Source organism: Mesorhizobium sp. M0960, assembly GCF_040319055.1.
Classification (GTDB): domain Bacteria; phylum Pseudomonadota; class Alphaproteobacteria; order Rhizobiales; family Rhizobiaceae; genus Mesorhizobium.
Map to the genome: position 1 here is coordinate 164058 of NZ_JAMYNN010000002.1, position 223656 is coordinate 387713.

The 223656-nt window shown below is 62.2% G+C and carries 219 protein-coding genes, 2 tRNA genes, 4 pseudogenes and 1 riboswitch (2 of these 226 running past the window's edge); of the genes and pseudogenes, 98 read left to right on the plus strand and 127 right to left on the minus strand.

What is annotated here, in order from left to right; all coding sequences use genetic code 11:
* The 5 genes and pseudogenes from NKH63_RS05815 to NKH63_RS05835 all read left to right on the plus strand — a co-directional run.
* A protein-coding gene (locus NKH63_RS05815) for a GYD domain-containing protein (RefSeq protein ID WP_065012366.1) crosses the window boundary here: on the plus strand, positions 1-142 show its 3' end. Its footprint begins 152 nt before the window's first position; only the last 142 of its 294 coding nucleotides appear in the window; the start codon falls outside the window, past its left edge; the stop codon is at positions 140-142.
* Between the two features lie 13 nt (positions 143-155).
* Positions 156-353 carry a hypothetical protein gene (locus NKH63_RS05820; RefSeq protein WP_352494223.1) on the plus strand — a complete coding sequence of 66 codons (198 nt, stop codon included), beginning with the start codon at positions 156-158 and terminating at the stop codon, positions 351-353.
* 1204 nt (positions 354-1557) lie between these two features.
* Positions 1558-1668 (plus strand): annotated as a pseudogene (locus NKH63_RS05825) (pyocin activator PrtN family protein); the annotation flags it as partial.
* Between the two features lie 280 nt (positions 1669-1948).
* Positions 1949-2914 carry a Vgb family protein gene (locus tag NKH63_RS05830; RefSeq protein ID WP_352494222.1) on the plus strand — a complete coding sequence of 322 codons (966 nt, stop codon included), beginning with the start codon at positions 1949-1951 and terminating at the stop codon, positions 2912-2914.
* A gap of 232 nt (positions 2915-3146) precedes the next feature.
* Complete coding sequence (locus tag NKH63_RS05835; RefSeq protein ID WP_352494221.1) at positions 3147-3353, plus strand: hypothetical protein; 207 nt, start codon at positions 3147-3149, stop codon at positions 3351-3353.
* 64 nt (positions 3354-3417) lie between these two features.
* Here NKH63_RS05835 and NKH63_RS05840 read toward each other — a convergent pair whose 3' ends face one another.
* The 3 genes from NKH63_RS05840 to NKH63_RS05850 all read right to left on the minus strand — a co-directional run bounded on the left by NKH63_RS05840 (position 3418) and on the right by NKH63_RS05850 (position 7675).
* Positions 3418-3672, minus strand: a complete 255-nt coding sequence (locus NKH63_RS05840) for a hypothetical protein (RefSeq protein ID WP_352917698.1) — start codon at positions 3670-3672, stop codon at positions 3418-3420.
* 987 nt (positions 3673-4659) lie between these two features.
* On the minus strand, positions 4660-5376 hold the full coding sequence (locus tag NKH63_RS05845) for a pentapeptide repeat-containing protein (RefSeq protein WP_352682262.1): 717 nt from the start codon (positions 5374-5376) through the stop codon (positions 4660-4662).
* Positions 5377-6358: 982 nt separating this feature from the next.
* On the minus strand, positions 6359-7675 hold the full coding sequence (locus NKH63_RS05850; protein ID WP_352788884.1) for a tyrosine-type recombinase/integrase: 1317 nt from the start codon (positions 7673-7675) through the stop codon (positions 6359-6361).
* 158 nt (positions 7676-7833) lie between these two features.
* On the opposite strand from NKH63_RS05850, the gene NKH63_RS05855 reads away from it, so the two are divergent.
* Positions 7834-7898, plus strand: a tRNA-Arg gene (locus NKH63_RS05855).
* A 493-nt stretch (positions 7899-8391) separates the two neighbouring features.
* Here the strand turns inward: NKH63_RS05855 and lpxD are convergent.
* The 10 genes from lpxD to NKH63_RS05905 form a co-directional block, all read right to left on the minus strand.
* On the minus strand, positions 8392-9471 hold the full coding sequence (lpxD, locus tag NKH63_RS05860) for a UDP-3-O-(3-hydroxymyristoyl)glucosamine N-acyltransferase (RefSeq protein WP_352855493.1): 1080 nt from the start codon (positions 9469-9471) through the stop codon (positions 8392-8394).
* A 134-nt stretch (positions 9472-9605) separates the two neighbouring features.
* A complete protein-coding gene (locus NKH63_RS05865; RefSeq protein WP_352494218.1) occupies positions 9606-11702 on the minus strand; it encodes a DUF3313 family protein in 2097 nt (698 codons plus the stop codon).
* Positions 11703-12160: 458 nt separating this feature from the next.
* The gene (locus NKH63_RS05870) at positions 12161-13579 is read right to left on the minus strand and encodes a GMC family oxidoreductase (RefSeq protein WP_352917811.1); all 1419 of its coding nucleotides are present in this window, start codon (positions 13577-13579) and stop codon (positions 12161-12163) included.
* A gap of 383 nt (positions 13580-13962) precedes the next feature.
* Positions 13963-14454: a class I SAM-dependent methyltransferase gene (locus tag NKH63_RS05875; protein WP_352788875.1), complete on the minus strand. Its 492-nt coding sequence runs from the start codon at positions 14452-14454 to the stop codon at positions 13963-13965.
* 231 nt (positions 14455-14685) lie between these two features.
* Positions 14686-15552 carry a MipA/OmpV family protein gene (locus tag NKH63_RS05880; RefSeq protein ID WP_352788873.1) on the minus strand — a complete coding sequence of 289 codons (867 nt, stop codon included), beginning with the start codon at positions 15550-15552 and terminating at the stop codon, positions 14686-14688.
* Between the two features lie 225 nt (positions 15553-15777).
* On the minus strand, positions 15778-16737 hold the full coding sequence (locus NKH63_RS05885; RefSeq protein ID WP_352847271.1) for an aspartyl/asparaginyl beta-hydroxylase domain-containing protein: 960 nt from the start codon (positions 16735-16737) through the stop codon (positions 15778-15780).
* Positions 16738-17103: 366 nt separating this feature from the next.
* Positions 17104-17895, minus strand: coding sequence for an antitoxin Xre/MbcA/ParS-like domain-containing protein (locus NKH63_RS05890; RefSeq protein WP_352515605.1), 792 nt, complete (start codon positions 17893-17895; stop codon positions 17104-17106).
* A 354-nt stretch (positions 17896-18249) separates the two neighbouring features.
* The gene (locus NKH63_RS05895; RefSeq protein WP_352788865.1) at positions 18250-19365 is read right to left on the minus strand and encodes a porin; all 1116 of its coding nucleotides are present in this window, start codon (positions 19363-19365) and stop codon (positions 18250-18252) included.
* Between the two features lie 884 nt (positions 19366-20249).
* Complete coding sequence (locus tag NKH63_RS05900; RefSeq protein WP_352917699.1) at positions 20250-21665, minus strand: sensor histidine kinase; 1416 nt, start codon at positions 21663-21665, stop codon at positions 20250-20252.
* Positions 21662-22417 (minus strand): response regulator, encoded by a 756-nt coding sequence (locus tag NKH63_RS05905; protein ID WP_352494212.1) that lies wholly within the window; start codon positions 22415-22417, stop codon positions 21662-21664. Before NKH63_RS05905 ends, NKH63_RS05900 begins: the two co-directional genes overlap by 4 nt.
* Before the next feature lie 344 nt (positions 22418-22761).
* Between NKH63_RS05905 and NKH63_RS05910 the strand changes: the two genes are divergently transcribed.
* The 4 genes from NKH63_RS05910 (at position 22762) to NKH63_RS05925 (ending at position 29781) form a co-directional block, all read left to right on the plus strand.
* On the plus strand, positions 22762-24282 hold the full coding sequence (locus NKH63_RS05910; RefSeq protein ID WP_352855488.1) for an efflux transporter outer membrane subunit: 1521 nt from the start codon (positions 22762-22764) through the stop codon (positions 24280-24282).
* A complete protein-coding gene (locus tag NKH63_RS05915) occupies positions 24282-25355 on the plus strand; it encodes an efflux RND transporter periplasmic adaptor subunit (protein WP_352917700.1) in 1074 nt (357 codons plus the stop codon). The genes NKH63_RS05910 and NKH63_RS05915 overlap by 1 nt, the downstream gene beginning before the upstream one ends.
* Positions 25352-28594 (plus strand): efflux RND transporter permease subunit, encoded by a 3243-nt coding sequence (locus NKH63_RS05920; RefSeq protein WP_352917701.1) that lies wholly within the window; start codon positions 25352-25354, stop codon positions 28592-28594. Before NKH63_RS05915 ends, NKH63_RS05920 begins: the two co-directional genes overlap by 4 nt.
* A 212-nt stretch (positions 28595-28806) precedes the next feature.
* Positions 28807-29781: a glycosyltransferase family 9 protein gene (locus tag NKH63_RS05925; RefSeq protein ID WP_352917812.1), complete on the plus strand. Its 975-nt coding sequence runs from the start codon at positions 28807-28809 to the stop codon at positions 29779-29781.
* A gap of 650 nt (positions 29782-30431) precedes the next feature.
* Here NKH63_RS05925 and NKH63_RS05930 read toward each other — a convergent pair.
* Complete coding sequence (locus NKH63_RS05930; RefSeq protein WP_352917702.1) at positions 30432-31295, minus strand: alpha/beta fold hydrolase; 864 nt, start codon at positions 31293-31295, stop codon at positions 30432-30434.
* A gap of 362 nt (positions 31296-31657) precedes the next feature.
* Between NKH63_RS05930 and NKH63_RS05935 the strand changes: the two genes are divergently transcribed.
* The gene (locus NKH63_RS05935) at positions 31658-32707 is read left to right on the plus strand and encodes a hypothetical protein (protein ID WP_352860055.1); all 1050 of its coding nucleotides are present in this window, start codon (positions 31658-31660) and stop codon (positions 32705-32707) included.
* 1 nt (position 32708) lies between these two features.
* Complete coding sequence (locus NKH63_RS05940) at positions 32709-34184, plus strand: FAD-dependent oxidoreductase (RefSeq protein WP_352494207.1); 1476 nt, start codon at positions 32709-32711, stop codon at positions 34182-34184.
* A 37-nt stretch (positions 34185-34221) separates the two neighbouring features.
* Here the strand turns inward: NKH63_RS05940 and NKH63_RS05945 are convergent, their stop codons facing one another.
* Entirely contained in the window at positions 34222-34692 is a 471-nt protein-coding gene (locus tag NKH63_RS05945) for a YbhB/YbcL family Raf kinase inhibitor-like protein (protein WP_352471470.1), read from the minus strand.
* A 49-nt stretch (positions 34693-34741) separates the two neighbouring features.
* A complete protein-coding gene (locus NKH63_RS05950; RefSeq protein ID WP_352917703.1) occupies positions 34742-35179 on the minus strand; it encodes a DUF2267 domain-containing protein in 438 nt (145 codons plus the stop codon).
* 266 nt (positions 35180-35445) lie between these two features.
* Here NKH63_RS05950 and NKH63_RS05955 point away from each other — a divergent pair, with 266 nt between their 5' ends.
* Positions 35446-35925 carry an Hsp20/alpha crystallin family protein gene (locus NKH63_RS05955; protein WP_352917704.1) on the plus strand — a complete coding sequence of 160 codons (480 nt, stop codon included), beginning with the start codon at positions 35446-35448 and terminating at the stop codon, positions 35923-35925.
* 90 nt (positions 35926-36015) lie between these two features.
* On the opposite strand, the gene NKH63_RS05960 is transcribed toward NKH63_RS05955, so the two are convergent.
* Positions 36016-36444, minus strand: coding sequence for a CBS domain-containing protein (locus tag NKH63_RS05960; RefSeq protein WP_023677862.1), 429 nt, complete (start codon positions 36442-36444; stop codon positions 36016-36018).
* Between the two features lie 284 nt (positions 36445-36728).
* Between NKH63_RS05960 and NKH63_RS05965 the strand changes: the two genes are divergently transcribed.
* The 4 genes and pseudogenes from NKH63_RS05965 (at position 36729) to NKH63_RS05980 (ending at position 42256) form a co-directional block, all read left to right on the plus strand.
* A complete protein-coding gene (locus tag NKH63_RS05965; RefSeq protein ID WP_352480831.1) occupies positions 36729-37463 on the plus strand; it encodes a phosphoribosyltransferase in 735 nt (244 codons plus the stop codon).
* A 324-nt stretch (positions 37464-37787) separates the two neighbouring features.
* The gene (locus NKH63_RS05970; protein ID WP_023678569.1) at positions 37788-38288 is read left to right on the plus strand and encodes a DUF6496 domain-containing protein; all 501 of its coding nucleotides are present in this window, start codon (positions 37788-37790) and stop codon (positions 38286-38288) included.
* Positions 38289-38643: 355 nt separating this feature from the next.
* Positions 38644-39531, plus strand: coding sequence for an arginase family protein (locus NKH63_RS05975; protein WP_352855472.1), 888 nt, complete (start codon positions 38644-38646; stop codon positions 39529-39531).
* 194 nt (positions 39532-39725) lie between these two features.
* Positions 39726-42256: pseudogene (locus tag NKH63_RS05980) on the plus strand (NAD-dependent epimerase/dehydratase family protein).
* Positions 42257-42364: 108 nt separating this feature from the next.
* Here the strand turns inward: NKH63_RS05980 and NKH63_RS05985 are convergent.
* Positions 42365-43138 (minus strand): glucose 1-dehydrogenase, encoded by a 774-nt coding sequence (locus NKH63_RS05985; protein ID WP_352494204.1) that lies wholly within the window; start codon positions 43136-43138, stop codon positions 42365-42367.
* Positions 43139-43246: 108 nt separating this feature from the next.
* On the minus strand, positions 43247-44665 hold the full coding sequence (locus NKH63_RS05990; RefSeq protein WP_352480837.1) for an aminotransferase: 1419 nt from the start codon (positions 44663-44665) through the stop codon (positions 43247-43249).
* 297 nt (positions 44666-44962) lie between these two features.
* On the opposite strand from NKH63_RS05990, the gene NKH63_RS05995 reads away from it, so the two are divergent.
* Genes NKH63_RS05995 through NKH63_RS06005 form a run of 3 tightly spaced genes read left to right on the plus strand, consistent with a single transcriptional unit; the run spans position 44963 to position 47825 of the window.
* Positions 44963-45880: an ABC transporter permease gene (locus tag NKH63_RS05995; RefSeq protein ID WP_352480838.1), complete on the plus strand. Its 918-nt coding sequence runs from the start codon at positions 44963-44965 to the stop codon at positions 45878-45880.
* 24 nt (positions 45881-45904) lie between these two features.
* Positions 45905-46729, plus strand: coding sequence for an ABC transporter permease (locus NKH63_RS06000; protein WP_023720898.1), 825 nt, complete (start codon positions 45905-45907; stop codon positions 46727-46729).
* Positions 46730-46751: 22 nt separating this feature from the next.
* Positions 46752-47825, plus strand: a complete 1074-nt coding sequence (locus tag NKH63_RS06005; RefSeq protein WP_352481109.1) for an ABC transporter ATP-binding protein — start codon at positions 46752-46754, stop codon at positions 47823-47825.
* Between the two features lie 2 nt (positions 47826-47827).
* On the opposite strand, the gene NKH63_RS06010 is transcribed toward NKH63_RS06005, so the two are convergent.
* From NKH63_RS06010 to NKH63_RS06035, 6 genes are all read right to left on the minus strand, one after another.
* On the minus strand, positions 47828-48229 hold the full coding sequence (locus NKH63_RS06010; protein WP_352480839.1) for a hypothetical protein: 402 nt from the start codon (positions 48227-48229) through the stop codon (positions 47828-47830).
* Between the two features lie 5 nt (positions 48230-48234).
* Positions 48235-49512, minus strand: a complete 1278-nt coding sequence (locus NKH63_RS06015; RefSeq protein ID WP_352480840.1) for a flavin monoamine oxidase family protein — start codon at positions 49510-49512, stop codon at positions 48235-48237.
* On the minus strand, positions 49509-50585 hold the full coding sequence (locus NKH63_RS06020) for an extracellular solute-binding protein (protein WP_352480841.1): 1077 nt from the start codon (positions 50583-50585) through the stop codon (positions 49509-49511). The genes NKH63_RS06015 and NKH63_RS06020 overlap by 4 nt, the downstream gene beginning before the upstream one ends.
* Before the next feature lie 114 nt (positions 50586-50699).
* Positions 50700-51788, minus strand: coding sequence for an ABC transporter substrate-binding protein (locus tag NKH63_RS06025; protein WP_352480842.1), 1089 nt, complete (start codon positions 51786-51788; stop codon positions 50700-50702).
* A gap of 26 nt (positions 51789-51814) precedes the next feature.
* Positions 51815-52531 carry a transcriptional regulator BetI gene (gene betI, locus NKH63_RS06030; protein WP_502896303.1) on the minus strand — a complete coding sequence of 239 codons (717 nt, stop codon included), beginning with the start codon at positions 52529-52531 and terminating at the stop codon, positions 51815-51817.
* A 6-nt stretch (positions 52532-52537) separates the two neighbouring features.
* Complete coding sequence (locus NKH63_RS06035) at positions 52538-53332, minus strand: methyltransferase domain-containing protein (protein WP_352917705.1); 795 nt, start codon at positions 53330-53332, stop codon at positions 52538-52540.
* A gap of 186 nt (positions 53333-53518) precedes the next feature.
* On the opposite strand from NKH63_RS06035, the gene NKH63_RS06040 reads away from it, so the two are divergent.
* Genes NKH63_RS06040 through NKH63_RS06055 form a run of 4 tightly spaced genes read left to right on the plus strand, consistent with a single transcriptional unit; the run spans position 53519 to position 58247 of the window.
* On the plus strand, positions 53519-55138 hold the full coding sequence (locus NKH63_RS06040) for a phytoene desaturase family protein (protein ID WP_352494202.1): 1620 nt from the start codon (positions 53519-53521) through the stop codon (positions 55136-55138).
* Positions 55125-56699: a phytoene desaturase family protein gene (locus NKH63_RS06045; protein ID WP_352480845.1), complete on the plus strand. Its 1575-nt coding sequence runs from the start codon at positions 55125-55127 to the stop codon at positions 56697-56699. The genes NKH63_RS06040 and NKH63_RS06045 overlap by 14 nt, the downstream gene beginning before the upstream one ends.
* A gap of 52 nt (positions 56700-56751) precedes the next feature.
* Positions 56752-57984: an aminomethyl transferase family protein gene (locus NKH63_RS06050; RefSeq protein ID WP_352917706.1), complete on the plus strand. Its 1233-nt coding sequence runs from the start codon at positions 56752-56754 to the stop codon at positions 57982-57984.
* A gap of 2 nt (positions 57985-57986) precedes the next feature.
* Positions 57987-58247 (plus strand): hypothetical protein, encoded by a 261-nt coding sequence (locus tag NKH63_RS06055; protein WP_023720906.1) that lies wholly within the window; start codon positions 57987-57989, stop codon positions 58245-58247.
* A gap of 88 nt (positions 58248-58335) precedes the next feature.
* On the opposite strand, the gene NKH63_RS06060 is transcribed toward NKH63_RS06055, so the two are convergent.
* The 4 genes from NKH63_RS06060 to NKH63_RS06075 all read right to left on the minus strand — a co-directional run bounded on the left by NKH63_RS06060 (position 58336) and on the right by NKH63_RS06075 (position 61451).
* Positions 58336-59394: a dipeptidase gene (locus tag NKH63_RS06060; protein ID WP_352917707.1), complete on the minus strand. Its 1059-nt coding sequence runs from the start codon at positions 59392-59394 to the stop codon at positions 58336-58338.
* Between the two features lie 186 nt (positions 59395-59580).
* Positions 59581-59880, minus strand: a complete 300-nt coding sequence (locus tag NKH63_RS06065) for a GNAT family N-acetyltransferase (RefSeq protein WP_352476216.1) — start codon at positions 59878-59880, stop codon at positions 59581-59583.
* Entirely contained in the window at positions 59873-60508 is a 636-nt protein-coding gene (locus NKH63_RS06070; RefSeq protein WP_352480848.1) for an alpha/beta hydrolase, read from the minus strand. Before NKH63_RS06070 ends, NKH63_RS06065 begins: the two co-directional genes overlap by 8 nt.
* Before the next feature lie 10 nt (positions 60509-60518).
* Positions 60519-61451 carry a VOC family protein gene (locus NKH63_RS06075; RefSeq protein WP_023720910.1) on the minus strand — a complete coding sequence of 311 codons (933 nt, stop codon included), beginning with the start codon at positions 61449-61451 and terminating at the stop codon, positions 60519-60521.
* Positions 61452-61670: 219 nt separating this feature from the next.
* On the opposite strand from NKH63_RS06075, the pseudogene NKH63_RS06080 reads away from it, so the two are divergent.
* A pseudogene (locus NKH63_RS06080) lies at positions 61671-63238 on the plus strand (alkaline phosphatase family protein).
* A 51-nt stretch (positions 63239-63289) separates the two neighbouring features.
* Here the strand turns inward: NKH63_RS06080 and NKH63_RS06085 are convergent.
* Entirely contained in the window at positions 63290-64636 is a 1347-nt protein-coding gene (locus NKH63_RS06085; protein WP_352480849.1) for a PRC-barrel domain-containing protein, read from the minus strand.
* 252 nt (positions 64637-64888) lie between these two features.
* Here NKH63_RS06085 and NKH63_RS06090 point away from each other — a divergent pair, with 252 nt between their 5' ends.
* Complete coding sequence (locus NKH63_RS06090) at positions 64889-65809, plus strand: diacylglycerol/lipid kinase family protein (protein ID WP_352480850.1); 921 nt, start codon at positions 64889-64891, stop codon at positions 65807-65809.
* 59 nt (positions 65810-65868) lie between these two features.
* On the opposite strand, the gene NKH63_RS06095 is transcribed toward NKH63_RS06090, so the two are convergent.
* Positions 65869-66042 carry a hypothetical protein gene (locus NKH63_RS06095; RefSeq protein ID WP_023720914.1) on the minus strand — a complete coding sequence of 58 codons (174 nt, stop codon included), beginning with the start codon at positions 66040-66042 and terminating at the stop codon, positions 65869-65871.
* Between the two features lie 146 nt (positions 66043-66188).
* Here NKH63_RS06095 and NKH63_RS06100 point away from each other — a divergent pair, with 146 nt between their 5' ends.
* Positions 66189-67715, plus strand: coding sequence for a sensor histidine kinase (locus tag NKH63_RS06100; RefSeq protein WP_352855464.1), 1527 nt, complete (start codon positions 66189-66191; stop codon positions 67713-67715).
* Positions 67716-67773: 58 nt separating this feature from the next.
* Here NKH63_RS06100 and NKH63_RS06105 read toward each other — a convergent pair whose 3' ends face one another.
* Together NKH63_RS06105 and NKH63_RS06110 are read right to left on the minus strand one after the other, a co-directional pair.
* Positions 67774-68253: a hypothetical protein gene (locus tag NKH63_RS06105; protein WP_023720916.1), complete on the minus strand. Its 480-nt coding sequence runs from the start codon at positions 68251-68253 to the stop codon at positions 67774-67776.
* A gap of 10 nt (positions 68254-68263) precedes the next feature.
* Positions 68264-68590: an ElaB/YgaM/YqjD family protein gene (locus NKH63_RS06110; protein ID WP_023720917.1), complete on the minus strand. Its 327-nt coding sequence runs from the start codon at positions 68588-68590 to the stop codon at positions 68264-68266.
* Between the two features lie 226 nt (positions 68591-68816).
* Between NKH63_RS06110 and NKH63_RS06115 the strand changes: the two genes are divergently transcribed.
* Positions 68817-69185 (plus strand): response regulator, encoded by a 369-nt coding sequence (locus NKH63_RS06115; protein ID WP_352480853.1) that lies wholly within the window; start codon positions 68817-68819, stop codon positions 69183-69185.
* Between the two features lie 31 nt (positions 69186-69216).
* On the opposite strand, the gene NKH63_RS06120 is transcribed toward NKH63_RS06115, so the two are convergent.
* Both NKH63_RS06120 and NKH63_RS06125 read right to left on the minus strand, forming a co-directional pair.
* Entirely contained in the window at positions 69217-69768 is a 552-nt protein-coding gene (locus NKH63_RS06120; RefSeq protein WP_023678544.1) for a sigma-70 family RNA polymerase sigma factor, read from the minus strand.
* 3 nt (positions 69769-69771) lie between these two features.
* Positions 69772-69975 carry a NepR family anti-sigma factor gene (locus NKH63_RS06125; protein ID WP_502896304.1) on the minus strand — a complete coding sequence of 68 codons (204 nt, stop codon included), beginning with the start codon at positions 69973-69975 and terminating at the stop codon, positions 69772-69774.
* A 215-nt stretch (positions 69976-70190) separates the two neighbouring features.
* Between NKH63_RS06125 and NKH63_RS06130 the strand changes: the two genes are divergently transcribed.
* The 5 genes from NKH63_RS06130 (at position 70191) to NKH63_RS06150 (ending at position 73514) form a co-directional block, all read left to right on the plus strand.
* Positions 70191-70985: a response regulator gene (locus NKH63_RS06130; RefSeq protein WP_023678542.1), complete on the plus strand. Its 795-nt coding sequence runs from the start codon at positions 70191-70193 to the stop codon at positions 70983-70985.
* 241 nt (positions 70986-71226) lie between these two features.
* The gene (locus tag NKH63_RS06135) at positions 71227-71391 is read left to right on the plus strand and encodes a DUF1328 domain-containing protein (protein WP_023678541.1); all 165 of its coding nucleotides are present in this window, start codon (positions 71227-71229) and stop codon (positions 71389-71391) included.
* A gap of 190 nt (positions 71392-71581) precedes the next feature.
* A complete protein-coding gene (locus tag NKH63_RS06140; RefSeq protein ID WP_352515608.1) occupies positions 71582-72616 on the plus strand; it encodes a sensor histidine kinase in 1035 nt (344 codons plus the stop codon).
* A gap of 138 nt (positions 72617-72754) precedes the next feature.
* Positions 72755-72925, plus strand: a complete 171-nt coding sequence (locus NKH63_RS06145; RefSeq protein ID WP_352494195.1) for a hypothetical protein — start codon at positions 72755-72757, stop codon at positions 72923-72925.
* Positions 72926-73268: 343 nt separating this feature from the next.
* A complete protein-coding gene (locus NKH63_RS06150; protein WP_352917708.1) occupies positions 73269-73514 on the plus strand; it encodes a YMGG-like glycine zipper-containing protein in 246 nt (81 codons plus the stop codon).
* Between the two features lie 99 nt (positions 73515-73613).
* On the opposite strand, the gene NKH63_RS06155 is transcribed toward NKH63_RS06150, so the two are convergent.
* The 4 genes from NKH63_RS06155 to xylF all read right to left on the minus strand — a co-directional run bounded on the left by NKH63_RS06155 (position 73614) and on the right by xylF (position 78695).
* Positions 73614-75236: a CHASE domain-containing protein gene (locus NKH63_RS06155; RefSeq protein WP_352547163.1), complete on the minus strand. Its 1623-nt coding sequence runs from the start codon at positions 75234-75236 to the stop codon at positions 73614-73616.
* A 129-nt stretch (positions 75237-75365) separates the two neighbouring features.
* Positions 75366-76166 carry an ATP-binding cassette domain-containing protein gene (locus tag NKH63_RS06160; RefSeq protein ID WP_023720922.1) on the minus strand — a complete coding sequence of 267 codons (801 nt, stop codon included), beginning with the start codon at positions 76164-76166 and terminating at the stop codon, positions 75366-75368.
* 14 nt (positions 76167-76180) lie between these two features.
* Positions 76181-77512, minus strand: a complete 1332-nt coding sequence (locus NKH63_RS06165; protein ID WP_352494194.1) for a sugar ABC transporter permease — start codon at positions 77510-77512, stop codon at positions 76181-76183.
* Positions 77513-77654: 142 nt separating this feature from the next.
* On the minus strand, positions 77655-78695 hold the full coding sequence (xylF, locus tag NKH63_RS06170) for a D-xylose ABC transporter substrate-binding protein (RefSeq protein ID WP_352494193.1): 1041 nt from the start codon (positions 78693-78695) through the stop codon (positions 77655-77657).
* A 286-nt stretch (positions 78696-78981) separates the two neighbouring features.
* Here xylF and NKH63_RS06175 point away from each other — a divergent pair, with 286 nt between their 5' ends.
* Entirely contained in the window at positions 78982-80226 is a 1245-nt protein-coding gene (locus NKH63_RS06175; RefSeq protein WP_352917709.1) for an ROK family protein, read from the plus strand.
* 9 nt (positions 80227-80235) lie between these two features.
* On the opposite strand, the gene phoB is transcribed toward NKH63_RS06175, so the two are convergent.
* Genes phoB through pstS form a run of 6 tightly spaced genes read right to left on the minus strand, consistent with a single transcriptional unit; the run spans position 80236 to position 85444 of the window.
* Positions 80236-80925, minus strand: a complete 690-nt coding sequence (gene phoB, locus NKH63_RS06180; protein ID WP_031194536.1) for a phosphate regulon transcriptional regulator PhoB — start codon at positions 80923-80925, stop codon at positions 80236-80238.
* Positions 80926-80941: 16 nt separating this feature from the next.
* Positions 80942-81649, minus strand: coding sequence for a phosphate signaling complex protein PhoU (gene phoU / locus NKH63_RS06185; protein ID WP_023720927.1), 708 nt, complete (start codon positions 81647-81649; stop codon positions 80942-80944).
* A 32-nt stretch (positions 81650-81681) separates the two neighbouring features.
* Positions 81682-82485, minus strand: a complete 804-nt coding sequence (gene pstB, locus NKH63_RS06190; RefSeq protein WP_352494192.1) for a phosphate ABC transporter ATP-binding protein PstB — start codon at positions 82483-82485, stop codon at positions 81682-81684.
* The gene (gene pstA, locus NKH63_RS06195) at positions 82482-83333 is read right to left on the minus strand and encodes a phosphate ABC transporter permease PstA (protein ID WP_023720929.1); all 852 of its coding nucleotides are present in this window, start codon (positions 83331-83333) and stop codon (positions 82482-82484) included. The genes pstB and pstA overlap by 4 nt, the downstream gene beginning before the upstream one ends.
* 3 nt (positions 83334-83336) lie before the next feature.
* Entirely contained in the window at positions 83337-84323 is a 987-nt protein-coding gene (gene pstC / locus NKH63_RS06200) for a phosphate ABC transporter permease subunit PstC (RefSeq protein ID WP_502896305.1), read from the minus strand.
* A gap of 59 nt (positions 84324-84382) precedes the next feature.
* Complete coding sequence (pstS, locus tag NKH63_RS06205; protein WP_031194537.1) at positions 84383-85444, minus strand: phosphate ABC transporter substrate-binding protein PstS; 1062 nt, start codon at positions 85442-85444, stop codon at positions 84383-84385.
* Positions 85445-86105: 661 nt separating this feature from the next.
* Between pstS and NKH63_RS06210 the strand changes: the two genes are divergently transcribed.
* Positions 86106-86456: a hypothetical protein gene (locus NKH63_RS06210; protein ID WP_023720932.1), complete on the plus strand. Its 351-nt coding sequence runs from the start codon at positions 86106-86108 to the stop codon at positions 86454-86456.
* 91 nt (positions 86457-86547) lie between these two features.
* Here NKH63_RS06210 and NKH63_RS06215 read toward each other — a convergent pair whose 3' ends face one another.
* Entirely contained in the window at positions 86548-87540 is a 993-nt protein-coding gene (locus tag NKH63_RS06215; RefSeq protein ID WP_352917710.1) for a DUF2865 domain-containing protein, read from the minus strand.
* Between the two features lie 332 nt (positions 87541-87872).
* On the opposite strand from NKH63_RS06215, the gene NKH63_RS06220 reads away from it, so the two are divergent.
* On the plus strand, positions 87873-88088 hold the full coding sequence (locus tag NKH63_RS06220) for a hypothetical protein (RefSeq protein ID WP_023720934.1): 216 nt from the start codon (positions 87873-87875) through the stop codon (positions 88086-88088).
* A 137-nt stretch (positions 88089-88225) separates the two neighbouring features.
* Here the strand turns inward: NKH63_RS06220 and tolA (NKH63_RS06225) are convergent, their stop codons facing one another.
* The 4 genes from tolA (NKH63_RS06225) to NKH63_RS06240 all read right to left on the minus strand — a co-directional run bounded on the left by tolA (NKH63_RS06225) (position 88226) and on the right by NKH63_RS06240 (position 91352).
* A complete protein-coding gene (gene tolA / locus NKH63_RS06225; RefSeq protein WP_352480865.1) occupies positions 88226-88612 on the minus strand; it encodes a cell envelope integrity protein TolA in 387 nt (128 codons plus the stop codon).
* 381 nt (positions 88613-88993) lie between these two features.
* On the minus strand, positions 88994-89884 hold the full coding sequence (locus NKH63_RS06230; protein ID WP_352588332.1) for a glutathione S-transferase family protein: 891 nt from the start codon (positions 89882-89884) through the stop codon (positions 88994-88996).
* 27 nt (positions 89885-89911) lie between these two features.
* Complete coding sequence (locus tag NKH63_RS06235; RefSeq protein ID WP_023720938.1) at positions 89912-90493, minus strand: VOC family protein; 582 nt, start codon at positions 90491-90493, stop codon at positions 89912-89914.
* 418 nt (positions 90494-90911) lie between these two features.
* On the minus strand, positions 90912-91352 hold the full coding sequence (locus tag NKH63_RS06240) for an SRPBCC family protein (protein ID WP_023678521.1): 441 nt from the start codon (positions 91350-91352) through the stop codon (positions 90912-90914).
* A 116-nt stretch (positions 91353-91468) separates the two neighbouring features.
* Here NKH63_RS06240 and NKH63_RS06245 point away from each other — a divergent pair, with 116 nt between their 5' ends.
* Positions 91469-92536, plus strand: a complete 1068-nt coding sequence (locus NKH63_RS06245; protein ID WP_352917711.1) for an adenylate/guanylate cyclase domain-containing protein — start codon at positions 91469-91471, stop codon at positions 92534-92536.
* A gap of 694 nt (positions 92537-93230) precedes the next feature.
* Here NKH63_RS06245 and NKH63_RS06250 read toward each other — a convergent pair.
* The 6 genes from NKH63_RS06250 to NKH63_RS06275 form a co-directional block, all read right to left on the minus strand.
* Entirely contained in the window at positions 93231-93869 is a 639-nt protein-coding gene (locus NKH63_RS06250) for a glutathione S-transferase family protein (protein WP_352588326.1), read from the minus strand.
* A 244-nt stretch (positions 93870-94113) separates the two neighbouring features.
* On the minus strand, positions 94114-94347 hold the full coding sequence (locus NKH63_RS06255; RefSeq protein ID WP_352494188.1) for a hypothetical protein: 234 nt from the start codon (positions 94345-94347) through the stop codon (positions 94114-94116).
* A 97-nt stretch (positions 94348-94444) separates the two neighbouring features.
* Positions 94445-95290, minus strand: coding sequence for a DUF4238 domain-containing protein (locus NKH63_RS06260; RefSeq protein ID WP_352588427.1), 846 nt, complete (start codon positions 95288-95290; stop codon positions 94445-94447).
* 161 nt (positions 95291-95451) lie between these two features.
* Positions 95452-95526, minus strand: a tRNA-Glu gene (locus NKH63_RS06265).
* A gap of 90 nt (positions 95527-95616) precedes the next feature.
* Positions 95617-96024, minus strand: coding sequence for a VOC family protein (locus tag NKH63_RS06270; RefSeq protein WP_352917712.1), 408 nt, complete (start codon positions 96022-96024; stop codon positions 95617-95619).
* A complete protein-coding gene (locus NKH63_RS06275) occupies positions 96021-96404 on the minus strand; it encodes a fimbrial protein (RefSeq protein WP_352494185.1) in 384 nt (127 codons plus the stop codon). The genes NKH63_RS06270 and NKH63_RS06275 overlap by 4 nt, the downstream gene beginning before the upstream one ends.
* A 26-nt stretch (positions 96405-96430) precedes the next feature.
* Between NKH63_RS06275 and NKH63_RS06280 the strand changes: the two genes are divergently transcribed.
* From NKH63_RS06280 to NKH63_RS06290, 3 genes are all read left to right on the plus strand, one after another.
* Positions 96431-97471, plus strand: a complete 1041-nt coding sequence (locus NKH63_RS06280) for an RluA family pseudouridine synthase (RefSeq protein WP_352917713.1) — start codon at positions 96431-96433, stop codon at positions 97469-97471.
* Between the two features lie 187 nt (positions 97472-97658).
* Positions 97659-98570: an RNA polymerase sigma factor RpoH gene (rpoH, locus tag NKH63_RS06285; RefSeq protein WP_023720954.1), complete on the plus strand. Its 912-nt coding sequence runs from the start codon at positions 97659-97661 to the stop codon at positions 98568-98570.
* A 347-nt stretch (positions 98571-98917) separates the two neighbouring features.
* Positions 98918-99433 (plus strand): hypothetical protein, encoded by a 516-nt coding sequence (locus NKH63_RS06290; protein ID WP_036245367.1) that lies wholly within the window; start codon positions 98918-98920, stop codon positions 99431-99433.
* Positions 99434-99604: 171 nt separating this feature from the next.
* Here NKH63_RS06290 and NKH63_RS06295 read toward each other — a convergent pair whose 3' ends face one another.
* From NKH63_RS06295 to NKH63_RS06310, 4 genes are all read right to left on the minus strand, one after another.
* A complete protein-coding gene (locus NKH63_RS06295) occupies positions 99605-100477 on the minus strand; it encodes an MBL fold metallo-hydrolase (protein WP_352917714.1) in 873 nt (290 codons plus the stop codon).
* A gap of 152 nt (positions 100478-100629) precedes the next feature.
* Positions 100630-101289 carry a peroxiredoxin gene (locus tag NKH63_RS06300; protein ID WP_023720958.1) on the minus strand — a complete coding sequence of 220 codons (660 nt, stop codon included), beginning with the start codon at positions 101287-101289 and terminating at the stop codon, positions 100630-100632.
* A gap of 174 nt (positions 101290-101463) precedes the next feature.
* Positions 101464-101829 (minus strand): cell division protein ZapA, encoded by a 366-nt coding sequence (locus tag NKH63_RS06305; protein ID WP_023720959.1) that lies wholly within the window; start codon positions 101827-101829, stop codon positions 101464-101466.
* 4 nt (positions 101830-101833) lie between these two features.
* A complete protein-coding gene (locus NKH63_RS06310; protein WP_006200774.1) occupies positions 101834-102106 on the minus strand; it encodes a DUF4164 domain-containing protein in 273 nt (90 codons plus the stop codon).
* A gap of 260 nt (positions 102107-102366) precedes the next feature.
* On the opposite strand from NKH63_RS06310, the gene tkt reads away from it, so the two are divergent.
* The 3 genes from tkt (at position 102367) to NKH63_RS06325 (ending at position 107635) form a co-directional block, all read left to right on the plus strand.
* The gene (gene tkt / locus NKH63_RS06315) at positions 102367-104358 is read left to right on the plus strand and encodes a transketolase (protein ID WP_352917715.1); all 1992 of its coding nucleotides are present in this window, start codon (positions 102367-102369) and stop codon (positions 104356-104358) included.
* A gap of 158 nt (positions 104359-104516) precedes the next feature.
* Complete coding sequence (gene gap, locus NKH63_RS06320; RefSeq protein WP_023720961.1) at positions 104517-105527, plus strand: type I glyceraldehyde-3-phosphate dehydrogenase; 1011 nt, start codon at positions 104517-104519, stop codon at positions 105525-105527.
* A gap of 218 nt (positions 105528-105745) precedes the next feature.
* Positions 105746-107635 (plus strand): potassium/proton antiporter, encoded by a 1890-nt coding sequence (locus NKH63_RS06325; RefSeq protein WP_352917716.1) that lies wholly within the window; start codon positions 105746-105748, stop codon positions 107633-107635.
* A 179-nt stretch (positions 107636-107814) separates the two neighbouring features.
* On the opposite strand, the gene NKH63_RS06330 is transcribed toward NKH63_RS06325, so the two are convergent.
* The gene (locus NKH63_RS06330) at positions 107815-108732 is read right to left on the minus strand and encodes a polyprenyl synthetase family protein (RefSeq protein WP_352917717.1); all 918 of its coding nucleotides are present in this window, start codon (positions 108730-108732) and stop codon (positions 107815-107817) included.
* Between the two features lie 79 nt (positions 108733-108811).
* On the opposite strand from NKH63_RS06330, the gene NKH63_RS06335 reads away from it, so the two are divergent.
* From NKH63_RS06335 to NKH63_RS06345, 3 genes are all read left to right on the plus strand, one after another.
* Positions 108812-109570 carry a transglycosylase domain-containing protein gene (locus NKH63_RS06335; RefSeq protein ID WP_031194544.1) on the plus strand — a complete coding sequence of 253 codons (759 nt, stop codon included), beginning with the start codon at positions 108812-108814 and terminating at the stop codon, positions 109568-109570.
* A 138-nt stretch (positions 109571-109708) separates the two neighbouring features.
* Positions 109709-109891 (plus strand): 50S ribosomal protein L32, encoded by a 183-nt coding sequence (gene rpmF / locus NKH63_RS06340; protein ID WP_006203806.1) that lies wholly within the window; start codon positions 109709-109711, stop codon positions 109889-109891.
* A 198-nt stretch (positions 109892-110089) separates the two neighbouring features.
* Positions 110090-110491 carry a hypothetical protein gene (locus NKH63_RS06345; protein WP_023720966.1) on the plus strand — a complete coding sequence of 134 codons (402 nt, stop codon included), beginning with the start codon at positions 110090-110092 and terminating at the stop codon, positions 110489-110491.
* A 10-nt stretch (positions 110492-110501) separates the two neighbouring features.
* Here the strand turns inward: NKH63_RS06345 and NKH63_RS06350 are convergent, their stop codons facing one another.
* The 3 genes from NKH63_RS06350 to NKH63_RS06360 all read right to left on the minus strand — a co-directional run bounded on the left by NKH63_RS06350 (position 110502) and on the right by NKH63_RS06360 (position 111865).
* Positions 110502-110933: a GlcG/HbpS family heme-binding protein gene (locus NKH63_RS06350; protein ID WP_023720967.1), complete on the minus strand. Its 432-nt coding sequence runs from the start codon at positions 110931-110933 to the stop codon at positions 110502-110504.
* 100 nt (positions 110934-111033) lie between these two features.
* Complete coding sequence (locus NKH63_RS06355) at positions 111034-111264, minus strand: hypothetical protein (protein ID WP_023720968.1); 231 nt, start codon at positions 111262-111264, stop codon at positions 111034-111036.
* A 76-nt stretch (positions 111265-111340) separates the two neighbouring features.
* Positions 111341-111865 (minus strand): winged helix-turn-helix transcriptional regulator, encoded by a 525-nt coding sequence (locus NKH63_RS06360; protein WP_023720969.1) that lies wholly within the window; start codon positions 111863-111865, stop codon positions 111341-111343.
* Positions 111866-111962: 97 nt separating this feature from the next.
* Here NKH63_RS06360 and NKH63_RS06365 point away from each other — a divergent pair, with 97 nt between their 5' ends.
* Together NKH63_RS06365 and NKH63_RS06370 are read left to right on the plus strand one after the other, a co-directional pair.
* A complete protein-coding gene (locus NKH63_RS06365) occupies positions 111963-112829 on the plus strand; it encodes an alpha/beta fold hydrolase (RefSeq protein ID WP_352588320.1) in 867 nt (288 codons plus the stop codon).
* 61 nt (positions 112830-112890) lie between these two features.
* On the plus strand, positions 112891-113547 hold the full coding sequence (locus NKH63_RS06370) for a glutathione S-transferase family protein (protein WP_023720971.1): 657 nt from the start codon (positions 112891-112893) through the stop codon (positions 113545-113547).
* A 147-nt stretch (positions 113548-113694) separates the two neighbouring features.
* Here the strand turns inward: NKH63_RS06370 and NKH63_RS06375 are convergent, their stop codons facing one another.
* The 3 genes from NKH63_RS06375 to NKH63_RS06385 form a co-directional block, all read right to left on the minus strand.
* Positions 113695-113982: an ArsR/SmtB family transcription factor gene (locus tag NKH63_RS06375; RefSeq protein ID WP_023720972.1), complete on the minus strand. Its 288-nt coding sequence runs from the start codon at positions 113980-113982 to the stop codon at positions 113695-113697.
* Between the two features lie 31 nt (positions 113983-114013).
* Positions 114014-115261 (minus strand): MFS transporter, encoded by a 1248-nt coding sequence (locus NKH63_RS06380; protein WP_352480880.1) that lies wholly within the window; start codon positions 115259-115261, stop codon positions 114014-114016.
* A gap of 95 nt (positions 115262-115356) precedes the next feature.
* A complete protein-coding gene (locus NKH63_RS06385) occupies positions 115357-115551 on the minus strand; it encodes a DUF1192 domain-containing protein (RefSeq protein WP_023720974.1) in 195 nt (64 codons plus the stop codon).
* A gap of 124 nt (positions 115552-115675) precedes the next feature.
* On the opposite strand from NKH63_RS06385, the gene NKH63_RS06390 reads away from it, so the two are divergent.
* The 3 genes from NKH63_RS06390 (at position 115676) to NKH63_RS06400 (ending at position 118008) form a co-directional block, all read left to right on the plus strand.
* Entirely contained in the window at positions 115676-116686 is a 1011-nt protein-coding gene (locus tag NKH63_RS06390) for an NAD(P)H-quinone oxidoreductase (protein WP_352917718.1), read from the plus strand.
* 132 nt (positions 116687-116818) lie between these two features.
* Complete coding sequence (locus NKH63_RS06395; RefSeq protein ID WP_023720976.1) at positions 116819-116959, plus strand: DUF1127 domain-containing protein; 141 nt, start codon at positions 116819-116821, stop codon at positions 116957-116959.
* Positions 116960-117312: 353 nt separating this feature from the next.
* Positions 117313-118008 carry a DUF1013 domain-containing protein gene (locus NKH63_RS06400; protein ID WP_023720977.1) on the plus strand — a complete coding sequence of 232 codons (696 nt, stop codon included), beginning with the start codon at positions 117313-117315 and terminating at the stop codon, positions 118006-118008.
* A gap of 60 nt (positions 118009-118068) precedes the next feature.
* On the opposite strand, the gene NKH63_RS06405 is transcribed toward NKH63_RS06400, so the two are convergent.
* The 3 genes from NKH63_RS06405 to NKH63_RS06415 form a co-directional block, all read right to left on the minus strand.
* Positions 118069-118788: a helix-turn-helix transcriptional regulator gene (locus tag NKH63_RS06405; RefSeq protein WP_023678491.1), complete on the minus strand. Its 720-nt coding sequence runs from the start codon at positions 118786-118788 to the stop codon at positions 118069-118071.
* An 18-nt stretch (positions 118789-118806) separates the two neighbouring features.
* Positions 118807-119214, minus strand: a complete 408-nt coding sequence (locus NKH63_RS06410; protein WP_352917719.1) for a hypothetical protein — start codon at positions 119212-119214, stop codon at positions 118807-118809.
* A gap of 141 nt (positions 119215-119355) precedes the next feature.
* Positions 119356-119523 (minus strand): hypothetical protein, encoded by a 168-nt coding sequence (locus NKH63_RS06415; protein WP_023720979.1) that lies wholly within the window; start codon positions 119521-119523, stop codon positions 119356-119358.
* A gap of 203 nt (positions 119524-119726) precedes the next feature.
* On the opposite strand from NKH63_RS06415, the gene NKH63_RS06420 reads away from it, so the two are divergent.
* The gene (locus NKH63_RS06420) at positions 119727-119888 is read left to right on the plus strand and encodes a hypothetical protein (RefSeq protein ID WP_008873884.1); all 162 of its coding nucleotides are present in this window, start codon (positions 119727-119729) and stop codon (positions 119886-119888) included.
* Positions 119889-120004: 116 nt separating this feature from the next.
* Here NKH63_RS06420 and NKH63_RS06425 read toward each other — a convergent pair whose 3' ends face one another.
* From NKH63_RS06425 to NKH63_RS06455, 7 genes are all read right to left on the minus strand, one after another.
* The gene (locus NKH63_RS06425; RefSeq protein ID WP_023720980.1) at positions 120005-120736 is read right to left on the minus strand and encodes an SGNH/GDSL hydrolase family protein; all 732 of its coding nucleotides are present in this window, start codon (positions 120734-120736) and stop codon (positions 120005-120007) included.
* An 85-nt stretch (positions 120737-120821) separates the two neighbouring features.
* A complete protein-coding gene (locus NKH63_RS06430) occupies positions 120822-121559 on the minus strand; it encodes a DUF899 domain-containing protein (protein ID WP_023720981.1) in 738 nt (245 codons plus the stop codon).
* Positions 121560-121710: 151 nt separating this feature from the next.
* Positions 121711-122736, minus strand: a complete 1026-nt coding sequence (locus NKH63_RS06435; RefSeq protein WP_023720982.1) for a class I fructose-bisphosphate aldolase — start codon at positions 122734-122736, stop codon at positions 121711-121713.
* A 140-nt stretch (positions 122737-122876) separates the two neighbouring features.
* A complete protein-coding gene (locus tag NKH63_RS06440) occupies positions 122877-124073 on the minus strand; it encodes a phosphoglycerate kinase (protein WP_023720983.1) in 1197 nt (398 codons plus the stop codon).
* A 174-nt stretch (positions 124074-124247) separates the two neighbouring features.
* Positions 124248-125102, minus strand: a complete 855-nt coding sequence (locus tag NKH63_RS06445) for a lytic transglycosylase domain-containing protein (protein ID WP_023720984.1) — start codon at positions 125100-125102, stop codon at positions 124248-124250.
* Between the two features lie 4 nt (positions 125103-125106).
* On the minus strand, positions 125107-126360 hold the full coding sequence (gene ispG, locus NKH63_RS06450) for a flavodoxin-dependent (E)-4-hydroxy-3-methylbut-2-enyl-diphosphate synthase (protein WP_352480886.1): 1254 nt from the start codon (positions 126358-126360) through the stop codon (positions 125107-125109).
* A gap of 204 nt (positions 126361-126564) precedes the next feature.
* The gene (locus NKH63_RS06455) at positions 126565-126744 is read right to left on the minus strand and encodes a YdcH family protein (RefSeq protein WP_023678481.1); all 180 of its coding nucleotides are present in this window, start codon (positions 126742-126744) and stop codon (positions 126565-126567) included.
* Between the two features lie 241 nt (positions 126745-126985).
* On the opposite strand from NKH63_RS06455, the gene NKH63_RS06460 reads away from it, so the two are divergent.
* On the plus strand, positions 126986-127189 hold the full coding sequence (locus NKH63_RS06460; RefSeq protein ID WP_023678480.1) for a YdcH family protein: 204 nt from the start codon (positions 126986-126988) through the stop codon (positions 127187-127189).
* A gap of 34 nt (positions 127190-127223) precedes the next feature.
* Here the strand turns inward: NKH63_RS06460 and NKH63_RS06465 are convergent, their stop codons facing one another.
* Positions 127224-128027: an IclR family transcriptional regulator gene (locus NKH63_RS06465; protein ID WP_023720986.1), complete on the minus strand. Its 804-nt coding sequence runs from the start codon at positions 128025-128027 to the stop codon at positions 127224-127226.
* Between the two features lie 127 nt (positions 128028-128154).
* Here NKH63_RS06465 and NKH63_RS06470 point away from each other — a divergent pair, with 127 nt between their 5' ends.
* The 8 genes from NKH63_RS06470 to NKH63_RS06505 all read left to right on the plus strand — a co-directional run bounded on the left by NKH63_RS06470 (position 128155) and on the right by NKH63_RS06505 (position 134613).
* Positions 128155-129036, plus strand: coding sequence for a transporter substrate-binding protein (locus NKH63_RS06470; protein ID WP_352917720.1), 882 nt, complete (start codon positions 128155-128157; stop codon positions 129034-129036).
* 71 nt (positions 129037-129107) lie between these two features.
* Positions 129108-129773, plus strand: a complete 666-nt coding sequence (locus tag NKH63_RS06475) for an amino acid ABC transporter permease (RefSeq protein WP_352917721.1) — start codon at positions 129108-129110, stop codon at positions 129771-129773.
* Position 129774: 1 nt separating this feature from the next.
* The gene (locus tag NKH63_RS06480; RefSeq protein WP_352640167.1) at positions 129775-130425 is read left to right on the plus strand and encodes an amino acid ABC transporter permease; all 651 of its coding nucleotides are present in this window, start codon (positions 129775-129777) and stop codon (positions 130423-130425) included.
* Between the two features lie 4 nt (positions 130426-130429).
* On the plus strand, positions 130430-131224 hold the full coding sequence (locus NKH63_RS06485; RefSeq protein WP_352855444.1) for an amino acid ABC transporter ATP-binding protein: 795 nt from the start codon (positions 130430-130432) through the stop codon (positions 131222-131224).
* 34 nt (positions 131225-131258) lie between these two features.
* A complete protein-coding gene (locus tag NKH63_RS06490) occupies positions 131259-131720 on the plus strand; it encodes a RidA family protein (protein ID WP_023678474.1) in 462 nt (153 codons plus the stop codon).
* A gap of 17 nt (positions 131721-131737) precedes the next feature.
* Positions 131738-132943, plus strand: coding sequence for an aminotransferase class V-fold PLP-dependent enzyme (locus tag NKH63_RS06495; RefSeq protein ID WP_031194547.1), 1206 nt, complete (start codon positions 131738-131740; stop codon positions 132941-132943).
* A 99-nt stretch (positions 132944-133042) separates the two neighbouring features.
* Positions 133043-133540, plus strand: a complete 498-nt coding sequence (gene purE / locus NKH63_RS06500; protein WP_023720992.1) for a 5-(carboxyamino)imidazole ribonucleotide mutase — start codon at positions 133043-133045, stop codon at positions 133538-133540.
* On the plus strand, positions 133537-134613 hold the full coding sequence (locus NKH63_RS06505) for a 5-(carboxyamino)imidazole ribonucleotide synthase (RefSeq protein WP_352917722.1): 1077 nt from the start codon (positions 133537-133539) through the stop codon (positions 134611-134613). The genes purE and NKH63_RS06505 overlap by 4 nt, the downstream gene beginning before the upstream one ends.
* A 70-nt stretch (positions 134614-134683) precedes the next feature.
* Here NKH63_RS06505 and NKH63_RS06510 read toward each other — a convergent pair whose 3' ends face one another.
* The gene (locus NKH63_RS06510; RefSeq protein ID WP_023720994.1) at positions 134684-135106 is read right to left on the minus strand and encodes a lysozyme inhibitor LprI family protein; all 423 of its coding nucleotides are present in this window, start codon (positions 135104-135106) and stop codon (positions 134684-134686) included.
* Between the two features lie 236 nt (positions 135107-135342).
* Between NKH63_RS06510 and ykgO the strand changes: the two genes are divergently transcribed.
* Together ykgO and NKH63_RS06520 are read left to right on the plus strand one after the other, a co-directional pair.
* A complete protein-coding gene (gene ykgO / locus NKH63_RS06515; RefSeq protein WP_006327841.1) occupies positions 135343-135468 on the plus strand; it encodes a type B 50S ribosomal protein L36 in 126 nt (41 codons plus the stop codon).
* Between the two features lie 95 nt (positions 135469-135563).
* Complete coding sequence (locus NKH63_RS06520) at positions 135564-136163, plus strand: tetratricopeptide repeat protein (protein WP_023720995.1); 600 nt, start codon at positions 135564-135566, stop codon at positions 136161-136163.
* A 67-nt stretch (positions 136164-136230) separates the two neighbouring features.
* Here NKH63_RS06520 and NKH63_RS06525 read toward each other — a convergent pair whose 3' ends face one another.
* The 3 genes from NKH63_RS06525 to NKH63_RS06535 all read right to left on the minus strand — a co-directional run bounded on the left by NKH63_RS06525 (position 136231) and on the right by NKH63_RS06535 (position 139402).
* A complete protein-coding gene (locus NKH63_RS06525) occupies positions 136231-137313 on the minus strand; it encodes an NAD(P)H-dependent flavin oxidoreductase (protein WP_352917723.1) in 1083 nt (360 codons plus the stop codon).
* A 215-nt stretch (positions 137314-137528) separates the two neighbouring features.
* Complete coding sequence (gene pyk, locus NKH63_RS06530; protein ID WP_352494178.1) at positions 137529-138959, minus strand: pyruvate kinase; 1431 nt, start codon at positions 138957-138959, stop codon at positions 137529-137531.
* On the minus strand, positions 138956-139402 hold the full coding sequence (locus NKH63_RS06535) for a DUF1036 domain-containing protein (RefSeq protein ID WP_245278666.1): 447 nt from the start codon (positions 139400-139402) through the stop codon (positions 138956-138958). The genes pyk and NKH63_RS06535 overlap by 4 nt, the downstream gene beginning before the upstream one ends.
* A gap of 286 nt (positions 139403-139688) precedes the next feature.
* Here NKH63_RS06535 and NKH63_RS06540 point away from each other — a divergent pair, with 286 nt between their 5' ends.
* The 4 genes from NKH63_RS06540 to NKH63_RS06555 all read left to right on the plus strand — a co-directional run bounded on the left by NKH63_RS06540 (position 139689) and on the right by NKH63_RS06555 (position 142798).
* Positions 139689-140486, plus strand: a complete 798-nt coding sequence (locus NKH63_RS06540; RefSeq protein ID WP_352917724.1) for an N-formylglutamate amidohydrolase — start codon at positions 139689-139691, stop codon at positions 140484-140486.
* Between the two features lie 25 nt (positions 140487-140511).
* A complete protein-coding gene (locus NKH63_RS06545; RefSeq protein WP_352917725.1) occupies positions 140512-140820 on the plus strand; it encodes a DUF1244 domain-containing protein in 309 nt (102 codons plus the stop codon).
* A gap of 165 nt (positions 140821-140985) precedes the next feature.
* Complete coding sequence (locus NKH63_RS06550; RefSeq protein WP_352480892.1) at positions 140986-141447, plus strand: cupin domain-containing protein; 462 nt, start codon at positions 140986-140988, stop codon at positions 141445-141447.
* A 169-nt stretch (positions 141448-141616) separates the two neighbouring features.
* Positions 141617-142798 carry an MFS transporter gene (locus NKH63_RS06555; protein WP_352917726.1) on the plus strand — a complete coding sequence of 394 codons (1182 nt, stop codon included), beginning with the start codon at positions 141617-141619 and terminating at the stop codon, positions 142796-142798.
* On the opposite strand, the gene NKH63_RS06560 is transcribed toward NKH63_RS06555, so the two are convergent.
* Positions 142756-143667, minus strand: a complete 912-nt coding sequence (locus tag NKH63_RS06560; protein WP_352861286.1) for a LysR family transcriptional regulator — start codon at positions 143665-143667, stop codon at positions 142756-142758. The genes NKH63_RS06555 and NKH63_RS06560 overlap by 43 nt on opposite strands.
* 94 nt (positions 143668-143761) lie before the next feature.
* Here NKH63_RS06560 and NKH63_RS06565 point away from each other — a divergent pair, with 94 nt between their 5' ends.
* Positions 143762-144739: an SDR family oxidoreductase gene (locus NKH63_RS06565; RefSeq protein WP_352917727.1), complete on the plus strand. Its 978-nt coding sequence runs from the start codon at positions 143762-143764 to the stop codon at positions 144737-144739.
* Between the two features lie 37 nt (positions 144740-144776).
* Here the strand turns inward: NKH63_RS06565 and NKH63_RS06570 are convergent, their stop codons facing one another.
* From NKH63_RS06570 to NKH63_RS06595, 6 genes are all read right to left on the minus strand, one after another.
* On the minus strand, positions 144777-144935 hold the full coding sequence (locus NKH63_RS06570) for a DUF3309 family protein (RefSeq protein WP_023678456.1): 159 nt from the start codon (positions 144933-144935) through the stop codon (positions 144777-144779).
* A 99-nt stretch (positions 144936-145034) separates the two neighbouring features.
* Positions 145035-148211 (minus strand): efflux RND transporter permease subunit, encoded by a 3177-nt coding sequence (locus NKH63_RS06575; RefSeq protein ID WP_352917728.1) that lies wholly within the window; start codon positions 148209-148211, stop codon positions 145035-145037.
* A 2-nt stretch (positions 148212-148213) separates the two neighbouring features.
* Entirely contained in the window at positions 148214-149425 is a 1212-nt protein-coding gene (locus NKH63_RS06580; protein WP_352917729.1) for an efflux RND transporter periplasmic adaptor subunit, read from the minus strand.
* 379 nt (positions 149426-149804) lie between these two features.
* Positions 149805-150935: a patatin-like phospholipase family protein gene (locus NKH63_RS06585; protein WP_023721007.1), complete on the minus strand. Its 1131-nt coding sequence runs from the start codon at positions 150933-150935 to the stop codon at positions 149805-149807.
* 26 nt (positions 150936-150961) lie between these two features.
* Positions 150962-151744 (minus strand): 3-hydroxybutyrate dehydrogenase, encoded by a 783-nt coding sequence (locus NKH63_RS06590; protein ID WP_023721008.1) that lies wholly within the window; start codon positions 151742-151744, stop codon positions 150962-150964.
* 202 nt (positions 151745-151946) lie between these two features.
* Entirely contained in the window at positions 151947-153035 is a 1089-nt protein-coding gene (locus NKH63_RS06595; RefSeq protein ID WP_352480894.1) for a citrate synthase/methylcitrate synthase, read from the minus strand.
* A 91-nt stretch (positions 153036-153126) separates the two neighbouring features.
* On the opposite strand from NKH63_RS06595, the gene NKH63_RS06600 reads away from it, so the two are divergent.
* Entirely contained in the window at positions 153127-154275 is a 1149-nt protein-coding gene (locus NKH63_RS06600; protein WP_023721010.1) for a citrate synthase, read from the plus strand.
* Between the two features lie 41 nt (positions 154276-154316).
* Here the strand turns inward: NKH63_RS06600 and NKH63_RS06605 are convergent, their stop codons facing one another.
* Positions 154317-154970: a TetR/AcrR family transcriptional regulator gene (locus NKH63_RS06605; protein WP_352494173.1), complete on the minus strand. Its 654-nt coding sequence runs from the start codon at positions 154968-154970 to the stop codon at positions 154317-154319.
* A 101-nt stretch (positions 154971-155071) separates the two neighbouring features.
* Between NKH63_RS06605 and NKH63_RS06610 the strand changes: the two genes are divergently transcribed.
* Complete coding sequence (locus tag NKH63_RS06610) at positions 155072-155518, plus strand: hypothetical protein (protein ID WP_352917730.1); 447 nt, start codon at positions 155072-155074, stop codon at positions 155516-155518.
* Positions 155519-155645: 127 nt separating this feature from the next.
* Here NKH63_RS06610 and phaR read toward each other — a convergent pair whose 3' ends face one another.
* Positions 155646-156254 carry a polyhydroxyalkanoate synthesis repressor PhaR gene (gene phaR / locus NKH63_RS06615; RefSeq protein WP_023721013.1) on the minus strand — a complete coding sequence of 203 codons (609 nt, stop codon included), beginning with the start codon at positions 156252-156254 and terminating at the stop codon, positions 155646-155648.
* A gap of 278 nt (positions 156255-156532) precedes the next feature.
* On the opposite strand from phaR, the gene NKH63_RS06620 reads away from it, so the two are divergent.
* The 6 genes from NKH63_RS06620 (at position 156533) to NKH63_RS06645 (ending at position 164516) form a co-directional block, all read left to right on the plus strand.
* On the plus strand, positions 156533-157717 hold the full coding sequence (locus NKH63_RS06620; RefSeq protein WP_352480897.1) for an acetyl-CoA C-acetyltransferase: 1185 nt from the start codon (positions 156533-156535) through the stop codon (positions 157715-157717).
* Between the two features lie 104 nt (positions 157718-157821).
* Entirely contained in the window at positions 157822-158547 is a 726-nt protein-coding gene (phbB, locus tag NKH63_RS06625; RefSeq protein ID WP_023721015.1) for an acetoacetyl-CoA reductase, read from the plus strand.
* Positions 158548-159264: 717 nt separating this feature from the next.
* Entirely contained in the window at positions 159265-162681 is a 3417-nt protein-coding gene (locus NKH63_RS06630) for a helicase-related protein (RefSeq protein ID WP_352917731.1), read from the plus strand.
* A gap of 12 nt (positions 162682-162693) precedes the next feature.
* Positions 162694-163080, plus strand: a complete 387-nt coding sequence (locus NKH63_RS06635) for an RNA-binding S4 domain-containing protein (protein WP_023721017.1) — start codon at positions 162694-162696, stop codon at positions 163078-163080.
* Positions 163081-163228: 148 nt separating this feature from the next.
* The gene (fdxA, locus tag NKH63_RS06640) at positions 163229-163567 is read left to right on the plus strand and encodes a ferredoxin FdxA (RefSeq protein WP_023721018.1); all 339 of its coding nucleotides are present in this window, start codon (positions 163229-163231) and stop codon (positions 163565-163567) included.
* Positions 163568-163934: 367 nt separating this feature from the next.
* Positions 163935-164516 carry a CarD family transcriptional regulator gene (locus NKH63_RS06645; RefSeq protein ID WP_006327799.1) on the plus strand — a complete coding sequence of 194 codons (582 nt, stop codon included), beginning with the start codon at positions 163935-163937 and terminating at the stop codon, positions 164514-164516.
* 75 nt (positions 164517-164591) lie between these two features.
* On the opposite strand, the gene NKH63_RS06650 is transcribed toward NKH63_RS06645, so the two are convergent.
* The 3 genes from NKH63_RS06650 to NKH63_RS06660 form a co-directional block, all read right to left on the minus strand.
* Positions 164592-165365 carry an amino acid ABC transporter ATP-binding protein gene (locus tag NKH63_RS06650; protein WP_023721019.1) on the minus strand — a complete coding sequence of 258 codons (774 nt, stop codon included), beginning with the start codon at positions 165363-165365 and terminating at the stop codon, positions 164592-164594.
* The gene (locus NKH63_RS06655; RefSeq protein WP_023721020.1) at positions 165362-166042 is read right to left on the minus strand and encodes an ABC transporter permease subunit; all 681 of its coding nucleotides are present in this window, start codon (positions 166040-166042) and stop codon (positions 165362-165364) included. Before NKH63_RS06655 ends, NKH63_RS06650 begins: the two co-directional genes overlap by 4 nt.
* Positions 166043-166163: 121 nt before the next feature.
* The gene (locus NKH63_RS06660) at positions 166164-166937 is read right to left on the minus strand and encodes an amino acid ABC transporter substrate-binding protein (protein ID WP_023721021.1); all 774 of its coding nucleotides are present in this window, start codon (positions 166935-166937) and stop codon (positions 166164-166166) included.
* Between the two features lie 328 nt (positions 166938-167265).
* On the opposite strand from NKH63_RS06660, the gene NKH63_RS06665 reads away from it, so the two are divergent.
* Positions 167266-168123: an RNA polymerase factor sigma-32 gene (locus tag NKH63_RS06665; RefSeq protein ID WP_031194549.1), complete on the plus strand. Its 858-nt coding sequence runs from the start codon at positions 167266-167268 to the stop codon at positions 168121-168123.
* A 13-nt stretch (positions 168124-168136) separates the two neighbouring features.
* Here the strand turns inward: NKH63_RS06665 and NKH63_RS06670 are convergent, their stop codons facing one another.
* The 4 genes from NKH63_RS06670 to thiB all read right to left on the minus strand — a co-directional run bounded on the left by NKH63_RS06670 (position 168137) and on the right by thiB (position 173515).
* Positions 168137-169606 (minus strand): M48 family metalloprotease, encoded by a 1470-nt coding sequence (locus NKH63_RS06670; RefSeq protein WP_023721023.1) that lies wholly within the window; start codon positions 169604-169606, stop codon positions 168137-168139.
* Positions 169607-169860: 254 nt separating this feature from the next.
* Positions 169861-170652 carry a thiamine ABC transporter ATP-binding protein gene (gene thiQ / locus NKH63_RS06675; protein ID WP_023721024.1) on the minus strand — a complete coding sequence of 264 codons (792 nt, stop codon included), beginning with the start codon at positions 170650-170652 and terminating at the stop codon, positions 169861-169863.
* Positions 170649-172268 carry a thiamine/thiamine pyrophosphate ABC transporter permease gene (thiP, locus tag NKH63_RS06680; RefSeq protein WP_352480902.1) on the minus strand — a complete coding sequence of 540 codons (1620 nt, stop codon included), beginning with the start codon at positions 172266-172268 and terminating at the stop codon, positions 170649-170651. The genes thiQ and thiP overlap by 4 nt, the downstream gene beginning before the upstream one ends.
* A 233-nt stretch (positions 172269-172501) precedes the next feature.
* Entirely contained in the window at positions 172502-173515 is a 1014-nt protein-coding gene (gene thiB, locus NKH63_RS06685) for a thiamine ABC transporter substrate binding subunit (RefSeq protein WP_352640151.1), read from the minus strand.
* A 43-nt stretch (positions 173516-173558) separates the two neighbouring features.
* A riboswitch (TPP riboswitch) is annotated at positions 173559-173673 on the minus strand.
* A gap of 127 nt (positions 173674-173800) precedes the next feature.
* Between thiB and NKH63_RS06690 the strand changes: the two genes are divergently transcribed.
* Genes NKH63_RS06690 through NKH63_RS06705 form a run of 4 tightly spaced genes read left to right on the plus strand, consistent with a single transcriptional unit; the run spans position 173801 to position 176866 of the window.
* Positions 173801-174445, plus strand: a complete 645-nt coding sequence (locus NKH63_RS06690) for a thiamine diphosphokinase (protein WP_023721026.1) — start codon at positions 173801-173803, stop codon at positions 174443-174445.
* 1 nt (position 174446) lies between these two features.
* Positions 174447-176267, plus strand: coding sequence for an ABC-F family ATP-binding cassette domain-containing protein (locus tag NKH63_RS06695; protein ID WP_352640150.1), 1821 nt, complete (start codon positions 174447-174449; stop codon positions 176265-176267).
* A gap of 33 nt (positions 176268-176300) precedes the next feature.
* Positions 176301-176567, plus strand: coding sequence for a type II toxin-antitoxin system CcdA family antitoxin (locus NKH63_RS06700; protein WP_352850089.1), 267 nt, complete (start codon positions 176301-176303; stop codon positions 176565-176567).
* Positions 176567-176866: a CcdB family protein gene (locus tag NKH63_RS06705; RefSeq protein WP_352480906.1), complete on the plus strand. Its 300-nt coding sequence runs from the start codon at positions 176567-176569 to the stop codon at positions 176864-176866. Before NKH63_RS06700 ends, NKH63_RS06705 begins: the two co-directional genes overlap by 1 nt.
* A gap of 31 nt (positions 176867-176897) precedes the next feature.
* Here NKH63_RS06705 and NKH63_RS06710 read toward each other — a convergent pair whose 3' ends face one another.
* Together NKH63_RS06710 and NKH63_RS06715 are read right to left on the minus strand one after the other, a co-directional pair.
* Positions 176898-178604, minus strand: coding sequence for a hypothetical protein (locus tag NKH63_RS06710; protein ID WP_352494167.1), 1707 nt, complete (start codon positions 178602-178604; stop codon positions 176898-176900).
* 74 nt (positions 178605-178678) lie between these two features.
* Positions 178679-179977: an adenylosuccinate synthase gene (locus NKH63_RS06715; RefSeq protein ID WP_023680654.1), complete on the minus strand. Its 1299-nt coding sequence runs from the start codon at positions 179975-179977 to the stop codon at positions 178679-178681.
* Positions 179978-180193: 216 nt separating this feature from the next.
* Between NKH63_RS06715 and NKH63_RS06720 the strand changes: the two genes are divergently transcribed.
* On the plus strand, positions 180194-181096 hold the full coding sequence (locus tag NKH63_RS06720; protein WP_352480908.1) for a DMT family transporter: 903 nt from the start codon (positions 180194-180196) through the stop codon (positions 181094-181096).
* A gap of 84 nt (positions 181097-181180) precedes the next feature.
* Here the strand turns inward: NKH63_RS06720 and serA are convergent, their stop codons facing one another.
* The 5 genes from serA to glmM all read right to left on the minus strand — a co-directional run bounded on the left by serA (position 181181) and on the right by glmM (position 187735).
* Complete coding sequence (serA, locus tag NKH63_RS06725) at positions 181181-182779, minus strand: phosphoglycerate dehydrogenase (RefSeq protein ID WP_352480909.1); 1599 nt, start codon at positions 182777-182779, stop codon at positions 181181-181183.
* A 187-nt stretch (positions 182780-182966) separates the two neighbouring features.
* The gene (locus NKH63_RS06730; RefSeq protein WP_352480910.1) at positions 182967-184142 is read right to left on the minus strand and encodes a phosphoserine transaminase; all 1176 of its coding nucleotides are present in this window, start codon (positions 184140-184142) and stop codon (positions 182967-182969) included.
* Positions 184143-184331: 189 nt separating this feature from the next.
* Positions 184332-185081: an outer membrane beta-barrel protein gene (locus NKH63_RS06735; protein ID WP_352494165.1), complete on the minus strand. Its 750-nt coding sequence runs from the start codon at positions 185079-185081 to the stop codon at positions 184332-184334.
* Between the two features lie 232 nt (positions 185082-185313).
* On the minus strand, positions 185314-186156 hold the full coding sequence (locus tag NKH63_RS06740; RefSeq protein WP_352640148.1) for an outer membrane protein: 843 nt from the start codon (positions 186154-186156) through the stop codon (positions 185314-185316).
* A gap of 226 nt (positions 186157-186382) precedes the next feature.
* Positions 186383-187735 (minus strand): phosphoglucosamine mutase, encoded by a 1353-nt coding sequence (gene glmM / locus NKH63_RS06745; RefSeq protein WP_352494163.1) that lies wholly within the window; start codon positions 187733-187735, stop codon positions 186383-186385.
* 874 nt (positions 187736-188609) lie between these two features.
* On the opposite strand from glmM, the gene NKH63_RS06750 reads away from it, so the two are divergent.
* Positions 188610-189275 carry a hypothetical protein gene (locus tag NKH63_RS06750; protein ID WP_502896311.1) on the plus strand — a complete coding sequence of 222 codons (666 nt, stop codon included), beginning with the start codon at positions 188610-188612 and terminating at the stop codon, positions 189273-189275.
* Positions 189276-189871: 596 nt separating this feature from the next.
* On the opposite strand, the gene ftsH is transcribed toward NKH63_RS06750, so the two are convergent.
* The 11 genes from ftsH to ruvB all read right to left on the minus strand — a co-directional run bounded on the left by ftsH (position 189872) and on the right by ruvB (position 201464).
* A complete protein-coding gene (gene ftsH / locus NKH63_RS06755; RefSeq protein WP_023677989.1) occupies positions 189872-191797 on the minus strand; it encodes an ATP-dependent zinc metalloprotease FtsH in 1926 nt (641 codons plus the stop codon).
* Positions 191798-191903: 106 nt separating this feature from the next.
* Positions 191904-193325 (minus strand): tRNA lysidine(34) synthetase TilS, encoded by a 1422-nt coding sequence (gene tilS, locus NKH63_RS06760; RefSeq protein WP_352494162.1) that lies wholly within the window; start codon positions 193323-193325, stop codon positions 191904-191906.
* A gap of 54 nt (positions 193326-193379) precedes the next feature.
* Entirely contained in the window at positions 193380-194489 is a 1110-nt protein-coding gene (gene ybgF / locus NKH63_RS06765) for a tol-pal system protein YbgF (RefSeq protein ID WP_023719604.1), read from the minus strand.
* A 187-nt stretch (positions 194490-194676) separates the two neighbouring features.
* A complete protein-coding gene (gene pal, locus NKH63_RS06770) occupies positions 194677-195183 on the minus strand; it encodes a peptidoglycan-associated lipoprotein Pal (RefSeq protein WP_023677992.1) in 507 nt (168 codons plus the stop codon).
* 231 nt (positions 195184-195414) lie between these two features.
* Positions 195415-195792 (minus strand): four helix bundle protein, encoded by a 378-nt coding sequence (locus NKH63_RS06775; RefSeq protein ID WP_352480916.1) that lies wholly within the window; start codon positions 195790-195792, stop codon positions 195415-195417.
* A 44-nt stretch (positions 195793-195836) separates the two neighbouring features.
* The gene (gene tolB, locus NKH63_RS06780; RefSeq protein ID WP_502895839.1) at positions 195837-197120 is read right to left on the minus strand and encodes a Tol-Pal system beta propeller repeat protein TolB; all 1284 of its coding nucleotides are present in this window, start codon (positions 197118-197120) and stop codon (positions 195837-195839) included.
* Between the two features lie 67 nt (positions 197121-197187).
* Complete coding sequence (gene tolA, locus NKH63_RS06785) at positions 197188-198345, minus strand: cell envelope integrity protein TolA (protein WP_023719607.1); 1158 nt, start codon at positions 198343-198345, stop codon at positions 197188-197190.
* A 7-nt stretch (positions 198346-198352) separates the two neighbouring features.
* A complete protein-coding gene (tolR, locus tag NKH63_RS06790) occupies positions 198353-198811 on the minus strand; it encodes a protein TolR (protein WP_023719608.1) in 459 nt (152 codons plus the stop codon).
* 9 nt (positions 198812-198820) lie between these two features.
* On the minus strand, positions 198821-199531 hold the full coding sequence (tolQ, locus tag NKH63_RS06795) for a protein TolQ (protein WP_023719609.1): 711 nt from the start codon (positions 199529-199531) through the stop codon (positions 198821-198823).
* A 296-nt stretch (positions 199532-199827) separates the two neighbouring features.
* The gene (gene ybgC / locus NKH63_RS06800; RefSeq protein ID WP_023719610.1) at positions 199828-200298 is read right to left on the minus strand and encodes a tol-pal system-associated acyl-CoA thioesterase; all 471 of its coding nucleotides are present in this window, start codon (positions 200296-200298) and stop codon (positions 199828-199830) included.
* A 125-nt stretch (positions 200299-200423) separates the two neighbouring features.
* The gene (ruvB, locus tag NKH63_RS06805; RefSeq protein ID WP_023719611.1) at positions 200424-201464 is read right to left on the minus strand and encodes a Holliday junction branch migration DNA helicase RuvB; all 1041 of its coding nucleotides are present in this window, start codon (positions 201462-201464) and stop codon (positions 200424-200426) included.
* Here ruvB and NKH63_RS31320 point away from each other — a divergent pair.
* The gene (locus NKH63_RS31320) at positions 201463-201717 is read left to right on the plus strand and encodes a hypothetical protein (RefSeq protein ID WP_348633225.1); all 255 of its coding nucleotides are present in this window, start codon (positions 201463-201465) and stop codon (positions 201715-201717) included. The genes ruvB and NKH63_RS31320 overlap by 2 nt on opposite strands.
* A gap of 3 nt (positions 201718-201720) precedes the next feature.
* Here the strand turns inward: NKH63_RS31320 and NKH63_RS31325 are convergent.
* From NKH63_RS31325 to rcdA, 6 genes and pseudogenes are all read right to left on the minus strand, one after another.
* Positions 201721-201795: pseudogene (locus NKH63_RS31325) on the minus strand (AbrB/MazE/SpoVT family DNA-binding domain-containing protein); the annotation flags it as partial.
* 40 nt (positions 201796-201835) lie between these two features.
* Positions 201836-202456, minus strand: a complete 621-nt coding sequence (gene ruvA, locus NKH63_RS06815; protein ID WP_023719613.1) for a Holliday junction branch migration protein RuvA — start codon at positions 202454-202456, stop codon at positions 201836-201838.
* A 13-nt stretch (positions 202457-202469) separates the two neighbouring features.
* Entirely contained in the window at positions 202470-202892 is a 423-nt protein-coding gene (locus NKH63_RS06820) for a type II toxin-antitoxin system VapC family toxin (protein ID WP_023719614.1), read from the minus strand.
* Positions 202870-203139, minus strand: coding sequence for an AbrB/MazE/SpoVT family DNA-binding domain-containing protein (locus NKH63_RS06825; protein WP_023719615.1), 270 nt, complete (start codon positions 203137-203139; stop codon positions 202870-202872). The genes NKH63_RS06820 and NKH63_RS06825 overlap by 23 nt, the downstream gene beginning before the upstream one ends.
* Positions 203140-203195: 56 nt before the next feature.
* On the minus strand, positions 203196-203708 hold the full coding sequence (gene ruvC / locus NKH63_RS06830) for a crossover junction endodeoxyribonuclease RuvC (RefSeq protein WP_023719616.1): 513 nt from the start codon (positions 203706-203708) through the stop codon (positions 203196-203198).
* Between the two features lie 307 nt (positions 203709-204015).
* The gene (rcdA, locus tag NKH63_RS06835) at positions 204016-204543 is read right to left on the minus strand and encodes a protease adaptor protein RcdA (RefSeq protein WP_023719617.1); all 528 of its coding nucleotides are present in this window, start codon (positions 204541-204543) and stop codon (positions 204016-204018) included.
* Positions 204544-205121: 578 nt separating this feature from the next.
* On the opposite strand from rcdA, the gene NKH63_RS06840 reads away from it, so the two are divergent.
* Positions 205122-205673, plus strand: a complete 552-nt coding sequence (locus NKH63_RS06840; protein WP_023719618.1) for a DUF2269 family protein — start codon at positions 205122-205124, stop codon at positions 205671-205673.
* Positions 205674-205713: 40 nt separating this feature from the next.
* Here the strand turns inward: NKH63_RS06840 and NKH63_RS06845 are convergent, their stop codons facing one another.
* Positions 205714-206484, minus strand: a complete 771-nt coding sequence (locus NKH63_RS06845; RefSeq protein ID WP_023719619.1) for a sulfite exporter TauE/SafE family protein — start codon at positions 206482-206484, stop codon at positions 205714-205716.
* Positions 206485-206579: 95 nt separating this feature from the next.
* A complete protein-coding gene (locus NKH63_RS06850; RefSeq protein ID WP_023719620.1) occupies positions 206580-207029 on the minus strand; it encodes an Lrp/AsnC family transcriptional regulator in 450 nt (149 codons plus the stop codon).
* A gap of 133 nt (positions 207030-207162) precedes the next feature.
* On the opposite strand from NKH63_RS06850, the gene NKH63_RS06855 reads away from it, so the two are divergent.
* The 3 genes from NKH63_RS06855 (at position 207163) to NKH63_RS06865 (ending at position 209904) form a co-directional block, all read left to right on the plus strand.
* Positions 207163-208047 carry a DMT family transporter gene (locus tag NKH63_RS06855; RefSeq protein WP_023719621.1) on the plus strand — a complete coding sequence of 295 codons (885 nt, stop codon included), beginning with the start codon at positions 207163-207165 and terminating at the stop codon, positions 208045-208047.
* A 176-nt stretch (positions 208048-208223) separates the two neighbouring features.
* A complete protein-coding gene (locus tag NKH63_RS06860) occupies positions 208224-208871 on the plus strand; it encodes a thiamine phosphate synthase (RefSeq protein ID WP_023719622.1) in 648 nt (215 codons plus the stop codon).
* A gap of 1 nt (position 208872) precedes the next feature.
* On the plus strand, positions 208873-209904 hold the full coding sequence (locus NKH63_RS06865; protein WP_023719623.1) for a tetratricopeptide repeat protein: 1032 nt from the start codon (positions 208873-208875) through the stop codon (positions 209902-209904).
* Between the two features lie 45 nt (positions 209905-209949).
* On the opposite strand, the gene NKH63_RS06870 is transcribed toward NKH63_RS06865, so the two are convergent.
* Complete coding sequence (locus NKH63_RS06870; protein ID WP_023719624.1) at positions 209950-210966, minus strand: zinc-dependent alcohol dehydrogenase family protein; 1017 nt, start codon at positions 210964-210966, stop codon at positions 209950-209952.
* 95 nt (positions 210967-211061) lie between these two features.
* On the opposite strand from NKH63_RS06870, the gene NKH63_RS06875 reads away from it, so the two are divergent.
* The 7 genes from NKH63_RS06875 to NKH63_RS06905 all read left to right on the plus strand — a co-directional run bounded on the left by NKH63_RS06875 (position 211062) and on the right by NKH63_RS06905 (position 217163).
* Positions 211062-211934, plus strand: a complete 873-nt coding sequence (locus NKH63_RS06875; protein ID WP_023719625.1) for a LysR family transcriptional regulator — start codon at positions 211062-211064, stop codon at positions 211932-211934.
* Positions 211935-212072: 138 nt separating this feature from the next.
* Positions 212073-212639, plus strand: coding sequence for an elongation factor P (efp, locus tag NKH63_RS06880; RefSeq protein WP_023678016.1), 567 nt, complete (start codon positions 212073-212075; stop codon positions 212637-212639).
* A gap of 81 nt (positions 212640-212720) precedes the next feature.
* Entirely contained in the window at positions 212721-213521 is an 801-nt protein-coding gene (locus tag NKH63_RS06885; RefSeq protein WP_023719626.1) for an inositol monophosphatase family protein, read from the plus strand.
* Positions 213522-213620: 99 nt separating this feature from the next.
* Positions 213621-214328, plus strand: coding sequence for a PAQR family membrane homeostasis protein TrhA (gene trhA / locus NKH63_RS06890; protein ID WP_352917732.1), 708 nt, complete (start codon positions 213621-213623; stop codon positions 214326-214328).
* A gap of 115 nt (positions 214329-214443) precedes the next feature.
* Positions 214444-215469 (plus strand): MotA/TolQ/ExbB proton channel family protein, encoded by a 1026-nt coding sequence (locus NKH63_RS06895; RefSeq protein ID WP_023719628.1) that lies wholly within the window; start codon positions 214444-214446, stop codon positions 215467-215469.
* Position 215470: 1 nt separating this feature from the next.
* Complete coding sequence (locus NKH63_RS06900; protein WP_352480924.1) at positions 215471-216502, plus strand: peptidoglycan -binding protein; 1032 nt, start codon at positions 215471-215473, stop codon at positions 216500-216502.
* Between the two features lie 262 nt (positions 216503-216764).
* On the plus strand, positions 216765-217163 hold the full coding sequence (locus NKH63_RS06905) for a hypothetical protein (protein WP_023719630.1): 399 nt from the start codon (positions 216765-216767) through the stop codon (positions 217161-217163).
* 79 nt (positions 217164-217242) lie between these two features.
* Here the strand turns inward: NKH63_RS06905 and NKH63_RS06910 are convergent, their stop codons facing one another.
* Positions 217243-217593 carry a DUF1304 domain-containing protein gene (locus NKH63_RS06910; RefSeq protein ID WP_352917733.1) on the minus strand — a complete coding sequence of 117 codons (351 nt, stop codon included), beginning with the start codon at positions 217591-217593 and terminating at the stop codon, positions 217243-217245.
* Between the two features lie 184 nt (positions 217594-217777).
* On the opposite strand from NKH63_RS06910, the gene NKH63_RS06915 reads away from it, so the two are divergent.
* Complete coding sequence (locus NKH63_RS06915) at positions 217778-219262, plus strand: carboxypeptidase M32 (protein WP_352917734.1); 1485 nt, start codon at positions 217778-217780, stop codon at positions 219260-219262.
* 206 nt (positions 219263-219468) lie between these two features.
* Complete coding sequence (locus NKH63_RS06920; RefSeq protein ID WP_352861123.1) at positions 219469-221496, plus strand: DUF3857 domain-containing protein; 2028 nt, start codon at positions 219469-219471, stop codon at positions 221494-221496.
* 25 nt (positions 221497-221521) lie between these two features.
* On the opposite strand, the gene NKH63_RS06925 is transcribed toward NKH63_RS06920, so the two are convergent.
* Complete coding sequence (locus NKH63_RS06925) at positions 221522-223324, minus strand: ABC transporter transmembrane domain-containing protein (RefSeq protein WP_352917735.1); 1803 nt, start codon at positions 223322-223324, stop codon at positions 221522-221524.
* Between the two features lie 204 nt (positions 223325-223528).
* On the opposite strand from NKH63_RS06925, the gene rpmE reads away from it, so the two are divergent.
* Positions 223529-223656, plus strand: partial view of a 50S ribosomal protein L31 gene (rpmE, locus tag NKH63_RS06930; protein WP_006327661.1) — the 5' portion only. The gene runs 94 nt beyond the window's last position; only the first 128 of its 222 coding nucleotides appear in the window; its start codon is at positions 223529-223531; its stop codon lies beyond the right edge, outside the window.

Genomic DNA, 223656 nt, shown 5'->3' on the forward strand with positions numbered 1-223656 from the left:
GGTCGCGATTGCCGAAGCCGACGATGATATTGCCGCGACCGCGCTCAGCTTATCGATAGCTTCGCTCGGCAACGTCCGAACGCAGACCCTAAGAGCGTTCGACGCCAACGATATGGCAAAGGTCATTGCCAAGATGGGCTGAAAAAGAAGCGGCAATGAAGATCGCGGCCGACTGTTGGCGCAGGCAAATGGCCGACGCGATCGCGATCGCGATCGCGATCAAAACGTGGATTGATGGGACATGCGGCCGGCATCAAGTATATCGGCGGCTGCTGGTGCGCTTTGCTGCTCGAAAGCATACTGAAGCCAGGCTTGGACGCGGGTTAGTCATGAGCTCGCGCATACCCACGTAGGTAGACTATCGGCTTGCTTAAGGAGCGATCTGATATGTCTAAGGATAACGGTAGCTATACAAGTGCCGGTGCTAACTTTTATGGTCCGCAGTACGCGCGCATCGACGGCGAACTCGCTGCTGATGCCTCTCGATTCACGGCTGTAGTGAGCCCCCGCCTGGGGACAGAGTCAATTCGTGCGCGTGGCGCCGGCTTCCGTCTGGCGTTATGGACGCTGGCGGGGTGGCAAAGCGTGATATCGAGGCAAGCAGCATCGTCGCGCCGATCGTCAGCCGAACTGTCAGCGCCGGTCCCTCGTCTTGGGCGGTTGTTCCGAAAAGGGTCACAAGCGCTGGTAGCGAGGAAGGTCCGGTTTGGAGAGGAAAATCGGCGCCGGAAAGGCGGGCATTGGGTCACAACTTCTTGACCGGCGACCGTCGGCGAAGGTCCGAGAAAGATGGAAGACTGTCCTTTGAGTTGAAGCATCGAGAGGCTTAGGGCTCCGCCCTCGGCGCGCTTCGGAGCGTTTCCGCCCAACTTCGGTCGCTTTGCTCCCTGCAGCCGGTTCCCCGCGAAGGCGCCCACTCCGGTTGCACACCCGCTGCTCGCCGCGAGGCAGGGCTGCAGCGCAGTGCTGCGCCGCACCCCGACCTCAAGACCGGCATGGACGAGAGTGGTGGCTGGGTGAAAATCAGCCTTGCAAAAAGGTGGGGAGTCCTCCGCCAGCCCGTTCTTGTCCTCTGCTATCTTGGTCTCGGCGATGGCCAGAAGATCATTGCTCAGCTGCGATTTGTGCGGCAATCGGCGGTCTATAGAGGGCCGGGAGGGTTTCGAATTCCGCGTTAGGAAGAGCGTCCTTCTCGTCTTCACCGTGCAGGCTGGTTACTCTGGGCGGCAGAGTGCCCTTCCGCGCTTCGCAAACCTGCCGTGGGAAAAGCCTTGCCGTTTTTTCCGGCGGGGCTTTGATCAGATCGCGACTATTAGTGATTTATGCTGGAACTGGTTGCGGAGGTTGGAGTCGGACCAATTTGCACCGATTAAGAAGCCCCGTCAGCAAACGAACTCGGTCACAGCACTGTATTGGCGGTATCCCTCTACTGACTCGAGCGCGACCGCTTCTTAGGTCGCGCCTACCGTTTTGCACGCCCTCCCCTGCCCGGCCGTGACGGAAGGTTGAACCCGTCGGGCGGCTTGCTAGGGTTCCAGACTTAGGTGGTAACCCGGCATGAACACGGCACTGCTTTTGATGGCTCAGTATGGTGGTAAGGCCATCATCCCGATCGATGACGTCTGCCGAGACTATTTCTCCCACCTGACGCCGCCGAAATTGATTCAGCATTGGCATCCTCGGCTATGGCCGTATCGGCAAGATGCTTGCCCTTCGCGCCAAAGCTTTTGGCGCATTGCGCCTGTTGAATACGCATCCTTGTCAAGCCGGGTTGGGTTCCATAAGCGCGTCAGTCGAACCCCAAAAGTGCCCCAACAGCAGGGCTGGATTGGTCGATCCGCGGGGCGGTGAAACGCAGTGCAGGGCGCCGTGATTTTCCCGATCCGTCATTGCCGCGACGAACTTTGCGCCTAGAGTAGTGGCACATGCCGCAGCATGGAGAGTTCTCATGCGCCGCCTCTTCCGCTTTATCGCACTCGCCGCCAGCCTTGCCGCCTTCCCGGCCGGCGCGCAGGAACGTCAGGTCTACAGTCTCCCGCAGGGCGCGCATCCCCATGACGTCGCGCCCGCGCCCGACGGAGACATCTGGTACACGGCCCAGCAACAGGGGGCACTGGGTATTCTCGATCCCGAGACCGGCAAGGTTCGCCAAGTACCGCTCGGCGAAGGATCCAGCCCTCACGGTGTCATCCAGGGTCCGGACGGTGACGCGTGGATAACCGATGGCGGGCTCAACGCGATCGTGCGCTTCGACTCGACAACCGAGGAAATCAAGGTGTGGGCGCTTCCGCAGGACGTCGGCTACGCCAATCTCAATACTGCCGCCTTCGACGGCGACGGCCTCCTCTGGTTCACCGGGCAGAGCGGAATCTACGGAAGGCTCGACCCTGCGACGGGCGACATGAAAATTTTCCACGCTCCAGAGGGCCGCGGCCCCTACGGGATTACTGCGACCCCCAACGGAGACGTCTACTTCGTGTCGCTCGCCGGCAGCTATCTGGCAAGCATCGACCGCAAGAGCGGTGAAGCTCGAGTGATCGAGCCTCCGACCCCGGACCAGGGGGCGCGCCGCGTGTGGTCGGACAGCCGGGGACGGCTTTGGATTTCGGAATGGAACGCGGGACAGGTATCGGTCTACGACCCCCATGACGGCGGCTGGAACGCTTGGCGTTTGCCCGGCGACCTTCCTCGCACCTATGCGGTCTATGTGGACGAGCGCGACATTGTCTGGCTCTCCGATTTCGGAGGGAATGCCGTGCACGCGTTCGATCCGCAGACAGACAAGTTTACGACGTACCCCAAGTCCACGGAAAACGCTGATGTCCGTCAGATCAATGGACGCCGCGGAGAGGTTTGGCTGCCAGAATCCGGGGCCGACCGGCTGGTCGTGATCCGCACCGTCTCCGCCAAGTGAGGCGCCGGTCCCAGTCGCGGCTTCATTAGCGCCAGCAAGGCGAAGTTCGGTCTCCCGTTCTTCCTCCGCGCTGCTAGCGCCGCGCTCCGTGCAGGATCGACGCGGATCCGCATCGCGGATCGGCGCCGCCCCTTTTGCGGCGGCTCATTCCGTCAACGCTGTGCGGAAGCTTCATTGCTATGACCGGAAAGGCGCTTTCGAGCACGCAGACCGGCTTGGATAGGCTCTTGCGGTGAACATGGCGAAATGGTTCGAGCCGACCGGCGACAGCTATTTCTCGCATATCAACCGCCAGAGCATCGAGGCCGTCATTCGGGAGGCGAAGGGTGATCAGGCCGCGCTTGCCGTCAAGGCGGCGGGCAAGAAGTTCAACGATCATTTGCATCGAGTTGTGGCTCACATCTGGGGATCACGACCTGCACGGCCCCCACTCCGGTAACAACAGGCTGCAAAATTGGAACAGTCGTTTGGCCCTCTCCATAGCCCTTCAGATGCGTCTTTGATCATTGCCTGAGGTACGCGCCCGTGTAGGTCTGGCCAGCAAGCCTAACGGTTCCGGCGAGGGCTCCGTCGGACAGCATAACAAAACTGACGTCCGCGCCATTCGGTAGGCGCTCAAGCTTCAACGTAGTCCCCACAATTCTTCCAGCGCCGGCGGCCTCTCCCGGATAGTTGTCGCCCAGATTTTCCCACGCATAGGTGACCGTCACCTTCCCATCGGAAGAAATCGTCTGAACAGCAAGTTTGGCGTCATACATCCCATCCAATCGTCCGGCCCATAGACCCGAAAAAGCAGCGTACTTTGTTGGAACGCCCTTGCCAGGGAGAGTGACCGCCACGGATTGATGCATGATTGCTGAGCCGGAAGGAACCAAGGCAGGTTGGGGAGGAATGGCACCAGGTTCTAACGCAGGTTCGAGAGTGGCGGGTTGCGGCGTTTCAGGAGCCGATTGGCACGCGGCTAGGGCAAGTGCCGCGAAGCCAAGCATTGCGTTGCACATTCGGTGTGCCATCTTCTGGTGCGCCGGCCATCTTTGAATCTAGCGCAGGCCGACCTTATCGCGCGTTTTCACAAGCTGTGTCTACGCAGGGCATGTCATACGACAGCGGGTCGTCGAAGAACCCGCAGCGGTCGTGAGTGAATGCCTCCATTCGTCGCCCAAGTAGCGGCCTGGAGCGCCATTCGCCCCGCAACCGCTGGTTCATTAGGAGTTGAGCGGGAGGATCAGCAGTTGACCTTCCAGATCACATAGTGAGCCCGTTGCGACTGTATTCCTGAACCTTCGACAAACGAGTACACGTCGGTCGAACGGACTCACCAAGCTGCTGAATGAACCGCTTGTCTTATGACTTTCCGTCGTTTCGAGGCCAAAGTGGGTTGCCGCCAGGGGGGCGTAACCCCCCCCACGCGGCGGGGGGGGGGGGGTAGATGGACCGTCGGTCGTGATGGACCGAGCTAGAGTATGATCGACGCGTTGGTGCCAGGCTTCTGAATGATAATCACGACGATGGTAGTCATTCTCGACGATACAAGAGTTGCTGCCACTTATTCGGACAGGAGCTACCGGTTCGATTGAACCGGTAGCGGTGAACGGAAGGGCACAAACACCCTTCGGCCGCGATTTCGCCAATAGCAATACCGCAGAAACGTGCCACTTTGGCGGACGATCTGCGCCCTCCGAAGGCAGAAGTTACAGGTTCGAATCCTGTCGGGTGCAGCATTGCCGCAGTTCGCTTGCCGACAACTATTCCTGCTGGAATTGACAGGGCCAATCTTCAGGCCTCGTCAAGCCAGAAGGCAACTCGGTCCGGGCGTCTCCGCAAGCCATGTTGAGCTGCCACTGGGACAGACCCGCCGAATTGGAAAGATCGACACCCTCGATACGGGTCAGAAAGAAAAAGGCGCGGTCAAAGTCTATCGGCGCGGTGAACGTCGCTCCTCGGAAGTCCGCCCGTGCGAGATTGGCAAACGAGAAGCGGCTGCCGCTGATATCGGCGTCATGGAACTGCGCACGCCCCAATTCTGCCTTTGTGAAATCAACATTGGTCAGATTGGCGCCCTGGAAATTCGAGCGCTGCATTTCCGCGCTCGCAAACACAGCGCCCTGCGCGTCCATACGGCTGAAGTCGGTCCTGTAGGCCTCGATTCTGTCGAACCGGGCGCCTTTGGCGGTCGAGTCGGCCAGGGAAGCACGCACAAGCGTTGCCTTCTCAAGATTTGCCGCAAGGAGATTGCTGTTCCTGAGGTCGGTCGAAGTGAAATCAACACCGAACAGGTTCGCCCCGCTCAGGTCCTGTCCTTCTAGGATGAGAAGCTTCTTGTCACACTCGTGCCAATTAACGCCAGGCGTCGCGGCTGCGTGGCAATTGTGAGCAGCAGTGGCGTTCTGCCAAGCAAACACAGTGCAAACCGCTAGAGCCAAGCCGGATGCGCCGTAAGCTCTGGTTCGCCTCAAAGTCATTGTTGCTGGACCTCTGCTACTCGCCGACACTCAACCTTACCACATCTGCTGACACTCGAGCCACGGTGACCACCGCCGTCACAGTTAGCGCATTTCTCATATTCAAGCTTTGATGTTGTTCAACCGATCAACCCGCGCGTAGGGCGCGATTTGCGAGCGCCTCCCCATATCATCGGCGGTCCAGCAGAGATTCATTTGTCACCGGCCAGGCGCATCATTCCGTAGGTATGCTTGACTAAGCCGAGGAGAGCGGTCGTTCAGGCTGGCGAAGTCGCGTGCCAAGATTGGCCTCCGCTCTGGACGCTTGTCTCGCTAATTGGGAGCCTGCTCGAGTGCAGACCGCCAACCGCCGGCGTCCGCTGCCGACAAGCGTGAATCCGCTTGGTTCCGCACCGGTCGGTACTTCCCGACGGCGAGGTTGACCCGGCACGGGGTGCTAGTCGCGTATCCTGATTCCGCTGTCGCATGAATCCCACGACTTCGCTTAGCGAGGCCGAAGTTGATCTCTGCCATCTACTAGGTTGAAGCATCAACCCGCATATTTGTGTCGTAAGCTGACGTGCCGCGAATACGCCGTTTTCGGTAGGCGGGCTTTATGGCGGGCGCGCAACCTATTCTTGTATTTTTATCAATGTAAAACAATGTCTTATGGCGGAGAGGGAGGATTCGAACTCCGCGCTTGGAAGAGCGTCCTTCTCGTCTTCACCGTGCAGGCCGGTTACTCTGGGCGGCAGAGTGCCCTTCCGCGCTTCGCCAAACCTGCCGTGGAAAAGGCCTTGCCGTTTTTTCCGGCGGGGCTTTGATCAGATCGCGACTATTAGTGATTTATGCTGGAACTGGTTGCGGAGGTCGGAGTCGGACTTATTTGCGCTGATTAAGAAGCCCCGTCAGCAAACGAATTCGGTGGCCGCACTGTATTGACGGTATCCCTCTCCCGACTCGAACCCCCGAACTCGTTTGCGAATTATTGGCAGCAAGCCGCCTAACCCTTCCCGCTCATCAGTTCAGAAAGCAGGCGCCTGCTTGGAAGTGCGGGCCACGCGAATCTACGGCGCTTCGTTTCTTTCTGTCGCGATTGCCCCGCTTCGAGCATCCGACGTGAGATGACCTCCTGCTGCTGGCGCAGGTGGTCGCTCAGCAGTTTGTTGCGCGTGATGTAACCTGCATTAACACCCGGGATCGAGTGGTTCATCAGAAGGTGGACGTCCAGCTCCGCAACGCCCGCGGCCTGGGCGATGGTGCGGAACGTCTGCCGCAGGTCATTCCCCCATTTCGACAGATCGCTGCGTTTTTCCTTATGCTCGATAATGTGACCGCTTTTGCTCTCGGCTGGGAACAGCCATTCACGCGATTGTTCGCCATAGAGAGCCCGGCCAATGCGCATCACTCGAACCAGGCAGCGGATCATGGCTCGCGAAAGCGGTATGTCGAATGCCTTGACCTCGCCGCCCTTCGGCCTGGGTATGTGCAGGACACGTGCGCGAAAATCGACATGCTCGACCCTCGCCTTCCTGATCGCCTCAGGGCGATGGCCTGAGAGCAACATGAACAGATGCAACTCCCGCCGAATTGGGTTCTTCAATGCCGTGAGTTGGGTGAACCAGTCCTCGAGGTCCGAAAGCCCCAGCGCGGTATTGCGCCGATGTTCGGCATTCCAATCTATGGCTGAGACCGGATTGTCCGCTGGCAGCGTGCGGGCGGCCCTGCGAGCATGATTGTAGACGGCGCGCAGCGTTCGCATGCACCCGTTGGCGATATAGGCGCCGTTCTCCTTGGTGAGTTTCTCATGCCGCACGGTCACGATGGAAGGATCGTTGCCGAGCTTGGAAAGCGGCTCGTCAAGCCAATCAGCCAACAGCCGCTCGACGTGATCACGATAGTTGTTGATCGTCCCACCGCTTCGGCCTTTGTTCTTCATATGCCCGTCGCGATAGCGTTCCCAGGCAATGCGCAGCGTGGGGTTCGCAATCGATGGCAAATCAACCGCTGCAACATTGCCGTCCGGCTTGCGTGTCGACGCGCGAGGGTCAACGCCGTTGGCGATCTTGCCAAGAATATCCTTCGCCTTCTTCCGCGCCGCGCGCGTCGTGAGTTCACCAACCTCAGCAACCTTCATTCGGACGGAAAGCCGCTTGCCCGCCTTCCTTCGCTCACCCTGGACAACGAATGTCTTTTGCCGTTTGCCCACAAGCACCATGAAGCCCGGCAGATCGGTGTCACGAGCAAAATATTGGCCCGAAGACGCCGGCTGGAGACGTTCGATGGCGCGGTCGGTGAGGGAGAGGCGAAGGTCTGTCATGAAATTAGTACGGGATTAGTACGGCAATTGCGTCGTGTTCGATCTGGCTCGATCTGTTGGTTTGTCTACCCCATGATAGCCGCTCAGTACGAAAACAGCAACAACTTTAACATCTTAGAACCAGCGCAATCGTACAACGAGCGGCATTGGGAAACACCAGGAAAGGCGATCTGACAAATTCCTAATCTGTAGGTCACAGGTTCGATTCCTGTCGGGATCACCACTCAGTCACAACAAATACGGCTCGCACCGGGTGGCTCGAAATTCGCTCGACGTATCCGTAGGCTAGGCTGGGCGGTCTCTGAACAGTCGGGCTTGGTCGCCGAGCCGGTCTCTGTTTCTACAGCCTTTTCACGACCTGTCTCTGCAGGTGGTTTCCGTCGTGTTTCAGGAAAGGCCAGGAATTCGCTCAGAGTTCAAGCTAGCCGCCAACGAATTTCTGGCCGGTTGGCCCGAAAGCTGACCTGTTGAAGGTCTGCTTCGGGTTCAAAAAGCTGCCAGTGCCGCCCTTGCGCATTAGAGAACATGAACACCATAGCCGAATCGCGACCGGGAGGATCCGCATTTGGCGCGAAGCCGACCGTCAAGGGTCGCAGAGCATCATTTATGGAACCGTACATCGAATCGCGCGCCCGGCCAGCACCGCCCGGAACACTGGGTTCTATCTGAGCTCAAACAGCCTTGAACAGTCGGGTGAGAATGGGACAGCTACAGAGTCAAGCACCAGTGCGATACTTCGCTAGTTTCCTAAGGGTCGCCTGCTCGCGGAACCATTCTCGCAGAGGTCTGGCGGGCATTCCGCCCCAGCGTTCGCCTGCCGGTACGTCTCTCATGAACCGCGAAGCCGCCGCAAGTTGAGCGCCCTGACCGATGCGCAGATGGCCAGCGATCGCACTATGGCCACCCACCGCAACGTAATCCTCCAGCACGGTCGAGCCCGCGATCCCGACCTGGGCAGTGATGACGCAATGACGCCCGATCCGTACGTTGTGCGCAATCTGGACGAGATTATCGATCTTTGTCCCGTCTCCAATGACAGTATTGCCCGAGCTACCGCGATCGACCGTGCTGTTGGCTCCGATCTCGACGTCGTTTCCGATCGTGACTCGACCGAGTTGCGGGACTTTTACATGTCCTGAGCCGCTCATCGCAAAGCCGAAACCATCCTGGCCTATACGCGCGCCCGCATACACGATCGACCGATCACCTAAGCTGCAATGGGCTATTGAGACGCTAGGGCCGATAGAGCAGTCCCAGCCGATTACCACGTCCGGACCCAGCACCACATGGGCGCCTATTGTGGTGCCGGCTCCGATGAACACCCGATCTCCGATGACAACACCAGGATCGAGCACGACGCCGGCGCCGATCTGCGCCAATGGATGCACAAAACATCCCTCGGTGACATCAGGGCTGCCCAAAAGCGGCGCGGCTCGCAATGCCTCGGGGTGTAGCCGGGCAAGCACCTTGGCATAAACAAGGCGGGGATCCCGGACGGTGATGGGAACCGTGCCAGGCGGCACCAGATGGGCGAAGCGCTCCGTGACAAAGCAAGCGCCGGCCTTGGTGGTGCGCAAGGCGTTCGTGTAGCGTGCATGATCAATGTACGCGATATGCCACGACCGTGCCGTCTCAAGGCTCGCCCCGCTCTGCAGAAGCATGTCTGGATTGGCAGCTGCGGGCAGCAGCACTCCCGCCTCTTTGGCGAGTTCGGCTAAAGCTAATCCGCTCGGCTGAAAGATCGGCGGCACGGTCAGGCTCGGTTCATGGCAGGACTGGTTTGGTTTGATTTGCATTCATCAAAGTGTCGGTCGGCCTGTCGGGGGGCAGGGGAGTGCAGGCCGACCGACTTACCGCGGGTCCGCATGCGGACGACGCAGTCCATAAATCCGGATGCCCGGCGATGGAGTTGGTCGATACAAATTCTACTCTAGCTCTGCGGGCGAGCTGGCTTGTCCGTCCAGGACGGCGGCAAACCGAGTTGCCCGCCTGCGAAATCCTTCAGGCCGGGCGACCGACCGAACCTTTCGCAAGCCTGATATTTGGGTTTGCCGCCGAGCCCGGATTTCAGCTTCTGATAAGACGGAAGCTTCGGGAAGCCAAACTTGAATGGTGTTTTGCCCGTGACAAGCATCTTGGAAAAGTCGCTTCCGAAACTCTCCGCCAGAGAGTAGGCGTCGCCAATCTGTGACATCCGCGCGCCTGTTGTCACGAAATTCGCGCCCTTCGACCACACCATCGCAGCCGCCTGTTTTCCATCCTTCGTGGTCGCCTCGGCCTCGACGGCAAGCCCGCCCAGTCCCAGCGGAATCCTCGGGATAGGGACGGAGGAGGACGCGAACGAAGCGCCAATCGACGCCGCGGTCGACAGGCCGGCGACTGTGGCGTTCGTTGGCACAATGCGGGTGACCGTCGCGTGGACGACCAGATCGGCATTTTCTCTGTCGTCCGTGACCACGAAACGATCGCTGACGCCAACGCAAAGCGCGCGGCTGACTACGGCTGCCACCAAGGCCTGATCGGCGGGCTTTATGGAGGATTGCGCTGCGGTTGGCGAAACCAGCGTAGGCTCAATGTACACTGTTTTGCTTACGTTGAGATCCTCGGGGACAGCCTTGTACTCTGCCTTTCTTATTCGCCCGTCGACCTTGGTGAGACCGTCATAGGAGGCCAGCGAGTTGTCCGGCTGGAGTGGCACCGAGGTGCAGCCGGCAACTGCCGATACAAGCAGCGACGGCAGAAGCGCGGCGCCGATCGATCTATGCTGCAGCCGACCGGCAGCCTGGTTTGTATGGAAATTTGGCACTTCGTTCTCCTGTTGGGGCTTGGGGAATGGAGGGAGGCAGGCGGGTGGCTGCTGCATCTGTTTCGCTGGCTGATCGGCAGCAACCTTGTCGGTGAACACGGGCCTGTCTTGCCACAGGCTGCCACGAGCCATTTTTGTGTATCCCAGGTTGTAGACGGCGCGCATGTAGTCCGTGTTGAACGGATCGGTCATGCTGTAGGGGAGCTGCTTGTCGATCGAAGCCACGCGAAATCGAATGCCGTTCTTTTGGGCGTAGACGTAAGTGGCCAGCAGCGCACTGCGGGTCTGTGACTTGACAAGGGTGGAATTCGCCCTGGCCATGACAGAAAACGTATTGTTCGTTGTCGTGGTAAATTCTGGCATGAGCGCATTGTTGATGATGATGTACATGTTGAACTTGAGGTTCTTAGGCAGGACGCTTTTGTCCGAATTGGCTATCCACCCCTCCGGGATCGTCAGGATCTGGGTCGCCGAACCGCCGTCGGAGTGCATTTCTTCAAACGCCTCCCCTCCAGCTTCGGCGCGGATGAGCACGGCCGGATAAATGCCGGGGATACTTGCCGAGGCGATGAGTATGTCCTGGAAGAGTTTCAGCGAACCGGGCCGCCCGCTGCTGGCGATGGCGCCCATGTTCCAGATCACCGCTCTTTGGGAATCGAGGTTGGAGGTCAAAACAAGCAGTCGTCGCCCCTTGCGGTGCTCAGCCGCGATTTTTTTCAGTATGTCTCGCGTCAAATAGCGCTCGACCATTTTGCGAAGCGGCTCCTGTTTCAGGAGACTTGCTCCGAAGAGGCCTTTCGGGAGGAAATCCGCATCGACCAACTCCTTGGCGACACCGCTTGTATAGAGATCCACGAGGGGCTGGTCGTAGGCCGAGCCTAGGAAGGCGTAGGGCGCAATTAGCGCGCCCGTGCTGACACCGCTGACCATCTCGAATTCCGGCCGCTGTCCATTGTCCGACCAAGCCTTGAGCGCGCCGACGCTGAATGCGCCTGCGCCACCGCCGCTCGACAGGACGAGGTAGTTGATTTCCTTGTGTCTCGGGATGGGCAACCAGGTTTGCGCGTCGCGCAGTTTCCGGGCCGAATCTGCATAAATACGAATGTCGCTGAACCCTTGGATGCTGGCTACCGTCGCAGCCTTTGGCCCGTAAACAATGCGGTCCGGCGCCAAACAGCCCGCAAGGAAGGCCAGCAGGACGATGGCCACCAGTCGATGCATGTCTACCGCCTTGTCCCGGGCCATCGCCGGAAGGAACCATCAAGGTCTCCACCGGCGGTCGGCATACCCGCGACCGCTGTTCGCAATCGCGTCTGGCGGCATTAATCCCGATTTGTCGTTGCCGTGGGTTTTGTATTGTTAAGAGTTGTTTCGCCCTGCAATCCTCGCCGGCAAACGCTCTGCGCTTAAGAAGCCGCGCCGCCGAGTCGAAGGCCGCGGCCGTCAATGGTTTGACTTTTGAAGGAACGGGCTCGGCGAAGATCGTCGCACAATGTGCCAATGCCGGGCTGGTACCGCATCTTGCGGTCGGCGGAAGCTATGCGGATGCTTTCCCGGCCGACCTTAGCACCGACTGAACTGGTGCTGATGGCGGACGTTTCGGCGCTGCCGGTTTGGCTCTTGTTCGTTTGGTTGACTGGAAAGCGCGCCCTTTCCCCACAGGCCGTTCCCGACGACGCTTACGCCAACACCCGGATCAGATCGGCAGAGATCTTCTCCGCCAACATGATCGTGGGCGCGTTAAGATTCGCCGTAGGGATCGTGGGGAAGATCGATGCGTCCACCACCCTCAGATTGTCGAACCCGTGCACTTTTCCGGACGAGTCCACAACACTCCCCTCTCCCCTCCCCATACGCAATGTGCAGGAAGGATGATAGCTGGATTTCGCGACCCGTTTTGCCCAGGACAGCAACGTCTTATCGGTGCGACAGGCGACCTGTTCCCCGACCTCGCCCTTGAGCTTGGTCACCATGCTGGGCTGGTTCATCAAGTCGCGCAGCTGCCTGAGCGCGACAACCGCCAGCTTCCTGTCATGCTCTGTTCGTAGGTAGTTGAACCGAAAGGCCGGGGGAGCAAAAGGATCGGCGCTACTCAGCCAAACAAGACCCGTGCTTGTAGGCCGCTGAAGGCTGACAAAGCACTGAAACCCTGGGGCAATGCTGATTTCGCCGGCGCCGAAGCTCGATCGCGCCGCAAGACATTCTATCTGCACATCGGGCCGGCTCACCGTCTGGTCGGACGATAGCACGGCTCCTACCTCGAAAAGACCTGAGGTCCCCGGGCCGCGCCGGGATAGTAGCCATTCCAGACCCGGCGTAAGTCCTCCACCAAAGGGCAGGGTTTGAGCGGCCGACTCGCGGGAATCCTTGACTTCATATTCAACACAGAAACAGATGTGATCGCTTAATCCCTGACCAACTGCCGGCAAGTGAGAGACGACCGGTATGTCTAGCTGTCGCAAATGGTCCGCATGTCCGACACCCGACAGCATGAGCAATTGCGGCGAGACTAATGCTCCTGCGCAGCAAATGGCCTCCTGATGGACCGGGATCGTGATGCGGGTGCGGTTTTTAACTACCTCGACCGCAACACAACGATGGCCCTGGAAAATGACGCGAACTACGCGCGCGTTGAGCAAGACATCCAGATTTGGCCGGACCGGCCGATTGTGGAGATAGGCGAAGGACGCACTCATTCGGCGCCCGTTGCCGATGTTGTGTTGGATGCGATGGACGCCGCTTAGATAAGCCGCGTTGTGGTCGTGATTCACGCCGTGACCTGCCTCCACGCCCGCGGCAAGAAAGGCCTGGAACAGAGGATTGTCGGCTTTGGAACGCTCAACCTGAATCGGGCCCTGGCCTCCCCTGAACCGGTTGTCGCCACCCTCGAAAGTCTCAGACATTTTGAAGAACGGCAGAACCTCATCGTAACTCCAACCCTGAACGCCATAGCTTGCCCAACTGTCGTAGTCTTTCCTGTTGCCGCGCGTCCAGTTCATGCGACCGATAGACGAAGAGCCTCCAACACCTTGCCGCAGGGTTGATAGACGCCGACGTCCTGGCCCCTCCTCATCTCGGGCATACCGAAATATTTCCAGTTATACCGATCGCTTATCAACGGAAGACCTATGGCCGCAGGCATGCTTCCATCGGTCGACTGGTCGGACCCGCCCGCCTCAATGAGTAGGACCGTTCGGGCAGAATCCTCTGCCAACCGGCTGGCCACCACACTACCGGCCGAACCAGAGCCGATGACCACGTAGTCGTATCCTCCTTTCCTGGGGGACCGCACGACTTGGATCATCTGGGTTCCCTCGATCCATGGTTAAACGGCCTGGCAACCCTGCCCAACGGGGAAGGCCACCATCGCGTCGACGGTGCGCCTGAGCTGCTGCAGGATCAGGTTGTCTTCAGAGCGGCCAGCCGCTGACGTCCGCAGTTTGATGTGGGCTGGGTCGGCGGTGGATGGCTGACGACAAGCTCATCGTTCACTCCCGATCGCGTCCGATCTTCTGGCGATCCGGTAAACCTGCGCAGGCGGCGCGTTTGCGAAGACCCATTCCATAAACGTCGCCTCAAGCCCGATCCGGTCGAGAACGGTGTCAGGTACTGGGCACCGCCAGCCGTAAGTGAACTGATAGACGGCTCCTCCCGGCCGAAGAATGTGAAAAGCGCCGTACAGAATGGCGAACACACGCCAAGCCGGCATAGTAGAAAGCGGGAGGCTGCTGATCACCGTGCCTATTTTTTCCCCGTCAAAGGGATTGCATCGCCGCAACTCCGTTGCGTCGATATCCAGCAACGCGGCAGCGGGGAACTGCCGACGTAGCACGCGGGCAAGGGACGCAGCGTTTTCGACGAGCGCAATGCGCTGCTGAGGCACGCCGCGTATGATAAGCTGTCGGGTGAAGACACCGGTTCCGGGCCTAAGCTCAACCACCGGAGACTGCGCAGAACCTATTTCGCGAGTCATTGCCACTGCCAGAGCTCTCCCGGAAGGCACGAGCCAGGCCGTCCGGAAGGTATCCGACATCCAGGTTCGAAATAGAGTAGTAGGATCCAACATTGCGGAGCTCCGCATACCGACTGGCAGTATTTGTTATCCGTAAGCCTAAGGCGGAAAACGCCGATCAGGCAGCAGAGTTAAGGGCTGGTGCTGGCCGGAAAGTGTCGAAGGGGTAGCGCGGGAGTTAGTACGGAAGTCCTAGAACCTATAGCCCGCCATGAGCATCCCTGAAGGCTGCACTGTTTTCCGAACAATCGGACTGTCCTTCGCGTCGCCCGTGAGGAAGCCAACCCCTGCCTGCCCGCGCACAAACCAGTTTTGCGATGCCATGTACGTTACCGAAGCTTCGATATCGAAGCGCTTAAGCCCTGCACCTGCATCGTACTGCCGCAACCCCGATCTTGCCGACTGCAGAGCAGTCACCCCAAAGTAGCTTTGCATGTGATTTTTGTCTGCGAAGGTCGCCGACGCGCCCGCAGAGAGAATAAATGCGTTGTAGTGATGGGAAACGTTTGCGCCGATTTGACCAATCAGACCGTCACTGCCCCCGAACGTCCTGTCGACAGATGTATAAATTTCCATCGGCCCCATTTCGTATGAGATCTGCGCTCCGACGACGCCGCCGCCGTCAATGTCACCGAGGCCTTTCAGGTGCTTGGAGTCCTTTTCCTTTCGCCCTCCGCCTATGTCATAGCCGCCCTTCACCGAGACCTTGAAACCGTTGGATTCTAGCACATCGATGCTCAGGCCGCCCGGATCAATGGTAAGACGACCAATGGTTGCGGAGATCATCGGTAGCGGGACGAGTTCGAACTCATCGGATCCTTCGTATTTTGGCGCGTACATAGCTCCGGCGGCAAGCATCACGTTCCAGTCGGCAAGCTTCTGGCGTATGGGGCCGTACCGTCTCTCGTCGACAGCATCCGCAGAGGGCACTGTTGCAGCCGCTTCATTCTCGAACGGTTCAGCTGCGCCTGCTTGGAACGGCAAAAAAGCCACTGCTGAGAGGCTCGTGGCGACAAGAGCATCCCGCGAGCGGGTTGAGCGAGACTTTGTGGCTGGCATGCGAATCGTCTCCTGGGGATGGTGGAGGTATTCAAAGACGGCAAAAGGGAAGCCCGACACAGTCGTACCTCCAGCGCACGCACTATCTCGGACTACGACATTGCTTTGGGTTTAGTGATGTTAAGACATGTTGCGGCTCGACCCGTCTGGGTTGCTATGGCGGGGTAACAATCGCGCGGCCTTCGCTCAGATCACGCACATCAGGAGCCAACTAAAAACTGTGCTTTAGACGAGTTGGCTCAGCAACTGTGCTACACCGGCAATCAGCCCCAACACCAACAGCAACAGCGAGGTATTCACCGACCATTTGATGACGAGGTACAAGGGGCGGTTCGTCGACTTCAGCGCCCTGGTGCCTGCTAGGAACGGCGCGAGCCCCGCAAAGACCCTGTTAGCGAAGCCACGATGGTCTTCCGGGGTATTAGGCACCACCGTGGCTCGTGTCAGGCCTTCGTAGAAGAAATTGAACACTGCACCCACCGGGTTCAAGGGCCTTTTGACATCGCACATGAGGATGAGCCGATCGCAGTCGGTATCGTTGCGCACGAAGTGCAGGTAGGTCTCATCGAACATGATGGCCTCGCCGTCGCGCCAACTCAACTTGCGGCCATCGACATTGATAAAGCAGGCGTCGGAGTTCGGGGTGACAAGACCGAGGTGGTAGCGCAGTGACACGGCGATCGGATCGGCATGCCGTGTCAGTTGCGCGCCCTTGGGAAGATAGGCAAACATCGCTCCATGGACGCTTGGCACGCTCTGGAGGATCTGGACCGTCTTGGGGCAAAGGCGTTTTGCTGAATGGTGCTCATATCCGTACCACTTAATGTAGAAGCGGCTCCAGCCGTACTTGAAGAACGTGCGGAAGCCGACGTCATAGGTTCCCGCCGTGCCCGGTCGTTTGGTGGCGTCGAAGTAGTTCTGGCGCAGCAGTTCAAGGCCTTCCTGGCGAATGGTGTGCCAGTTTTGACGCAGCACCTCGAGTTCAGGAAAATCGGCCGGGTCGAGAACAGCCCTTGATCCGTGCGGCAGCGTTGTCATGTACAAGGCACAATTCAACGGCGAAAAAATTGGCCATCCCTTGCGGATGTATTCAGACAGGCTTTCGTAGCGAACTTCACCCCGGAAGCGGTAGACGTACACGGTGCTCGCGGCCACTAGCGTGACCATGACGACAAGAATTAGCATGAGATTTGCCCAGAATGCGCCAGTTGCCGCGATGTTGAGATGCTTCCGTTGCGCCGACCCAAGTCAGACACTTCAGAATGTGTTCATCCGAGGCGCGCTCGCACGTTCGGATGGCGGCATTAGTCCAGATTCGTCGTTGCATTGGATTTTGTGTTGTTAAGAGTTGTTTTCGGTCCAGACGATTCATCACGGACGGTCGCCGGACGACCATCCGGCCGATGAGGGCCGGAGCCAAACCTTGCTCGAAATGATCTGCTATGCTGGGAGCGTGCTTGGTATGGCCGCTTCGGCCTACGACTTTCGCCTGACATCACTCGCTGCGCGGGGGATTCCAAGCTTCAACTTTCGCGTTCGACGAATGATCAGCTAAAACGAACGTTTGGCAGCTATCACGACTTCGTCGACTAGGTCTCGTCTCAGCAAATCGATGGGAATACTGCCCTCGAGGTAAGGTGAAGGGCGAACGAGCCATGACCACGCAAGCCTTGGCTGCTTTGCCAGCGCGAACACTTCAGGTATTCCGGCAACGGGTCTGCCGTCAACGAACTGGGCCAGCGGGAACACGTGCCGGCCGAGGCCCTTGCGCAATGCGATAACCTGGTTGCGTTTCTGCCAGCGGTGCAACGTCGATCTCGGAATCTGCAGATTTTCCTCGAGGTATGTTGGCCCGACAACCGCGCCTGCCCAGTCTTCAAGACGCATCGTGGCAACATCGGCGAGTCGCCATCGCGTCAAATAGGGTTCAGACTCTCGCCCCGCATTCACTCGCGCCAAATCGGCATTTGTTTGTTCAGACGGCCCTGTGCCCCTGGATACATTGTCACGAAGAAACTCCGTCTTGCGCCTGAATTCGGTTACGGGCTCGAAGTAGGTAACAGAGTCCGGTTCGCGCGTTGCGCCGCCGAGCTCGCTTTCGTTTCCCGAGCTTGCCACCGCACCTTCTATTACCTGCCTGACGTCCGTAGTCTCGTGATCATAGGTCACCATGCAACCCCAGCGATACGGGCTTGGGCCTCCGGGATGATCCGCGCAACGGAAACTGTCCGCGCTGATAACACCCGGAACCTTCATCACCTTGTCGCGATACAAATATGCGCGCTGATCATCATCGGACCCCATCAAGGCTTTAGTCAGGATGATCAGCTTACGAGAGCTCATAATCGGACCTCTATTGCGATTTAGGTGGAAACCTTTTTAAAATAACGGTCTCCATTGCTTTTTAAAGCAATAATTTGTTTGAATAGATTTAGAAATATTTTCGGATATTTCCATTCTTTTCGATTTTGATCGAGCGTTTCCACCATTGCCTCTCTGACCTAGAGCGCCTGAGATGCCGTTGCTTTGCGGCGATTGAACGAGAGGGCCGGGCCCCTGGTCGAGCGCTACCGCGATCTGCCTTTTCTCTACTACCGCGCAGCGCCGGAAAGCTAATGCCGTCCGACGGTCATGCGAAAAGCCGGAAAGAAAACGGTCCGCGGCGCCCGCCGCGGACCAAGCCAGACCAGACGAAATCTAGAACGAGCGCTGCATGCGAAGGATACCGCCGACACCATCGGTCTTGGCGTGATACACGCTGGCACCCTTGTTGTAGTAATCGACTTCTGCCGTGGCGGTGAGGCCGGGGACGAGGTCGTAGGCAACGTTGGCAGCGACACCGAGGGTCTTGCCTTCGTCATACGAGGCCTGGAGGTTGAACGAAGTCTTCTCGTTGAACTTGTAGGTGCCACCACCCCAGACTGCCCACTCGCCATCCCATAGCTTGTAGAAGTTGTGAGCAGCATTCGAGTCCGAACCGTAGCCGCCGATAACAAACAGCGACAGTTCGTCGGTGGCGTTCACGTCCAAGCGAACTTTGCCCGCCACTTCTTCATAGTTGCTGTCATAGGCGATGACGCCAGTGACCGCGCCCCAGCCCTGCGTGTACTTCACGCCGCCAACGACATGCGGGACATAGCTGTCGATCGTGTCGGCGCCAGCGCCCTCTTCGAGCGAGACCACGGCCGAAAAGCCGTTGCCAGCGTCGAAGTAGTACTGGATGACGTTGGTGTCGAACGAGCCGTATGGGACGATCGTGTCGTCGATGACGTTGCCGGCGTAGCCGATGAACGTATCGAAGGCTGATTCGTCCTTACCGACGCGAAGACCACCGAGCTGCATCCAGGCGAAGTTCAGCGATACGTCCTTGTTACCTGCCTGCCAGCCAGCGCCGCCAACCAACGGGCCAGCACCATCCGGGTCAGCATAATCGCCGCTGCTGTTGCCGAAGTTGAACCGGGTCTCGGTGTAGGTCTTCAAGGTGCCCATCTCGGTTTCCTGACCGGTGTAGGTCCTCAGCGTGAAGCGGGCCTGCTTGTAGTAGGTGTCGTTTGTTTTGCCGGTTTTGAGATGATCCGGAACGTTCTGCGCGCCCTCCCGGTCACCGACGCCGACGTCGTAGCGGATGTAGCCGCCGATGCGCAGGCAGATTTCGGTGCCGGGGATGTAGAAATAGCCAGCGCCGTAGACGTCGCAAATCTTGACGTATTGAGCAGGTTCCGGCTCGGCAACGACGACGGCGTCGGCGGCGCGAGCACCGGAAACTGCGACCAGGGCCGCAGTTGAGCCGAGAAGCAGGCTCTTGATGTTCATTTTCTGACCTCCAGTGAAGTTAAAAGGGGCTGGCCAAGATCTCAGCCTCGATCCCCGTCCACGAAGCAGCGTGACGCGCCGCCTCTCCGCAAGGGATTATCGATGGGGTCGAATTGATCAATGGTATTTTGCGATCTTGTGACGACAATTACTAAGTATATGCACTCATGTTGCGTAAATATCACCTATTTCGGCACGAATTGTACTTATAATCCGCGTGGAACTGATGGCACATTTGCAACGTATGTTACGATTTTACATTTCATCGTGAAATACTCTTCTCCCGCAGCCAGTTCACGATGTTTGGTCGTTCGGGAGAAGGCCTCCTATGCAATCGCGTCCGTTAGCGCGCGGAAATATGCCCAATGAAGCAATTTCGATCGGGTCGGGCCGAGACAGGCGCTGGGCAGGTTTGGCTGGCGAGGGAGCAGCCCGACAGTTGCGCAGTGACCGAGCGCGCCGGCCTCGGCATAAGGCAAGCTCACCGATCGCCGTGGCCATGTCGGTTGCCGATGGAACTTTTGACCGGAGCGAACCCGCCACGGTGGCCGGCAACAAAACTTCACCGACCGCCTTGGTTTTGTCCCGCTTTTGACATCGCCAGGATCTCGGCCGCGGCTACGTTCGAATGCGATAAAGACGGAGACCGTTTATGGCCCATGACGATCTAAAGCGGGCAGACATCCTGAAAGACCCACTCATAAGACAGATGATGCGTGCGGACCGGGTCTCTTTGAGAGAGATGAAGAAACTGCTTCAGGATGCGGCGGCGCGGTCGCGCCGGTGTCATGGCAAGGACGAGCCCTTGCGGACGCAGGAGACGCCGCCCTCACCGCGATAAGACTTTGAACGCGGCTGTCAAACGTCACGCATCCTGCGTCCTGCTACGTGGTCGACTGCCTGCCCTTGGCGAGCGCCTGCCGCGTTGAAGCCTGTCGTTGCATCTCGTCAGTCTTGCTGTTTTTGAGCGGAACAACCTGCTCCGGCGGCAACGATATAGTTGCCCGTAGCCCATGCGGCGATATGTTCTCGAGCAACAGCGAGCCACCATGGCTCTTTGCGATCTCATCCGCGATCGAAAGACCCAGACCAAAACCGCTGTTGGTATTCGAGGATCTGGCCTCATCTGCCTTGAAAAAAGGCTCTAGAGCCTTCTCGTGGAGACCTTCTGCAAGGCCGGGGCCATCGTCTTGCACAACAATGGACACTTTGCTTGGCGGGAAATTGGACAATTGGACATGCACGATCTTGCCGAATCTGACGGCATTTTCCACGATGTTGGTGACTGCCCGCGTCAGCCCTTTCTGCTTGCATGAATATCCGAATCTCTCGGGGCCGACGTAAATCACTGTGTGTCCAACATCGGAGAACCCGGCAACGATTGTCTTTATCAGGGCCGCAATATCAACTTTTCGAAGCGGCTCGTCGCGGGCCGTGCTGCTCAGATACTGGAGGCTTTCCTCGATCATCGCTGTCAATGTAGCGATATCCTCAAGCATCGCTTGTTTGGACGGGATCTCCTTTGATCGCTCCACGCGCATTCTTAGCCGCGTCAGTGGCGTTCTCAGGTCGTGGCTCACTGCGGTCAGCATCCGCGTGCGGTCATCAACCATCTTGCGAATTCCGCGCCGCATGTCGTTAAGTGCCGTTGCGAGGGTGCGAAGCTCCTTGGCGCCTGCGACAGTGAACAACTGCTCCTCGTTGCCGTCGAGGCGCAGGCTCTTTGCAGCCTCGGCGAAGCGGACGAGAGGCGACGTGATCACGCCGCCGATATAGAGGACCAGCAGAAGCATCGGCAGGATCAACATCAGAATCTTGGCAATGAGTTCGACAATCGTGCCGAACACGGCTGGATAGGTATCGGCGTCAGAGAACCGGACCAGGAGGCCGCGCTTTGCGTCGACACGCACCGCCAGGGCATTGTGTTCAGCATCCTGCGGAACAACCGTGGCCTCAAAGTCAGAGGGCAGCACGTCGCGGAGATCATCGGCGATGAATTGCATATTCCCTTGGTGGCTGCTTGCGACGTTAAGATCAGGCCACGGTAAAACGCTCATCTCCAGACCGGTGGGAGCGCTCGCGCGCAGCAGCTTCTCGGCGTCGGCATCGTCCGCGCTGTTTCTGAGTTGCTCTACGATCAATTCGATCTGCGTGCTTCTGACCGCCACCACTTGCTTGGCCTGGAAGATGTACGGCTCCGGCAAGAGCGCGACAACGCTAAGGAGCACTGCCGGAATAGGGATCGCGGCGAGCACGACGAACTGGAGCCGAATGGGCGCCCGTCTGAACCGACCGATCATATGGCTACCGAGACCTCCGGAGTGAAGATGTAGCCTCCCAGCCGCACTGTCTTGATGAAAGTGGGCTCCTTATAGTTCGGCTCTATCTTTTGCCGGATACGGCTCACATGCACATCAATGCTGCGCTCGACAGGTCCGGCAGCGCCAGCGTGGGTACGCGCAAGTATGTCGTGCCGGTTCATCACCTGGCGAGGATTCTCGCAGAACACAAGCAGCACATCGAATTCCGCCGTCGTAAGCGGCACATGCACACCGTCAACGTCAGTTAATTCGCGTGTGACAGGGTCGATGCGCCAGCCCGCGAACGTCATCGGGTCTTGGCTTGGCCTGACTTGGCTTGAATAAGACGAACGGCGCAACAGCGCCTTTATTCTCGCCAACAGCTCCCTGGAGCTGAACGGTTTTGTAACATAGTCGTCGGCACCCATTTCAAGCCCAACGACCCTGTCCACCTCTTTCGTCAGAGCGGTGAGCATAAGGATGGGCGTCGTATCGGATGCCCTGATCCTTCTGCAAATGCTAAAACCATCCTCTCCCGGCAGCATTCCGTCCAGCACAATAAGGTTGAACTCTCTCTTTTTTAAGACGCGGTCCATCTCCATCGCCGATCCGACCGTCTCGGCAGCATAACCAGCATCCTTCATCAACTCGATCAGCATGGTGGCTATATCCCGGTCATCCTCGACGACGAGGATTCGGGCTGAAGCTTGAGTTAGGACATTGTATCCGAGGCTATCCATAGGTTTGGCCATTTTCGTTGCCCTTTCCCTTCCGGAATAACACGCTGTACATGATGGCTGTCAGCAACAATTGTGTTTAGTTTTGTTGCTGCGCCCCCCACAGGCCGCCTCCGGGCCCGACAGCCGCTGCATCTACGGCCCATGAATGACGCGCACCGGTGCTTCCGGCGGGCCGCTCAGCCGCTGCGCCTTAGCAACTCTTAACAATACAAAACCCACGGCAATGACAAAACCGGACTAATGCCCCAGGCGCGATTGCGAAGAACATTCGCGAAATGTGCGGTGCTGCCGGTGGAGACTTAGATGTTTCCGCCGGGTGGCGGCCCCGGAACAAGGCGGTAGACATGCATCGACTAGTGGCCATCATCATGATGGCCTTTCTTGCTGGCTGTTTCGCGCCGGGCCGTAATGCCTGCCAATCGAAGGCCGCGATGAAGGCGGCCTATCGCAGGATTGTCGGTATGGGCGGTCTTGGAGCGTGCCTGATCGTGTCAGGCTGCACGACTGTGGCCAGCGTTCAGGAACCTGATTTGAAGATCGCGAATGCCTGGCACGCGACCTTTCCGCATGGCGGCCGGGCCGGCGATCTCGTGTCCTGGTGGTCCACGTTTTCCGATCCATCGCTGACGGCCCTCATTGCATCTGCGCAGGCGGAAAGCCCCAGTCTCGAGTCGGCCGCTGCAGAGATCGAGAGGGGGCGCGCCACGCTGACATCTACGCAGGCGAGCCTTTTTCCGGGGCTTGGCGGCTCGGGATCGCTCGCCCGCTCCGGCACCGGCGGCAACAAAGCCAACCAAGTTGCTGCCGCTACGACGGTGAGCGGCAGCCTCGACGCTTCTTGGGAAATCGATCTGTTCGGCAAGACTCGGCAGAGGAGCGAGGCTGCGCGGCTGCGGGTACACGAGCGCACCGCCGATTGGCACGATGCGCGCGTCTCACTCGCGGCGGAGGTGGCGGACTACTATATGCAGTACCGTGCCTGCCGGCAGCTGGAGCAAGTTTATACCACCGAACTCGCCTCGCAGCGCGAGACGATCCGGGCAATGGAAATGGCCGCAACCTCCGGCCTTACGTCGAGCGCCGACCTCGCGCTAGGGCGGGCGAGTGCTGCTACCTCGGCCTCGACACGGACCGCCCAGCGTGCCGAGTGCGAGGTGCTCGTCAAATCTCTCGCCCGCCTTATCGGCGGTGACGAGCCTCACGTCCGCGATATTCTGGCGATGGGCAAGCACGGGTTACCCACGCCGAGGACCCTCAAGCTATCCGCCGTGCCTGCCGACGCCTTGCGGCAGCGCCCCGACATCGACGCCCTTGAGCTCGAGGTCGCTGCATCGCTCGCCGAGATCGGCGCGGCAAAAGCCGATCTCTATCCGAGTCTCAGCCTCAGCGGCTCGGTCACGATCGACAGTTCATCGCTGATCGGAACCTCTCTGCCCTGGTCCTTCGGCCCGGCCATCTCGATCCCGCTCTTTGACGGTGGTTCGCGCCGGGCGGCAGTGGGCAGCGCGGCAGCCGCATATAAGGTGGCGGTGGCCGCCTACAAATCAGGTGTGCTGGACGCGGTCGCCGAAGTCGAGACCGCACTCGTGCGGATCGACAGTACGCGACGGCAGATCGGCGACGCCAGTGTCGCGGCGCGCAACTATCGCGCCTACTTCAAAGCCGTGGATTCGAACTGGAAGGCCGGTGGCGCAAGCCTGCTCGACCGCGAGGAAGCCCGGCGTTCGGCGCAGTCGGCGGAGGTCTCGCTCATCGAAATCCGTCGTGACTCCGTGCGCTATTGGATCGCCCTCTACAAGGCGCTGGGCGGCGGCTGGGATGCGAGCGCCTCCTCATCCAAGGACCTGCCGCAAACATCGAAAGAAAACCTGCTCTGATGCGATCTTCACCTCTTCTCCTCGCCGCTACCCTGAGCGGGATCCTTGTTTTCGCCGTAGAGCCCGCGCTCGCGCAACAGAACGAGGCGGCAGCGCTTACCGTCGCAGTGGCAAAGCCCGCGGAACGCCAGTGGCCTGAAACGATACCCGCCAGCGGCTGGCTGAAGCCCTGGCACGAGGCGGTCATCGCCGCGGAAATCGGCGGCCTGCGTGTGACCGATGTCCTTGCCGATGTCGGGTCGGTTGTCTCAAAGGATCAGCCCCTGGTTCGGCTGGCCGACGAAACGGTGCGGGCGGAACTGCGCAAGGAAGAGGCTGTCCTGGCAAGTGCCAAGGCGGACCTCGCAAAAGCCAGGGCTAGTGCGGACCGAGCACGCAAGGTGCAGGGAAGCGGTGCGCTTTCTGAGGAGAAGATCACTGAATACCTGATCGCCGAGCAGACTGCGATCGCGAGTGTCGAATCCGCCGAAGCCTCGCTGGAAAGCCAGAGGATCAAGCTTGCTCAGACGACCATTATGGCCCCGGACGACGGGCTGATCACCGCCCGTTCGGTCCAACTCGGCGCTGTCGTCTCCTCCGGCACGGAGCTATTCCGTCTCGTGCGCCAGCAGCGCGTCGAGTGGCAGGCGGAAGTGTCTGCACGTTATTTGCCTCGCATCAAAGAAGGCCTGACCGCCACGATCATCAGCCCGGAGCGGCGGCGCGTCAAAGGGACCGTGCGGCTCGTGGGGCCGACGGTCAGCACCGATACCGGAAGGGTGCTCGCCTATGTGGCGCTGCCGGCGGGCGCGCACCCACCCATCGGCCTCTACGTCACCGGCCAGATTGAGCTTGCGACCACGCAGGCCCTCACCGTGCCCGAGACGGGCCTCGTGATGCGTGATGGCATCGCTTACGTCTTCACCGTGGGTACAGACGGGCGTGCGTCACGCGTCCGAGTTGAAACCGGCCGCCGCAATGGCAGCGAAGTGGAGATCCTCTCGGGCCTTGATCCCTGGGCCGACGTGGTGACGGCGGGCGGCGCCTTCCTTTCGGACAGGGCTCTTGTCCGGGTAGAGGAGGACGCACGATGAACTTTTCCGCCTGGTCGATCCGCAATCCGGTTCCCGCAATCCTGCTATTCATCCTGCTCACCGTTAGCGGCCTGCTCGCCTTCGATCGCTTAGCGGTACAGAATTTCCCCGACATGGTGCTGCCGACTGTCCAGATCAACGCCGCGTTCGAAGGTGCCGCACCGGCCCAACTCGAAACCGAAGTCGCGCGCAAGATCGAGGACAAGCTCGCCTCTCTGAGCCTCCTAGAGCATGTCACTACCACGATTACGGACGGCGCGGTCAGCATCAATGTCTCATTTCAGCTGGAGAAGGACGGCGAGGCAGCGCTGAACGAGGTGCGCAATGCCGTCGACAGTATGAGCGGCGACCTGCCTGCCCAGATGCAGACACCAAGCGTGACGAAAACGACGGTGCAAGGCTCACCGATCCTTACTTATGCCGTGCGCTCCGTCCGCCTCAATGAGACGGAACTCTCCTGGTTCGTCGACAACGACATGACAAAGGCCTTACTTGCCGTGCCCGGCGTCGGCCAGGTCAGCCGCATTGGCGGCATCAATCGTGAGGTGCAGATCGATCTCAATCCCCAACTCATGAGTTCGCTCGGCCTCAGCGCCGCAACCGTTTCCGCGCGGCTCAAATCCATGCAGTCGGACGCTTCTGGCGGCCGGGCGGAAATCGGCGGCAGCAAGCAGGTGATCCGCACGCTCGGCGCGGTTTCTTCGATTGAGGCATTAAGGGCGCTCGCAATCCCGCTCCCAAGTGGCGCCCTGGTGCGTCTCGACGAGATCAGCACCGTTACGGACAGCTTCGCTGACCGGGGGTCCATCGCCTATCTCGATGGCGAGCCGGTGATCGCAGTGCAGGTCAAACGCTCGAACGGCTTTTCGGATACGGGCGTCGCGGCAGCCATCCGGACTGGCATGCAGAACTTCGCCGCCGCCAAGCCCGATGTTGAGATCGTCGAGGCCTACAGCACGACCGGGCCGATCATTGAGAACTATGACGGCTCCATGCACATGCTCTACGAGGGCGCCATCCTCGCGATCGTCGTGGTCTGGCTCTTCCTGCGCGACTGGAGGGCGACTGTCCTTTCGGCGGTTGCGCTGCCACTATCGGTCATTCCGACCTTTCTTGTGATGTATCTGGCGGATTTCAGCCTCAACACGGTGACGCTGCTCGCGCTCTCTCTCGTGGTCGGCATCCTGATCGATGATGCGATTGTCGAAATCGAGAACATCGCGCGCCATCTGCAAATGGGCAAACACCCGAAGGAGGCCGCGCTTGAGGCCGCCGACGAGATTGGCCTTGCCGTCATCGCCACGACCTTCACGCTCGTCGCCGTCTTCCTGCCGACTGCCTTCATGAGCGGTATTCCCGGCCTGATCTTCCGTCAGTTCGGGGTGACGGCAGCCGTGGCGGTCCTCGCCTCACTGGTCGTCGCGCGCCTGCTGACGCCGATGATGGCCGCCTACATGATGAAAGCGCATCCCGTCGAGGCAAAGGACGGCTGGATCATGCGCGCCTACATGGCCGTCGTCAGAATCTGCCTGCAGCGCCGCAAACTAACGGTCCTTGGCGTCATGCTGTTTCTCGGCCTTTCCATGTCGACGATCCCGTTCCTCAGTTCCGGCTTTCTGCCCGCTTCGGATGATGCGCAGACGCAAGTCACCTTGACGCTGCAACCTGGCAGCACCATTGGGCAGACGGAGGCGATCACGCGGCGAGCCGCCGAGATCGTTTCCCGACTGCCGGACGTGACGCATGTGTTCTCCTCCGTGGGAAGCGTCTCTTCGAATGACTTGATCGATTCCTCGACGACCGCCGATACGGGGGCCGCTTCCCTCGTGGTCGATCTCAAGAAGATCGGCGATCGCACCCGCACGCAGACCGAGATCGAGAATGATATCCGGCAGGCACTTTCCGTCCTTCCCGGCACCAGGATCGCTGTGGGGACGGGCGGCAACGGCACGACATTGGAGATCACGTTGGCGAGCGACGATTCCGATGCGCTCGGCCAGGCAGCCGGCGCGCTCGAAGAGCAACTGCGCACCCTCAGGAGAGTCGGCGCGGTCACCTCCAGTGCCTCCCTGCAGGCGCCGGAAATCCAGATCGTCACGAACCTCGACAGCGCGGCCGCTCTCGGCGTGACGGCGGAAGCGATTTCCGAGGCGGTTCGCGTGGCAACAAACGGCGACTATTCCTCTTCGCTCGCGAAGCTCAACCTGCCACAGCGCCAGCTTCCTATCCGTGTCCGATTTGACCCCAGCAACCGGACGACGTTTGATGACATTGCCAATCTTCGCGTTGCCGGCGCCAGGGGCAGCGTCGATGTTGGCTCGGTCGCCGAGATCAGCATCGGCGGCAGCCCGTCGGAAATCAGCCGCATCGACCGCTCGCGAAATGTCACGCTATCGCTCGAGTTGAACGGGCGCATCCTCGGCGACGTCTATCGCGAGGCACAGGCATTGCCTGCCCTTCGCAACCTCCCGGAAGGCGTCCGGCTCGTCGAGCAAGGAGAATTAGAGCGCAGCTCCGAGCTCTTTGGCAGTTTCGCCATCGCTATGGGGATCGGAATATTCTGCATCTATGCCGTGCTGGTCCTCCTCTTCCACGACTTCCTTCAACCGGTGACGATCCTTATGGCGCTGCCACTTTCTCTCGGCGGCGCCCTGCTGCCGTTGGTGCTGACCGGCACGAGCTTTTCCATGCCAGTGGTGATCGGGTTGCTCATGCTGATGGGTGTGGTGACGAAGAATTCGATCCTTCTGGTCGAATACGCGATCATCTCACGCCGCGCCGGCCTCTCGCGCTTCGACGCTCTTGTCGACGCCTGCCATAAGCGCGCTCGCCCGATCGTGATGACGACGATCGCGATGGGCGGCGGCATGCTTCCGGTAGCCCTCAGTCTCAGCGGCGGCGATTCCAGTTTCCGTCAACCCATGGCAATTGTTGTCATCGGCGGCCTGATGACTTCCACCGTCTTTAGCCTCGTCGCGATCCCCGTCATCTACACCTTCGTCGATGACTTTCTCAGGCTTCTCAAACGGCTTGCCGCCCTAGGAGAGCATGAGACCTCGCCGGCTTCCACACCTGAAGACGCAGTGCAGTTCGAGGCACCGCTTCGGCGGGAGCGGTCCTGGGACGCACCTCGACTACGATCCGGCCTTCGTGAAACAGGCGCGGGATCGAACTGGCCTGCCACGCCAGCGGACGGACTTTCTCATCCTCCTGCCGAACGACCCGCGCGTCGGAATTGAGGCCGATGAGTGCTAGCACTTTGGCCGCATTGGCTAGCCGCGCTGTCCGTCTATTCGGCCATGGCGGGTGCAGATCGCGAGCGCCTGCCACGACTGGCCAGCTGTCCGTCAAGTCCATTCTCATCATTCAGACAAAGTATATTGGCGACGTTGTTTTGACGTCAGCTTTGGTGCGCAATCTACGTCTCGCCTACCCGGATGCCACCGTGACCATGCTTTGCGCCCCCGGTCTTCGGCGGTTCATAGTCAGCCAAAACATCGCGGACGAAGCAATCGGGTTCGACCGCCGCGGCAAGGGAAAGAGCCTCTTCCAGCGGCTAAGAGCGTATCTGAGCTTGGTCTCTGATCTCCGCCAACGAAGGTACGATCTCACTATTGATCTGAGTGATTCCAAGACATCCAGGATTCTGCACCGATTGCTCGACGCGCCGCTGCGGGTTGGCTTCGATCCTCCCGAGAGGCCACTGAGATTCTGGGAGGTTCAACCGGCAAACGTTTACGCCGCCACCTGTGGTCACGGCGGCATCCACTATCTGTACCGATATCTTTCTCCTCTAAAGGCTCTCAACATTGACCTCGCTGACTGCACACCAAGGCTTATACCCACATGCGCCGCTCAAAGTGAAAGCGCACAAATCCTGGCGCAAAGGAGTTTGGTCAAAAACGCCTATATCGTCGTCCATGCAGGGGCACGATTTGAGGGGCGATGCTGGCAACCGGAGCGGTTTGCAGCGGCAATCGATGAAGTCTATGCCGCCACCGGCCTTCGGTCTTTGCTGATTGGTGGCCGGGACGAGACAACAGCCGAGCAGACAATACTCGCATTGGCTGTGTCACCTGTGGCGAGCGTGGTTGGGAAGGTCTCGCTTGAAACACTGACGGCATTGCTTGGCGACGCCGTTATCTTTCTAGGAAACGAGAGTGGTCCCATGCATCTGGCGGCATCAGTAGGGACTCCTGTCGTCGGCCTTTACGGCTTGACACCGCCGGACATATGGGGGCCGCTCGGAGTTCCGCATCGGATCGTGGCGCCTCGGCTGCCCTGCCAATGCGCTGCTCCCAACTTGTGCAAGCCGAACAATCCCGGTGGCGTCTACTGTGTGCATCGCGTGCGAGTAGAGGAGGTCACCACAGCTACCCTCGACCTGATCGAGTTCGAAACGCTCAAATCAATACCGAATCGTTAAGCTCAGCTCAGCTAGTTCGTTGAAGCGGCGGACCTAACAACTGGCCGGGTCGACGGCGAGCGGCCTAGGTCCATCAGATCAAAGCCGGGCCTCGATCCAGAACCGAGATATTGTAAACTACACTCTGCGTCTCATGAACGGCCAAGTCAGCAAAATACCCTATTCACCCCCGCCGTCGGTTACTGCTCATCGCCTTGAGATAGCCTCTTGCGAGTCGACAATCGCCTCCCGCGCTATGACAATGTCTTTCCGGGTGAGAGCATTGCATTCCCTCGCAAGCGCGATTCGAACCGTTATTGCGCGTTCATTTTCCGCAAGACGGCAGCGCGTTCCCGGATAACGAACATTCGATCCCAGCTAACGGCAATCGCATCCCACATAACGACAACGGATTTCCCTGTTAATTCACCGGCGGCCGCGAATATTCACGCAAATCTGGTCGATATTCCCTGACGCCTCGCGCAGGAAATCTCCCACTAAGTGGCTGACATCGCTACAAGATATTGATGTTCTGCCCGCCCAAAGCGCGCATTTCGCACAAATACCCTGCTTTTTGCCTGTTAGCAGGAAATATCAAACGGAGACTGGTTTGCCACAGACCGGTCGGTTCACCATGCTTTCAATAGGTTACCCGAGGGATGCATCGGTCATCAGCCGTGGACGCGTGCAAGGAAGTCGCGCACCAACGCAAGCGCCTCATCGAAATGGGTTTCCAGTAGCCAGTGGCCGGCGCCATCGAGGAGGTGGAACTCAGCTTGCGGCAAGTCGCGTTTGTAGGCGCGGGCCGATGCGGCCGGCATATAGCCGTCCTCGGGACCCCAGACGATCAGTGTCGGCGGTTGCCGTTTGCGCAGATAAGCTTGGTATTTCGGGAACCAGTTGAGGTTCCCCTCCAGCTTCTCCATCAGGCCGACCGCAAGCCGCCGACGGGCTGGCGTGTCCATCAGAGGCCAATGGAGTTTCCACAGATCCGGTGGCACGCGCTCGGCCACGGTCTCGCCAACTTCACCGATGAACTCGTGCCGGAAGCCCTCCTCGCTGACCGCATCTTCCAGCGGGCGATGCTTCTCGGACGTCTTGTCGTTCCAATACATCTTGATGGCTGCGTATTTCGGGCCGAGCACGTCTTCGTAGATGTCGCCGTTCTGGATGATAAGCGCGGCAACGCGCTCCGGATAGGCGATGGCGTGGCGCAATCCGATCTGCGAGCCATAGTCGTGCAGCCACAGCGCATAGCGGGATAGGCCGAGCGCGTCAGCGAAAGCCGCCAGAAACCCGGCATAGGCATCGAAATCGTAGCCGAATGCAGCCATGTCGGGCGTGGCGCTGTAACCGAAGCCAGGAAAATCCGGCGCGAACGTGTGCCAGCGATCTGCCAGTCCAGGCATCAGCCTTCGAAACTGATAGGACGAGCAGGGATAGCCGTGCGGCAGCAGAAGCACCGGAGCGTCGGCCGGGCCGTCCTCGCGAAAGAAAATAGCGTCTCCGTTAACTTTGACTTGGCGGTGTCGCAATTTTGCCTCCTCGATCGAAAGGCTGCAACCTCCCGCATCCCGTTGTTTACGATGCTCTCGCTGGAAGGTTCCGTGGAAAAATAGACGCGGCAACTGACTTCCAAAACACAAATACGGTGACAGTGCACTTTGTCTTGTTCGCGCGATTGTCGCTTTCTGTACTGCTCCGCTCGGCCAGTCCGGGCATGAGTTCGGGCCACGTGGTCCCCGCACCGTCCAAGGCCAATTCGCAAACTTATGACCAGGCGGAGGATTCCCGGTCGCGCCGTTGAAAGCGCCAAGGAACCTGCCGCCGATCAGATCGTTTCGCGGTATCTGGCCAGATCGACCGCAACGGAGGAGAGACATGCTCGAAATTCTGCATGCTCACAATCGCGCGACACCGAACATCGGCCGGCTCGGCCAGTTCGGGCTTTGGCACGATGCTGCGTGACGTCGACTACGTCCTGCGAAAACTCGACTGGATGCGCGCCGAAGGCATCTGGCCCAACGGCTTGCGATATCTGTGGACCGATGCATTCGGGGTCGTGCTCTACGTCTCGCTTTACACAGAAACTGGCGAACAGCGCTGGCTGGACGCGGCCGAGCGGCTGGTCGCCGATGTCGAGCGTGTGCTCGGCCGCCGGCGCGGACTGAGGATCGGCGAAGCGGCCGATCGCGACGGCCAGTACTTCCACTATCTCGCGATGTGGCTGTTCGCCTTGGCGCGCCTCGGCGATCTGAAGCCGGAATACCGCAAGCGCGGCATTGCGCTGGCGCGTGACATTCACCCGGCATTTGTGGTCCCCGGCCGCGGTGTGATCTGGAAGATGCAGGAGGATCTAAGCAGCCCATATCCTGGCTACGGTCTCGGCAGCATGGATGCCTATGACGGCTACGTCTCTTACCGGACGCTCGATGAGGACGCACTGGCGCCCGAGATCGCGCAAATGCGTGATCTGATGCAGCGCGATTGGCGCACCCTCGACATCGAGCAGGACCTCGGCCTCGGCATGATGCTGTGGCTCGCCCATTTCTTTCCCGACGAGCCGTGGGCCGAGGCCCAGACGAGGCGTTCCCTGCGAACCCTGGAAACGATGTGGGTCGACCCGCCCGGCTATTTCAGCCGTGCCCCATGGCTGGGCGACACCAAGTTCGCCTTCACCAATTACGGCGTTTCGCTCGGCCTGCAGGCCGCCGGTATCTGGCCGGGGCGTGTCGATAGGCTGAACGCCTTCTTCGAGGACTGGCGCTCCGGCGACGAATACGATCGCGAGGCGATCACGTGGGTGATGGCCTGCACCTCACATCTTCCTGGTGCTTTTCTGACCCGGGGTGGCGAGACAATGATTGAAAGCGACCAAGCTCGGGAACGTTCCTCTGCCGGCGCGGTTGTCGATGGAAGTGCACCGAGACGCAAGGAACGCGGTTGAAATGGCCATTCTCTTGGGAAAACCGGGAAGCTGTTGGGTGGCGGCAGCCAGATCCACGAACTATCCCCAGCTCGAAGGTTCGATCCATGCGGACGCCGTTGTCGTGGGGGCTGGAATTGTCGGGCTGACGACGGCGCTTCGGCTTTGCGAGGCGGGCCGATCGGTGGTCGTCCTCGAAGGCCTGCGCACGGGCGGCCAGGTGACCGGCCGCTCGACCGCCAAGATCACCACGCAGCATACGCTGATCTATCGTCATCTCATCGACACTGTCGGCCGGGAGTTGGCCCAGGTCTACGCCGATGCGAATTCCGCCGGCGCCCGACAAATCCGCGATTGGGTTAACAACTACGCCATCGCCTGCGATCTCGAGAGCAAGGAAGCCTATACCTACACCTGCGACGATCGCCGGCGCGCGGAGGTCGCGGCCGAGGCGGAGGCCGCGCGCCAGGTCGGGCTAGAGGCCGAGGTTCTCGAACGCGCACCGCTGCCTTTCGAAACGGCCGCGGCATTACGGTTCCCCGACCAGGCGCAGTTCAATCCGGCGATGTATCTGGTTGGTCTGGCGGAAGCGGTGACGGCCCGTGGCGGTCGGATCTTTGAAAACAGCCGCGCCACCTCGATCGACGAGGCAAGCCGCTGGCGCGTCGTCACAGATGGCGGCGCCGTTGATGCCGGGCACGTCGTCGTCTCCACCAACATGACGGTGAAGAGCCCCGTCGGCATGGCGAACCGGACGCAACCGCGCTGCCACACCGTGATGGCCTTTCGGATCGATGATCCCCTCCCTGTCGACGGCATGTTCATCGGCATCGACGAGCCGACGCATTCCATTCGCACAGGCCGTGATGCCGAAGGTCCGCTGCTGGTCACGCTTGGCCCCAAATTCAACACCGGCTGGGATGGCGACTTGGCGAAGCGGTTTGTCGAACTGGAAAAATGGACAAGAAAGAACCTTCCGGTCGGCGACGTCGCGTGGCGCTGGTGCAACGAGGACTATGATACGGCCGACAGGATCCCATACGCCGGCGAACCCGATCCCACCAAGGCCGCCGGCTTCCGCATTGCCACGGGCTTCAACGCCTGGGGCATCACCAACGGGACGGCCGTGGGAACGATGATCGCCGACCTGATTTGCGCCCGCCCGAGCCCATGGCAAAAACTCTACGATCCGGCGCGGCCCTATCCCGAGGACTTCCACAAGAATGGCCGCAGTCAATCGATCGTCTCGAGCACCCACGACATTGCGCCCGGCATGGGTGGCGTGATCGTCAGGGGAGACGAAAAGATTGCGGCCTGGAGAGACACCGAAGGCGCACTCCAGGCGGTTTCGGCGACCTGCACCCACAAAGGCTGCACCGTAACCTGGAACAATGTGGACCACACCTGGGATTGTCCCTGCCACGGCTCGATCTTCGCCGCCGACGGTTCGGTCATCCACGGCCCTGCCCGAAAACCGCTTGCTCAGATTACATTGTGAAGGCGGCCACTGTGAAGGCGGCGATCGGCGGCCCGCGTCACGCCGGCCGTTCGTAGGTTCCGACCAACTCCGTCTCCTCCAATGCGTGTTTCTGGGCTTGCTTCCAGACCTGATGCACGCCCGCCTGTCCTGGTACGCTGAGGCTCGGCACATCGAGCGCGGCCAGTAGGAAGTGGTAATGGTGGACGCCGTGCCCCGCAGGCGGCTGCGGACCATCGTAATAGGCATTGCCGAAATCGTTGGTGCCTTGCCTGAGGGCCGATGGGCCGGGCTTGCCGTCTTCGGCCTCGGCGAGTCCGCCGGCATCCGGCGGGATGTTGAAGACCGCCCAGTGCCCGAAAATCCCGCTTGGCGCATCGGGATCCCGCACGACAAGAACAAGGCTCTTGGTACCATCCGGAACACCGGACCACTTCAGCGGCGGCGAGACGTTCTGGCCGTCACGCGCATATTTTTCGGGAATTCTTCCGCCTGCCCGGAACGCCGGGCTGATAAGGGTGAGTGGCATTGCTATTTCCCCAAGGAGGTTGCGACCGAGAAACCCGCGCCGGCGCCGTTCACGCCGCTTGTTGAGCTTCGGCGATGCGTCTGATCTCTCCTGGCAGGGATTCCCAGACCTTGTGCATCTGTCCTTCTCCGACGTGATGGGCGAGCACCTTGGACACGACCCTGAAGGCATCCTTGGAATCGACCGGACGGGTGAATTCCAGCTCCGCCTTGATCTTGGCCAGAAACTCGTCGAGCGACCGCACCTTCTCGGGAGCTTTGGAAGGCTGATATTGGTCATAGAAGGCGCCGCGCACCAGAATCGGCAGCTGCGAGCCGAGGTGCGCTGCAAGATCCGGCTGCATACGGTCCCGCAAGGCGTGCAGCACCGCTCCGAGAACGTGCCAGGCGACCTGCCGATCCGGCCCAATCTCGTCCATGATCTCGTCGAGCCAGATGTTCGTGGTCTGCAGTGTCTTGTCGAATACGTCGAGTCCAGTGGCGTTCATCGAAATCCTCCTTCCATTCAAATCCGACTACGGCTGATACGACCAAACAGCCGTACCTGCCCGTTGTTCCCCGATGGGCATGCCCTGACGCGCATTCATTGTCGGAGGTTCCGCCAGGAGGGAATTCGGGCCGGCTTTTGCCGCTGTTTTTTCGACCGCCTTTCTTGGCCGGCGCTCGGAACATCCTCATGGGCGGACGAGTTTTATTTGCCGTCGCCGATCACATGGCGACGAGTGATGCAGACACGAGAAACAGGAGAAGAACCATGGCACATCACGATTTGGCGCCCAGGACGCCATCGCGCAGCCTCTACCCATCCGCGCGAGACCCGCTCACGTCATTTCACCGGCAGATTGATCGCCTGTTCGACGACTTCTTTGCGCCAATGGCCGAAGCGACTACGGCGGGCGGTCTTTGGCCGAGCGTCGACGTATATGAAACAGACCAAGCCTATAAGGTCACCGCCGAATTGCCGGGGTTCGAGCAGAAGGATGTTGAGCTCGAGCTGCGCGACAACACCCTCTCCATTACAGGCGAGAAGCGTTCGGAGCACAAGGAAGGCGACGGCGGCCGCACTTACAGCGAACGCAGTTATGGCCGGTTTCAGCGGACCATCCTCCTGGAAACGGAGATCGAAGCCGACAAGGTGCAGGCCACTTTCAGGAACGGCGTTTTGGCTGTCGAGCTTCCGAAGAATCCCGCTGCAAAGGACAAAACACGCCGCATAGAAGTGAAAGCGCGATAGTTGCCAAACTGAAGGCTGCCTCAGCAGGCGGCGTTCAGCCCCTGTGGAAGGAGAGCGGCGAGCACGGCGGCAACCGCTCAGGGCGAGCGTCTAGCGCCGGGGATCGTCCGTCGCCTCGGAAACGCCTTCGAGAGCGATCTTGGCGGCTTCCTCATCGGTCCGCCCGAGGTCGGCCAGGGCAATGACGCCGACGAGGCGCTTGTCGTGGTTGATCACCGGAAGACGACGCACCTGATGCTTGGCCATGATCTTCGCCGCATCGGTGATATCGGCATCGTCGAAGCACCAATAGACATGCTCGGACATGACCTCGCGAACGGTCGTGTTGCCGGCTGAGCGCTCCTCGGCGACGCCGCGCATCACGATGTCGCGGTCCGTCACCATGCCGACCAGCCTGTCATTCTCGCCGACCGGAAGGGCACCGAGATTGTCGGCCCGCATTTTCCGGGCGGCATCCCTGATTGTCGTGTTCGGGCCGACCAGTTCGGTCCGACGGCTCATGATCTCCTGAACTTGCATGGGATATTTCCTCTCTCTGATTGCTGAGGCAACAAGTCGCCAATCGCGCTGTTGCCGCGCATCGCGAGATTGCCAGCTGGCCGGACGAGGCTTGTGCGATCGCTATCCTCTCGATCCCGCGCCAATGCACGTGCCGGCACCTCGCGATTGAAACTATTCTTGGAACGTCCAGGCAGCGAGCGAGTTCCAAAACGGTAACCGGCGTCGCAGCCATCCCACGGGATGTCGCCGCAGGCTGGTGAAAAACATCCACCGGAAAAACAGATGCACGCGGATTGAAGATCATGGCTATCATCTTTTCAGATCGCCGCGAGGCCGGGCGGCGACTCGCCGGAGAGCTCGTTCGCTTTGCCGGGCGCGACGACGTGACCGTGTTGGCGCTGCCCAGAGGCGGCGTGCCGGTCGGCTACGAGGTCGCGCAGGCGCTCAAGGCACCGCTCGACGTCTTCGTCGTGCGCAAGCTCGGCGTCCCCGGTCACGAGGAGCTGGCCATGGGAGCGATCGCGCCCGCAGGCGTACGTGTCCTGAACGACGAAATCGTCAGCGGTCTCGCGATCCCGCCACATGTCATCGACGCGGTCGCCGCAAAGGAGGAAAAAGAGCTTCTGCGCCGCGAGCACCTCTATAGGAACGGGCGACCCCCACCGCAGTTGAATGGACGAACCATTATCCTCGTGGATGACGGGCTTGCGACCGGATCGACCATGCGGGCCGGGATCAAGGCGCTGCGAAAAAACCACGCCGCCCATATCGTCGCGGCCGTTCCCGTCGGTAGCCCCGACACTTGCGACGCGATGCGGGCGGACGCCGACGAGGTCGTTTGCGCGACGAGACCAGAGCCGCTGCTCGGTGTCGGGCGGTGGTACGTGGATTTCTCACAGACGAGCGATGAAGAGGTCCGCGCGCTCCTCGCCAGGTCCGTGCCCAAGCCTTCCGCTTCCGACAAACCTGCCGCTTCCGAAGAGGAATTGGCTGGGCACGCGAGTGCGGGTCCGGCGCCTGGCACCAGATCGACATAGCGGAGGTGGATATGGACCGGGATAGCGAGCACGTCGTGCATGTTCCCGCGGGCCTATCACGCACGAGGGCAATCTTTCGTTACCCCGGATGCCCGCGGCCTTGTGCTCTTCGCCCATGGCAGCGCTGGACGAAGTCGCGGATCTCGCGAGCCGATGGTTCTTGCGCCATCTGATTTCGGACAGATCGGTGTCCACGTCCTGACAGCTGGAGGTTGGATCACCAGTCCCGGGATCATTTGCGTCCTCAACGCGTTAAGGTCCTCGTAAAACAGCGCGCAGCTGCAACCCAAATGGCTGTCGCAACCCCTAGTTGGGAGAAAGACAATGCCGGACAAGAAAACCATCGAGAAGGCCCGAAAGGACAAGCGCGAGGGCAAATCGCCGAGCACGCAGGCCGGCGAGTTCGTGCACGAGGAGATCGATAAAATCCGCCGCGGCGAGCACGGCGCGCGCTCGACCCAGCAAGCTATCGCCATCGGGCTTTCCGAGGCGAGACGCGCAGGCGTAGACCTGCCCCCGCCCAAAAAGGGCAAGGTGAAGGAGAGCACGCGCAAAAGCGCCGAATACGCCTATGAGGCCGGCCAGGGCGAACGCACGCCGAAACGCCGCCCGCGGGTCTCGAAAGCCGTCTCCAAGGTGCTCGAGCACGAGCCGAAGAGCACAGCGTCGCACGAGGCGCTGGCGCAGCAGGCAAAGCGTGCGGCCTCGCGCCGGACGGCTGAGGAGCGTTCCGCAGCCGCAAAGAAAGCCGCCGAGACGAAAGGCGCCAGCGGAAGGAAGGCGGCGGCGCAAAAGGCCGCCAGAACGCGGGCACACCACGCATAGTTCAAAGATGGCAGTTCGGCTCTAGGAAACCCGATATGGCCCAAACGACCGGTATCGAGCTCCGCTCCTGCAGCGTGGGACGGTGCCGCTGCCCAAGGCGAATCAGTGACTGCATCTGCGGGACAACATCGACGTCTTCGCTCGAAATGTTCCCTTACGCGTAACACCGACCCAGAGGTACTCGGCGGCAAGGCCCCGGAGGTACTCGGCGGCAAAGCCGACGGGAGACCGGGAGGAAAGCGCAGCCTGTTTCTTGAGCAGATGCCTATTGCCCACAACGCGGAGAACTCTGATCATGTCCTCAGTAGCCAGCACGACAATGCCACGAACCACCCCTCAGGCGAGACATATCGCTTTGCTCGGCGCGCCCTCTAATCTTGGGCTGATGCCGCAGGAGGGTGAGCCGGAGCCCGGCGCATGGAAGGCGCCGGAGGTACTTCAATCGCTTGGTCTCGCCAACCGTTTGGGCGCCGGTCCGTTGCGCACGGTTCGGGCTCCGCCCTATCGGCCTGAGGTGGACCCTGCGACGGGCGTGCGCAATGCCCAGGCGCTGCGCCAGTATTCCGAGACGCTTGCCGAAGCCGTCGGCGAGGAGCTGAACTCGGGAGGGTTCCTGCTCATACTCGGCGGCGATTGCAGCGTGTTGCTTGGCCCCGCGCTAGCGCTACGGCGTCGTGGCCGCTACGGCCTTATCTTCTTCGATGGGCACACGGATTTCAAATTGCCGGATACCTCGCCCTCAAAGGGAGCCGCGGGCATGGATTTGGCCTTCGTGACCGGCCATGGACCGAAGCTCCTGACCGATTTCGGCGAGCACACTCCTTTGGTCCGTGAGGCCGATGTAGTCGCGTTTGGCTATCGCGATGTGCAGGACCCCGCGACTTACACGTCCAAGGCCGTCTTCGACACCGATGTTCACCGGATGGATTTGGCTGAAGTGCGGCGGCGCGGCGTCGCCGATGCTGCACGCGTAGCGCTTGACGCGGTCGCAGGGCAGGACGTCGAGGGTGTATTCGTTCACTTCGATGTCGACGTGCTGGACAGCGAGATCATGTCGGCTGTCGATACGCCGGAAGCCGGCGGTGTCTTGCCCGACGAAGCCGTCGAAGCTCTTCGCACATGGTGCAATGATTCACGCGTGATTGGGATGGAGGTGACGATCTATGATCCCGACCGCGATCCAGATCGTCGCTGCGGCAAGCTGCTGATCGACATTCTGACTGCTGCACTTCGCGACCGGTAGGCCAATGGCAGTCGTCCTGCACTTGTGCACGAATGCAATCCGCCGGAGCGAATGGCAGTCGGTCTGACGGATCGCCGCGCGCATCCATTCCGTGATGCCACCTCATCGGGAACCGTTCTCAACGAACATGGTTCCGAGTGTGCGACTGAAAGCATTTGGCCCCTTTCATCTCGCTACCGCCAAGGAGATTCGCCATGACCGGCAAAACCCGTCCCACCGTCCTGATCACAGGCAGCAGCGGGTTTCTGGGCCAGGCCATCGCTCGCGGCCTGACGGAGCGCCACGACATCATCGGCCTTGATGTTGCCAGGCGGTCCTTGCCCGGCGTCGAGACGATCGAGATCGACCTTACCTCGGATACGAGCGCGGCGAAGGCGCTGGCCGAGGTGCGCGAACGGAGTGGCGGCCGCATTGCCTCGGTGATCCATCTCGCGGCCTATTACGACACGACCGGCGAGGATAATCCGAAATACGGCACGGTGACCGTCGAGGGAACGCGCCGGCTGCTGAACGCGCTGAGGGGGCTCGAGACGGAGCAGTTCGTGTTTTCGAGCACGTTGCTGGTGCATGCGCCGAGCCCGGTGAAGGGCGCCAAGATCAACGAGCGATCGCCGATCGATCCGGCCTGGGCCTATCCGAGATCGAAGGCCGAGACCGAGACACTGATCCTGAAGGAGCACGGCGACATCAAGGTTGCGATCCTGCGACTGGCGGGTGTCTATGACGAGGATTGCCACGCCGCCTTCATCGCCCAGCAGATCGCCCGCATTTTCGAGCGCATGCCGACCGCCTATCTTTTCACCGGCGACATCACCACCGGACAGCCTTACCTGCACCTGGACGACCTCGTCGACGCCGTAGTGCGCACCGTCGACCGGCGCAGCGAGCTTCCCGACGAGACCGTACTGCTGATCGGCGAAGAGCAGACGCCGTCCTACGACGAGATGCAGAAGCAGATTGGGCGGCTCCTGCATGGCGAGATCTGGCGGACCTGTCCCTGCCCAAGGAGGTGACGAAGCTCGGCGCCTGGATGCAGGAGAAGGTTTTCGACCAGGAGACCGACATCAAGCCATGGATGATCGAGAACGCCGACGATCACTACGAGATCGACATCTCCCGCGCCAGGCGGCTGCTTGGCTGGAAGCCGCGGCACAGCCTGACCGCTACCTTGCCGGAAATGATCCGGCGGCTGAAGGCGGATCCCACCGACTGGTACAAGAAGAACAAGCTTGAACCGTCGGCGGTCGCCGCTTCCGCGCCCGAGCTCGACCAGGCCGCCGCAAGGCTGCGGCGTCCGCTCGAGCGCTCGGACGACGAGGTCGAGGTGGAAACCGAACGCCACCGGGCCGCAACGCTCTGGGCGCCACTGACCAATGTTGCCATCGGACTGTGGCTCGTGGCGGCGCCCTTCACGCTCGGCCTGTTCGATCCCGCTTCAGCACCGATTCCGCCGGCGCTCGGACATGAGATCGCCTCGCCGGAGACGCGCGACGGAAGGCTCGGCATCAGTGAGATCGTATCCGGCCTCGCCATCCTGTCGCTGGCGCTTGTAGGCATGCGCCGGCGCTGGCGCGGACTGCAATGGATCACCGCCTCGATCGGGGTTTGGGTGATGTTCGCGCCGCTCCTGTTCTGGACCACCAGCGCCGGAGCCTACGCGACCGACACGCTGGCCGGCATGCTGATCGTCGCGTTCGCGGTGATGGTCCCGCCAACGCCGGGTATCAGCCGGCGTGCCCTTGCCGCCGATGACGACCGGCCGCTCGGCTGGAGCTATTCGCCTTCGCTCTTCACCCAGCGCATTCCCATAATCGGCCTCGCCTTTGTCGGCCTGTTCGTCTCGCGTTATCTCGCTGCCTATCAGCTTGGCCATATCGATGGCCTTTGGGAACCGTTCTTTGGCCCGGGCGAAACGCCGGCCGGCAATGGCAGCGAGGCGGTAGTCACCTCCTGGGTCTCCAAGGGCTTTCCGATCGCCGATGCCGGGCTGGGCGCCTTTGCCTATGCGCTGGACATCCTCGCCGGCGCGATCGGCGACCGCCGCCGCTGGCGCACGATACCGTGGATGGTGCTTTTGTTCGGCTTGCTGGTCGTCCCGCTCGGCGTGGTCAGCGTCAGCTTCATCATCATCCAGCCGCCGCTCATCGGAGCGCTGTGCACGCTCTGCATCGTCCAGGCTGCCGTCACCGTCGTGCTCATCCCCTATTCGGTCGACGAGGTGCTGGCGAGCTGCCAGTATCTTTGGCGTGCGAAACAGGCGGGAGAGCCGTTCTGGCGCACATTCTGGTGCGGAGGCCCGGCACTTTCGGAGGACCAGACGCCGGCGCCGGATCTCGACCGGCCGCTGTCGGAAGTGGCGCGGGACTTCGTCACCGGCGGTGTGAACTTCCCATGGACCCTAGTCGCCAGCACCCTCGCCGGCGCCCTGCTGATGATCACGCCGCTCGCCTTCGGCACAAGCCCGCCGCTCTACTTCAGCGACCATGTCACCGGCTGCCTGGTCATAATGGTCGCCGTTACTGCGATGGCCGAAGTGGCGCGCGCCGTCCGCTTTCTGAACATCGCGCTTGGAGCCTGGATCGCCCTCTCTCCCTTTATCCTCGCCGGCGGTGCGGCGGCGAGCCTAGCCAATCTGGCGATCGGAGCGCTGCTGGTCGGGCTCAGCCTGCCGCGCGGCACGCGCAGCGCCGCGCATTATGGCGGTTGGGACCGGGCCATCGTATAAGGATGTTCAGCAGCGCTGGACGTGTCGAGATGAGGGTCGCCGAAGCTAGCCAAAGGATGGCGGCGCGGCGCCCTGATCGTGCCCCAACAGCGACCGCGACGCCCGCGCTCACACCGAGCCGGTCATGCCGCCGTCGACATAGATGATCTGGCCCGTCATGAAGCTCGATGCATTGGATGCGAGGAAGATCGCGGCGCCGCCCAGTTCGTCGACTTCGCCCCATCTGGCCAGCGGTGTGCGCCCGACCAGCCAGCGCGAGAATTCGGCGTCTTGCACCAGCGCCTCGTTCAGTTCTGTCCGGAAGTAGCCTGGGCCGATACCATTGACTCTGATGCCGTGTGGGCCAAGCTCGGTGGCAAGCCCCTTGGTCAGCATTTTCATCGCACCCTTCGATGCCGTGTATGGCACGATCGAGGAACGCCCCAGTTCGCTTTGCACCGAACATATGTTGATTATGGACCCGGTCTTGCGGGCCATCATCGAGCGGACCACCGGCCGGGTGACATAGAATGCACTGTAAAGGTTTGTCCGCATCAATCTGTCGAACATGTCGAGCGGGAAATCGGCGAATGGCGCGCGGTGCTGCATGCCGGCATTGTTGACGAGAATATCGATCGGGCCGCGCTCTGCTTCCAGCCTGCCGATTTCACGCTCGACGTCTTCAGCCACGGTCACGTCGAAGGTGGAGCCGATCGCCTGGATACCGGATTCGGCCAACGATCCGAGTGCCTTTTGAACGTGGTCTTCGTCCCGCCCATTGATGATCACCGTCGCGCCGGCGCTCGCCAGCGCCTTCGCCATGGCAAAGCCGATTCCGCGGCTCGATCCGGAGATGAAAGCGGTTTTGCCGGCGAGGCCGAACAGGTCCGATAGGTCGGTCAATGTTTGTTTCCCAGAGATGCGGCCAGATGCAGGCGATCGAGGCCCTGCCGTACATCGTAAGCGCGAACGACCGCTGTCAGCAATGGCGAGATTGCCGGCGATAAACGCTTATCCCCGCCAGACGCCTTCCCGGCGCAGATCGTCCATCGTGCGCGAAATGCCTTCGCGCAGGATCGACACCATGTCGTCGATCTGCTCGCGCGTGATGATCAATGGCGGCGACATCACGCACATGTTAATCAGCGGCCGGACCAACAGGCCGAGCTCGTGGCAATGCGCGTCGATGCGTTTGCCGACATCCTTGTCGAGCTGCAGTGGATCCTTGCTGTCGCGGTCGGCGACGCATTCGACGCAGCCCATCAGCCCCATGCCGCGCACCTCACCGACCACCGGCAATTCCTCCAGCGTCTTCAGTTGCGCCTGGAAGTAGGGCGCGACCTCGCGCGTATGGGCCAGCACGCTTTCGTCCAGAATATCGAGGTTCTTCAGCGCCACCGCGCAGCCGACCGGATGGCTGGTGTAGGTCAGGCCATGGCCGAACATGGCGTCCGGATGGTTCGAGCGGCGCAGCTCCTCCAGCAGCCGTTCCGAAAGGATGACGCCGCCGAGCGGGAAATAGCCTGAGGTCACCCCTTTCGCAAAGGTGATCATGTCGGGCTCGATGCCGAACACCTCGCCGGAGGCAAAGACATGGCCAAGCCGGCCGAAGGCGGTCACCACCTCGTCGGAAATATAGAGGATGTCGTTGTCGCGGCAGATCGTCCGGATGCGCTGGAGATAGCCCTCCGGCGGCACGATGACGCCGCCCGACGCCTGCACCGGCTCGCCGACGAAAGCACCGATCCTGTCGGCGCCGACACGGGCGACCATATCGCGGAATTCAGCGACCAGCGCATCGGTGAAAGCGGCAACGCTCATGCCCTTCGGACGGCGGAACGGATCGGGTGAGGACAATTTGACGACCAGCTCGTCTGCGCCATCCATCCAGTCACGGTCGCGCGGACGCCCGTTAAGCGAGGCCGACAGATAGGTCGAGCCGTGATACGCGCCGCCCCGGCTCAGGATCAGCTTCTTTTCCGGGCGGCCGCGCACATTGTTGTAAAATTGCATAAAGCGCAGCGCCGTCTCGACCGCCGAGGAGCCGCCCGTGGTGAAGAAAACATGGCTGAGATCGCCCGGCGCGTGGCCGGCGATTCGCATGGCCAGTTCCGCCGACGGCGCATTCATCGTGTACCACGGCGTGTTGTAGGACAGCGCCATCGCCTGGTCGTACATTACCTTGGCGAGCTCTTCGCGACGGTGGCCGACATTGATGCACCACATGCCCGCCGGTCCGTCGATCAGCCGCTTGCCGGTGGCATCGGTGATGTAGATGCCCTCGCCCGCGCCGATCAGGGCGCGTGCCTCCGCGCCGACCGAGCCGGCGAACGGCCAGGGCTGGACAAGATGGCGCTTGGCCAGTTCGACGGCATCCTGAGCGCCGGCTCCAGCCATTTCGGTCGAAGTGATGTCTCTTGCCGCCGCCATCTTCGCCTCGCATTGTATGCCGCAATTTCACCGGACACGAAGCTGGTTCACGCTCCAGGAAAGCTCGGCTTTCTTCGTTCATTTTGAATGGCCGTTCAATCAATATTGCAGAAATAGCGCTTGATTTCAATCCGCCGATGCGCGCATGATGAAAGAAAGCCGGCAAGCTCGGAGCACGATTGCGCCCTGGGCATAAAGTGGGAACAGATAGCCGGTTTCAGCAATGGGATGCCGCATGGCAGGACAGTCCGCGCCAGCAACCGAAATCACGCCGGAGACCCTGCCCGAGGGCCTGCAATGATGGTGGCCGCGGAAGGGTCGCCCGCTTTCGGCATGACGCGGGCGAGGCGAAACGCCCTTCTGCAATCAGAACCCGTTCAGGGTCTTGCCCTGATCAGCCCGACCTTCGTCTATGCGCTGATACTTCTGGTGCTGCCGATCCTGGCGGTCATCGCGCACTCCTTCTGGACGCAGAATTACCTCACTGTCGACCATACCTTCACGCTTGAAAACTACCGCCTTGCGCTGACCGAGCCGATCTATCGCGACCTGCTGTGGCGCTCGCTCTACATCTCGCTGACGGTGAGCTTCTTCACGGTCGTGCTCGCCTATCCGATCGCCTATTTCATCTCGTTCCACGGCGGCCGCCACAAGGGCCTGTGGCTGTTCCTGATCACCATCCCGTTCTGGACCAGCTATCTGCTGCGGGTAATGTCGTGGAAGGTCATCCTCGGCTATAATGGCGTGCTCAATTCCGGCCTGATGGGCCTTGGCATCATCGACGAGCCGTCGACCGCGCTGCTTTACAATTCGACTGCCGTCATCATCACGCTGACCCACGCCTGGGCAGCCTTCGCCATCCTGCCGATCTTCGTCTCGCTGGAAAAAATCGACCGCACGCTGGTCGAGGCGGCCACGGACCTCGGCGATGGCCCTGTCCGTTCCTTCCTGCGCGTGACGCTGCCGCTTTCGGCGCCCGGTATCATTTCGGCAGCGCTGATCGTCATGATCCCGACGGTCGGCGATTACGTCACGCCGAAGCTTGTCGGCGGCAAGGACGGCGTCATGATCGCCAATGCCATCCAGGCGCAATTCGGCAAGGCCTCCAATTGGCCGCTGGGTGCTGCACTCTCCGTCACCACGATGCTGGTTGTGACGCTGATCGCAGGCGCCACGGTTCTGATCATCCGTGCCGCCCAGCGGCTGGCACGATGAGGCTGGCGCGATGAGGCCGGCGCGATGACGGCGATGCGCCGCTTGCTGCCGGGCCGATTGCTGCCGGCCTATGCGTTCCTCTACGTCGTGTTTCTCTATCTGCCGGTTATCTTCCTGCCGATCTTCTCCATCAACACCGCCGCGACGCCGAAATTCCCGCTCTCCGGCTTCACCTTGAAATGGTACCACGACCTGCCGCGCACGCCGGCGCTGCTCGACGCCACCTGGAACAGCCTGGTCGTCGGGGTATCGGCCTCCATCCTGTCGACCGTTCTTGGCATCCTCGCCGCGCGCTCGATCACCCGCTACCGCTATCCCGGCCGCCGCGCCATCAACGGCCTGATCATGGCGCCGCTGGTACTGCCCGAAATCATCGTTGCCATCTCCTTGCTACTGGTGATCCTGCAACTCGGTTTGAGCCTGTCGCTGTTCACCGTCGTGCTTGGCCACGTCCTGGTCTGCGTTCCCTATTCGATGACGGTGCTGACCGCCGGCTTCGAGGGCTTCGACCGCAGCCTGGAGGAAGCCTCCGCCGATCTCGGCGAGAGCGCCTTCGGCACGTTTCGGCGGGTGACGCTGCCGATGGTGGCGCCGGCGATCATTTCAAGCCTGCTCGTCTGCTTCACCATTTCGCTCGATGAGTTCCTCATCGCCTTCTTCCTGACCGGCACCGAGGCTACACTGCCGATCTATATCTGGGGCCAGTTGCGTTTCGCCGCGAAACTGCCCGGCGTGCTGGCGCTGGGCACGCTGTTGCTGGTTGCCTCGTTTCTTTTGATGACCATCGCCGAAATCCTGCGCCGCCGCGCGGCCAGACGCACCCAGAACGAGGGAGGCCTCCATGCCTGAGCGGCCCCAAATCGAGCGCTCTATGATCGAGATCCGCAACGTCACGCGCAGCTATGGTTCGTTCAAGGCGCTGGACGACGCCTCGCTGACCATCAGGGAGGGCGAATTCTTTTCGCTGCTTGGCCCGTCCGGCTGCGGCAAGACCACGCTGTTGCGTATGATTGCCGGTTTCGACAACCCGACCAGCGGCTCGATCTCCGTCGATGGCCAACCGATGGAAGGCATCCCCGCCAACGGCCGGCCGACCAACATGGTGTTCCAGAACTACGCCATCTTCCCGCACCTCAATGTCGAGCAGAACGTCGCCTATGGCTTGAAGCGGCTGAAGCTGGCCGGCACGGAGGAAAGGCGCCGCGTCGAGGAAGCCCTCGCCCAGGTGTCGCTGACCGGCCTCGGCAAGCGGCTCGCCACCGAGCTTTCCGGCGGCCAGCGCCAGCGCGTGGCGCTGGCTCGCGCGCTGGTGATGCGCCCAAAAGTGCTTTTGCTCGACGAGCCGCTGTCGGCGCTGGACAAGAAGCTGCGCGAGCAGATGCAGGTCGAACTGCGCCGCCTGCAGCAGGCGGTCGGCATCACCTTTGTCCTGGTAACCCACGACCAATATGAGGCACTGGCGATGTCGGATCGCATCGCAGTGATGTTCGGCGGCATGATTGCGCAGGTCGCATCGCCGAAGGAGATCTACCAGCGGCCGGTCAATCGCCAGGTGGCCGACTTCCTCGGCGGCATGAATTTCGTCAAAGCGGAGATCGTCGAGGAGAACGGCGCCTCGCTGGTGCTCGACACGCTGGGCTTCGGCCGCGTCAAGACCGACAAGCCGAAAGCTTTTGTGCGCAATGGCACCGCCGCGACGCTTGGCATCCGGCCCGAGCGCCTGCGCGTTCTGTGGGACGATGCGACGGCAAAATTCGAGGTCGCCGGCAAGGTGGTCGAGCGCCATTATTTTGGCGAGATCACCCATTTGATCGTCGAGATACCAGGGCTGGAAAAGCCGTTGTCGGTGACCGAGACCAACGACTTCGGCGCCGACGACATTCCGGTCGGCACCACGATCCGCCTCGCCTACGACCCAGAGGCCTTGGTGGCGATGGCAGATTGACGCTATCTCACCTCCAATTCGGCGGACAGATAGTCACTTAATCGATTGTCGCCTGCCTTCTTTGAATCCTCCAGCAGCATTTTAAGATCATCAATGTCGACCAATCCATGGTTCTGCAAATAGACGACTGTAAGCTCCGGGTCGAACCCGCACTTGAGATTACCCAATTGGCTAAGCACGTGATAATGCGCACGGTCGCCGGACTTCCAAACAGCAAATGAGTTGATCGGCCAGCCGCCCTGAAGGTCAGCTTTAAGTGAGCTTGCCGAGTATTCGCAGACCTTCTTTAAGGTATTGTCGAGTTCACCAATCTCGATTGGGTGGGGCGCCGAATAATAGCCAGCCGCAAATCCTGTAACTGCCATGACCGCACCGGTGAGTACGATCTTCGAGACCGTTTTCATACCGCTCAGATCTCCTCGATCAACCGCCGCGCCATTTTTCGCCCGGCGACGATTGCACCCTCGACATAGCCTGGGAATGACGGCGACAGCTCCGACGAGGCGAAATGGACCGGCGGCGCGCCGGCGCGGATGATGCGTTCGGCATTGGTTGCCGTCGCATCGACGATAAGGTCGCTGTAGCCGCCACCGCTCCAGCGATCGTCCGTCCAGTCACGGTAGCTGAGATCGGAGAAGCCGGCCGCCTCGGCGCCGAGCGCTTGCTCCAGTTTTGACGTCACCTTAGCGCGCAGTTCCGCCTCGCCCAGTTCGCGCCAGCGCCGGGCCAGCGGCCCGCCGATGAAGACGACAAGTGCTGGATGACCGTCGTCATTGCCGGCGTCGCAGGCAAAAAGCCCGTGCGGATCGCGCCACATCACCATGCCGCTCAAGCCCCTGTCGCGCCAGAAGGCCGTGGGATAACGCGCCAGCATCTTGATTACCGCGCCGCTTTGCCAGACGCCGAGCGCTGCTTCCAGCGCAGCCGGCAGCAGCGGTACGAAATCCAGTCTCGACGCCATCATCGGCGGGACTGCGACCAGCACCGCTCGCGCCTCGATTGAGCCTGCGGCCGAGACGACGCGAACCCCTTCCGCTCGACGCTCGATGGTCTTGACCGGCGTGTTCAGCCGCAGGCGACCACCGAGGTCGCGGGCCAGGTCGTCTGCCAGCGAATGCATGGTTTCGCGCACGAAATACTGCAGTTCCGACACCTCGTTGGTGATGCGGCGGTCGTTGTCGATCAGGTACCACAGCGGCAGCCTTTCCATTGCCAGGCACCAAAGGCCCTCGATCAGCGAATGAAAGACCGCCTTGGCTTCATCGGGATCATTCTGGCGATCGAGCCATGCCGCGACGGTCAAACCGGCAATGGCCGGATCGTCCGGTGCAATCGCGTTCATCCGCTCGCGTATTCGCATGGCGGTGCCATAAGTGCGCTCGGCTTGCGCCTCGCTCATCCGCGGTTGGGTGATGAATTCGCCGGCGAAATGCGTCCCGACCAGCGTCTTGCCGCGTGCCCGCACCAGCGCCATCAGTTCGGGCATGTCCTCGCACAGGAACTGGCCGCCGCTGTCGATGCGCTCGCCGAGCCCGTTCGGCATGGCTTCGACGCGTCCGCCGACGCGGTCGCGGGCTTCGAGCAGCACGAAATCGACGCCAGCGTTGTTCAGCTCATGCGCCGCCGACAGGCCGGTGAAGCCGGCGCCGACGACGACCACCTCGGCTCGTTCGATCTCGGACGTCAATAGCCGGCCTTGATCTTCTCGAATTCGGCGATCATCCGCTGCTTGAGCTCCGGCGCCACCGGCTGCTGGAACAGCGTCTTGTCGAGGAACTTGTCGAGATCGTCGAAGCCGCGCTCGGCCAGGATCTTGGGATCGATCGCCGCCATGGCAGCGGCGTTGCCATGGCCATAGCCGAACGTCTTGACCAGATAGTCGGATACAGCAGGCGCATTGACAGCGTTCAGGAAATCATAGGCCTGGTCGAGATCACCCGGTGCGTCCTTCATCAGCACATAGCCGCACACCCATGTCGACAGGCCTTCCTTGGTATCGCGGTTCATGGCGATCGGCACGCCTTGGCCCTTGAGGGTGACGAAAGTCTCGTTCCAGCCCCAGGCGAGATCGACCTCGTTGCCGGAGAAGGCCTGATTGATATCGGTGTCGTCGGTCCAGTAGAAGCGGATGTTCTTGTGCACGTCACGCAGAAATGCCGAGGCGTCCTTGAACTGCGCGTCGGTCATCTTGTTCCAGTCCTTGAGGCCGATGACCAGGCTGGCCAGCGCGTAGGCGTCGTCGACATTGTCGCCAATGGTAACGCGCCCCTTGAACTTCGGATCGGCAAAGATCCTGAGCGACTGCGCCTGATCCGGCGTCACATTGTCGGTGCGGTAAAGCAGGGCCGTATTGCCCCAGTCGAAAGGCATGAACCAGGCCTTGCCGTCAGCGGTGGTGGCGAGATCCTTCATCGCCATGATGCCGGGATTGAGATCCTTCCAGCCGGCGATACGGCTGGTGTCGAGCGGCTGCAGCATGCCGGCCTCGCGCCATTTCACCACGCTTTGCGAGCAGGGATGCGCAATGTCCGCCTTGAAGCCGGCCCGCATTTTCTGAAAGGCCTCTTCCTCGTCGCCGAAGAAGGCGAAGGTCGGCTCGGCGCCTTGTTCGGCGGTGTAGGCCGGATGCAGCAGCGGGTCCTCATAGCCCGACCAGTCGAACACCACGAGGTCGCCGCCGCCTGCCGCAAGTGCCGCGACTGTGCCTGCGCCGATTGCGCAGGCCGCGGCGATGGCCAGGCGGCGAAGCACGGAATTCATGGCGCAAAGCTCCTCATCGCGGGAAACACCGCGGCGACGTTAGGAGAATTCGGGAGCTTTGGCGAGCCCGTCCGCCCGCTATGTCCGTGGGCAGACGGGCCAAGCGAGGAGAGCTCAATAGCCGGCTTTGATCTTCTCGAACTCGGCGATCATCTTGAGCTTGAGATCGGATGGAACCGGCGACTGGAACAGCGTCTTGTCGACGAACTTCTGCACGTCGTCATAGCCTTTCTCCTTTAGCACCACCTGGTCGACGCCGGCCATGCCATTGGCATTGGCCTGGCCGTAGCCCCAGTCCTTGACCAGGACCTTGGCGACTTCCGGATCGTTGACGGCGTTGAGATAATCATAGGCCTTGTCGGCATTGCCGGGCGCATCCTTGAACAGCACATAGCCGCAGACCCAGGTCGAAATGCCCTCGTCGGTGTCCTTCTTGGCCTTGATCGGCACGCCGGCGGCGACAGACTGCACCGTCGCGTCGTTCCAGGCCCATGCGAGATCGACCTCGCCGCCGCTCAACAGCTGCACGATATCGGTTGAGTCGGTCCAGTAGGAGCGGACGTTTTTGTGCACCTGGCGCAGGAAGCCTGATGCCTGTTTGAACTGGTCATCCGTCATCTTGGTCCAGTCCTTCAGGCCGATGGCGAGACTGGCCAGCGCGTAGGCGTCGTCGACATTGTCACCGACGGAAACCCGGCCCTTGAACTTCGGATCGGCGAAGGCCTTCAACGACTGCACGTCCTTCGCATCGATCTTGTCGGAATTGTAGGTCAGCTGCGTGTTGCCCCAGTCCCAAGGCATGAACCAGGCCTTGCCGTCGGCGGTGGTGGCGAGATCCTTCATCGCCATTATGCCGGGATTGAGGTCTTTCCAGCCTGATATCTTCGAGGTGTCGAGCGGCTGCAGCAGGCCGGCCTCGCGCCATTTCACCACGCTTTGCGAGCAGGGATGGCCAAGATCGGCCTTGAAACCGGAGCGGACCTTTTCGAACGCCTCGTCCTCGTCGCCGAAGAAGGTGAAAGTCGGCGAATCGCCGTTCTTTTCGACATATTTCGGATGGAAGCCGGGCTCCTCGTAGCCAGACCAGTCGAACACGACGAGATCCCTGTCCGCAGCCAGCGCCGCCGCCGAAGCGGCGAGCGCTCCGGCCAATGCCAATGTCAGCGTCAATGTCAGCGTCGGGCGTCGCGTCATTGTCTTCATTGCTGTTCCATCCTCTTTTGATTGTTTCACGCCGGCTTGGCACCGCCGGCTGTCGGCCACGGATAATGCTTGGGAAATGCCGCGGACAGGAACGCGTTCGCGGCCTGCAGCGCAGTCTCGCGCGTGGTGTCTTCGGTGCCCATCATCAGCCGCAGCCACAGTCCCTCCAGCATGGCGCTGAGCGCCAGCGCCATCACCTGCGGCTCATAAGAATAGCCGCCGCTCTGCTTGAGCGTCGCGCAAAGGTCGATAAAGATGTTCTGATAGACGGCGTCGCGTGCGCTGCTCAGCGCCTGATAGGTCGGCCGCGATTTGGCTTCGCCCCAGAACGCACACCAGGCCGCCAGCTTGCGCTTGTTGCAGATCGAGCGGTCGAAATCGGCCGCGACCAATGCCTGCAACTGGCGGGCGGGATCATCGCCGGCCTTCTGCAAGGCGCTGCGCCAATGCGCCGAATACTCGTCATACATGTATTGCAAAGTCGCGACGAGCAGCTTCTCCTTGCTTTCGAAATGGAAATTGACGATGCCGCGCGACAGGCCGGCACCGTCGGCAACGTCGGCCATCGTCGTATCCGAATAGCCGCGCTTGGCCAGTGAATCGATCGTCGCTTCGATCAGTTGAAGCTGCCTGGTCTCTTTCGACGCCTTGCGGCCACGCTTTTCGGTGTCGCTCTTTCGCGTCGCCTCGAGGAGGGCTTCGCGCGCCTCTGTTGTCTTCATGGGATTGATGGTCTCCCGCATCGCCGGCTAGCCAACCGGCTTTCGGCCGCGAAGATGAGTGGGACGGTGCTCGCCTGTGTCAAGCACCTTCTGCATGGCTTCCCAGGTTCGTATATTCTTGTCGACATAGGCCGCGCCGACGGCAGCCGCGACCACCGGGTAGAGCGGCCCCTTCAAGCGGTTCAGCTCCTCCCCCGCGATCTCGCGATACCAGGGATTGCGGTCGCGCACGGTGATGTCGGCAAAGCCGGCCTGGCGCATCGCCTGCACATAGCGGGCCGGCGATGCAATGGCGAAGGACAGGCCTTCAGCGGCGACATAGGCCTTCATCTCGGGCGACGGCTCGCCATCATGCGAGATCATCCAGTTCGACGCGGCAAAGACGCCGCCAGGCTTCAGGACGCGGAATATCTCGGCGAACAATGCATCCTTGTCCGCCACGTGCAGCAGCGCGTCCTTGGAAAATACGACGTCGAAGGCACCGTCGGCAAAAGGCAGCGGTCCTGGCGCCGCCTGGATGAAATCGGCGCGACGCGCGAGCCCGCGCGCAGCGGCCCGCTTCCTGGCCGTCTCGATCACGGGCCGTTCGACGTCGAAGCCTGTGAGGTGGGCCGCGCGGTGACGCTCGATGAGATGCAGCGTGATGCCGCCGGAACCGCAGCCCATGTCGAGGACTGTCTTGCCCGCAAGCGACAGCCCTTCGACGACCCGGTCGACCTCTTCTGGCCCACCCGGCGACAAATAGCCGTCGCCCCACAACGCCTCGAGGAAGCGGATGGCGGTGTCGTCATACTCCGGTTCGGCCTCTGCCGTTTCGATCATCAAACCCTGGTCCCAAGGCTATCCTCGAATGAGCCAAAGCCTAGCGCATAAACACGAAAACGCAACATCATTTGTTGAACATTCATTCAATATGGTTGGACAGGATGACCGTCTTCGTGCGAAATTCGGCTTATTGGGGGCGCATCACACGAAAAGAAGGTCGGGCACGATGAAGGCTGGGCCAAAGTGAAGAGCTGGGACGCGATCGTCATCGGCGGCGGGCATAACGGGCTGGTCAATGCCTGCTACCTGCAGCGTGCCGGGCTCGACGTGCTGGTCGTCGAGAAGAACGACTGGGTCGGTGGTGCCGCCACCAGCCGCGAGCTGACGCCCGGCTTCCTCTATTCCAACTGCTCCTATGTCTGCTCGCTGTTCCGCCCGGAGATCATGCGCGACCTCGAGCTGCCGCGCTTCGGCCTGCAGGTGATCTCCTATGAGGGCGGCGCGGTGTTCACCCGCGATGGCGACTATCTCGCCAACTACCGCGACCACGATGCCCACCGGCGCGAATTCGCGCGGTTCTCCAAACGCGATGCCGAGGCCTATGATCGTTATGCCCGCGACGTGACGCGGCAGTGCCGCTTCATCCAGCCGCTGCTGATGCGCACGGCGCCCGACCCGACCAGCCTGCGGCCGCGCGACCTTGGCGAACTGCTCTATCTCGGCAAGAAGTTCACGGGGCTCACTGCGGAGGAAATGGCGCTGACGCTGCGCTTCTGGACCATGTCGATCTCCGACTTTCTCGACGAATATTTCGAGACCGACGTGATCAAGGCGAATTTCGCTTTGTCCGGCATCATCGGCACCGCGCTCGGGCCGATGTCGCCCGGCACCGCCTATGTCCTGCTGCATCATTATATGGGCGAGGTCGACGGCTCGGTCGGCGCCTGGGGCTATGCGCGCGGCGGCATGGGCGCGGTCACCGAGGCGCTCGCCGCATCCTTCCAGGCTTCGGGCGGCACCATCCGTACCGGCGCCGAGGTCGACCATGTGCTGATCCGGCGCGGCAAGGCCAATGGCGTGGTGCTGGCCGGCGGCGAGGAAATATACGGCAAGCTCGTGGTTTCCAACGCCGACGTGAAGCGCACCTTCCTCAAGCTGGTCGAGGAAAAGGAATTGCCCGAGATTTTCCTGCGCCGGGTCAGGAATTTCAAGATCCGCGGCTCGTCAGGCAAGGTCAACATCGCGCTCGATTCACTGCCGGAATTCCCGGCGCTGCCGAAGGATTCGCCCGTCTATTGTGGCGACATGCATTTCACCGATTCGATCGAGCGCATGGAGCGTGCCTATGACGACTGGAAGGCCGGGCGCTGGTCGGCCGATCCTTTCCTCGACATGGTGATCCCGACGACGCTCGACCCGACCATGGCTCCACCCGGCAAGCATTTCATGAGCTGCTTCGTGCAATATGCGCCACCGAAGGTGGACGGCCGCGGCTGGACCGACGCCGACCGCGACGGCTTTGCCGAAAGCGTGATCGCGCAGATATCGGACTATTCGCCGGGCTTCCGCGACCGCATCGTCCACATGGAAGTGCGCACGCCGCGCGAGATCGAGGCCGAGGTCGGCCTCACCGAAGGCAATATCTTCCAGGGTGAATTGACCTTCGACCAGTTGTTGTTCAACCGCCCCGTGCCGGGCTACGCACAATACCGCTCGCCGGTCGATGGACTCTACATTTGCGGCTCCTCGACCCATCCCGGTGGCGGCGTCATGGGCGCGCCGGGCCGCAATGCCGCCGCCGAGATCCTGCGTGATCTCGCCAAGCCAAATCAGCATATGAGCCCGGCCCATGACGTCATCTGACAAATGGGATGTTGTCGTCATCGGCGGCGGCCATAATGGCCTCGTTGCCGCCGCCGTTCTGGCGAAGAGCGGCCGCAAGGTGCTGGTGCTGGAAGCCGCCGGCGAGGTCGGCGGCGCCGCGCGCACGGAGGAATTCGCGCCCGGATTTCGTGTTTCGTCGATCGCCCATCTGCTGAACCGGCTGCACCCCGATGTGGTGAAGGTATTGGAGCTGGAGAAGCACGGGCTGCAGGTCGCACGCGGCGACTTCGCGCCGTCGGTGGTGCTGGCGAAAAGCGGTCCGCCGCTTTTCCTGCATGGCGCCTATGGCGAGGTGCTGACCGGCACCAGTCCTGCCGAGCAGTCCGCCTGGAAGGAGTTGCGGGCACAGCTGCTGCGCTACGCCGGCATCCTGAAGCTGTTCTTGTCACGCCGGCCGCCCGATCTCGGCGCCATGTCGCTCGCCAACACGGCAGCGCTCGGCCAAACCGGACTGGCGCTGAAGAAGCTTGGCAAGGAGGACATGCGCGATTTCCTGCGCGTGCTGTTGATGAACGTTGCCGACCTGCTCGACGAGCAGCTTGCCGACGACCGGCTGAAGGGCCTGCTTGCCTTCGACGCTACGCTCGGCAGCCATCTTGGCCCGCGCTCGCCGACCTCGCTGCTCGGTCTCTATTACCGCCTGGCCGGCGAGACCGGCGGTTCCGCCGGCGCGCAGATGCTGCCGAAGGGCGGCATGGGCGCCGTCATAGCCGCCATTCGCGCATCGGCGCAACAGGCCGGCGTGACCATCCGCACCGCGACGCCGGTGGCAAAGATTATCGTCGAGAAGGGCCGCGCCGTCGGCGTGCTGCTCGACAGCGGCGAGGAAATCCGCGCGACAACGGTCGTGTCCGCCATCAACCCGGCGACGACCATGGTCGACCTTGTCGGCCCGCGTGAAGTCGACACCGGCTTCGTTCGCAAGGTCGGCAATATCCGCATGAAGGGCGATGCTGCGAAGCTCAATCTGGCGCTCGACCAGCCACCGCAATTCGTCGGCGTCGATGCCGCCGGCCACCGTGGCCGTCTCGTCATCGCGCCCTCGACCGATCATGTCGAGCGCGCCTTCAACCCGTCGAAATATGGCGAGTTCTCACCCGAACCGGTGATGGAGATCACGCTGCCCTCGCTGTCGGACGCCTCGCTCGCGCCCGAGGGGGCCTGCGTGCTGTCCGCGGTGGTGCAATACGCCCCCTATGCCTTGAAAGAGGGCTGGAGCGTCGGCAAGCCGAAATTCCTCAAAGTCTTGATGGCTGAACTCGAGGCTTATGCGCCGGGAATCGGCGGCAGCGTGCTCCATGCCGACCTGCTGACGCCGGCCGACATCGAGGCGCGCTACCGGATGCCGGGTGGGCACTGGCACCACGGCGAACTGCAGGCCGACCAGATGCTGATGTCACGGCCGATCTCCGGCTGGTCCGGCTACGACACGCCGGTGGACGGGCTGTTCCTTGCAGGCGCCGGCTCGCATCCGGGCGGCGGGGTCTCCGGCGTGCCGGGCCTGAATGCCGCAAGGCGCATCATTACGGTGAGGGGGTAGCTGTCATGGTGCAACGAGCCAAGACCGTGCTCCACGGCGAAAGAACGCCGTGATGAACCATCAGCCCATTGGCCCATCCGATGCCCGCATCGCGGCACAATCCCATTTCCGCAGTTTGCGCCTCGACACGCCGTTCCAGGCGCGCATTGATGCGCTGGCGAAGACGAACGACTGGTACAATTGGGCCGGCTATCGCGCCCCACATTCCCTATGGGACGAGGATCTCGAATATTTCGCCATCCGCAGCCAGGCCGCTCTGTTCGACATCTCGCCGATGACGAAGTACCGCATCGAGGGACCGGATGCCGAGACCTTCCTCGACCGCCTGACATTGCGCGACGTGACTAGGCTGAAGCCCGGCCGCGTCAACTACACCGCCTGGTGCGACGATCAGGGCTTTGTCCTCGACGACGGCACGTTGTTTCGGCTATCGCCGACACGGTTCCGGCTGTGCTCGCAGGAGCGGCATCTGCCGTGGCTTCTGGACAGCGCCATTGGCTTCGACGTGGCGGTTGAAGAAGAGACCGAAACCGTCGCCGGCCTCGCCTTGCAAGGCCCGACCTCCTTTGCCGTGCTGCGCGATGCAGGTTTTGCAGGTATAGAAAAACTGAAAATATTCGACCTCGCCGAGTTTCCGCATGACGGCGTCACCATCACCATCTCGCGCACCGGCTTCACCGGCGATCTCGGCTACGAGTTGTTCGTGCAAACGGATAAGGCGCTCAGCCTCTGGGATCGGCTGATGACGGCCGGCGAGCTGCGCGGCATCCGCGCCATCGGCTACGCCGCATTGAACCGCGCCCGGCTCGAAGCCGGGCTGATCGTCGCCAATGCAGATTTCGTCACCGCCGAGCATGCCATCCGCGCCGATCGCCTGCGCATGCCGGACGAGATCGGCCTCGGCTTCATGGTCTCCTTGGAAAAGGGTCATTTCAACGGCCGCCGCGCAATACTCCACGCACGGGCGAAGAAGCGTCTTCGCCATGTCCTGGTCGGGTTGCAGATCGAGGGCAATATCCCGGCCGAGCACGCGATCGTCTACCACAGGAAAAGCCAGGAGGTCGGGCTGGTCAGCGCCGCCATGTGGTCGCCAATGGCCAAGCGCAACATCGCCATCGCCTCGCTGACGCGGCCGTTCGGCGAGACCATCGTCGACGACCTCTGGGTCGAGATCTACGCCATGCGCGAGCTGCAGTACCAGAAGCTGATGAAGCGGGCCAAAATCGTGGCGCGGCCGTTCGTCAGGCTCGACCGCCGCACCGCCAATCCGCCCGCGGATTTCTGAGCATGTCCGACGAAGCCGAACGTCATGAGGATGACGCCGAAGCCGCCGAACAGTGGCAGCTGGTCAACACGCCGCTCGGCGAAAAATGGTCGGGCCGCACCCGCTATGCCGCGGCCATGTTCTTCTACAAACGCGGCGAGATGAGCGCTGAAACGCTGGAGGTCTACCGCATTTGTGCGAGGCTGGACTCGACCGATCCGCTGCCGATCATCCGCGATCGCGGCATTGGCCAGGACTGGCTTAAACGCATAGGTTTTGAATAACTCGCCCTGGGGCGTGTTGAGATTCAGGTCAGGCCGAGTCGAAAATTGTGGGTTCCGAGAACCGGAGCGGAGCGTACTTTTGGGTGCCCTAGCCGATGGTCTTTTCCAGCATACTGAGCCAATTGCGATAGGCGATCTTCTCGATCAACGCGCGCCCGAAGCCGCGTGCTGCGAGCGCGTCGAGCAGCTTCGGCAGGCCGGCAACGTCGCCGATCACGGCAGGAATCATGGCGCCGTCGAAATCCGAGCCGAGGCCAACGCCGTCTTCGCCCAGCGCCTGCAGCAGCGAATCGACATGGCGCACCATGATGTCGAGGCTGGTGTCGGCGTTCATCCTGCCGTCCTCACGCAGGAACCCGGTGGCGAAGTTCAGCCCGACCATGCCGCCCGAGTCGCGGATTGCGCCGAGCTGCCATTCGGTGAGGTTGCGCGAATGGCCGCAAATCGCGTGCACGTTGGAGTGGGTCGCGACCAGCGGTGCATCGCTGATTTCGACGACGTCGCGAAAACCTTTTTCGTTGAGATGCGAAAGATCGATCATGATCTTCAGCTGGTTGCAGGCTTTCACCAGCGCCTTGCCGGCATCGGTCAGCCCTGGCCCTGTATCGGGCGACGACGGAAAACGGAACGGCACGCCGTGGCCGAAGGCATTGGGACGGCTCCAGACGATACCGAGCGAACGCAGGCCGGCTGCGTGGAGGACGTCAAGCAGGGTGAGCTCAGGATCGATCGCCTCGACCCCTTCGATATGGAACACCGCCGCGATCGAGCCTTGCGCCATCGCCTTCCTCACGTCGCCGGCGCTGCGGCAAACGGTGAGCGCCGAAGCCCGCTCCAGCCTGAACAGGATCGAGGCCATCGCCATGGTGGAGTTGAGCGCATCGGCGCGCGGAACCTCGGGCGGCAAGGGCTCGCTGTCACTCGGCACCAGCGGCACCGAGCCGCGTTTGGATTTCTCGACAGGCGGCGGGAAGATCGCGAACATGCCGCCGGCAAATCCGCCTTTCTTCGCGCGCGGCAGGTCGATATGGCCACCCGGCGTCCCCTCGACGAACAGCTTTTCGACGTCCGCATCCTTCGACTGGTAGAGCCTGAGCAGCGTATCGTTGTGGCCGTCGAAGACGGGAACGAGATCGGATTCGGTCATGGAGGGCCATTCGGTTGAAGTGGTCGGGCCGCAGACGGCGAGCCGGTTTGTTGGCAATACTTAGGCAAGACGGGCGCTCTCCGCAAATCCCGCATGTTGCCGCTGTGTTTGTACGCCTCCAATGGCCGAAGAGGCCCGCGGTAAAGCCGCGCACCCTTTCTCCTGTCATTCATCGATGGCTGTCTCTTACCGCTTCAGCACGTCCGCCCATTCCGGATGGCGACGGAACTGGGCATTGGCGAACGGGCAAAGCGGGATGATCGTTTTGCCCGCCGCACGCGCATCCTCGACGGCACGGGTGACCAGGCGAAGCCCCGCGCCCTGGCCGCGAAATGCATCCGGCACTTCGGTATGGTCGATGATGATCTGGTGCTCGCCGATCTTGGTGAAAGTCATCTCCGCCTCGGCGCCGCCCGGCCCACGCAGGAGATAGCGGCCCTTCGAGCCGCGGTCCTCCAGTTCGATCTCCGGCAATAGGTCAGACATGGCTTGCGGTCCTTTCGTCCGGCGCCACGGCGAACAACCGCCGCGCCGCCTCGATCTCGCTCGGCCGCACCTCATGGCCGCCGTCATGCCACTCGACTGTGACATCGGCGCCATCGGCGCGCAAATAGGCTTCGAGCCGCACCGTCAAATTAGGCGGACAGACCGGGTCCCGCCTGCCGGCGGTGACCAGGATGTGACTGCCGCCAAGGCTGCCCTTGACCTCCGGCTCGAACGGGATCAGCGGATGCATCAGCACCGTTGCGTCGAACAGCGACGGCTCGGCAAACAGCACCGAGGCCAGGATGTTGGCGCCGTTGGAGTAACCGAGGCCGAGCACCGAAGATGGCTTTGCCGCCTCGACATGTGCCTTGACGAAGCCGGCCATCTTCTCTGTCGCTCGCGTGAGGTCGCCCATGTCGTAGACGCCCTCGCCGGCGCGGCGAAAGAAGCGTGCAGCGTCTTGTTCCGAAACATCGCCGCGCGGAGCGACGATCGTCGCTTGCGGCACAAGATCGCGTCCAAGCGACAGAAGCTGGGCCTCGTCGCCGCCGGTGCCATGGAAGACGAAGAGCAGCGGTCCATCAGGCGAACCGGGCAGCACCTTGTGAATATACGAATCCTTACTCACGACGTTGCCCTCAGTCTTCCAGTTTCTGCAGATGCTGCTCGAGATAGGGCCGCAAATGCTGGTGTTGTGACGGCAGCTTCAGCGCCTCACCAAGATGGGCGGTGTCCTCGTCGCGGTCGAAGCCGGGCTCGTTGGTAGCGACTTCGAACAGCACGCCGCCCGGTGTGCGGAAGTAGATCGCCCAGAAATAGTCGCGGTCGATTACCGGCGTCACCTGATAACCGGTATCGAGCAGCGCCTTGCGCACTTCGAGCTGCTTGGCGCGGTTCTCGACGGCGAAGGCGACATGGTGGACCGAGCCGGCGCCGAGATTGGCGAAGCCGGCCCCTGGCAGCGATTCGATATCGACGACATCGGCGCCGTTGCCGTTCTTCACCGTTAGCCGCCTGACATTGCCGGACTTGTCGACCTCCTCATAACCCATGAATTTCAGCAGCTCTTCGGTGGCGCCACTATCTTTCAGCCTGAGCGACACTGAGTGAAAGCCGCGGATCGCCTCGTCAGTGGGAATGCCACCCTTGGCCCAGGGCGCTCGGCTGTCCGCTCTGTCCTCGACCAGCGCAAAACCGTCGCCGTCGGGACCGGCGAAGGCAAGACGCTTCTCGCCGAACGTCTCCTCGCGAGAAAGCCCTGTGACACCTTGCTCGGCAAACCGTTTTTCCCAATAGCCGAGCGTGCCCTCGGGCACCGAGTAAGTGGTTGTGCCGACTTCGCCGACTCCATGGCGGCCCTTGCCGATGTTGGGGAAGGGGAAATAGGTCATCACCGAGCCGGGCATGCCGACCTCGTCGCCGTAATAGAGGTGGTAGACGTCGGGCGCGTCGAAATTGACGGTTTTCTTGACCCGCCGCAGGCCGAGCGTCCCGGTGAAGAATTCATTGTTCTGGCGCGCGTCGCTGGCCATCGAGGTGACGTGATGCAGGCCCTTGACCTGGTCGAGCATGTTTCTGCTCCTTCCCTTGTACTGGTGCGGCCCTTGCCGCTGTCCACGCAAATATGAGGATCCGGCTCCTGGCTGCAAAGATGGCAAACACAGAATGGACTGTGCTGTTAAAGTGAACGATCAAACAGGTTTTGTTCACCATTCGGCAAACTGGACCGGCTTGCATATTCGCCGAAATTGCGCTCCATGAGCGACGTAGCCGGCATGAGGATATAGCGGTTGATTGGAAAACGCCCCAACATTCTCCTGATCACCTGCGACCAGTGGCGCGGCGACTGCCTATCGGCTGCTGGCCACAAGGTGGTAAGAACGCCGAATGCCGACGCGTTGGCTGCAGAGGGCATTCTTTTCAAGAAGCACTATGGCGGCGCCGCGCCTTGCTCGCCGGCTCGCGCCTGCCTCTACACCGGCCTCTACCAGATGAACAATCGTGTCTGCCGCAATGGCACACCGCTCGACGCCCGCCACGGCAACATAGCGCTCCGGGCGCGTGCCCTCGGCTATGAACCGACGCTGTTCGGCTATACTGATATGGCACGCGATCCGCGTACGCTGGCGCCTGGCGACCCGCAGCTGAAGAGCTATGAAGGCGTGCTGCCCGGCTTCACCGTACGTCAGCTTCTGCCCGAGCACCAGAAGCCTTGGCTGTCATGGCTCAAGGCGCGCGGCGTCGATGCCGGCGCCGGCTCCCCCGACATCCATCTCCCGGTGGGTGAAATCCCGGAAAACGACGGCGGGGTTAGCAACGCCCCGCCCGTCTATTCGAAGGACGAAACGCCGTCGGCCTTCCTGGCCGGCGAATTTATCCGCTGGCTCGGCGAACAGGAGCGCGATGCGCCGTGGTTCGCGCACCTTTCCTTCATCAGTCCTCACCCACCCTTCATCGTGCCGGCGCCTACAACGCCATGTACGATCTGGCCATCGGTCCAGCTTTTGACCGCGCCGAAAGCTGGCAGGCCGAAGCAGCAAGCCACCCTTATCTCGCCTATGAACTTGACCGGCAGGAACGGTCGAAATTCCGGCCCGGCTCGGCGGGCAAGGTGCGCGACTGGGGCGACGATAATTTTCGCCGCATTCGGGCGCTTTATTACGGCATGATCTCGGAGAGCGATGCGCAGCTTGGCCGGGTCTGGCAAGCAGTCAAGGCGGCCGATGCATGGGACGACACCGTCATCGTGCTGACCTCCGACCACGCCGAGATGATGGGCGACCATTTCATGCTGGGCAAGGGCGGCTTCTTCGACGGCAGCTTCCATATTCCGCTGATCATTCGCGATCCGCGCCGCCGAAAGGCTGTCGGCAGCAGCGTCGACCGCTTCACCGAGGCGGTGGATTTGGCGCCGACCTTGCTCGAGCTCACTGGCGGCGAAGTGCTGCCGCATCTCGACGGCCGCTCGCTGGCGCCTTTCCTGGACGCGACGGAGCCGGACGCCTGGCGCGACGCGGCCCATTGGGAGTTCGATTTCCGCTCGATCGCGGATGGTGATGCCGAACGGTATTTTGGCATCGGTCAACGCCAGTGCAATCTCGCCGTCATCCGTACGGAAAAGTACAAATATGTGCATTTCGGCGGTGGCCTGCCGCCCTTGCTCTTCGACCTCGAGAAAGACGCCGGCGAGGTGACCAGCGTCGCGGACGACCCAGCCTATCGGCCGGCGCGGCTGGAACTTGCCGAAAAGCTCCTTGCCTGGCGGGCCGAGCATCTCGACCAGTCGCTGGCGCTCGCCGAATTGACGCATGACGGCGTTACCGGCCATGTCGCGGGCCTGCCTTTTGCGTCGACATGAGAAAGCCCGCGCCGTTGCCGGCGCGGGCTTACCTGTCGACTGAGATGCAGCTTACCGCATGATCATGCGCTGTTTGTCGCGGTTTTGCGCATAGCTGCCCTTGTCATAGGCGGCCTGCGCCTCGAGCTGCTCCTTGGTGAAGTTCGTGTAGAGATAGCGCTTGCCGTTCTTGTCGGTCATGAATTTCAGGTTGTCCATACCGACTGCCACCTCCTTCTCGCCGACGCCGAGGAAGCCGCCGACGTCGATGATGACTGCGTCGACCTTCTTGTCGCCGCTCAGCACGACGTCGCCGATCTCGCCGACATTGGCATCATTGGCGCCGTAAACGGTTGTTCCAACCAGATCCTCGGCCCGGATTTCGCCTATCGGCATTTCAGTCAGCGTCGACTTGTCGATCGAGCCGGTCTTGGTCTGGTCGGCCGCGGAATTAGCCGTGGGCGCCGGCGCCGGGGCATTTTGAGCCGTTTTACTGGCTTGGTCAGTGTTGCTGGTCGTCGCGGTGTTGCTGGCCGTCACGGTAGGCGTGACGGTGGCAGGCGCAGTAGCCGCGGCATCGTTCGACGCAGTGGTTGCCGGGGCCGGATCATAGGCCTTGCGGTTGAAGTCCGGCTGTGCCTGCAGCTCTTCCTTGGTCGTTTGCGCGACCAGCCAGCGATCGCCGTTCCTCTCGGCCCACTGCGCCTTGTCGAAATCATAGGCGACGTTCTTTTCGCCGATGCCGAGGAAGCCGCCGACACCGATGATCAGCGATTGCGCCTTGGCTTCCTTGTTGATGACGATGTCGTTCACGTCACCGATGTTTTGGGCGTCGTCGCCGGTGCCGTTATAGACGGTCTCGCCGATGATATTGGTGGCGAGATTGCCCTCGGCGCGCTTCACTGGCTCAGCCGGCGCGGCAGGCGCCGGGGTTGTATTTTGCGCGCTGGTGGAAGGGGCGGCAGGCGCCGCATTATCCGCCGAAGCTGGTGGCGGAGGCGGATCGTAAGGCCTCCGGTCGAAATCCGGCTGAGCCGTCAACTCATCCTTCGTCGTTTGCGCTATCAGCCAACGGTCGCCATTTCTTTCGGCCCATTGCATCTTTTTGTAGTCGAAAGCGACGTTCTTGGTTCCTATGCCAAGAAAACCGCCGACGCCGATGACGACGGATTTTACCTCGCCGCGCTCGTCGAAGACGACGTCGCTGATGTTGCCGATATTCTGGGCATCGTCGCCGGTGCCATTATAGACGGATTCGCCGATGATGTTGGTGGCAAGGCTGCCCTCGGCACGTATCGCCGGAGCGGTATCCTGGGCGGCGGGTGGTTGCGCCGGCGCCGGGGTCGTCGCCGATTGCGCAAATGCACCCGTCGCAATCAATGTTGCGACTGCTGTCGTGGTTAAAAGGGTGCGGATCATCTTAGTGTCTCCTCGTCGGTGATTTCGTGCACGCCCTGCCCGCCTGGCGTCACTGCGGGCGCAGCGTCTTCTGCATGTTCACAACGTTGTGACCACACTGTTGTTCCGAAAAAAGCCGCGGTGCACCCTGTGCGATGTCAATGGTTCTCGGATTCGCCGCGCTGGTCGAACGGAACATTTTCTCGGCCGCCCCGTTCCACTCCCGGCTGGGGCCCCGCCCCGGCCCGATAGGTGCTGGAAAATGGAACGGCCATGCGGTTTGCAGCGGTGCTGAACAAGGACGGGGGCACCCTGCGCACCATCGATCTTGAGGCCTTCGCCAGCCGGATGCGCGGCACGCTTGAGACTGCCGGCCACTCGATCGATATCGAAATCGTCGCCGGCAAGGATATCGTCGCCACGCTGGACGGCGTAGCTTCCAGGCGCGGCATCGACGTCGTGCTGGCGGGCGGCGGCGACGGCACCATTTCGGCCGCGGCAGCCCGTTTGATGAACGGGGAGAAGGCGCTGGCAATTCTGCCGGCTGGCACAATGAACCTTTTTGCGCGCGGCCTCGGTATTCCGCAGACCCTCGATGCGGCACTGAAATCGTTTGCGGACGGCGAGGTGATGGCGATTGACATTGCAACAGCCAACGGCCGGCCTTTCGTGCATCAATTCTCGATCGGCATGCACGCCAGGATGGTGCAACTGCGCCAGAAGATGGAATTCGGCTCGCGGCTGGGGAAGATGCGTGCCTCGGTGCGAGCCGCTTGGGCAACGATCAACAATCCACCGGCGATGAACGTAACGCTGACGGTCGGTGAGGCCGAGATTAGAACCCGGATCACCGGTATCGGCATCACCAACAATCTGTTCGGCGAGGGCCACCTGCCCTATGCCGACGATCCGGCAGGCGGCGTGCTGGGCATCTATGTCACCGTGGCACGGCGGCGCGGCGAATTGATCAGGTTCCTCTTTGACGTCGCCCGTGGGAAATGGCGCGGCAACGAGCATGTCGAAATCCATCAGGCAAACCGCGCCGTTTTGAAAATCCATTCGACGAACAGGAAAGTTCAGGCCGTCATGGACGGCGAACTGGTAAAGCTCGATCGCGAGACGACCGTCGAAATCCATCCGCGCGCGTTGAATGTTCTCGTCCCGGCGCGCGCCGCCGAGGCAAAGGTTGCCTGACGTGAGGTAGCGTGATGTGGGGTTGCGTGATGCGGGTTGGCACGAGAGATGGAGAGAGTCTAGCCGCTGGGTGTGTTGCCCTGCTCGGTCTTAGGCGTCTCGATCATCCAGCCGTAGATTTCGGCGACGCCCCAGGCGATAAAAGCCAGCAACAGCGCGGCGATCAGGATACGAAGGACATGCTGACCCCGCCGCCCTTGACGGGCTTTGTTTTCAGGAACGATTTTTGGCATGGTCTGGCTCCATATTTGGCGCCGGCAGGCGTAGCTAGCAGGGCATTGGCTGGTAACGGCTCCCCGCTGCGAAAGTTCCGGCTCGACAAGGCGGCAAACGGGCCGGTTGGCCTGATCAATCAGCGGGGCCGGCCACTGGGGGCGTAGTGGACGACAATAGCCAGACAAAGCCGGGCCTGCCGGTCGATATTCGCCATGTGGTGGGCGCTGCGGACCGCCTTGCCGTGCTGCACGGCCTCGACGCGCTGGATACGGCTGCCGACCCTGATTTCGACCGTATCAGCGGTCTTGCCGCTTCGGCGATGCAAACGCCTGTCGCACTGATCACGCTGGTCGATGCCGAGCGGCAGTGGTTCAAGTCCTGTATCGGCCTCAACGAGACCGAAACCGCAACCGAGACATCGTTCTGCGCCTATACCATCGCAGCCGGCGACGTGCCGATGGTGGTGGCCGACGCGGCGACGGATCCGCGGTTCAAAGCCAATCCGCTGGTCACCGGCGAGCATCATATCCGCTTTTACGCCGGCGTGCCGATCGTAGTCGACGGCGCACTGATCGGCACGCTCTGCGTGCTCGACCGGAAGCCGCACGCACGTCCCTCTTCTGTCCAGCTCGACCAACTGTCGGCGCTAGCTGGCCTCGCCGCGAGCCTGTTCACGCTGAAGGATGCAACCCGCAGCGCAGCGATTGCTGAGGCCGCACTGGCTCGAGAGGAAAAGCGGCGCGCTATTGCGCTCGATGCAGCTTCGCTCGCCAGTTGGGCATGGGATATCCGCAGCGACATGATCGACTGCGATGTCCTGCTGTCCGAATTGTTCAACTTGCCCAAGTCGAACAGGCTGAGAGCGCGCGACATCCTGACCGCCATCGACCCGCGCGACGTTCATCAGACCGAAACACGCTTTCGCGACGCGCTGACCGGCAGCGACGATTATTTTGGCGAATACCGTGTCAAAGGCCTCGAACCGCCGCGATGGATCGCAACGCGCGGCCGCGTCATAGAGCGCGACGGCGAGGGCAAGCCGACGCTGATCTTCGGCGTCAACTACGATATCACCGAACGCAAGCTTGGCGACGAACGTCAACGGCTGTTGCTGCGCGAGCTCAATCACCGCGTCAAGAACACTCTGGCAACCGTACAGGCGCTGGCGACGCAGACCGTTCGCCATGCCCGTCAGCCAAGCGAATTCCTTGAAGCTTTCAGCGCCAGGCTGCAGGCGCTGGGCGTTGCGCACAGCCTGCTGTCGGACCGCGAGTGGCGCGGCATCGGCATTCGGGAGCTGGTGGAGATCGAAGTAAAGCCGTTTCAAACCGCTGGACAATCGCGCATGGCGATCTCCGGCACCGATGTCCTGCTCTCACCCGACCAGGCAGTCGGACTCGGCCTGATCCTGCATGAACTGGCAAGTAACGCACTACAACATGGGGCGCTCTCGGTTTCTTCCGGAAAGGTCGATCTCAATTGGAAGGTGCAAGGCAGGAAGGGTGCACGACGTCTGTTGCTGGCTTGGCGTGAAAGCGGCGGCCCGCGGGTTGCGCCGCCCGAACGCCATGGCTTCGGCTCGATCCTGATCCGCCGCAGCCTGGCCAAGGTCATTTCCAGCGAGGTGACCCATGAATTCCGGCCCGACGGCGTAATCGCGGAAATATCGATGCCGCTCGACGATTTGTGACGCGAGGATTTTTCGACCGGGCGCCAGAATCGTTTGGGCCGAACTATCCGCTTCCGAACTATTTCCCTTTGCCGGTATCCGGATCGTCGGAGTCGGGCTTCACGTTCTCGCGGTAGATGGCGTAGGCTGCGAGTGCTATCGCCGGGCCGAGAATGGCGCCCAATCCGCCCTTCGCCACGCCACCTTTGCCCTTGAGCAGCGCCGGCAGCACGGCGAGTGCTGCGGCGATGCCGACCGCCTTCATGTCGGCGTTGCGTCGCTTCGCCCGGCGTCTGGCGCGCGAGCCGGCCGACATCCGGTAGACGAGCAGGATGAGACCGGCGATTGCCAGAAAGCCGATCCCGAAGCTCAACGACGCTGCCATCGGTCCATAGCGGGCCGCCGTCCAGATATAGGCTGCCCCGACCAGGAAGCCGAGGCCGCACAGCGCCGCGAGTGCTGCGACCGAATAGACCATCGCAGCGACGCGCGCGCGTTGTATCGCCGCAATGGTTTCGCCCGAGGCGAGGCCCGAGATCAGCGATGCAAGCATTCCCATGCGTGCAGAACTAGCGGCGCGCGAGGAGTGCGAAGAGGAACCCGACGCCTGCGGCGATCGCCAGCGAAGTCACAGGCTTTTCGCGCATATGGGCTATCAGCTGCGCCTCGATGTCTTTGGCGTTGCTGCGCAGGCTGTCGAAGGCTGCTTCGCCCTGGGTTCGCAACTGCTCGACGCCCTCGGCGGCGGCGCGCCGCGCAGCCCCGTAGCCATGTTCGCCAGTTTTGGCCAACAGCTTGGTAAGTTGGTCGATGTCGGCCTTCAGTTGTGCGATGTCGGCCTCAATATCGGAATTCGTGCGGGCTTCGTTCGCGGCCTTTCCTGCGGCAGTCGCCATTGCTTCACTCTCCTTGCTTTTGCTCGGTCGAAAACGCCCAACAGACCCCAAGGTTCCGGCACGAACCTCTTCTAACCCTATCTCCGGCAGCGCTCGTTGCAAATGCCTTGCAAGGGCCGCGGCCGACGCATCCGCCGGCATGTCTTTTTTAAATGACAGCATGCCAAATAGCGATCATGACTTCCCCGGTTTGAAGATAGAGACGCATTTAAGGAGATATTGCTGCGTGGGCCCATCGCTTGACGGTTTGCGGATTCTTATCCTGGAAGATGAGTTCCTGATTGCCATGGATATCGAGCAGCTTTGTCGCGACTACGGCGCGCTCGATGTGGTCATCGCCCGTGATCTGACTGAGATCGAACAGCAAGACGTTGCCGCGCAGTTCGACGTGGCCATCGTCGACCTCATGCTGAGCGGCGTTTCGACGCTTCAATTTGCTTCACGGCTGCGTGAAGCTGGCATCCCGTTCGTCTTCGCCTCGGGCCAGTCGGATATGGACGAGATCAAGAAATCCTTTCCCGGCGTCAGACTGGTCACCAAGCCCTATTCGGGAGACGATCTCGTCGAGGCAGTGGCAGCGGCCTGCAGGCGCTGAGGGCGCGGAGCGGCTCGAACACGCCCACGCTTCACGCTGCCGTCGACCCCGTTACCTGAGCCGAAATTGCGTCCGGGCCATACTCGTCTTCACCGGAGATCTTCAAGATTTCCTGCAGCCGCGTGCGGGCGCGGCTGACGCGGCTCTTGATCGTTCCGACGGCGCAGCCGCAGATCTCGGCCGCTTCCTCGTAGGAAAAGCCCGATGCGCCGATGAGGATAATGGCTTCGCGCTGGTCTTCGGGCAGCAACTCGAGCGCGCCGCGAAAGTCTTCGAGGTCAAGCTGGCCGTGCTGGGCCGGATGAACGGCAAGTCTGGCCGTCATGACGCCATCGCTGTCCTGCACCTCGCGGCCGCGCTTGCGCATCTGCGAATAGAATTCGTTGCGCAAGATCGTGAACAGCCATGCCTTCAGATTGGTGCCGGGCTGGAAGCTTTCATGCTTGTCCCAGGCCTTGACTAATGTTTCCTGCACCAGGTCGTCGGCCTTGTCGGCATTTTGCGTCAGCGACACGGCAAAAGCCCGCAGGCTCGGGATCGAGCCGAGCAAGTCGGTCTTGAAGCCCTGGGAGACGGCCGCCATGCCTCAGTCCTTCTTCTGTACAGGTTCGGCCTTTTCCAACTGGCCGAGCAGTTGTGCGAAGCGATCCGGCACATTGTCGGAGACCAGCTCGTCGTAATATTGTTTGAGTTTGCGGCCGATTTCCGAGTTCGGCCCAAGCGGGTCGCGGGAAGCAGCCCGGCGCCCGTTGCCAACGCCAGCCGTGGTAGCTTTCGTCATGTTCTTCATTTCGCCCTTTGTCCCAGCCTTAAGCCGCCCCTTCAACACATAACGCAAGGCAAGCGGCAGCCTCGTCTGGTTGCCCAACCCCGCCCTAAACGCCAGCCCGCATACTTAGTTCCGCATGACCGGAACTTTTTCGCACAACCCGCGTTTTTAACTTTGGGCTTGCGAACCGTTTTAGCTGTAACATGTAATCACGTCATATGAGGGAGACGTCCGATATGAGCCTATCAGCAACCATCGCTCCGCACCTGCCGTTCCTGCGCCGCTTCTCGCGCGCCGTATCCGGATCGCAGGAGAGCGGCGACGCGTTGGTCGCCGCAATGCTCGAGGCCATCATTGCCGATGTCGATATCTTTCCGGATGCATCGAACGACCGCATCGCACTCTACAAGGTCTTTGCCAAGCTCTTCACCTCGGTGGCCATTCGCGTTCCGCAGGAGCATGCCCAATCGGCATGGGAGCAGCGCGCCGCGGCCAATCTGAATGCAATCGCGCCTCGTCCCCGCCAGGCCTTTCTGCTGGTCGCCGTCGAAGGCTTCAGCGAAGACGAGGCGGCGGAGATTCTCGACGTCGACGAACAGGAATTCTCAGAACTTCTCGCTCAGGCGAGCAACGAGATCTCCCGTCAGGTGGCAACCGACGTGCTGATCATCGAGGATGAGCCGCTGATCGCCATGGATATCGAGGAAATGGTCGAAAGCCTCGGCCACCGCGTCGTCGGAACAGCGCGCACCCACGCGGAGGCGGTGGCGATGTTCGGCAAGGCGCGGCCAAAGATGGTGCTTGCCGATATTCAGCTCGCCGACGGCAGTTCGGGCATCGCGGCCGTCAATGAAATCCTGTCGTCCACCTCGGTGCCGGTGATCTTCATCACCGCCTTTCCCGAGCGGTTGCTCACCGGCGAGCGGCCGGAACCGGCTTTCCTCGTCACCAAGCCATTCAACCCGGATATGGTCAAGGCTCTTATCAGCCAGGCCCTGTTCTTTGACCGGCACGCGAAGGCCGCGGCATAAAACAGCTGGCGACCGAGTTGCGGCCGCCAGGGTGTGGGATAGCCACTCCCCTTGGACCGGATGGGGGCGTGACGCCGACTTAACACACGACAGCCAACTGCTGCCGAACCTGACGAGAACCTTTTCGCACACACCGCAGCAATTCGGGCCGTAACGATTTTCAGCATCGTCTTTTTCGGGAAATGGTGGAACAAACGGAGGCGAATCACGTTTTCACCGCAGCATTGGAAGGAGATGGATCATGCTTTACTGGGCGCTCGTATTTCTCGTCGTGGCGATCATCGCCGGTGCGCTTGGTTTCGGCGGCATCGCTGGCACTTCGGCCGGCATAGCGCAGATATTGTTCTTCATCTTTCTCGCCTTCCTGATCATATCGCTTATTGCCGGCCTGATCAGACGGGCGTGAATGCCAAGCGGCCATTCAAGCGAACACTGGAAGCCGCACCCCTCAAACGGTTTCCAGCCACCGCCGGGCAGTGTCCTCCAACGGGATGCCGCTCGGCGGACCGCTTTTTAGGGCTCGATCCGAAGCTCCTCCTTTTGGAACCCATTTTTCCGTGAGCCGTTCAGCCCGACGTGGGTTGAGCAAATTACCGATGCGTTCCAGAGTCGGAAAAATGAAAGACCGCGGCCAGAGGGATGAGATCATCGCTCTGCATCCCGCCGAAAGCGGAATGCAGCTTGGCCGAGCCCTTCTCCACGCCTTGCACAATGCCGGGATTTCCGTTCTATACCAGGATCGCGAGATGAAGACGGTGTGGGCGCGCAACATGCGCGCACCATGGACCTCTGATGCCTCCGACAACAACGGCATCTTGCCGCCGGCGCAGGCAGAGCGTATCGGCGCCGCCAAGCACGACGTCATCGTCTCCGGCAATCCTCAACATCTCGAACTCAGCGTGCCGGCCGATGATGGCGCCCGCTGGTTTCAGGTATGGATCGACGCCGACCGCAGCGAGACCGGCGCGGTGCAGGGCGTCGTGACCACCATGGTCGAAACAACCGAGCAGAAACGCCGGGAGCAGACGCTGAAGGCGCTGCTGCGCGAGGTCAGTCACCGCTCCAAGAACCTTTTGGCCATCATCCAAAGCATCGCCACCCAGACGGGGCGTTATTCCGGCAGCATTGACGATTTCCTGACGCGTTTCCGGGGCCGATTGCAGTCGCTGGCCTCCTCGCAGGACCTGGTTACGTCATCCAACTGGCGGGGAGCGGCGCTGCGCGAGTTGGTTTCCGGTCAGGTCGGAAGGTACGGCGCGGACCCCATGCACAGCCTGCGTTTCCGCGGCGCAAATCCATATCTCAATCCCAATGCTGCCTTGCACATCGGCTTGGCCATGCATGAGCTCGCCGTCAATTCGGTCAGCTATGGCGCGCTGTCGCGCAGCGACGGTTTCGTCGAGGTGACGGCCGATCTGACGGCCGCTTCCGCTGGCGAGCCTGCGCTGTCGCTGACATGGGCCGAAGTGATCGGAGCCAACGACAATCAACGCAGCGAGAAGCGTTTTGGCAGCGTCGCACTTGAACGCGTCGTGCCCACTTCGTTGAATGGAACGGCGACACTTGAGATCACCGGGAACCGCCTCGAATACCGTCTTGTCGTTCCTCACGGCAATTTCGAGACGGATTGAACGAACGGCGGCGGCAGGAAGAAGGCTGGCTGCATCACCCCGCCTTAACCGACTGTTCACCATAAAGTCCGATCCTGTCCGAACGTGCCGATTCAGCGGACATTGATTGAGTTTGGCACAATATGAAAGGAATGGGCCTTGACGGCTGCCGACTTGAACAGACTGGAACAGGCCGCTCGCGTCTCGATGGGCGGTTTTCAGGATCCCGACGTGTCCGCAGCGCCCGCGCCTCGTGCTTTGCCCCTTCGCTTCGCCGCCTTTGCGCTTATGGCCGCGATCGTCCTGACCGCCGCGTCCCAGTTGATCTGATCGAGCTCGCCTCTGCTTGATTCCATTGAAACCGCGGCCGAGTGCACGGCGGCGCGCCCGTTCGCGGTCATCGACCGGCAGGGCCAAGCCCAACATGTCGGCGCCAAATGTCTTGCCGTCGATCCTGCGCTCGAGGACGGCTATGACAGGATTGTCTGGAATGTGCATCCCGACGCCACGCTCGATGCGTCCTTGGAGATTTCCGAGTTCGTGGTAGCATCGAACGGCGCACGTCCGAAAAGACTATCTTAATCAACAATGAAATCGTGCGCGCAGAGGCCGCACTTTCATGCTAGATGGCGGCTGGAGCTTGTTAAAGTGAGGACAAAGTGAGGATGACTCCATGCGGAAGATGATTATTGCCATGGTTGCCGTGGTTGCGATCAGCGGCTGCACCACCACGGAAGAGAACGTGGGTATCGGCACTGTGGGCGGCGCGCTTATTGGTGGCGCTGTCGGCGGCGGCAAGGGCGCTTTGATCGGCGCTGGCGCTGGTGCGATTGGCGGTCTGCTGGTTCGCCGCCTGCAAAATGGCTACTGCCAATACAGAGATCGTCACGGCCGGATCTACACAGCTCGCTGCAACTAGTTTCGAGCTCCAGGCGAACAGCAAACGCGGAGGCAGACCACCTGTCTCCGCGTTTGCACTTCCAAAGCGCTGTCGCGATGCGGCTCACGAGACGGCGTTTCAAGCCGGCAGCGGAACCTTGATTTCCACGTTCAAGCCGTTTTCGTGAAAATCGCGCCTGATTGTGCCACGCAACTCGCGTGTGACGTTGAGATCGATCAGTCTGGTGCCGAAACCGCTCTTCGCCGGTGTCTCGAGCTTCCTCTGCCCGGCCTCGCGCCAGTTGAGAGCCAATGTCCGGGCTCCGCCGCGGCCTTCGAGCGACCAGTCGACCTTGAGCGCACCGACTGAATTGCCGGTTTCGCCATGCTTCAGCGCATTCGTCGCCAGTTCGTGAAAGACGAGGCCGAGTGCCTGCGTCGTCTTTTCGTCGAGAAGAACCTCCGGTCCCGACAACAGCCCTTCAGGAAGCTCGCTTCCGAACACCTGGCCAAGCTCGATGCGCAGCAGGTCGCCGAGATCGGCTTTCTGCCAGCGTGAGCGCGTCAGCATGTCCTGGGAAGCCGCCATCGCCTGCAGCCGAGCCGAAAATGATGCCGAGAACTCTTGGACGTCGGCGGTGTGCGATGCTGTCTGGCGCGCGATTGCCAGCACCCGCGTGATCGAGTTCTTGATGCGATGCTTCATCTCCTGCAGCATCAGGTCTTTTTCCAGCAGGCTCTTTTCGGTCGTTTCGTGAAGCAGCGAGACCGCCTCATAGGCCCGCTCCTGATAGCGGGCCACCAGCGCGATGGCGCCCGCAAGCAGTAGCCCGAACAATCCGAGCATCACCGGAATGGCACGCGAGGAAGGTTGCGAGAAAGCACTTGTCGGCCTGAACAGGACGACCCACGGCCGACCGGCAACGGTGATCTTGCGGGTGATCAGCAGCCTGTCGCCAAGGGCCGAAACAGGCGGCGTTTCCGACTGGAACAGCAGGTTGTCACTGTTCACAGCGCCGTCATAGATTTCGGTGTTGACCGGCAACAGAGGTGCCCGGCTGAGCGCAGCCTGGAACAGGTCCCGGGAGCGGAAGGCCGCATAGAGGAAGCCGGCAGTCGAAGATCTCGATGCGTTGACGGCGTCCGGCGCGGTTTCGACATTGAGCCGGACGAAGACGAGGAACCCGGTGAAGGTCTGCGCGGCACCCGTATCCTTGCCGAGCTGCACGAGCCCGCTGGCGTGCAGCTGGTCGTCGACCATCGCCTTTTCGATCGCCTCGCGCCGCACCGGCCCGGTGAACATATCATAACCGATGCTGGATTTATTGGACGGGTCCAGCGGCTCGAACAGCACGATGGGCGTACGCCACGGCAAGTTCGTGTCGGGATAGATCGGATGGCTTGCGCCGTGATCGTGCAGGATATCGCGCTCGACCGCCGCCTCGTTTTCAGTTTTCGCCAGGCGGAGGAAGCCGATGCCGCGCAGGCCGGCGAAATTATTGTCGATGTCGAGCGCGTTGAAGAAAGCCTTGAACTCGCCTTGCGAGATACCGCCATTGCGCGCATCGAACAATGCCCGGGTTGAGCGCAGCAGCGACAGGTCCAGGTCGATGCGGCTTTCGATCCGGTTAAGCGCGTCGTCCGCCGTCGCCTCGAATTTTATACGGGCGGCTTCCTGGGTGGCAAAATAGGCAAAACCCGCCATCGTCAGGCTGATCAGCGCGACGGCGATGAAAGCTACGGTCGGAAAGAGTTTCTTCAATTGCCGATACGTCCCGTGGACGGTTCGGCATCTTTATGGGCAACTCCCGACGCCAACACAATGGCGAGGCCAAAGCATGGTGACTGCTGGCACATTTTGGCGACTTGTGATTAGCCGGCTAATTCTCGTTCAGGCCGCGATCTTCAGGGCGCCCGGCCCTGGGATGGCGCCGGGCGGGCACTTGCCGAGGATGATCATACCGAGCACCTCGTCCTGGGTGACATCGGTCGTGCGCGCCGTGCCGACAACCCGACCGTTCTTCATGACGCAGACGCGGTCGGCAAGCTCGAACACGTCATGGATGTCATGGCTGATCAGGAAGATGCCGATGCCGTCGGCCTTGAGCTGCCTGACCAGTTCGCCGACCTGTGCCGTCTCCTGCGGCCCGAGTGCCGCTGTCGGCTCGTCCATGATCAGGATGCGGGCGTTGAACAGGATGGCGCGGGCGATCGCAACCGACTGCCGCTGGCCGCCCGAAAGCTTTACCACCGGCTCCTTGAAGCGTTGGAAGCGCGGATTGAGCCTGCCCATCACCTTGCGCGCCTCAGCCTCCATGGCGACGTCGTCGAGCGTACCCCAGCCGGTCATCAGCTCACGGCCGAGAAACAGGTTGGCAGCCGCGTCGACATTGTCGGCCAGCGCCAGCGTCTGGTAGATCGTCTCGATACCGTACTTCTTGGCGTCGCGGGGATTGGAGATCGAAGCCTCCTCGCCGTTGACGAAAATCTGGCCCGCATCGCGCTTGTAGGCGCCGGACAGGATTTTTATCAACGTCGATTTGCCGGCACCGTTATGGCCGAGCAAAGCCATCACCTCGCCCGGAAAAAGATCGACCGAGGCATCGTCGACGGCGCGAATGCCGCCGAAGGCGATCGAGATGTTGCGCATGTCGATCAGCGGCGTGCCCGTGGGAGCGGTCCTGTCTGCCATGCTCGTTCTCCTCACTAGACCCGTTTGCGATAGACGGTATCGAGCCACACCGCGACCACCAGCACGGCGCCGACAACGATGCTCTGCAGCGGCGAATCGATGCCGAGCAGCACCATGCCGGATTGCAGCGACTGCATCAAAAGCGCGCCGAGCATGGCGCCGAGCACCGTGCCGGAGCCGCCGGCGAGCGACGTGCCGCCGATCACGGCCGCCGCGATGACCAGCAGCTCGTCCAGGGTCCCCAGCGCATTAGTCGACGCGTTGAGGCGCGCCGATGCGATCGCCGCACTGATCGCGGCCAGCACGCCCATGATCATGAACACCTTCATGGTGACCCAGCGTGTGTTGATGCCGGCGAGTTCGGCCGCTTCCGGATTGCCGCCTATGGCAAAGACATAGCGGCCGAAACGGGTGCGTCTGGTGATGAAGGTCATGACGATGCCCGCGGCCACGGCCATCAGCACAGGTATGGCGATGCCGTGGGCGATGAACAACCCGCCCTCGGGAACGGTGATGCCGTTCTGCTGGGCATATTGGCGTACGATGCCGACCGGCCAAGGATAGGAATTGGCGATCCACACGGCGCCGAGGATGGCGGCGCAGGCTATCACGCCGAGCAAGCTTTCCGCCCAGACAGGGCGCAGCGGAAAGTTGAAGCGCTTGCGCTGCGAGCGGCCGTTGAAGAGCATGAAGGCAACGGCCGCGCAGGCGAGGACACCGACGATCCAGCTCCAGGTGGCGCCGATCGAGCCCCGTGGTCCGCCGCCCATCAGCTGGAAGGTCCTGTCCAGCGGCGCAACGGTGCGCCCGCTGGTGATCAGCCATGCCATGCCGCGCCAGACCAGCAATCCGCCGAGCGTCACGATAAAGGCAGGAACCTGGAGATAGGCGATGATGAAACCCTGAAACGCTCCGATAGCCAGGCCGAGCACCAGGCCGGCGGCCAGTGCGATGACCCACAGCCAGGGGCTGCCAAGCTGAAATCCCATGATGCGGACGAGGAATTCGGCCTGCGCCACGCCCATCACCATGCCGATCACGCCTTCCACGGAGCCGACGGAAAGATCGATGTTACGCATCACGATGACCAGCACCATGCCGGTCGCCATGATCGCCACCGACGAGGTCTGCACCGAAAGGTTCCAGAGATTGCGCGGCGTCAGGAAGAGCCCGCCCGACAGTATGTGGATCCCGACCCAGATGACCAGCAGCGCGCCGACCATGCCGAGCATGCGCGTGTCGAGTTCGGTTGCCTTGAGAAATCGGGCAACGACGCCGGCCTCCGATTCCCGCGCCCGGTCTGCCGTCGAGCTGTCGACCGGCGTGTTGGAAGTCGTGTCGGTCATGATGTTTCTCCCGCCGGGTTGCCGTCTGCCGCGGATGCCGGAAGCAGCCTAGAAGTTATCCGCCGGAAGCGGAAAAACAATTCTTTCTTGAAAAAACGCCGCGGCAAGCGGCCGCGGCGTTCGGACTTCTCGGAAACTCGGATCAGTTGCAGACCGGAACAGCGCCCGCCGCCACGCCCGCGCAGACCTCTTCTTTCTTGATCCAGCCGGCGTCGATGACGACGTTGAGGTTGTCCTTGGTGATGGCGACCGGGGTCAGGAACAGGGACTTTACGGTGTTGCCGCCGGGCGTGGTGAAATCCTTCACGCCGGCAATGTCGGTCATCTGCTTGCCGTCGGCCAATTGCGAGGCGATCTCGGCGGCGTTCTTGCCGAGCTCGCGCGCGTCCTTCCACACCGAGACCGTCTGTGTGCCGAGCGCGATGCGGTTCAGCGCGGCGTGGTCGCCGTCCTGGCCCGAGACCGGAACCGATCCAGCCAACCCTTGCGCCGTCAGTGCGGCGACGACGCCGCCGGCAGTGCCGTCGTTAGCGGCGACCACCGCATCGACCTTGTTGTCGTTCGCGGTCAGGAACTGTTCCATGTTCTTCTGGGCGTTGGCCGGCAGCCAGCCGTCGGTATAGGCCTCGCCGACATTCTTGATCTTGCCGCTGTCGATGGCGTCCTTCAGCACTTCCATCGAACCGGCAAAAAGGAAATCGGCATTCGGATCGGCGCCCGAGCCCTTGATGAAGACATAGTTGCCTTCCGGCTTCACCTTGAACACGTCGCGGGCCTGCATGCGGCCGACTTCCTTGTTGTCGAAGGTCAGGTAAAAGACGTCCTTGTTCTCGATCAGCCGGTCGTAGCCGACAACCGGAATACCTTCGTCCAGCGCCTTTTGCACGGCCGGCCCTATCGCCGAGGCGTCCTGCGCCAGGATGATCAGTGCGTTGGCGCCCTGCGAGATCAGGCTCTCGACGTCGGTGAGCTGCTTGCCCGGATTGGACTGTGCGTCGGCGGAGATATACTTGTCGCCGGCAGCCTCGATGGCCGCCTTCATTGCGGCTTCGTCGGTCTTCCAGCGCTCTTCCTGGAAGTTCGACCAGGAAACGCCGATGACCTTGTCCTTAGCCTGCGCCACCGACGCAAGCGCCAGCGTCATGGCGACACCCGCCAGAATGGCGGTCGTGAATTTCTTCATCATATCCTCCCTGCGCCGCGTACGGCGTGACCAATTGGCCCCAAAGGCCAGCTTAGAGGCGCTAATTTTTTCGAGCCTCGAAAAAATACTGGCCCGATCTCCCGCTGCTGTCAACATCGATTCTGATGGATTTTGATGTTGCTGCGACTTTTTTCGAGCTTCGGAATAAACGATGACAGCGCCCCCTGCATCTGACACTATTTGCCTCATCCGACACTATTTGTCGGCATTACCGACGGCTTCCGGTTCATGAGCGGCCGCGGCAAACCGGGAGGAAAGCAAAACGATGTCGGTCGGAATCCGCCATGACGATTTGCGCCGGCGCAACCGGGCGATGGTGATCTCGGCCGTGCGCCGGGCCGGCCAGCCATCGCGTACGGAGATCGCCGCAACCACCGGCCTCAGCCATTCGACCATATCGGCGATCTCCTCCGACCTGATACGGGAAGGCATCCTCGCCGAGAGCAAGGCAAGCGAACCCGTTTCGTTGAAACGCGGTCGTCCGCAGGTCGGCCTCGCCCTCAATCCGGAAGCGGCGGCGGTGCTGACCGTGGTGTTGTCGCTGAATTTCCTGTCGGCCGCCATCATCGACTATGCGGGGCAGGTGGTCGCCGAGGAACAGCGCCGGCTGGACACGCTGACCATGCCGCGCGACGAACTGATCCGCGAATGCATGGCCATCGTCCGGCGCCGGCTGGACGATCCAGATCTTGACGTCCGCAGTGTCGCCCGCATCGCCCTGGCGATTCAGGGAATTACCGACTCCCCTGCACGCGCCATGCTGTGGTCGCCGATCACGCCCCAGACGGACATCGCCTTTGCCGACATGCTGGAAGATGAATTCGGCATCGCGGCCACGGTGGAGAACGACTGCAATATGATGGCGGTGGCTTTGCGCTGGCGCGATCCGGATCGCTATCGCGACGACTTCATCGCCATCCTGCTTTCGCACGGCATCGGCATGGGGCTGGTGTTGAAGGGCGAGCTGTTCACCGGCACGCATTCCTCGGGCGGCGAGTTTGGCCACATGATCCATCGTCCGGGCGGCGCGCTCTGCCGTTGCGGGCGGCGCGGCTGCATCGAGGCCTATGCCGGCAATTACGCCATCTGGCGCAACGCCACGCAGATGAGCGAAGACAGCCAACCGGTCGCCGACGTCAGCGACGCCGACATGCGCGCGCTGGTGGTTCGGGCGCGCGAGAAGGACGGGCCGGAACGCGAAGCCTACCGCAAGGCCGGCGAAGCGCTGGGTTTCGGTCTCGGCTCGCTGTTCGCGCTGATCGATCCGGCACCGGTCGCAATGGTCGGCGCCAGTGCCGCCGCCTTTGATCTGATCGAGCCGGCCTTGCGGAAGGCCATCGCCCAGACCGCCGGCGGCCAGCATTCGGGCTCGATCTCCTTCGATACCGAGCCGAACGAATTGCCGCTGATCCGCGAAGGCTGTGCAATGCGGGCGTTAAGCTTCGTCGACCAGCAGATTTTCGCGCCGGGCGCGCAAATGAGGCCCGGCGTCAGAAAGAACGTAGCCTGACTGGGCGGGTCAATCTTCCCTGATCGCGTAGCCGGCACCGCGGATGGTGCGGATGACATCAGGCATGCGGCCGTTGTTGACGGCTTTGCGCAGCCGCCCGACATGCACGTCGACGGTGCGTTCGTCGATATAGATCGTCTCGCCCCAGACATTATCGAGTAACTGGCTGCGCGAGAAGACGCGGCCCGGATGCCGCATCATGAATTCGAGCAACCGGAATTCGGTCGGCCCGAGCCGGATCTCGGTCTTCTTGCGATACACCCTGTGCGATTCGCGATCGAGCACGATGTCGCCGACCTTCAGCACGCTGGACAGCACTTCCGGCTTGGCGCGGCGCAGCAGCGCCTTGACCCTGGCCATGAATTCCGGTGTCGAAAACGGTTTGACCAGATAGTCGTCGGCGCCGGTCGAAAGACCGCGTACCCGGTCGCTCTCCTCGCCGCGCGCGGTCAGCATGATGATCGGCAGCCGTTCGGTTTCGGGGCGCACCCGCAACCGGCGGCAGAGCTCGATGCCGGAAACCGCTGGTATCATCCAGTCGAGCACCAGAAGATCGGGCACATTCTCCTGCAAACGGATCTCGGCTTCGTCGCCGCGTGTCACCACCTCGACCTGGTAGCCTTCGGATTCGAGATTGTAGCGGAGCAGCACACCCAACGGCTCCTCGTCCTCCACCACCATTATGCGTGGTGCGATCATCGGCTGGGCACCCCCATCATGTCGCCGGTGCGGACATTGTCGTTTCGTCTTGCTTCGGACGATTGACCGGCAATTGCTCGCCGGTCAGCACATAATACGCATTTTCGGCGATGTTGGTGACATGGTCGCCGATCCGCTCCAGATTCTTGGCGCAGAACAGCAGATGCGTGCAAGCGGTGATGTTGCGCGGGTCTTCCATCATGTAGGTCAACAGTTCGCGGAACACCGACGTATATTTGACGTCGATGCGCTCGTCGGCGGCGCGTAGCTTGGCCAACGCGGCCGCATCGCCTGCAGCATACTCCTCGATGACGCCCTGCACCTGGATGAGCACCAGCTGCGCCATCGCATCGATGGAATGCGATAGGTCGCGCGGTGTGACGCTAAGGCCGACCGCACTCACACGCTTGGCGATATTCTTGGCAAGGTCGCCGATGCGTTCGAGATCGCCGGCCATGCGGATCGCCCCGACGACATGGCGCAGATCGTGGGCCATCGGCTGGCGCTTGGCGATCAGGGTGATGGCGCGGTCGTCCAGTTCGCGTTGACGCGCATCCATGATGGCATCGTCGGAAACGACGCGTTGCGCCAGCACGTTGTCAGAATTCAACAGGGCCTTGGTCGCCCCGCCGACCATCGAACCGGCGAGGTCGGCCATGTCGCGGATCAGCTTGCTGATCTGCTCGAGATCCTCGTCGAAAGAAGCGACTGTGTGTTCGCCCATGGTCCTGTCCTCATATGCGTGATCGGAACGGCTCAGCCGAAGCGGCCGGTGATGTAATCCTGCGTGCGCTTCTCGCGGGGCGACGTGAAGATCTTCTCGGTCCGGTCGAACTCTACCAGTTCACCCAGATACATGAAGGCGGTCTGGCGCGATACGCGCGCCGCCTGCTGCATGTTGTGGGTGACGATGACGATCGTGTAGTCGGCTTGCAATTCGTCGATCAGTTCCTCGATCTTGGCGGTCGACAGCGGGTCGAGTGCCGAAGCCGGCTCGTCGAGCAGAATGACTTCCGGCTTCACCGCCACGGTGCGGGCAATACAAAGCCGCTGCTGCTGGCCGCCTGACAGGCTCAAGCCGCTGGCGTTGAGCTTGTCCTTGACCTCGCCCCACAGCGCGGCCCGCTTCAACGCTTGTTCGACGCGGCCGTCCATTTCGGACTTGCCCAGATTCTCATAAAGCCTGACGCCGAAGGCGATGTTCTCGTAGATCGACATCGGGAACGGCGTCGGCTTCTGGAACACCATGCCGATCTTGGTCCTCAGGAGATTGAGGTCCTGCGAGCGGTCGAGAATGTTCTTGCCGTCGAGCAGCACCTGGCCCTCGGCTGTCTGCTTCGGGTAGAGTTCGTAGATGCGGTTGAACACACGCAGCAGCGTCGATTTCCCGCAGCCCGAAGGGCCGATGAAGGCAGTGACGCTGCGCTCGGGCAGCGACAAGGTGATGTCCTTCAACGCCTTGCTCTGGCCGTAGTAGAAGTTGAGGTTCTTGACCTCGATCTTCGTCTTCTCGGCGACCGTCTCGGTCATCGTCATGTCCGCGGACAACATCTGTGTCATCTGTCCTCTCTGCGTCCGGTAAGGCTGCGGGCGAGGATGCTCAAGCCCAGAACCGTCAGGGTGATTATGAGTGCGCCGGTCCACGCCAGTTGCTGCCATTCCTCGTAAGGGCTGAGAGCGAACTGGAAGATGGTCACCGGCAGGCTGGCCATCGGCGCGTTGATATTGCTGCTCCAGAACTGGTTGTTGAGCGCGGTGAAGAGCAGCGGCGCCGTCTCGCCGGAAATGCGTGCTATCGCCAGCAATATGCCGGTGACGATGCCGGACAATGCGGCGCGGTAGGCGACCGAACGGATCACCACCCAGCGCGGCGCGCCGATCGCGGCGCCGGCTTCACGCAACGCGTTCGGCACCAGGTTGAGCATGTCTTCAGTGGTGCGCACGACCACCGGAATGACCAGGATGGCAAGCGCAACGGCGCCGGCTATGGCCGAGAAATGCCCCATTGGCCGCACCATCAACTCATAGACGAACAAGCCGATGATGATCGACGGCGCCGACAACAGGATGTCGTTGATGAAGCGCACGACGGTGGTGATGCGCGAGAAACGCCCATATTCGGCCATGTAGGTTCCCGCCAGCACGCCGATCGGCGTGCCGACGACAACGGCGATGATCGTCATCAGCAGGCTGCCCGCGATTGCATTGAGCAGGCCGCCGGCCTCGCCTGGCGGTGGCGTCATCTCGGTGAAGACCGCGAACGAAAGCCCGGCTGTGCCCTTATAGACCAGTGCACCGAGAATGAGCGCCAGCCAGGCAAGCCCGATGCCGGCGGCGACGACGCAAAGCGCCATCATCACCGAATTTCTGGCTTTGCGGCGGCTGTGGAGCGATGAGGATGTCGACATCGGTCAGGCTCCCGTACGGGCGTCGATCCGCATCAGCATATAGCGGGCGGCGGCAAGGATCAGGAAAGTGATGACGAACAGGATCAGGCCGAGCGAAACCAGGGAAGAGGTGTAGAGATCGCCGTCGGCCTCGGTGAATTCATTCGCGATGGTCGCCGAGATGGTCGTGCCCGGCGCGAACAGGGAGGCGCTGATGCGGTGGGCGTTGCCGATGACGAAGGTCACCGCCATGGTTTCGCCGAGCGCGCGGCCGAGGCCAAGCATGACGCCGCCCATGATACCGATGCGGGTATAGGGAATGACCACGCGCCGGGTCACTTCCCAGGTCGTGCAACCGATGCCGTAGGCCGATTCCTTCAGCACCGCCGGCACCGTATCGAAGACGTCCTTGGTGATCGAGGTGATGAAGGGCAGCACCATGATGGCGAGGATCAGCGCCGAGGTCAGAAGGCCGATGCCGTAAGGAGGGCCGGCGAAAAGGCTGGATAGTCCCGGCACGCCGTGGAAGATGTTGATGATGAAGGGCTGTATCGTCGTCTGCAGGAACGGCGCGAACACGAACAGGCCCCAGATGCCGTAGATGATCGAGGGAATGCCGGCCAACAGCTCGACCGCTATGCCGATCGGGCGCCTGAGCGGGCGCGGGCAGAGTTCGGTGAGAAACACGGCAATGCCGATGCCGATCGGAACCGCGATCAGGATGGCGATGGCCGCCGTGACCAGCGTGCCGTAGATCGGCGCCAGCGCGCCAAATTTTTCCGTTACCGGATTCCAGCTTTCAGTCGTCAGGAAAGAGAACCCGAAGGACGACAGGGCCTGCCATGAGCCGGCAAACAGCGAGATTGCGACACCACCGAGGATGACCAGCACAAGAATTGCGGAAGCGCGGGTGAGTCCGCGGAATATGGCGTCTGTGAGCGCGAAGCGCCGCACCGTAGCTTCCCTGGCCCGGGCTGCAGATGATAGCATGGCATCGGAAGCGATGGTCATTGGGTCCTCGCGATTGAAGGCAACAGGGAGGGCGCCGTCGACGCCCTCCCTGGAGGAGATTACATAGCCGAGTAGAGCGGCTTGCCGTCGCTGCCGACGACTTCCTTGGCCCACATGGCCTTGACGCTCTCGACCACCTTGTCGGGCATCGGAACGTAGTCCAGCTCGCCGGCCATCTCGTCGCCCTTGTCGTATGCCCAGGCGAAGAATTTGAGCGCTTCGCCGGTGGTCGCCGCGTCGTCCGGCTTCTTGTACAGGAGGATCCACGTCGCCGCCGTCATTGGCCAGGACTCGGCGCCCGGCTCGTTGGCGAGGATGACGCCATAGCCCGGCTGCGAGCTCCAGTCGGCATTGGCCGCTGCCGCCGAGAATGCCGCCGCGGTGGGTTCGACCTTCTTGCCGTCCTTGTTGATCATATCGGTGTGGGTGAGCTTGTTCTGCTTGGCATAGGCGTATTCGACATAGCCGATCGCGCCGCCGGTCTGGGAGACGTTGTTGGCAACGCCCTCATTGCCCTTGGCGCCGATGCCCACGGGCCATTCCACGGCCTTGTCGACGCCGACCTTTTCTTTCCAGTCCGCGCTGACGTCGCCGAGGTAGTATGTGAAGTTGAACGTCGTGCCCGACCCATCGGAACGGTGAACGACCGCGATCGCCTGCGAAGGCAGCTTGACGTCGGGATTGAGCTTCTTGATCGCCTCGTCATCCCAGCTCGTGATCTTGCCGAGGAAGATGTCGGCCAGCGTCGGGCCGTCGAGAACCAACTCGCCCGGCTTGATGCCTTCGAGGTTGACGACGGGAACGATGCCGCCCATCACCATCGGGAACTGAGCCAATCCGGACGATTCAAGCTCTTCGCCTTTCAGCGGCGCATCAGAAGCGCCGAAGGTAACGGTCTTGGCTTTGATCTGCTTGATGCCGCCGCCGGAACCGATCGACTGATAGTTAAGCCCAATGCCGGTGTCTTTCTTGTAAGTGTCGGCCCACTTCGCATAGATCGGGTAGGGGAAGGTGGCGCCGGCGCCGGAGATGTCCGCGGCGAGCGCGGCGGACAGGGTGAGGGTAGTCGTCGCCGCAGCCATTGCAATCGCAACGGCCGCCGAGCGGATGAAATGTCTCATGTGGCCTGCTCCTGTTCGGAATATGGTCTCTCGGCGCCATTCCTCCGGCGCCCGCTGAGGCCAATAGCCCCCGATTATTACAGTCGCATGACAGTTTCATGTCGCTCCGGTAACGTCGTCCAGCCGGGTTAAGAAGGAACGGCCGCGGGCTTTGTCGGCATGGGCCGCGGTTTGCCGCTGGAATCAGCAGCTTGCGTGAATTCCGGCCGGCTTTGTCCGCTCGACGATAGCAGCCACTGACCTTGAGAAGAAAAAAGCCGGACGGGAGCGCGTTGCATGCAGCCAGAACGTGTCATGGCCGCGCCATCGCCGAAACAGGTCCGTTGGGGTAAATCTGACCCTGTTTCTTGCCGGCGGTCGCTGCTCCCGCCCGTAACTGGAGGAGCGGAACTTCGAATATCCCATTGTCGCGACTGAGCGCGCCATTGGGTATGGTGCGATCGCACCATGGCCTTACGCTGGAAGCGGTGACGAATCGCAAGGTTTTAACTCGCCTCGCGCTGGACCTCCATCCGCGCCCGACCCGGCGCTCGATCTTTCGAGCGGGGCCTTCGACTGGAAGTGCGACGATTTCTACTTCACCTTACCTACTCCCTCTGCACTATTCCGCCGGTTGTCGGTTGGGCCGAAGCAGCGTTATAAGCTTGCAGGGGTGTTGCTGATGTTTCGACGGATTCTGCCTGTCTTCCTGTGCCTGGCGCTGCTTCTGGGAACCGGCTGTGCGCGCAGCTATGACGGCACCGTGATCATTCCCAAGCCGCTCGATGTTCGCCGTTTCTGGGACCGGCCTTCTCCGCAGGCGCAAGCCGAACAGTCGCAGCTGGAGACCGATGTCTTTCCTGTGGCGCCTCAAACGCCGAAAAGGCCGGCGGTGCGCCGGAGCGCAGCTTCCGTTGCAGCGCCACGAAGGAAGGTCGCCAATCCGCCCATGCTGTCATCGGAGCCGGCGAAGCCGCTCACCTGCAGGAATGTCAGCCAGCCCGGCAAACGGGCCCGCATGGTCTGCGAATAACCAACCGGCCGTCGGTCGATGCGTGCGGCTGTAGGCCTTGAAGCGGCTATCCGGCCAGCCGTTCGCCGTCTCGGGACATCGCCTGCCGTGGTCAGTCCGCCGGGAAAAAGGCCGGCCCGACCACTCTCACCGGCCGCGCGCCGATCGCTCTTTCGACCGACTGATGCTGGGCAGCCCCTGGTACCTCGGCAACCAGCGTTTTTTCCCCTGCGAGAGCGGTACCGGCGGTTTGGATCCCGGATTCAGGAACTTCCGCGACGATGCCAAAATCCGGCTTTGCCGTCGGCAACGGAATGATGGCGTTGCTCATGTTGGCCGGTGTCACGGTTCGTGCCCTGAGTTCGGCGACGCGCTGGTAATAGCGCTTGACATCGCAGGCCTTGAAGTTCGCGTCGTCGCGGTACCTGAAGGCGGTCGCAAGCTCCACATAGGGCTTTTGCGTCTCGAGCGCGATCATCTCTTCGGTCTCGCGGGTGGCATCGCTCAGCGTATAGAGTTCGACGCCGGCATCGTCGCAGATATAGCGGCACTGATCGACCGTTTCCTTCAGATCGTCGTTCTTGGCGAACTGCGATTTTGGCGCGGGGAAGAAATATCCGTCCGACAAGCGAACGCAAAACAGCATCCGATTGCCACCCATTATTGCGCCTGCGGACTGAGGTTTTGGTGCTGTGCGCTGCTGTGCCTGCGGCTGGTTCTGCTGCGCCTGCTGCTTCTTGGCAGCGGGGGCGGCGCAGCCTAGCGCGACGAACCTGGCCTTCAGGCCGGAGGTGTCCCTGCCCGAATTCGACAGTCTGGCGATCTGCCGTTGCACCTCCGCCTTGCTGCTTACGAGGTCGGCGCAGGGGTTGAAGAAGAACCCGGCCGTTTTCGCCGTGCATCGGCGCTGTCTCTCCAGCCTTTGAATCGCGGCGAGTTGCCGGCGTAGTTGGGCAAGCTCGGGGCTGGTCCCGGCGCCACGCCCCGCCGAAAGCAATTGGCTCCTGATCGCGCCGCAGCTATCCGCATAGGAGGAGGACGTGCCGAGCGCAACGGCTATTGCCGACACCAGCATCAGAATCGTGAGAAGCCAGAAGCGTGTCATTGGAGCGACCATTGTCCTTGTTGCGCCGAGAACAGGATTTCTTTGTCGACTATGGATAAGTACTGGCTAAATCAGGTTTACCTAATTGAAGTAGACCGCACCGCCACCAGAGACTTTAGTTCTAGTGTATTATATCCGCTGGCGTAAATTCAATATTACATTTTTATTTCAAGATTGAGACGAACCGGCAGCAACGCCGGCGAACTCGCGCCACGGCGAAGTTTGAAGCACCCGGCCGGATCCGCACCGCGATCAATCCGGCGTTACCGGCCGGCCGTTGCTGAAACCTTAGCCCCACGTTCGGCGTTGAGCGGCCAAGGAGGAGACCGCAAATGTCGATTCATTTCACTGTCGCGGGCCTGACCAGGAATCTGTTCCATTCACTTGGGCTGGACCATGAACGCACACCGAGGCCGCTCGACCACGAGCAGAGGCTTTTGCTGGAGTGCTATCTCGCCGGCCAGATTCCGGAATCGGCCTGGAGCGACTATGTCTTCGAAATGCCGGAACTGGCGCGACATGTCGAGGCCAGACGAAGCCGCCACTAAAGCGCATCGCGGTCGACCCGGCCTCATGCGACGCGCTTAGGTTCTTGTTTTATGCATGTCGTTGTCGCAAAACCGCTGCACACTTTTGCTCGACATGCGCTAGATCCCGAAAAGTAGAATCCGGTTGTCGGAAAAGATCAAGGCGAAGCCTGCACTCGCGTTGCAGGCTGTTTTTGTTTGGGCGAGTTGAATTGCAGAGTGAACACCTTGCCCGGGATGCCTTCAGCCAGCGCCGGTGAAAGGCTCAACGGCAGGCAGTGGTCCACGGCCGCAATCGCCGCGTCGACAAAAGCTTGCCGCGCCTTGTCGTCGCCGGCCACGCGGATGGCGGTCGGCTTGGGCCGGCCGATCAGCGTGCCATTGCGCCTGAAGCTGAAGCTCAGGGTGACGGTGGAATTCCCGGCATTCGCTGGGGGGGTCCAGCACGCCTGGATGGCAGCCCCGACCTCGGGCATGGTGTTGAGCGTCGCTGCATTCGATTGACCGGCTGCACCCGCCAGCATGGCGCCTGCAATCACCACCATTCCAGCAATGCTTTTCATGACAGGGCCTCTGTCCTTGAACCGCCCTCGAGGACGTGACTAACTTCGATGGTAGGGCCGACATCGGCGATGACAAGGTGCCAGCAACGCGCTTCATCAGCCATGCAGGCGTCGGGAAGCGCCGTCGACCGCAACTTCGGCAGGGCTGCAACAAGCAAAAGGCCGGCGAGCAGCCGACCTTTGCTTTCCATCCGCGCCAGTACATCCGTGGTCGCGGGCTGGAGGTGGATACAGTAGAAAGGGTTTCGGTTAACGAAACCTTAAGCTCCCCACATCGTGCAAACAGGGGAGAGTAAAAAGAATTACCCCAGATCGTTACCGGCTCCTGCAGAACGTACGGACGATCGCCGGCCTGCACGTGCCTCAGGCGTTGGCCTGCGACCGCACATAGGCGATATAGCCGCGCACATCGCCGGCCGGCTCGGCATAGGCCTTGCCGAGCTTCTTCTCGATCGCCGTCATATAGTCTTTTGCCCATTGGGGCAGCGCATAGTCGATGACGGCGAGGAACTCGAGCGTCGCCGCCAGACGGATGTCGGCGATCGACGGGTTCTTGCCGCCGATGAACGGCTTGCCGTTCCTGAAGAAGCTGTGAAAGACCTCCAGCGGCTCGGCAATTGCGGCCGCCGCGGCCTTCTGGGCTTCCGATTTCCTGTCGGGATGAGCGTCGCTGTGGCCGACCTCGCCGGCATATTGCGGGAAATTCAGTGCTGGATAGGTGGCGCGCGCCACATAGGGGTAGAGCGTGCCGATCAGGTAGAACATGGCACTGTCGATCATTGCCCGCTTGGCGGGTTCCTTAGGGTACAATTTTTCCAGCCCGTGCTTGTTGGCGAGGTACTGCATGATGGCGCAGCTTTCCCACAAGACACCTCTCGGCAGGCCCTTGTCCTCGATCATCGGGGTCAGGTGGGCCGGGTTTCGCGCCATATATTCAGGCGAGCGCGTGTGGCCCCATACGTCGGTCTCGGAATGGTCGAGCCCGGCCGCGCGCGCAAACACCCGTACGCTCATATTGTTGACGCTCGGCTTCAGCATGCTGAGCATCAGCGCGGGTTTTTTCGCTGATTTCGCTACGGCCTTCCGCGCGGACTTCGCGGATGCCTTGGCTGCAGGTTTTGCGGCGGCTTTCGTTGCCGACTTGGCGGACGCTTTCGACGCCTTGGCAGCAGGCTTTGTCGCGGCCTTGGCAGCTGGTTTCGGAGCGGCCTTGGCGGCCGGCTTCTTCGCACTCTTCGTTGTCGTCTTTGCCATTGTGTCCTCCCTTTGTTTGGCCTGTCGTCAGTATGGATCTTTCGGAGCGCGGTCTTCCGACAAGGTCGCGCGGGAGCGCTCGACAAGCGCCTGGATCGCGTCGGCGAGATGCACCTCGGCTATTGCGTAGTCGCCGCGCGCGACGCGGATCTTGTGCGCCTGCATCAACACGTCGGCATGGGTGAAGCCCGCCGGCGGCTCGAAACGGTAGGAGGCGAGCTCGATCAGCAGGCCGAGCGGATCCTCGAAGTAGATCGAGTCCATGAAGCCGCGATCCTTGACGCCGCTGTGCTTGATGGCGCGCTCGTCGAGCCGGCCGACCGCCTGCAAAAAGGTGACGCGCGACACCGCGAAAGCGATGTGATGGACGCAGCCCGTATCGGTTGGCGTGCGCCGCTTGACCGGCGTGCGGCTCTCGTCGGTGAAGACGGTGATCAGCCGGCCGTCGCCCGGATCGAAATAAAGATGGCTTTCGCTGGCTTTGTCGAGGTTGGGCTGCTCGAAGATGAAAGGCATGCCGAGCACGCCTTCCCAGAAATCGATGGAGCTCTGGCGATCGGCGCCGACCAGCGTGATGTGATGGACGCCTTGTGATTGCAGCTTCTGCATCTGACTCCTCCCGGCCACGCCGTCTTGCCGCCGAACGGAAGTTCGGATGCCCAGTCGCGCTTGGATCAGCGCCCGGCATGTGACCGCGCCCGGCCTCGCTCGCCTGCGCTCCGCATTCCGCATCCTGCAGGAGTGCGGCCGGAGCTTTGATGAACGGATGCTAATTCAATCCGAGGCGTTGCGCCAGAAGCGCTGAGTTTCAAGAACTCCACGCAGGCGCCAAGAGCGGCACCGGGATCGCGGACGCCTTCGCCGAGCTCGCCGAAACGATCCGTCGCCGGCAGCTGTAATGGTGCGGCAGCCCGCAGGTCGCTGGGTTTCCCGAGCGGCCGGTTTGGCGACGGCAGGTCAAAGGGGCCTCGTTGACGCATGCCGCGCCTGGTTCGGATTACGGGCATCCGCGGCCCTTAGATGAAAATCACATATTCTTCATCGGCACGTCGGGATCGACATGTCCCCCATCGGCAGTGATCTTCAGCCGTGAGAGGTAGTGCTCCCATCCCCTTCGGTGGCTGTCACGCTCCTTTGCGTTCGGCAGTCCGCTGTGCGTGAAGCGGATCAGTGTCCCCGCATCCCTCGCGATCAGGTCGATCTCGACATGGCTGGAGCCGGGCGGCACGGTCTCGTTGTCTTCCCAGCCAAAACTGTAGGCAAGACGGTGGACCGGGATCACCTCGGTGAACTCACCGCGGGCCATATGGCGACCACCGACATTGACGAGGAACAGACCGCCCGGCGATGCATCCAAATTCGCTTCGGTCCCGATCCATCGCACGATCTGGTCCGGATCCGTCAAAAGCGCGAACACGGTCGCTTGTGGCGCGGCGACCTCAATCTCTGTGTAAACCGATTCCGCCATCGCTCACTCCAGGTCACATCCGCATCGAATACCGTGCATGATTGAAGCGAATGTGGGGAGTTGCAAGAAGATGTTCGAGGCGTAAGCATAAGCCTGTGCCGAGTGACCTTCTGCCGATGCTTCTCGCAAACTCGCTTTCATTCCTTCTGGACGACGCCGCGCATATTGGCGACGGTGGGCGACTTCTATTGCAGCTCTCAACGCATTTGATGGAAGACGGCCTGCCGATCATCGCCGGCGCGCTGGCGCAGGATGCTCCCGACCCGATCATTTCACGCCGCATCTGGCTCTGGCGAGCGCCTGGGAATGAAGTGGTCGAGGCTTTGGGCATAGGCGCCGACCGCCAGAATGCCGATCCCCGGCTCGTGCTGCGGGAGTGGCTTGGCACGACGCGGGCGATGGTGTTCGACGAGCGAGCGGGCGGTGTCGCACCGACTTTGGTGTGGGCGTTCGATCATACTCCGGATGAGGCGCAGTCAGAGCTGCTGCGGCAAATCTCCCGGTTTGCTGCGGCTCCGATGACCGCACTCGCAGAACGGTCCGCGAAACGCGCATTGCTCGAAGCATATTTGGGAAAGCGCAGTGCAGCACATGTGCTCAACGGTCATTCTCGTCGAGTAAAGGGAGAGACGATACGGGCTGCGCTTCTGTGCGCGGACCTTCGAGGTTTCACCGATCTATCCGAGGTTCATGATGCAGACGAGATCGTATTGGTACTTGATGCCTGGTTCGATTGCGTCGCGGGCGCGGTGCACGCATTTGGTGGTGAGGTTCTCAAGTTTATAGGTGATGGCGTCCTCGCGATTTTCCCGATTGGCGAGCGCGCTGCAAATGCCGCATGTGACGCTGCGGTACGCGCCGTGAAGGCCACGCGCGCCGGGATAGATCATCTCAACCAAACTCGGCGCCGCAATGGCGGCCCTGAGCTCGGATATGGCATTGGCCTGCATGTCGGCGAGATACTCTGGGGGAACATCGGCACTGCCGGCAGGTTGGACTTCACCGCGATCGGCAAGGCTGTAAATCTTGTCAGCCGCATCGAAGGGCTGTGCAAGCCGTTGGGACGGACGGTGCTCGCGTCGACAGTGTTCGAGGCAGAAACTACCGAGCCGATGATCGCCATGGGCAGTCATCCGCTCGGAGGAATAGCAGGCGCGCAAACACTTTTCGGCTTGCCGGAATAGATCGAATGGTTGAGCCCGCCGTGGATGTGTCGTTCGCAGCATATCTTGGTATCGTGCGAAGCCATGACTGAGAGAAATTCGAACGGCAAAGAAGCTACGATACTGCAACTGGAGTATGGCGCGTTTAGAGCCCAGCCATGCCGTCGGCATGCTTGCCGATCGCGTCGCCGGGGCCGTGGATAGTGCGCTGAGTCAAATCAGCCGGACAGCTTCAAACGGACGGAAGCCCGAATCCTCGCCAATCAGGCATCGGACATGCGGCGGGCAGCGTCACGGAACGGATAGTCGACACGGACGGCGCCATCTTGTTTCCTGAGGACCCAATACTCACATATGTCGCCCCCGTTTCGGGGCCGGGATACTTGAGCTATATTTCAGGGAAGGAGAACAACATGGGTGGCGTTAAGGTGGCAATGAGGCGCTTCCCCGCTGCCGCTATCGCTGGCCCCGAGCCGTGCCATCGGATGAAAGCTGCATCCTTGCCGGTAATGTCCTTCACCGATTTCAACAGGGTTCATGGACCGCTCGAAGCGCCCGATAATGGTCGCAGGTAGGCGATAGCAGCGGCCGGACAATGCTCTTGTGAAGCTGAGGCCGTAGCGTTGGTTTCCCGCTAAACAACGCTACCAGACATTTAAGTACGACCGCGTAGGATCGATGGTCTTGCGAATTTTTGGATTCGGCAACGCGACAGCTACTCCCAGAGGGATATTCCCTCTTGCGTTAAGGCTCGTTGCACAGCCGCTCGCTCCTCCAACCGACGTGCATGAGAGGTCCAAGCGGGGTAGGTATTTCGCATGTCTACGGCCATGCGATTTCCCCACCTGTAGAATACGAGCAAATACGGATCAACTATTGAATAGGACTCTCCTACGGCCCAATCTCGATCCGTCAACTTGGATTCTATAAGCGCAAACGCGGAAGCCAAGTGCTCCTTTCCTTTATGAACCAAGGGCTCGTACATCGATTGATCCGGTAAGAAAAAGTCGGCGCGCCAGATCATTCGGACGGCGACCGCGTGAACCGCACTCGATAGCCAGTTAAACCATTCGATGGAACGGATGATGTTTTCTGCATTCGCTCCCAGGAGCCGCGCGTCTGGATTCGTCAGGCCCAGGTGAAATAAGATTGCCGGCGCTTCAGTGAGAGTGAAATTGTCGGCAATGAGAACAGGGATTCGCCCTTTCGGGTTTAAGCGGTGAAATTCGTCGGTCTTGGCTTCGGGATGACCTGGCGACATCAACGCCAGCGAATAGGGCCTTCCAATCTCCTCCATGACGATGTGAGGTGCAAAAGAGCAAGAGCCTGGCGCAGCATGAAGTGTGTAATGCATCAATTCCTCCGAAAACCGCATCTTACCTGTTTCAATCTGTACTAAGTTGCCAACGACGTCTTGCTGTTGTTTAGCGTACTTCCAACGCTACGGCCTCAAGCTCTTCCGCAGCCGCCATGAAGCGGTCGATCTCGGCCTGTGCAAGTTGCTTGGATGGTTTGGTTCTGGCCATTTTGCGATCTCCGTTAAGTGGATCGCCGCACCGGCGCAAATGAGGACCATATTCCTAATTCGACCGCAAGAGTTATTCTGCCAGATGGTCCTGATCGATCTTGGCAATTACCCCCTCAAGAGCCTGGACTGCGCGCCTCGATATCTCAACATGAGCAGCCGTGGTATCGACTTTTCCCTTGCCTGGCTGAACAGTCCAAATGCCCGTTTTCCCTGCTTCGGCATTGGTGATGAACCGGCGCTCCTCTTCGAGCTGCTGGCTAAGTTCTTCGCGGAAAGCCTTCCACTGGTCTTTCGTTGCGGCCATCGGGTCTCCTTCCTCGCTGCCTTTCGGCTGAAAGTGACGCAGCTCTGCCGGGCGCGCAAGCGCCCCTCAACGGTTTGCCGCCTCCCCGCGAAGGGAGTTAGACCAAGTGTGAGGACGACTCCGTTCTTGTTAGGTAACGATCGACGAAGCTGGGCTCTGCGTCGCCATACACAAATTTCTTCGCTGTGGAGATGGTGGAGATGTTCGTGGCGTCTACCACGCGCCTATCGGGCATCTTAGCGATGTTTTCTGCGATTGACCGCGCGTTTGTTGCGAAAAAGGCGTGACCAGGGGAGATGGGGAGATTTATGAGACATTTCGGACGGTAGAGGTCTCCAATGCGTTCAAGTGGGTCGTCGCCGAGCATGAGAGGCCGACTTGAATTGCTGACGTCGCGTACTGTCCACCAGAAGGAAAGCAGGCGCTCAATTGGCCGGCTCTCGCCGATCATCTTGGACAAGGTTTCCATGCCAGAATTGGCCAATGCACTAGGTGCGTGATTCTGAGCCCATTCGAGTAGGTTTCGTTCGGGTGCGGACCCTTTTGCAGCGTCGAAGTCTGCATCGGGTTCCGAAAGTATTTTTTGCTGCATCTCTTCAATGCGCTTTGATATCGACGCGACAACATGAGGGACACGCAGCAGCGCCGCGTTCAGATAGATCGCCCACCAGTATCGTTCTTCAATGGAGAGCGATTTTGCCCCTCGAACGACCATCTTCTCGAGGATGGGTGCTGCTTTGTCGTCTACGAAACCGAAAACCCGTTCTTCCACAAGGTGGACCTTGTCCGCGGGGACGTGCTCCAAAGCGTAAAGACCTGGGACGTATCCGGTGGCAGCAGGAGCTACCCCCTTTCTAGTCAGTTTTCCATTGTGCTTGATTCTGCCCCATTGTGTCACATAGCCAGCAGTGTCGGCCCACCGCCGGAGGTGAAACTGCGGCACATAGTGATGGTCCCCATCCTTGCTCAACGGTTTTGCTCAACTGCTTGCCAAGCGGCGCGGCTCACGGCGCTCTAGGCACCTCAAAAATGGATCCTACGAATGGCTTATTTGACCGTTATTTGACGGTTTTACCTGCCGGCCCGCTAAGTAGTTGAAACGATTGGTACGCCCAAGGGGAATCGAACCCCTGTTCCCGCCGTGAGAGGGCGGTGTCCTGACCGCTAGACGATGGGCGCGTTCAAGAACCGGCGATATAGGCTGACGGCTGGGAAAAAGCAACTAGGCTTAAGGCTGCCTGTCGCGCCGGTGAAATATCCGCTGCAAGCCTAGCGTTTTGGCTCGATCAGGTCCCAGAGATTTCCATGGAGATCGGCGAAAACCGCGACCGTGCCATAGGCTTCATGGCGCGGCGCCTCGCGGAACTCGACGCCCCTTTGGAACATCAGCGCATAGTCACGGGCAAACTCGTCGGTTTCGAGGAACAAAAAAACCCGCCCGCCGGTCTGGTTGCCGACGGCGTGCCTTTGCGCATCGCCGGATGCCTCGGCGAGAAGCAGCCGCGCGCCCTGCCCGTTGCCCGGCGTGATCGTGACCCAGCGTTTGCCGCCGCCGAGATCGACATCTTCGGTGAGGACAAAACCCAGCCGGTCGACATACCAGGAGATCGCCTCGTCATAATTTGCGACGACGAGCGCGACCGTGGCAATGCTGCGGTGTTCGGCAAAACCGGTCATTTGTTCCTGATCGAAAAGCGGCCGACGATGCGGCGCTCAGTGGTGTCGTAGACGAAAATGGCGCGGCTGCCGTCGGCCAACTCGGCGTCGATCGACAGGCGATTGCCCGAGAGCGATTGGCTGACCACCCTGGCGCCGACCGGCAGCACGATGTCGCCACTGACCGGCTCGCCTGCCGACACCTGGATGTCGCTCGTCAACGGCGGGGCGGCAGGCGGTGCATTGCGCGCTTTGTAGACAAGCGCCGCGATCACCACCATAAGGGCGAGGAACAGCAGGCCGAGATTGATGGCGACGAAGCGGACGAGCTTCCTCCGCACCTTTTCGACCTCGGGGTCGAGCGGCTTTTCCTCGTCTTCGTCGGCAAGCGGCTGGGCCATGGCAGCAGATTCCGGAACTGTTTTCGATGAGCGCTCATAACGAAGAGGTCAGACAATTAATAGGGGCCAGACAGATCGTGCTGGAGGCCGGCGCCGATGCGGCCGGCCAACGGCTCGACCAATGGCTGGCGGCCAGGCTCGGCCCCGACATGTCGCGCAGCCGGGTGCAGATGCTGATAAAGCAGGGCGCGGTCAGGATCGGCGGCAGGCCAGCCAGCGAGACGAAGCGCAAGATGGCACAAGGTGACAGCGTGTCGGTCGACATGCCGGAGCCGGAACCGGCGGAGCCGCAAGGCGAAGATATTGCGCTGGATGTCCTCTACGAGGACAGCGAGCTGATCGTCATCAACAAGCCGGCCGGGTTGGTCGTGCATCCCGGCGCCGGCAACTGGACCGGCACGCTGGTCAACGCGCTGATCCATCATTGCGGCAACAGCCTGTCGGGCATCGGCGGGGTGAGACGGCCGGGCATCGTCCATCGCCTCGACAAGGAGACCAGTGGCGTCATGGTCGTCGCCAAGACCGATCGCGCCCACAAGGCGTTGTCGGAGGCCTTTGCCGACCACGGCCTGACCGGCGATCTCGAGCGCGCCTATCTGGCGTTGGTCTGGGGCATACCGGCAAGGCCGACGGGGATGGTCGACGCGCCGCTCGGCCGCGCCGCCGACCGGGTACGCCGCGCCGTGGTGCCGCAAGGCCGCGACGATGCCCGCCACGCCATAACGCATTTCACCGTCATTGAGCGCTTTGGCGAGCAGCAGCAGGAATTCGCCACGGCGAGCCTGGTCGAATGCCGGCTGGAAACCGGTCGCACCCACCAGATACGCGTCCACATGGCCCATATCGGCCATCCGGTGATTGGCGACCCCGAATACGGCCAGGCTTTCCGCACCAAGGCCAACCGGTTGCCTGCGCCGCTAACCAGCAAAGTGAAAGCATTTCCGCGACAAGCGTTGCACGCCCGCCTCCTTGCATTTCGGCATCCGGATACCCATTTATCGATGAGGTTCGAAGCACCGATACCGTGGGACATGGAGAACCTCGTCGACGGCTTCCGCAAGCTTTGAACCAACCACCTGAAAACCTGACCGGCGTTGTTCACTTCAGCGTGACACACTGTTTCGTGTTGAACAAATGCCTGTCTTTCTGGTTTTGTTCCTATATATGTCGGTTGGCGCGAATGTGCCTTTGGCATTCGCGCCACATGCCTGCCGCGTTTCGGGGGCATCACTCCAATAGAGAGGGGGCGCTATAATGGCCCAGTCACTACCCAGTATCGTTTCCGGCGAAGGCGGCCTCAGCCGCTACCTGGAAGAAATCCGCCGTTTTCCGATGCTTCAGCCGCAGGAAGAGTACATGCTCGCCAAGCGCTACGCCGAGCATGAGGACACCACGGCTGCGCACAAGCTCGTCACCAGCCACCTTCGGCTCGTCGCCAAGATCGCCATGGGCTATCGCGGCTACGGCCTGCCGATCGGCGAGGTGATCTCGGAAGGCAATGTCGGCCTGATGCAGGCCGTCAAGAAATTCGAACCGGAGCGCGGCTTCCGTCTCGCCACCTATGCGATGTGGTGGATCAAGGCCTCGATCCAGGAATACATCCTGCGCTCGTGGAGCCTGGTTAAGATGGGCACCACCGCCAACCAGAAGCGCCTGTTCTTCAACCTGCGCAAGGTGAAGGGCAAGATCCAGGCGCTCGACGAAGGCGATTTGAAGCCCGACCAGATCACCGAGATCGCCACCCGGCTGAACGTCTCGGAAGCGGAAGTCGTGTCGATGAACCGTCGTCTGTCGGGCGACGCCTCGCTCAATGCGCCCATCCGGGCAAGCGAAGGCGAATCCGGCGAATGGCAGGACTGGCTGGTCGACGACCACGAAAGCCAGGAAGAGATGCTGATCGAGCAGGACGAGCTGGAAAACCGGCGCGGCATGCTGTCGGGCGCTCTTGCCGTGCTCAACGACCGCGAACGCCGCATCTTCGAGGCGCGCCGCCTCGCCGATGAGCCGTTGACGCTGGAAGAGCTGTCGGCCGAGTTCGATATCAGCCGCGAGCGCGTGCGCCAGATCGAGGTGCGCGCATTCGAGAAGGTGCAGGACGCGGTCAAGGCCGCGGCCAAGCGCCAGATGCAGGCGCTTCGCACCATCGAGGCGCAGCCGGCGGCGTAAAGCCTCCCGATAGAAACAAATAACGGCGGCGCCACGTAACTGGCGCCGCCTGTATTTTAGAGGGTTGCCAGTTCCGCGGCGCCTTCGCGGATGTCCGATCCACTGCCACAAACTGCTCAGTAGCCTCGCCATCGTGTCCGCAGACGATCTCATCGATAGCGGCATTACCGCAATTTTCCCCAAGCCCTGGAAACCGCAACGCTGCAAGCTGTGGCGGCAATGTTCCGGCGCCGACACGGGCTTCCGTTGCAAAATTCCACAAGGCGGCGCTTGCGGCAGGCGGGCGACAACGGGCCGCCGGGCCGCGCCGGGCAGTTGAACTCGTCTGTTCGGAAACGAAAGGCAGTATGACGATGACGATTTCTCCGTTTCTGACCGCTCTCGGATCCGAAGGTCCCCCAGCCGACCGAGCGAAAGACATGGACCTGTATGGATGGCTAATTGGAAGCTGGGAAATGGACACGGTCCACTACCTCGATGACGGGACAATCCAGAAATGGAATGGAGAATGCCATTTTGGCTGGGTGCTCGAAGGCCGCGCGGTTCAGGACGTTTGGATCAGGCCCAAGCGCCCTGCTCCGTCCGCGATGTATGGCACAACCTTGCGCATCTTCGACCCTGGGATCGATGGCTGGCATATCATATGGAACGACCCGCTCAACCGGGATCACTCGCGCCAGATCGGCCGGGCCGAGGGTAAGGACATTGTCCAGCTCGGCAATGACTCGCGCGGTCTGAAAACTCGATGGCGTTTCACTGAGATCACTGCCAACAGCTTCCATTGGATCGGCGAGGAAAGATCTTCCGAGAGCGATCCTTGGCAAATCACGTATGAACATTTAGCCCGCCGAACAAAACCCTGACGCTGGACTAAACACTTAGTTGGCGTCTGCGCCGCTCCTCATCCGGCTGCCGCCACCGTCTTCCCGCATGGACCTCTCGGATTCAAACATCGCAAAAATCGAATCTGGATCAATAACTTGGATGACCATCGCAGAGTTTGAATGGCATTGTAGTGCCAACGACCCATCTCCTCACAGGCAATCGAGCGGAAATTTCAGATAGCGCCGCCCGTTGGATTCCGGTTCCGGCAGGCGTCCGCCATTCATATTGACCTGCAGCGCGTGCAGGATCAGCCGCGGCATCGGCAACGTCCTGTCGCGGGCTTGGCGGAGCGCGACGAAGTCGGCTTCCGTCTTGCAGCCGGCAACATGGATGTTGCCGCCTTTCTGTTCCGCGACCGTGCTTTCCCAGCGCGCTTCGCGGTCACCCGGCTGGTAGTCGTGACCGACGAACAGACGTGTCTCGTCCGGCAGTGCCAGGATGTCCTCGATCGAACGCCAGAGCCGCTCGGCGCTGCCGCCGGGAAAGTCTGCCCTTGCGGTGCCGCTGTCCGGCATGAACAGCGTGTCGTGGATGAAGGCGGCGTCGCCGATGACGTAAGTAATCGAGGCCAGGGTGTGGCCCGGCGAAAACAGCACTCTTGCCGGAAGGCCGCCGACCGAAAAAGTCGCGCCGTCGGCGAACAGCCTGTCCCATTGCGAACCGTCGGCGGGGAATTCCGGCCAGTTGTAGATCACCTTCCACAATTTCTGGACGTCGATGATCCTCTCGCCGATTGCCGTCGGCGCTCCGGTTCTCCCCCTCAGATAATGGGCGGCGGACAAATGGTCGGCATGCGGATGCGTGTCGAGGATCCACTCGACCTCCAGCCCGCTTTCCCTGACGAAGTCGAGCAAGGCGTCGGCGTTTTTCGTTGCCGTTGCACCGGACCTTTCGTCGAAGTCGAGCACCGGATCGATAATGGCGCATTTGCGGGTCGCCATGTCGGCGACCACATACTGGACGGACCCGCTCGGCTTGTCATAGAAGCCGGTGACCTGCGACCTGGCCGATAATGCGTCCAATCCCAGCCCCCTTGATCTCTCACCGTGGCAGGAATGATTTTCTCAGCCACGGCAAATGAAAGGCATGGTTGTCCGTCAACCAGGCGTCGTCAAGCACCCCGTGCTCACACGGCTAGGAAAACCAAAAATTTCTCCGTGCCGCCTCTGCTTGCTCAGGCGGAAGGCTGCTTGGTTTTCCTGAGATATGGCAGGATTGTCTCGTAGGCGCCGAAGCGCTTGATGGCATCCTCATTCGAGACAGCAGCGGTGATGATGACGTCCTCGCCCTGCTTCCAGTTCGCCGGCGTCGCCACCTGGTGCTTGGCGGTCAGTTGCATGGAATCGATGGCGCGCAGGATTTCGTCGAAGTTGCGGCCCGTCGTCATCGGATAGGTGAGGACCAGCTTGATCTTCTTGTCGGGCCCGATGACGTAGACCGAACGCACCGTGGCATTGTCGGCGGGCGTGCGGCCCTCCGAGCTCTCGCCGGCACCCGCCGGCAGCATCTCGTAAAGCTTGGCGACCTTGAGATCCTTGTCGCCGATCAGCGGGTAATTCACCGAATGGCCGGTCGCCGTCTTGATGTCGTTCTGCCACTTTCCATGGCTTTCGACGGGATCGACCGAGATGCCGATGATCTTAACGTTGCGCTTCCTGAACTCGCCTTCGAGCCCGGCCATCGTGCCGAGTTCGGTTGTGCAAACCGGCGTAAAGTTCTTCGGATGGCTGAACAATACCGCCCAGCCGTCGCCGATCCATTCATGGAAGCTGATCGGTCCTTGCGTGGTCTCAGCGGTGAAGTCCGGCGCGATATCGTTGATGCGGAGGCTCATGACATGTCCCTACCTTGTGAGTGCAGATCGCAGCCGGCGTTGACCGGCGCTGCTTTTGCCTTTCTACCACTCCGGCGTCATCCTTCAAACGGCTGTTGCGCCGGCATCGAGGCCGGCGGCGAAATATTTTCATAGCTTCTCGGCAAATGCAGCAGGAATTTTCGCTGCGCTGGCTCAGGCCTTGCTCACTGCTAACGTCGTCGTCAGGTCTTCCATGCGCTGGGCCAACGCGCCGAGCGCCCCGGTCAGCACGGAATCGTTCTTGTCGGCCTTGGTCAGTGCGTCGTCGCGCGTCTTGCGCAGCGTCAGCACTTCGCTTTCCATGCCCTTGACCCGCTTTTGCAGTTCTGAAAGCTCGTCCATGACCATGATGCCGGCCATCACGGTCAGCCTCTGGTCGCCGATCTCGCCAAAAGAATCCTTCAGATGCGAGACATAGCGGTCGAAGCGCTCGGCAAGATCGATCAGATGCTCTTCCTGGCCCTCGTCGCAGGCCATCCGATACTGCTTGCCGTCGATGGAAACCGTGACTTGTGCCATTGGCCTACCTGTCCAGTACCGCGCGGATGGTCTCCATGGCTGTCACCAGCCTTCGCGACACTTCCTTGTTGGCATCTTCCAGCCGTTCGGCGCGGGCCTCGGAATTGTCGAGTTCCTGCGCCAGCCGCGAGCGGTCGGCGTTCATCCGCTGCACTTCGGCCTCGGCTTCCGAATAGTCCCGCTCGTGCTCGAGCTTGGCCGCGACGGCGTTTTCCAGCCCTTCGATGGCCTTACCCAGCCTGGCAATGACTTCCTTGAGGGTCGTTTCCCCGGTCATGGCTTTCGTCCTGCGCCCTGCCCATCACCGAATCATCCACGTTCAGAACGCGTTATCCCTGAAACATTACGCGCCGTGTGAACCGCACGTCAATAAAGCGATCGCGACTGTCCCCTGCTAACGCTAATGTAAGTGGTGCATGGCCATCACAAGACCGGCAAAAGCACACCGATTTGTTGACTAAAAGGCCGCGCCTGCTATGTGTCGCGCACCCTTTTCAAGGGCTTTCCCAAGGCCCAAACCCCCATTTTGGAGGAAGCATGACCTCGCGCGAACAACATGACCGGATGGCCAATGCGATCCGTTTTCTCGCCATGGACGCCGTCGAGAAGGCAAACTCCGGCCACCCCGGGCTGCCCATGGGCTGTGCCGACATCGCCACCGTGCTGTTCACCCGCTTTCTCAAATACGATCCGAAGAACCCGCATTGGCCGGATCGCGACCGCTTTATCCTGTCGGCCGGCCACGGCTCGATGCTGCTTTACTCGCTGCTCTATCTGACCGGCTACGAAGACATCACCATCGACCAGATCAAGCAGTTCCGCCAATTGGGGTCGAGGACCGCGGGCCACCCGGAATACGGCCATGCCGCCGGCATCGAGACGACGACGGGCCCACTCGGCCAGGGCCTTGCCAATTCGGTCGGTTTCGCGCTCGGCGAGCGCATCATGAATGCCGCTTTCGGCAACGATCTCGTCGACCACTACACCTATGTGCTGGCCGGTGACGGCTGCCTGATGGAAGGCGTGTCCCAGGAAGCCATCGCGCTTGCCGGACATCTGAAGCTGAACAAGCTGATCGTCTTCTGGGACAACAACAACATCTCCATCGACGGCCCGGTGTCGCTGGCCGACAACACCGATCAGGTCGCCCGCTTCCAGGCGTCCGGCTGGAACGCCAGCCATATCGACGGCCAGGACCCGGAAGCGATCGCCTATGCCATTGAAGCGGCCCGCCACTCCGACAAGCCGACGATGATTGCCTGCAAGACGACGATCGGCTTCGGCGCGCCGACCAAGGCCGGTACCAACAAGGCGCATGGCTCGCCGCTCGGCGCCGAGGAAATCGCCGGCGCCAGAAAATTCTTCGGCTGGGATTATCCGCCGTTCGAGGTTCCGGCCGATATCCTCGACGCATGGCGTACCGCCGGCCGGGCCGGCGTCAGGGCGCGCACCGACTGGGAAAGCCGCCTTGCCAAGGCCGACACCAAATTGCGCGGCGAATTCGAACGCCGCATCGGTGGCACGCTGCCGGCCAACTTCGATGCTGTCATTGGCGATTACAAGAAGAAGCTCGCCGCCGACAAGCCGAAGGTCGCCACCCGCAAATCGTCGGAAATGGCGCTGGAGGTCATCAACGGCGCCGTGCCCGAAACCATCGGCGGCTCGGCCGATTTGACCGGCTCCAACAACACCAAGACCAGCCAGACCAAGAACATCACTGCCGACGATTACGGCCAGCGCTATGTCCACTACGGCATTCGCGAGCACGGCATGGCGGCCGCGCTCAACGGGCTGACGCTGCATGGCGGCATTATCGCCTATGGCGGCACCTTCATGTGCTTTTCCGATTATGCCCGTCCGGCGATGCGGCTTGCCTCGTTGATGGGCATCCGCTCGATCTTCGTCATGACCCATGATTCCATCGGCCTTGGCGAAGACGGCCCGACCCATCAGCCGGTCGAGCATCTGGCAGCACTTCGCGCCATCCCGAACCACAATGTCTTCCGCCCGGCCGACGCGGTGGAAACCGCGGAATGCTGGCAGCTGGCCATTGAATCGGAAAAGACGCCTTCGACTTTGGCGCTGACCCGGCAGAACCTGCCGACGGTACGCAACGACTTCGTTGCGGAAAACCTCTCCAGCCGCGGCGCCTATGAACTTGCCGCCGCAAGTGGCGAGGCGGCGGTGACAATCTTCGCTTCGGGCTCCGAGGTCGAGATCGCCCTGGCCGCGCGCGAGGCGCTGGAAAAGCACGGCCATGCTACCCGCGTCGTCTCGGTGCCGTGCTTCGAATTGTTCGACAAGCAGAGCGCCGACTATCGCAGCAGGATGATCGGCAATGCGCCGCTCAAGATTGCCATCGAAGCCGGCATCCGTCAGGGCTGGGATTATTTCATCGGCACCGAAGGCATCTTTATCGGTATGACCGGCTTCGGCGCCTCCGGCACGATCGAACAGCTCTATCCGCATTTCGGCATCACCGCCGAAGCAACGGTGAAGGCGGCGGAAGCCCGTCTGCACGGCAAATGAAATTAAGCCCCGATCCGCAAAGGCTGGCATAGCGGTTTTGCCGGCCGGCGGAGCACTAATCGATTTAAATCCGAGCCTCGGCGGCTGGATTCTTTGCCCGTCCGCCGTTATGAAGCTGCGGACTTGATCTTCGGCCCCCAACTCCCAGGGAGAGAACAATGACCGTCAGAGTTGCCATCAATGGATTCGGCCGCATCGGCCGCAACATCCTGCGCGCCATCCACGAATCCGGCCGCAAGGATATCGACGTCGTCGCCGTCAACGATCTCGGCCCGGTCGAGACCAACGCGCATCTGCTGCGCTTCGACAGCGTGCATGGCCGCTTTCCGCATGAGGTGACGGTTGACGGCGATCAGATCATCGTCGGCAAGGAAAAATTCAAGGTCACCGCGATCAAGGATCCGACGCAACTGCCGTGGAAGGAACTCGGCATCGACATCGCGCTCGAATGCACCGGCATCTTCACCGCCCGCGACAAGGCCGCCGCCCATCTGACCGCCGGTGCCAAGCGCGTTCTCGTCTCCGCTCCGGCGGAGGGGGCCGACCTGACCGTCGTCTATGGCATCAATCACGACAAGCTGACCAAGGACCACATCGTCATCTCGAACGCCTCCTGCACCACCAACTGCTTGGCGCCGCTGGCGGCCGTGCTGAATGAGGCCGTCGGCATCGAGAAGGGCATGATGACGACGATCCACTCCTATACTGGCGACCAGCCGACGCTGGACACCATGCACAAGGACCTCTACCGCGCCCGCGCCGCCGCGCTTTCGCAGATTCCGACCTCGACCGGTGCCGCCAAGGCCATCGGCCTGGTACTGCCCGAGCTCAAGGGCAAGCTCGACGGCATCTCCATCCGCGTGCCGACCCCGAACGTCTCGCTGGTCGATTTCAAGTTCATCGCCAAGCGGTCGACCACCGTCCAGGAAATCAACGACGCGGTAATCGCCGCTTCGAACGGCAAGCTGAAGGACATCCTTGCCGTCACTCGTCATCCCAATGTTTCTATCGACTTCAACCACGATCCGCACTCCTCGATCGTGGCGCTCGACCAGACGAAGGTCATGGACGGCAATTTCGTTTCGGTGCTGGCCTGGTACGACAATGAGTGGGGCTTCTCCAACCGCATGGGCGACACCGCTGTCGCCTTCGGCAAGACCATCGCCTGATCGCAGAACCATCTTCTCGACTTGGACAACGCCCGGCTCAGTCCGGGCGTTTTTCGTTGCAGCACGCCCCCCCGAGGCAGCCTCCGCTGCTCGGAGGTGCCAAAACATTCGACTATCGGCAGCGTAGGGCGAAAAGCCGCGCTGCTGCCTTGCAGCGGCCATGTCTTCGCCCCACTCTCCCGTGATGCCGGAGCATATCGACTAGGGGCGACCAACGAATGGAGCATGGTATCTATCTGGTGACGCTCGTTGGCGCAGCACTTGTCGTTGCCGCCGCGTTTTCGAGCCTGATCGCCTTCCGTTTCGGCGCCCCCCTCCTGCTGCTGTTTCTCTGCATCGGCCTTGCCACCGGAACCGACGGTCTCGGAATCCATTTCGACAATGCCCGATTTGCCTATTTTGCCGGCTCATTGGCGCTGGCGGTCATCCTTTTCGATTCCGGCTTCGGCACGCCGCTCAATGCCTTGCGGCAGGCGGCCGGGCCGGCGCTGTCGCTGGCGACCTTCGGCGTCCTTTTGACCACTGGCCTGTTCGGCGCCGCCGCCTATTATTTGCTCGACCTGACATGGCTGGAATCCTTCCTGCTCGGTGCCGCCGTCGCCTCGACCGACGCCGCGGCGGTGTTCTTCCTGCTGCGCGCCGGCGAGATCAATTTGCGCGAGCGCGTGCGTTCGACGCTCGAGGTGGAATCCGGCACCAATGACCCGATCGCCATCTTCCTGACCATCACGCTGGTCGAGGTCATCGCCGCCAACACCCACCCCGAGGCCAAGGTGCTGGTTACCGATCTTGCCGTCGGTTTCCTTGTCAACATGGGGCTCGGTGCGGTCATCGGTATTCTCGGCGGCATGGCCATCGTGCGCCTTGTCGATCGCCTCAATCTAGATCACGGCCTGCTGCCGATCTTCGTGCTGACGCTGTCGCTGATGGTGTTTGCCGCCGCCGGCGCCGTCGGCGGCTCCGGCTTCCTGGCGGTCTATCTCGCCGGCCTGATCGCCGGCAATTCCGATATCCGGGCTGTCACCATCCTCAAGCGCTTTCAGGACGGCATGTCGTGGTTGGCGCAGATCATCATGTTCCTGATCCTCGGCCTGTTCGCGACGCCTTCGCAATTTCCGGCGATCCTGGTGCCGGCGGTGCTGCTCGGACTGTTCCTGATATTTGTCGCACGGCCAGTCGCCGTCTGGCTCTGCCTGGTGCCGTTCCGTCTGCCACGCCCGGAAGTCGCCTTTGTCTCATGGGTTGGCCTGCGTGGCGCCGTGTCGATCCTGCTTGCTATCACGCCGCTGCTCGGCGGTCTTGAGAACGGCCGCCTCATCTTCAACACCGCCTTCATCATCGTGCTGGTCTCTCTGGTCATCCAGGGATGGACCGTCGGGCCGCTGGCGCGCCGCCTCGGCCTTATCGTGCCGGCCCGCCTGGGACCGCTCGACAAGGTCGAATTGGAACTGCCGGGCTCCGCCCATCATGAGCTTCTTGCCTACCGCGTGGCACCCGGCAGCCCGGTGGCGCGCGGCGAACGCATTCCGCGCTGGGCGCGGCCGTCGCTTGTGCTGCGAGACGGACGCTCGATGCGCTTCCAGGATATGGTCCGGCTGGCGGCCGGCGATCATGTCTACATCTTCGTGCCGGACCGCTATCCGCGCCTGCTCGACAAGCTGTTCGCCAGCCGTGCCGTGGTCGATCCCGAGGATGCGGATTTCTTCGGCGCCTTTGCCGTCGATCCGTCACGCTCCGCCGAGGAACTGGAGACCGCCTACGCGCCGGGCCTGACCGAAGCGGAACGCAAGCTCACCATTGGCGATCTGGTCACGGCGCGGCTCGGCGGCCACGCCGAATATGCCGACCGCGTGCTGCTCGGTCCGATCGAGCTGATCGTCCGCGACGTCGACGACAAGGGCAGGATCACCGGCCTTGGCCTATCCTTCGAGCCGACCGCGCCGGTGGCACGCGTTCCGGTGTTCCTCAGCGCCGGCGAAATCCGCGACCGTATCGCCGCCTTCATCCGCAACCGGCGCAAGCCGGCCGAAGCGCGAGCGGTCGAGGCGGTGGCCGAAATGGAACCGGTTCCGCAGCCCGTGGTGGAAAAGACAACTGGCGAAGGCTGACCGCGTCGACCCGAGCCGCGGAGCCCTGCCGCGAGGCTGAAGAATGGTTCGGCAACTGGCGTGGCGAGTCCATGTGGTCCGACATCGCCGGAAATCACCCCGATCGGCCGGCTGCGAGGGCATCTGGCCGAACAGTCGCCAATTCTCCGTGGCTGTACGGCGCGCCATAGGGGGCAGCTTTAATTGTTGCGGGCCGCAACGAACTGCGCCGCTTGTTTCAGAAGCGCGGCTTGTTCGCCATAGGGCTCGAGCAGCGCATGAGCTTGGTCGACGAGGCCATGGAGCTGGTCCCGCGCCCAGTCCGGTCCGTGCAGCGCGACCAGCGTCGCCTTGCCGGCCGCGGCATCCTTGCCGGTTGCCTTGCCCATCTGATGCGCATCGGCGGTCAGGTCGAGCAGATCGTCGGCAAGCTGAAAGGCAAGCCCGATCGCCGAGCCGAATTCGGCCAGCCTTTCGCGGTCGCGCGACGGCGCGCCGGCAACGATGGCGCCCGCTTCGCAGGCAAAGCGGATCAGCGCACCGGTTTTCATCGCCTGAAGCCGGATGATGCCAGCCTCGTCCGGCCGGCTTTGTTCGGCCTCGAGATCGAGCATCTGGCCGCCGACCATGCTGCCGGCCCCTGCGGCGCGGGCCAATGCCAGCACCAGCGCTGCCCTGCGCTCGGCCGGCAGCATTGTCGCCTCGTCGGCAAGGATGTCGAAGGCAAGCGTCAACAAGGCGTCGCCGGCAAGAATGGCTGTCGCTTCATCGAAAGCCCTGTGCACGGTCGGCTGGCCACGGCGCATATCGTCATCGTCCATGGCCGGCAGATCGTCATGGATGAGCGAATAGCAGTGCACGCATTCGAGCGCTGCCGCGACGCGCAGCGCCGGCTCGACGTCGGCTGAAAACAGTGCAGAACTTTCCATGACCAGGAAGGGGCGCAGTCGTTTGCCGCCGTTCAGAACGCCATGTCGCATCGCGGCCATCAGGCGTTCCGGCCGCGCGATCTCGCCTGAAAGCGTGCGTCCGTCGAGCAACCGCCTCAGCAGCGTCTCGAGCGGAACTGCCCGGGCAATAAGTGCAGCCTCGAACGCCATTTGGTCGTCTTTCGTCATGGTCGGGAGCGGTAGCCGACACTCAGACGTTGCGCAAGAAGCCAAGCGCCATTATGCCGGGGGCAGGGAGTAGCGCGGATTGGGTGGCTTGGCGGAACCGATCGTCGATCACGAAACCGAAGGGTTGGACATGGCGAGACCGAGACGCGGCAGCCGCATCGGTCTTCAACGCTGGGTCCGGCGCGGCATCGCTGTCGCCATCGTGCTGGCGCTGATGCCGGTGGTTCTGACCTTTCTGTACCTGCCGTCATTCGTGCACCCGGTGTCGACATTGATGCTGAAGGACCTCGCGACGTTTTCCGGCTACGATCGGCGCTGGGTTTCTATCGATGATGTGGCGCCGGTGCTGGCATATTCGGTCATCATGTCGGAGGACGGGCAGTTCTGTTTCCATCGCGGCGTCGATCTAGGCGAGTTGCGCGGCGTCGTCGACGATGCGCTCGCCGGCGAGATGACGCGTGGCGCCTCGACCATCACCATGCAGACGGTAAAGAACCTTTATCTATGGTCGCGGCCGTTGGGCTCGGTCCGTAAGGTCGTCGAACTGCCGCTGGCCGTCTATTTCGATGCGGTGCTGTCGAAACGGCGGATCATGGAGATCTACCTCAACATCGCCGAATGGGGACCGGGCATCTACGGCATCGAGGCCGCCGCCCAACATCATTTCGGCGTCTCGGCAAAACAGCTGTCGCGCCGACAGGCAGCGCTGCTTGCCGTCACCTTGCCGAACCCGATCGTGCGCAATCCGGCGAAGCCCGGGCCGGGACTGAGGCGGCTTGCCGCGTTGATCGAACGGCGCGCGGGCCGCGCCGGCGCCTATGTCGGCTGCCTGCGATAGTGTCAAAAAAAAACACCGCGACGCTGGCCAAAACGCCATCGGGCGTGTATAGGCAGCCGACTTTCTCAGATTCCGGCCCCTGACGTGGCCCTTTCACGAGGGCCGCCGGGGCGTTTGACCATGTAGTGGAGCATATCCATGGCCGTTCCGAAACGAAAAACCTCTCCGTCGAAGCGCGGCATGCGCCGTTCCGCCGACGCACTGAAGGCCCCGACCTATGTCGAGGACAAGAACTCCGGCGAGATGCGCCGTCCGCACCATATCGACCTGAAGACCGGCATGTATCGCGGTCGCCAGGTGCTGGAGCCGAAGGAAAGCTGAGACAGCTTTCGACGGTTTATTATTGCAAAAGACCGGCCACTGGCCGGTCTTTTTGCGTTCGTCGACAACTGATCGTGTCGACCGGGGCTGACATTGTTGTTTCACGCCGTCTTTGTCCGTGTTTATGGGCCGCACGAAAATTCTTGACGGCGAACGCCGGGCGCACTCTACAAAGATCAGTCCAACCGGAGCCGCCACATGTTCGGTGCCATTCCGCTGCTGATCGTGCCTTTCATTCTCTACAATCTCGGGCTTCTGGGAATATTCGGCAGCGGCGACGACCCGTGGGCGACCGAAATGTTTTCGGTCCGGATGATGTCGGGCGGGGTGTTCTCGATGACCCTCGGCGATCTCATCGTGCTGATCGCATTGATCTTCTTGTTCGTCGAAGTGGTGAAGTCGACGCGAACGACAAATGCCTCGATCATGGACCACCTTTTGTCGACCTTCGTCTTTGTGGCCTATCTGGTCGAATTCCTGCTGGTGAAGGGCGCCGCCCATTCCGTTTTCTTCACACTGATGGTCATAGCACTGATCGACGTGCTGGCCGGCTTTTCGGTGTCGATGCGGTCGGCCAGCCGCGACATCAACATGAATTAAGGATTCCGGCTCAGCCCGGGTCGGCGGTGAAGCCAGCCGCCTCGATGCCAGCGATGGCTGCCGTTTCATCATTGTCCGACGTATCGCCGGAAATGCCGACGGCGCCGATGATCGTGCCAGCCTTATCGCGGATCAGCACGCCGCCGACGACCGGCAGGACGCGTCCGCCCGACACGTCGGAGACGCCGGCTATCAGATGCGGGCGCTCCTTGGCGAAAGCCTCCACCCGGCGCGAGCCCATGCCGATAGCGAGCGCGCCATAGGCCTTGCCGGCCGACATTTGCGGACGCAGGAACGAGGCGCCGTCCTGACGCTGGAACGAGACCAGATGGGCGCCGGCATCGAGCACCGAGACGCCAAGCGGCCTGAGCTTGAGCTCGGCACCCTTGGCAAAGGCGGCGGCGATGATCTCAAGGGCTTTGTCGAGCGTCAGTGCGGTCATGGCCGCCTCCTAAACGCGCCAGTTATCAACCGGCAGAACAGATCGCGGTGAAAACTGTTCCGCGTACGAAACGAAGCAATGCGATCCAAGGAGCGCCGGCTTATTTCTTCTTGGCGCGGGACTTCTTCACCGGCGCCGGAGGCGCATTGGCCAGGTCTTCCGCTTCCTTGGCGAGGCGCAGCGCCCGCAGCTTGTTGGTTTTGGCCTGGCGAGCGTCGCTCTCGGCGACATATTCCGCCATGGCCTTCTGGCGCACCGTGGCTGCCTCTTCCTGTTTCTTGAAACGCAAATCGGCCCGCGCACGGGCAGTGTCCTTAGAGTTCTCGACCAAGAGCGTTATCCAATCCGGTAAATTATCTTCAGTCCCTTGATAGCAGAGCCAGCCCGCAATTGGGAAAATAAGTTGGTCATGGCGCCGGATCGCACCCGACTCGCTCCGCATTGCGGGCGATCACCGCATCGTATGCGGCCTGCAAGGTCGCGCGCACGGTGGGTCCAGATGGGGCGGGAGACGCACCTAGATGCTCGTGGCGCAACTCGTTCATGAACTTATCCCACATCGGCGGGCCGCCTTTTTCCAGAAGCTCGGCACGGATAGAGAGCTCTTCGCTGACCGGGAGCCAGACGCGGCCCCAGGCGCCGAGATGCGCCAGGATCGGCACCAGCGTAATAGCCATTTCGGTCAGGCTGTAGATCGCCTTCTGCTTGTGGGAGGGATCGTCCGCCTTGGTCAGCATGCTGAGCTCCATCAGCCGTTTCAGCCGGTCGGCGAGGATGTTGGAGGCGATGCCCTCCATCGAGCCATTGAGCAGTTCGCGAAAGTGGCGTCTGCCGCCGAAGATGATGTCGCGAAGGATGATCAGGCTCCACCGATCGCCGAACACTTCGAGCGACAGATTGATCGGACATCCGGACCGGCGATCGATGTTCATGCGAATCTCCAAAAACCGGTTGCATTATCGTATCGGTTTTAATATCGTGCAACCGATTGCAAATTGCAATCAGATTCGCGACCCGAAGAGGAAAGCCATGAGAAACGCCGAACACCCCGAAATCGTATCCCAGACGTTCGGCGATCCGGCACATCCGGCGGTATTGTTGATCATGGGCGCCATGGCTTCCATGCTCTGGTGGCCGGAAGCGTTTTGCCGGAAGCTGGCCGGCGAGGGTCGCTTCGTGGTCCGCTATGACAATCGCGATACCGGCCGTTCGACGAAATACGCGCCGGGCGAGCCGCCTTATACATTCGACGACATGGCGGACGATGCCATCCGCGTCCTTGACGACCAGGGAATCCGAAAGGCGCACGTGGTCGGCATGTCGATGGGCGGCGTGATTGCGCAGCTCGTTGCGTTGAAATACCCGTCGCGTGTCACTTCGCTTACGGTGATCAGCAGCTCGCCCTTGGGCATTGATACGTCGCATCTGCCCGGAACCACCGAGGCCTACAGGAAACATTCGGACGAAGGCGCGAAGGTCGACTGGTCTGACCGTGGCCAGGCGGTCGATTTCATCGTCAAGGACGCGTATGCGCTCACCGGCACCGCACGCTCATTCGACGAGCAGCGCACGCGGGCTTTCGTCGAACAGGATTACGACCGGTCCGGCGGCTTTCTAAGCGCCACCAATCATTTCATGCTCAAGAGCGGCGAAGATGGGAGCGGCGAAGATCGGAGCGGCGAGGACTGGACGGGGCGGCTGCACGAGATGAAGATCCCGCTCCTCGTTATCCACGGCACCGACGATCCGATCTTTCCAGTCGAGCATGGCGCCGCTCTTGCCGACGCGGTCGCCGGCGCAAGGCTGGTCCGGATCGAGAGCGGCGGCCACGAGCTGCATCCCGACGACTGGGCCGCGATCATCGATGCCATCGTCACCCACAGCCAAGCCAAATAGTACCAAGCCTGACCTCAACACCGAATTTCCGCGAGACGAACCACCCAAGGAACGACAACCAATGTCCCTGACTATGCATCTTCATCCACTGGCCTCCTTCTGCTGGAAGCCGCTGATCGCGCTCTATGAGAACGGCACGCCATTCACATCCGTTGTCGTCGATCTCGGCAATGAACAGTCGCGCGTGGCGTTTCTGAAATTGTGGCCGCTCGGCAAGATGCCGGTACTGCGTGATGAAGCGCTGGATCGGACCGTGCCGGAATCGACAATCGTCATCGAATATCTCAACGCGTATTATCCTGGGCCGGCCGAACTGATCCCCGCCGATGTCGATCTCGCTCGCCAGACCCGGCTCGCCGACCGCTTCTATGACTTCTACGTCCAGGAACCGATGCAGAAGATCGTCGGCGACCGGCTGCGGCCGGAGGGCAAGACCGATCCGTTCGGCGTCGAGCAGGCGCGCGCCCAGCTGCGCAGCTCCTACGCCGTCATCGAACAGGACATGCAGTCGAGGACATGGGCGGTGGGCGGGAGCTTCACCATGGCCGACTGCGCCGCCGCCCCCGCGCTGTTCTACGCTAACAAGGTCGAGCCGTTCGGCGACAAATATCCTGCGGTGAGGCGCTATCACGACCGGCTGCTGCGGCGCCCGTCGGTTGCCCGTGTGATCGAGGAAGCGCAGCCCTATTTCAAGCTCTTCCCCTACAACAACGGCTAGAGAGTGGTTCATCGTTTCACGGAAACGCCGAACCGCTCTATCCTTTTGTTTTTTGCGCAATTCCGGACGGAAAACCGTTTCACACTTTTCCTGGAATTGCTCCAGGCCCGAGGCTGCACGAGCTGCCCGACGCGCGGACGACGCCTCTCAGCTTCCGGGTGAACCGAGCTGCTCTGCATCCCAGAACTGGTCGAGCCAGATGTTGAGCTTTAGGAAGCCGGCATTGCTGACCGTATAGACGCGCCTGGTGCCTTCCGGCTTGGCGTTGACCAGCCCGGCATCAAGCAGCACCTTCAGATGCTGCGAAACGGCCGGGCGGGACACCGGCAAGCCAGAGGCCAGTTCGTTGACGGTCTTCGGTCCGCGCCGGAGCTCTTCCAAGAGATAGCGCCGGTTGGGATCGGCAATCGCCATGAAGGCGTCGGAAAGCATCATGCCTTATTTGTGGGGCAAAGCGTCTCGAATCTCAACCGTCGGTTTCAGCTTTTCTGCGCGGGTCGAGCCGCAACGCTTCCGGCGTCACCGAGCGGTCGGCCGGCTGGGTCTTGAAGGCATCGCGGCCTTCGATTGGCACCGGCGCGCGACGGCTGATGCGCAGCAGCGTATAGGCGGCCAGGCAGAGATGCGCCAACGCAGTAGCCAGGAACAGCCCCTCGGGACGCATCCAGCCCATCAGGCCGGCGGCCAGCAGCGGGCCGATCATCGTGCCGAAGCCATAAAGCAGCAGCAGGCCGCCCGACACTTTGACGAAGTCTTCCGATCGGGCATGGTCGTTGGCATGCGCCACCGCGATCGAATAGAGCGTGTAGGCGAAGGCGCCGTAGGCGGCGGTGCAGACGATAACGAAGACGCCGGAGCGCGGTTCGAACAAGAAGATGGCGATGGCGAACAGCGCAGCGCCGAAAGCCGCGCCCGCCAGCACGAAACGACGGTCCGTCGTGTCGGAGAGCCGCCCGGCCGGAAGCTGCATGGCGGCGCCGGCGATGACCACCAGGCTCATCATGAGCGCGATCTCGGCCGTCGAGATGCCGATGCGAGCTCCATAAACGGCACCAAGCGTGCCCCAGGCGCCGTTGGCGATGCCGATCAGCACGCAGGCGATCGCCGACACCGGCGAATTGACGTAGAGCCCTTTGACGTCAAGCGACACGTCCTGCAGCGGCTTGGGGTGCGACGCCGTCGAGACCGCCGTCGGGATCAGTGATAGGCAAAACAGAATGCCGGTGATCATGAATAGCGACGCCGATTTCACATCGCCGCCGGCAACGATCATCTGACCGCCCATGATCGAGGCATAGGTGACCATCATGTAGAGGCCGAAGACGGTGCCGCGGTTTTCGTTGGTGGCCTTCTCGTTCAGCCAGCTTTCGATGACCATGAAAGCACCGGCCATGGTGAAGCCGGTGAAGGCGCGCAGCAGGATCCAGGTATATTCATCAATGATCAGGCCGGTGAGCAGTGCGACGATCGCTCCCGATGCGGCAAAGGCGCCGAAAGCCCTGACATGACCGGCGCGGCGCACGATGCGTGGCGCAAAGAAGCAGCCGGTGACGAAGCCGCCGGCCCAAGCCGTGCCCATCAGGCCGAGCGATGCGGTCGAGAAGCCCTCCACCTGGCCGCGCAGCGGCAACAGCAGCCCGTGCAGCCCGGATGCCGCCAGCAGGAACGCGGTGCCGCGCAGCAGCGAGAGGATCGGTCTGTAGCTTGCGAACATTGTTCAATCCGGCTGGGGTTCGGGGCACAGGTCTGGAGACAGCGGCATTCGGGCTTTTCGGCGGCGTGCCCGAGCTTTTGGAATTGCCCGCAGTACTATCCGCGGCGAAACAGCGCCTCTGCCGCCGACTTGGTGGAGCCCTTGGTCATGAGCTCGGCTTCCAGCCGGGCGATCTCGCCGCGCAGGATGCCGATCCGCTCGGACAATTCATCGACAGAAAGCAGCGACAGATCCTGCCCGATCTCGTGCGGGCGCGCTTTCTTCTTGGGTTCGTCGTCGAAGACCGCCATCGTCGCTCCTCCGTGATTGCCCATTTGCCTGATTTGCCAATGAGCATACATAGGGCAGGGGTATGGATGCAAATGGCCGGCAACAGCTGGCGCTAGAAACCGGCGAAACACGACGGGAAAATTCATGGCGAACGCACAGAAAATTCCGACCAGGATGATGGCGATCGCCATCTCGGAGCCGGGCGGGCCGCGGGTGCTGAAACCGGAAACCCGCGACGTGCCGGTACCCGGCCCTGGCGAGATCCTGATCCGGGTGCGTGCCGCCGGCGTCAACCGGCCCGACGTGCAGCAGCGCAAGGGCGCCTATCCGCCGCCGCCGGGTGCGTCGGATCTGCCGGGCCTGGAAGCGGCGGGCGAAGTCGCCGCTCTCGGCGACGAGATATCGCGCTGGCGCGTCGGCGACCGGGTCTGCGCGCTGACGGCGGGCGGCGGCTATGCCGAATATGTCAAGGTTCATGCCGGCAGCGTGCTGCCGCTGCCCGCCGGCTTTACCTACACCGAAGCGGCGGCGCTGCCGGAAAACTACTTCACTGTTTGGCACAATGTCTTCGAGCGCGGCGGCCTGAAGAGCGGCGAGACGCTGCTCGTGCATGGCGGCTCATCGGGTATCGGAACGACGGCGATCCAGCTTGCTGCCGCTTTCGGCGCTTATGTCGTCACCACCGCCGGCAGCAAGGAGAAATGCGACGCCTGCCTCAAGCTCGGCGCCGACCGGGCGGTCAACTACCGCGAGGAGGACTTCGTCGCCGCGGTCAAGGAGGCAACCGGCGGCAAGGGCGCCAACGTCATCCTCGACATGGTCGGCGGCGATTATGTCGCGCGAAACTACGAGGCTGCGTCCGTGGAGGGCCGCATCGTCCAGATCGCGACGCAGGGCGGAGCGGTGGCGAGCGCCGATTTCTTCAAAATCATGGCCAAGCGGCTCGTGCACACGGGTTCGCTGCTCAGGCCACGCACGGTGGAGTTCAAGGCGGCAGTCGCGGCTGCGCTGGAGGCGCAGGTTTGGCCGCTGCTCGGCACGCGCAAGGTTGCACCGGTGATGGACACGATCTTCCCGCTCAAGGAAGCCTGGCGGGCGCATGAGCGGATGGAGGAGGGTGAGCACATTGGCAAGATTGTGCTCGATGTCGCCTGACGGCCGGTAAACAGGCTGAACGAAGGCTTAATGGTGCAATGCAACAAACGCATTGCCGCCATGCAAAAGCGTCTGTTCAATTTTTCATCGCCGATGCCTATTTACGCGGCATCGAAACGATGGAGGACTACCATGAACCCGATCCGCGCTTTCCGTAACTGGCGCATGTACAACGAAACCGTGCGCGAACTGAACCGGCTGAACGCTCGTCAGCTCAATGATCTCGGCATCAACCGCGGCGACATAGAGAGAATCGCCCGCCAAGGGCTTTGATCTCGAGCACGATCCTGTCCGAAGACCGGGCGCTGCTTTTCCGCAACGCCGAGCCGCGGTTCGGGATCAAGCCTTAGAAGCCAGAGCCGTAGCAGACGGATTTCCGTCGTCGGTTCCGAGCCCGCCCGACCTTGGTCTGGCGGGCTTTGTCTTTTTGAAGCTTTCGACTGCATGGCTTCATGTGCCGACCCTTCGCGGTCTGCTGGTCGCGCCGCCATGCCGTCCTTGACGCGCGCCTGCCAAAAACATTGCGAAATGGCGAGCGAGCAGTTATATAGACCGCGATTTTCCCATTTTGGTGGCTGTAAACCACCGCCCGCGCGGGAACGCGGGCGAACGAGAAGGATTTTTTAATGGCCAATACGCTGCTGATGCCAAAAGCGACCGCCGTCTGGCTGGTTGACAACACAGCGCTTTCCTTCGAGCAGATCGCGCAGTTCTGCGGACTGCATCCGCTTGAGGTCAAGGCGATCGCCGACGGCGAATCTGCGCAAGGCATCAAGGGTATGGACCCGATCATGACCGGCCAGCTCACTCGCGACGAGATCGCGCGCGCCGAGAAGGACCCGAACCACCGGCTGAAGCTCTCCGATCCCAAGGTGCGGGTGCCGGAATCCAAGCGCAAGGGTCCGCGCTACACGCCGCTGTCCAAGCGCCAGGACCGGCCCAACGCCATCCTCTGGCTGGTGCGCAACCATCCCGAGCTCAAGGATGCGCAGATTTCCCGCCTTGTCGGCACGACGAAGTCGACGATCGACCAGATCCGCGACAGAAAACACTGGAACTCCGCCAATCTCCAGCCGATGGATCCAGTGACGCTCGGCCTGACGTCGCAGATCGACCTCGACATGGAAATCAACCGCGCCTCGCGCGGCCGCGAGCAGGCGCAGCCGGTCGGCGATACGCTGCTGCCGGCCGCCTTGACCGAACGGCTGGTGCCGGCGCCGGAAAAGCCGAAGGACGAGGATCGCGAACTCGACGCCAACGCCGTCTTCGCCAAGCTTTCGGCGCTGAAGTCGAAGGACAAGGATACGGACGAAGAGGAATAGAGGTCTCGCATCCAAAACAAAAAGCCCGCTTTCAAGCGGGCTTTTTTGCGATCTTCCGTGTCAGCTTCGCGCCGCCCGGTCCGGTGCCATGCCGTAGTCCTCGCTGCGTTCCACCGCGCGGTAGAAATCGGCGAGCTGCTTGCCGCGCTCCGGCTTGAAGGTGCGGCCGGCGATGACCACCGAGGCGATGCGGTCGATGCGGAAGGCGCGGAAATCGCCGCGCATCTCGCACCAGGCGACCAAGGTCCACACCTTGCCCCAGAACCACAGGCCGAGCGGGCGGATGTCGCGCGCGGTGCTGCGGCCGGCCTCATCCGAATAGTCGATGGTCAGCACCTGACGTTTCTCGATGGACCGCTCAATCAGGTCGATGGCTTCGCGGGCGGCGTCGCTTACCACCCACATCGGCGTGTGGATCTCGGTGCGGGCGATGCGGTCCTTTTCGGCGTCGGGCAGCACGGCGCCGATCTTGACCAGCGCCTCGTCGGCGGCTCGCGCCATGGCCGCGCCGCCAAAGGCGCGCACCATGCGGGCGCCGGCGACCAGCGCGACGATCTCGTCACGCGTGAACATCAGCGGCGGAAGGTCGAAACCCTCCCTCATCATGTAGCCGACACCGGCCTCGCCGTCGATCGGCACGCCGGTCGACTGCAGGTCGGCGATGTCGCGATAGATGGTCCGCTCGGAAACCTCGAGCCACGTGCCCAGCTTCTGGGCGGTGACCAGACGGCCACCGCGCAGGTGCTGCACGATCTGGAAGAGCCTGTCGGCGCGGCGCATCGTATGGTCCCTCGGCGTCTATTGCTCCAGCCCTTCGCGCTTGCGCTGCGCGGCGACGGAGGCCGCGCCGAAGGACAGTTTCCTCGTTGTCGGCGTGCTTGCGTCGAGCACCCGCCAGAACGGCGCAATGTCGCCCAGCGCCATGCCACGCTCAAGATCCTCGTTGGCGGCCTCGGCGACGGTACGCAGATGATAGCCGATGGTGACCGGACATGTCACCTCGGCACTGTGCTCGATGGCGAGCGCCATGCGCAAAGCCCGGATATCCATGTCCATGCCTTCGGGGATGGCGCGGATGAATGCATCGACCTGGCGAGTTGTAGGAACCAGCATCGGCTGGCCTTCGACGACATCAGCGATGGTGCGTGGCGACGGTGTTATGCCGTTGATGCCAGGCGTGTTCAGCCTGTCGGTCCAGCTTTTCATCGATCGTCCTCTCGGCCGTCCGTCTCTGACGGCCATCCCACTATGGCACGAGCCTCCTGACACCCTACTGTCAGGAGGCTTCAGCATGCCTGTTTAAGCTCATCGCCGGGCCGCATCCAAACGCCGGGCAGAAAGATTGCCTCAGTTGCCGCCATTGTGGCGGTCGCCATACATGTCCGGCCAGCCAATATCCTTGCGGATGTCCGCCGGCAGGGTGTTCATGAAACGCTGGGTGCGGATCTCATTGCGCATCGTCCGGATCTTGCCGACATAGTGCTGCACGCTACGCAGAATGGTAAAACCGTTCATGGCTGGTCTCCTCTCTTTCGATGCAGGCACTATCGCACACCCCTACTGACAGCAGTCTGTCAGGAGGGTGCGGCTCTCATGACCGGCGTTCCAATTTGTCCACCGAAGTGATCGAACAATACTGAAAAGAGGCGTGCCGCGGTGGAAAGACCGCGATCGCGGAGCCGCTTTGACAGCCAGCCGCGATGCTGATCAAAGGCTGCATGTCGAAACTTCTCGCGCTCGTCATCATCGCCATGATGGTCATCCAGCTCATCAAGCCGCTCGGCTGGCCGGGGCTGAAGCGGCGCAGCGATTTCTGGAAGCTGGCGCTGTTGGCTATGGCCGCGATTTCGATTACGGCGGTGCTCGGACACTGGACGTAATGCATGTCGCGCAAAAGTGTGCAGCGGTTTTGCGCCAACGACATACATAAAACAAAGAACCTAAAGCGCGTCGCATGAGGCCAATCGAACGCGACGCGCTTTAGTGCCGGCAGCCGCTACGCGACGCCCGGTTCGTTGGCGAGCACCAAGCCGGCCAGATGTTCCGCCCAGGCGCGGTAGCCGGCTTCCGAAGCATGAAATCCATCCGACGCAAAGCCGGCCTCGGCGTCAGTGATCGGCAGGCGGGGCGCCGGTATGGCGCCGCGCTCGAGGCAAAGGCGCTCGCCCATCCGGTTCATCTCGCCGGCGCGGATCTCGAGGATCTTGCCGAGCAGCGGCGGCATTGCCGGCGCCCGGGTGAACTCCAGCACCGGCGACCACACCACGCGCGCCTCCGGCCATTTGGCGCGCAGCGCGTAGAGCAGGCCGCCAAAATCGCGCTTGAAGCGCGGTACCGAATGAAAATTCTTGGTGTCGTTGGTGCCGATGGCGAGCACGATATGCGTCCACGGATCGGCCGACAGATTGGGCAGCACATGATCGCGGATCTGGCCAGAGGTTGCCGAGTTGAAGCCGGCTGCCCGCCAGCGCACGGTGCGGCCGGTGCGTTGCGCAATTAGAACGGCCAGTTGCGCGGCCAATCCGTTTTCGGAATTGCCGATGCCGACTGAGGCGGCGGAGGAATCGCCGAGCACCAGCAGCGAGATTGCCGGCGCCTGGCCTGATATCTCGTGCATGACCGGACCTTGTGCCGGCAGCATGCGGGTGGTGCGGCGACGCACGCCAAGTCCTTGCCAGACATAGACCGGAAAGGCGAGCCAGGTGAGAAGGGTCGGAAAGCGCCGCATGGCAAATCCCTTTTAGGGCACAGCGAACAGCACTTAGCGCATGTTGCACTGAAGGTGAACGACCTTGCAGCGACAGCCTGTCGCCTCAATGGCAGCAGTCATGCGTCCCGGATTGGTCTTCATACTCGTCATGCAGCCGCACCCAGTCGGCGAGGCTATGATGCGGCCCGGTTTCGTTGCGGCCTTTCGGCGTCAGGTCGAGATAGTGATAGGCGCCGATCAGCGGATCGCCGCCTCTGGAGCGCGAGATGAAAGTCAGGAAGATGTCGCCTTTCTCGTCGCGATAGAACACGCTGGTGCCGGGAAGGTCCTTCGATCTCCGCGCGCGCCGCTCGAAATTGTAGGTCGTGTCGCCGGCCGCGATCTGCTTGTCGGTGAATGACACCTGCATATCGAAGTTGAAGTCCGAGGCGTAGGACGACACCCAGTCGAATTTCCAGCCCATGCGCTGCTTGTAGGGCAGAAGCTCGGCCAGCGGCGCCCGCGCCACCACGACAAGCGAAACATCGTGGTGCCTGAGATGCTGGTTGGCGCCGTCGATGTGGTCGGCAAGGAACGAGCAGCCCTCGCAACGATAATCGGCGCCCGGCCCGAACATGAAATGGTAGACGATCAACTGGCTGTTGCCGCCAAACAGGTCGGGCAGTTTCTTTGGCCCTTGCTCGGTCTCGAAGACGTAGTCCTTGCGGATCTTCAGCCATGGCAATTCGCGGCGTTCGGCGGCGACGCGGTCGCGAAAGCGCGTCAATTCCTTTTCGCGCGCCAGATGCGCCTTGTGCGCCTGAAACCAGTCTTCCTGCGAAACGGTCTTGTTGTTTGGCATAGGTCTGCTCCTCTTTTCACGGAGGACGTTCGGCAGCGAGGAATGCCGACACCGAGCTGCATTTCAGTTGCAAGAAAATTGCAGCCCTTGCTGCTTTCAAGCAAAACCCGGGCACGTGGCCCGGGTCGGGAGAAACGCAAGATGGATTCGGTTAAGCGGCTTGCTCCAGCGACGGCTGCCATTGTCCAAGCGCTGCCAGATGGTTCATGTGGGCGCGATGGGCGAAGGCGGCCTGCGCGGCGGCGACGTTCGCCGCCTTGCCGCTCCAGGCCTTCTGCGGAGCGGCCTGCAAGGCGCGGCCGTAGGAGAAGGTCAGCTTCCACGGATGCGGGCCGATGGCGTTGATGGCGTTGAGGTTGGCGGTCGCTTGCTCGTCCGATTGTCCGCCCGAAAGGAAGGCGATGCCTCCGATCGCGGCTGGCACCGTCTCGCGGAAGAGTTTTATCGTCCTTTCGGCGACCTCGTCGGGGCTGCTGACCTTGCCCGATTTCTTGCCGGCGAGAACCATGTTTGGCTTCAGGATGGTGCCTTCGAGGACGACGCGGGCCGCATAGAGCTCGGTGTATAGCTTTGTCAGTGTCGCCTTGCTGATCTCGTAGCAAGTGTCGATGTCATGAGCGCCGTCCATCAGCACCTCCGGCTCGACGATCGGCACGATGCCGGCTTCCTGGCAAAGCGCGGCGTAACGGGCGAGCGCATGGGCATTCGAGCCGATCGAGGTGGCGGAAGGCACCCCCTTGGCAACATCGATGTCGATTACCGCGCGCCATTTGGCAAAGCGGGCGCCAAGCTTGTAATAGTCGGCGAGGCGTTCGCGCAGGCCGTCCAGGCCTTCGGTGATGGTATCGCCGGGAAATCTTGCCAGAGGCTTGGCGCCGGCGTCGACCTTGATGCCGGGAATGGCGCCTGATGCCTTGATGATGTCGACCAGCGGCGTGCCGTCGGCGGCCTTCTGGTGGATGGTCTCGTCATAGAGGATAACGCCGGAAATGTACTTGGTCATTGCATCGCTGGCGCGGAACATCATCTCGCGATAGTCGCGGCGGCTGTCGGCGGTCGACTCGACGCCGATGACGTCGAAGCGCTTCTTGATAGTGCCGGAGCTCTCGTCGGCAGCCAGCAGGCCCTTGCCGTTGGCCACCATCGCGGCGGCAATGTCCTCGAGACGTTCGCTCATCGTGCTTCTCCTGAAAGAATTGACCCGTACCCAGCAGACCACCAGAGCAACGCAGGTTCAAGTCGAACCCTTTCGTCGGAGAAGCGCGAATCGATTGAAAATCGCGAGCGCACTGCTTCGCGCTGTTATTAACGCCGCGCTCAGCGCTTCAAGACGTCGACGCCGGGCAAGGGCTTGCCTTCCATCCATTCGAGGAAAGCGCCGCCGGCCGTCGAGACATAGGTGAAATCATCGCTGACGCCGGCATGGTTGAGGGCGGCCACCGTATCGCCGCCGCCGGCCACCGAGACCAGCCTGCCGGCCTTGGTGCGCGCTGCCGCGTGCCTGGCCGTCGCCACCGTCGCATGGTCGAACGGCTCGATCTCGAAGGCGCCGAGCGGCCCGTTCCAGACCAACGTCGCGGCACGGTCGATCCATTCGGCAATGGTTTTCACGGTTTTCGCGCCGACATCGAGGATCATGCCGTCGGCTGGTACGTCTGCAATGGCGACGGTCTCGCTTGCGGCACCGGCCTTGAACTCCCTGGCGACAACGGCGTCGGCGGGCAGGATGATGGCGCAGCCGGCCTCGGCCGCCTCGATCATGATCTGCTTGGCGGTGGTCGCGAGATCGTGCTCGCACAAGGATTTCCCGACGTCGGTGCCGCGTGCCGCGAGAAACGTGTTGGCCATGCCGCCGCCGATGACCAGCGCGTCGACCTTCTTCACCAGGTTCATCAACAAGTCGATCTTGGTCGAGACCTTGGCCCCGCCGACAATGGCGACAACCGGGCGGACGGGATTGCCGAGGCCCTTTTCCAGCGCATCGAGCTCGGCCTGCATGGTGCGCCCGGCGAAGGCCGGCAGCACGTGCGCCAGCCCTTCCGTCGACGAATGGGCGCGGTGCGCAGCGGAGAAGGCGTCGTTGACGAAGATGTCGCCGTTGGCGGCGAGCTTTTCGGTGAAGGCCGGGTCGTTCTTCTCCTCGGCTTTGTAGAAGCGGGTGTTCTCGAGCAGCAGCACATCGCCGCTTTCCATGGCGGCGACGGCGCTCGCGGCCTTGTCGCCGATGCAGTCGGTGGCAAAGCCAACCGGACGGCCGAGCACGTCCGCCGTCGCCTTGGCGATCGGCTCGAGCGAGAATTCCGGCGCCGGTCCATCTTTGGGACGACCGAAATGTGCAAGCAGGATGACCTTGGCGCCCTTGCCGGACAGCTCGGCGATGGTCGGTACAATGCGCTCGATGCGGGTGGCGTCGGTGACCTTGCCCTCAGTGACGGGAACGTTGAGGTCGACACGCACCAGCACACGCTTGCCGCTGATATTGCCGATGTCGTCCAGTGTCTTGAAGTCGGCCATGCTGATCCCTTTCGCGAAAAATCGCGGGGACCTTACCCCGCATCAACGACGATGCAAGACCTGCCTGACGGTTCTGCTTAAGGGTTCACGGAAAATGTGATCGCGTGTCGAAGATGAAGCGCCCAGCGGGAGCGAGATGGGCAGCAATGGCGCGAAACGCGCCGACATATGGCTTTACCGGTTGCGCACCACAATGCATGCGCCGCCGACGCTGTGCAGCTTCTGGCAAATATCGTCGGCCTTGGCTTTGGTGTCGGCGCCGATCCGCACCGCATAGATGCCGCGCCTGCCGATCGGTGTGCGCACCCGGCTGACCACCGGATTGCGACCGCTGAGCAAGGCTGGAAACCGCCGTTTCACATTGCTCCACTGATTGAGCGCCGCGGCGCGGCGGAAATTGCCGGCCACCTGCACGCCCCATGGCTTGATGTTGATCGACGACATCGGCACGGTTCTGGACATGATCACCGGCAGCGTGCGGCAGGCGGCAGCGAAGCTCGCCTTCTTGTCGAGCGGCCGGATGACGCCGGCATACGCGGCATCGGTGAACCTGTCGGCCGGCTCGCCCATGACGTCCAAAACGTAGCTTTCGGTCTCCATCGGCAAGAAGCCGCCGGAATTCAGCCAGCGCGTCACCCGGCTCTCGCCGGCATTGTATGCGGCTGCGGCGAGGCCCAGATTGCCAAAGCCGGTCTTCATTTCGGCGAGGTATTTTGCCGAGGCCGGGATAGCCTGCTCGATATCGAACGAATTGGCGAGCCCGCGCATCTTGGCGGTACCCGGCATGAATTGGGCGATACCCTCCGCACCGACGGGGCTGACCGCATTGGGATCGAAGCGACTCTCCTTCCAGATCAGCCGGGCAAAGAAATCCCGGGGCAGGCCGTTCTGGTCGGCATGCGTCTCGATAAGATCGCAAACTCGATCGATCAGCTTCTGCTTGGCGGGCCGCGGCGGATCGGCCTGGACGGCTGTCGCCCAGCCCAGCCAGCAAATGACAACCAGCGTCGCCCCAAGCAAACGCCGCATCGAACTACTCCGCCGCGGCTTTGCCGTGTTGGCCAAACCGCCGTTCGATGTAGTCGGAAACCATTTTCTCGAAATCCGCGGCGATCGACGGGCCGCGCAGGGTCGCCGCCTTCTTGCCGTCGACGAACACCGGGGCGGTCGGCGTCTCACCGGTTCCGGGCAGCGAAATGCCGATATCGGCATGTTTGGATTCACCCGGACCGTTGACGATGCAACCCATCACCGCGACCTTGAGGTTCTCGACGCCGGGATATTGTTCGCGCCACACCGGCATGTTCTTGCGCAGGTCGGCCTGGATGTTCTGGGCAAGCTCCTGGAACACGGTCGAGGTCGTGCGGCCGCAGCCCGGGCAGGCGGCGACGATCGGCACGAACTGCCGGAAGCCCATGGTCTGCAACAGCTCCTGCGACACCTGCACTTCGCGTGTGCGGTCGCCGTTCGGCTCCGGCGTCAGCGAGATGCGGATGGTGTCGCCGATGCCTTGCTGGAGCAGGATGCCCATCGCAGCCGATGATGCGACAATGCCTTTCGAGCCCATGCCGGCCTCTGTCAGGCCGAGGTGCAGCGCATGGTTGGAACGGGTGGCGAGCTCGGTGTAGACGGCGATCAGATCCTGCACGCCGCTGACCTTGGCCGAGAGGATGATTTTCTCGCGCGCAAGGCCAATCTCTTCGGCCATTTCGGCCGACAGGATCGCCGACTGCACGATCGCTTCGCGCGTCACTTCCTGCGCGGTCAGCGGAAAGCCTTGGGCCTGGTTGTCATCCATCAGCCGGGTCAGCAGCTCCTGGTCGAGCGAACCCCAGTTGACGCCGATGCGCACCGGCTTGTCGTATCGGATCGCCATCTCGACGATCGCCGCGAACTGCCGATCCCTCTTGTCCTTGAAACCGACATTGCCGGGGTTGATGCGGTACTTGGCCAAGGCCTCAGCGCAGGCCGGATGATCGGCCAGGAGCTTGTGGCCGATGTAATGGAAATCGCCGACCAGCGGCACGTCGATCCCGAGCCGCTCCAGTCGCTCGCGGATGGCCGGCACAGCGGCAGCGCTTTCGTCGCGATCGACCGTTATGCGCACGATCTCGGAGCCGGCGCGATGCAGTGCCGCCACTTGCGCCACCGTCTGGTCGACATCGGCCGTGTCGGTGTTGGTCATCGACTGGACGACGACTGGGGCGCCGCCGCCGACCATCACGCCGCCGACGTCGACACCGACCGACCTGCGGCGCGGGAAGGGTGAGGAAAAATATCCGGTCATGCCGGCTGCCTTTAATCTTGAAGGTCCGGGCATGAGGTGGAGGAGCAAAGATGGCTTGTCAATGGCGACTGGCGCGCAGACCTAGCAAATCGGAAATGACAAGACGGCAGCTTGCCGCAAATCCATAAGCGTTTCCGGCAGCATAGAGACATGCCACCGGAAAGAAATCGCGCGCCAGGCGGCGCAGCTAGTCCTGGATGGGCGTCAGTGCGTCGTCGGTTTCGCCTTCAGTTTTTCAATCTCGTCCTTGAGCGCCAGCTTGCGCCGCTTGAGATTCACGATTTCGAGGTCGTCTACCGACGGATGGGTCATCGCATCGTCGATTTCGCGTTCGATGTCGCCGTGTTTCCGCTGCAGCTCATCAAGATGGGATGCAAGAGACATGATTGGTTCTCCCTTTCATGGTTTCCTCGGATTGCAGCCGTCATGGCACGTCCACCGCAGGCTCGCTTCTGTGACGGCATAATGACAGTGTGCCACCATCGCGCACCGATGTCGAATGCTGCGTGGTAGCATTCCACGACAATATGAAATGTGGTATGGGCTGCGCGCCGGTGCAAGAAGACCCCCGGTCCCGCCCAATCAGGCCCATAGTTTGGGCGCCGCAGACGTGCAGACGGTAAAAATGTCCGATCAGGAACAGGCAGATATCCGCCTCGAATATTCCCGGCTGAAGCAGGAACACGCCGATTTCGACGCGGCCATCAATGCGATGATCGCCATGAATTGCGACCCGCTGCAGATCCAGCGCATGAAGAAAAAGAAGCTTTTCCTGAAGGACAGGCTGATGGCGCTGGAAGACAAGATCATTCCAGACATTATCGCTTGAATGGACGCCGGCGCTGGCCTGCTGAAAAGGCGGCCTATGCCGCGATCGAAAGCCGCGCGGCGCGCTCGAGCAACAGCTCTATCAGGTCATCGGTCTTTTCGGTCGAGGTATCGATGGGAACCACCAGGCACATCGTCGCCTCGACCCTGCCCGGCGCCGAAAAGACCGGCGCGGCCAGGCATTTCGTGTAGGCATCGACAAGGCCGGAGGTGACGCAGTAGCCGGCCGACTTGGCCACCGCGATATCGGCTATGAAATCGTCGAGCTGCAACCTGCGGCCGTCCGGCAGTACGAGGTCGTCTTCCGAGACCATATCCTCGATCGCTGCCCTGTCGAAGCCGGCGAGGAGCAGCCGCCCGGAAGCTGTCCAGGGAAGCGGTATTTGCAGACCCGTCGCCGAGCTGATCCTGAATGGCCTGGTTCCCGGGCTTGAATGGACGATGGTGTAGCGGCCGCTTTGCAGCATGCACAGCTCCGAGGTCTCGCCGGACTCGCGTGACAGATGGTCGACTTCCTGCCGCCCTCGCCTGAGCAGGTCGTTGCCCCGCACATAGTCCATTCCGTAGAGATAGAGCTTCTTTCCAAAATAGACCCGATTGCCGTCTCCGGCCATCTCCAGCAGGCCTGCGTCGACCAGCGAGCGCACCAGCGTATAGGTCGTCGACCGCGGTGCGTTCACCCCTCTGGCAAGATCGCCAATGCCGATCGCGCGCTGGGTCGCGTGGAGAAACTCCAGAATCTGGAGGACCCGGTTGAGGCCCTTCTCCCGCGAGCCCGAATTCTTGTCTTCGTCCAGACCGGCGTCCGGTCGAGCGGCCAAGGCATTGCCTTCTTGCATTATCGATTCCTGATGTTAATCTGTCTTGTACAGAGTACAGGCGTCCCTTGTAAGGGACAATGACGTCAGTTGCAACCGATGCCTGCGCTGCTGGTCCAACGGGGAACACAACACGAAGGAGGTCGCCGTGAACGACACATCCAAAAGGCGTGAATTTCTGAAACTGGGAATGGCCGGGCTTGCAACGGCCGGAGTGATGAGTGCCGCCACTGCGGTCGATGTCCAGAAAGCTGCGGCCCAGGCAGCGCCTGACAGCCTGCTGCGCACCGTTCTCGAGCGCGGCAAGGTGATCGTCGGCACCGGCAGCACCAACGCGCCCTGGCACTTCGAGAACGATGCCGGCGAACTGGTGGGCATGGACATCACCATGGGTCGCATTCTCGCCAAGGGGCTTTTCGACGATCCGACCAAAGTCGAATTCGTAATGCAGGATCCGGCCCAGCGCATTCCGAACGTGACCACCAACAAGGTCGACATCACCATCCAGTTCATGACCATGACCGCCCAGCGCTCGCAGCTGATCCACTTCTCTCGGCCCTATTACGTCGAGGGCATTGCCTTGCTGACCCTTCCGAACGCAGAGAACAAGACCTTCGACAAGCTGCTTGCCGCCGGTTCGGCGACCCGGATTTCCATCCTGCAAAACGTCGATGCCGAGGCAAACGTGCGCATCGTCCTGCCGGAGGCGCAGGTGATGCAGATAGACACGCAGGCCAACGTGCTGCAGGCACTGGAATCGAAACGATCCGACGCCGCCGCCGTCGATCTGTCGACGGTCCGCTGGCTCGCCTCGCGCAATCCGGACAAATACTTCGATGCCGGCAAGAGTTGGTTCTCGATGCTTTATGGTGCCGCACTGCGGCAGGGCGACCTCGACTGGCTGACCTTCGTCAACCAGACCTTCGCTATCGCCATGTTCGGCCATGAAACGGCACTCTACGACGCTGCGTTCAAGGATTATTTCGGACAGGAGCCGCCGGCCCGCCATCCTGGATTCCCGGTTATCTGATCCATCAGGCGGAAGGATGCCTCCGGCGCCCTTCCGCCTCGTTCCCGGACTGTCGGCACTAAGCAGGACGCATGGGCTATACCCTCAACTTCAACCTGATCTGGCGGCATTTCGACAAGCTCTGGGGCGGGCTGCTGCTCAGCCTTGAGCTGGCCGTCATCTCTATCGCGCTCGGCATCGTCATCGGGCTGCTTCTGGCGGTCTGGTACGTGTCGGCCGGGCGAGCGGTGCGGACCGTCATCGCGGGCTATGTCGAATTCATCCGCAACGTGCCGCTGATCCTGCTCGTCTACCTGGTCTTCTACGGCCTGCCGACCGTGGTCGATATCGCCTACAGCGCGCAAACCTCGTTCATTGCCACGCTGTCGCTCTACAGCGGCGCCTATCTGGTCGAGGTGTTCCGCTCCGGGCTCGAGGCGGTGCCGCGCGGACAACTCGACGCCGGCAAGGCGATTGGCCTGACCCCTTGGCAGAGACTGCTGCATGTACGCTTGCCGACGATGCTGCGCATAACGCTGCCGGCGCTTTCCAACACTTTCATATCGCTCTTCAAGGACACGTCGGTGGCGTCGGTCATCTCGGTACCCGAGCTCACCTATGGCGCCCAGTGGATCAACTTCAACACCTTCCGCATTGTCGAGGTCTATCTGGTGGTGACTGCGATGTACCTGTTGACCGGCTACGCGCTGCTTTTCGCGCTGCGGCTGGTCGAGCGCCGGTTCAAGGCGGCGCGCTGACATGCTGAGCCAGATCATCTATGCCTTGCCGTTCCTCGCCGAAGGCTTTGCCGTAACCTTGTGGGTGTCGCTGCTGGTTGTGGTGCTATCGCTTATCGCCGGCGTGCTGATGGGTGTCGGCCTCGTCTATGGTCCGGCTCCGCTGCGCTGGGCAGTGCGCGTCTTCAGCGACACCATACGCGGCATTCCGATCCTGGTGCTGATCTTCTTCGTCTATTACGGCCTGCCCGCGGTGGGACTGCATCTTGAGTCCTTTTGGGCGGCCGTACTCGCCCTCACCCTCTTCAAGACCGCACAAGTCGTCGAGTATCTCAGGGGCGCCGTCGGCTCGATTCCCAAGGGTCAGTCCGAGGCGGCGATGGCGATCGGGCTGACCTTCCGCCAGCGGCTGGCCTACGTCATTTTTCCGCAAGCGTTCAGGCGCTTCCTGCCGCCCTGGATCAACGGCGTCACCGACGCGGTGAAAGGCAGCGCGCTGGTCTCGCTGCTCGGCATCACCGACCTGATGCAAGCGATCAACCAGGTCATCGGCCGCACCTATGAGGCGATGCCGCTCTACATCCTCGGCGCGCTCGTCTACTTCGCCGTCAACTACGCCCTCTCCTTGGCCAGCCGGCGGCTGGAGCGGCGTTTCTCCTTCATCCGGGAATAACAAGATGTCCAAAGCCTCGCACGCAAATCCGGCGCTTCTCGATATCTCCGAGGTCTCCAAAGCCTTTGGATCCGTCGAGGTCCTGCGCTCGGTCAGCCTCAAGGTGACGCGCGGCGAGGTGGTGACGGTCATCGGCCCATCCGGCAGCGGCAAGACCACCCTGCTGCGCTGCGTCAATTTCCTGGAGAGCTATGATAACGGCTCGATCCGTATCGACGGTAAAGAGGTCGGCTACCGCGAGGCGGGAACACGCCAGCGACGCAGCGAGCGCGACCTTGCGGCGATGCGCGCCGAGACCGGAATGGTGTTCCAGAGCTTCAATCTGTTTCCGCATTTGACTGCGACCGGCAACATCATGCTCGGCCTGCGCAAGGTGCGCGGCAAGAGCAATGCCGAGGCCCGCACCATTGCCGAGCACTGGCTCGGCCGGGTCGGGCTCGCCCACAAGGCCGACAGTCTGCCGGCCGAGCTTTCCGGCGGCCAGCAGCAGCGCGTCGGCATCGCCCGCGCCGTGGCGATGGAGCCGAAGATCCTGCTCCTCGACGAGATAACCTCGGCGCTCGACCCCGAACTGGTTGGCGAGGTGCTCGAGGTCGTACGTAGTCTGGCCGAAGACGGCATGACGATGCTGATGGTCACGCACGAGATGGCTTTTGCACGCGACGCATCGAGCCGCATCGTTTTCATGGCGGATGGCGGCGTCAGTGCCGTCGGACCTCCCGCCGAGATTCTGGCTGCGGACTTCGACAATGAACGCCTTCGCAGCTTCCTGGCGCGGTTTCGCGCCTCGCATTTTTGACACCGGACGGCGAAAGCTGTCGCAAGGAGCTTTTATGACGCCTTACATCCGGCTCGCGGAATTGGGCCTGACGCTGCCCGAGCCGCCGAAGCCCATCGCCAACTTCGTCACCTATGCCGAGAGCGGACGGCTGATCTTCCTCTCCGGCCAGGGGCCGTTGCGCGCTGATGGCGCGCTCTGCACCGGCAAGGTTGGCGAGGATGTCTCCGTGGAGGAGGCCTATGGGCATGCCCGTCTCACCGGCCTGAACCTGCTCGCCGTCATGCATGCCGCGGCCGGCGACCTCGGCCGCATCGTGCGCGTCGTCAAGCTGCTTGGCTTTGTCAATGCAACGCCGACATTCAGCGAGCACCCCAAGGTGGTGAATGGCTGTTCCGATCTTTTCGCGGCCGTCTTTGATACGCTTGGCGGACACGCCCGTTCCGCGATCGGTGTCGGCTCGCTGCCGGGCAACATCACAGTTGAAATCGAGGCGGTCGTCGAGATCGCCGCCTGAAAACAGGATCTACAGAGATGACGACCTATTCCGCTGACCGTTCCAATACGACAATCCGCGAACGGCTCGGCCTTCGCCCGATCATTAATGTTTCCGGAACGATGACGGCGCTCGGCGCTTCGATCATCGTGCCGGAAGCGATTGCCGCAATGTCGGAAATCGCCTCGCAATGGGTCGAGATGGACGATCTGCAGCGCGCCGCAAGCACGGTGATTGCACGCCTCACCGGCGGCGAGGCCGGCTTTATCACCGCATGCTGCGCCAGCGGCATAACCATGGCGATTGCCGGCGCGATGACCGGAACCAGCCTTCTTGCGATCGAGCGGCTGCCGGACGACACCGAGGGCCTCAAATCGGAGGTCATCGTCCAGCTTGGCCACATCGTCAATTATGGCGCGCCGATCGACCAGTCGATCCGGCTTGCCGGAGCCAAGGCAGTGCCCGCCGGCACGGTCAGCGTTACGCAGGACTATCATGTAGGCGAGGCGATCCAGGACCGGACGGCGGCAGCCCTCTACGTCGTCGCGCACCACACCGTGCAATACGGCATGCTCTCGCTCGAAGAGTTCTGCGAGATCTGCCACGCCAAGGGCGTGCCGGTGATCGTCGACGCCGCCTCGGAATACGATTTGCGCGGCTTTCTGGCGCGCGGCGCCGACATTGTCGTCTATAGCGGGCACAAATTTCTCTCAGGGCCGACAAGCGGCATCGTTGCCGGCCGCAAGGATCTGGTGCGGGCCGCCTATCTCCAGAACCGCGGCGTTGCGCGCGCCATGAAGGTCGGCAAGGAGAGCATTGCCGGCACCATGGCGGCCCTGGAAGCCTGGGAACGGCGCGACCATGCCGGCATCCGCCAGCGGGAAGAAGCCGCACTGCATCTGTGGCAAACCGCATTGCAGGGCCTGCCCGGCATCGCAGCAAACATCATTCCCGATCCGACCGGAAATCCTCTCGAGCGCCTGCAGGTGTTTGTTGCGCCCGAAAGCCGGTTCACCGCCGCCGGGCTGGCCTCGGCACTGGCGGCGGGTTCGCCCCCCATTATCGTTCGCAACCACGAGGTCGAGCGCGGCCACTTCTTCCTTGATCCGTGCAATCTGCACCCCGGCGAGGCGGAGATCGTCGCCGAGCGCCTGCGGGCGGTGTTGAGCGCTGCTGAGCGGCCCGCGGATGCGATGAAGTCCGCTCGCAAGCAGTCTGCCGGGGCTTTGCGCTGGCCGGATTAGGTAGCGATGGCGCCATTCGCCCGAGTGCGGGACGCTCCTATCCTTGCGGCTCCCCTCGATTTCCGCTAATGCGCGCGTTTGCCGCCGGGGAGCAGAAGCTTGGACAATCACCGCGCCGACGTCGCCATCATCATGGGCAGCCAGTCCGACTGGGCGACGATGCGCCACGCCGCCGAAACGCTTGAGGCGCTTGGCATTCCGCACAAGCGGCTGATCGTCTCGGCCCACCGCACTCCCGACCGGCTCTATGACTTCGCCAAGGGCGCCAAGGGCGCCGGCTACAAGGTGATCATCGCCGGTGCCGGCGGTGCGGCGCATCTGCCGGGCATGACGGCAGCGATGACGCCACTGCCGGTGTTCGGCGTGCCGGTGGAATCGAAGACGCTGTCCGGCCAGGATTCGCTGCTTTCGATCGTGCAGATGCCGGCCGGCATTCCGGTCGGCACTTTGGCCATCGGCAAGGCCGGCGCTGCCAACGCCGCCCTTCTGGCCGCCGCGGTGCTGGCGCTGAGCGACGAAAAGCTTGCCGCCCGGCTGGACAGCTGGCGCGCCGCGCAGACCGCCAAGGTGGCCGCCGAGCCGACGGACACGCCGTGAGCCGGCCCGCCGGATCGACCATCGGCATCATTGGCGGCGGCCAGCTCGGCCGCATGCTGGCGATGGCCGCGGCCCGCCTCGGCTACCGCATCGTCGTGCTGGAGCCGCAGCCGGACTGCCCGGCGGCACAGGTCGCCAACCGGCAGATCGTCGCCGCCTATGACGACGCGGCCGCGCTCGGCGAGTTGGCTGCGGCCAGTGCCGTCGTTACTTACGAATTCGAGAACGTTCCGGTTGCGGCCGCCGCGGCACTTGCCACCACGGTCCCGGTCTATCCGCCGGCACGCGCACTGGAAGTGGCTCAGGACCGGCTGGCGGAAAAGAAATTCCTCAACGGCATCGGCATACCGACCGCGGATTTCAGCCCCGTCGACAATGACGAGGAACTGACGGCCGCGCTGAAAAAGTTCAACGGCGGCGGCATATTGAAGACGCGCCGGATGGGCTATGACGGCAAGGGCCAGCGTGTCTTCCGCAACATGGAAACAGGCGGCTTTGCCGGCACTTGCGAGGCGATGGGCAACGTGCCGTTGATCCTGGAATCATTCGTCGCCTTCGAGCGCGAGATTTCGGTGATCGCCGCGCGCGGCATCGACGGTTCGCTCGCCGCCTACGATCCGGCCTGGAATGTCCATCGCAACGGTATTCTTCACAGTTCGACGCTGCCGGCCGGGGTGAAGTCCGACACGGCGGCTGCGGCTCAAACGGCGGCGGCCGAGATACTTGCAGCGCTCGACTATGTCGGCGTCATCGGCGTCGAATTCTTTGTCCTGGCCGACGGTTCGCTGCTGGCCAACGAGATTGCGCCGCGCGTCCACAATTCCGGTCACTGGACGGAGGCCGCCTGCACCATCTCGCAATTCGAGCAGCACATCCGCGCCGTCGCCGGCCTGCCGCTGGGAAATCCCGCACGGCAGTTCGACTGCGTCATGGAAAACCTGATCGGCGACGACATCCGGCGCGTTCCTGAACTTCTCGCCGAGCCCGATCTGATGCTGCACCTCTATGGCAAGGCCGAGGCGCGGCCCGGCCGCAAGATGGGCCATTTCACGCGCGTGAGCCGCCGCAGCTAGAGCATGATCCCGAAAAGTGGAATCCGGTTTTCGGGAACGATCATGCTCAAACAAAAGTTAGAACCTACGCTTACTGGATGTCGCCGCTCTCGTCCTCGTCGGGGCTGGCGCAGCTCACATCGCCTTCCGCGCAGGTCGAATCGGCGGTGAGCTGTTTGGTGCGGTCGTCGGTCAGCCGCGTCAGGCATTCCGATATCAGCATCGGATAGATCGAGCCGCCTTCGCTGTCCGCGGCGGAATAGCTGCATTCCGCGTCGCGAAAGGCGATCCACGCGCGCTGCGCCGTCTGCAACAGCTTCCTGGCTTTTGCATCGCTTGCGCTGATGAGCTCCTGGTAGGCCTTGTTGAGTTTGGCGTCGGCGGATTTGTAGTCCGCGTCGGCGCAGATGTTCATCATCTGCTGGCTGTCGTCGTTGCGGTCGCATTCCTGCGCATGGGCAACAGAACCTGCCGCAAGGACGGCAAGACAGGCGGACACAAGAATTCGGCGCATGATGATCTCCAATTCGCAACCGCATCATTCCAGCCGTCTCAAGCCCGCGCAATGCCGCAAGGCGCCGTTGGCGGGTATTTCGATGATACGAAACGGTCCGTATCGTTTAGGCAACGCGCTTGCGGTTGACACGGGCAAGGCTCCTCGTCTATGAGCCACGCACAGTTCAAAGGCGCGTCTGTGGGCGCGCCTTAATAGTTCGGCCCGGGACCGGGCCCAGACCGACGGGCAAGACCATGAAGATCAAGAATTCGCTCAAGGCGTTGAAGGCGCGTCACCGCGACAACCAGCTGGTTCGTCGCAAGGGCCGCGTCTACATCATCAACAAGACCGCTCCGCGCTACAAGGCGCGCCAGGGTTGAGTTTTTGACCGGAGGCTGCGTGCCTCCGTGCGCATGATACGCCTCTCACGCTAAATTCAGTTTGACGATCCGGCGTCGGGGGCTAGATTCCCGCGATGCGGATTCTTTTTGCATTTTTCACGGCTTTCTTCGTTTCCAGCGCTGTCTCGCTGCCGGCGTGGGCTGAAGATCCGACAGCAAATCGGCCGACAGCACCTCCGGTTGTGATGACGAAACAGGCGCGGCTCGATCAGCTGTTTGCCGATCTCAAGCGCGAACGCAACGAAAAGGCGGCCGAGCGCATCGCCGGGCGCATCGGCAGCGAGTGGTCCCAGTCGGGCAGTGCCTCGATCGACCTGATGATGCAATGGTCGCAAAAGGCGACTGAAAACCAGAAATTCGATGTTGCGCTCGATTTCCTCGATCAGGTGGTAACCCTGCAGCCGACCTATGCGGAAGGCTGGAACCGGCGCGCCACGGTTCATTTCATGATGAAGAACTACGGGAAGTCGATGTCGGACATCGACCGTACCCTGCAGCTCGAACCACGCCATTTCGGCGCGCTTTCCGGCCTGGCCCAGATCATGGCCGAAACCGGCCACAAGCAGTCGGCGCTCGAGGCCTGGCAGCGCGTTCTCGGCATCTATCCGATGATGCGCAGCGCCCAGGACCAGGTCGCCGCACTTTCCGAAGAGCTTGCCGGCGAAGGCATTTGAGACCAGTAAGGGAATAGGGGAGTAAGGCAGTATGTGAGTGGTGTAGATGCACTCCGGAACACATCCCCTACTCCCCTACTCCCCTATCGGCCCGATCTATGCCGCTTGCTTCCGTGACGAGTTTCTCCACAAGGGCGGCGGCCGGCATCTCCCGCAGCTTCGCAACGCCCTGCCCGGCCCAAATAGGCAAGAAGTCAGCCCGCTTGCTTTCATCCTTTGCCATTGAAAGCGGCATGACCAGACTCGCCTGTAGCGGAAACGCCAGCGCAGCATCTTCCTCACCAGCCATTTCCATCACAAACCGGTTGCGCACCACGCGCGCTGGGCGGCCAGTGAAGCAGCGAGTCACCGACGTGCTCTCGTCGTTGGCCGAGCGCAATGCTACGCGATAGACTGGCTGCACATTGGCTTCAGGACAGGCCAGGAAAGCCGTGCCGATCTGCACACCAGATGCACCAAGTGCAAAGCTGGCAGCAATGCCGCGACCGTCGAAGATACCGCCGGCAGCAATTACAGGCACCCGCACGGCATCAACAATCTGTGGTAAGAGGGCCATAGTGCCGGCTGTGCCGATAGCAGGGTCGCCAGTGAATGTGCCGCGATGCCCACCCGCCTCGTATCCCTGCGCGATAATGGCGTCCACCCCTCCTGCCTCAAGCTGGCGCGCTTCCGAGACGGTGGTAGCCGAACACAGGACAATACAGCCGCCGGCTTTCAACTGCTGCACAATTGCGGTGTCGGGTAGGCCGAAGTGGAAGCTGACCACCTTCGGGCGAAGCTCGAGCACAATTTCGAGACGCTCACGATCGAAGGTGGGGAAGGGTTCGCCCGGCTCGGGCACCGGTCCGAGGCCGACCTCCTCATAGCAGCCGCGAAGGCGGTCTCGCATACTTTGAGCTGCCGCATCATCGCGTGCCGGCGCCGGGTGCGCAAAGAAGTTGACGTTGATCGGACGATTGGTGGCGTGCTGTGTCGCCGTGAGCTGCTCGCGGATAGCCGCCGCAGGCAGAATGCCGCATCCGAGCGAGCCAAGCGCCCCGGCATTGCTGACTGCCGCCGCGAGTTCCGGCGTGGTGATGCCGCTCATCGGCGCCTGGATTATCGGGTGTTCAATGCCGAGGAGTTCCAGAAGATCAGTGCGCATCCACATTGGATCACCCTCCTCTTTCTCCCAGGAGAGATTACCTTAACTGACTTCCAGCTCAAGTCGGATAGGGCCTTCGAACCGCTTCACGGCCGGCCACAGGCTGATGCAAGCTGGCGGAGTTCGGCGTCGATCCTAACCCGACTGCGGTCGATGCGCCGGGCTGGCGCCGTGTTTACGACGCGCCATGCAGCCGGCCCATCCGGCAGCCGCAGCCGACATTAGCGGCCGACTTCCGATCCGACATAGGCGATGCGCAGCATGTTGGTCGAGCCCGGCGTCCTCAGCGGCACGCCGGCCGTGATGATGACGCGGTCGCCGGGCTTGCCGAAGCCTTCGTCCAAAGCGATGCGGCAGGCGCGATCGACCATGTCGTCGAGGTCGATGGCATCGGGAGAAACGACGCAATGCGTGCCCCACAGCAGCGACAGCCGCCGCGCCGTGTTGAGGATCGGCGACAGCGCCACGATCGGCACTTGCGGCCGCTCGCGCGCGGCGCGCAAGCCGGTTGTGCCCGACGCGGTATAGGTGATGATCGCCGACAGCTTCAGCGTCTCGGCTATTTCGCGGGCGGCGAGCGAGATGGCGTCGGCTCCGGTCGCTTCCGGTTCCGAGCGCTGCGCGTTGATGATGCCGGCATAGGTCGGGTCGGTTTCGACCTTGGTCGCGATCCGGTTCATCATCGCCACCGCCTCGACCGGATAGGCGCCGGCGGCGGACTCCGCCGAAAGCATTATCGCGTCGGCGCCTTCAAATACGGCGATCGAAACGTCCGACACCTCGGCGCGTGTCGGCACCGGCGCGGTGATCATCGATTCCAGCATCTGCGTGGCGACCACCACCGGCTTGCCGGCACGGCGCGCGGCGCGAGTGATCTGCTTCTGGATGCCAGGCACGGCTTCGAGCGGCATCTCGACGCCGAGATCGCCGCGGGCAACCATCAGCGCATCCGAAAGTTCAATGATCTCGGCCAGCCGGGCGACGGCCTGCGGCTTTTCGATCTTGGCCATGATCAGCGCCCGGCCGCGTGCGATCTTGCGTGCTTCGGCCAGGTCCTCGGGCCGCTGCACGAAGGACAGTGCCACCCAGTCGACGCCGGTCGCCAGAACCGCGTCGAGATCCCGGCGGTCCTTTTCCGTCAGCGCTCCGACCGGCAGGTCGGTGTCGGGCAGGCTGACGCCCTTCTTGTCGGAAATGATCGTGCCGGCGACGACGGTGCAGACGATCGCCTTGCCGTTGCTGCTGACCGCCTTGAGCTCGAGCTTGCCGTCGTCGATCAGCAGGCGATGACCAGCCTCGACCGAACGCAGGATTTCGGGATGCGGCAGGTAGACCCTCGTCGAATTGCCGGGTTCGGGATTGTCGTCGAGCGTGAAGGTCTGACCGACGGTCAGCACCTCTTTGCCGTTGGCGAACTTGCCGACGCGCAGCTTTGGCCCTTGCAGGTCTGCGAGAACGCCGATCGGCCGGCCGACCGCCTCCTCGACGGCACGAATACGGCCGACGAGCGTCCGCATCAATTCATGGTCGGTGTGGCTCATATTGATGCGGAACACGTCGGCGCCGGCTTCGAACAGCTTCTTCAGCATCTCCTCGGACGAGGAGGCCGGACCGATGGTGGCGAGGATCTTGACCTTGCGGCTGCGTCTCATTGACTGTTTGTTCCCGGGGCGGCTGGAGCGCCATCCGTTGCGGGCTCGTCAGTCAGCTGGACCATCCAGCTTGCCTGCTCGCCCGTGTCATATTCCTGGAATCCGGCGCGCTGAAAGCCCCGGGCGACGCAATCGGTAACGCCGGCGATCTTGAACTCTTTTTCGGCCACGCACATGTTGATCGGGCCATCCCAGCGTCCGCCGCGCTCGGCGTCTTCTGCATAAAGATAGTAAAACCTTGATGACAACGGTCCCTCGATCAGCGTCTTGCAGCTCGATCCTTCGATGTGCCACCAGCCTTCGGTGATCCAGCCGGCTTTGGCGCGATAGCCGATGCCGACGCCGACCAGGTTCTGCGTGGCATTGCAGACGCGGAAATCGGCGCGTGCCGGCGAGGCCGAAATCACCACAAAAAGGCCCATGGCCGGTATCAGGAGCGGCATGGCCAAGGCATGGCGCACACGCAGCCTGCCGGCGAAACCCATCCTGAAACCCCTCAAGAACCACATTTGCATCTCTCAACGCCCCTTTTCGGAAAAGTCCGTACGCATGTCAACGCGCCGATCTATCCAATTCCAATCGATTTAGAAGGCTCTGACGCGCTTGCGGTCGCCCCTGCTCAGTTTTTTGGCAGAAACCGTGGCCAAACAACGGCATTGCGCAAGCGTTCTCTTCGTGGAATGACGATACCACCCTCCCCTGAAGCCAGCGAACAGACCTTTCCCACCAATGACCCGATCCACAGTTTTCGCGCCTTTCGACATCGTCGAAGGCGACCGCAAGCGCGGCATGGTGCTTTTGGCCGATCACGCCCGCCGCGACCTGCCGGAGGAGTATGGCAGCCTCGGCCTGCCCGCGGCGGAGTTCGACCGCCACATCGCCTACGACATCGGCGTCGAGACTGTAACCCGCGAACTCGCAAGTCTGCTCGGCGTTCCGGCGGTGCTTGCCAATTTTTCGCGACTGCTGATCGACCCCAATCGCGGCGAGGACGATCCAACGCTGATTCGCCAGCTCTATGACGGCACCGTCATCCCGGGAAATTATCCCATGGCGCCGGAGGAACGCGAAAGACGGCTGGATCGCTTTTACCGCCCCTATCATGACGCCGTCGGGGCCATGATTGCCTCGGTGGCGCAAGCGTCCGCGCAGGCGCCCTTCATCTTTTCGGTGCATTCCTTCACACCGACCATGCAGGGCTTCGTGCGGCCGTGGCATGTCGGCATATTGTGGGACCTCGACGACCGCGTGGCGCGGCCGCTGATCGACATGCTCTCCGAGGACAAGAGCCTCGTCGTCGGGGATAACGAACCCTATGACGGCGCTCTGCGCGGCGATACCATGTTCAGGCACGCTATCGTCAATGGCTTTGCCCATGCGCTTGTCGAGATCCGCCAGGACCTGATCGCCGACCGGAAGGGTGCGCTCGCCTGGGCCGAACGGCTGGCGCCGATCGTTGACGCGATAGATCGACGTGCCGATATACATGCGGTGAAAATATTCGGCTCGCGCACCGGGCCGGCATGATGGAGGCGAAGGAGGCCAACAAGCCATGACCGAACTCAGCGACGAACAAAAGCGCGATTTCGAAGCCGCTGCCTTCCGCCGGCTGGTCGCGCATCTGCGGGGGCGTTCCGATGTGCAGAACATCGACCTGATGAACCTCGCCGGCTTCTGCCGCAACTGCCTGTCCAACTGGTACCGCGATGCGGCGCAAGCCGAGGGTGTCGAACTCAGCAAGGACCAGTCGCGCGAGATCATCTACGGCATGGCCTATGCCGAGTGGCAGGCACTGAACCAGATCGAGGCCTCCGATGCCAAGAAGGCCGAGTTCGAGGCAAGACGCCCCAGGGACCACTAGAGCAATTCCAGGAAAAGTGTGAACGGTTTTCCGTCCGGAATTGCGTCAAGACAAAAGGATGGAACGGTTCGGCGTTTCCGTGAAACGATGAACCGTTCCAGGGTCACAATCCATCGCACTGAACGACCTTCACGAATGGTTTTTGCCCTAAATGGGAGGACTGCCGTGCCTAAGATCGACGTCGCCGACGTACCCGGACGCAAGGGCTCATCCTATCCACCTCCGTTCGATGCACCCTGTGCCGAACGCGTGCGGCAGCGGCTGGGCAACGCCGGCGGGCTCACCGACTTCGGCATCAATCTCATGCGCCTGCCGCCGGGCAACTGGTCGAGCCAGCGCCACTGGCATTCGCACGAAGACGAGTTCGTCTACGTGCTCGAAGGCGAGCTGACGCTCGTCGAAGATGCCGGCGAGACGGTGCTGCGCGCGGGTGATTGCGCGGCCTTTCCGAAAGGCTCCGGCAACGGCCATCACATGATCAACAAATCGGGCGCAGTTGCGATCTATCTCGAAGTTGGTTCGCGTTGGCCCGCCGACGTAACCACCTGCTCCGACATCGACATGATGAGCACCAACGCCGACGGCCGGTTTGTGCACAAGGATGGCGCGCCTTATCCCGAGCCGTAGAGATTTTGGAGTGGACCACCGAGGTGGTTGGCCGACACGAGAGGACTTAGCGTCCACCGGCGCCTTGTGGCGCCGTCTGGTCCAAGCACTTTCGGCGACGAGCGCTTGACTGTGAATTGAATCGATCTAATTTGCCGCGCAAAGCCATTTCCGGACCGGATTCTACCCGATGGACGCGCAGAAAATCACGCAAATCGCGATTCGTGGACGCTGGGCCGTGGCCGGCATCTTCCTCGCCAACGGCTTCCTGACCGGCAGCTGGGCGCCGCAGATCCCGGTGTTCCTGACCCGGCTGGACATCAGCAAATTCACGCTCGGCCTGCTGATCCTGTTGTTCGGCGCCGGCGCCGTCACCGCCATGACCTGGTGCGGCCATCTGATCTCGAAGCATGGCTCGCGCACCGTGCTGCGCTGGTTCGGACTTGCCGGCAGCTTCGGTCTTTTGATGGTGGCTCTGGCCCCCAATGTGCCCCTGGCGGCCATCGCCATGTTCATCTTCGGCGGTTCGATCGGCGGCATGGACGTCGCCATGAATGCCAATGCGGTGGCGGTGGAACGGCGGCTGTCCCGCGCCATCATGTCGTCCTCGCACGGTTTCTGGAGCCTTGGCGGTTTCGCAGGCGGCGCTTTGGGCGGTTTCGCCATCCAGAACTATGGTCATCTCGCGCATGCGACGATGGTGACGGCGCTTGCCTTTGCTGTCATCGCGGTAGCGATCCGCTACCTGATCGCCGAGGACAAGCATCCGGTCGCCGAGCATCACAAATTCGCCCTGCCGGCAAACCCGCTTGTCTATCTGGTCGGGCTGATGGCGCTGCTGACGATGATCTCCGAAGGCGCGGTGCTCGACTGGGCAGCGCTGTATCTCAGGCAGGAGCTCGGCGCCGATCTTGCTATCGCAGGCCTGGCCTATGCCGCCTTTTCCGGCGTCATGGCCGTCATGCGCTTTCTCGGCGATGGCGTCCGCAACCGTTTCGGTGCCGTTACGACGCTGCGCGCGTCGGCGCTTGCCGCTGCAGCCGGCATGCTGGTGGCCGGGCTGGCTCCCTCGCCGTGGCTGGCCATTGCCGCCTTTGCCTTTTGCGGCCTGGGTATTGCCAATATGGTGCCGATCATCTTTTCGGCCGGCGGCAACCAGGAGGGCATGGCGCCCGGCACCGGCATGAGCGTCGTCACCACAATGGGTTACTCAGGCATCCTGGTGGCGCCTTCGGCGATCGGCTTCATCGCCGAACACTCGAGCTTCGGCCCGATCTTCGTCGCTCTCTCTGGGCTACTGATCGTCGTGTTGGTGATGGCTGGCCTCGCTCACCGTGCCGAATTCGCTGCCGAGGCAGCACCGGCTGAATAGCGCTTCAACTCTTCGTAGAGGAAATCCGCCACGCGGCGGATGCGCACGCTGGTACGCACGTCGCGGTGCATGGCCAGCCACACCGGCAGCGTCGGCAGCGGGAGGTCCGGCAGCACGATTTCCACCAGTGCATCGCGCTCGGCCAGCGGCTGCTGGCCAAAGCCGATGCCGTTTCCCGTCCGCACCGCTTCCCAAAGCACGATCTGATTGTCGGTCCTGAAGCGGAAGGCATTGCGGGTGAGCGCGACGCCGAATTGAGCGAAGCCGCGAATGATTTCATCGCTGCGATCGAAGCCGACCAGATCGTGCTCGGCAAGATCGCGGGCCTCGCGCGGACGGCCACGCCGGTCGAGATAGGATTTTGCCGCGCAGGCGCGGAGCGGAATGTCGGTCACCTTGCGCGCGACCAGTTCATTCTGCGCCGGCTTGACCATGCGGATGGCAATGTCGGCGTCGCGACGCAGCAGATTCTCGACCTGGTTCGAAGCGACGATCTCAACCTCGATGCCGGGTTCCTCGACGGCAAGCCGCGCCGTCATCTCGGGTAGCACATAGGCCGCTACCACCTCGCTGGCGGCAATGCGCACCGTGCCCTCGATCGCTTCGACCGATCCCAGGGCCAGCAGCGAAAATGCGCTCGCCTGCTCGCTCACCGCGCGGCCCCGTTCAAAAAGCGTGCTGCCCGCTTCCGTGAGCGCATAGCCGCGCCGCCCGCGCCGGAACAAGGTGACGCCGAGCGCCTGCTCCAGCTCGGCGATGTGGCGGCCGAGTGTCGGCTGGCTTGCGGCAAGCTTTCGCGCGGCGGCCGACAGGCTCCCGGTCTCCGCCACCGTGACGAAACTCTTGATCAGGTTCCAGTCGATATCCATTCAAAATTGAATATCAGATCGCCAGCTTTAGTCAATTTTCATTCGTTAGCGAACAGATCACATCGGCGTCGTAACGCAAACACGGAGACGAACAATGACCAAGATCGCAATTCTCGGCGCCAATGGCCGGCTCGGCCGCGCGGTGGCCAAGGCCTTCATCGATGCTGGCTACCACGTCCGCGCTGTCACCCGCAGCGGCAAGGTGCCGGCGGAGCTCGAAGGCGCCACGGCGATCGCCGGCGATGCGCTCGACCGCGAGGCGCTGATCCGCGCCACCGACGGCATTGATATCATTTTCAACGGCCTGAGCCCGCTCTACACCGACTGGAGCAAGTGCCTGCCGATGGCGGAGAACGTCATGGCCGCCTGCTGGGCGAACGGCGCGCTGCATCTCTTCCCGGGCACCGTTTACAACTACGGCTCGCCGATACCGGCGGTGATCACCGAAGACACGCCGTTTCACCTGACGACGGAAAAGGGCCGCATCCGCGTTGCCATGGAAGACCTGTTTCGCCGCGAGGCCGACGCGGGTCGGGTGCGCACCATCCTGCTGCGCGCCGGTGACTTCTTCGGCGGCACCGGCAGCGGATCGTGGTTCGATCTGGTCGTTGCCGCCAAGATGACCAAGGGCGTCTATACCGCCCCAGGGCCGGTCGATCTCGTGCATGAATGGGCCTATCTGCCCGACCTGGCCAAGGCTTTCGTCGGACTGGCCGACAATCTCGACAAGCTCGGCTCCTACGAGGCGCTGAACTTTCCCGGCCATGCGGTGACCGATCTGGAGATCAAGGCGGCCGCTGAGAAGGCGCTCGGGCGCACGTTGAAACTGACGTCGATGCCGTGGTGGGTGCTGCGTGCCGGCAGCCCATTTGTGGCGATGTGGCGCGAGATCGTTTCGATGTCCTATCTCCGCTTCGAGCCGCACCGGCTGGTTTCAGGCAGGCTTGAAGGCATTATCGGTGCGATCCCCCACACGCCGCTGGAAAATGCAGTGTCGGAAGCGCTTGAAGACATCGGTATCGCCACGGTGAAGGCAGCGCAGAAGCAATCTGAAAAAAGGCGGATGGCCTGACGGTCATCCGCCGCTTGTCGGGGACCAATGATTGCGGTCAGATCCGGCCCATCAACAGCAGCACCAGGACAACGATCAGGATGACGCCGACGATGCCGGATGGTCCGTAACCCCAGGACCGCGAATGCGGCCACGCCGGAACCGCGCCAATCAGGATAAGAATAAGGATAATGATGAGAATGGTGCTTATCGTCATCAGAAAATCCTCGCTTTGAGGTTGCAATGACGGAACAATGCAGAAGGCCGCCCATTGTTCCCGGGCGGCCTTTGCTTGATCAGAACGGCGATTCAGCCTCTATTCGGCGGCCTTCGGGAAGGCGATCGCCGGTTCGGCGCCCAGATCGGCCTCCAGGCCTTCCGACGAGATCTCGGCCTTGCCGCGCCCCAACACGCGACTGAACCAGCCCCGACGCGCACCGGGTTTTACCTTGGCGCGGGTGAACACCATCAGCATTGACGGCGTCACCACCAGGGTCAGCACGGTGGCGAAGGACAGGCCGAAGACGATCGCCGACGACAGCGAAATCCACCATTGCGTCGACGGCGCGTTGATCGTCGTCTCGTGATGGAAGATTTCGAGGCCGAGGCCGAAAGCGATCGGCAGCACGCCGAGGATCGCCGACACCGCCGTCAGCACCACCGGGCGGGCACGTTCGCGGCAGGTCTGCAGAACGGCTTCGTATTTGTCCCAGCCCTCTTCGCGCAACCGGTCGTAGGTGTCGATCAGCACGATGTTGTTGTTCACCACCACGCCGGCCAGCGCGATGACACCGATGCCCGACATGACGATGCCGAATGCCTCTCCCGTCAGCAGCAGCCCTAGGAACACGCCGATCGTCGCCATGACCACGCAGGACAGCACCAGCCAGACGCTGGTGAACTTGTTGAACTGCGCCAGAAGCACGATGAAGATCAGGAAGATCGCGGCACCGAAGGCTTTGCTGAGGAAGGCCCCGGCCTCCGCGCTGTCCTCATTGGAACCGGCAAGCTTCCAGCGAATGCCGCTGCCGAGGTTCATGTCGGCGACAGCTTTGGTGACCTCCTGCTGGACGGCAGCCACCTGGGCGCCGGCAGCGACGTTGGCCTGGACGACCACCGTTCGCGCGCCGTCGATGCGATTGAGGATACCGACCGTCGGCTCCGGCTTGCGTACGACGAAGTTCGAGATCGGCACCGAGCCTTGCGCGGTCTGAACCCTGAGTTCGTCGAGCGTCGACAGCGTGCGCCGATCCTCGGGCAGGCGCAGTCTGATGTCGACTGCATCGTCGGCGCCGGCGGGGCGGTACTCGCTGAGCTTCAGCCCGTTGGTCACCAGTTGCACGACCGTTCCGACCGCGGTCGGACTGATGCCGTACTGCGCCGCCTTGGCGCGATCGACCTCGAGCGCCCAATCGACGCCGGGCGGCGCCAGGCCATCGGAAATATCGATGACGCCGGGCACCTTGGCAATGCGCGTGGCGACGGCGCGGGCCTTGTCGTCAAGACCCTTCGGGTCGACGGCCGAAAGCCTGATCTGGATCGGCTTGCCGGTGGGCGGGCCGGCTTCCGGCACGCGAACCTCGACGTCGACACCGGGAATGCCGGCCATCACGCCGCGCAACTCGTCCAGGATTGAGTTCGCCGATTTGCGCTCGCGCCAGTCGACGAATTCATACTGGATCACGCCGACCACGTCTTCCGGAACGTCCTGGCCGCCGCCCTGCGTCTTGCCGACACGGGTATAGACAGACTTCACGCCCGGCCAGCCGAGCAGCCGATTTTCCGCCGTCTTGGTGGCCGCGTCCATTTCGGCAAGCGAAAGATTGCCGCGGGCGTGGACATAGAGCAGGCCGTAGTCAGGCTCGACATTCGGGAAGAATTCGACGCCGGCGCCGAATTTCGAATAGGCGTAGCCCACGCCAAACAACAGCGCGACGGTAAGGACAAGCACGGTGATGGGATAATGCACCGCCTGCTTGACCACGGCCATGTACCAGCCGTCGCGATTGTCGTCGGGGTGATGAGCCGGCGCCTTGGCAAATATGGCGCCCAGCGTCGGCGCGAAGACCAGCGCATAGAGCATCGAGGCCGAGAGCGTCACGATCAACGTGATCGGCATGTATTTCATGAAATCGCCGATGATGCCCGGCCAGAACAACAGCGGCGAGAAGGCGGCAATGCGCGTCATCGTCGCGGCGATGACCGGGCCGGCCATGCGCTTGGCCGCAAGCGCGAACGCCTGTTCCTTCGGCATGCCCTCGCTCATGCGTCGCTCGGCGAATTCGGTGACGATGATAGCGTCGTCGACCAGCATGCCGACCGCCAGGATGAGGCTGAACAGCACGATCATGTTGATCGTGTAGCCCATCATCGCCAGCAACAGGATGCCGATCAGGAAGGATGAGGGGATGGCCAATCCGATCAGTAGCGAGGCACGGCCAGACAGCGCGTAGAGAATGACGATGAACACCAGGATGACGGCGATCATCACGTGGTTCTGAAGGTCGCCGAGCAACTGGTTCACGAAGACGGACTTGTCTTGCGTGTAGGTGACGTGCATGCCCTCCGGCATCGTCTTGATGAAGGCGTCGGACACCTCCCTGACCTTGCCAATCGTATCGATCAGGTTGGAGCCGATGCGCTTCTTCACCTCGATGGCAATCGCCGGCTTGCCGTCCAGGCGGGTAACCGTCTCGGCGTCCTTGAAGGTCGAGCGGATGGTGGCGATATCCTTGGCCTGCACCACCGCGTTGGGGCCGGCGACGACCGGAAGCGCCGCCACATCTTCTGGTGTCTCGATAAGCGAGGGCACCTTGACTGCGTATTTGCCCTCGGATCCTTCGATGTTGCCGGCGGCGACAAGACTGTTGGAAGCGCCGACCGCACCGATCAACTGGTCGAGCTGCAGCCCGTAGGACGAAAGTTTCATCGGATCGATGACCACTTCGACGAGGTCGTCGCGCGCACCCTGCAATGAGCCCTCGAGCACGCCAGGCACTTCCTCGATGCGGTCGCGCAGCTCGCGCGCCGCCGCCGTCAGCACGCGCTCGGGCACCTCGCCCGACAGCGTCACGACCAGGACGGGGAACTCGGAGATGTTGACCTCGGAGACCACGGGCTCCTCAGCCGCTTGCGGCAGGTCGGCCTTGCCGTCCTGCACCTTGCTGCGCGTGTCCTGCAGCGCAGTGGCGAGATCCGTCTGTGGCTGGAATTCGACCAGCACATAACCGCCGCCCTGGAAGGCGGCCGAGCGCATCTCCTTGAGGCCCTTCAGGCTCTTCAGCTTGGCTTCCATCGGCCGCAGCAGGAGGCGTTCGGAGTCTTCCGGCGAGATGCCCTGATAGATCATGCTGACATACATCATCGGAATCGGAACGTCGGGTTCCGCTTCCTTCGGCGTCGACTGGTAGGCGACCGCACCGGCAAGGATGAGAAAGACCAGGACCGCAATGGTCAGCCGGGCATTGCTGATTGCAAGTTTGACGATGTCCATGATTACTGCGTCCCGGTCGTCGCTTCGCCCAACAGCTTTTGAATGGTCGCCTGGTCGGCCTCGACCGGCTTGACCACTTCGCCTTCCTTCACCAGCTCCTGGCCAGCGACGATGATGCGGGCGTCGGCCGGAATGCCGCCGAGCACCAGGCCGGTCGGCGTGTCGTCGACCAGGTCGATCGGGAAGAACACGACCTTGTCATCCTTGTCGACGGCGCGGATGCCGAGGTCGCCCTTGTCGCCGAGCGTCACCACCGATCGCGGCAGCATCACGGCGTCGGTCGGCTGGGCGCTGAGCGCAATTTCTGCCGTCATGCCGGCCGGTACGGACCCATCGGCATTGGGGATAGCGACTTCAACCCGGAAGGTACGGGTTGCCGAAGATGCATCCCGGCTGATGTAGCGCACCGTACCCTTGACGGTCTGGCCACTGACCAGGCGCACATTGGCTTCGTCACCGATCTTCAGATAGCCGAGATCGCGCTCGCTGACTTCGCCGCGGGCGATCACCGGATCGAGCTTCAGAATGGTCGCCACCTCGCCGCCCTGCATGACGGAACTGCCAAGCTCCACCGGGACCCGGTCGATGACACCGTCGAAGGGCGCCTTCACCTCGTTGCGGTCGAGTTCGGCTTGCGCGGCGTCCAGTTGCGACTTGGCCAGCGTCAGGTTGGAACGGGCCGTATCGAGCTGCAGCGTCGGCAGATTGCCGGTTTTCATCAACCGCAGGGCCGCAGCCAGCTCGGCCTCACGTTGCACGACAAGCTGCTTGGCGTTGTCGACCGCCGAGATTTTTTCCTCGGCGGCAAGCATCAGGATCAGGTCGCCGGTCTTGACGTGCTGACCCTGCTTGACCGGCAGCTTGTCGATGACGCCGGCGACGCGTGTCGCCAGGACCGCGCGCTTGTCGGCTTCGGTCAGTCCGGAAATGCGGATAGCGCGCGCATAGATGCGCCGCGGCGGGGTTATGATCGCGACCGTCCGCAAGGCCGCTTTGGGCTGTTCTGCCTCGGCAGTCCCCGGCTTGGCAGCCCCCTGTTCGCCAGTTTGGAGCTTGCCTGAGTCGGCGGCCTTGGGCTGCTCGACCTCTCCTGCCTTGGGCTTGTTGTCGGCGGACGCGCTGCCGACGGACGAGAATTCGCCTGTCGCCATCCAGCCGGCGAACCCGATGAGCACAACAATGGCTGCAAGCTTGTGAAACCTGAATTTCGGCATCGTCATTTTTTCCAGTGCGCGGGGTTCGGCCAGGCCGCATCTTCTACTTGGGGCGCGTCGCCGATATGGGTGCGCGCGAGGCCGTATTCAAATTGCCGTGATCGGCGAAGCGCGCTTCTACCTTAAAGTTGCGTCGCAATATAGTCAGAAAAGTTAATGGATTGTTGCTTTGTCCGCAAAGATGCGGCTGCAGCATCGGCTGTTGATCGCCAAAACAGCGGTATGGCAGCAAGTGTCAGGATGATTGGACAGATTGCGATGTCATCTGCTTTGCGGGGGAGCCAGAACAATTCCAGGAAAAGTGTGAAACGGTTTTCCGTCCGGAATTGCGTCAAAAAAGATAGAGCGGTTCGGCGTTTCCGTGAAACGGTAAATCGTTCTAGGCCGGACGGCGGGCGGCCTCGGGCTGCTTGCGCGCCGCAAGAAACTCCTTGACCCGCCGGCCCGGCGCCGGCCCGCGCACCGGCTTCAAGCCGTCGTCGAGCTCGCCGGACAGATCGATCGTCGGCCGCTTGCCGACGGCGTCGTAATTTTCTTCCAGCCAATCACTGGCTGCGGTGCGGCCGAGGTCACGCAGATAGGCAAGGAACGCCCATTCGGCATTGACCTTGGACGATGCCGACAGATCCTTGAACGCTTCGTCGGCATCGATGCGGTGCATGCGGATGTCGCGATATTCGCCGTGCGGCAATCGGCCGGCGGCGATCAGTTCCTTGACGAAGGCGATCGAGCGGAATTCGCGCAACAGCCCGGCATTGAAGGTGATCTCGTCGATGCGGTTCTGGATCTCATTGGCGCTCTTCGGCGTCCCTTCGCGGACCACCGGATTGATCTGCACCAAAAGCACGTCCTCAGTGGCCGCCGTCTTGAAGAACGGGAACAGTGCCGGGTTGCCGCCATAGCCGCCATCCCAATAGGGCACGCCCTTGATCTCGACGGCGCGGAACAATTGCGGCAGGCAGGCCGACGCCATTACCGTGTCGAGGTCGATCTCGCCGTCCGAGAAGACACGCAACTGGCCGGTCTCGACATTGGTCGCGGAAATGAACAGTTCCATCGACTTGCAGGCGCGCACATTGTCGAAATCGATCTCACGTTCGACCACATCGCGCAGCGGATTGATGGCGAGCGGATTGGCGACATAGGGCGAAAATACCCGCGACATCGTATCGAACAGGAAATAGCCGGGCGTGTTCTCGATCGACCAATTGCCCCAGGCGACGTCCCACGGCATGCGCTGCACTGGGCTGAAGCGGCCCTTTGCCGCCACCGCACGCCAGAAATCATCAAGTTTCCGCCGTGCGCCCTCGACGCCGCCGCGAACGAAGCCGTCGGCCAGCGCGACGGCATTCATGGCGCCGGCGCTGGTGCCCGAAACCGCCGTTATATCGAGGCGCCCGTCCTCGAGCAGCCGATCGAGCACGCCCCAGGAAAACGCCCCGTGCGAACCCCCGCCTTGCAGCGCGATGTTGATCTTCTTTGGCTCCTCCGCCTTGCCGTTTTTCGGCATGGCGTGACCCTTGACCGCTGGACGGCTCACTGAGCGGTCCAGCCGCCATCGACAGAGATGTGCGTGCCGTTGATCTGCGCTGCCGCATCCGAGCACAGGAACACTGCCGCCGCCGCAACCTGCTCGACGGTGACGAACTCCTTGGTCGGCTGCTTTTCGAGCATGACCTCGCGGACCACAGTCTCGCGGTCCATCTTGTTGGCCTTCATCTGGTCGGGGATCTGCGCCTCGACCAGCGGCGTCAGCACATAGCCGGGACAAATGGCATTGCAGGTGATCTTGTCGCGCGCCAGTTCCAGGGCGACCGTCTTGGTCAGGCCCATAATGCCGTGCTTAGCCGAGACATAGGCCGACTTGAACGGCGAGGCCACCAGCCCATGGGCCGAGGCGACGTTGACGATCCGGCCGCCACCGGCCTGTTTCATCAACGGGATGGCGGCGGCGATGGTGTGGAAGGCCGATGACAGGTTGATGGCGATGATCGCATCCCACTTCTCGATCGGGAAGCTTTCCACCGGCGCGACATGCTGGATGCCGGCATTGTTGACCAGGATGTCGACCGAGCCGAATGTCTCGGCTGCCTTCATGACCAGAGCCCGGCACTCGGCCGGCTTCGACATGTCAGCCTTGACATAGGCGGTCTGGACCTTGTGGTGTTTCGCAATTGCGTCGGCGATGGCGTGGTCGTCGGCGGTGTCGGAAAAGGAATTGACGACGATGTTGCAGCCTTCGGCCGCGAGCGCGTGGGCAATGGCCAGGCCGATGCCCGAGGTGGAACCGGTGACGATGGCGGTTTTTCTGGCGGTCAAGGCGGCTTATTCCTTTTCGAGGCGGGCTCCCGCGGAACCATGCTGCACTGCAGCATATAGGCTCTCTGCCACCCAAGAACAGCGGATGTGTGGAGCAATGACATGAAATTTTTGTCATGAGGACCTCTCTCACCTTGACGAGAGAGTGTCTGGCACCGGCTGTAGCGGGGCCGGTTTCCGCAAAGCATGCGGGGGAAAATCCTTAGGCGACGAGGTCCGGCACCGGCCCGATATAGCGCGACTGCGGCCGGATCAGCCGTCCGCTCGTCTGCTGCTCGCGGGCGTGGGCGATCCAGCCGGCGACGCGCCCGGCAGCAAAGACATTGGTGAACGCCTCTTTCGGAAAGCCCGCGGCCTCCAGCAGAAGTGCTGTGAAGAACTCGACATTGGTCTGGAGCGAGCGCGACGGCTTGGCGATGCGAAGCACTTCAAGCGCCGCTTGCTCCACGCTTTCGGCAAACGCCAGCCGGTGGCCGGCTTCGCCCTCGGCGCCGAGTTGCCGCACCACCGCTTTCAGCACGTCGGCACGCGGATCGCGCACACGGTAGATGCGATGCCCGAAGCCCATGATGCGGCGGCCGCGCGCGATCTCGTCGCGCAGCCAGATGGCGGCGTCGCCATGCGCCTCTATCGCATCCAGCATCTCGATCACCGGACCTGGCGCGCCGCCATGCAGCGGCCCCTTGAGCGCTCCGAGTCCGGCCAGCACCGCCGAAGTAAGCCCCGCCTGCGTCGAGGCGACCACGCGCGTGGCGAAGGTCGATGCGTTGAGGCCATGGTCGCAAACCGTCACAAGATAGGTATCGAGCGCTTTCGCCAACTTCGGCGAGGCCGCCATGCCGGTCAGCATCCGCAGCATGTCGGCGGCATGATCGGCCTTGCGATCAGGCGCAATTGGGCTTTCGCCGCGCTGCAAGCGCAGCAAGGCCGGCGTCAGCACGGCAGGTGCCGCAACCAGCCTGAGCGCGTCCGGCAATTTGTCGCCGTCCGGCAGTAGGGCAATGCCGGCGCGCATCGCGCTGTAGATATCGAGGGATGCGAGAAACGGCAGCAAGGGTTCGATCCGCTCGAACACTTCACTGCGCGCCCGGCCGATCGCTTTCGCCAGCTCCTTTTCGCCGGGAAGATCGTCGAAAGAGCCGTCGAACAGCAGCCGAACCACGTCGGCGTATTTCCAGCGGCCTGCCAGTTCCGGCAACGAATGGCCCCGGATGGTCAGGCGGCCGCCAAGACCGTCGACATCGGAGAGTACCGTTTCTGCCACCACCACATCATCGAGCCCATTCGCCATTGGTTTTCTCCTTGACCCTTTCCGGGTCGTAGATAAGGGTTGGCGGCTGGACCATCAATCTTGATCAACCGAATCAACGTGCCAGGTTTACATGACTGAGTGGCTGACGCGGGACGAAGCCCTGGAGCGCCTCAAGGTGCGCGCCCAGACGCTCTATGCCTATGTCAGCCGCGGACGCATCGGCATGCGGCCGGATCGGGCCGACCCACGCCGCAGCCAGTATCGCGCCGACGACATCGCGGCGCTGGCGAGCCGCCGGGCGCGCGGCCGAAATCCCCAGGCAATCGCCGAAAGTGCAATTGCCTGGGGTGAGCCGGCGATCGCCACCACGATCTCGACCGTTTTGCACGGCCGCCTCGTCTATCGTGGCCAGGATGCGGTTGCACTCTGCGAGACTGCCACGCTGGAGCAGACGGCAAACCTGCTTTGGGCATCTGACGCACCAGTGTCGTTCGTGTCGGCGAGCCGCCATGGCAACGGCGCAACTGGCCGGCCGGCTGCCTTCGCGGAATTGGCCGCGTTGGCGGCCAAGGGCCGGCCTTCGCTCGGCCGCAGGGCGGCTTCGCTCAACCACGATGCGGCCGGCGCCATCGCCGCTCTGGCCCAGGCGCTCGGCGCGGTTCGCGGAATCGGTGCCGTGCACGAACGACTGGCGCAGGGCTGGTCCCTCGATGCAGCCGGCGCAGACTTGATCCGCCGCTCGCTGGTGCTGTTGGCCGATCACGAACTGAACGCATCGACCTTCGCCGCGCGGGTCGCCGCGTCCACCGGTGCACCTGTTTCGGCCTGCCTGCTTGCTGGCCTCGCCACGCTCTCCGGTCCGCGCCATGGCGGCGCCGCGGAGGCGGTCATGATGCTGGCGGAGGATGCGCAGAGATTGGGGCCGGATGCGGCTGTCGGACGCTGGCTCGGTCACGACAGGCCACTGCCCGGATTTGGCCATCCGCTTTATCCCGACGGCGATCCGCGTGCGGAACCGTTGCTGGCCGCGATCGATGTCGATGATGGGCTGTTACGGCTTTGCGATGCGGCCTTTGCGGCAACGGGCATGCGCCCGAACGTCGATTTCGCCTTGGCCGCGCTGACGCGCAGCCTCCGTTTGCCGTCCGATGCGCCGTTTCGCTTGTTTGCGCTCGGCCGCAGCATCGGCTGGGCCGCGCATGCCGTGGAGCAGGTGACAAGCAGCGGCCTGATCAGACCACGCGCCCGCTACCAGGGACCGCTGCCGGAGTTCCATTAGCTGGCGACGCAATCGCGGGCCCTTTTTTGGGTGCTGGCGGATTAAGCTTTAGATGGAATGGTCATCCGGCTCATGAAAAGTCGGAGAGCCCGCTGCGCGGCCAGGGCTGGCGGCTCGGACGGATGCCATTCCCGGAAATGACCATCGATCGCCATGCGTGCCAACCCATAAACGAGTGCACGCGCGGCAAGCACAAGATGATCAAAGTCGGTGCCGGGAGCAAGCCGACCCTGTTGTTGCGCTTGCGTCAGCAAGTCGATCATCGTCCGCCGAATAGCCTCATTCTGATCACGAAGGCTGTCCGACCCTTCAAAATCAATCAGGGTTCGGGAACTGATGATCTGGAAATGCGTGGGGTTGCTAATTGCCCATTCCAGATAGCCTTGTCCGATTGCTTCGAAGGCCTCAATGGGATCTGCGCTGTCGATTTTCGACCGCGCCTTGGCAACGGCCTTTGTCAGCCGATCCATGGCCTGTTCGGCGACCGCGGTGAGCAGCGCTGTTTTCGATCGAAAATGCCGGAATGGCGCGCCGGGCGAAACGCCGGCACGTTTTGCGGCCTCGCGTACGGACACATGCTCGGCTCCCCGCTCCTCGATGATCTCCACGGTTGCCGTGATCAAGGCCTCGACGAGATTGCCGTGATGGTATCGCTTGGCATCTCCGGCTTCGTCGGAATCAGTTGTCTTGGTCATCTCAGTCAAATAGCACGAGAGCGGAATGTAATCACTGATTATTTCCCTTGTGTTCGAGCGCTGCGTATGTAATCAATGTTTACATCGCAACGGAGGTTACCATGTTTCGCATCACCGCAACGACTGCCCTCGCTTTCTCCTTATTGTCGCTCGTATCTGCCGAGGCCGAGGATCGGCCCACCCTGGAAGTCGTCTGGCCGACGGCGGGTTCAGTTGTCGAACTGGGCAATTCTCCTGAGAAGGCGATAGGCGTTGTCGTCAGGAGCAACTTCAGGCTGCTCACTGCGGGTGAGTGCGGGGAAATCAAGCAATGCCGCCACGTGCATATGAAGATCGATCCCAACGGAGACACCTGCAACATCCCCGGCAAGCCGTACAACAGCATGAACAGCGACTTTGGCGGTGATCTTATCAAGGCCCGTTTCGGCCATTGCCCGGATGCCGCCGGCAGACACGTGATCGGCGTGCTTCTTGCCGATGATCATCACCGGCCCATTCTAGTAGACGGCAAACCTGTTACCGCTCTGGTGACGGTGACCACGAAATAGGGCATGCCACGAAATAGAGCGTGCCACAAAATAGAGCGTGGATGACATCTTCACCTTCGAGGCGAAGATGTTTTCTGACACAGGCCTGCTGAGGGAAATTTTGGGCCGGCGCTTCGCCGGCCGGCAGTCACGACATCGTGTCGAGCTTGCGCTGCATCGCGGCGATCTGCTCCTTCAGCTCCTGAAGGTCGTCCGGTTTTTCCGGTGTTTCTTTCCTGGCCTGTTCGGCCGGTGCTGCTGCCGGCGCAGACCCCGCAGGCGGGAACGGCGTGAACAGCCGCATGGCGTTCTGGAACATTTCCATGTTACGCCGAGTCTGCTCCTCCAGCACCTTGATCGGCGTCGCGATCTTCATCATGTCCATCGGCGACTTGCCGAGGGCATCTTTCATCTGCTCGCGAAAGCGTTCCTGCTCCTTCGAGAAGGCCAGCATCGACTGTTCGAGAAAGCTTGGCACGATCATCTGCATCTGGTCGCCGTAGTAGGCGATGAGCTGACGCAGGAACGGGATCGGCAGCATGTTCTGCCCGTCCTTGTTCTCCAGCTCGAAGATGATCTGGGTCAGCACCGGATGCGTGATGTCGTCGCCGGTCTTGGCGTCCTGGACAGTAAAGTCCTCGCCTTTTTTGACCATTTCTGCGAGATCCTCGAGCGTCACATAGGTGCTGGTGCCCGTATTGTAGAGACGGCGATTGGCATATTTCTTGATAACAATAGGTTCGTCTTTCGCGGCCATCTGCATCCTCCCCGGACACCGGCCAGCTTAAGTAAGCCGCCGGTAACGATTGCGCCTTGTTAAAGGATATGCGCAAAAGCGTCATGAATCCAAGCTGTTTGTGCAGTGCGGGAACATTTTATGCTGCGCAGCACGGATGGGCCGTCATCGCAGCGACGCGCGGCCTGCTTGCCGCGGAGGAACGCCATGCCCATTTCGGGTTTGACTCGGGTTGTGGAAAGGGCAAGAAAAGTCCCCGACGGCACCCGAAATCGCTCCCCGAAAGTCTGGAGAAGAACATGTCCGCTTCCAACGCCATCGTTGTCGCCAGTGCGGCGCGCACGCCTGTCGGCTCCTTCAACGGCGCCTTCGCCAACACGCCAGCTCATGAACTGGGTGCCGTCGCCGTCAGGGAAGCGCTTGCCCGCGCCGGCGTCGACGGCAAGGAGGTGGACGAGGTCATTCTCGGCCAGATCCTGACCGCGGCTCAAGGGCAGAACCCGGCGCGGCAGGCGGCCATGGCCGCCGGCGTGCCGCAGGAGGCGACCTCCTGGGGCCTGAACCAGCTCTGCGGCTCCGGCCTGCGCGCCATCGCGCTCGGCATGCAGCAGATCGCCCAGGGCGATGCAAAAATCATCGTTGCCGGCGGCCAGGAATCGATGTCGATGGCTCCGCATGCGCAGCATCTGCGCGGTGGCGTCAAGATGGGCGATTTCAAGCTGATCGACACCATGATCAAGGACGGCCTGACCGATGCCTTCTATGGTTATCATATGGGCAACACGGCGGAGAACGTCGCCCGCCAGTTCCAAATCACCCGCGACGACCAGGACCAGTTCGCACTGGCTTCCCAGAACAAGGCCGAGGCTGCGCAGAAAGGCGGAAAATTCAACGACGAGATCGTTGCCTTCACAGTCAAGGGCAGGAAGGGCGACACGATAGTCGACCAGGACGAGTACATCCGCCATGGCGCGACGATCGACGCCATGACCAAGCTCAAGCCCGCCTTCGACAAAGACGGCACGGTGACAGCAGCCAATGCTTCCGGCATCAATGACGGCGCCGCCGCCGTGGTGCTGATGACCGAAGCGGAAGCCGCAAGGCGCGGCATCACGCCGCTGGTGCGTATCGTTTCCTGGGCGACCGCCGGCGTTGACCCGCAGATCATGGGGACGGGACCGATCCCCTCCTCGCGCAAGGCGCTGGCCAAGGCCGGCTGGTCGGTCGGCGACCTCGATCTGGTCGAAGCCAACGAGGCCTTCGCCGCGCAGGCCTGCGCCGTCAACAAGGACATGGGCTGGGACCCGTCCATCGTCAACGTCAATGGCGGCGCCATCGCCATCGGCCATCCGGTCGGCGCCTCGGGCGCCCGCATCTTCAACACGCTGGTCTACGAAATGCGTCGCAGAAGTGCCAAGAAAGGTCTTGCCACGCTGTGCATCGGCGGCGGCATGGGCGTTGCCATGTGCGTGGAAGCATTGTGATGAGATAAGCGATACGAATAGGATACTGGCGCAAAGCGAGTAGGGAATAGAGGGCAAAACCTACCGCTTCAACGCTCAGTCATCTGCATTTCCCGGGAGGACACATGACAAAGGTTGCAATCGTCACAGGCGGGTCGCGCGGCATCGGCGCGGCGATATCGGTCGCCTTGAAAAGCGCCGGCTATTCGGTTGCCGCAAACTACGCCGGCAATGAGGAAGCGGCAGCAAAGTTCAAGGCAGCGACCGGCATCCCGGTCTACAAATGGTCGGTTGCCGACTACGAGGCCTGCGCTGCCGGCATCAAACAGGTAGAGGCCGATCTCGGTCCCGTATCGGTGCTGGTCAACAATGCAGGCATCACGCGCGACGCGATGTTCCACAAGATGACGCGCGAGCAATGGAAAGAGGTCCTCGACACCAACCTTTCCGGCGTCTTCAACATGACGCATCCGTTGTGGGGCGGCATGCGCGACCGCAAATTCGGCCGCGTCATCACCATCTCCTCGATCAATGGCCAGAAAGGGCAGGTCGGCCAGGTCAATTATTCGGCCTCGAAGGCCGGCGATATCGGCTTCACCAAGGCGTTGGCCCAGGAAGGCGCGCGCGCCGGCATCACCGTCAACGTCATCTGCCCCGGCTACATCGCCACCGAGATGGTCAAAGCGATGGACGAGAAGGTGCTCAACGAGCGTGTCCTTCCGCAGATCCCGGTCGGCCGTCTCGGCGAGCCGGAGGAGATCGCGCGCTGCGTCGTCTTCCTCGCTTCCGACGATGCCGGGTTCATCACCGGCTCGACCATATCAGCCAATGGCGGGCAGTACATCGCCTGACCGTTTATCTTTACGTTGAGATAGATACGCGCTTGGACGAACGGGCCTGCAAAACGGCCCGTTTCTATAGCGGTCTTCCCGTTGCAAGATCTCCCCCCAATCCGGCACGCAAAGGTTAACGGCCGCTGCGCAGCCTGTGCAAAAACTGCCCGGCAGCCTGTGGATTCTCGGTGGAAAAGCTGTTCACAACACAACATGTTGCGGTGAACAAACCAAGAAACTTTGCCTATCGCTGATTCGTCGCCGATTCGTTCCGGCTTTGAGCGGAACGTTAACGGCGAGAGCCGAAAACACCCTCGAAATGATTAAAGCGGATTAGGAAACATCAATAATTTCATAATGTTGGGCGAAGCAGATTGGCCGGCCACGATCATTCACCGGCAAAGGTTAACGGTGGTGCTCGTTTGAATGCCGCCTGCATGAATCGGGCCAGTTTCTGTGATTCAGCATGTGGTGAGACTCGCCGGCAGAAATCCCAGATGTAGCCGTGAACAAAACCTGAATCAGCGCGAGTCAGTGATTCGTCGCTGATTCGTTCCAGACTCGTTCCAACTGTTAATCGGGAACAGATTTCTGGCTTCGAACCGACCAATCAGCCTGCCCTCGGCACATTCCGCTTTCGCTTCGCGCCCGAAATCCCTATGTGTCGCCTGTCATACGCGGCCAATATGGGCGCGCTCCCGACAATGCGAGGCAGAGAGCCTTATTTCCAGGCCGATGAACATCCATCCGAAACACACTGAACCGCTGATCCTGTCGGGTCGAGACGTGACGGCCGTGCTCGGCCCGACCAATACCGGCAAGACCCATCTCGCCATCGAACGCATGGTGGCGCATGAGAGCGGCGTCATCGGCCTACCGCTCAGGCTGCTTGCCCGCGAGGTCTATACGCGCGTCTGCGAGAAGGTCGGCGCCCATAAGGTTGCGCTCATCACCGGCGAGGAAAAGATCCAGCCGGCGGGCGCGAAATACTCGGTCTGCACGGTGGAAGCGATGCCGCGCGAGACCGACGCCGCCTTCGTTGCCATCGACGAGGTCCAGCTCGCTGGCGATCTCGAACGCGGCCACATCTTCACCGATCGCATCCTGCATCTGCGCGGCCGCCAGGAGACGCTGCTGCTGGGTGCGGCCACCATGCACGGCATTCTGCAGCGCCTGCTGCGGGGCGTGTCGGTGGTGACCCGGCCACGGCTGTCGCATCTTGCCTATGCCGGCTCGAAGAAGCTGACCCGCCTGCCGCGGCGCACCGCGATCGTCGCCTTCTCGGCCGACGAGGTCTATGCCATCGCCGAGCTGATCCGCCGCCAGCAGGGCGGTGCCGCCGTCGTGCTCGGCGCGCTCAGCCCGCGCACCCGCAACGCCCAGGTGGCGCTGTTCCAGTCGGGCGATGTCGACTACCTCGTCGCCACCGACGCCATCGGCATGGGCCTCAACCTCGACCTCGACCACGTCGCCTTCGCCCAGAATCGCAAATTCGACGGCTACCAGTACCGCAACCTGACCGCGGCCGAGCTCGGCCAGATTGCCGGCCGTGCCGGCCGGCATCTGCGCGACGGCACCTTCGGCGTCACCGGCCAGGTCGATCCGCTGGATGAGGAATTGGTCAAGAAGATCGAGGCGCATGATTTCGATCCGGTGAAAGTGCTGCAGTGGCGTACCGCGCATTTCGATTTCGCCAACCTCGATGCGCTGAAGCGCTCGATCGAGACCAACGCCCCGGTCGAAGGCCTGACGCGCGCACTGCCGGCCGTGGACGCGCAGGCGCTCGAGCATCTGTCGCGCGACGAGGACATCCGGGCACTCACCACCGACGCCAGGCGGGTGGCGCTGCTGTGGGAAGCCTGCGCGCTGCCCGACTACAGGAAGATCGCGCCGGCCCAGCACGCCGACTTGATCGCCTCCATCTACATGGACCTTGCCAGGCACGGCCATGTCGACGAGAACTACATGGCCGAGCAGGTGCGCCGCGCCGACACCACTGAAGGCGATATCGACACGCTATCGCACAGGATTGCCCAGATCCGCACATGGACCTTCGTTTCCAACCGGCCCGGCTGGCTGGCCGATCGGGCACACTGGCAGGAAAAGACGCGCGAAATCGAAGACAGATTGTCGGATGCGCTGCATGAGCGGTTGACGAAACGTTTTGTAGACCGCAGGACTTCCGTCCTCATGCGGCGCCTTAGAGAAAACACGATGCCTGAAGCCGAAATCAGCCCAACCGGAACCGTCCTCGTCGAAGGCCATCACGTCGGCGAGTTGCAGGGTTTCCGCTTCACCGCCGACCAGAGCGCCGGCGGCGAGGACGCCAAGGCGGTGCGGGCGGCGGCGCAGAAGGCGCTTGCCGCCGAGTTCGAGGCGCGGGCCGAACGCTTCGGCGCCTCGGCCAATGGCGACATCGCGCTGGGTTCGGATGGCACGCTGCGCTGGATCGGCGCGCCGATCGGCACGCTGGTCGCTGGCGAAGACGCTTTGAAGCCGCGTCTCGTTCTGCTCGCCGACGAGCAACTCACCGGCCCGGCCCGCGACAAGGTTGCGGCGCGCGCCGAGCGCTTCGTCAATTTCCAGATCGAATCCCTGCTGAAGCCGCTGGTCGATCTCAAGAATGCCGAGCAGATCACCGGCATCGGCCGCGGCATCGCTTTCCAGCTCGTCGAGCATTTCGGCCTCATCAACCGTCGCGACATCGCCGACGAGATGAAGTCGCTCGACCAGGAGGGCCGCGCGGCGCTTCGCCGTCTCGGCGTGCGCTTCGGCGCCTACCATGTCTTCGTGCCGGCGCTGATCAAGCCGGCGCCGGCCGGGTTGATAACGCTGCTGTGGGCGCTGAGAAACGACGGCAAGGACAAGCCCGGCTTCGGCGATGTCGTTCACGCACTGGCCTCCGGCCGCACCTCGGTGGTCATCGATCCAACCTTCGACAAGACTTTCTACAAGCTGGCGGGCTACCGCAATCTTGGCCGGCGTGCTGTACGCGTCGATATTCTCGAACGGCTGGCCGACCTGATCCGGCCGGCGACCAACTGGAAGCCGGGCCTCGGACCTCGCCCCGACGGCGCCTATGACGGTCAGTCCTTCATGGTGACGCCGCCGATGATGTCGATCCTCGGCGCCACCGCCGACGACATGGAAGAAATCCTGAAGGGGCTCGGCTATCGCGCCGATGCCAAGCCGGCGGCCGAGGTCAAGGCGCGGCTCGAAGCACAGGACAATGCCGCGCGTGAAGCGGCCGCTGCAAAGCAGGCGGCGGAAGAGGCAACGCGAGCCGAGCAGGCGAGGATGGCGGAAGCAGCTGCCGCGGCAGAGCCGCCGGCGGAGGTTTCGGCGGAGGCTTCGGAGCCTGTGTCGGATGCGGCTCCTGTTGCGGAGGCGGCCGAAGCCGTGACCGAAGCGGCGGCAGAGCCTGTCGCGGAAGACCAGCCGGAAGCTCCAGCCCCTGAAGCTGCGGCAGAAGTCACGCAAGAGACCCAGCCCGCCGCCGAAGCGGCTGCAGAACCAGCGGCTGAGCCAAGGACGGAACTTGGGGCGGAAACTGAGGCTACGGCACCGGCAGAGCCGCCGGTTTCCGACACTATGGAAGCATCGCCGGCCGAACCTGCAGCAACGGCGGAAGCCGTCGCCGGCGAAGCTGCCCCAGAAGCCGAGGAGCCAAAACCTGTGCTGTTGTGGCGGCAGGGTCGTTTCGACCAGCGCCCGCGTCATCGCCAGCATGACAACCGCCCCCGGGACAATCATCGGGACAGTCGCGCGCGCAATGGTCAAGCTGCGCCGGACGGCCGCAGCGATGCGCCGGTAGATGCCGGCGGGCAACCGACGCCGGGCGACCGGCCCGCCCGTCAAGGGCGCCACGATCAGCGCGACGGCGCCGGCAAGCCACGCTTCGACCGCAGCAAGTTCAAGCCCAAGCCGCAAGGCGAGGCGGCAGAGCAGCGCGCCGGCAAGCCGCAAGGCGAACGCCTCGACCGGCGCGAAAACCGGCCCGACTGGAAGGCTGGACGGCAGGACGGCAAAGGCGGCGCCCAAGGCGCAAAGCCCGCCTTCCAGCCAAAGCCGCGTGAGGAACGCCCGGTCCGCTTCGATCCGGACTCGCCCTTTGCCAAGCTCGCCGCGTTACGCGACCAGCTGAAGAAGTAAGCTGTTCGTCCGATGGTCACTGATGCCCGCCAGCGCATCGACAAGTGGCTGTTCTTCTCGCGCGCGGTAAAATCACGCACGCTGGCAGCCAAGCTGGTCGTCACCGGACGCGTCCGCATCAATCGCGACAAAGCAGCGCAGGCATCCGATACGGTCCGGCCGGGTGACGTTTTGACCATCACGCTCGAGCGGCGGATCTTCGTCTGGAAAGTCCTTGGCACCGGCGCACGGCGCGGCCCGGCCGAAGAAGCCCGCCTGCTTTACGAGGACATGTCGCCGCCCCCCGCGCCCAAGGGCGAGGCGCTTCCGGATGCGGTGCCGCCGTTGCGCGAGGCCGGCAGCGGTCGCCCGACGAAGAAGGAACGCCGCCAGACCGACCACCTGCTCGGCGACGATTGAGCAAGGTCGAACTTCCGCTTTGCCGGGCCTCTGGAATTCCATTCCGGAAACCCCGGCACCGCTGGCAAGGGCTGCCCTTGCCAGCGGCGGACAAAGGCGTTACCTCACCAAAAAAGCCCAACAAAATGGGACGTCCCGGAGCCGACCAATGACCTATGTCGTGACCGACAATTGCATAAAATGCAAATACATGGACTGCATCGAGGTCTGTCCGGTCGACTGTTTCTACGAAGGTGAGAACATGCTCGTCATCCACCCGGACGAGTGCATCGACTGCGGCGTCTGCGAACCGGAATGCCCGGCCGACGCGATCAAGCCCGACACCGAGTCGGGCCTCGACAAATGGCTGCAGATCAACACCGAATATGCCGATAAATGGCCCAACATCACCGCCAAGAAGGAGCCCCCGGCCGACGCCAAATCCTTCGACGGGGAAGCTGGCAAATTCGAGAAATATTTCTCCCCGGAGCCCGGCGAAGGCGATTAACGAGAGCGCTGATTGCGGCAGCCTGACGCGGCGTAACAGACGTGATACATTAACTGCCTTGACAGGCGGCGATGGCGCATGGCCTTCGCGCGTGCAGCAAAACCTTGATTCTTCCGACTTTTTGTGTTATATCAGCCCAACATGCCGGTGACACAACGTCGATTTATGGCGCAAACGCCCCAAATCACTGAAAGGTGAATTTCTCAATCCGGACCAGAGCGATCTGGGGCAGGCGGTCGCAATGTTGCGATTTGCCGGTCCTGGCCTTCCGGTGAGTTCATCGTTGTGTGGCTAAGGACCGGTCACCCCGGTCGCACGAGTTCGGGCCGGCACGATGCCGGTACCACAACAAGGAGTTCAGGGCGTAATGGCAACGATCACCCCGCAGAAGAAGTCCACCGCAGCGCGCCACGGTTTCAAGACCGGCGAGTACATCGTCTATCCGGCGCATGGTGTCGGCCAGATCGTCTCGATCGATGAGCAGGAAGTCGCGGGCCACAAGCTGGAACTGTTCGTCATTGACTTCCAGAAGGACAAGATGCGCCTCAAGGTGCCAGTCGCCAAGGCGACCTCGATCGGCATGCGCAAGCTATCGGAAGAGGATTATGTCGAGCGCGCGCTGAAGGTCGTGCAGGGCCGCGCCCGCGTCAAGCGCACCATGTGGTCGCGCCGCGCCCAGGAATATGATGCCAAGATCAACTCCGGCGATCTGATCTCGATCTCGGAAGTGGTGCGCGACCTCTATCGCGCCGACAACCAGCCGGAGCAGTCCTATTCCGAGCGCCAGCTCTACGAGGCGGCCCTCGACCGCATGGCCCGCGAGATCGCGGCCGTCAACCGCATGTCGGAGACCGAAGCGGTGCGCCTCATCGAGGTGAACCTCAACAAGGGCCCCAAGCGCGGCGCCAAGGCCGACAACGAGGAAGCCGAGCAGGAAGAAGCCGCCTGAGCCTTTTCGCTTTCGAATTCAGAAAAACCCGGCCTCGCGCCGGGTTTTTTGTTTTTGGGACCGGCGAATGCATATCTAACCTTCGCCACCGCCCTCCCTTTCCGCCTCCTGCTTCAGCGTCGCGATGAACCGCTTGGTCCGCTGGCGCTCCGGGTTGCTGAACAGCACCGCGGCCGGCCCTTGTTCGACGATGTTGCCGGCATCGAGGAACACCACTTCCCGCGCGATCTTGGAGGCGAGCCTCAGATCATGCGTCGCCATCACCATGGTCGTGCCCTCGCTGGCGAGCTTGCCGAGCACGTCGACCACCTCTTGCGCCAGTTCCGGATCGAGTGCAGAGGTCGGCTCGTCGCAGAGCAGCACTTTCGGCGACGGCGCCAGCGCCCGGGCAATCGCCACGCGCTGCTGCTGGCCGCCTGACAGCGTCGCCGGCCAGGCGTCGGCCTTGTGCGCCATGCCGACCTTTTCGAGCAGGGCGAGCGCCCGTTCGCGCGCCCTTTCCTTGGGCCATTTCAGCACCGTCACCAGCCCCTCCATGATGTTCTCGATCGCGGTGCGATGCGGAAACAGCTGGAAATTCTGGAACACCATGCCGGTCTGCAGCCGCAGCCGCTGGATATCCCTGGTCGAGACCCTGCCGCCGGGGTGGAATTCGAGTGCATCGTCGCCGATTCGCACCGTGCCTGAAGTCGGCAGCTCGAGCAGGTTGATGCAGCGCAAAAGCGTACTTTTCCCGCCGCCCGATGGCCCGACAAGCGCGGTGACGCTGCCTTCCTCGATGGTGACGGTCACACCCTTCAGCACCAAATTGTCGCCGAAACGCTTTTCGATGTTGGTGAGGCCGATCATGCGCGCGCCTCCAGGAAGCCACCATAGCGGTTAAGCCGCGTTTCCAATCGGGCCTGCAAGGCCGACAGCACGGAGCTCATGACCAGGTAGAGAGCCGCTGCCTCGACATAGAGGATCAGCGGCTCATAAGTGGTGGCGACAATGCGCTGCGCCGCCTGGAACATCTCGGGCACGGTAATGGCGGCGGCGAGCGATGTATCCTTGACCAGTGAGATGAAGGTGTTGGACAGCGGCGGCACGGCGACGCGCCCCGCCTGTGGAAGAATGGTGCGCCGCATTGCCTGGGCCCAGGTCATGCCGATCGAATAGGCCGCTTCCCACTGGCCCTTCGGCACCGAACCAATGACGGCGCGGATGATTTCCGACGAATATGCGCCGATGTTCAAGGTAAAGCCGATCAGTGCTGCCGGAAAAGCGTCGAGCAGGATGCCGACCGATGGCAGGCCGTAGAAGATAAGGAACAGTTGCACGAGAAGCGGCGTGCCGCGGAAGATCCAGACATAGAAGCGGACCACGGCGACCAGCGGTTTGGGACCGAACAGCCGGACAAGCGCCACGACCAGGCCGAGGACAAGACCGAATGCAAACGACAGCAGCGTCAACGGCACGGTGAAGATCAGTGCAGCCCACAGCAGCGTAGGCAGGGATTCCAGCATCAATTGCAGCCAGTGCGGCACGAAGCCTCCTCCTTGCCAGATTGCCGTCGCTCATATCACGCGAAAGCGGCGGGCCGTCAAAGACAGCTCGCCGCGACATGAACGACGCGGGCCGGCACTCGGCCCACGCGAGAAAAGCCGTTTACTTCGAAACGTCCTGGCCGAAATAGGTATCGGCGATTTTCTGGTAGGTACCGTCGGCCTTGATGTCGGCCAGCGCCTTATTGATGGCGGCCACCAGTTCCGGATCGCCCTTGCGCACGATGACGCCGGAATAGTCGGCGTTTTCTTCCTGCGCGGCAATCTTCACATTGGCGTCGGGCTTGTGCTTCTTGAAGTCGAGGAAGGACAGGCTGTCGTTGATGGTGGCGTCGGCGCGGCCGGTGAGAAGAAGCTGGATCGACTGGTCGAAGCCGTCGGTGCCGACGAGCTCGGCGCCATTGGTTTCAGCCAGCTTGCCGAAATTCGAGGTCAGCGACTGCGCCGCCTTCTTGCCCTTGAGATCGGCGAAACCCTTGATGTCGGTGTTGTCGCCGCGCACGATCAGCACCGCCTTGGAGGCGATGTAAGGATCGGAGAAATCATATTTGGCCTTGCGCGCCTCGGTGATGCCGACCTCGTTGATGACGGCATCGTAGCGGTTGGCGTCGAGACCGGCGATCAGCCCGTCCCATTTGCCTTCGAGGAACTGGGCTTTGACGCCGAGGCGCTCGGCGATGGCCCGGGCGATCTCGACGTCGAAGCCAACCAGCGCGCCGGAAGCATCATGATAGGTGAAGGGCGCATAGGTTCCTTCCGTGCCGACCTTGAAGACGCCGGACTGCTTGATCTGGTCGAGATTGGCGCCGGCATGACCGGCGGCGATTGCCAGAACCTGCAGCGTTCCGGCGATAATGAGCGATTTGAGCCATTTCATTTTTCTGTGATCCCGTCCTTGGCCGATGTCCGGCGTCGTTGCGAGTGCCGGAAAATGACAGATGCGCGATGCCAAAATAAGAAACTAAATTTCAAAAATCTCGCGCCCTTGAAATCCCATTCTCAACCAACACCTCCCGGCGCCACCCGGCTGAGTCAAAGCCGATGGCGAATCGCCTGGAACAGCGCAATCGGCATGACAGTCCGGGGGAACATTCCCCCGCATCGCACGTTCTTGGCTGTTGTAGGGCGCGGCGCCGCCATTTCAACCATCGGCGCCAACTCACGATTCAGCGATTGCACCGCAACGCCTGAAGCAGGAGCGCGGCATGATGCAAGACAGTGCAGGACGGACCATGGTTCGCGCGGCGATGAAAGCCCCTTACCTGGAGCGCGACGAAGAGCATCTCCTGGCGCTGCGCTGGAAGGAGAACAATGACCAGCACGCGCTGCACCGCATCACCGTCGCCCATATGCGGCTGGTCATTTCTATGGCGTCGCGGTTCCGCCACTACGGCCTTCCCCTGGGCGATCTGATCCAGGAAGGCCATGTCGGGCTGCTGGAGGCCGCGGCCCGTTTCGAGCCCGAGCGCGAGGTGCGGTTCTCGACCTATGCGACATGGTGGATCCGCGCCTCGATGCAGGATTATATCCTGCGCAACTGGTCGATCGTGCGCGGCGGCACCAGCTCCGCGCAAAAGGCGCTGTTCTTCAACCTGCGGCGCCTGCGCGCCCGCCTGGCAAACGGCGCCGAGCAGACGTCGAATGCCACGCTTTACCGCGAAGTGTCGGCGGCTCTCGGCGTTTCCGAGGCCGATGTGGCGATGATGGATTCCCGCCTTTCGGCACCCGACAGCTCGCTCAACACGCCGCTTGCCGACGATGCGGGCGCAACCGAGCGGATGGAGTTCCTGGTTTCGGATGACCCGCTGCCCGACGAGGTCGTCGGCGACACGATCGATGTCGAACGCCGCTCTGTCTGGCTGAAGACGGCGCTCGGCGCGCTCAATGCGCGAGAACTCAGGATTATCGAGGAGCGCCGGCTGAGCGACGAGGGCGCGACGCTCGAAGCGCTCGGCGAGACGCTCGGCATCTCCAAGGAACGTGTCCGGCAGATCGAGGCGCGCGCCATGGAAAAGCTCAAGGCGGCGCTGGTGAAGCAGAACCCGGAATTTCTCGCAGCCTGAATCGCGTCGGCTGCTATTTGTCGGTGACGATCTTGACCTTGTCGCCGGCCGAAACGGCGGCACCCGGCGACAGCGCGTTGAGCACCCTGAACAAATCCAGCTTGCGGTCGACGCCGACCATCTGTGCGGCCAGGGAGCCCATTGTCTGGCCGGGCTGCACCGTGACGATGCGGATACGCAGCGGCTTCAACGCCGCCTTCTCGGCAGCACTCAGGATGCGGAACGAGCCGCTGACCGAGCGCGCCACCGTGCTCAGCGAGGTGCTGGCCGAAGGCGCCGCGGTCAGCAAGCGGTAGACCTGGCCGCCGGCGCGGATCACCGCAATATCGAATTGCCAGCCATCGGCGCCGGCATGCGCGGTTGCCGCTTCGTTGCCGTTGATCGTTTCCTGGCGCACGCTGCTGTCGTCGAGGCCGGCAACCCAGCCGCTGCGGATGTAGTCGGTCAGCGAGCGGCCCTTGTCGATCGAAACGCCGTCGAAGCGGATGGCGATGTCGCCCGGGCCTGTCGCCGTCACCGCCGCTGCCGAATTGTCGATGATGAAGCCATTGGGCACCGAGAACGACACGCCGAGGCCAGGATGCAGGAAAGTTTCGCCGCGCACATAGCCTTCCTCCGGTGTATCGCCGTAAAGCAGCCCGTCTACGCCGGAAAGGAATGAATCGCGGTCGCGCGATCCGACACCGGGCGCGCCGAATTGGCGGGCGTGGCGCTGCGCGAGGTCGATACGTTGCGGCGTGTTGGGGTGCGTCGCCAGGAAGTCGAGGCTGGCGTCGGTGGCGCCGCTGATCGAGCGGAAATCGGTATAGGCCGACATCGACTGCAGGAAGCGGCCGGCGGCGTAGGGATCGAAACCGGCTTCGCCGATCGATTTGATGCCGATGGCGTCGGCCTCCAGCTCCTGATTGCGCGAGAACTGGGCCAGCCTCAGCTTGCCGCGGATCAGCGCCGCCTTGGCCGTCGGGTTGTCGCCGAGCACATCCGAAACGACCTTGGTCGCCAACCCCTCTTCGGCTTCCAGCTGCTGGCGCTGCAGGCCGTGATTGGCCGTAACGTGGCCCATCTCATGCGCAATGACGGCGGCAAGCTCGGCTGAATCGTTGGCCAAGGCCAGCAGGCCCCGGGTGATGTAGAGATAGCCGCCCGGCAGCGCGAAGGCATTGACGTTGGGCGAGTTGAGGATGGTGATGCGGTAGGTCTGGGTCGGGTTGGCCGACACTACGGTCAGTCTGCCGACGATCTTGGCCACCATGCGCTCGAGCTTGGGGTCGGAATATTCTCCGCCATAGGTGGCGAGGATGCGCGGGTGCTGCGCCTTCGCCAGTTGGGCGAGCTTGCCGTTGGCGGCGACATTGTCGACCGTGATCGGCTTGTCTGAGGGCTGAAAGCCTGATTCCTGCACGTCGGGAGGCGTGAACATCTGGCAGCTTGCCAGCGCCACGGCAAGACCGGCCAGCGCCAGAAAGCGCGCCAGCGGTTTCACCCTCCGATTGTCGATGCCGGTCGGCAGATCGGCTTCCTTTCAAGTCCTGGCACGTGACCGCGAAAATCGGGCGCGATTTCCGGAAAGCATCACGCGCAAAATCAAGTGCTACGGCGTCCTTCGTGCGTCCGACAGATACGAGGCAGCAAGGGCAAATCACGGTCTAAGCCGGACCAGCTCCTGGCGGACCTAGCCACACTACCTCGACCATGGCAAGCAAGCGCCGCTTCGCCTTCCGCCGGTTTGACCATAAATTATGTCCGCTTCCGGGCAACATCTCGTGATCCAGCCGCAAACGGACCCGAGCCGATATAGCGTCGGAATGCCTCCGGTCCAGCCCCGACGAAAAAATCGGCCGCAGTGCCCGTCGCGGCAACCGTGCCACCATCCAGGAAAACCATGTTTTGCCCGATACGGCGCGCATCGTCCGGCTGGTGCGTGACGAATAGCACCGTCATGCGCTGCTCCGAATGGACGTCGGCGACCAGGTCGAGCATGTCGTCGCGCAGTGCCGGTCCGAGCGAAGCGAACGGCTCGTCGAGCAACAACACCGGCCGGTCGCGCACCAGGACCCGAGCGAGCGCGACGCGCTGCCGCTCACCGCCGGAGAGTTCGCGCGGCAGCCGGCTTTCCTTGCCGGCAAGGCCGACGCGCTTCAGCGCTGCGGCGATTGCGGCGCGGTCAGCCTCGCTCAGCATGAGCGAAGGCGAGCGGCCGAGCCCGACATTCTGCTCGAGGGACAGATGGGCAAACAGGTTGTTTTCCTGGAACACCATCGATACCGGCCGCGCTGATGGCGGCGCAGTGCTGACGTCGGCGCCGCCGATGAGCACGCGGCCTGACCGCGGCGCTTCGAAACCGGCCACCAGATTGAGCAGCGTCGACTTTCCCGAACCGCTCGGCCCCATGATGGCGGTGATTTCCGACGCCGGGAAATCGACATCGAATATAAGCGGCGTTTCACCATAGCTGAACGAGACATTATCGAGCCGCACGGCCGCGCCTTTTTCGACCGAAATCGACCGTTCCGGGCTGATCGGCATCATGATTTCTCCCTCCTTCCCAGCCAGTCCGCGGTCAGCACAAGCGCCAGGCAGACAAGGCCGAGCAGCAGCGCCAGGCCGGCCGCATCCTCGGTGCGGTAGCTGCCCATGCGCGCCAGCAACAGATAGGGCAATGTCTGCACGGAATCGCTGCCGAACAGCGCAATGACGCCGAGATCACCGAGCGACAGCGCCATGGCGAAGGCGAAGCCGGTGGCGAGCGGCCGCCGCAGCGACGGCCAGTCGACCAGACGCAACCGGTTCCAGCCCGAGATGCCAAGCTGTGCACAGAGCCGTTCGTGGCGTTCGCTCGCCGCGTCATAGGCGGGGCGGATGGCGCGGATGGCGAACGGCATCGCCATCACCGCATTGACCACAACCACCATGACAGGGGCGATCGCAAAGACATCGCTGACGCTGCGCAGGAGCAGGAACCAGCCGGCACCGATGACGATGGGCGGCACCACCAGGACGAACCCCGCACCGGTGTCGGCCAGGTGTTCGAGCAGCGTCCGCCTGCCGGTCCGCCGGGTGAGCGCCAGCGCCCGGCGCGCCATAACCAGCGACAGCGACAACGCCAAGGAGAGCAGCGCCGATAGGAGGGAGAGCACGGCACTGGTCGCCGTCGCTTGCCGCACCGCGCTCTCGCCGGCCAGGCGGCCGAGATCGGCGCCAAGCCCGGCCGACAGCGTAGCCGCCATCGGTCCGGCGACAAACAGCAGTGCCAGCCCGATCACCAGTGCGTTCAGCACGGTCTCGGCCGCACCGGCTGAAAAATACCGGCGCGGGGCTACCGGCAGATTGGCGTCGCCGGTCATATTGGCGCCAAGCCGCGTTAGTGCCAGCACGACGACGAAGGTCAGGGCAATCTGCAACAAGGTCAGCGTCACCGCCCGCGCCGGGTCGAAGTCGAAACGCAGCGCCTGGTATATGGCAACCTCCAGCGTCGTCGCGCGCGGCCCGCCGCCGAGCGTAAGCACGATGGTGAAGGAGGTGATGCACAGCATGAAAACGAGCCCGGCAACGCCCGGCAGGGCCGCACGCAACGCCGGCCATTCGATCAGCCGGAAGGCCGGCGCAGCACCCATGCCAAGCTGGCTCGCCAGCCGCCATTGGTTAGCCGGCACCGTCTGCAACGCTTCCAGGAACAGTCGCGTTGCCAGCGGCAGGTTGAAAAAGACGTGGGCGACGAGAATACCCGATAGGCCATAGATGCCGGGCCAGTTCTGGCCGCCAATCGCACCGAGCAAGCCGGCGAAATACCCGGCGCGGCCATAGAGTGCCAAGACACCGAGTGCGGCAACAATGGCCGGCAGCGCCAGCGGCACGGCGAAAAGCTGCAGGACAAAGCCTCGCCCGAAAAACTGTGGATGCCGCGACAGCGCGCGCGCGACGAACAGCGCCGGTGCGACGGAGAGCAGGGTCGACAACAGAGCCTGCCAGAGCGTGAAACGGGCAACACGGAGGAGATAGGAATCAAAGGCGGAGGCGGCGCCCGACAGGTCGCGCATGGCTTCGACGACGAGCCCGGCGAATGCCCCGCCGATCAGCAGCGCGATGGCGGCGAGCGCGACGATACCGGCAGCGACGCGGGTATCCGATGATGGCGCGCGTTGCACGCTAGACCACCAGATTCGAGATTCTTAGCGAGGATTGCGTTCCTTCGCGCGCCCCTCTGTCCTGCCGGACATCTCCCCCACATGGGGAGAGATTGGCAGGTTCAGCGCTCCGCTCATTCCGGCAATGTCGGAGATTGGCGAAAGCCGGCATGACGGCCAATCTCCCTCCTTGTAGGGGAGATGTCCGGCAGGACAGAGGGGGGCGCCGTAGGGCGATCATCTTTCAATCCGAGCTACTTGCTCATCACCGCCAGCCACTCGTCGACCCAGGCCTTGCGATTTGCGGCGACCTCTTCCGAGCTGAACAGCAAGGTTTTGGTCGGTTTGACGAGCTTGTCGAACGCCGGATTGAGCGGCTTGTCGGTCTTGCCGGCCGGGAACATCCAGTTGGTTTCGGGAATGAGATCCTGGAATTTCGGCCCGGTCATGAAGGCGATGAACTTTTCCGCCAGCGGGTTCTTCGCGCCCTTGGTGGTGATCCCAGCGACCTCGATCTGCAGATATTCGCCTTCCTCGAAGGACGCCGCCTGGTAGCGCGAGGTGTTTTCGGCAACCATGTGGTAGGCTGGCGAAGTGGTATAGGACAGCACCATCGGCGCCTCACCCTTGGTGAACAGGCCGTAGGCCTCGCTCCAGCCCGGCGTCACCGTCAGCACCTTTGCCTTGAGTTTGGCCCAGGCTTCCGGAGCCTTGTCGCCATAGACCGACTTGACCCACAACAGCAGGCCAAGGCCCGGCGTCGAGGTGCGCGGATCCTGGATGACGATCTTGTCGCCGGCATCGCCCTCGACCAATTCCCTGAGGCTCTTCGGCGGGCTCTTCAGTTTTTCGCTATCGTAGACGATAGCGAAATAGCCATAGTCGAACGGCACGAAGATATCGTCGCTCCAGCCACCCGGCACACTGACGTCCGTCACGGCGCCATGCGGCGAAAACAGGCCGGTTGCCTTGGCGTCCGCCGTCAAATTGGTATCGAGGCCAAGCACGATATCGGCCTTGGTCGCGGCCCCTTCCAGCTTCACACGGTTGAGCAGTGCCACGCCGTCGGCGACCGAGACGAATTCGACGACGCAGGTGCACTCGGCCTCGAAGGCCTTCTTCACCGCCGGTCCCGGACCCCAATCGGCGGTGAAGCTTTCATAGGTATAGACGGTCAGCTTATCCTGTGCCGATGCCTGCCCCGGTAGGGCAAGCACGGATGCCGCAAGCAGGATAATCGAGGCAAGAGAGTGGAAAAAACTGCGCATCGGCGCCTCCTTCGTTCGCGTTGAAAGGAATTGAGGCGTCGGGCTGTCCGAAACGTCTAATCCCTCCGCCGGTACAAACCGGATCAGGTTCAGCGGGTTGGCAGTCTTGCCTCTCAGCCGGTCCGCGAAGATCGCGTCCGGCACCCCGTTAGAGCGTTTCGACACATAGGCCCGGCCGAAGTGCTGCGCAAGCGGAAGTTTGCCGGGCATCCAAAGCGCGGCGTCCTGTTTCATCTGCCGTTTCATCTTCCGTTTCCGGGGCAGGGCTGGTAAGGGCCACGAGATATGAGCACATTCACCATCCTGCTTGGCGGCGATCTCATCCGCACGCCGCTGCTCGACCGCCAGGTCGAAGGCTCCCGCGTCATCGCTGCCGATGCCGGTATCGGCCATGCCCTTATGCTGGGCCTGATGCCGGAACTCTGGGTCGGCGATTTCGATTCCGTGCCTGCCGATTTGCCGGAGGATCTGGCCGCCGTGCCACGGCAGGTGTTTCCCGCCGAAAAGGACAAGACCGACGGTGAACTCGCTATCGCCGCCGCGCTCGAACGCGGTGCGACCAGCCTTGTGCTCGCAGGCGCCTTCGGCGGCAAACGCACCGACCACATCTTCCTGCATTTGGCGCTCAGCGTCCGGCTGGCGGAAGGCGGAACGGAAGTGCTTTTGACCAGCGGCGCACAGGAAGGCATTCCTTTGCTGCCTGGAAAGACTGGCTTCGATTATGTCGACGGTACGCTGTTTTCGGTGCTCGGCTTTTCGGATCTCGCCGGCCTGACAGTCACCGGCGCCAAATGGCCGCTCGCCCATGTCGAGGTTGCCTTCGGCTCGTCGCTGACCATTTCCAACGAGGTCAAGGGCCGGCTGGAAATCGCGCTGGCCAGCGGCCGCGCGCTGCTGCTCGCGCATCCTTTTCCCCTACCTGAAAGCTGACATGGCGCCGCCGCTTCTCAATCTCGACGGGATAAAGCTGACCTTTGGCGGCGCGCCGCTGCTCGACGGTGCCGCCCTGACGGCGTCAGCTGGCGACAAGATCGCCCTGGTCGGGCGCAACGGCTCTGGCAAGTCGACGCTCCTCAAGATCGCTGCCGGGCTGATCGAACCGCAGGACGGCGAAGTCTTCCGCCAGCCTTCGGCGACGGTGCGCTATTTGCCGCAAATGCCCGACATGGACGGTTTTGCGACCGTTCGCGCCTATGTCGAGGTGGGGCTCGGGCCCGCCGATGATCCCTACCGCGCCACCTATCTGATGGAGCATCTCGGCCTGACCGGCGAGGAACGGCCGAACGACCTCTCCGGGGGCGAGGCGCGGCGCGCGGCACTCGCCCGCGTCATGGCGCCCGAGCCCGACATTCTTCTCCTCGATGAACCGACCAATCATCTTGACCTTTCGGTTATCGAATGGCTGGAGGAGGAGCTTGCCCGCACCTCCTCGGCCCTGGTCGTCATCTCGCATGACCGCCGTTTTCTCGAACGCGTGTCACGCGCCACAATTTGGCTCGACCGCGGCCAGACCCGCCGTCTCGATAAGGGCTTTGCCTATTTCGAGGAATGGCGCGACACGGTGTTGGAGGAGGAAGAGCGCGAGCAGCACAAGCTCGGCCGCCAGATCGTGCGCGAGGAGCACTGGCTGCGCTATGGCGTGACGGCAAGGCGCAAGCGCAACATGCGCCGGCTCGGTGAGTTGCAGACCATGCGCCAGCGCTTTCGCGGTCATCGTGGCGCCGAGGGTGCGGCGACGATGACAGCCAGCGACGCCGCCGAATCCGGCAAGCTGGTGATTGAGGCCAAGAACATCGAGAAGAGCTTTGGCGATCTGACCCTGGTCAAGGGATTCTCGACACGCATCCAGCGCGGCGATCGCGTCGGTCTGGTCGGGCCGAACGGCGCCGGCAAGACGACGCTATTGAAGATGCTGACCGGCGAATTGAAGCCGGACGCAGGCACGGTGCGGCTCGGCACCAACCTGGAGATCGCCACGCTCGACCAGAAGCGCGAGGCCGTCGATCCGCAGGAGACACTGGCGCAGTATCTCACCGACGGACGCGGCGAGAACCTTGTCATCAATGGCGAGCAGCGCCACGTCGTGTCCTACATGAAGGACTTCCTGTTCAAGCCGGAACAGGCGCGCACGCCGGTGCGCGAGCTTTCGGGCGGCGAGCGGGCACGGCTGATCCTCGCCCGCGTTTTGGCGCGGCCGGCAAACCTGCTTGTGCTCGACGAGCCGACCAACGATCTCGACATGGAGACGCTGGAGCTGCTGCAGGAACTGGTCGCCGGCTTTGCCGGCACGGTGATCCTGGTCAGCCACGATCGCGATTTCCTCGACCGCACGGTGACCAGCATCATCGCGCCGGATGGCGACGGCCGCTGGATCGAATATGCCGGCGGCTATTCCGATATGCTGGCGCAGCGCGGCGGCACCAGGCTGGACGACCGCAAGGCGCGGCCGAAGGCAGAGACCGGCGAGGCGACGGCGGCAAGCAGGAGCGAAGCGGCCGCTAGCAGGGGCCTGGCCAAGAAACTGTCGTTCAAGCAGAAATTCGCGCTGGAAACCTTACCCAAGAAGATCGAGGCGGTGTCGGCCTCGATCTCGCGGCTGGAGAACAACATCGCCGATCCGGCCTATTATGAGCGCGACCCGGCGTCGTTCCAGAAGACGATTGCCGCGCTCGACAAGGAGCGCGCCACGCTGGAAGCGCTCGAAGAGGAATGGCTGGAACTCGAGATGCTGCGCGAAGAGATGGAGGGGTGAGAGGTTGAATGCACGCTCATATGCGCCTACATTATGCGCATAAATGGGAGCGGCTCCATGCCTCGATCGAATCCAAAAACCCAAAGAAAGTCGGTTAATACATCGATCGACTCCGGATTGATCGAGGACGCCAAGGCGTTGGGCATCAATATATCCCGCGCTGCAGAAGAGGGTATCGCCAAGGCGATTTCGGCCGAAAAAACCCGGCGATGGCAGGAGGAAAACAAGGAAGCGATCGAGAGTTCCAATGACTATGTCAGGCGCAACGGCTTGCCTCTGGCCAAGCACCGGCTGTTTTGATGGCGCGTTATGATTTCTACCAGACTGCCGAAGGCGACGGTTATCTTCTCGATCTCCAGTCCGACCTTCTGGGACGGCTCGACACCAAGGTAGTCGTCCCGCTGATGCCAGCCAATAAGGCTCCAGTGCCGGGCCGCCGGCTAAATCCTATCTTCACCATCAACGGTAAGGACCATGTCATGGTCACTCAATTCATGTCAGCCTTGATGACATCTGAATTGCCCATTGCCGAAGGAAATCTTTCTCGCCATCACGACGACATCGTGAGCGCAATCGACATGTTGTTCCAAGGCTTCTGAGCCAAAGAGGGGTTGGGCTGGTGAGCCGGCCTCAACCCGCCGTCTTGGTTTGCCAGGCCTTCAGCGCCTCGTCGAACACCTTCTCGCCCGGAATGCCCTTTTCCATCGTGAGCAGCGCCCGCCGCCCGGTCTTGTAGACGACCGGCACGTCGATCCAGTCCTGGCCCCTGAGCAAGGTCAGATTGGCGTCTTCATCTGCCTTGGTATCGTTGAGCGCAACCAGGAAGAAACCGTCGGCGATCTTGGCCGGGATGCCGATCAGCGGGCTGCCGGCATCCTGCTCGGAGCCCTTCATGGCGACACGCAGGATGTTGTCGACGCCGCCGCCCTCGAAGCCGTCAGGCGTCAGGAAGATCATCTCGATGATATGGCTGGCCGGCAGTGTCTGGTCGGTGTTGCGACGGATCGTCATGCGCAACTGGATATCCTTGCCTGGAATGGTCGCCTCGGCGCGGATCGCCGGCTCGGGCGGCAGGTCGCCGCCGGGCGATTCCTGCACCAGTGACCAGACGATATTGCCGGGCTCGGCCGAGCCTTGAGCGGTGCTGGTGCGCTCCTCGTAGAAGATCGCTTTCTGGCCGACGGCCAGCGCGGCTTCCGGCGGAACTACCGTCGGTGCCGCTGCCGCCACGGGCGGTGTGGCGGCCGCTGCAGGCGCTGGCGGGACAGCTGCAGCATCGGCCGGCGCTGCCGCCCCGTTGGCGGGCGGCGTTGCGGGAGTTGGTGCAGCGGACCCGTCGACTGCTGGAGCATTGGCCGTGGCTTGCGCGTCTGCGGGCGCGGCCGGTGCCGGCGCGGCGGGTACCGGGCTGGTCGGCGTTTGTGCGGCCGACGGCGGCGTGGTCAGCGCGGCGACGGATTCGCCTTCGCCGATGCCCGCCTGCCCGGCCGCGGGGCCGGGATCGACCTCGTGGCCTTCGGGCGTCAGGCGCTGCGTGAACTTCGCGCCTTCGCCGGCCTCCGTCGGAGGCGCGGCGGCCGGGACGGCCGCATCGGCCACCGGCTTGGCCGGGGCTGGCTTTACCAGCGGTTCGGTGGCGACGGTTTTGGTCCCGTCGAGGCCGAGCATGCTGCCGAACGCATCCTTGTTCAGCCACATGCCGTAACCGCCACCGGCAATGACCAGCAAGGCGACGGCAGCGGCAATCACACCGCCATAGCTGCGCCTGCGCTCGGCAGGATGGAGCCGCTGGAACCTGTCCTCCGCGGGGTCGCCGTCGTTGGAAAAGTCATCGCCCCGAAAAACCCCGTCTTGGTCATCGGCTGTCGGAAGATCCATGTCGGACGGCGGCGGACCAGCGCGCTCCTGAGAAAGAGCGACGGGCTGCGGCTTTTGCCAGTTCGACGCCGGCTTGGCGGGCGTGGGCTGCCATGCCGGCCCAGTCTGTGCCGGCCCGGTCTTTGCCGGCTCGGTCTTGGCCGGCTCGGTTTTGGCCGGCTGGCGGACATGGCTGGGCTGGTTCTTGTTGCGGTCGATGGAGGAGAAGATGTCCTCCAGCTCCGCCAGCGGATCGGATGCCGGCGCCGGTTTGCCATACTCTCGCTCAATGCTTGCGATGGCATCTTCGAGTGCACGCTTCTGCCTGGCGACGTCCGACGGCGCAAGCGGTGGATCGCGTTCGGCAATCTTCTTTGCAATCGTCGAACGGGCCTTGTCGTAGACCCTGGCGCGCACCTCCGCCGACGGCTCGCCGAGATTGTCGAGCGTCTTTTTCAGAACAGAAACAAAATCTACCATGCTTCAGTCGACCTGCATTTTGTTTCTGGGCCGGCCCCCGCAAATCAGCCGCAATGCCCGGAAAGGCTGAGAAACTAGTCTTGAAACGGATCGGTCACAAGTATCGTGTCGTCCCGTTCAGGGCTGGTGGAAAGGAGTGCGACCGGCGCGCCGATCAGCTCTTCGATGTAGCGGACGTACTTCACCGCCTGGGCCGGCAGGTCGTTCCAGCTGCGCGCGCCGGCGGTGGTGCCTTTCCACCCCTCCAGCGTCTCGTAGACCGGTTCGACGCGCGCCTGCGCGCCCTGGCTGGCCGGCAGGTAATCGATCGCCTCGCCGTCGAGGCGGTAGCCGGTGCAGACCTTGATCTCGTCCAGCCCATCGAGCACATCGAGCTTGGTCAGCGCAATGCCCTTGATGCCGTTGACGGCGACAGCCTGGCGGACCAGCACGGCATCGAACCAGCCGCAGCGGCGCTTGCGGCCGGTGACGACGCCGAATTCATGGCCGCGCGTGCCCAGGAACTCGCCGATCTCGTTCTTCTGTTCGGTTGGAAACGGGCCTTCGCCAACGCGCGTCGTGTAGGCCTTGGTGATGCCGAGCACATAGCCGATGGCGCCCGGGCCGACGCCGGATCCAGCGGCGGCCTGGCCGGCAACCGTATTGGAGGAGGTAACGAACGGATAGGTGCCATGGTCGATGTCGAGCAGCGTGCCTTGCGCGCCTTCGAACAGGATGCGCTCGCCGGCGCGGCGCTTGTCATCGAGGATTTTCCAGACCCGGTCCATATAGGGCAGAATCTCGTCGGCGACCGAGATCAGCTCGCTCATGATCGCCTCATGCGTGACCTCGGCATGGCCGAGCCCACGGCGCAGCGCATTGTGGTGCGTCAGCAGCCTGTCGACCTTCAAGGGCAGCGTTTCCAAATCCGCCAAATCCATCACCCTGACCGCGCGTCGGCCCACCTTGTCTTCGTAGGCCGGACCGATGCCGCGACGGGTCGTGCCAATCTTCGTTCCGGAATTGGAAGCGGCGTCCTCGCGAAATCCGTCCAGCTCCCGGTGCAGCGACAGGATAAGCGCGGTGTTTTCGGCTATTTTCAGGCGGTCCGGCGTCACCTCGACGCCCTGCGCCTTCAATTTCGCCACCTCCGCGACGAAAGCGTGCGGATCGAAGACAACGCCATTGCCGATGATCGACAGCTTGCCTTGCCGCACCACGCCGGACGGCAGCAGCGACAGCTTGTAGACCTTGCCATCGACGACCAGCGTATGGCCGGCATTGTGGCCGCCCTGGAAGCGCACGACAACGTCGGCGCGCTCGGACAACCAGTCGACGATCTTGCCTTTGCCCTCATCGCCCCATTGCGAGCCGACGACCACCACATTGGCCATGCTTCTTTTCCCTTGAGATGCCGCGCCAGGCAGCTTGAAACGGTTCGAAACGACAGGCCTCTATAGCGTCAAGACCGGGCGAGCGCGACCATTCTTTGCCGCCCAAAACGCTCCGAGGCACAACAATTTTCGCCTTTGACATCATTTACTTGCGCGAGCTGCCGCAATAGGCCCGCATCGACCGCGCATTTCTCTCCGCCTGGCCGGGACTTCACGATGCATCGAGCCGCCTATCTGTTCCTGCTGTTCACCACCTTGCTGTGGGGCGGCAACTCCGTGGCGGGGAAGCTGGCGGTCGGTCATATCTCGCCGATGACACTTGTCTTCCTGCGTTGGCTGCTGGCGGTTCTGATCTTGCTGCCGATCGGCTGGGCAACGCTGCGCCAAGACTGGTCGGTGGTGCGCAGGCACTGGTTGCTGCTTGGCGGGCTCGGCGCTTGCGGCTTCGCCTTCTTCAACACGATCTTCTACACGGCGCTTAACTACACCACGGCAATCAACGTCTCGATCGAGCAGGCGGCGATCCCGATCGTCATCATCATCGCCAATTTCGTGTTCTTTCGCCTGCGCGTCAACGGCGTGCAGATCATCGGCGTCGTGCTGACCATCGCCGGCGTCGCGGTGACGGCGAGCCATGGCGATCCACGCCAGCTTCTCAGGCTGGATCTCAACTTCGGCGACGCCATCATGCTGATCGCCGTGCTTTGCTACTCCTTCTATTCGGTCGGGTTGCGGCTGAAGCCGGCCATCCGCTGGCAGAGCCTGATGCTGGCGCTGTCGGTTGCCGCACTCATCACATCGCTGCCTTTCTTCCTGTGGGAGATTGCCGCCGGCAAGGTCATCGTCCCCGATGCCCGCGGCTGGGCGGTCGCGTTCTATACCGCCATCGGTGCCTCGGTCATTTCGCAGATCTTCTATATCAGGGGCAACGAGCTGATCGGCGCCAACAGGGCCGGCCTGTTCATCAATCTGGTGCCGATCTTCGGTACGCTGCTGTCGGTGCTGATCGTCGGCGAGACATTCCAGCTCTATCAGGCGCTGGCACTCGCGCTGGTGCTCAGCGGCATCAGCCTCGCCGAATACAGCGGACGGAAGACGGCGATATCCGCCGCTGAATGAAGTCGCTTGCCGCGACGTTTGACTGCGGTCCATCAACGACCGTGGAAGCGCCCCGCGTGCTGCTGCACACGGGGTGACCGAATTTCAGGCCACGCCGACGTCGAAGTGCAGCCGCTTGGCGGAGTCGATCGACTTGTGCGAGCGCACCTGCGCCAACACCTTTTCCGGGAACGGCGCATCGAGATAGAGCAATGCGATGGCATCGCCGCCCGGCCGGTTGCGGCCGAGCTGGAAATTGGCGATGTTGACGCCGTTCTCGCCGCAGACCGTGCCGAGCAGGCCGATGATCCCAGGCGCATCGGCATTCGTCGTGTAGAGCATGTGCTGGCCGACCTCGGCGTCGAGATTGATGCCCTTGATCTGGATGAAGCGCGGTTTGCCATCCGAGAAGCAGGTGCCGGCGATCGAGCGTGTCCTATGCTCGGTCTTGACCGTGAGCTTGATATAGCCGTCGAACACGCCGGATTTGTCGCGCTTGACCTCGGCGACGATGATGCCGCGCTCCTTCACCATGATCGGCGCCGACACCATGTTGACGTCGGAGACCTGCGGCCGGATCAGCCCGGCAAGGGTGGCGCTGATCAGCGCGCGCGTGTTCATCGTCGCGGTCGAGCCGTCGAACAGTATCTCGACCTCCTTGATTGGGTCCTCGGTGACCTGGCCGACAAAGGCGCCGAGCACTTCGGCAAGCTTGACGAAAGGTTTCAGCCGCGGCGCCTCTTCGGCGGTGATCGACGGCATGTTGATGGCGTTGGAAACGGCGCCCTTGATCAGATAGTCGGACATCTGCTCGGCGACATGAAGGGCGACATTCTCCTGCGCTTCGGTGGTCGACGCGCCGAGATGCGGCGTCGCCACGACATTCTCCATGCCGAACAGTTCATTATACTCCGCCGGTTCGACCTCGAACACGTCGATGCCGGCGCCTGCCACCTTGCCGCTTTTCAGTGCCGCGATCAGGTCGGCCTCGACGACCAGCCCGCCACGCGCGCAATTGATGATGCGCACACCGGTCTTCATTTTGGCGATCGCCGCGGCATCGATGATGTTGCGCGTCTTGTCGGTGAGCGGTGTGTGCAGCGTGATGAAGTCGGCGCGGGCGAACAGCTCGTCGAGCTCGACCTTTTCGACGCCGAGCTCCTCGGCGCGGCTGTCCGACAGGAACGGATCGAAGGCGATGACATGCATCTTCAGGCCGACGCCGCGCGTAGCGACGATCGAGCCAATATTGCCGCAGCCGATGATGCCCAGCGTCTTGCCGGTGATCTCGACACCCATGAAGCGGTTCTTTTCCCATTTGCCGGCATGGGTCGAGGCGTTGGCCTCCGGTATCTGGCGGGCCAGCGCGAAGATCATGGCGATCGCATGCTCGGCAGTGGTGATCGAATTGCCGAAGGGCGTGTTCATCACGATGATGCCCTTGCGGCTCGCCGCCGGGATGTCGACATTGTCGACGCCGATGCCGGCGCGGCCCACGACCTTCAGCCTGGTCGCGGCGTTGATCAGCTTCTCCGTGACCTTTGTCGCCGAGCGGATGGCCAGCCCATCATACTGGTCGATCACCTCGAGCAGTTTTTCCTTATCCTTGCCGAGATCCGGCAAATAGTCGACGTCGATGCCGCGATCCCTGAAGATCTGCACGGCGGTGGTGGAAAGTTTATCCGAGACGAGAACGCGAGGCATTGGCTTGGTCCTTTGCGATTGGCGTCCCTCCTTGAGGGGAGGGTCGGCGCGAAGCGCCGGGGTGGGGTCGGTGCGGCCGGATGCGGCCGAATCTTTCTGGATGGTGGATCGTTGAGCTCGTGTCGTTGAGCGGGTGGAGGCGACCCCACCCGGCCCTTCGGGCCACCCTCCCCTCGAGGGGGAGGGATCAGGCCGCCGCTTTGAGCGACGCCTTTTGCGCGGCAAAGGCCCAGTCCAGCCAAGGCAGCAGCGCCTCGAGGTCGGAGGCCTCGACCGTCGCGCCGCACCAGATGCGCAGGCCGGGCGGTGCGTCGCGATAGGCGCCGATGTCATAGGCGACGCCTTCCTTGTCGAGCACCGAGACAATTGCCTTGGCGAACGCGGCCTGTCCGTCGGCGTCGAGTGCCGCGACATCCGGATCGGTGAAGGAAAGGCATACCGATGTGTTCGAGCGCGTCGCCGGGTCGGCTGCAAGATGGCCGAGCCAGGAAGATTTCCGGACAAAGCCATCGAGCACGGCGGCATTGGCGTCGGCACGGGCGATCAGCGCATCGAGGCCGCCGATCGACTTCGCCCAATGCAGCGCATCGAGATAGTCCTCGACGCACAGCATCGACGGCGTGTTGATAGTCTCGCCCTTGAAGATGCCCTCGATCAGCTTACCGCCGGAAGTGAGGCGGAAGATCTTCGGCAGTGGCCAGGCCGGCTTGTAGCTTTCCAGGCGTTCGACGGCGCGCGGGCTGAGGATCAGCATGCCATGCGCGCCCTCACCGCCCAGCACCTTCTGCCAGGAGAAGGTGACGACGTCGAGTTTCTGAAAATCGAGCTTTTGCGCAAAGGCCGCCGAAGTGGCGTCGCAAATGGTCAGGCCCTTGCGGGTGGCCGGGATGAAATCGCCGTTCGGCACGCGCACGCCCGACGTCGTGCCGTTCCAGGTGAAGACCACGTCGCGGTCGAAGTCTATTTTGGTCAGGTCGGGCAGTGCCCCGTAGTCGGCCTCTAACCTGCGCACATCGGCAAGCCTCAGCTGCTTGACCACATCGGTGACCCAGCCGGAGCCGAAGCTCTCCCAGGCGACCATGTCGACGCCGCGTTCGCCGAGCAGCGACCACAGCGCCATTTCGACCGCGCCGGTGTCCGAGGCCGGCACGATGCCGATGCGATAGTCTGCCGGAACCTGGAGGATTTCCCGCGTCAGATCGATCGCTTGTTCGAGCTTGGTCTTGCCGATCTTGGCACGGTGCGAGCGCCCGAGCGCGGCATTTTTGAGCGCCTCGACCGACCAGCCGGGGCGTTTTGCACAGGGACCTGAGGAAAAATTGGGATTTGCCGGACGGAATCCGGGCTTCGTATGCGTCGTCATCGTGGTCTATCCTTCCAGATAGTGGCCCCTCGTTGGGGAGGGGTGGCCCACGAACGGCGATATGCGTTCAGGCTTTCGGCGTCAAGGGGAAAGTTTTTGTCGCTGTCAGGATATTGCCAGCGCCCGGGGCAAAAATGCGAACGGCGGGCCTACGACCCGCCATTGTTAACGCCTCGGCTTCGATCGAGCCTACCAGAGGTCGTAGCGTAGTCCGACTTTGACTTGATGATTGTTGATTCCTTTGCGGATCGGAAAAGAAGTCAGGCTCTCCGCAGTCACATATTCGGCGTCTGGCGCGGAAAAATACTGATAGCCCAGATCGACTGAGACGTTCTTGGACACTTGGTAGGCAAGGCCGGCATTCAGCGTGTAGGCGAAGGAGTATTGGGTCTTGTTGTCACGCAGGACGAAATCGTCGGCGGGGTTGGCGTTGTCCGTGAAGTAGCTCGCCGAGAGGCGACGCTTGCTCTGGACGACACCGATACCAGCGCCGAGATAAGGTGTGATTCCGACATAGGTGCCAAGGTCGACATAGCCATTGAGTATGCCTGAGAAGGCATAGTTCTTCAGGGTCGCCGATGCCACCGTCGTTCCGTCGTTATAGCCGACGTCGATCTTGTTGCCGGGAAGATAGCCGACATTGAGATCGGCCCGCAGATAGTCGTTGAAATGGTAGCCGAAGCCTATGCTGGCGAAGATGGGATCTTCCTTTTCGTCGAAGCTCGCGGGCGTGAAGGCGAAATCCTCATCCTTGAAGCTCTTCTGCACCAGATAGGAGACATCGCCGCGCAGATACCATCCCGAGCCAACCTCGACCGGTACATAGTCGGGCGCCTGGTCGACATAGACCGGCGGATCGTAATCGGCGCCAAGCGCCGGCGTGAGCGGCATCAGGACGACTGCTGCAAGCGCCAGCACTACAGGCGATTTGAATGTCATGGTCCCCGGCTCCCGACTTGGCGCATTCGCGATCGCGCGCGCCGTTTCAGAGAGCATTGTTAACCATAGTGGTTAAGTGCGGGTTAAGGATAACAGGCGTTAGCAATTGATTTGATCCGTTTTCGCTCCTCGAGCTGGACGGTATTACAGAGCAACGCAGCATCTTTAGGCAGCCAAACGAAACCGCCCGGCAGAAGCCGGGCGGTCGACGAATTCTTCGATTTCGAAGCGACTACTTGGTGTAGACGGGCTCGGGTTCCGGAACATAGGGCTCCGGGGGCGGAGCACAGTCCGACCTGCCGAACTGGTAGCGCAGGCCGCCGCGCACTTCGTGCACGTTGATGCCTCGGTCATAACCTGGGCCGACATTGCTATCCGAAGCATATTCGAACATCTTGCCGCCGTTGATGTGGCTGAAGCGGTAGCCGACATCGAGCTTTACGCGGTCGGTCAGGCAGTAGGATGCGCCCGCCATCGCAGCATATGCAAAACGCCAGCCCTTACCGCCATGATGCTCGAACTCGCCGTCGTCATCGACGTTGTGCAGTTCATCCCACTTGACCCAGGCGCCGCCGATGCCCGCTCCGACATAAGGTGTGACGCCATGCCAGGTGCCGATATCGACATAGGCGTTGGCCAAGAGCAGCAGCGCCGAATAGGACGAGGTGTCGACGGATGTGCAAGGGGTTTGTAATACGCCGCAGAAGCCGTTGGTCGAGCCGCGGAATTTGGATTTGCTCATCCAGTCCAAGGTGAGATCGGTACGGAAATGCTCGTCGATCTGGTAACCAACACCGGCGCCGGCCGAGAAGGCGCCATCCAGCTTGCCTGTATCGAACTTGCCGGGATTCTGGGGCGCTACACCGTAGGTGATATAGTCGCCACCGCGAAACTTCGACCAGTGATAGTCGATATCGCCGCGGATATACCAGCCGCCATACTCGGCCGGCGGCTCGTAGGCGATCGGTGGCGGCGCCTCCTCGACCACCGGCGGCTCGACGAAATCGGCGGCGAATGCCGGCCCGACGCCGGCAAACAGCGCGGCCAGGAGAGCCATTCTTGCTGTGTTGAACATGCTTATCACCCCTGAGAACCCTCGAACGGCGAACGCGCCCGAAATATGATTGACCTCAGTTGTGGATAATGAATCGGAAAGGTTAAAAGGCGTTTAACCGTATCGATTAACCACGAATCTCTAAAATCCGAGGATTCTGGCGGCCGTTGCTGTTGCAGGACTGACAGGCGATCCAACAAAAAGCCCGCCGGCAAGGCGGGCTTTTTGAACTGATATTGGAGGGAGATCAGGCGGCGCTGCGCGTTTCCGAAATGACCTCGACGATGTCGTTGACCACGGACTCGACAAGCTGCGGGTCGTCGCCCTCCGCCATGACACGGATGAGCGGCTCCGTGCCGGATGGCCGGATGACCAAGCGCCCGGCCTTGCCGAGGCGATGGCGCGCATCTTCGATCGCTGCCTTGACCGGCGCCTCCTCCAGCGGCTTGCCGCCGGAAATATGCACGTTCTTCAACAGCTGCGGCACCGGCTCGAACTTCTTCGACAATTCGCTGACCGGCCGGTTCTGCCGCTTGATGCAGGCGAGCACCTGGAGCGCCGAGACGAGGCCGTCGCCGGTGGTCGAGAAATCGGACAGCACGATGTGGCCCGACTGTTCGCCGCCGACATTGAGCCCATGGGCACGCATGTGCTCGACGACATAGCGGTCGCCGACCTTGGTGCGATGCAACTGCAGGTTCATGTCGCCGAGGAAGCGTTCGAGGCCGAGATTGGACATCACCGTCGAGACGACCCCGCCGCCGGCCAGCCGCCCGCTCTGGTGCCAGGATTCGGCGATCAGCGCCATGATCTGGTCGCCATCGACGATCGCGCCGTTCTCGTCGACAATGACGACGCGGTCGGCATCGCCGTCGAGCGCTATGCCGATATCGGCGCGCACCTCGTGCACCTTCTTTTGCAGGCCGGCCGGATGGGTCGAGCCGCATTCCTTGTTGATGTTGAAGCCGTTGGGCTCGACATTGATGGCAACGACCTCGGCGCCGAGTTCCCATAGCGCGTCGGGCGCCACCTTGTAGGCGGCGCCATTGGCGCAATCGACGACGATGCGCAGGCCCGACAGCGACATCGAGCGCGGCAGCGTGCGCTTGGCGAATTCAATATAGCGGTCATGCACGCCGTCGACGCGTTTGGCGCGGCCGAGCCCATCAGAATCGGCAAGCGCCAGTTCGATATCCTTGTCGAGCATCCCCTCGATACGCTCCTCGATCTCATCGGACAGCTTGTAGCCATCGGGGCCGAACAGCTTGATGCCATTGTCGTAATAGGGGTTGTGCGAGGCAGAGATCATCACCCCTATATCAGCGCGCAGCGAGCGCACCAGCATTGCAACCGCTGGCGTCGGGATCGGGCCGAGCAGGAAGACATCCATGCCGGCGGCGCACAGGCCCGACACCATCGCGTTCTCGATCATGTAGCCGGAAAGCCTGGTATCCTTGCCGAGCACGACGCGGTGGCGGTGGCTGCCGCGCTGGAACGAGAGGCCGGCGGCCATGCCGACCCTCATGGCGACCTCCGCCGTCATTGGAAACTTGTTGGCGCGCCCACGAATACCGTCCGTACCGAAATAATGTCCTGCCATGCTAGCCAGCTTCCCGATGGTTCTTTCCGAGCATCTCATGCCATAAAATCGGCCGAGCTCTGTCATCACATTGTATGATTATGGACGACCAATCCTTAGAAAATTGTTGTCTTGTGTGTTTTGCGTCACGCTAATGTGTTGATTTTCAAGTTTCGAGCCCTTGTTGCGGCAGCAGCATCAGAAACGTCAACCTCAAACCTCATCTGGATCCTTTGGTTTGTGACAGTGTGGCCTTGAACCCGAATCCGCATCGCGCTGCTTCAGACAGAGATAGGCTCAGGTCCGTCGCACCCGCCGATTTGACTGGCTGTCATGCGACGCAGTGTACTCGCTGGGAACGAGCCATATGCGCGCTCTCCGTGCAATGCACCCGGACGAACTTGGCTGGGAAACAGTCCCGGCAACGAATTCATCACCTTAAAGAAAAGAATGCACTTCTAAATTGTCTCTACGCTACTTAGCATCTGGCGCAACCAGCCGTTGAGCGCTATTGCTGCACTGGGACATATCATGAACCGCCATAGGGAGAAAACGCATGCTCATCCATCGACTTGCCACTTTGACGGGCCTTGCCGTCGCGACCTTATTCCTGGCGGCGCCTGCCAATGCGCTGACCATGGCCGAGTGCAGCACCAAGTATAACGCGGCCAAGGATGCGGGAACGCTTGGCGGGCAGAACTGGAACCAGTTCCGCAAGGCCCAATGCGGCACCGATGCCACCGCCGCTACGACCGATCCCGCCCCAGCCAAAGCCACGGCCAAGGCCGCCGACACCACCAAGGCAGCCGCCGGCGACGATGCGGCGCCTGGGCTGACGGCGAAGGAGTGCAGCACCAAGTACCAGGCGGCAAAAGCCGCCGGCACGCTGAACGGCATGAAGTGGAACGATTTCCGCAAGACCCAGTGCGCCGCCGACGCGACGGCAGCCGCACAACCCGCCGCCACGACCAAGGCTGCGGCAGCCACCGCCGACGACGCTGCGCCGGGCCTGACGGCCAAGGAATGCAGCACCAAATACCAGGCCGCCAAGGCTGCCGGCACGCTCAACGGCATGAAATGGAACGATTTCCGCAAGAGTGAATGCGCCGCCGGCGCAACTGCAGCGGCACAACCTGCCGCGGCACCTGCCAAGGCGACGACAGCTGCCGCGACCGATACCGGCAAAGGCCTCAGCATGGCTGATTGCAGCGCCAAATATCAGGCCGCCAAGTCCGGCAATACTTTGAACGGCATGAAGTGGAACGACTTCCGCAAGAGCCAATGCGGCGCCGGCGCAGCCGACGACGACGACACCCTGCCGGCTCCCGATGCGAAGTACACCGGCGATCCGCAAGCGCCGACCATCACCGCCCCCCAGGGCGTGAAATTCCCGACGGCGATCTCCAAGAAATACGCTACCGAGACCCCGGCCAAGGGCCGCATGCACACCTGCCTCGACCTGTATTACGCCAACAAGGACGCCAACACGCTGGGCGGCCTCAGGTGGATCCAGAAGGGCGGCGGCTTCTACAGCCTCTGCAACGCCAAGCTGAAGAGCTGACCAGCGCCATCATCCGACGACATGAGCCCGCGAGCCGCAAGGTTCGCGGGCTTTTTTGTTGCTGCATGCTGCCGCGCGTTCCGAAGAGGCGGCATCCGCGCGCAGTCGGCCGCCGCTCTAGCGATCTCCCCCCTCGTGGGGGAGATGTCCGGCAGGACCCGGCAGGACAGAGAGGGGCGCTGTCCCGCCGACATCGATGGTCGGCAGCACGCGCCACGTTTGGTCGAAGGAGCCTGAAACAAAAAACCCGCCTCGGCGGGCGGGTCGTTGGAGCCAATTGGCACCATACGCAAATTAGTAGCATAGCTGCCGGCACAAAGCAAGAACAAAATGTGGCGCCGTCGGCAAAAAACTGCGAATTTCCTTCACCGGCGCGCCTTGTCGATCTTCCCGAAGTCGTCAACGAGGACGATAGAAGGCCGCGTTCCTTCGCGCCCCTCTCTGTCCTGCCGGACATCTCCCCCGCGAGGGGGGAGATTGGCCGTCATCGTCACTTTCGCCAATTTCCAGCGATGCAGGAAGGGTCGCATTCCCCAAAGAAAAACGCCGCGGTCAGAGCCGCGGCGTTTCGAAGTCGATCTCTCCTGGGCCGGAGCCTAGCTTGACGGCTGGGGTTCCATACCGCCTTCGGGCTCGGGGCCCTTCTTGCGGCGGCCGGACTTCGGCACGGCCGAGCCGCGGCTCGGCGGTGTGTCGTCGCCGAGGTCGCGTGCGGGCTTATTGCCGGCGATCAGCTGCTTGATCTCCTCGCCGGACAGCGTCTCGTATTCGAGCAGGCCTTGCGCCAGCGCGATCCATTCCTTCTTCTTCTTGGTCAGGATGGACCTTGCCGTCGAATAGGCCTCGTCGATCAGCCGGCGCACTTCGGCGTCGATGATCTGCGCCGTCTCTTCCGAGATATTCTGCGTGCGCGCCACCGAATGGCCGAGGAACACCTCCTCCTGGTTGTCGCCATAGGCGACATGGCCGAGCTTGTCGGAGAAGCCCCAGCGCGTCACCATGGCGCGCGCCAGCTTGGTCGCCTGCTCGATATCGGAAGAGGCGCCTGAGGTGATGTTCTCCTTGCCGAACTTGAACTCCTCGGCGACACGGCCGCCCATCATGATGGCGAGGCGCGAGATCATGTATTTGTAGCTCATCGAATAGCGGTCGCCTTCCGGCAGCTGCATGACCATGCCGAGTGCCCGGCCGCGCGGGATGATGGTCGCCTTGTGCAGCGGATCGGCCGACGGCACATTGAGCGCCAGGATGGCGTGGCCGGCCTCGTGATAGGCTGTCAGCTCCTTCTCAGCCTGCGTCATCGCCGACGAGCGGCGCTCGGCGCCCATCATGATCTTGTCCTTGGCGTCCTCGAATTCGGCCATGGTGACGAGGCGTTTGTTGCGCCGCGCCGCCATCAGGGCGGACTCGTTGACCAGGTTCATCAGGTCGGCGCCGGAAAAGCCCGGCGTGCCGCGTGCGATCACCTTGAGGTCGACATTGGGCGCCAGCGGCACGTTGCGCACATGCACCTTCAGGATCTTCTCGCGGCCGACGATGTCGGGGTTCGGCACCACCACCTGGCGATCGAAGCGGCCCGGCCTGAGCAGCGCCGGATCGAGCACGTCGGGCCGGTTGGTGGCGGCGATCAGGATGATGCTTTCGTTGGATTCGAAGCCATCCATCTCGACCAGCAGCTGGTTCAGCGTCTGCTCGCGCTCGTCATTGCCGCCGCCGAGGCCGGCACCGCGATGGCGGCCGACGGCATCGATTTCGTCGATGAAGATGATGCAAGGGGCGTTCTTCTTGGCCTGGTCGAACATGTCGCGGACGCGGCTTGCACCGACGCCGACGAACATCTCGACGAAATCCGAGCCCGAAATGGTGAAGAACGGCACGTTGGCTTCACCGGCGACCGAGCGGGCGAGCAGCGTCTTGCCGGTTCCGGGAGGACCGACGAGCAGCACGCCGCGCGGGATCTTGCCGCCGAGCCGCTGGAATTTCTGCGGGTCGCGCAGGAACTCGACGATCTCTTCCAGATCTTCCTTGGCTTCGTCGACGCCGGCGACGTCCTGGAAGGTGACGCGGCCATGCGCTTCGGTCAAAAGCTTGGCCTTCGACTTGCCGAAGCCCATGGCGCGGCCGGAACCGGACTGCATCTGGCGCATGAAGAATATCCAGACGCCGAGGATGAGGATCATCGGCAGCCAGGATATCAGGGTGCCAAACAGCGAATTGGAGCCGTCGGATTCAGGACGCGCATTAATGGTGACGTTCTTGTCCTGCAACCGCGAAACCAGCGACGGGTCCCCAGGCGAATAGGTCTGGAAGCCGTTGGAGCTGTCCGTGTAGTTGCCGGAGATACGGGCGCCGGCGATGGTCACCGACTTGATCCGTCCCGCCGCGACCTCCTGTAGGAACTGCGAATAGGGGACATCGCTCGAGGCTCCACGCGTCTGCGGCGTTTGGAAAAGATTGAAGAGAGCGATGAGCAGGACCGCTATGATCGCCCAGAGCGCGAGGTTGCGATAATTTGGATTCATCAATTGTCCCGTTGGCGCCCGCTGGGCGGACGCACGTCGTGAGAGGAAACTTGGCCCTAACATAGGGAGAGCGTCTCCCCTTGCCAAGCATAACAGCAGGTCTCGGTTAAGCTTTCGCCCGTGGTAGGCCGGCACTGTGGCCGCCGAATGGCGCGGCTGGAACCGGCGCCGCGCCAAGCAACGCGGCGACGGCATCGGCCGGCGCCAGATCGAAGGACGGCAGGAAACGGGCGAAGGGCGCGACTGCCGGATATGCGGCGACCGCCGCCGGCATCGGGCTTTCCTCAGGCAAACCCGGGCCTTGCCCAGGCAGACCAAGGCATTCGCCATCCCGCCATAGCGCTGGTTCGGCGGCCAAGGCGGCACGCACAAGGCTTGCCGGCGTGCCATGCCCGGCAATTGCCCGCTTTGCGGCAAGAGCCACCCCGAGCGGGGCAACCAACAGCGGCGCGATCAACAATGCACCTGAACTGTCGCTCAATGTGATCCGTCTGCGGCCGTCCCAAAGGGCATTGTCGGAAACCGCAACAGCGGGCGGCAGATCGCGCAACTCACGATGCAGAAAGATGCCGGTACGCCGGGCATCGACCACGCTCCGCGACAATGTGGCACAAAGCGGCCCGGCCCGAAGCCGGCCGAAAAGGGCTTCGCCGCGGGCCTGGTCGGGAAGGAAGGCGGTACCGCCGGTCGCCGCCAGCAGGATGCGCAGCGCATAAATAGCCGCCCGGCGGTCGGCGACCGTCGCAAAATCCTGATCGAGGCGGACGAGGCCGGCGGCCGGCCTGGAGGCCAAGCCGCGGATCAGCATGGCCGCGCGCTGTCCTAACTGCTCACGCTCGACCGCCGCCTTTCTGGCCAGCGCCATCGTTTCAGCCATGCGAAGCGCATCGTCGCCTTCAACAAGTGCTGCGCGGACGCGCGGGCGCTCGAAAGCAGTGTCGGCATTGGTCGGGTCCTCGACCCAAGCGACCTGTTCGCGCCGGAGGAATTCGCGCAGCGCCGCACGCCGCACGCCGAGCAGCGGCCGCACGATCCAGTACCGCCAGTCGTAGAGGGTTGCCGGCGCCATGCCGGCAAGGCCCCGCGGCCTCTCCTCACTTGGCACCTCGTCACGCGCTTGCCGCATCAGCACGGTCTCGGCCTGGTCGTCGGCGGTGTGGCCGGTCAGGATCAGCCCGACGCCTGCCGCTTCGGCGGCCTCGGCGAGCAGCCGGTATCGGGCTTCGCGCGCGGCGGCGGGCAGGCCGGTCGCTGGTTTGTGCCCCGACCAGACGACGATGCGATGGGCAATGCCGCGCGCCGCGCACAGCCTGGCCACGGCTTGCGCTTCCGCTGCCGCTTGCGGCCGCAATTGGTGATCGATCGTCACCGCCAGCAATTTCGTTGCCGGTGCGGTACGGTCGAGATGGGCTTTGAGGAGGAGGAGAAGGGCGGTCGAGTCGCTGCCGCCGGACACGGCCACAACAGCGCCGTTGGAAAAGTCGATCCGCGAAAAATCCGAAAGATCAGGCTCGGTGTCGAGCGTCATGCATGTCGCCCAAAAGTGGGCCCGGTTTTGGGGCAACGACGTGCAACAGAAAAACTAGCACGCCGCGAGTGCCCTTTCCTGCTTGACCCGCTCCTTGAGCGCGCCGGAAATATCGGGGTAGCGCTTGCCGATCTCGCTGAAGGTGGCACAGGCCACGTCGCGCTGCTTCAGCCCGACCAGTGAAACGCCGAGCTTCAGCAGCATGTCTGGCGCTTTCTTGGCCTTGGGATAGTCCTTGCTGGCTGCGAGGAAAGTCTCGGCCGCATCGCGGTATTTCTGCTGGCCGAGCAGCGATTCACCGAGCCAGTAATGCGCGTCCGCCGCTTTGGCGTCCCGGGGAAACCGAGCGATATGGTCGCGGAAGCCCTGTTCGGCGGTGCTGTAGTCGCCCGACAGGATGAACTGGTAAGAATTGCGGTAAAGCTCCTCCGGGTCGTTGGTCGAGGGGAGTGCCGCGACCACCGTATCGTCGGATTTGCCGGCCTTGTTGCCGGCTGCGTTGGCGCCGTTGGCTGGGGCCGTATTCTGCTCCGGCGCGTTCGCCTGCGCATTGCCGTCGGCTTCGACGACATTGCCGTTTTTGTCGACGGTGATGGTGCCGAACGTCTTGGGCGGCGCGCCGGGGATCAGCTTGCCGGGATCGCCGTTGGGCGATTCGACGATGACGTCCTCGACGCTCTTGTCGCCGGCTGGCGGCGTGTCGGCAGCGGCCGGAGCCTGCGTTGCCGGCGCCTCCGCCACGTTACTGTCGCCGTTGGGATTGTCGCTGTTGGGCGCCGCCTCGGACTTCTTCTGCTCGGCCGGCTGCTGCGCGCCTTGCGGACCGCCTTCCAACTGCTGGAAGCGGAATTCGTTGTCTTCCTGCTGCTTGCGGATCTGCTCCTGCATCTGCAGGACCTGGAAGTTGAGTTCCTCGATCTTGCCGTTCATCTGCCGGAGCTGTTCCTCCAGCGCCGGAGTGCCGGTGCCATCCTGTTGCGCGAGTTGAACCTGATCCGGCTTTTTCTTTTCACCGAAAATGCCGGGCAGTTTGATCGTCGGCAGATGGAAGGAAAAGCCGCTTTCCGATGACTGCTCGGTGCCGCTTGCCCCGTCAGCAAGTGCCGCGATACTTGATACGAGCAGCAGCGCAAGCGTGCCGCTCAAGACCGATCTGAAATGCATGTGCCTCTCGCCGTGAAACCGTTGTTGCGCGCCTCTCACTCGAAGTAGACCAGCCAACTGGGACTAGCCAGACGCTCTCGGCTCTTAACAGGACGTGAGACTTCGGCCAAATTTTGTTTGGAGCGGGCAGATATGAAAAAGGCGGCCCTTTGGCCGCCTTTCGCACCAAGTGTTGCATTTATGCCGATCAGGAGCCGGCGCCGCCCAGCGTGGTGACGGCGCGGCGGTTCTGCGACCAGCAGGAGATGTCGTCGCAAACCGCGACCGGACGCTCCTTGCCGTAGGAAATGGTCTTCAGGCGCTGCGCCGAAACGCCCTTGGCGACCAGGAAGTCGCGCGTGGCGGCAGCACGGCGGGCGCCGAGCGCCAGATTGTATTCGCGTGTGCCGCGCTCGTCGGCATGGCCTTCGATGACGATGGCATACTGCTTGTACTGGTTCAGCCACTGCGCCTGGCGCGACAGCGTCGTCTGCGCATCAGCGCGGATCGAGGATGAATCGGTGTCGAAGAAGATGCGGTCGCCGATGTTGACGGTGAAGTCCTGGGCCGACCCGGGCGTTGCCGCGCCGGCGCCGTTGAGGCCGAGATCGGCGGCGCTGTTCGGCGTCTTCTTCGAGGCGCAACCGGTAATCGCGAGCATCGCGACCAGCGCGATCATGACCGGGTTTGTGGTAAGTGCTGCGATACGGCCCATGCCGCCTCTCCTTCGCAATTCGAGTGATTTCATTGATCGTCCAGTAACCACGTTTGGGTTAACCGGCGCTCAAGAAACACGGTTAAAATTTGGTTTCGGCTGCCGTCCACAACCGTTCTGCCGAGGGCTACTCAAGGGCGACAATGAGCGCGGACCGTAGGCGGAAATGCGGCCAAAACATGAAAAAGAGGGAATTGAAGAATTGAAGAGTTGAGGAATTGAGGAAAGAGATCACCTCAGCTTCTCTCTGAGATTGACCAGCATTCCGTAGATGCGGGCATAGGATTGCAACCAGTCGTCGCGTTGCACCTGTGTGATATACTCGAGGTCGAACGCATACGAAATCCACGTCTCCACTTCACTGCATGACCCTATGGCCATCGAAATGAAGCGTGCGAATTCGGGCTTGGAGCGGGTCTGTTTGGCAAAACCCTCAGCCAAATTGGCGCAGATCGCCTTGCTGGAACGACGTAGTTGATCGGCGAGCGCGTATTGCTCCATTTTCGGAAAAGCAAGCGTGGCTCTGTGTACCCCAAGGGAAACCGCATAGGCGCGCTTATAGACTTCCAAATCCCTCGCGTGCTCGATGTAGGCCCCTGGCTTCTCCATTCTTCAGTTCTTCAACTCGTCAGTTCGTCAATTCCTCAGTTCCTCTATTCGAGCAGCGGCGACCAGGCCGGATCCGAGGCGAAGTTCGCCGTCGGGATCGACTGTTCGTTGCGGCCGGTGAGGTCGACCGAAACAAGTTTTGGTCCGCCATTGGAATCGCGGAAGAACATCAGCACCCGGCCGTTGGGCGCCCAGGTCGGCCCTTCCTGCTGAAAGCCGGTGGACAGGATGCGCTCACCCGAACCGTCGGTGCGCATGACGCCGATCTGGAATTCGCCGCCGGTCTGCTTGGTGAAGGCGATGAGATCGCCGCGCGGCGACCACACCGGCGTCGAATAGACGCCGTCGCCGAACGAGATGCGGGTCTGGCCCGAGCCGTCGGCGCCCATCACATAGATCTGCGCGCGGCCGCCGCGGTCCGACGTGAACACCACCTTGCTGCCGTCAGGCGAGTAGGATGGCGAGGTATCGATGGCGGTCGAATTGGTGAGCCTGGTCGTCGAGCGGCTTCTCAGGTCCATGGCAAAGATGTTGGAATTTCCGTCGTCGCGCAGAAGGCTCATTATTACCTTCTGGCCATCCGGCGAAAAGCGCGGCGCAAACGTCATGCCGGGGAAATTGCCGACCAGCTCGCGCTGCCCCGTCTCGATCTGCAGCAGGTACACCCGCGGCTGACCGCTCTCGTAGGACATATAGGTGATTTCCTGCCGGTTCGGCGAGAAGCGCGGCGTCAGCACGATCGACTTGCCGTTCGAGAGATAGCGGACGTTGGCGCCGTCCTGGTCCATGATGGCAAGCCGCTTCTTACGCGCATTCTTGGCGCCGGACTCGTCGATGAAGACGACGCGGGTGTCGAAATAGCCCTTCTCGCCGGTCAGCCGTTCGTAGATGGCGTCGGCGATGATGTGGGCGACGCGCCTGGTATTGGCGTCGTTGGCGAAGAACTGTTCGCCCGACATCTGCTGGCCGGCAAAGGTGTCCCACAGCCGGTACTGGGCGCGGACACGGCCGTCAGCCTCCTTGCCGACACTGCCGGTGACCAGCGCCTGCGCATTGATCACCTTCCAGTCCTCGAAGCGCGGCGTGGCATCCGGGTTCGAGATCTTTTCGATGAAAGCGCTTTTGTCGATCGGCGCGAACAGGCCGGAGCGTTTCAGGTCGGCACTGACGATGCCGGAAATCTCGGCGCCGAGTGCATCGCCACCCTGGAAATCGGTAATGGCGATCGGCAACGGCTCGACATTACCCTTGTTGACGTTGAGCTCAACGAGCGCCCGCGCCGGCAAGGTGGCGGCGGCAGTCATGCCCAGCGCCATCGCTACGATCATCAGGAGCGGCTTGAGGATGGATTTCATGTCTTCTCGCTTTTCTTCGCTGACTCTGTGGGCGCCGGGCCTAAAGGCCGAGCATCTCCCTGGGGTCGAAAGTGACCCGAACGTCGGACCAGATGTCTTGCTTGCCCGCGGGAACCTGCAAGCCGGCCACATCGCATTTCTGAACCGCGCGCACTGCACTTTCGTCAAACGGGCGGTTTCCGCTCGACTTTTCAACGCTCGGCCGGCCATCCAACTTGCCGGAGGCGTCCAGATTAAACCGGACCACGACGACGAAATTTTCCGAGCCCTCGAGCCCTGCCGGAAGCGTCCAGCAACCACCAAGCTGGGCTTCCAATGCCCCCTGCTCCGATTTCGAAAGCTTCTGGCCCTGATCCTTGTCGCCGCCGAGCGAAGACTGTTGGGTCGAGCGCTTGGCGCCGCCACCGGCCGGCTTCCGCTTGTCGAGCAGAGCCGAAATCTCGTCGGCGTTGAACTGCTTGTCGTCCGATTTCGGCTTGGACGAGGCTTCCTTGACCGGCTTGTCGGCGTCCTTGCGCTCCGGCGCCTTGGCGCTTTCGGCCTGGGCCGGCTGCGGCTTCGGCCGAGCCTCGGGTGCTGGCGCCGAGTCCGGAAGCTGCGCCTCCTCGGTTGGCGGTTGCTTGGCAATCGCCTCGGCGACGGCATCCGGCTTGACCTCGGGCTGCGGATCGATCGCGGCAGTCTTGTCCTGCGGCGGTGTGGGCGTCGGCTCCTTGGCCGGCGTCGGCTTGGGCTCGGTCTGCTTGACAGGTTCGGGCTTGACCTCTTCCTTCGGCTGCGGCACCGGCGCCACCTCCGTAGCGGGAATTGGCTTCGGCTCTTCCTTCGGCTTCGGCACGTCCTCGGGCTTGGGCTTTTCGACTGGCGTCGGCGCGGGTGGCGGAGCCGCCGTCATGTCGACTGGCTGGGGCTTGGGCTCAGGTGTCGGGGGCTTGTCGGTGTCGACGCTGTTATCGCCGACTTTCTGGGCGTCGGGAACGATGTCGGGACGCTGTGTCGGCAGCGGCGCCGGCTTTTCGTGCATCACGGCTTTCTTGTCGCCTTGCAAAACCTGCGAGACGGCCTCCATCGGCACGATTTCGACCGCGACCGACTCGACATCGGACGACGGAAGCGCAGCCGGCGCCGACAGCGTGAACAGGCCGAAGGCGAGCGCCACCGTATGCAAGGTCACCGATGTGGTGAGGCCGGTCTTCATCTCGCGTCTATTGGTCCTGCTTCGGCAATGACATCAGGCCGATGTTCTTGTAGCCGGCGGCCGCGATCTGGGCCATCACCTCCATCGCGGTGCCGTAGTTCGTAGCCTTGTCGCCGTGGATGCGGATGCGCTCCTCGTAGCCGGTCTTGGAAATCGCCTGTAGTTTCGCGACCAGCTCCTCCAGCGGGATTTCGGTCTCCTGCAGGAAGATCTTACCCGTGGCGTCGATCGAAATAGTGATCGGCTGGGTATCGGCGTTCATCGCCTTGGCCTTCGTCTCGGGCAGATCGACCGGAACGCCGACCGTCAGCAACGGCGCCGCGACCATGAAGATGATCAGCAGCACCAGCATCACGTCGACCATCGGCGTGACGTTGATCTCCGATATCAGGGCGTGATGGCGGCCGCGCCGCCTGTGGCCGCGCCCGCCGCGTCCTCCGCCACCTGCGCTTACGGACATTCCCATGATCGTTCCTCAGGCCTTCTGCACGACTTTTTCATCGATTTGGCGCGAGAGTATGGCGGAGAACTCATCCGCGAACCCTTCCATGCGCACCGCGATCTTGCTCGCGTCGGACGACAGCTTGTTGTAGGCGATGACGGCAGGGATGGCGGCGAGCAGGCCGATGGCCGTCGCCAGCAGCGCCTCGGCGATGCCGGGCGCGACCACCGACAGGCTGGTGTTCTTCGACGCGGCGATCGCCTGGAACGAGGTCATGATGCCGATAACCGTGCCGAACAGGCCGATAAAGGGCGCCGCCGAGCCGGTGGTGGCGAGAAAGCCGAGCCGCCCTTCCAGCTTTTCCATCTCGCGGGTCAGCGCCAGATCCATGGCCTTGTCGATGCGGGTCTGCAGGCCGAGCGGCGATTTCGCGCCCTTCTCGAAGCTCTTCTTCCATTCGCGCATGGCGGCGACGAAGATCGCGCTCATGCCGGTCGTCTTGCGGTCGGCGAGCGTGCGGTAAAGTTCTTCCAGCGACTGTCCCGACCAGAACACCTGTTCGAAGCGATTGAGCGCCAGCCGCATGCGGGCATAGGCGACGAGCTTGTCGACGATGATCGCCCAGGTCCAGATCGAGGCGCAGAGCAGCCCGATCATGACCAGCTTGACCACCCAACCGGCCTGCATGAACAAGGCCCAAATCGATAAATGCGCGCCCGGTTCGGCGAGAGCGATGTTTTCCATGTTACGTCCTTAAAGATTTTCCGGGCGTGGCTGGCGGCTGGCCCATGGGCATCCCTTGTGGTCCGTTCGCGTTAAGCTGGCGGAATAACCCCAAATGCACCATTGGCGGCCTTTTCGGGGCAAATATTGGTGAAAGGAAGGCGCTTGGATTCTTCCAATCTTAACCAATCCCTTCATGGACCGTTATGGTTAAGGATGGGTTAGGACGTACAGCGCGGCGCATTGCCGCGCCCTGATAGGTCGCCCGGCGATTCTGGCGTGGACCGGAAGTTCCGGGATCGTCCGCCTCTGAATCTTTATTTGCGCGTTCTTGGCATGAAAGCTGCGATCCAGTCCTTGGGAAAGCGCCGCGGCCGTCCGTTGTCGCCGACGATCGCCGCTTCGACCCGCGCCTCGACCAGCACTTCGCTGCCGCGCTTCAATTGCTGCGCCATGACGATCCGCGCACCGGAAATCTCGTCGGTGCGCGTATCGATGGTCAGGATGTCGTCCATGCGGGCCGAACCGCGGAAATCGATTTCCATGCGCCGCACCACCCAGACTATTTTCTCGCCATGTTTGCCCTCGGCAAGCTCGGTGTGGTGGACGCCGGCCAAGCGCAGATAATCGGAACGGCCGCGCTCGAAGAACTCGAGATAGCGCGCGTGGTAGACGACGCCGGAAAAATCGGTGTCTGCATAATAGACCCGCGCCATCAATCGATGGCCGAATTCCGTCAGCGCGCCGGAAAGCCCGGCGGACAATGCCGATTCACGGTGATCGTCCATTGCTGTCCTTTTGGCCCGACGGGCCCTGTTTTAAGCAACACCTGTTTTGCGCATAGACCGGCGATGATCAAGACCTGGAGGGCGGGGCCGGGAACTGCCAGCACCGAAGCCATAAGCAGCGGAACTTACGGCTCTTCCTGGAATAGGCTGATCTGCTGCTGCGCCAGGTCCTTCGGCGCGTCGAGGCCGAGATGCCGCCAGGCATTGGCCGCCAGCACGCGGCCGCGCGGAGTGCGCATGATAAAGCCTTGCTGGATCAGAAAGGGTTCGATGATGTCCTCGATGGCATCGCGCGGCTCGGAAAGCCCAGCGGCGATGGTTTCGATGCCGACCGGCCCGCCGCCGAAATTCCGGGCGATCATCGACAAATAGCGGCGGTCGAGCGCGTCGAGGCCGAGCCCGTCGACCTCCAGCCGCGTCAGCGCCTCGTCGGCGATCTTGCGGTCGACATGGCCGTCGCCCGCAACGCTGGCGAAGTCGCGCACCCGGCGCAACAGCCGGCCCGCGATGCGCGGCGTGCCGCGCGCCCGCCGGGCGATCTCCAAAGCACCGTCGTCACCGAGCGGCATGGCAAGGATGCGGGCGCCGCGCCGCACGATCTGCTCGAGTTCCTCGACGGAATAGAAATTGAGCCGCACCGGAATGCCGAAGCGGTCGCGCAGCGGGTTGGTCAACAGGCCGAGCCGGGTGGTGGCGGCGACTAGCGTGAAGCGGGCCAGGTCGATCTTGACCGAGCGCGCCGCAGGCCCCTCGCCGATGATCAGGTCGAGCTGGAAATCCTCCATCGCCGGATAGAGGATTTCCTCGACCGCCGGGTTGAGCCGGTGGATCTCGTCGATGAACAGCACGTCGCGGTCTTCGAGGTTGGTGAGCAGCGCCGCGAGATCCCCGGCCTTGGCGATGACCGGACCCGAGGTCGAGCGGAAATTGACGCCGAGCTCGCGCGCCATGATCTGCGCCAGCGTCGTCTTGCCGAGGCCGGGCGGGCCGACGAACAGCACATGATCGAGCGCTTCGCTGCGGCCCTTGGCGGCCTCGATGAACACTTTGAGATTGGCCCGCACCGCCGCCTGGCCGACGAAGTCGCCGAGCGTCTGCGGCCGCAAGGTCTGCTCGGCGTCCTCGCCGCGTTTGTCGGGAGCAATGAGGCGTGGCGAAAGGCTCATGCGCATACCGCTCGAAGGAAAAAGTTCGTATCGACACGGATTAACGTCACCCGGCACCCTCTCGTTCGGCGTCTTGCTGCTCGCCAACAACCTGGCGGCCCACTGCATCCCTTACCACCGCGTCGATCTGTTCCAGCGTAGCGGGCCCGTTAGGTGGATCACCCAGAAATCCAGCGAGGTCGGCAAATTCGAGATTGCGCGGCGTTCCTATCAGGAGACCATCCACGACCGTCCAGGCAACAGTATCGCCTGACTTGAGCGACAACTCGTTCCGGACTTTCTTTGGAATCGTAAGCTGCCCCCTGGAGGTCAAGCCCGCATATCCGACCATGCTCTTGTTCCTAGTCGGAATTTATTTGTCGGGCAACATCTCACCGTGCCAGCTCCTTCAGCCCGAAGCGGATCAGCTTCGACGCGTCCGCTTCCTCGCCGGCCGTCTTCAACGCCGCCGCCACTGCGTTGGCGGCAGTGTCGCGAGAATAGCCGAGATTGACCAGCGCCGAGACTGCGTCGGTGATCGGCGCCGAAGCAACGCCTTCGCCGAGCTCCTGCTTCAGGCCGATGGTGCCGGAGGCAGCACCTGCATAGGCCGGCGCCTTGTTCTTCAACTCGGTGACGATGCGCTCCGCCACCTTCTTGCCGACGCCCGGCGCGCGGCTGACCATGGCGATATCGCGCAACGCAATCGCATTGGCGAGGTCGGCCGGCGCCAGCGTCGACAGGATTGCCAGCGCCACCTTGGCGCCGACGCCCTGCACATTGTTCATCAACAACCGGAACCATTCGCGCTCCAGCACCGACTGGAACCCATAGAGCCGCAGCATATCCTCGCGCACATAGGTCTCGATGAACAATATCACCGCCTCGCCGGGCGGCGGCAATGCGGCAAGCGTGCGCGCCGAGCAATAGGCGACATAGCCGACGCCATGCACATCGACGATGCAGAAATCCTCGTCGATCTCGTCCAGCGTGCCTTTTAGCTTGCCGATCATTTGAGCTTGCCGATCATGCCGGGTGGGTTTCCGGAGAGATGATATCGAGGTCCGGGAAATAGCTGCGATAGCGCGCGGCATCGCGCGTCAGCAGGCGATGCCCAGCGACAACCGCATGGGCTCCAATAAAGAAATCCGGCAGCGTTCGTTCGCGGAGGCCGCCGGCGCGGCGATAGCGGGAGTGCGTGACACCAGCAAGGAAGGCCGCTTCCCACGGCAGGAATTCGCGATCCATCTTGAGCATGTCGACTGCTTGGCGAAGGGCCTGTTCGGTCGCGATCAACGGCGCGAGTTCGGACCAGACGATTGCATTGATTACGAGTGCGCCGTCGCGCCGGCATGCGGTAATTGCTGATGCCGACCATTTCGTCTCCCGTCCGGCAGGACCCCAAACGTCGATCAGGACGTTTGTGTCAATCAATGTCGAGGTCTTCACGCGGGCCCCTCAGCCATTCCACATATTCGTCCGCCGTCATGCCCCCCAGATCCAGCGTACCAGCCATACGGCCGAGCATCTGGCTGAATCTGCGCGAGGCTTCCTCCTTCGACATGTTTTCGTCGACCGCAATGACACGAGCACCGTCCTCGGTGGGGACGAACTCCACCTCCGAGCCCGGGCCGATACCCAGATGATCCCGTATTTCCTTCGGGATGGTCACTTGGCCCTTGGTGGTAACGCGCATGGTAATACCTCGTTGGTATTACTTATTGTTCACTGGAGAACAAGTCAAGAACAAACTTATTCGGCCGGCATCGCCATCCTGTAGGCGATGCTCTGCCTGTGATGCGCGTGACAGATGGCGATGGCCAGCGCATCGGCGGCGTCGTCGGTGTCGAAAGTCGCCTTCGGCATCAGCACCTTGACCATCATATGGATCTGCTTCTTGTCGCCATGGCCGACACCGATCACCGCCTTCTTGACGGCGTTGGGCGCATATTCGGCAACGGCAAGGCCGGCGCGCGCCGGCACCAGCATGGCGATGCCGCGTGCCTGGCCGAGTTTCAGCGTCGCCGCGGCATCCTTGTTGACGAAGGTCTGCTCCACCGCCGCCTCGTGCGGCATCGTGGCATGCAGGATCTCGGCAAGCCCGTCATGCAATTGGCAAAGACGCACCGCCAGCGCCGCCTTGTCGTCGGACCGTACTGTGCCGGAAGCGACGAAGCGCAGCGAATTGCCAAGGCTTTCGACGATGCCCCAGCCGGTGCGCCTAAGCCCCGGATCGATGCCGATGATGCGAATCGCTTCCCCCATCCGCCAAGTCTACCTTCGGCGGGCAGCGATGCCAGCGAAATGTGAACAAACCAGAAACGGGGCTCGTGATGTCCACAAAGCCTCTGAGACCGTTTCGAAAGGTCGCTCCGGCGAGTCATATGGTGGTGGTTTCGAGAACCGGAGCGCAGCGGACATTTGGGTCCGTGAGCCCACGCGTGATCCCGAGGGGATCATGCGCAATCAAAGTGCTGCAGCGTCCTTTGCGCGTCCAAAAGGACGCGGCGCTGCAGGTAAGCGGAGAAAACGCCGCCAGATGGCCGCTGGAGTAGAGTTTCCAAACGGTCTCTCAGCCGCGGGCGAAAGCCGTGTTGAGCAACGTGATCTGGTCGGAGACCGGATTGAGGCGACGGCTCGACTGAGGCACCTCGGCGAGGCCGCCATAGATCTCCTCGTCCATGCGGCGCACCAGCGCCTGCAGGCGCAGCGAGCGGTTGACGAGGTCGACGAAATCCGTCGGCAGCTCGGCCCAGCCGGGCGCCTCGTCATGCGCGGAGGCGGTGTCGAGACGCACCTTGGATTTTTCGGAAGCCACCTGATCGCGGGTCATCTCGCCGGAATTCGCCGCCCGCTGCAAAAGCAGCCACGAGGCGACCTGCATCAGCCTGGTGGTCAGCCGCATCGACTCGGCCGCATAAAGCGTCGCCGCCAGCCTCGACAGCTTCTTGGCCTCGGCGCGGCCCTTGCCGTCGAGATATTCGGCCGCCTGCTCGACCAAGCCCATGCCTTCCTGATAGAGCGGCTTGAAGGATTGGGAGAAAACCCGGCGCTCCGCCAGCTTGATGGTGTTCGCGCTCGCCTTCGAAGGCTCGTTCATCGCTGCGCCCCTGCACTTGCCTGACAGCCGGCCGATTCGGCTCTTGGCCGCCATATCCGGCAGCCTAAACGACTGAAGCTTGAAAATGCGCTTCGCTGCCGGCGAAGGCAAGCACATGTTTAACAAACGGTTAACGGCCGCATTTGGCCCAAGGGGCTCCATGCCGGCGAACAAAAAAAGAGCCGCGGATAAGGCGGCTCTCAGGAGTTTAACAGGGAGGCGTCAAACAAAGTGGCTCCAACCACTCGGTAAGAATCCAGATCACTGGATGGACATAGTAAACGCCTGTAAAGCTTAACAAAGCCTTAACGCAGGGCATATTTTTCGATCAAGCGCCCAGCATCTGTGCCGTAACAGCACAGATGGCCGGCTAAGCCGCCGCTCTCACCACCGGCTGGAAAGTGGGGGCGACGCGCTTGCGCCACGGTTCCTCCAGATCGTGACCGACATACCGAAACAGATCCGCTCGCCGCGCGACATCGTTCCGAAACAGGCGCCGCGCTAAACGCCCGCTCCTCGCAACGAGGCGGAGCAAAATTGCGCTCCGGCAATCATGAAAATTTCTCAAGGAGCGAACAATGGACTGGTACTCGGCCGTTAAATTTCTGCACATCGTCTCGGCGATCCTCTGGGTCGGCGGCGGCTTCACCCTGATGCTGCTTGCGGTACGCGCCGACCGCGCTGGAAACGTCGAAGGCATGTTGCAGGCGATGCGCGCCACTGGCGAGCTCGGTAACCGGTTCTTCGCGCCGATGTCGATGCTGACATTGCTCTTCGGCCTCATCATGTGCGGCTTCTGGGTCGGCTTTTCCGATTTGTGGGTGCTGATCGGCCTTGCCGGTTATGCGACGACCTTCTGCATCGGCATGTTCGTCTTCAAGCCGACTGCCGACCGCATGGCAGGCATGATCGCCAAGGATGGCGTGACGCCGGCGGTGCTTGCCCAGGGCCAGCGCGTCCTCAATGCCGCGCGCTTCGACTATTCGGTGATGCTGATGATCATCGCGGACATGGTGCTGAAGCCGACACTGCACGACATCACCATTCTTGGCTGCATGGCGTTCGTGCTGGCAACCGGCGCTGCTCTCGCGCTTGGCAGGACGCGGCCGCTGCTGCCGAGTGCCGCCTGAGGTTTAAGGAATCCGGCGGCGGCCGCCTGGGGCCGCCGTCTTACAGAAGGCCGGCGATGCCGTCCCACAGAAGCTTGACCGCGACGACCGCCACGGTCGCATAGGTGAAGGGATAGAACAGCTCCGGCCGCATCCGCCGCACCAGCCAGGCGCCGGCGATTGTCGACAGCGGCGCCAGCGGCATCAGCACCGCCGACGCGGTCAAATTGGTGGTGTCGAACTGGCCGAGCGCGAAATAGGGGATGAGCTTCAGTGCATTGGTGACGGCGAAGAAGATCGCCGCGGTGCCGGACAGCACCTTCGGATCCAGCCTGATCGGCAACGCATAGACCTGAAAAGGCGGGCCGCCGACATGGGCGACGAAGCTGGTGAACCCGGCAACGGTACCCCAGAAGCCGGCGGCAACGCGGTTGGGCTCCGCCGCGTGGCCGGCACCGTGGCGGAGTTGCAAATAGAGCCAGCGCAGCACGAAGATCAGGGCGACCGCGCCGACGATCAGCCGGACCATCTCTTCGGTTACAAGTGCCGCCGTCAGCCAGCCAAGGGCAATGCCGATCACGGCACCCGGCATCATGTCGGCCAGCATCTTGCGGTCGAAGATACCCCACCATGTCCACACCGAGACAATGTCCATCAGGCACAGAATTGGCAGAAGAATTGCGGCAGCCTGAACCGGCGGCATGGTCAGCGCCATCAATGGCACGCCGACAAAGCCGACGGCGCCGCCGAAGCCGCCTTTCGACAGGCCGACGAGGATGACGGCCGGCATGGCCGCGGCATAGAACCAGGGATCGATGAGCAGGCCTGACATGGGGAAAGGAGGCTGGAGGGAAAGTTGAACTCTGGAATAGACCAGAAATGGCCAGACCGCGACCGCAAATACGTGGGCCACGCCACCGGAGCCCGTCACATGTTTGGCATGTCGAGCGGCGGCGGGCGTCTCCGGATCGGCTGCGCCTTGATGATGGCGGTGCTGGTTTCGGCCTTGTCGGCGATGCGGTCGAGAATCCCGTCGAGCTCGCCGATCGAGCGGACGAACAGCCGGGCGACGAAGCAGTCATCGCCCGTCACCTTGTCGCATTCGCCGAATTCCGGGATTTCCTCGATCAGCTTCTGGACGATGTGCAGCTTACCGGGCAACGGCCGGATGCGAACGATCGCCTGCAAGGCGTAGCCGAGCGCCTGCGGATCGATGTCGATGGTGAATGCGCGAATGACGCCGCGATCCTCAAGCCGCCGAAGCCGCTCCGAAACGCTTGGCGACGACAACCCGACCTGCAGCGCCAGTTCCTTCAGCGAGGTCCGTGAATCCCTGACCAGGATATCGAGGAGCTTTCTATCGAGCTCGTCCAGCATTTTACAATTCCAAGAAAAAGCCGATGTTTACCTAATTAAATTAGGTTCGTTCTGCATATCACCAGCTACAAGTCATGGAAAGGCCCATATCTGCCGTGGGATTATAGAATCTCAACGGGTTTCGGGAGCATCCATGGACAACACGGTACGCGGCACGATCGAAATGACTGCGGCGATGGCGATCCTCGGCACGATCGGCTGGTTCGTCGTCCTGTCCGGCCAACCCATCATGGACGTGGTGTTCTGGCGCTGCGCCTTCGGTGCGGTAACGCTGCTGGTTATCTGCACGGCGCTGGGACTGCTGCGCGGCAGGCTGTCGCTTCGCATTGTCGCGATCGCGGCTCTCGGCGGTGCTGCCATCGTTATCAACTGGCTGCTGCTGTTCAGCGCGTTTTCCCGCGCGTCGATCTCGATCGCCACGGCTGTCTACAATACGCAACCCTTCATGCTGGTCGGTTTTGGCGCGCTCTTCTTCTCCGAACGGCTGACGGTGACCAAGCTGACCTGGCTCGGCATCGCCTTCGCCGGCATGCTGCTGATCGTGCAGGCCGCGCCCGATGCAGGCGATCATGGTACGGATTACTTTACCGGCATTGCGATGGCGCTGGCCGCGGCTTTCTTCTGGGCCGTTGCGGCTATCGTCACCAAGAAGCTCAAAGGCACGCCGCCGCACCTGATCGCCCTGATCCAGGTCTGCGTCGGCGTTCTCATGCTGGCACCTTTCGCCAATCTCACCCACCTTCCCGCCGATGCGCGGAGCTGGGTCATGCTGGCGACGCTCGGCATCGTCCATACCGGCCTGATGTACATCCTCATGTACGGCGCCATCCAGAAACTGCCGACGCATCTGCAGGGGTCGCTGTCCTTCATCTATCCAGTCGTCGCCATCCTCGTCGACGTCGTCGCCTTCGGCCACCGGCTGCATCCGGCGCAGATCGCCGGCGCCGCCGCCATCCTGGTCGCCGCCGCCGGCATGAACCTCGGCTGGTCGCTTTGGAAATCGAAAGTGCCTGCGTAGAGCCCGCAAGCGACCAGGCGAGGAGAATTTCGGCCAACGGTAGTCATGCGCCGAGCCCCGATAGATCTAGCCGGCAATCGTGATCCCCCTGCCGCCTGTTCAATCCCCGCACTTTGCTCTATGCCGCAATGCAACCATCTTCGCCCGGCATAGGCGATAACCGGGACCGAACACCAATGAATGACGCAACGCCCCCCAACCGCTGCCGTATCGTGTTGATCGCGCCGCCGAACGTGCCGGCCGAGCGCATCGCCGCAGCCTTCGACGGCGGTGACGTCGCCTCGCTGATCCTGCCGGAAAACGGCATGGACGAGGCCGCCTTCCAGGCCTTTGCCGAGCAGATCGTGCCGGTGGCGCAAGCGGCCGGCATTGCCGTCATCATTGCTGGCGACACCCGCATCGCCGGCCGCGTCCAGGCCGACGGCATCCATGTCGAGGTCGGCAAGGACGAGCTCGCCGAAACGATCGAACACTTCCAGGCCAGGATGATGGTCGGCACCGGCGGCGCCAAGACCCGCGACGACGCGCTGGAACTTGGCGAGGTCAGGCCCGATTATATTTTCTTCGGTCGCTTCGGCTACGACAACAAGCCGGAGCCGCATCCCCGCAACCTGTCGCTCGGGCAATGGTGGGCGGACGTGATCCAGATCCCTTGCATCGTCATGGCCGGATCCGATCTTGCCTCGGTGGAAGCTGTCGCCGCCACCGGTGCCGAATTCGTGGCGCTTTCCAGCGCGGTTTTCGCCGGCGACGTCGATCCGAAGACGGCGGTTGCCACCGCCAACGCGCTGCTCGACGAAACCGCACCGCGCTTCGAGGACTGACGTGCTCTCTCGGACGATCCTTTTCAGCGCTTTTCTCGCAACGGCCGTAACCCAGGCGATAGCGGCGGAACCCGTTCCGCTGCCGCAGCCGAGGCCGGATTCCAGCGAGCCTGCCGACAAGCCGTTTCTCCCACCATTGCCGCAGCCCGCCACCACGGCCCCTTTGCCGTCGGCCGATACCATCAACCCCGACCGCTTCGGCGCAAAACCGTCCGACGCCGCCTACGGCGCCTTTCAGCGCGGCCTCTACAAGACGGCCTACAACCTTGCGATTTCCCGTGCTCAAAACGGCGATCCGGCGGCACAGACGCTGGTGGCCGAGATATTGTCGCGCGGCCTCGGCGTGCCGGTCGACGCGGCAGGGGCGGCGAAGTGGTATGCGCTTGCCGCCGAGCAGGGCATCCCGGAATCGCAATTCCAGTATGCGCTGATGCTGCTCGATGGCCGCTACGTCAAAAAGGACGAGAAGGAGGCCTATGCGCTGATGCAGGCCGCCGCCGAAGCCGGCAACCGCCTGGCGCAGTTTAATTTTGCCCAGCTGATGGTCGAACAGGAGCCCGGCGATGCCGGTATTGCCAAAGCCGTATCCTATTACGAGCGCGCCGCCGCGACCGGGCTTGCCGACGCACAATATGCGATGGCACAGGTCTACGCCAATGGCGCCGGCGGCAAGCCGCGCGACGATGTCCGCGCCCGCGGCCTGCTGGCACAGGCTGCGCGGCAGAACTACGACACGGCGCAGATCGATCTCGCCACCTGGATGATCGAGGGGCGCGGCGGCGCCCGCGACCTGAAATCGGGCTTTAACTGGATGAAGCAGGCCGCAGAAGGCGGCAACGTCGCCGCCCAGAACCGTCTCGCCAAGCTCTACATGAACGGCATCGGCACCGATCCGGATCTGATCCTCGCCGGCGCCTGGTATGTTGTCGCCCGCCGCGCTGGGCTCATCGACCAAGAGATGGACGATTTCCTGCAGGGCCTGACCGACGAGCAGACGCAGCAGGCGCTGCAACGGGCCAATCGCCTGCCCTGACTGTGATCTCGCGACTCATTGCACCCGGACTCGCAAGCGCGAGGCTCATTGCGTATGATCGAGCACGACCTTGCCGAAGGGCGAGCCGTGTTCAAGGTACCGAAAGGCTTCGGCGGCCTGGGTCCACGGTACGACCCGGTCGATCACCGGTCTCAATCGGTTGACGACAATGGCGCGGTTCATCGCCTCGAAGGATTCGCGTGAGCCCACCGGTATGCCTCGCGCCCTGACCTGCCGGCGGAAGATGTCGAGCGGGTTGATGGCGCCGTCACTGCCGCCGAGATAGCCGATGACGTTGATCTGGGCGCCGCGCGCCGCTGCCCTCAGCGATTGTGTAAAACTCTGCGGTCCGCCAACCTCGATGATATGGTCGGCGCCGCGCCCATCCGTCAATCCCAACACGGCCGATGCCCAGTCGGGGACGCTGCGATAGTTCACGCCATCATGCGCGCCCAGTTGCTTTGCCCGTGCAAGTTTCTCGTCGCTGCTCGACGTCACGATGACGCGCGCCCCGGCAGCGGCGGCGAATTGCATCGCAAACAAGGAAACGCCGCCGGTGCCGAGACAAAGTACGGTGTCGCCGGGCTCGACGCTGCCCTCTGTAAACAGCGCGTGCCATGCCGTCACGCCGGCGCAGGGCAGCGTCGCCGCCTCGAAGTCGCTCAGATTGGCCGGCGCCAGCACCGCCGCCTGTTCATCGAGCCGAGCAAATTCGCTGAGCAGCCCGTCGATCGGGCCGCCACGTTGATAGGAGGGCTCGGCCATCGCGAAACTGCCGCCGACCCAGCGCTGCCAGAACGTGCCGCAGACCCGGTCGCCGATCTGGAACCTGCTGACCTCGGCGCCGACGGCTACGACTTCGCCGACGCCGTCCGACAGCGGCACCAGCGGCAATGCAAACTTCGTGTGATAGCTGCCGCGGACGATCTCGGCATCGCGGTAGTTCAGCGCCGTCGCCTTCACCTTCACAATCATCTCTTGGCGCCCTGGTTCAGGCATCGGCCGCTCGACCATTCTGAGATTCTCGAGGCCGCCCGGGCTCTGCAATTCGATCGCTTTCATCGTGTTTCTTCTCTGCTGGTGCTGCCGCAGGAAAATCGCTTGCCATCCATCGGATTTCAAATTCATAATGTTCAGCATAATTATGCCTCTCTGACATGTTCAGGTGTCTCGTGCTCGAAGAACTGAAAACACTGGCCCTCTTTGCCGAGGAGGGTTCGATTCAGAAGGTGGCTCGACGCCTGCCGTTGACGCAGCCGGCCGTCACCCGCCAGATCCAGCGGCTGGAGGAGATGCTCGGCACGGAATTGCTCGACCGCCGGCTAAAGCCGTCGCGACTGACCCCGGCCGGCGTAGAGGTGCTGGCACGCGGCAAGGACATTCTCGCCGCCGTCGACGCGCTGCGATCATTCGCCAGTGGCAACGAGCCGGAGGGTCTGCTGCGGCTCGGCCTCGCCCATGGACTTTGCGACAAAGCCGTGGCCGCCGCCATTGCTGATGCCGTGGCGCGGTTTCCGAAGGTTTCGCTGCGTCTGAAGAGCGGTTGGAGCCTTGAGCTGGCCGACCAGCACAAGCGCGGACAGCTCGACCTCGCCTTCATCCTGGACGGCGGCAATTCCAAAACTGGCGACGGCGTTGTCGGAACCGAGCCCCTCGCCATCATCGCCGCCGAAAACACCGGCCGGCAAGCCGACGTCAAGACCATGCCCTGGGTTCTCAGTCCTGAACCTTGCGACGCGCGCCGGCGGCTGGCGGCTGCCCTTGCCGAGGGCGGCCACAGGTTGATGGTCGGCGCCGAGATTCAGGACAGCGCGCTGCAGATCGACTGGGTTCGTCGAGGCCAAGGCCTTGGCCTGCTGCCCAAGCGGCTGCTGCAGGAAAAGCTGCCGGAGGGCATTGCCCTGGTCGACGCTCCCGGCCTCGAGCTGTCGCTGCGAATTGTCGTCTTGCGTTCGCCGCACCTGCATCTTTTAACAGAGGTAGCCGACGCCATGAGCGCGGCCGTAACCGCCATCGTCAGGACGGACTGAGGCTGCCGCGCCGCGCTGCCGGGCGAGCTTCGTTCCCGCTTCATCGGAAGGCGCTCCTTGCCTCTGCTAGCGATTTGTGGTCTTGGAGGCGCCAAATTGCCCTTTGCGGCGATCATCTCATTTCCGGATCACCTCACCATGGCCAAGATCAATGGCAACGAAATCCGTCCCGGCAACGTCATCGAGCATGATGGCGGCCTTTGGGTGGCGGTCAGGACCAACACCGTCAAGCCCGGCAAGGGCGGCGCCTACAACCAGGTCGAACTCAAGAACCTGATCAACGGCACCAAGCTCAACGAGCGCTTCCGTTCGGCCGAGACGGTCGAGCAGATCCGGCTCGATCTGAAGGATTTTTCCTTCCTCTACGAGCAGGGCGACGCGCTGGTGTTCATGGACACCGAAAGCTACGAGCAGCTCGAATTGCAAAAGGAGTTCGTCGGCGATCGCGCCGCCTTCCTGCAGGACGGCATGATGGTGACGGTCCAGCTCTATGACGAAAGGCCGATCGGCATTTCGCTGCCCGACCAGGTGACGCTGACCATCACCGAGGCCGACCCGGTGGTGAGGGGCCAGACGGCAGCCTCGTCCTACAAGCCGGCGATACTCGAAAACGGCATCCGTGTGCTGGTGCCGCCGTTCATCGGCTCGGGCGAGCGTATCATCGTCGATACCAACGAAATCACTTACGTACGCCGCGCCGACTAAGGCGTGATCCCGAAAAGTGGCAGACTTTTTGGATAGGATCACGCGTCAAAGCAGATAGGCGCAGCGACAGGAAGAAGAGCAATGGCGCGTTCCGCGATCCTCAATGTCATGGTCCAGGCCGCAATGAAGGCCGGCCGCTCGCTGTCGCGCGACTTCGGCGAAGTGCAGAACCTGCAGGTCTCGATGAAGGGGCCGGGCGACTATGTCAGCCAGGCCGACCGCAAGGCCGAAGACATCGTCTTTGCCGAACTGTCCAAGGCGCGGCCCGGCTACGCCTTCCTGATGGAGGAACGCGGCGTGATCGAGGGCGACGACGGCCAGCACCGCTGGATCGTCGATCCGCTCGACGGCACCACCAATTTCCTGCACGGCATCCCGCTGTTCGCGATCTCGATCGCGCTGGAGCGCCAAGGCCAGATCGTCGCCGGCGTCATCTACAATCCGGCGATGGACGAGCTCTACACCGCCGAGCGTGGCGGCGGCGCCTTCATGAACGATCGACGGTTGCGCGTCGCCGGCCGCACCAAGCTGGTCGATGCGGTGATCGGCTGCGGCGTGCCGCATCTCGGGCGTGGCCAGCACGGCAATTTCCTTGTCGAGTTGCGCAATGTCATGGCCGAGGTCTCGGGCGTGCGCAGCCTCGGCTCCGCCTCGCTCGATCTCGCCTACGTCGCCGCCGGCCGCATGGACGGTTTTTGGGAAATCGGCCTGTCGGCCTGGGATATTGCCGCCGGCATGTTGCTGATCCGCGAGGCGGGCGGCTTCGTCTCCGATTTTGCCGGCGGCCAGGACATGCTGACCGCCGGTTCGGTCGTTGCCGGCAACGAACTCATGCAACGCGCGCTGTTGAAGACGGTGAAGAAGCCGCTCCCAGCGCGCTGATGTAGTCGCGCCGCGCTGAAGCGCCGCAGTCGCAAAACCGCAACCAAAGCTTGAAATACTGTCCCGCGGCCGCCCAGATAAGGCGACGCAGGATCATCGATGACGAACAGCCGGCCCACATCCCAGAGCGAATTATCCCAGCTCGACATCCCCTTCATGGGGCGCTGGCATTACTCGCGCGCCGAGATCATCGCCGACGGTATCGTCCACGCCGTGGGCATCGTGCTGGCGATCGCTGCCGGCTCGACGTTGCTGGCACTGGCCGCCTATCGAACCGGCCCCGGCGAAAATGTCGCCGCCGCCTTCTATGTGGTCTCGCTGCTCACCGTGCTGTCGGTTTCGCTGGCCTATAATCTGTGGCCGGTATCGTCGCCGGCGAAATGGATATTGCGGCGCTTCGACCATGCGGCGATCTACCTGCTGATCGCTGCGACCTACACGCCGTTCCTTGCCCAGCTCGGCGGCTCGCCGCTGGCTGTTTCGATGATCGTCCTGGTCTGGATCGCCGCGACGTTCGGCATCGCCATCAAGGTCTTTCTCCCCGGCCGTTTCGACCGGCTGGCAATCGTGTTCTATCTCGCCATCGGCTGGAGCGGCATCGTTCTGGTGGAGCCGCTCCTACGGACGCTGCCGGCGACATCGATCGCCCTCATCGTTGCCGGCGGCATCGTCTATTCCTGTGGCGTGATCTTCTTCGCCTGGAAAGGCCTGCGCTTCCACAATGCGCTGTGGCACGGCTTTGTCGTCACCGGCGCCGGCCTGCATCTGGCCGCCATGGTCGACTGCCTGGTCATCAACCGGCTTTGACCTCCGGTCGCGGACAGTGGCAATATTGCCAAGCGCCATTCAATTTCGTCACAATTCCGTTTAGAGTCGCAAACACAATGTGATCGGCGGCGATGGCATCGGAAACGGGGCACGGATGACTTTACTCAGATCCTTCGGCATGGGCAGGCGCTCCGACGTTCTGATCTACGACCCGCACAAATTGTCGAGCCCGCAGGTCTTTCTGCTGACCATGGTGATCTTTCTGTTCATCGTGGCCTTTATCGCCGCCATCCTGACCCGCCAGATCTCGACCGCCTTCGTCACCAATCCCGGCCTCAACGGCCTGATCATCGGCGTGCTGGCGGTCGGCATCCTGCTGGCCTTCGTCCAGGTCGGCCGGTTGTTCCGCGAGGTGCGCTGGGTCAATTCGTTCCGCGCCGGTTCCGAAACCACCGAACCCGTGCTGCTGGCGCCGATGAAGGCGATGATCGGCCGCTCCTCGACGATTGCCTTCTCGACCAGTTCGATGCGCACCATGCTGGATTCGATCGCCACCCGCCTCGACGAAAGCCGCGACACCTCGCGCTACCTTGTCGGGCTGCTGGTGTTCCTCGGCCTGCTCGGCACCTTCTGGGGCCTGCTCAACACGATCGGCTCGATCCGCGAAACCATCGAGTCGCTCGATCCCGGCACCGGCGACGCAGCGGCCGTGCTCGAATCCCTGAAGCAGGGGCTTTCCGCCCCTTTGGCCGGCATGGGCACCGCTTTCTCGTCGTCTCTGTTCGGCCTGTCCGGCTCGCTGGTGCTCGGCTTCCTCGACCTGCAGGCCGGCCGCGCCCAGACGCGCTTCTATACCGAGCTCGAGAACTGGCTGTCCTCGGTCACCGACCTGTCCTCCGACATCGTCGTTGCCGACGCGGCCAAGAGCGAACCCTCCGATGAAATCCGTCTGTTGTCGGAAAAGCTGCGCACCCTGCAGGAGAATGGCGGCGGCTCCAATCCGCGCGTCGCCACCGCCATGGCCAATCTCGCCGACGGCATTTCTGGCCTGGTCAAGAACATGCGCTCGGAACAGCAGATCATGCGCGACTGGGTCGAGGCCCAGTCCGACGAGCAGAAGGCGATGCGCAACACCCTGGAGAAGATCGCCGACGCCTTGAAGAAACCTGGAGTGCATTGACGTGGCGTTGGCACGAGGCCGGCGCTCCGACCGCCGCATCGATTACTGGCCTGGCTTCGTCGATGCGCTGTCGACGCTGCTGTTGGCGATCATGTTCCTGCTCACGGTTTTCGTGCTGGCGCAGTTCCTGCTCGGCCGCGAGATCTCCGGCAAGGACACGGTGCTCAACCGCCTCAACTCCCAGATCAATGAGTTGACCCAGCTTCTGGCGCTGGAGCGCTCGACGACGCAGGACAAGGAGGACACCCTTGCCAATTTGCAGGCCTCGCTGTCTGCATCGGAGGCGGAAAAGAGCCGGCTCGAACAATTGCTGGCGCAAGGCGCTGGCGCCGGCGACGCCGCCAACCAGCGCGCAACGGCACTTTCCGGCGAGCTCGACAGCCAGCGCCAGATCAGTCAACAGGCACTGAGCCAGGTTGAAATCCTCAACCAGCAGATCGCGGCGCTACGCAGGCAAATCGGAGCGCTCGAAGAAGCGCTCAACGTGTCCGAAACGCGCGATCGCGAGTCCAACACCAAGATTGCCGATCTCGGCCGCCGCCTCAACGTCGCGCTGGCGCAACGCGTGCAGGAACTGAACCGCTACCGCTCCGATTTCTTCGGCCGCTTACGTGAAATTCTCGCCGACCGCGAGAACATCCGCATCGTCGGCGACCGCTTCGTCTTCCAGTCGGAAGTGCTTTTCCCGACCGGCTCCGAAGTGATCAACGATGCCGGCAAGGTCGAAATGAAGAAGCTCGCCGATGCCATCATCGAATTGCAGAAGGAGATCCCGCCGGAGATCAACTGGGTGCTGCGCGTCGACGGCCACACCGACAACAAGCCGCTCTCCGGCACCGGCCGCTACCGCGACAATTGGGAATTGTCGACGGCGCGCTCGACATCGGTGGTCAAGTTCCTGATCGAGAACGGCGTGCCGGCCAACCGGCTGGTCGCGGCCGGCTTCGGCGAATTCCAGCCGCTCGACCCCGCCGATACCGAAGAGGCGCGCAACAAGAACCGCCGCATCGAGCTGAAGCTGACCGAGCGGTGATCTGCAAGCCTTTGGCTCGTTACATGCACCGGATCGAGCCGGCTCAAGTCGGCGGCATCTAGGGCACTGGTGCGGCAGCCGCAAGAGCTGAAAAAATTACCTTTTTTTAATTACACTTTGCCGCCACCGCCTTTTAGCCTTGGTCTGGGCCGAGAACCGCCGGCGGTGGAACCGCTCATCGCGACGCGACGGAACCTGACGGCCCGCGGCCGGAAGGCAGGAAAACCCAACCATCGCCTTCCCCAGTAAAGGAGACGCAACCATGCGCTTCTTCGCTCCCAGGAACCTCAGGACTGCTACGCTCGCCACACTTCTCCTCGCCGTTCCGTTTGCTGGCGCTTACGCCGGCCCGCGTGAGACGGCCTTGATCAATCAGATCCAGAGCGTGGAGACGGGTATCCAGGGCGCCATCCGGGCGAACAAGCTCGAGCCGGGCGAGGCGCGTGACTTGCGCACGCAGGTCGCTCAACTCGATCGGGCCGCCCAGAGGGCCGCGCGCGAGGGAACGATGCCGAGCACGCAATATCAGCAGTTGCTGGCGCAGCTCGACGATGTCAGCCAAAAGCTACGCGCTGATACCGGCAGTGCCTTCCTCATCGGCAACGGCGGCGATGGCGGATACTATCCTAACGGCTACGGCCCAAACTATCCAGGCGGCTGAGATCGGCCGCAGCGCCCGGCGCTGTGGCAATTGATTTTGCGTATGATCCTTTTCCAGTTTTCGGTTCAGGGATCATGCGCTAGCACAACGCCAACGCAATCAGCGCCAGCATTGCCGGCACTGTCTGGATGAACAGGATTTTACGGCCCGCCGTCGCCGCGCCGTAGAGGCCGGCGACGGTGACGCAGAGCAGGAAGAAGACTTTGAACTGGAAACCGGCTTCGCCGAGGTAAAGCCCCCAGATCAGCCCAGCTGCGAGAAAACCGTTGTAAAGTCCCTGATTGGCCGCAAGCACTTTCGAGGCACTGGCGAATTCCGGCGTCAGCTTGAATACCATGTGACCGCGCGGCGTGTCCCACAGCACCATCTCCAGATAGACGATGCAGAGGTGGATCACGGCCACCAGCCCGACCAGTACATTGGCGATCATGTTTCGTCTCCCCCATTGCGGTCTGCCGCCGCCAACGACATTGATCACGCACGCCACCGCTTCCGCAAGATGCCTTTCGGCCGTTGCGGCCGGCAGTCGATGCATCGGTCGCAGACGGTTTTCAGGGGTTGCCAACACTTTTCCATTGGTATCTTTTCCCGCCGTCAAATCACCGGAACCCACCATGTCCTTTCAAAATCTCGACGACCTCGGCCACAAGCTCGAAGCGCTGGAACATGCCCTCGCCATTCTCGGCGCCGACGAGGCGACCCATATGGCGGTCGGCGGCGGCGAGAAGCGCGCAGAGGCAATGTCGGCGCTTGCCGGCATGCACCACGCCCAGGCGACTGCGCCGGAGATTGCCGATTGGATCGCGGCGGCCGAGCAGGAGGCGTTGAACGAAGAGCAGCAGGCCGCGGTCAGGGAGTTCCGCCGGCAATACACCAACCTGACCTGCCTGCCGGTCGAGTTCGTCGAGCGCCAGACGACTGTGCGCATGCGCTCCGAGCAACTCTGGCGCGACCTGCGCGCCAAGAACGACTGGGCCGGCTTCCTGCCGGCGCTCGAAGGCGTCGTGGCGCTGGTGCGCGAGGAGGCGACATTTCGCGCCGAGGTGCTCGGGCTCGAGCCTTATGACGCGCTGATGGAGCAATATGACCCGGGCAATCGCACCGCCGACATCACGCCTTTATTTGCTGAGTTGAAGACTTTCTTGAAAGGCTTCGTACCGGAGGCACTTGCCGTGCAGGAGGAGCGGCTGGCGAAACATCCGCTGAAGCCGCTTTCCGGCAGCTACCTCTTGGACAAGCAGCGCGAGCTCGGCCTCGCCATGATGGCCGCAGTCGGCTTCGACCTCACCCACGGCTCGCTGTCGGTTTCGCACCATCCCTTCTGCGGCGGTGTGCCGAGCGACGTGCGCATAACCACCCGCTACAAGACCTCGGATTTCCTGTCGGCGCTGATGGGCGTGCTGCACGAGACCGGCCATGCGCTGTACGAGCAGAACCTGCCGAAGGCGTGGGCGCACTGGCCACTCGGCAGAGCGCGCGGCATGGCGGTGCATGAAAGCCAGAGCCTGTTCGTCGAAAAGGAGATCGGCCGCAATCCAGAATTCTGGCGCTGGGCACTGCCGGTGGTCGAAAGACACCTTGGTGAGAGCTGGACGATCGACGACATCCTGCCGCATGTGCACCGGGTCGAGCGCGGTCTGATTCGCGTCGATGCCGACGAGGTCACCTACCCGCTGCATGTCATCCTGCGCTACGAGTTGGAGCAGGAGCTTGTCTCGGGGCGGCTGGAAGCAGCCGACCTGCCCGAGGCCTGGGATGCCAAGATGCGCGATTATCTCGGCCTGTCGACATCAGACAATCCGGCTGATGGTCCGATGCAGGACGTCCACTGGCCGGGTGCCGCCTTCGGCTATTTCCCCTCCTACACGCTGGGCGCCATGATGGCGGCGCAGCAATGGGCGGCGCTGACCAGAGATCATCCTTCAGCCGACGAAGACCTCGCCAAGGGAGATTTCGCCGCGATCAACGACTGGCGCCGCAAAAGGATCTGGTCGCAAGGCTCGCGCTGGTCGACGCCGGAACTGCTCGAACGCGCCACCGGCGAAAAGCTCAATGCCGTGCATTTCACCGATCACCTGAAGAAGCGGTACGGTAACTGAGTCGCTTCGTCTGTTCCTGGTTCTTGCTGCGGTGACTGCAGAAATCCGCGAAACTGGCCTTTACTTTGGAAGGAAAGCCTCTGAAAAAGGAGTTCTTCCAAGTTGGGCGAGCGTAGATGTCTGCCTGTTACAGTTTTCATGGGATGAAGTCTTTCTGGCCCCGCTTGGTATTTTTCATCTTGTTGATCGGCCTGAGTTCTCCGGCCATGTCCGACGACATGGTTCTCAAGGGCCCCGCGGAAAGCTGGGTAACGCAGGTTGATATACCGGCTGCCGATCCCACCCGATCGGATCAAATCAAGAATGGCGTTTCATGGCTGCTCTCGGACGACCAGATCAAGCATCGCGCCGGCGGCTATGTCGAGTACTCGCGCACAGTCTATAAAATCGTTGACCGTCCCGGGCTGGATCGAGGCGCGAGTATCGATCTGCAATTCGATCCGTCCCGGCACAAGGTCACGCTCAACCATCTTCACATCATCCGCGACGGCGCCGTTTTGGACCGGCTGGAAGACGTCGAATTCGACATCTTCCGCAGGGAAAGAGATGCCGAGAAAGGCGTCTTCGACGGCTGGCTGACAGCACATGTCAACATCGATGACGTGCGCGCCGGCGACATCGTTGATTACGGATCGACCTATGAAATAACGCCGCTCGTCGGCAAGGATCTCTTCTTCAAGAATTTCTCCACCGAATGGGAAGAGCCGGTAGCGCTTATCCGCACGAGCATCATTTGGCCTTCGGGCCAGCCGCTCGAGACCAAGACAAGGGGGACCCAACTCAAGCCTTCGATCTCGTCGACAGGGCCGGACACGACCTATCTGTGGGAAATTCCAAACCCGAAACCGGTCAATGTCGAGGACAACCTGCCCGTGACATATCCAGGCTGGGGCTCTATCGATGTCGCATCGACCGCGAATTGGCAAAGTGTGGTCGATGCTGTTGCGCCCTATTACAAGCCAGCGACCGTTTTTCCCTCGGCTTTTGCCGCAAAGCTCGACGACATCGCACTGCGGCATCCCGTGCCCGAAGACCGGATGGTCGAGGCAATGCGGTTGGTGCAGGACCAGATCCGCTATGTAAGCCTGTCGATGGGTGCCGGTTCCTACATTCCGCGTGATCCCGCGACCGTCATCCTGAGCGGGTTTGGTGACTGCAAGGACAAGGCACTGCTGCTGGTTTCTTCGCTTGTGCGGCTTGGCATTGCTGCCGAGGTTGCCCTGGCCGATCTCGACGAAGGGCGGGCCCTGGACCAGCATCTGCCGGCGCTTCGCGATTTCGACCATGCCATCGTCAAGGCGAGGATCGGAACAAAGACATATTGGCTGGATGCTACCGACTATCTTCAGGGCGGCAAGGCGCCCAATCTCGCACAGTCGGACTACGGCTTCGCGCTGCCGCTTTCCAGCACCGGCGGATTGGAGAAGATGCCGAGTCCTGTGCTTACCAGCCCATCGATCCAGATCGCCGAGGACTTCGATTTTCCGCGGAAACCGGGCGATCCCCTCGTGCTGACGGTCTTCTCGACATATCAGGACGCCGATGCCGATTGGATGCGCGGCAATTTGGCCAGCCGGTCGCTGAGCGAGGTGTCGGACGCCTACCTGAAATACTACAACAAGCAATATCCGGGCATCCAAACCGTCGCCAAGCCGGAAATCGTGGATCGCCGCGACGACAACATAGTGAGCGTGAAGGAAAGTTATCGCTTGCCGGCAGAGGCGCTGGCGGCCAACGATCTGGCAAAGAATTTCCCGATCCGCGCGGCCGATCTCGGCAACAACTCTCTTCCAACCCCGACAATCGTCGACCGAACCGGGCCAGTCTCCATCGGCCCCCAGTTCTACCGGCGTCACAAGATAACGGTGCGCAACCTCAAGGCGAGGTTTTCCGGCGAGTCGATGAAAAACGTCGTGACGCCCTATCTGTCTCTCAAGGCGTCCTGGTCCAACACGCCCACCGAATTTCAAGTCGAATGGAACTTTCAGAGCCTGGCAACTGAAGTGCCGGCCAAGGCGATTGCCGACTATCTGAAAACCGTCGATGACGTCGCGGACGAAATCCGGTGGCAGTACGATTTTACCTATGAAGAGCCGCCTGCCGATGTGCAGCTCAGCGATCCGGCAAAGGAGCAGCGACAGACCGTCGCCAGCATGCTTTTGTTGTCGTTGCTTGTCGGCGTTCCCCTGTTCATCGCCTATCGACGCGGCAAACGCCGAGCTTTCGGTAGCTGAAGAATCCCAGCGGTCGCTGGGGGACCTACTCGGCCGCGCCCCTGAAGGCATTCGCCCCGGTTTCGAACTGCAGCTTGGCCAGCCGCGCATAGATGCCGCCCTTGGCGACCAGGCTCTGATGCGTGCCTTCCTCGACGATGCGGCCGCCATCCATGACCAGGATGCGATCGGCCTTCAGCACGGTTGCCAGCCGATGGGCGATGACGATCGTGGTACGCCCCTGCATCAGCCGGTCGAGCGCCGTCTGCACCAGCGTCTCGCTTTCGGCATCGAGTGCCGAGGTCGCCTCGTCGAGCAGAAGGATCGGCGCATCGCGCAAAATGGCGCGGGCGATCGCCACGCGCTGGCGCTGGCCGCCCGACAGCGTCACCCCGCGCTCGCCGACCTGGCTGTCATAGCCCTTTTCGAGTTTCAGGATGAACTCGTCGGCAAGCGCGTCTTTCGCCGCCGCCTCGATCTCGGCCTGGCTGGCGCCAGGCCGGCCAAAGCCGATATTGTCGCGCGCGCTTGCGGCAAAGATGGTGACATCCTGCGGCACGATGGCTATGCGCGCGCGGATCGCGGTCGGATCGGCCTCGCGCAGATCGACTCCGTCGATGACGATCCTGCCGGCTTCCGGATCGTAGAAGCGCAGAAGCAGCGAAAACACGGTGCTCTTGCCGGCGCCGGATGGTCCGACGATCGCCACCGTCTCGCCGGGTTTGACCTGAAAGCTGAGGCCATGGACGGCGGCGCGGTCGGGCCGGGCCGGATAGGAGAAGGAGACATCGTCGAAGCTGATCGCGCCTCTCGCCTTTGCCGGCAGCGGCTTCGGATCGGCGGGCGCCTGGATCGCGGGTTTCTCGGCCAGGATCTCGGTCAGCCGTTCGGCAGCGCCTGCTGCCTGGGACAGTTCGCCCCAGACCTCCGACAAGGCGCCGAGCGCGCCAGCAGCGAACACCGAATAGAGCAGGAATTGGCCAAGCGTACCTGGCGACAGCGTGCCGTCGAGCACGTCGCGCGAACCGAACCACAGCACCGCCACCACCGAGGAAAAGATCATGAAGATGGCGAAGAAGGTGAGAAAGGAGCGGGCAAAGATCGAGGCCCGCGCCGCTTCGAACGCTGCTTCCACGGCGGATGAAAAATACCCGGTGACAAGCTTCTCGTTGGTGAAGGCCTGCAGGGTGCGGACCGCGCCGATCTGCTCGCTGGCATAGGCGGTGGCATTGGCCAGAGTATCCTGCGCCAGCCGTGACTTGCGCCGCACCGAGCGGCCGAAGGCGACCAGCGGCAGCACGATTAACGGAATGGCCGCGATGACCAGGCCGGACAGTTTTGGGCTGGTGAAGACCATCATCGCCACGGCGCCAAGGCCGAGGATGACGTTGCGCAAAGCCACCGAGGCGGTAGCACCCACGGCCGATTTGACCTGTGTCGTGTCGGCGGCGAGCCGCGAGACGATCTCGCCCGACTGGGCCGTGTCGAAGAAGGAGGGCGACAGCGTCGTGACGTGGGCAAAGACATCGCGGCGGATATCGGCAACGACGCGCTCGCCCAGCGTGATGACGAAATAGTAGCGGCTGGCAGACGCCGCCGCCAGCACGGCGGCCATCACCACCAGCATGGCGAAATATTCGGCAATGAAGCTGGAATCGGAAGCGGAAAAGCCGTGATCGATCATCCGCCGCACGGCCAGTGGCAGCGCCAGCGTCGTCGCCGCCGCGACGGCCAGCGAGATGATCGCGCCGATGACCATTTTGCGGTAATGGGTGATGTAGGGAAACAGGCGCTGCAGCGGCCTCAGCGAGCGCCTGCGCTCGTCTGCATCGCCGCTGATGTTCGCCATGACCGTGTCCTTTGGCCTTTTGAGGTTTGCGCCATCAATATGCGCTTGCCGCGGCCTTGTGATTCAATTCCGGCTGATGTATAGGCTCGCCGACCGTTTTAGAAGCCGTGGCTCCTCAATAGCTGCGGCTTCGAGTTTTAAAAAGGGGCGCATCGACGCAGGCTTCAGCCCGTCGGCAGCACCCGGCAAGCCAGGAACAGAACCATGAAGACCGACATCCATCCCGACTACCACACCATCAAGGTCGTCATGACCGACGGCACCGAATACATGACCCGTTCGACCTGGGGCAAGGAAGGCGATACGATGAACCTCGATATCGACCCGACGAC

What these genes read in the sequence shown, in the direction of transcription:
- NKH63_RS05820 (WP_352494223.1), top strand. Translation starts at nt 156, where the DNA reads ATGAAGATCGCGGCCGACTGTTGGCGCAGGCAAATGGCCGACGCGATC.
- NKH63_RS05830 (WP_352494222.1), top strand. Translation starts at nt 1,949, where the DNA reads ATGCGCCGCCTCTTCCGCTTTATCGCACTCGCCGCCAGCCTTGCCGCC.
- NKH63_RS05840 (WP_352917698.1), bottom strand. Translation starts at nt 3,672, where the DNA reads ATGTATGACGCCAAACTTGCTGTTCAGACGATTTCTTCCGATGGGAAG.
- NKH63_RS05845 (WP_352682262.1), bottom strand. Translation starts at nt 5,376, where the DNA reads ATGACTTTGAGGCGAACCAGAGCTTACGGCGCATCCGGCTTGGCTCTA.
- NKH63_RS05850 (WP_352788884.1), bottom strand. Translation starts at nt 7,675, where the DNA reads ATGACAGACCTTCGCCTCTCCCTCACCGACCGCGCCATCGAACGTCTC.
- lpxD (WP_352855493.1), bottom strand. Translation starts at nt 9,471, where the DNA reads ATGCAAATCAAACCAAACCAGTCCTGCCATGAACCGAGCCTGACCGTG.
- NKH63_RS05865 (WP_352494218.1), bottom strand. Translation starts at nt 11,702, where the DNA reads ATGCATCGACTGGTGGCCATCGTCCTGCTGGCCTTCCTTGCGGGCTGT.
- NKH63_RS05875 (WP_352788875.1), bottom strand. Translation starts at nt 14,454, where the DNA reads ATGACTCGCGAAATAGGTTCTGCGCAGTCTCCGGTGGTTGAGCTTAGG.
- NKH63_RS05880 (WP_352788873.1), bottom strand. Translation starts at nt 15,552, where the DNA reads ATGCCAGCCACAAAGTCTCGCTCAACCCGCTCGCGGGATGCTCTTGTC.
- NKH63_RS05885 (WP_352847271.1), bottom strand. Translation starts at nt 16,737, where the DNA reads ATGCTAATTCTTGTCGTCATGGTCACGCTAGTGGCCGCGAGCACCGTG.
- NKH63_RS05890 (WP_352515605.1), bottom strand. Translation starts at nt 17,895, where the DNA reads ATGAGCTCTCGTAAGCTGATCATCCTGACTAAAGCCTTGATGGGGTCC.
- NKH63_RS05895 (WP_352788865.1), bottom strand. Translation starts at nt 19,365, where the DNA reads ATGAACATCAAGAGCCTGCTTCTCGGCTCAACTGCGGCCCTGGTCGCA.
- NKH63_RS05900 (WP_352917699.1), bottom strand. Translation starts at nt 21,665, where the DNA reads ATGATCGGTCGGTTCAGACGGGCGCCCATTCGGCTCCAGTTCGTCGTG.
- NKH63_RS05905 (WP_352494212.1), bottom strand. Translation starts at nt 22,417, where the DNA reads ATGGCCAAACCTATGGATAGCCTCGGATACAATGTCCTAACTCAAGCT.
- NKH63_RS05915 (WP_352917700.1), top strand. Translation starts at nt 24,282, where the DNA reads ATGCGATCTTCACCTCTTCTCCTCGCCGCTACCCTGAGCGGGATCCTT.
- NKH63_RS05920 (WP_352917701.1), top strand. Translation starts at nt 25,352, where the DNA reads ATGAACTTTTCCGCCTGGTCGATCCGCAATCCGGTTCCCGCAATCCTG.
- NKH63_RS05925 (WP_352917812.1), top strand. Translation starts at nt 28,807, where the DNA reads ATGCTTTGCGCCCCCGGTCTTCGGCGGTTCATAGTCAGCCAAAACATC.
- NKH63_RS05935 (WP_352860055.1), top strand. Translation starts at nt 31,658, where the DNA reads ATGCTCACAATCGCGCGACACCGAACATCGGCCGGCTCGGCCAGTTCG.
- NKH63_RS05940 (WP_352494207.1), top strand. Translation starts at nt 32,709, where the DNA reads ATGGCCATTCTCTTGGGAAAACCGGGAAGCTGTTGGGTGGCGGCAGCC.
- NKH63_RS05945 (WP_352471470.1), bottom strand. Translation starts at nt 34,692, where the DNA reads ATGCCACTCACCCTTATCAGCCCGGCGTTCCGGGCAGGCGGAAGAATT.
- NKH63_RS05950 (WP_352917703.1), bottom strand. Translation starts at nt 35,179, where the DNA reads ATGAACGCCACTGGACTCGACGTATTCGACAAGACACTGCAGACCACG.
- NKH63_RS05955 (WP_352917704.1), top strand. Translation starts at nt 35,446, where the DNA reads ATGGCACATCACGATTTGGCGCCCAGGACGCCATCGCGCAGCCTCTAC.
- NKH63_RS05960 (WP_023677862.1), bottom strand. Translation starts at nt 36,444, where the DNA reads ATGCAAGTTCAGGAGATCATGAGCCGTCGGACCGAACTGGTCGGCCCG.
- NKH63_RS05965 (WP_352480831.1), top strand. Translation starts at nt 36,729, where the DNA reads ATGGCTATCATCTTTTCAGATCGCCGCGAGGCCGGGCGGCGACTCGCC.
- NKH63_RS05970 (WP_023678569.1), top strand. Translation starts at nt 37,788, where the DNA reads ATGCCGGACAAGAAAACCATCGAGAAGGCCCGAAAGGACAAGCGCGAG.
- NKH63_RS05990 (WP_352480837.1), bottom strand. Translation starts at nt 44,665, where the DNA reads ATGGCGGCGGCAAGAGACATCACTTCGACCGAAATGGCTGGAGCCGGC.
- NKH63_RS05995 (WP_352480838.1), top strand. Translation starts at nt 44,963, where the DNA reads ATGATGGTGGCCGCGGAAGGGTCGCCCGCTTTCGGCATGACGCGGGCG.
- NKH63_RS06000 (WP_023720898.1), top strand. Translation starts at nt 45,905, where the DNA reads ATGACGGCGATGCGCCGCTTGCTGCCGGGCCGATTGCTGCCGGCCTAT.
- NKH63_RS06005 (WP_352481109.1), top strand. Translation starts at nt 46,752, where the DNA reads ATGATCGAGATCCGCAACGTCACGCGCAGCTATGGTTCGTTCAAGGCG.
- NKH63_RS06010 (WP_352480839.1), bottom strand. Translation starts at nt 48,229, where the DNA reads ATGAAAACGGTCTCGAAGATCGTACTCACCGGTGCGGTCATGGCAGTT.
- NKH63_RS06020 (WP_352480841.1), bottom strand. Translation starts at nt 50,585, where the DNA reads ATGAATTCCGTGCTTCGCCGCCTGGCCATCGCCGCGGCCTGCGCAATC.
- NKH63_RS06025 (WP_352480842.1), bottom strand. Translation starts at nt 51,788, where the DNA reads ATGAAGACAATGACGCGACGCCCGACGCTGACATTGACGCTGACATTG.
- betI (WP_502896303.1), bottom strand. Translation starts at nt 52,531, where the DNA reads ATGCGGGAGACCATCAATCCCATGAAGACAACAGAGGCGCGCGAAGCC.
- NKH63_RS06035 (WP_352917705.1), bottom strand. Translation starts at nt 53,332, where the DNA reads ATGATCGAAACGGCAGAGGCCGAACCGGAGTATGACGACACCGCCATC.
- NKH63_RS06045 (WP_352480845.1), top strand. Translation starts at nt 55,125, where the DNA reads ATGACGTCATCTGACAAATGGGATGTTGTCGTCATCGGCGGCGGCCAT.
- NKH63_RS06050 (WP_352917706.1), top strand. Translation starts at nt 56,752, where the DNA reads ATGAACCATCAGCCCATTGGCCCATCCGATGCCCGCATCGCGGCACAA.
- NKH63_RS06055 (WP_023720906.1), top strand. Translation starts at nt 57,987, where the DNA reads ATGTCCGACGAAGCCGAACGTCATGAGGATGACGCCGAAGCCGCCGAA.
- NKH63_RS06060 (WP_352917707.1), bottom strand. Translation starts at nt 59,394, where the DNA reads ATGACCGAATCCGATCTCGTTCCCGTCTTCGACGGCCACAACGATACG.
- NKH63_RS06065 (WP_352476216.1), bottom strand. Translation starts at nt 59,880, where the DNA reads ATGTCTGACCTATTGCCGGAGATCGAACTGGAGGACCGCGGCTCGAAG.
- NKH63_RS06075 (WP_023720910.1), bottom strand. Translation starts at nt 61,451, where the DNA reads ATGCTCGACCAGGTCAAGGGCCTGCATCACGTCACCTCGATGGCCAGC.
- NKH63_RS06085 (WP_352480849.1), bottom strand. Translation starts at nt 64,636, where the DNA reads ATGATCCGCACCCTTTTAACCACGACAGCAGTCGCAACATTGATTGCG.
- NKH63_RS06090 (WP_352480850.1), top strand. Translation starts at nt 64,889, where the DNA reads ATGCGGTTTGCAGCGGTGCTGAACAAGGACGGGGGCACCCTGCGCACC.
- NKH63_RS06095 (WP_023720914.1), bottom strand. Translation starts at nt 66,042, where the DNA reads ATGCCAAAAATCGTTCCTGAAAACAAAGCCCGTCAAGGGCGGCGGGGT.
- NKH63_RS06105 (WP_023720916.1), bottom strand. Translation starts at nt 68,253, where the DNA reads ATGGGAATGCTTGCATCGCTGATCTCGGGCCTCGCCTCGGGCGAAACC.
- NKH63_RS06110 (WP_023720917.1), bottom strand. Translation starts at nt 68,590, where the DNA reads ATGGCGACTGCCGCAGGAAAGGCCGCGAACGAAGCCCGCACGAATTCC.
- NKH63_RS06120 (WP_023678544.1), bottom strand. Translation starts at nt 69,768, where the DNA reads ATGGCGGCCGTCTCCCAGGGCTTCAAGACCGACTTGCTCGGCTCGATC.
- NKH63_RS06125 (WP_502896304.1), bottom strand. Translation starts at nt 69,975, where the DNA reads ATGAAGAACATGACGAAAGCTACCACGGCTGGCGTTGGCAACGGGCGC.
- NKH63_RS06130 (WP_023678542.1), top strand. Translation starts at nt 70,191, where the DNA reads ATGAGCCTATCAGCAACCATCGCTCCGCACCTGCCGTTCCTGCGCCGC.
- NKH63_RS06135 (WP_023678541.1), top strand. Translation starts at nt 71,227, where the DNA reads ATGCTTTACTGGGCGCTCGTATTTCTCGTCGTGGCGATCATCGCCGGT.
- NKH63_RS06140 (WP_352515608.1), top strand. Translation starts at nt 71,582, where the DNA reads ATGCGTTCCAGAGTCGGAAAAATGAAAGACCGCGGCCAGAGGGATGAG.
- NKH63_RS06150 (WP_352917708.1), top strand. Translation starts at nt 73,269, where the DNA reads ATGCGGAAGATGATTATTGCCATGGTTGCCGTGGTTGCGATCAGCGGC.
- NKH63_RS06160 (WP_023720922.1), bottom strand. Translation starts at nt 76,166, where the DNA reads ATGGCAGACAGGACCGCTCCCACGGGCACGCCGCTGATCGACATGCGC.
- NKH63_RS06165 (WP_352494194.1), bottom strand. Translation starts at nt 77,512, where the DNA reads ATGACCGACACGACTTCCAACACGCCGGTCGACAGCTCGACGGCAGAC.
- xylF (WP_352494193.1), bottom strand. Translation starts at nt 78,695, where the DNA reads ATGAAGAAATTCACGACCGCCATTCTGGCGGGTGTCGCCATGACGCTG.
- NKH63_RS06175 (WP_352917709.1), top strand. Translation starts at nt 78,982, where the DNA reads ATGTCGGTCGGAATCCGCCATGACGATTTGCGCCGGCGCAACCGGGCG.
- phoB (WP_031194536.1), bottom strand. Translation starts at nt 80,925, where the DNA reads ATGATCGCACCACGCATAATGGTGGTGGAGGACGAGGAGCCGTTGGGT.
- phoU (WP_023720927.1), bottom strand. Translation starts at nt 81,649, where the DNA reads ATGGGCGAACACACAGTCGCTTCTTTCGACGAGGATCTCGAGCAGATC.
- pstB (WP_352494192.1), bottom strand. Translation starts at nt 82,485, where the DNA reads ATGACACAGATGTTGTCCGCGGACATGACGATGACCGAGACGGTCGCC.
- pstA (WP_023720929.1), bottom strand. Translation starts at nt 83,333, where the DNA reads ATGTCGACATCCTCATCGCTCCACAGCCGCCGCAAAGCCAGAAATTCG.
- pstC (WP_502896305.1), bottom strand. Translation starts at nt 84,323, where the DNA reads ATGACCATCGCTTCCGATGCCATGCTATCATCTGCAGCCCGGGCCAGG.
- pstS (WP_031194537.1), bottom strand. Translation starts at nt 85,444, where the DNA reads ATGAGACATTTCATCCGCTCGGCGGCCGTTGCGATTGCAATGGCTGCG.
- NKH63_RS06210 (WP_023720932.1), top strand. Translation starts at nt 86,106, where the DNA reads ATGTTTCGACGGATTCTGCCTGTCTTCCTGTGCCTGGCGCTGCTTCTG.
- NKH63_RS06215 (WP_352917710.1), bottom strand. Translation starts at nt 87,540, where the DNA reads ATGACACGCTTCTGGCTTCTCACGATTCTGATGCTGGTGTCGGCAATA.
- NKH63_RS06220 (WP_023720934.1), top strand. Translation starts at nt 87,873, where the DNA reads ATGTCGATTCATTTCACTGTCGCGGGCCTGACCAGGAATCTGTTCCAT.
- tolA (WP_352480865.1), bottom strand. Translation starts at nt 88,612, where the DNA reads ATGGTGGTGATTGCAGGCGCCATGCTGGCGGGTGCAGCCGGTCAATCG.
- NKH63_RS06230 (WP_352588332.1), bottom strand. Translation starts at nt 89,884, where the DNA reads ATGGCAAAGACGACAACGAAGAGTGCGAAGAAGCCGGCCGCCAAGGCC.
- NKH63_RS06235 (WP_023720938.1), bottom strand. Translation starts at nt 90,493, where the DNA reads ATGCAGAAGCTGCAATCACAAGGCGTCCATCACATCACGCTGGTCGGC.
- NKH63_RS06240 (WP_023678521.1), bottom strand. Translation starts at nt 91,352, where the DNA reads ATGGCGGAATCGGTTTACACAGAGATTGAGGTCGCCGCGCCACAAGCG.
- NKH63_RS06245 (WP_352917711.1), top strand. Translation starts at nt 91,469, where the DNA reads ATGCTTCTCGCAAACTCGCTTTCATTCCTTCTGGACGACGCCGCGCAT.
- NKH63_RS06250 (WP_352588326.1), bottom strand. Translation starts at nt 93,869, where the DNA reads ATGCATTACACACTTCATGCTGCGCCAGGCTCTTGCTCTTTTGCACCT.
- NKH63_RS06255 (WP_352494188.1), bottom strand. Translation starts at nt 94,347, where the DNA reads ATGGCCGCAACGAAAGACCAGTGGAAGGCTTTCCGCGAAGAACTTAGC.
- NKH63_RS06270 (WP_352917712.1), bottom strand. Translation starts at nt 96,024, where the DNA reads ATGACCGGTTTTGCCGAACACCGCAGCATTGCCACGGTCGCGCTCGTC.
- NKH63_RS06275 (WP_352494185.1), bottom strand. Translation starts at nt 96,404, where the DNA reads ATGGCCCAGCCGCTTGCCGACGAAGACGAGGAAAAGCCGCTCGACCCC.
- NKH63_RS06280 (WP_352917713.1), top strand. Translation starts at nt 96,431, where the DNA reads ATGAGCGCTCATAACGAAGAGGTCAGACAATTAATAGGGGCCAGACAG.
- rpoH (WP_023720954.1), top strand. Translation starts at nt 97,659, where the DNA reads ATGGCCCAGTCACTACCCAGTATCGTTTCCGGCGAAGGCGGCCTCAGC.
- NKH63_RS06290 (WP_036245367.1), top strand. Translation starts at nt 98,918, where the DNA reads ATGACGATGACGATTTCTCCGTTTCTGACCGCTCTCGGATCCGAAGGT.
- NKH63_RS06300 (WP_023720958.1), bottom strand. Translation starts at nt 101,289, where the DNA reads ATGAGCCTCCGCATCAACGATATCGCGCCGGACTTCACCGCTGAGACC.
- NKH63_RS06305 (WP_023720959.1), bottom strand. Translation starts at nt 101,829, where the DNA reads ATGGCACAAGTCACGGTTTCCATCGACGGCAAGCAGTATCGGATGGCC.
- NKH63_RS06310 (WP_006200774.1), bottom strand. Translation starts at nt 102,106, where the DNA reads ATGACCGGGGAAACGACCCTCAAGGAAGTCATTGCCAGGCTGGGTAAG.
- tkt (WP_352917715.1), top strand. Translation starts at nt 102,367, where the DNA reads ATGACCTCGCGCGAACAACATGACCGGATGGCCAATGCGATCCGTTTT.
- gap (WP_023720961.1), top strand. Translation starts at nt 104,517, where the DNA reads ATGACCGTCAGAGTTGCCATCAATGGATTCGGCCGCATCGGCCGCAAC.
- NKH63_RS06325 (WP_352917716.1), top strand. Translation starts at nt 105,746, where the DNA reads ATGGAGCATGGTATCTATCTGGTGACGCTCGTTGGCGCAGCACTTGTC.
- NKH63_RS06330 (WP_352917717.1), bottom strand. Translation starts at nt 108,732, where the DNA reads ATGACGAAAGACGACCAAATGGCGTTCGAGGCTGCACTTATTGCCCGG.
- rpmF (WP_006203806.1), top strand. Translation starts at nt 109,709, where the DNA reads ATGGCCGTTCCGAAACGAAAAACCTCTCCGTCGAAGCGCGGCATGCGC.
- NKH63_RS06345 (WP_023720966.1), top strand. Translation starts at nt 110,090, where the DNA reads ATGTTCGGTGCCATTCCGCTGCTGATCGTGCCTTTCATTCTCTACAAT.
- NKH63_RS06350 (WP_023720967.1), bottom strand. Translation starts at nt 110,933, where the DNA reads ATGACCGCACTGACGCTCGACAAAGCCCTTGAGATCATCGCCGCCGCC.
- NKH63_RS06360 (WP_023720969.1), bottom strand. Translation starts at nt 111,865, where the DNA reads ATGAACATCGATCGCCGGTCCGGATGTCCGATCAATCTGTCGCTCGAA.
- NKH63_RS06365 (WP_352588320.1), top strand. Translation starts at nt 111,963, where the DNA reads ATGAGAAACGCCGAACACCCCGAAATCGTATCCCAGACGTTCGGCGAT.
- NKH63_RS06370 (WP_023720971.1), top strand. Translation starts at nt 112,891, where the DNA reads ATGTCCCTGACTATGCATCTTCATCCACTGGCCTCCTTCTGCTGGAAG.
- NKH63_RS06375 (WP_023720972.1), bottom strand. Translation starts at nt 113,982, where the DNA reads ATGATGCTTTCCGACGCCTTCATGGCGATTGCCGATCCCAACCGGCGC.
- NKH63_RS06380 (WP_352480880.1), bottom strand. Translation starts at nt 115,261, where the DNA reads ATGTTCGCAAGCTACAGACCGATCCTCTCGCTGCTGCGCGGCACCGCG.
- NKH63_RS06385 (WP_023720974.1), bottom strand. Translation starts at nt 115,551, where the DNA reads ATGGCGGTCTTCGACGACGAACCCAAGAAGAAAGCGCGCCCGCACGAG.
- NKH63_RS06390 (WP_352917718.1), top strand. Translation starts at nt 115,676, where the DNA reads ATGGCGAACGCACAGAAAATTCCGACCAGGATGATGGCGATCGCCATC.
- NKH63_RS06395 (WP_023720976.1), top strand. Translation starts at nt 116,819, where the DNA reads ATGAACCCGATCCGCGCTTTCCGTAACTGGCGCATGTACAACGAAACC.
- NKH63_RS06400 (WP_023720977.1), top strand. Translation starts at nt 117,313, where the DNA reads ATGGCCAATACGCTGCTGATGCCAAAAGCGACCGCCGTCTGGCTGGTT.
- NKH63_RS06405 (WP_023678491.1), bottom strand. Translation starts at nt 118,788, where the DNA reads ATGCGCCGCGCCGACAGGCTCTTCCAGATCGTGCAGCACCTGCGCGGT.
- NKH63_RS06410 (WP_352917719.1), bottom strand. Translation starts at nt 119,214, where the DNA reads ATGAAAAGCTGGACCGACAGGCTGAACACGCCTGGCATCAACGGCATA.
- NKH63_RS06415 (WP_023720979.1), bottom strand. Translation starts at nt 119,523, where the DNA reads ATGAACGGTTTTACCATTCTGCGTAGCGTGCAGCACTATGTCGGCAAG.
- NKH63_RS06420 (WP_008873884.1), top strand. Translation starts at nt 119,727, where the DNA reads ATGTCGAAACTTCTCGCGCTCGTCATCATCGCCATGATGGTCATCCAG.
- NKH63_RS06425 (WP_023720980.1), bottom strand. Translation starts at nt 120,736, where the DNA reads ATGCGGCGCTTTCCGACCCTTCTCACCTGGCTCGCCTTTCCGGTCTAT.
- NKH63_RS06430 (WP_023720981.1), bottom strand. Translation starts at nt 121,559, where the DNA reads ATGCCAAACAACAAGACCGTTTCGCAGGAAGACTGGTTTCAGGCGCAC.
- NKH63_RS06435 (WP_023720982.1), bottom strand. Translation starts at nt 122,736, where the DNA reads ATGAGCGAACGTCTCGAGGACATTGCCGCCGCGATGGTGGCCAACGGC.
- NKH63_RS06440 (WP_023720983.1), bottom strand. Translation starts at nt 124,073, where the DNA reads ATGGCCGACTTCAAGACACTGGACGACATCGGCAATATCAGCGGCAAG.
- NKH63_RS06445 (WP_023720984.1), bottom strand. Translation starts at nt 125,102, where the DNA reads ATGCGGCGTTTGCTTGGGGCGACGCTGGTTGTCATTTGCTGGCTGGGC.
- ispG (WP_352480886.1), bottom strand. Translation starts at nt 126,360, where the DNA reads ATGACCGGATATTTTTCCTCACCCTTCCCGCGCCGCAGGTCGGTCGGT.
- NKH63_RS06455 (WP_023678481.1), bottom strand. Translation starts at nt 126,744, where the DNA reads ATGTCTCTTGCATCCCATCTTGATGAGCTGCAGCGGAAACACGGCGAC.
- NKH63_RS06460 (WP_023678480.1), top strand. Translation starts at nt 126,986, where the DNA reads ATGTCCGATCAGGAACAGGCAGATATCCGCCTCGAATATTCCCGGCTG.
- NKH63_RS06465 (WP_023720986.1), bottom strand. Translation starts at nt 128,027, where the DNA reads ATGCAAGAAGGCAATGCCTTGGCCGCTCGACCGGACGCCGGTCTGGAC.
- NKH63_RS06475 (WP_352917721.1), top strand. Translation starts at nt 129,108, where the DNA reads ATGGGCTATACCCTCAACTTCAACCTGATCTGGCGGCATTTCGACAAG.
- NKH63_RS06480 (WP_352640167.1), top strand. Translation starts at nt 129,775, where the DNA reads ATGCTGAGCCAGATCATCTATGCCTTGCCGTTCCTCGCCGAAGGCTTT.
- NKH63_RS06485 (WP_352855444.1), top strand. Translation starts at nt 130,430, where the DNA reads ATGTCCAAAGCCTCGCACGCAAATCCGGCGCTTCTCGATATCTCCGAG.
- NKH63_RS06490 (WP_023678474.1), top strand. Translation starts at nt 131,259, where the DNA reads ATGACGCCTTACATCCGGCTCGCGGAATTGGGCCTGACGCTGCCCGAG.
- NKH63_RS06495 (WP_031194547.1), top strand. Translation starts at nt 131,738, where the DNA reads ATGACGACCTATTCCGCTGACCGTTCCAATACGACAATCCGCGAACGG.
- NKH63_RS06510 (WP_023720994.1), bottom strand. Translation starts at nt 135,106, where the DNA reads ATGCGCCGAATTCTTGTGTCCGCCTGTCTTGCCGTCCTTGCGGCAGGT.
- ykgO (WP_006327841.1), top strand. Translation starts at nt 135,343, where the DNA reads ATGAAGATCAAGAATTCGCTCAAGGCGTTGAAGGCGCGTCACCGCGAC.
- NKH63_RS06520 (WP_023720995.1), top strand. Translation starts at nt 135,564, where the DNA reads ATGCGGATTCTTTTTGCATTTTTCACGGCTTTCTTCGTTTCCAGCGCT.
- NKH63_RS06525 (WP_352917723.1), bottom strand. Translation starts at nt 137,313, where the DNA reads ATGTGGATGCGCACTGATCTTCTGGAACTCCTCGGCATTGAACACCCG.
- pyk (WP_352494178.1), bottom strand. Translation starts at nt 138,959, where the DNA reads ATGAGACGCAGCCGCAAGGTCAAGATCCTCGCCACCATCGGTCCGGCC.
- NKH63_RS06535 (WP_245278666.1), bottom strand. Translation starts at nt 139,402, where the DNA reads ATGCCGCTCCTGATACCGGCCATGGGCCTTTTTGTGGTGATTTCGGCC.
- NKH63_RS06540 (WP_352917724.1), top strand. Translation starts at nt 139,689, where the DNA reads ATGACCCGATCCACAGTTTTCGCGCCTTTCGACATCGTCGAAGGCGAC.
- NKH63_RS06545 (WP_352917725.1), top strand. Translation starts at nt 140,512, where the DNA reads ATGACCGAACTCAGCGACGAACAAAAGCGCGATTTCGAAGCCGCTGCC.
- NKH63_RS06555 (WP_352917726.1), top strand. Translation starts at nt 141,617, where the DNA reads ATGGACGCGCAGAAAATCACGCAAATCGCGATTCGTGGACGCTGGGCC.
- NKH63_RS06560 (WP_352861286.1), bottom strand. Translation starts at nt 143,667, where the DNA reads ATGGATATCGACTGGAACCTGATCAAGAGTTTCGTCACGGTGGCGGAG.
- NKH63_RS06565 (WP_352917727.1), top strand. Translation starts at nt 143,762, where the DNA reads ATGACCAAGATCGCAATTCTCGGCGCCAATGGCCGGCTCGGCCGCGCG.
- NKH63_RS06570 (WP_023678456.1), bottom strand. Translation starts at nt 144,935, where the DNA reads ATGACGATAAGCACCATTCTCATCATTATCCTTATTCTTATCCTGATT.
- NKH63_RS06575 (WP_352917728.1), bottom strand. Translation starts at nt 148,211, where the DNA reads ATGGACATCGTCAAACTTGCAATCAGCAATGCCCGGCTGACCATTGCG.
- NKH63_RS06580 (WP_352917729.1), bottom strand. Translation starts at nt 149,425, where the DNA reads ATGCCGAAATTCAGGTTTCACAAGCTTGCAGCCATTGTTGTGCTCATC.
- NKH63_RS06585 (WP_023721007.1), bottom strand. Translation starts at nt 150,935, where the DNA reads ATGCCGAAAAACGGCAAGGCGGAGGAGCCAAAGAAGATCAACATCGCG.
- NKH63_RS06595 (WP_352480894.1), bottom strand. Translation starts at nt 153,035, where the DNA reads ATGGCGAATGGGCTCGATGATGTGGTGGTGGCAGAAACGGTACTCTCC.
- NKH63_RS06600 (WP_023721010.1), top strand. Translation starts at nt 153,127, where the DNA reads ATGACTGAGTGGCTGACGCGGGACGAAGCCCTGGAGCGCCTCAAGGTG.
- NKH63_RS06605 (WP_352494173.1), bottom strand. Translation starts at nt 154,970, where the DNA reads ATGACCAAGACAACTGATTCCGACGAAGCCGGAGATGCCAAGCGATAC.
- NKH63_RS06610 (WP_352917730.1), top strand. Translation starts at nt 155,072, where the DNA reads ATGTTTCGCATCACCGCAACGACTGCCCTCGCTTTCTCCTTATTGTCG.
- phaR (WP_023721013.1), bottom strand. Translation starts at nt 156,254, where the DNA reads ATGGCCGCGAAAGACGAACCTATTGTTATCAAGAAATATGCCAATCGC.
- NKH63_RS06620 (WP_352480897.1), top strand. Translation starts at nt 156,533, where the DNA reads ATGTCCGCTTCCAACGCCATCGTTGTCGCCAGTGCGGCGCGCACGCCT.
- phbB (WP_023721015.1), top strand. Translation starts at nt 157,822, where the DNA reads ATGACAAAGGTTGCAATCGTCACAGGCGGGTCGCGCGGCATCGGCGCG.
- NKH63_RS06630 (WP_352917731.1), top strand. Translation starts at nt 159,265, where the DNA reads ATGAACATCCATCCGAAACACACTGAACCGCTGATCCTGTCGGGTCGA.
- NKH63_RS06635 (WP_023721017.1), top strand. Translation starts at nt 162,694, where the DNA reads ATGGTCACTGATGCCCGCCAGCGCATCGACAAGTGGCTGTTCTTCTCG.
- fdxA (WP_023721018.1), top strand. Translation starts at nt 163,229, where the DNA reads ATGACCTATGTCGTGACCGACAATTGCATAAAATGCAAATACATGGAC.
- NKH63_RS06645 (WP_006327799.1), top strand. Translation starts at nt 163,935, where the DNA reads ATGGCAACGATCACCCCGCAGAAGAAGTCCACCGCAGCGCGCCACGGT.
- NKH63_RS06650 (WP_023721019.1), bottom strand. Translation starts at nt 165,365, where the DNA reads ATGATCGGCCTCACCAACATCGAAAAGCGTTTCGGCGACAATTTGGTG.
- NKH63_RS06660 (WP_023721021.1), bottom strand. Translation starts at nt 166,937, where the DNA reads ATGAAATGGCTCAAATCGCTCATTATCGCCGGAACGCTGCAGGTTCTG.
- NKH63_RS06665 (WP_031194549.1), top strand. Translation starts at nt 167,266, where the DNA reads ATGATGCAAGACAGTGCAGGACGGACCATGGTTCGCGCGGCGATGAAA.
- thiQ (WP_023721024.1), bottom strand. Translation starts at nt 170,652, where the DNA reads ATGATGCCGATCAGCCCGGAACGGTCGATTTCGGTCGAAAAAGGCGCG.
- thiB (WP_352640151.1), bottom strand. Translation starts at nt 173,515, where the DNA reads ATGCGCAGTTTTTTCCACTCTCTTGCCTCGATTATCCTGCTTGCGGCA.
- NKH63_RS06690 (WP_023721026.1), top strand. Translation starts at nt 173,801, where the DNA reads ATGAGCACATTCACCATCCTGCTTGGCGGCGATCTCATCCGCACGCCG.
- NKH63_RS06695 (WP_352640150.1), top strand. Translation starts at nt 174,447, where the DNA reads ATGGCGCCGCCGCTTCTCAATCTCGACGGGATAAAGCTGACCTTTGGC.
- NKH63_RS06700 (WP_352850089.1), top strand. Translation starts at nt 176,301, where the DNA reads ATGCGCATAAATGGGAGCGGCTCCATGCCTCGATCGAATCCAAAAACC.
- NKH63_RS06705 (WP_352480906.1), top strand. Translation starts at nt 176,567, where the DNA reads ATGGCGCGTTATGATTTCTACCAGACTGCCGAAGGCGACGGTTATCTT.
- NKH63_RS06710 (WP_352494167.1), bottom strand. Translation starts at nt 178,604, where the DNA reads ATGGTAGATTTTGTTTCTGTTCTGAAAAAGACGCTCGACAATCTCGGC.
- NKH63_RS06715 (WP_023680654.1), bottom strand. Translation starts at nt 179,977, where the DNA reads ATGGCCAATGTGGTGGTCGTCGGCTCGCAATGGGGCGATGAGGGCAAA.
- NKH63_RS06720 (WP_352480908.1), top strand. Translation starts at nt 180,194, where the DNA reads ATGCATCGAGCCGCCTATCTGTTCCTGCTGTTCACCACCTTGCTGTGG.
- serA (WP_352480909.1), bottom strand. Translation starts at nt 182,779, where the DNA reads ATGCCTCGCGTTCTCGTCTCGGATAAACTTTCCACCACCGCCGTGCAG.
- NKH63_RS06730 (WP_352480910.1), bottom strand. Translation starts at nt 184,142, where the DNA reads ATGACGACGCATACGAAGCCCGGATTCCGTCCGGCAAATCCCAATTTT.
- NKH63_RS06735 (WP_352494165.1), bottom strand. Translation starts at nt 185,081, where the DNA reads ATGACATTCAAATCGCCTGTAGTGCTGGCGCTTGCAGCAGTCGTCCTG.
- NKH63_RS06740 (WP_352640148.1), bottom strand. Translation starts at nt 186,156, where the DNA reads ATGTTCAACACAGCAAGAATGGCTCTCCTGGCCGCGCTGTTTGCCGGC.
- glmM (WP_352494163.1), bottom strand. Translation starts at nt 187,735, where the DNA reads ATGGCAGGACATTATTTCGGTACGGACGGTATTCGTGGGCGCGCCAAC.
- NKH63_RS06750 (WP_502896311.1), top strand. Translation starts at nt 188,610, where the DNA reads ATGAAGTGGAACGATTTCCGCAAGACCCAGTGCGCCGCCGACGCGACG.
- ftsH (WP_023677989.1), bottom strand. Translation starts at nt 191,797, where the DNA reads ATGAATCCAAATTATCGCAACCTCGCGCTCTGGGCGATCATAGCGGTC.
- tilS (WP_352494162.1), bottom strand. Translation starts at nt 193,325, where the DNA reads ATGACGCTCGACACCGAGCCTGATCTTTCGGATTTTTCGCGGATCGAC.
- ybgF (WP_023719604.1), bottom strand. Translation starts at nt 194,489, where the DNA reads ATGCATTTCAGATCGGTCTTGAGCGGCACGCTTGCGCTGCTGCTCGTA.
- pal (WP_023677992.1), bottom strand. Translation starts at nt 195,183, where the DNA reads ATGGGCCGTATCGCAGCACTTACCACAAACCCGGTCATGATCGCGCTG.
- NKH63_RS06775 (WP_352480916.1), bottom strand. Translation starts at nt 195,792, where the DNA reads ATGGAGAAGCCAGGGGCCTACATCGAGCACGCGAGGGATTTGGAAGTC.
- tolB (WP_502895839.1), bottom strand. Translation starts at nt 197,120, where the DNA reads ATGATCGTAGCGATGGCGCTGGGCATGACTGCCGCCGCCACCTTGCCG.
- tolA (WP_023719607.1), bottom strand. Translation starts at nt 198,345, where the DNA reads ATGAAGACCGGCCTCACCACATCGGTGACCTTGCATACGGTGGCGCTC.
- tolR (WP_023719608.1), bottom strand. Translation starts at nt 198,811, where the DNA reads ATGGGAATGTCCGTAAGCGCAGGTGGCGGAGGACGCGGCGGGCGCGGC.
- tolQ (WP_023719609.1), bottom strand. Translation starts at nt 199,531, where the DNA reads ATGGAAAACATCGCTCTCGCCGAACCGGGCGCGCATTTATCGATTTGG.
- ybgC (WP_023719610.1), bottom strand. Translation starts at nt 200,298, where the DNA reads ATGGACGATCACCGTGAATCGGCATTGTCCGCCGGGCTTTCCGGCGCG.
- NKH63_RS31320 (WP_348633225.1), top strand. Translation starts at nt 201,463, where the DNA reads ATGCGCATACCGCTCGAAGGAAAAAGTTCGTATCGACACGGATTAACG.
- ruvB (WP_023719611.1), bottom strand. Translation starts at nt 201,464, where the DNA reads ATGAGCCTTTCGCCACGCCTCATTGCTCCCGACAAACGCGGCGAGGAC.
- ruvA (WP_023719613.1), bottom strand. Translation starts at nt 202,456, where the DNA reads ATGATCGGCAAGCTAAAAGGCACGCTGGACGAGATCGACGAGGATTTC.
- NKH63_RS06825 (WP_023719615.1), bottom strand. Translation starts at nt 203,139, where the DNA reads ATGCGCGTTACCACCAAGGGCCAAGTGACCATCCCGAAGGAAATACGG.
- ruvC (WP_023719616.1), bottom strand. Translation starts at nt 203,708, where the DNA reads ATGGGGGAAGCGATTCGCATCATCGGCATCGATCCGGGGCTTAGGCGC.
- rcdA (WP_023719617.1), bottom strand. Translation starts at nt 204,543, where the DNA reads ATGAACGAGCCTTCGAAGGCGAGCGCGAACACCATCAAGCTGGCGGAG.
- NKH63_RS06840 (WP_023719618.1), top strand. Translation starts at nt 205,122, where the DNA reads ATGGACTGGTACTCGGCCGTTAAATTTCTGCACATCGTCTCGGCGATC.
- NKH63_RS06845 (WP_023719619.1), bottom strand. Translation starts at nt 206,484, where the DNA reads ATGTCAGGCCTGCTCATCGATCCCTGGTTCTATGCCGCGGCCATGCCG.
- NKH63_RS06850 (WP_023719620.1), bottom strand. Translation starts at nt 207,029, where the DNA reads ATGCTGGACGAGCTCGATAGAAAGCTCCTCGATATCCTGGTCAGGGAT.
- NKH63_RS06855 (WP_023719621.1), top strand. Translation starts at nt 207,163, where the DNA reads ATGGACAACACGGTACGCGGCACGATCGAAATGACTGCGGCGATGGCG.
- NKH63_RS06860 (WP_023719622.1), top strand. Translation starts at nt 208,224, where the DNA reads ATGAATGACGCAACGCCCCCCAACCGCTGCCGTATCGTGTTGATCGCG.
- NKH63_RS06870 (WP_023719624.1), bottom strand. Translation starts at nt 210,966, where the DNA reads ATGAAAGCGATCGAATTGCAGAGCCCGGGCGGCCTCGAGAATCTCAGA.
- NKH63_RS06875 (WP_023719625.1), top strand. Translation starts at nt 211,062, where the DNA reads ATGTTCAGGTGTCTCGTGCTCGAAGAACTGAAAACACTGGCCCTCTTT.
- efp (WP_023678016.1), top strand. Translation starts at nt 212,073, where the DNA reads ATGGCCAAGATCAATGGCAACGAAATCCGTCCCGGCAACGTCATCGAG.
- NKH63_RS06885 (WP_023719626.1), top strand. Translation starts at nt 212,721, where the DNA reads ATGGCGCGTTCCGCGATCCTCAATGTCATGGTCCAGGCCGCAATGAAG.
- trhA (WP_352917732.1), top strand. Translation starts at nt 213,621, where the DNA reads ATGACGAACAGCCGGCCCACATCCCAGAGCGAATTATCCCAGCTCGAC.
- NKH63_RS06895 (WP_023719628.1), top strand. Translation starts at nt 214,444, where the DNA reads ATGACTTTACTCAGATCCTTCGGCATGGGCAGGCGCTCCGACGTTCTG.
- NKH63_RS06905 (WP_023719630.1), top strand. Translation starts at nt 216,765, where the DNA reads ATGCGCTTCTTCGCTCCCAGGAACCTCAGGACTGCTACGCTCGCCACA.
- NKH63_RS06910 (WP_352917733.1), bottom strand. Translation starts at nt 217,593, where the DNA reads ATGATCGCCAATGTACTGGTCGGGCTGGTGGCCGTGATCCACCTCTGC.
- NKH63_RS06915 (WP_352917734.1), top strand. Translation starts at nt 217,778, where the DNA reads ATGTCCTTTCAAAATCTCGACGACCTCGGCCACAAGCTCGAAGCGCTG.
- NKH63_RS06920 (WP_352861123.1), top strand. Translation starts at nt 219,469, where the DNA reads ATGTCCGACGACATGGTTCTCAAGGGCCCCGCGGAAAGCTGGGTAACG.
- NKH63_RS06925 (WP_352917735.1), bottom strand. Translation starts at nt 223,324, where the DNA reads ATGGCGAACATCAGCGGCGATGCAGACGAGCGCAGGCGCTCGCTGAGG.